This is a genomic window from Synechococcus sp. BDU 130192 (assembly GCF_963876085.1).
Classification (GTDB): Bacteria; Cyanobacteriota; Cyanobacteriia; order Cyanobacteriales; family MRBY01; genus MRBY01.
This window is the reverse complement of record NZ_CAWNNO010000022.1, coordinates 1-230686: the sequence shown is the minus strand read 5'-3', so window position 1 is coordinate 230686 and position 230686 is coordinate 1. Positions and strand designations below refer to the sequence as shown.

213 protein-coding genes, 3 tRNA genes and 4 pseudogenes (1 of these 220 cut by a window edge) are annotated in these 230686 nt (G+C 49.5%); 97 read left to right on the top strand and 123 right to left on the bottom strand.

The features are described from left to right. The 3 genes from cax to AACT35_RS07865 all read left to right on the top strand — a co-directional run. On the top strand, positions 1–1097 hold the 3' portion of the coding sequence (gene cax, locus AACT35_RS07875; RefSeq protein ID WP_099240358.1) for a calcium/proton exchanger. Its footprint begins 7 nt before the window's first position; the window shows 1097 of its 1104 coding nt (coding positions 8–1104); its start codon lies beyond the left edge, outside the window; it ends in the stop codon at positions 1095–1097. 211 nt (positions 1098–1308) lie between these two features. Further along, entirely contained in the window at positions 1309–2631 is a 1323-nt protein-coding gene (gene ctpC / locus AACT35_RS07870) for a carboxyl-terminal processing protease CtpC (RefSeq protein WP_012305850.1), read from the top strand. A gap of 209 nt (positions 2632–2840) precedes the next feature. Next, complete coding sequence (locus tag AACT35_RS07865) at positions 2841–5891, top strand: plasmid replication protein, CyRepA1 family (RefSeq protein ID WP_099240356.1); 3051 nt, start codon at positions 2841–2843, stop codon at positions 5889–5891. Between the two features lie 78 nt (positions 5892–5969). On the opposite strand, the gene msrA is transcribed toward AACT35_RS07865, so the two are convergent. Further along, positions 5970–6629 (bottom strand): peptide-methionine (S)-S-oxide reductase MsrA, encoded by a 660-nt coding sequence (gene msrA / locus AACT35_RS07860; protein WP_099240354.1) that lies wholly within the window; start codon positions 6627–6629, stop codon positions 5970–5972. Positions 6630–6783: 154 nt separating this feature from the next. On the opposite strand from msrA, the gene AACT35_RS07855 reads away from it, so the two are divergent. The 7 genes from AACT35_RS07855 (at position 6784) to AACT35_RS07825 (ending at position 14410) form a co-directional block, all read left to right on the top strand. After that, a complete protein-coding gene (locus AACT35_RS07855) occupies positions 6784–7770 on the top strand; it encodes an SDR family oxidoreductase (RefSeq protein ID WP_062431858.1) in 987 nt (328 codons plus the stop codon). Between the two features lie 172 nt (positions 7771–7942). Next, complete coding sequence (locus tag AACT35_RS07850) at positions 7943–8884, top strand: NAD(+) kinase (protein WP_012305854.1); 942 nt, start codon at positions 7943–7945, stop codon at positions 8882–8884. A 142-nt stretch (positions 8885–9026) separates the two neighbouring features. After that, complete coding sequence (gene nblR, locus AACT35_RS07845; protein ID WP_012305855.1) at positions 9027–9752, top strand: response regulator transcription factor NblR; 726 nt, start codon at positions 9027–9029, stop codon at positions 9750–9752. Between the two features lie 56 nt (positions 9753–9808). Beyond that, positions 9809–10345: a DUF192 domain-containing protein gene (locus tag AACT35_RS07840; RefSeq protein WP_065709927.1), complete on the top strand. Its 537-nt coding sequence runs from the start codon at positions 9809–9811 to the stop codon at positions 10343–10345. A gap of 47 nt (positions 10346–10392) precedes the next feature. Continuing rightward, positions 10393–11124, top strand: coding sequence for a RadC family protein (radC, locus tag AACT35_RS07835; RefSeq protein ID WP_030006034.1), 732 nt, complete (start codon positions 10393–10395; stop codon positions 11122–11124). Between the two features lie 404 nt (positions 11125–11528). Continuing rightward, a complete protein-coding gene (gene gnd, locus AACT35_RS07830) occupies positions 11529–12947 on the top strand; it encodes a decarboxylating NADP(+)-dependent phosphogluconate dehydrogenase (RefSeq protein ID WP_012305858.1) in 1419 nt (472 codons plus the stop codon). 146 nt (positions 12948–13093) lie between these two features. Continuing rightward, a complete protein-coding gene (locus AACT35_RS07825) occupies positions 13094–14410 on the top strand; it encodes a TldD/PmbA family protein (protein WP_099240352.1) in 1317 nt (438 codons plus the stop codon). A gap of 30 nt (positions 14411–14440) precedes the next feature. On the opposite strand, the gene AACT35_RS07820 is transcribed toward AACT35_RS07825, so the two are convergent. The 5 genes from AACT35_RS07820 to AACT35_RS07800 form a co-directional block, all read right to left on the bottom strand. After that, a tRNA-Leu gene (locus tag AACT35_RS07820) sits at positions 14441–14522 on the bottom strand. Then, complete coding sequence (locus AACT35_RS07815) at positions 14501–15367, bottom strand: M48 family metallopeptidase (RefSeq protein ID WP_173867255.1); 867 nt, start codon at positions 15365–15367, stop codon at positions 14501–14503. Before AACT35_RS07815 ends, AACT35_RS07820 begins: the two co-directional genes overlap by 22 nt. Before the next feature lie 24 nt (positions 15368–15391). Then, a complete protein-coding gene (locus AACT35_RS07810; RefSeq protein ID WP_232321429.1) occupies positions 15392–15823 on the bottom strand; it encodes a tetratricopeptide repeat protein in 432 nt (143 codons plus the stop codon). Between the two features lie 61 nt (positions 15824–15884). Further along, the gene (locus AACT35_RS07805; RefSeq protein ID WP_030006037.1) at positions 15885–16238 is read right to left on the bottom strand and encodes a HesB/IscA family protein; all 354 of its coding nucleotides are present in this window, start codon (positions 16236–16238) and stop codon (positions 15885–15887) included. A gap of 49 nt (positions 16239–16287) precedes the next feature. Beyond that, positions 16288–18216 (bottom strand): cation:proton antiporter, encoded by a 1929-nt coding sequence (locus AACT35_RS07800; RefSeq protein ID WP_099240350.1) that lies wholly within the window; start codon positions 18214–18216, stop codon positions 16288–16290. A 257-nt stretch (positions 18217–18473) separates the two neighbouring features. Here AACT35_RS07800 and AACT35_RS07795 point away from each other — a divergent pair, with 257 nt between their 5' ends. The 10 genes from AACT35_RS07795 to AACT35_RS07750 all read left to right on the top strand — a co-directional run bounded on the left by AACT35_RS07795 (position 18474) and on the right by AACT35_RS07750 (position 24906). Then, positions 18474–18821: a rubredoxin gene (locus AACT35_RS07795; RefSeq protein WP_012305864.1), complete on the top strand. Its 348-nt coding sequence runs from the start codon at positions 18474–18476 to the stop codon at positions 18819–18821. 65 nt (positions 18822–18886) lie between these two features. Further along, entirely contained in the window at positions 18887–19909 is a 1023-nt protein-coding gene (locus AACT35_RS07790; protein ID WP_012305865.1) for a photosynthesis system II assembly factor Ycf48, read from the top strand. A gap of 103 nt (positions 19910–20012) precedes the next feature. Then, a complete protein-coding gene (psbE, locus tag AACT35_RS07785; RefSeq protein WP_012305866.1) occupies positions 20013–20258 on the top strand; it encodes a cytochrome b559 subunit alpha in 246 nt (81 codons plus the stop codon). A gap of 46 nt (positions 20259–20304) precedes the next feature. Beyond that, entirely contained in the window at positions 20305–20436 is a 132-nt protein-coding gene (gene psbF / locus AACT35_RS07780) for a cytochrome b559 subunit beta (protein WP_012305867.1), read from the top strand. A 9-nt stretch (positions 20437–20445) separates the two neighbouring features. Further along, a complete protein-coding gene (locus tag AACT35_RS07775) occupies positions 20446–20565 on the top strand; it encodes a photosystem II reaction center protein L (RefSeq protein ID WP_012305868.1) in 120 nt (39 codons plus the stop codon). 55 nt (positions 20566–20620) lie between these two features. Continuing rightward, a complete protein-coding gene (locus AACT35_RS07770; protein WP_012305869.1) occupies positions 20621–20740 on the top strand; it encodes a photosystem II reaction center protein J in 120 nt (39 codons plus the stop codon). A gap of 130 nt (positions 20741–20870) precedes the next feature. Beyond that, the gene (locus AACT35_RS07765) at positions 20871–22709 is read left to right on the top strand and encodes an alpha/beta hydrolase (RefSeq protein ID WP_254048063.1); all 1839 of its coding nucleotides are present in this window, start codon (positions 20871–20873) and stop codon (positions 22707–22709) included. 37 nt (positions 22710–22746) lie between these two features. Beyond that, a complete protein-coding gene (locus AACT35_RS07760) occupies positions 22747–24030 on the top strand; it encodes a valine--pyruvate transaminase (RefSeq protein WP_099240346.1) in 1284 nt (427 codons plus the stop codon). Beyond that, positions 24027–24431, top strand: a complete 405-nt coding sequence (locus tag AACT35_RS07755; RefSeq protein WP_254048062.1) for a hypothetical protein — start codon at positions 24027–24029, stop codon at positions 24429–24431. The genes AACT35_RS07760 and AACT35_RS07755 overlap by 4 nt, the downstream gene beginning before the upstream one ends. Next, on the top strand, positions 24334–24906 hold the full coding sequence (locus AACT35_RS07750) for a DUF4351 domain-containing protein (protein WP_254048061.1): 573 nt from the start codon (positions 24334–24336) through the stop codon (positions 24904–24906). The genes AACT35_RS07755 and AACT35_RS07750 overlap by 98 nt, the downstream gene beginning before the upstream one ends. Positions 24907–24956: 50 nt before the next feature. On the opposite strand, the gene uvrC is transcribed toward AACT35_RS07750, so the two are convergent. Together uvrC and AACT35_RS07740 are read right to left on the bottom strand one after the other, a co-directional pair. Then, positions 24957–26831, bottom strand: coding sequence for an excinuclease ABC subunit UvrC (gene uvrC, locus AACT35_RS07745; protein WP_099240465.1), 1875 nt, complete (start codon positions 26829–26831; stop codon positions 24957–24959). Positions 26832–26964: 133 nt separating this feature from the next. Beyond that, positions 26965–28005 (bottom strand): hypothetical protein, encoded by a 1041-nt coding sequence (locus tag AACT35_RS07740; protein WP_065715792.1) that lies wholly within the window; start codon positions 28003–28005, stop codon positions 26965–26967. A gap of 49 nt (positions 28006–28054) precedes the next feature. On the opposite strand from AACT35_RS07740, the gene AACT35_RS07735 reads away from it, so the two are divergent. The 4 genes from AACT35_RS07735 to AACT35_RS07720 all read left to right on the top strand — a co-directional run bounded on the left by AACT35_RS07735 (position 28055) and on the right by AACT35_RS07720 (position 32223). Next, positions 28055–29572, top strand: a complete 1518-nt coding sequence (locus AACT35_RS07735) for a SagB/ThcOx family dehydrogenase (RefSeq protein WP_099240463.1) — start codon at positions 28055–28057, stop codon at positions 29570–29572. A 705-nt stretch (positions 29573–30277) separates the two neighbouring features. Further along, on the top strand, positions 30278–31201 hold the full coding sequence (locus AACT35_RS07730; RefSeq protein WP_065715793.1) for an ABC transporter ATP-binding protein: 924 nt from the start codon (positions 30278–30280) through the stop codon (positions 31199–31201). Between the two features lie 73 nt (positions 31202–31274). Next, positions 31275–31347: transfer RNA gene (locus AACT35_RS07725), tRNA-Ala, on the top strand. A 276-nt stretch (positions 31348–31623) separates the two neighbouring features. Further along, positions 31624–32223 carry a superoxide dismutase gene (locus tag AACT35_RS07720; protein ID WP_099240344.1) on the top strand — a complete coding sequence of 200 codons (600 nt, stop codon included), beginning with the start codon at positions 31624–31626 and terminating at the stop codon, positions 32221–32223. A 102-nt stretch (positions 32224–32325) separates the two neighbouring features. On the opposite strand, the gene AACT35_RS07715 is transcribed toward AACT35_RS07720, so the two are convergent. Both AACT35_RS07715 and AACT35_RS07710 read right to left on the bottom strand, forming a co-directional pair. Beyond that, positions 32326–34038, bottom strand: a complete 1713-nt coding sequence (locus tag AACT35_RS07715) for a glycosyltransferase family 39 protein (RefSeq protein ID WP_099240342.1) — start codon at positions 34036–34038, stop codon at positions 32326–32328. Positions 34039–34085: 47 nt separating this feature from the next. Next, positions 34086–34547: a pentapeptide repeat-containing protein gene (locus AACT35_RS07710; protein ID WP_012305879.1), complete on the bottom strand. Its 462-nt coding sequence runs from the start codon at positions 34545–34547 to the stop codon at positions 34086–34088. Between the two features lie 380 nt (positions 34548–34927). On the opposite strand from AACT35_RS07710, the gene AACT35_RS07705 reads away from it, so the two are divergent. Next, a complete protein-coding gene (locus AACT35_RS07705; protein WP_099240340.1) occupies positions 34928–37750 on the top strand; it encodes a cation-translocating P-type ATPase in 2823 nt (940 codons plus the stop codon). A gap of 95 nt (positions 37751–37845) precedes the next feature. Next, positions 37846–40020, top strand: a complete 2175-nt coding sequence (locus AACT35_RS07700; protein WP_030006049.1) for a glutamine synthetase III family protein — start codon at positions 37846–37848, stop codon at positions 40018–40020. 97 nt (positions 40021–40117) lie between these two features. Here AACT35_RS07700 and cysK read toward each other — a convergent pair whose 3' ends face one another. Both cysK and AACT35_RS07690 read right to left on the bottom strand, forming a co-directional pair. Further along, complete coding sequence (cysK, locus tag AACT35_RS07695; RefSeq protein ID WP_012305882.1) at positions 40118–41077, bottom strand: cysteine synthase A; 960 nt, start codon at positions 41075–41077, stop codon at positions 40118–40120. Positions 41078–41250: 173 nt separating this feature from the next. After that, the gene (locus AACT35_RS07690; protein ID WP_030006051.1) at positions 41251–41619 is read right to left on the bottom strand and encodes a DUF2237 family protein; all 369 of its coding nucleotides are present in this window, start codon (positions 41617–41619) and stop codon (positions 41251–41253) included. A gap of 250 nt (positions 41620–41869) precedes the next feature. On the opposite strand from AACT35_RS07690, the gene AACT35_RS07685 reads away from it, so the two are divergent. Then, on the top strand, positions 41870–42724 hold the full coding sequence (locus AACT35_RS07685; RefSeq protein WP_099240338.1) for a GIY-YIG nuclease family protein: 855 nt from the start codon (positions 41870–41872) through the stop codon (positions 42722–42724). A 168-nt stretch (positions 42725–42892) separates the two neighbouring features. Here AACT35_RS07685 and ppsA read toward each other — a convergent pair whose 3' ends face one another. The 5 genes from ppsA to AACT35_RS07660 form a co-directional block, all read right to left on the bottom strand. Then, a complete protein-coding gene (gene ppsA / locus AACT35_RS07680; RefSeq protein ID WP_099240336.1) occupies positions 42893–45394 on the bottom strand; it encodes a phosphoenolpyruvate synthase in 2502 nt (833 codons plus the stop codon). 297 nt (positions 45395–45691) lie between these two features. Beyond that, complete coding sequence (locus AACT35_RS07675; RefSeq protein ID WP_065709944.1) at positions 45692–46021, bottom strand: 2Fe-2S iron-sulfur cluster-binding protein; 330 nt, start codon at positions 46019–46021, stop codon at positions 45692–45694. Between the two features lie 110 nt (positions 46022–46131). After that, on the bottom strand, positions 46132–46707 hold the full coding sequence (locus AACT35_RS07670) for a Uma2 family endonuclease (RefSeq protein ID WP_065709945.1): 576 nt from the start codon (positions 46705–46707) through the stop codon (positions 46132–46134). 54 nt (positions 46708–46761) lie between these two features. Beyond that, positions 46762–46834, bottom strand: a tRNA-Ala gene (locus AACT35_RS07665). Between the two features lie 11 nt (positions 46835–46845). Next, complete coding sequence (locus tag AACT35_RS07660; protein WP_099240334.1) at positions 46846–47565, bottom strand: HAD family hydrolase; 720 nt, start codon at positions 47563–47565, stop codon at positions 46846–46848. 106 nt (positions 47566–47671) lie between these two features. Here AACT35_RS07660 and AACT35_RS07655 point away from each other — a divergent pair, with 106 nt between their 5' ends. Both AACT35_RS07655 and AACT35_RS07650 read left to right on the top strand, forming a co-directional pair. Next, positions 47672–48439, top strand: coding sequence for a WecB/TagA/CpsF family glycosyltransferase (locus tag AACT35_RS07655; protein ID WP_099240332.1), 768 nt, complete (start codon positions 47672–47674; stop codon positions 48437–48439). Between the two features lie 75 nt (positions 48440–48514). Further along, complete coding sequence (locus AACT35_RS07650; protein WP_099240329.1) at positions 48515–49951, top strand: sugar transferase; 1437 nt, start codon at positions 48515–48517, stop codon at positions 49949–49951. Here AACT35_RS07650 and AACT35_RS07645 read toward each other — a convergent pair. The 4 genes from AACT35_RS07645 to AACT35_RS07630 form a co-directional block, all read right to left on the bottom strand. Continuing rightward, positions 49948–50610 (bottom strand): HAD-IB family phosphatase, encoded by a 663-nt coding sequence (locus AACT35_RS07645; RefSeq protein WP_099240327.1) that lies wholly within the window; start codon positions 50608–50610, stop codon positions 49948–49950. The two genes, AACT35_RS07650 and AACT35_RS07645, sit on opposite strands and share 4 nt — an antisense overlap. A gap of 72 nt (positions 50611–50682) precedes the next feature. After that, entirely contained in the window at positions 50683–51702 is a 1020-nt protein-coding gene (locus AACT35_RS07640; protein WP_052349586.1) for a pentapeptide repeat-containing protein, read from the bottom strand. A 114-nt stretch (positions 51703–51816) separates the two neighbouring features. Further along, positions 51817–53151 carry a TIGR03279 family radical SAM protein gene (locus AACT35_RS07635; RefSeq protein ID WP_099240325.1) on the bottom strand — a complete coding sequence of 445 codons (1335 nt, stop codon included), beginning with the start codon at positions 53149–53151 and terminating at the stop codon, positions 51817–51819. A gap of 3 nt (positions 53152–53154) precedes the next feature. Then, positions 53155–54123, bottom strand: a complete 969-nt coding sequence (locus AACT35_RS07630) for an undecaprenyl-diphosphate phosphatase (RefSeq protein ID WP_062431904.1) — start codon at positions 54121–54123, stop codon at positions 53155–53157. A 280-nt stretch (positions 54124–54403) separates the two neighbouring features. On the opposite strand from AACT35_RS07630, the pseudogene AACT35_RS07625 reads away from it, so the two are divergent. After that, positions 54404–55000 (top strand): annotated as a pseudogene (locus AACT35_RS07625) (DUF3120 domain-containing protein); the annotation flags it as partial. Here the strand turns inward: AACT35_RS07625 and lipB are convergent. Next, complete coding sequence (gene lipB, locus AACT35_RS07620) at positions 54947–55777, bottom strand: lipoyl(octanoyl) transferase LipB (protein WP_099240321.1); 831 nt, start codon at positions 55775–55777, stop codon at positions 54947–54949. The pseudogene AACT35_RS07625 and the gene lipB sit on opposite strands and share 54 nt — an antisense overlap. Positions 55778–56302: 525 nt before the next feature. Between lipB and hpf the strand changes: the two genes are divergently transcribed. Continuing rightward, positions 56303–56884, top strand: a complete 582-nt coding sequence (gene hpf / locus AACT35_RS07615) for a ribosome hibernation-promoting factor, HPF/YfiA family (protein WP_012305897.1) — start codon at positions 56303–56305, stop codon at positions 56882–56884. Positions 56885–57045: 161 nt separating this feature from the next. On the opposite strand, the gene AACT35_RS07610 is transcribed toward hpf, so the two are convergent. After that, positions 57046–57834: an SAM hydrolase/SAM-dependent halogenase family protein gene (locus AACT35_RS07610; RefSeq protein ID WP_099240319.1), complete on the bottom strand. Its 789-nt coding sequence runs from the start codon at positions 57832–57834 to the stop codon at positions 57046–57048. Between the two features lie 85 nt (positions 57835–57919). On the opposite strand from AACT35_RS07610, the gene pirA reads away from it, so the two are divergent. After that, positions 57920–58084 (top strand): arginine synthesis PII-interacting regulator PirA, encoded by a 165-nt coding sequence (pirA, locus tag AACT35_RS07605; protein ID WP_012305899.1) that lies wholly within the window; start codon positions 57920–57922, stop codon positions 58082–58084. 171 nt (positions 58085–58255) lie between these two features. Here the strand turns inward: pirA and AACT35_RS07600 are convergent, their stop codons facing one another. Both AACT35_RS07600 and AACT35_RS07595 read right to left on the bottom strand, forming a co-directional pair. Then, positions 58256–59419, bottom strand: coding sequence for a GuaB3 family IMP dehydrogenase-related protein (locus tag AACT35_RS07600; protein WP_012305900.1), 1164 nt, complete (start codon positions 59417–59419; stop codon positions 58256–58258). A gap of 462 nt (positions 59420–59881) precedes the next feature. Continuing rightward, positions 59882–60058 (bottom strand): hypothetical protein, encoded by a 177-nt coding sequence (locus tag AACT35_RS07595; RefSeq protein WP_041443725.1) that lies wholly within the window; start codon positions 60056–60058, stop codon positions 59882–59884. A 349-nt stretch (positions 60059–60407) separates the two neighbouring features. On the opposite strand from AACT35_RS07595, the gene menB reads away from it, so the two are divergent. Both menB and AACT35_RS07585 read left to right on the top strand, forming a co-directional pair. Next, a complete protein-coding gene (gene menB, locus AACT35_RS07590; protein WP_030006063.1) occupies positions 60408–61244 on the top strand; it encodes a 1,4-dihydroxy-2-naphthoyl-CoA synthase in 837 nt (278 codons plus the stop codon). 182 nt (positions 61245–61426) lie between these two features. After that, positions 61427–62263, top strand: a complete 837-nt coding sequence (locus tag AACT35_RS07585) for a photosystem II manganese-stabilizing polypeptide (RefSeq protein WP_030006064.1) — start codon at positions 61427–61429, stop codon at positions 62261–62263. Positions 62264–62499: 236 nt separating this feature from the next. Here the strand turns inward: AACT35_RS07585 and sigC are convergent, their stop codons facing one another. Beyond that, positions 62500–63696, bottom strand: coding sequence for an RNA polymerase sigma factor SigC (sigC, locus tag AACT35_RS07580; RefSeq protein WP_062431912.1), 1197 nt, complete (start codon positions 63694–63696; stop codon positions 62500–62502). Between the two features lie 414 nt (positions 63697–64110). Here sigC and argZ point away from each other — a divergent pair, with 414 nt between their 5' ends. After that, positions 64111–66222 (top strand): bifunctional arginine dihydrolase/ornithine cyclodeaminase, encoded by a 2112-nt coding sequence (argZ, locus tag AACT35_RS07575; RefSeq protein WP_099240317.1) that lies wholly within the window; start codon positions 64111–64113, stop codon positions 66220–66222. Between the two features lie 199 nt (positions 66223–66421). Here argZ and AACT35_RS07570 read toward each other — a convergent pair whose 3' ends face one another. Beyond that, entirely contained in the window at positions 66422–66676 is a 255-nt protein-coding gene (locus tag AACT35_RS07570) for an RNA recognition motif domain-containing protein (RefSeq protein WP_012305906.1), read from the bottom strand. A gap of 375 nt (positions 66677–67051) precedes the next feature. Here AACT35_RS07570 and mgtE point away from each other — a divergent pair, with 375 nt between their 5' ends. The 3 genes from mgtE to AACT35_RS07555 all read left to right on the top strand — a co-directional run bounded on the left by mgtE (position 67052) and on the right by AACT35_RS07555 (position 71622). Continuing rightward, positions 67052–68422: a magnesium transporter gene (mgtE, locus tag AACT35_RS07565; RefSeq protein ID WP_012305907.1), complete on the top strand. Its 1371-nt coding sequence runs from the start codon at positions 67052–67054 to the stop codon at positions 68420–68422. Between the two features lie 36 nt (positions 68423–68458). Continuing rightward, a complete protein-coding gene (locus AACT35_RS07560; protein ID WP_099240315.1) occupies positions 68459–70018 on the top strand; it encodes a WD40 repeat domain-containing protein in 1560 nt (519 codons plus the stop codon). A 110-nt stretch (positions 70019–70128) separates the two neighbouring features. Further along, entirely contained in the window at positions 70129–71622 is a 1494-nt protein-coding gene (locus tag AACT35_RS07555) for a CPBP family glutamic-type intramembrane protease (RefSeq protein WP_254048060.1), read from the top strand. On the opposite strand, the gene AACT35_RS07550 is transcribed toward AACT35_RS07555, so the two are convergent. From AACT35_RS07550 to AACT35_RS07535, 4 genes are read right to left on the bottom strand one after another with little or no spacing between them, the layout of a single operon-like run. Next, positions 71619–72524: a DUF4351 domain-containing protein gene (locus tag AACT35_RS07550; RefSeq protein ID WP_099240311.1), complete on the bottom strand. Its 906-nt coding sequence runs from the start codon at positions 72522–72524 to the stop codon at positions 71619–71621. The genes AACT35_RS07555 and AACT35_RS07550 overlap by 4 nt on opposite strands. Positions 72525–72574: 50 nt before the next feature. Then, entirely contained in the window at positions 72575–72775 is a 201-nt protein-coding gene (locus tag AACT35_RS07545) for a hypothetical protein (protein ID WP_012305911.1), read from the bottom strand. 53 nt (positions 72776–72828) lie between these two features. Beyond that, positions 72829–73032: a sulfur carrier protein ThiS gene (gene thiS / locus AACT35_RS07540; RefSeq protein WP_012305912.1), complete on the bottom strand. Its 204-nt coding sequence runs from the start codon at positions 73030–73032 to the stop codon at positions 72829–72831. Then, positions 73033–74100, bottom strand: coding sequence for a thiamine phosphate synthase (locus tag AACT35_RS07535; RefSeq protein ID WP_099240309.1), 1068 nt, complete (start codon positions 74098–74100; stop codon positions 73033–73035). Positions 74101–74244: 144 nt separating this feature from the next. Between AACT35_RS07535 and AACT35_RS07530 the strand changes: the two genes are divergently transcribed. Both AACT35_RS07530 and queC read left to right on the top strand, forming a co-directional pair. Beyond that, on the top strand, positions 74245–74901 hold the full coding sequence (locus tag AACT35_RS07530) for a 7-carboxy-7-deazaguanine synthase QueE (protein ID WP_099240460.1): 657 nt from the start codon (positions 74245–74247) through the stop codon (positions 74899–74901). Further along, the gene (queC, locus tag AACT35_RS07525) at positions 74902–75579 is read left to right on the top strand and encodes a 7-cyano-7-deazaguanine synthase QueC (RefSeq protein ID WP_099240307.1); all 678 of its coding nucleotides are present in this window, start codon (positions 74902–74904) and stop codon (positions 75577–75579) included. Between the two features lie 57 nt (positions 75580–75636). Here the strand turns inward: queC and grxC are convergent, their stop codons facing one another. Next, on the bottom strand, positions 75637–75903 hold the full coding sequence (gene grxC, locus AACT35_RS07520) for a glutaredoxin 3 (RefSeq protein ID WP_030006074.1): 267 nt from the start codon (positions 75901–75903) through the stop codon (positions 75637–75639). Between the two features lie 205 nt (positions 75904–76108). Between grxC and AACT35_RS07515 the strand changes: the two genes are divergently transcribed. After that, positions 76109–78148, top strand: coding sequence for a cation:proton antiporter domain-containing protein (locus AACT35_RS07515; RefSeq protein WP_099240305.1), 2040 nt, complete (start codon positions 76109–76111; stop codon positions 78146–78148). Positions 78149–78190: 42 nt separating this feature from the next. Here AACT35_RS07515 and AACT35_RS07510 read toward each other — a convergent pair whose 3' ends face one another. The 11 genes from AACT35_RS07510 to AACT35_RS07460 all read right to left on the bottom strand — a co-directional run bounded on the left by AACT35_RS07510 (position 78191) and on the right by AACT35_RS07460 (position 91183). Beyond that, entirely contained in the window at positions 78191–78769 is a 579-nt protein-coding gene (locus AACT35_RS07510) for an HPP family protein (RefSeq protein ID WP_030006076.1), read from the bottom strand. Between the two features lie 264 nt (positions 78770–79033). Further along, complete coding sequence (locus tag AACT35_RS07505) at positions 79034–79309, bottom strand: MoaD/ThiS family protein (protein WP_012305919.1); 276 nt, start codon at positions 79307–79309, stop codon at positions 79034–79036. 104 nt (positions 79310–79413) lie between these two features. After that, positions 79414–80721 carry a threonine synthase gene (gene thrC / locus AACT35_RS07500; protein WP_012305920.1) on the bottom strand — a complete coding sequence of 436 codons (1308 nt, stop codon included), beginning with the start codon at positions 80719–80721 and terminating at the stop codon, positions 79414–79416. A gap of 194 nt (positions 80722–80915) precedes the next feature. Then, on the bottom strand, positions 80916–82466 hold the full coding sequence (gene kaiC, locus AACT35_RS07495) for a circadian clock protein KaiC (protein ID WP_012305921.1): 1551 nt from the start codon (positions 82464–82466) through the stop codon (positions 80916–80918). 182 nt (positions 82467–82648) lie between these two features. Continuing rightward, positions 82649–82963 (bottom strand): circadian clock protein KaiB, encoded by a 315-nt coding sequence (gene kaiB, locus AACT35_RS07490; protein WP_030006078.1) that lies wholly within the window; start codon positions 82961–82963, stop codon positions 82649–82651. Positions 82964–83029: 66 nt separating this feature from the next. After that, entirely contained in the window at positions 83030–83929 is a 900-nt protein-coding gene (locus tag AACT35_RS07485; protein ID WP_065715809.1) for a circadian clock protein KaiA, read from the bottom strand. A gap of 161 nt (positions 83930–84090) precedes the next feature. Continuing rightward, on the bottom strand, positions 84091–85872 hold the full coding sequence (locus AACT35_RS07480) for an ArnT family glycosyltransferase (protein WP_099240303.1): 1782 nt from the start codon (positions 85870–85872) through the stop codon (positions 84091–84093). 60 nt (positions 85873–85932) lie between these two features. After that, complete coding sequence (locus tag AACT35_RS07475; protein ID WP_099240301.1) at positions 85933–88635, bottom strand: PEP-utilizing enzyme; 2703 nt, start codon at positions 88633–88635, stop codon at positions 85933–85935. Further along, on the bottom strand, positions 88632–89810 hold the full coding sequence (locus AACT35_RS07470) for an LL-diaminopimelate aminotransferase (RefSeq protein ID WP_099240299.1): 1179 nt from the start codon (positions 89808–89810) through the stop codon (positions 88632–88634). Before AACT35_RS07470 ends, AACT35_RS07475 begins: the two co-directional genes overlap by 4 nt. 27 nt (positions 89811–89837) lie before the next feature. Continuing rightward, positions 89838–90164, bottom strand: coding sequence for a thioredoxin family protein (locus AACT35_RS07465; RefSeq protein WP_012305927.1), 327 nt, complete (start codon positions 90162–90164; stop codon positions 89838–89840). 215 nt (positions 90165–90379) lie between these two features. Continuing rightward, positions 90380–91183 (bottom strand): PspA/IM30 family protein, encoded by an 804-nt coding sequence (locus tag AACT35_RS07460; RefSeq protein WP_012305928.1) that lies wholly within the window; start codon positions 91181–91183, stop codon positions 90380–90382. A 554-nt stretch (positions 91184–91737) separates the two neighbouring features. On the opposite strand from AACT35_RS07460, the gene AACT35_RS07455 reads away from it, so the two are divergent. After that, on the top strand, positions 91738–92910 hold the full coding sequence (locus AACT35_RS07455; RefSeq protein WP_099240297.1) for a sensor histidine kinase: 1173 nt from the start codon (positions 91738–91740) through the stop codon (positions 92908–92910). Positions 92911–92999: 89 nt separating this feature from the next. Continuing rightward, on the top strand, positions 93000–94253 hold the full coding sequence (trpB, locus tag AACT35_RS07450) for a tryptophan synthase subunit beta (RefSeq protein WP_012305930.1): 1254 nt from the start codon (positions 93000–93002) through the stop codon (positions 94251–94253). 73 nt (positions 94254–94326) lie between these two features. On the opposite strand, the gene AACT35_RS07445 is transcribed toward trpB, so the two are convergent. The 3 genes from AACT35_RS07445 to AACT35_RS07435 are packed head-to-tail and all read right to left on the bottom strand — an operon-like array spanning position 94327 to position 95895. Further along, complete coding sequence (locus tag AACT35_RS07445; protein WP_012305931.1) at positions 94327–94986, bottom strand: HAS-barrel domain-containing protein; 660 nt, start codon at positions 94984–94986, stop codon at positions 94327–94329. Positions 94987–95004: 18 nt separating this feature from the next. Next, positions 95005–95175 carry an NAD(P)H dehydrogenase subunit NdhS gene (locus tag AACT35_RS07440; protein ID WP_012305932.1) on the bottom strand — a complete coding sequence of 57 codons (171 nt, stop codon included), beginning with the start codon at positions 95173–95175 and terminating at the stop codon, positions 95005–95007. 54 nt (positions 95176–95229) lie between these two features. Further along, complete coding sequence (locus AACT35_RS07435) at positions 95230–95895, bottom strand: RNA polymerase subunit sigma-70 (RefSeq protein WP_099240295.1); 666 nt, start codon at positions 95893–95895, stop codon at positions 95230–95232. An 82-nt stretch (positions 95896–95977) separates the two neighbouring features. Between AACT35_RS07435 and AACT35_RS07430 the strand changes: the two genes are divergently transcribed. Then, positions 95978–96559: a glyoxalase-like domain protein gene (locus AACT35_RS07430; RefSeq protein ID WP_099240293.1), complete on the top strand. Its 582-nt coding sequence runs from the start codon at positions 95978–95980 to the stop codon at positions 96557–96559. Between the two features lie 19 nt (positions 96560–96578). On the opposite strand, the gene nadB is transcribed toward AACT35_RS07430, so the two are convergent. The 8 genes from nadB to AACT35_RS07390 all read right to left on the bottom strand — a co-directional run bounded on the left by nadB (position 96579) and on the right by AACT35_RS07390 (position 103153). Next, on the bottom strand, positions 96579–98252 hold the full coding sequence (nadB, locus tag AACT35_RS07425) for an L-aspartate oxidase (RefSeq protein WP_099240291.1): 1674 nt from the start codon (positions 98250–98252) through the stop codon (positions 96579–96581). Positions 98253–98576: 324 nt separating this feature from the next. Then, positions 98577–99068 carry a Dps family protein gene (locus AACT35_RS07420; RefSeq protein WP_012305936.1) on the bottom strand — a complete coding sequence of 164 codons (492 nt, stop codon included), beginning with the start codon at positions 99066–99068 and terminating at the stop codon, positions 98577–98579. Positions 99069–99262: 194 nt separating this feature from the next. Further along, the gene (locus AACT35_RS07415; protein WP_084448940.1) at positions 99263–100084 is read right to left on the bottom strand and encodes a ChaB family protein; all 822 of its coding nucleotides are present in this window, start codon (positions 100082–100084) and stop codon (positions 99263–99265) included. A 50-nt stretch (positions 100085–100134) separates the two neighbouring features. Next, positions 100135–100455, bottom strand: coding sequence for a hypothetical protein (locus AACT35_RS07410; RefSeq protein ID WP_012305938.1), 321 nt, complete (start codon positions 100453–100455; stop codon positions 100135–100137). Between the two features lie 443 nt (positions 100456–100898). Next, on the bottom strand, positions 100899–101378 hold the full coding sequence (locus tag AACT35_RS07405) for a DUF4079 domain-containing protein (RefSeq protein ID WP_062431953.1): 480 nt from the start codon (positions 101376–101378) through the stop codon (positions 100899–100901). A gap of 125 nt (positions 101379–101503) precedes the next feature. Further along, the gene (gene folK, locus AACT35_RS07400; protein WP_099240289.1) at positions 101504–102055 is read right to left on the bottom strand and encodes a 2-amino-4-hydroxy-6-hydroxymethyldihydropteridine diphosphokinase; all 552 of its coding nucleotides are present in this window, start codon (positions 102053–102055) and stop codon (positions 101504–101506) included. Between the two features lie 5 nt (positions 102056–102060). Continuing rightward, positions 102061–102423: a dihydroneopterin aldolase gene (gene folB, locus AACT35_RS07395; protein ID WP_012305941.1), complete on the bottom strand. Its 363-nt coding sequence runs from the start codon at positions 102421–102423 to the stop codon at positions 102061–102063. Then, the gene (locus tag AACT35_RS07390; protein ID WP_012305942.1) at positions 102416–103153 is read right to left on the bottom strand and encodes an SDR family oxidoreductase; all 738 of its coding nucleotides are present in this window, start codon (positions 103151–103153) and stop codon (positions 102416–102418) included. The genes folB and AACT35_RS07390 overlap by 8 nt, the downstream gene beginning before the upstream one ends. Before the next feature lie 218 nt (positions 103154–103371). On the opposite strand from AACT35_RS07390, the gene bioB reads away from it, so the two are divergent. From bioB to lspA, 3 genes are read left to right on the top strand one after another with little or no spacing between them, the layout of a single operon-like run. Then, positions 103372–104460, top strand: a complete 1089-nt coding sequence (gene bioB / locus AACT35_RS07385; RefSeq protein ID WP_099240457.1) for a biotin synthase BioB — start codon at positions 103372–103374, stop codon at positions 104458–104460. 30 nt (positions 104461–104490) lie between these two features. Continuing rightward, complete coding sequence (locus AACT35_RS07380) at positions 104491–105105, top strand: biotin transporter BioY (protein WP_223209852.1); 615 nt, start codon at positions 104491–104493, stop codon at positions 105103–105105. Positions 105106–105161: 56 nt separating this feature from the next. Beyond that, positions 105162–105668 (top strand): signal peptidase II, encoded by a 507-nt coding sequence (gene lspA, locus AACT35_RS07375; RefSeq protein ID WP_099240285.1) that lies wholly within the window; start codon positions 105162–105164, stop codon positions 105666–105668. A gap of 54 nt (positions 105669–105722) precedes the next feature. On the opposite strand, the gene AACT35_RS07370 is transcribed toward lspA, so the two are convergent. Next, positions 105723–106109, bottom strand: coding sequence for a hypothetical protein (locus AACT35_RS07370; protein WP_065715818.1), 387 nt, complete (start codon positions 106107–106109; stop codon positions 105723–105725). 222 nt (positions 106110–106331) lie between these two features. Here AACT35_RS07370 and AACT35_RS07365 point away from each other — a divergent pair, with 222 nt between their 5' ends. Beyond that, positions 106332–107465 (top strand): extracellular solute-binding protein, encoded by a 1134-nt coding sequence (locus tag AACT35_RS07365; protein WP_099240283.1) that lies wholly within the window; start codon positions 106332–106334, stop codon positions 107463–107465. Between the two features lie 73 nt (positions 107466–107538). Further along, positions 107539–108684, top strand: a complete 1146-nt coding sequence (locus AACT35_RS07360) for a Gfo/Idh/MocA family protein (protein ID WP_099240281.1) — start codon at positions 107539–107541, stop codon at positions 108682–108684. Here AACT35_RS07360 and AACT35_RS07355 read toward each other — a convergent pair. Then, a complete protein-coding gene (locus tag AACT35_RS07355) occupies positions 108666–109379 on the bottom strand; it encodes a DivIVA domain-containing protein (RefSeq protein ID WP_143596810.1) in 714 nt (237 codons plus the stop codon). The two genes, AACT35_RS07360 and AACT35_RS07355, sit on opposite strands and share 19 nt — an antisense overlap. Beyond that, positions 109304–109840, bottom strand: a complete 537-nt coding sequence (coaD, locus tag AACT35_RS07350) for a pantetheine-phosphate adenylyltransferase (protein ID WP_012305950.1) — start codon at positions 109838–109840, stop codon at positions 109304–109306. The genes AACT35_RS07355 and coaD overlap by 76 nt, the downstream gene beginning before the upstream one ends. A gap of 127 nt (positions 109841–109967) precedes the next feature. Here coaD and purC point away from each other — a divergent pair, with 127 nt between their 5' ends. From purC to lpxC, 3 genes are all read left to right on the top strand, one after another. Continuing rightward, positions 109968–110720: a phosphoribosylaminoimidazolesuccinocarboxamide synthase gene (gene purC / locus AACT35_RS07345; protein ID WP_065709975.1), complete on the top strand. Its 753-nt coding sequence runs from the start codon at positions 109968–109970 to the stop codon at positions 110718–110720. Positions 110721–110894: 174 nt separating this feature from the next. Beyond that, entirely contained in the window at positions 110895–113066 is a 2172-nt protein-coding gene (locus AACT35_RS07340) for a BamA/TamA family outer membrane protein (protein ID WP_099240454.1), read from the top strand. Between the two features lie 45 nt (positions 113067–113111). Then, on the top strand, positions 113112–113939 hold the full coding sequence (gene lpxC, locus AACT35_RS07335; protein WP_099240277.1) for a UDP-3-O-acyl-N-acetylglucosamine deacetylase: 828 nt from the start codon (positions 113112–113114) through the stop codon (positions 113937–113939). 111 nt (positions 113940–114050) lie between these two features. On the opposite strand, the gene AACT35_RS07330 is transcribed toward lpxC, so the two are convergent. Further along, positions 114051–114686, bottom strand: coding sequence for a peroxiredoxin (locus tag AACT35_RS07330; protein WP_030006099.1), 636 nt, complete (start codon positions 114684–114686; stop codon positions 114051–114053). A gap of 307 nt (positions 114687–114993) precedes the next feature. Here AACT35_RS07330 and psbU point away from each other — a divergent pair, with 307 nt between their 5' ends. Continuing rightward, on the top strand, positions 114994–115410 hold the full coding sequence (psbU, locus tag AACT35_RS07325) for a photosystem II complex extrinsic protein PsbU (RefSeq protein ID WP_012305956.1): 417 nt from the start codon (positions 114994–114996) through the stop codon (positions 115408–115410). A 108-nt stretch (positions 115411–115518) separates the two neighbouring features. Here psbU and AACT35_RS07320 read toward each other — a convergent pair whose 3' ends face one another. From AACT35_RS07320 to AACT35_RS07310, 3 genes are all read right to left on the bottom strand, one after another. Next, positions 115519–116931: a hypothetical protein gene (locus AACT35_RS07320; protein WP_143596809.1), complete on the bottom strand. Its 1413-nt coding sequence runs from the start codon at positions 116929–116931 to the stop codon at positions 115519–115521. A 160-nt stretch (positions 116932–117091) separates the two neighbouring features. Beyond that, the gene (gene rpe, locus AACT35_RS07315) at positions 117092–117781 is read right to left on the bottom strand and encodes a ribulose-phosphate 3-epimerase (RefSeq protein ID WP_012305958.1); all 690 of its coding nucleotides are present in this window, start codon (positions 117779–117781) and stop codon (positions 117092–117094) included. 120 nt (positions 117782–117901) lie between these two features. Continuing rightward, positions 117902–118963, bottom strand: a complete 1062-nt coding sequence (locus AACT35_RS07310; RefSeq protein WP_012305959.1) for a potassium channel family protein — start codon at positions 118961–118963, stop codon at positions 117902–117904. A gap of 185 nt (positions 118964–119148) precedes the next feature. On the opposite strand from AACT35_RS07310, the gene AACT35_RS07305 reads away from it, so the two are divergent. Beyond that, positions 119149–120405, top strand: coding sequence for an acetylornithine transaminase (locus tag AACT35_RS07305; RefSeq protein WP_012305960.1), 1257 nt, complete (start codon positions 119149–119151; stop codon positions 120403–120405). An 89-nt stretch (positions 120406–120494) separates the two neighbouring features. On the opposite strand, the gene AACT35_RS07300 is transcribed toward AACT35_RS07305, so the two are convergent. The 3 genes from AACT35_RS07300 to fbp all read right to left on the bottom strand — a co-directional run bounded on the left by AACT35_RS07300 (position 120495) and on the right by fbp (position 123495). Beyond that, entirely contained in the window at positions 120495–122060 is a 1566-nt protein-coding gene (locus tag AACT35_RS07300) for a B12-binding domain-containing radical SAM protein (protein WP_099240273.1), read from the bottom strand. Positions 122061–122174: 114 nt separating this feature from the next. Continuing rightward, on the bottom strand, positions 122175–122393 hold the full coding sequence (locus tag AACT35_RS07295; protein ID WP_099240271.1) for a hypothetical protein: 219 nt from the start codon (positions 122391–122393) through the stop codon (positions 122175–122177). Between the two features lie 52 nt (positions 122394–122445). After that, complete coding sequence (gene fbp, locus AACT35_RS07290) at positions 122446–123495, bottom strand: class 1 fructose-bisphosphatase (RefSeq protein WP_099240269.1); 1050 nt, start codon at positions 123493–123495, stop codon at positions 122446–122448. A gap of 236 nt (positions 123496–123731) precedes the next feature. Between fbp and malQ the strand changes: the two genes are divergently transcribed. From malQ to AACT35_RS07265, 5 genes are all read left to right on the top strand, one after another. Beyond that, positions 123732–125249 (top strand): 4-alpha-glucanotransferase, encoded by a 1518-nt coding sequence (malQ, locus tag AACT35_RS07285; protein ID WP_099240267.1) that lies wholly within the window; start codon positions 123732–123734, stop codon positions 125247–125249. After that, the gene (locus tag AACT35_RS07280; RefSeq protein ID WP_099240265.1) at positions 125250–125633 is read left to right on the top strand and encodes a DUF1818 family protein; all 384 of its coding nucleotides are present in this window, start codon (positions 125250–125252) and stop codon (positions 125631–125633) included. A 64-nt stretch (positions 125634–125697) separates the two neighbouring features. Next, on the top strand, positions 125698–127113 hold the full coding sequence (locus AACT35_RS07275) for a ParA family protein (protein WP_062431973.1): 1416 nt from the start codon (positions 125698–125700) through the stop codon (positions 127111–127113). Beyond that, the gene (locus AACT35_RS07270) at positions 127113–127805 is read left to right on the top strand and encodes a Rho termination factor N-terminal domain-containing protein (protein ID WP_062431975.1); all 693 of its coding nucleotides are present in this window, start codon (positions 127113–127115) and stop codon (positions 127803–127805) included. Before AACT35_RS07275 ends, AACT35_RS07270 begins: the two co-directional genes overlap by 1 nt. Before the next feature lie 36 nt (positions 127806–127841). Then, positions 127842–128771 carry a nuclease-related domain-containing protein gene (locus tag AACT35_RS07265; RefSeq protein ID WP_254048059.1) on the top strand — a complete coding sequence of 310 codons (930 nt, stop codon included), beginning with the start codon at positions 127842–127844 and terminating at the stop codon, positions 128769–128771. On the opposite strand, the gene AACT35_RS07260 is transcribed toward AACT35_RS07265, so the two are convergent. After that, positions 128745–130385, bottom strand: coding sequence for a rhomboid family intramembrane serine protease (locus AACT35_RS07260; RefSeq protein WP_158227974.1), 1641 nt, complete (start codon positions 130383–130385; stop codon positions 128745–128747). The two genes, AACT35_RS07265 and AACT35_RS07260, sit on opposite strands and share 27 nt — an antisense overlap. Positions 130386–130467: 82 nt before the next feature. Between AACT35_RS07260 and AACT35_RS07255 the strand changes: the two genes are divergently transcribed. Further along, the gene (locus AACT35_RS07255; protein WP_099240261.1) at positions 130468–131400 is read left to right on the top strand and encodes a putative selenate ABC transporter substrate-binding protein; all 933 of its coding nucleotides are present in this window, start codon (positions 130468–130470) and stop codon (positions 131398–131400) included. Positions 131401–131490: 90 nt separating this feature from the next. Here AACT35_RS07255 and gloA read toward each other — a convergent pair whose 3' ends face one another. The 3 genes from gloA to pbpC form a co-directional block, all read right to left on the bottom strand. Beyond that, on the bottom strand, positions 131491–131886 hold the full coding sequence (gloA, locus tag AACT35_RS07250; RefSeq protein WP_012305971.1) for a lactoylglutathione lyase: 396 nt from the start codon (positions 131884–131886) through the stop codon (positions 131491–131493). 42 nt (positions 131887–131928) lie between these two features. After that, positions 131929–133014, bottom strand: a complete 1086-nt coding sequence (locus AACT35_RS07245; RefSeq protein WP_254048058.1) for a transporter substrate-binding domain-containing protein — start codon at positions 133012–133014, stop codon at positions 131929–131931. Positions 133015–133665: 651 nt separating this feature from the next. Continuing rightward, complete coding sequence (gene pbpC / locus AACT35_RS07240) at positions 133666–136077, bottom strand: penicillin-binding protein 1C (RefSeq protein ID WP_254048057.1); 2412 nt, start codon at positions 136075–136077, stop codon at positions 133666–133668. A gap of 64 nt (positions 136078–136141) precedes the next feature. Between pbpC and AACT35_RS07235 the strand changes: the two genes are divergently transcribed. Further along, positions 136142–136747, top strand: a complete 606-nt coding sequence (locus tag AACT35_RS07235; RefSeq protein WP_158227973.1) for a HupE/UreJ family protein — start codon at positions 136142–136144, stop codon at positions 136745–136747. Between the two features lie 155 nt (positions 136748–136902). On the opposite strand, the gene fusA is transcribed toward AACT35_RS07235, so the two are convergent. Together fusA and AACT35_RS07225 are read right to left on the bottom strand one after the other, a co-directional pair. Continuing rightward, a complete protein-coding gene (fusA, locus tag AACT35_RS07230; RefSeq protein WP_012305975.1) occupies positions 136903–138990 on the bottom strand; it encodes an elongation factor G in 2088 nt (695 codons plus the stop codon). 291 nt (positions 138991–139281) lie between these two features. Next, positions 139282–139404: a hypothetical protein gene (locus AACT35_RS07225; protein ID WP_254903474.1), complete on the bottom strand. Its 123-nt coding sequence runs from the start codon at positions 139402–139404 to the stop codon at positions 139282–139284. A gap of 38 nt (positions 139405–139442) precedes the next feature. Here AACT35_RS07225 and AACT35_RS07220 point away from each other — a divergent pair, with 38 nt between their 5' ends. Then, positions 139443–140192 carry an RNA methyltransferase gene (locus AACT35_RS07220; RefSeq protein WP_099240253.1) on the top strand — a complete coding sequence of 250 codons (750 nt, stop codon included), beginning with the start codon at positions 139443–139445 and terminating at the stop codon, positions 140190–140192. Positions 140193–140195: 3 nt separating this feature from the next. Here the strand turns inward: AACT35_RS07220 and AACT35_RS07215 are convergent, their stop codons facing one another. Both AACT35_RS07215 and AACT35_RS15820 read right to left on the bottom strand, forming a co-directional pair. Next, positions 140196–141722 (bottom strand): bifunctional pantoate--beta-alanine ligase/(d)CMP kinase, encoded by a 1527-nt coding sequence (locus tag AACT35_RS07215; protein WP_099240251.1) that lies wholly within the window; start codon positions 141720–141722, stop codon positions 140196–140198. 19 nt (positions 141723–141741) lie between these two features. Then, positions 141742–142023, bottom strand: a pseudogene (locus AACT35_RS15820) (septal ring lytic transglycosylase RlpA family protein); the annotation flags it as partial. 917 nt (positions 142024–142940) lie between these two features. Here AACT35_RS15820 and purM point away from each other — a divergent pair. From purM to nblB, 4 genes are all read left to right on the top strand, one after another. Beyond that, entirely contained in the window at positions 142941–143966 is a 1026-nt protein-coding gene (gene purM / locus AACT35_RS07205) for a phosphoribosylformylglycinamidine cyclo-ligase (protein ID WP_099240247.1), read from the top strand. A gap of 52 nt (positions 143967–144018) precedes the next feature. Next, positions 144019–144465 (top strand): beta-carboxysome assembly chaperone CcmS, encoded by a 447-nt coding sequence (gene ccmS, locus AACT35_RS07200; protein WP_099240245.1) that lies wholly within the window; start codon positions 144019–144021, stop codon positions 144463–144465. Between the two features lie 84 nt (positions 144466–144549). After that, positions 144550–145017: a CBS domain-containing protein gene (locus AACT35_RS07195; RefSeq protein WP_012305981.1), complete on the top strand. Its 468-nt coding sequence runs from the start codon at positions 144550–144552 to the stop codon at positions 145015–145017. A 31-nt stretch (positions 145018–145048) separates the two neighbouring features. Continuing rightward, complete coding sequence (gene nblB / locus AACT35_RS07190; RefSeq protein ID WP_099240243.1) at positions 145049–145705, top strand: phycobilisome degradation protein NblB; 657 nt, start codon at positions 145049–145051, stop codon at positions 145703–145705. A gap of 174 nt (positions 145706–145879) precedes the next feature. Here nblB and AACT35_RS07185 read toward each other — a convergent pair whose 3' ends face one another. Together AACT35_RS07185 and ftsH2 are read right to left on the bottom strand one after the other, a co-directional pair. Then, positions 145880–146005 (bottom strand): hypothetical protein, encoded by a 126-nt coding sequence (locus tag AACT35_RS07185; protein WP_254903473.1) that lies wholly within the window; start codon positions 146003–146005, stop codon positions 145880–145882. A 107-nt stretch (positions 146006–146112) separates the two neighbouring features. Beyond that, the gene (gene ftsH2 / locus AACT35_RS07180) at positions 146113–147999 is read right to left on the bottom strand and encodes an ATP-dependent zinc metalloprotease FtsH2 (RefSeq protein WP_099240241.1); all 1887 of its coding nucleotides are present in this window, start codon (positions 147997–147999) and stop codon (positions 146113–146115) included. 386 nt (positions 148000–148385) lie between these two features. Here ftsH2 and AACT35_RS07175 point away from each other — a divergent pair, with 386 nt between their 5' ends. After that, positions 148386–149417: a DMT family transporter gene (locus tag AACT35_RS07175; RefSeq protein WP_099240238.1), complete on the top strand. Its 1032-nt coding sequence runs from the start codon at positions 148386–148388 to the stop codon at positions 149415–149417. On the opposite strand, the gene gcvH is transcribed toward AACT35_RS07175, so the two are convergent. From gcvH to pdhA, 4 genes are all read right to left on the bottom strand, one after another. Further along, on the bottom strand, positions 149396–149794 hold the full coding sequence (gcvH, locus tag AACT35_RS07170; protein ID WP_030006127.1) for a glycine cleavage system protein GcvH: 399 nt from the start codon (positions 149792–149794) through the stop codon (positions 149396–149398). The genes AACT35_RS07175 and gcvH overlap by 22 nt on opposite strands. Positions 149795–149973: 179 nt before the next feature. Further along, positions 149974–150096: a hypothetical protein gene (locus AACT35_RS07165; protein ID WP_256376225.1), complete on the bottom strand. Its 123-nt coding sequence runs from the start codon at positions 150094–150096 to the stop codon at positions 149974–149976. 15 nt (positions 150097–150111) lie between these two features. Beyond that, positions 150112–151437, bottom strand: coding sequence for an aminopeptidase P N-terminal domain-containing protein (locus AACT35_RS07160; RefSeq protein ID WP_099240236.1), 1326 nt, complete (start codon positions 151435–151437; stop codon positions 150112–150114). A gap of 156 nt (positions 151438–151593) precedes the next feature. After that, entirely contained in the window at positions 151594–152625 is a 1032-nt protein-coding gene (gene pdhA / locus AACT35_RS07155; protein ID WP_030006129.1) for a pyruvate dehydrogenase (acetyl-transferring) E1 component subunit alpha, read from the bottom strand. Positions 152626–152903: 278 nt separating this feature from the next. On the opposite strand from pdhA, the gene AACT35_RS07150 reads away from it, so the two are divergent. The 6 genes from AACT35_RS07150 to AACT35_RS07125 all read left to right on the top strand — a co-directional run bounded on the left by AACT35_RS07150 (position 152904) and on the right by AACT35_RS07125 (position 158770). After that, complete coding sequence (locus tag AACT35_RS07150) at positions 152904–155057, top strand: IMS domain-containing protein (RefSeq protein WP_099240234.1); 2154 nt, start codon at positions 152904–152906, stop codon at positions 155055–155057. After that, positions 155057–155635, top strand: a complete 579-nt coding sequence (locus AACT35_RS07145; RefSeq protein ID WP_099240232.1) for a metal-binding protein — start codon at positions 155057–155059, stop codon at positions 155633–155635. The genes AACT35_RS07150 and AACT35_RS07145 overlap by 1 nt, the downstream gene beginning before the upstream one ends. After that, positions 155632–156156: a phosphoribosyltransferase gene (locus tag AACT35_RS07140; RefSeq protein WP_099240229.1), complete on the top strand. Its 525-nt coding sequence runs from the start codon at positions 155632–155634 to the stop codon at positions 156154–156156. Before AACT35_RS07145 ends, AACT35_RS07140 begins: the two co-directional genes overlap by 4 nt. A gap of 33 nt (positions 156157–156189) precedes the next feature. Next, a complete protein-coding gene (locus AACT35_RS07135; RefSeq protein WP_012305991.1) occupies positions 156190–157377 on the top strand; it encodes a GNAT family N-acetyltransferase in 1188 nt (395 codons plus the stop codon). Positions 157378–157504: 127 nt separating this feature from the next. Then, entirely contained in the window at positions 157505–157924 is a 420-nt protein-coding gene (locus tag AACT35_RS07130) for a type IIL restriction-modification enzyme MmeI (protein ID WP_099240227.1), read from the top strand. Positions 157925–158038: 114 nt separating this feature from the next. Continuing rightward, positions 158039–158770, top strand: coding sequence for a SinI family restriction endonuclease (locus AACT35_RS07125; RefSeq protein ID WP_030006135.1), 732 nt, complete (start codon positions 158039–158041; stop codon positions 158768–158770). Here the strand turns inward: AACT35_RS07125 and AACT35_RS07120 are convergent. Then, positions 158751–160151, bottom strand: coding sequence for a DNA cytosine methyltransferase (locus AACT35_RS07120; RefSeq protein WP_030006136.1), 1401 nt, complete (start codon positions 160149–160151; stop codon positions 158751–158753). The genes AACT35_RS07125 and AACT35_RS07120 overlap by 20 nt on opposite strands. Positions 160152–160216: 65 nt before the next feature. Here AACT35_RS07120 and AACT35_RS07115 point away from each other — a divergent pair, with 65 nt between their 5' ends. After that, on the top strand, positions 160217–160990 hold the full coding sequence (locus tag AACT35_RS07115) for a hypothetical protein (RefSeq protein ID WP_339374598.1): 774 nt from the start codon (positions 160217–160219) through the stop codon (positions 160988–160990). Between the two features lie 35 nt (positions 160991–161025). On the opposite strand, the gene AACT35_RS07110 is transcribed toward AACT35_RS07115, so the two are convergent. Then, positions 161026–161547 (bottom strand): TolB family protein, encoded by a 522-nt coding sequence (locus tag AACT35_RS07110; RefSeq protein WP_099240225.1) that lies wholly within the window; start codon positions 161545–161547, stop codon positions 161026–161028. A gap of 78 nt (positions 161548–161625) precedes the next feature. Here AACT35_RS07110 and AACT35_RS07105 point away from each other — a divergent pair, with 78 nt between their 5' ends. Next, on the top strand, positions 161626–163155 hold the full coding sequence (locus AACT35_RS07105; RefSeq protein WP_099240223.1) for a YifB family Mg chelatase-like AAA ATPase: 1530 nt from the start codon (positions 161626–161628) through the stop codon (positions 163153–163155). Between the two features lie 6 nt (positions 163156–163161). Here the strand turns inward: AACT35_RS07105 and AACT35_RS07100 are convergent, their stop codons facing one another. Together AACT35_RS07100 and AACT35_RS07095 are read right to left on the bottom strand one after the other, a co-directional pair. Next, positions 163162–164886, bottom strand: coding sequence for an FAD-dependent oxidoreductase (locus AACT35_RS07100; RefSeq protein WP_099240221.1), 1725 nt, complete (start codon positions 164884–164886; stop codon positions 163162–163164). Positions 164887–164925: 39 nt separating this feature from the next. Beyond that, positions 164926–166338, bottom strand: a complete 1413-nt coding sequence (locus AACT35_RS07095; RefSeq protein ID WP_099240219.1) for an LCP family protein — start codon at positions 166336–166338, stop codon at positions 164926–164928. Positions 166339–166633: 295 nt separating this feature from the next. Between AACT35_RS07095 and moeB the strand changes: the two genes are divergently transcribed. Next, entirely contained in the window at positions 166634–167809 is a 1176-nt protein-coding gene (gene moeB, locus AACT35_RS07090; protein ID WP_099240217.1) for a molybdopterin-synthase adenylyltransferase MoeB, read from the top strand. A 225-nt stretch (positions 167810–168034) separates the two neighbouring features. Here moeB and AACT35_RS07085 read toward each other — a convergent pair whose 3' ends face one another. Further along, positions 168035–169045, bottom strand: coding sequence for an RNA polymerase sigma factor, RpoD/SigA family (locus tag AACT35_RS07085; RefSeq protein WP_223209856.1), 1011 nt, complete (start codon positions 169043–169045; stop codon positions 168035–168037). A 747-nt stretch (positions 169046–169792) separates the two neighbouring features. On the opposite strand from AACT35_RS07085, the gene priA reads away from it, so the two are divergent. Next, positions 169793–172204 (top strand): primosomal protein N', encoded by a 2412-nt coding sequence (gene priA / locus AACT35_RS07080; RefSeq protein WP_099240215.1) that lies wholly within the window; start codon positions 169793–169795, stop codon positions 172202–172204. A 25-nt stretch (positions 172205–172229) separates the two neighbouring features. Here priA and nadC read toward each other — a convergent pair whose 3' ends face one another. The 10 genes from nadC to petG all read right to left on the bottom strand — a co-directional run bounded on the left by nadC (position 172230) and on the right by petG (position 180958). Beyond that, the gene (gene nadC / locus AACT35_RS07075; RefSeq protein ID WP_099240213.1) at positions 172230–173093 is read right to left on the bottom strand and encodes a carboxylating nicotinate-nucleotide diphosphorylase; all 864 of its coding nucleotides are present in this window, start codon (positions 173091–173093) and stop codon (positions 172230–172232) included. 5 nt (positions 173094–173098) lie between these two features. Further along, entirely contained in the window at positions 173099–173410 is a 312-nt protein-coding gene (locus AACT35_RS07070; protein ID WP_030006144.1) for a DUF2973 domain-containing protein, read from the bottom strand. 143 nt (positions 173411–173553) lie between these two features. Further along, a complete protein-coding gene (locus AACT35_RS07065) occupies positions 173554–174864 on the bottom strand; it encodes a lipid-A-disaccharide synthase (protein WP_099240211.1) in 1311 nt (436 codons plus the stop codon). Between the two features lie 16 nt (positions 174865–174880). Beyond that, positions 174881–175672 carry a hypothetical protein gene (locus tag AACT35_RS07060; protein WP_143596808.1) on the bottom strand — a complete coding sequence of 264 codons (792 nt, stop codon included), beginning with the start codon at positions 175670–175672 and terminating at the stop codon, positions 174881–174883. 97 nt (positions 175673–175769) lie between these two features. Continuing rightward, on the bottom strand, positions 175770–175970 hold the full coding sequence (locus AACT35_RS07055; RefSeq protein WP_012306004.1) for a hypothetical protein: 201 nt from the start codon (positions 175968–175970) through the stop codon (positions 175770–175772). Then, on the bottom strand, positions 175960–177456 hold the full coding sequence (locus AACT35_RS07050) for a PP2C family protein-serine/threonine phosphatase (protein WP_254048056.1): 1497 nt from the start codon (positions 177454–177456) through the stop codon (positions 175960–175962). Before AACT35_RS07050 ends, AACT35_RS07055 begins: the two co-directional genes overlap by 11 nt. A gap of 214 nt (positions 177457–177670) precedes the next feature. Beyond that, entirely contained in the window at positions 177671–178621 is a 951-nt protein-coding gene (locus AACT35_RS07045; RefSeq protein WP_099240207.1) for a glycosyltransferase family 2 protein, read from the bottom strand. A 51-nt stretch (positions 178622–178672) separates the two neighbouring features. Continuing rightward, positions 178673–180613: a transglycosylase domain-containing protein gene (locus tag AACT35_RS07040; RefSeq protein ID WP_099240205.1), complete on the bottom strand. Its 1941-nt coding sequence runs from the start codon at positions 180611–180613 to the stop codon at positions 178673–178675. Next, positions 180603–180731 (bottom strand): hypothetical protein, encoded by a 129-nt coding sequence (locus tag AACT35_RS07035; RefSeq protein WP_255355995.1) that lies wholly within the window; start codon positions 180729–180731, stop codon positions 180603–180605. Before AACT35_RS07035 ends, AACT35_RS07040 begins: the two co-directional genes overlap by 11 nt. Positions 180732–180841: 110 nt before the next feature. Next, positions 180842–180958, bottom strand: a complete 117-nt coding sequence (gene petG / locus AACT35_RS07030) for a cytochrome b6-f complex subunit V (RefSeq protein WP_099240203.1) — start codon at positions 180956–180958, stop codon at positions 180842–180844. 182 nt (positions 180959–181140) lie between these two features. Between petG and AACT35_RS07025 the strand changes: the two genes are divergently transcribed. From AACT35_RS07025 to AACT35_RS06960, 14 genes are all read left to right on the top strand, one after another. Further along, a complete protein-coding gene (locus tag AACT35_RS07025; RefSeq protein WP_012306009.1) occupies positions 181141–181515 on the top strand; it encodes a c-type cytochrome in 375 nt (124 codons plus the stop codon). Positions 181516–181569: 54 nt separating this feature from the next. Continuing rightward, positions 181570–182268 (top strand): DUF2834 domain-containing protein, encoded by a 699-nt coding sequence (locus AACT35_RS07020; RefSeq protein WP_099240201.1) that lies wholly within the window; start codon positions 181570–181572, stop codon positions 182266–182268. Next, positions 182268–183005, top strand: a complete 738-nt coding sequence (locus AACT35_RS07015) for an SDR family NAD(P)-dependent oxidoreductase (protein ID WP_099240199.1) — start codon at positions 182268–182270, stop codon at positions 183003–183005. The genes AACT35_RS07020 and AACT35_RS07015 overlap by 1 nt, the downstream gene beginning before the upstream one ends. A 110-nt stretch (positions 183006–183115) precedes the next feature. Then, positions 183116–183364, top strand: coding sequence for a DUF3146 family protein (locus AACT35_RS07010; RefSeq protein WP_012306012.1), 249 nt, complete (start codon positions 183116–183118; stop codon positions 183362–183364). Positions 183365–183533: 169 nt separating this feature from the next. After that, the gene (locus AACT35_RS07005) at positions 183534–184097 is read left to right on the top strand and encodes a cyclic nucleotide-binding domain-containing protein (protein WP_030006152.1); all 564 of its coding nucleotides are present in this window, start codon (positions 183534–183536) and stop codon (positions 184095–184097) included. A gap of 64 nt (positions 184098–184161) precedes the next feature. Continuing rightward, positions 184162–184968, top strand: coding sequence for an aminotransferase class IV (locus tag AACT35_RS07000; RefSeq protein WP_254048055.1), 807 nt, complete (start codon positions 184162–184164; stop codon positions 184966–184968). 132 nt (positions 184969–185100) lie between these two features. Continuing rightward, positions 185101–185913: a TPM domain-containing protein gene (locus tag AACT35_RS06995; RefSeq protein WP_099240196.1), complete on the top strand. Its 813-nt coding sequence runs from the start codon at positions 185101–185103 to the stop codon at positions 185911–185913. Between the two features lie 229 nt (positions 185914–186142). Next, complete coding sequence (locus AACT35_RS06990) at positions 186143–187201, top strand: ribonucleotide-diphosphate reductase subunit beta (protein WP_216820561.1); 1059 nt, start codon at positions 186143–186145, stop codon at positions 187199–187201. Positions 187202–187364: 163 nt separating this feature from the next. Continuing rightward, a complete protein-coding gene (locus tag AACT35_RS06985; RefSeq protein WP_012306017.1) occupies positions 187365–187709 on the top strand; it encodes an STAS domain-containing protein in 345 nt (114 codons plus the stop codon). A 14-nt stretch (positions 187710–187723) separates the two neighbouring features. Next, positions 187724–188119, top strand: a complete 396-nt coding sequence (locus AACT35_RS06980; protein ID WP_099240194.1) for a Mini-ribonuclease 3 — start codon at positions 187724–187726, stop codon at positions 188117–188119. 223 nt (positions 188120–188342) lie between these two features. Beyond that, positions 188343–189509, top strand: coding sequence for a 23S rRNA (guanosine(2251)-2'-O)-methyltransferase RlmB (rlmB, locus tag AACT35_RS06975; RefSeq protein ID WP_099240192.1), 1167 nt, complete (start codon positions 188343–188345; stop codon positions 189507–189509). Between the two features lie 130 nt (positions 189510–189639). Beyond that, complete coding sequence (locus AACT35_RS06970; protein WP_099240190.1) at positions 189640–189918, top strand: DUF1816 domain-containing protein; 279 nt, start codon at positions 189640–189642, stop codon at positions 189916–189918. Positions 189919–190116: 198 nt separating this feature from the next. Beyond that, entirely contained in the window at positions 190117–190998 is an 882-nt protein-coding gene (glyQ, locus tag AACT35_RS06965) for a glycine--tRNA ligase subunit alpha (protein ID WP_099240188.1), read from the top strand. Positions 190999–191036: 38 nt separating this feature from the next. Next, positions 191037–191906, top strand: coding sequence for a fructosamine kinase family protein (locus AACT35_RS06960; protein WP_099240186.1), 870 nt, complete (start codon positions 191037–191039; stop codon positions 191904–191906). On the opposite strand, the gene AACT35_RS06955 is transcribed toward AACT35_RS06960, so the two are convergent. Next, complete coding sequence (locus tag AACT35_RS06955; RefSeq protein ID WP_254048054.1) at positions 191887–192579, bottom strand: TIGR04282 family arsenosugar biosynthesis glycosyltransferase; 693 nt, start codon at positions 192577–192579, stop codon at positions 191887–191889. The two genes, AACT35_RS06960 and AACT35_RS06955, sit on opposite strands and share 20 nt — an antisense overlap. Beyond that, the gene (tsaB, locus tag AACT35_RS06950; RefSeq protein ID WP_099240182.1) at positions 192507–193142 is read right to left on the bottom strand and encodes a tRNA (adenosine(37)-N6)-threonylcarbamoyltransferase complex dimerization subunit type 1 TsaB; all 636 of its coding nucleotides are present in this window, start codon (positions 193140–193142) and stop codon (positions 192507–192509) included. The genes AACT35_RS06955 and tsaB overlap by 73 nt, the downstream gene beginning before the upstream one ends. 165 nt (positions 193143–193307) lie before the next feature. Here tsaB and rpsN point away from each other — a divergent pair, with 165 nt between their 5' ends. Together rpsN and AACT35_RS06940 are read left to right on the top strand one after the other, a co-directional pair. Beyond that, complete coding sequence (gene rpsN, locus AACT35_RS06945) at positions 193308–193610, top strand: 30S ribosomal protein S14 (protein ID WP_012306025.1); 303 nt, start codon at positions 193308–193310, stop codon at positions 193608–193610. 226 nt (positions 193611–193836) lie between these two features. Further along, positions 193837–194085, top strand: a complete 249-nt coding sequence (locus tag AACT35_RS06940; protein WP_062432061.1) for a DUF7219 family protein — start codon at positions 193837–193839, stop codon at positions 194083–194085. A 34-nt stretch (positions 194086–194119) separates the two neighbouring features. On the opposite strand, the gene AACT35_RS06935 is transcribed toward AACT35_RS06940, so the two are convergent. The 20 genes from AACT35_RS06935 to AACT35_RS06840 all read right to left on the bottom strand — a co-directional run bounded on the left by AACT35_RS06935 (position 194120) and on the right by AACT35_RS06840 (position 214844). Next, positions 194120–195757 (bottom strand): ABC transporter substrate-binding protein, encoded by a 1638-nt coding sequence (locus AACT35_RS06935; protein WP_173867252.1) that lies wholly within the window; start codon positions 195755–195757, stop codon positions 194120–194122. A 20-nt stretch (positions 195758–195777) separates the two neighbouring features. Further along, positions 195778–196644: an ATP-dependent sacrificial sulfur transferase LarE gene (larE, locus tag AACT35_RS06930; protein ID WP_099240178.1), complete on the bottom strand. Its 867-nt coding sequence runs from the start codon at positions 196642–196644 to the stop codon at positions 195778–195780. Between the two features lie 84 nt (positions 196645–196728). Next, a complete protein-coding gene (gene urtD / locus AACT35_RS06925) occupies positions 196729–197850 on the bottom strand; it encodes an urea ABC transporter ATP-binding protein UrtD (protein ID WP_099240176.1) in 1122 nt (373 codons plus the stop codon). Between the two features lie 9 nt (positions 197851–197859). After that, positions 197860–198933, bottom strand: coding sequence for an urea ABC transporter permease subunit UrtC (gene urtC / locus AACT35_RS06920; protein ID WP_254048068.1), 1074 nt, complete (start codon positions 198931–198933; stop codon positions 197860–197862). 132 nt (positions 198934–199065) lie between these two features. Continuing rightward, on the bottom strand, positions 199066–200244 hold the full coding sequence (locus AACT35_RS06915; protein WP_099240172.1) for an ABC transporter permease: 1179 nt from the start codon (positions 200242–200244) through the stop codon (positions 199066–199068). A gap of 99 nt (positions 200245–200343) precedes the next feature. Then, on the bottom strand, positions 200344–201660 hold the full coding sequence (gene urtA / locus AACT35_RS06910; protein ID WP_012306032.1) for an urea ABC transporter substrate-binding protein: 1317 nt from the start codon (positions 201658–201660) through the stop codon (positions 200344–200346). Between the two features lie 219 nt (positions 201661–201879). Then, positions 201880–202830: an ADP-ribosylglycohydrolase family protein gene (locus AACT35_RS06905; protein ID WP_099240170.1), complete on the bottom strand. Its 951-nt coding sequence runs from the start codon at positions 202828–202830 to the stop codon at positions 201880–201882. Positions 202831–202836: 6 nt separating this feature from the next. Then, positions 202837–203226: a hypothetical protein gene (locus tag AACT35_RS06900; RefSeq protein WP_099240168.1), complete on the bottom strand. Its 390-nt coding sequence runs from the start codon at positions 203224–203226 to the stop codon at positions 202837–202839. Beyond that, entirely contained in the window at positions 203210–204478 is a 1269-nt protein-coding gene (locus AACT35_RS06895; protein WP_099240166.1) for a bifunctional folylpolyglutamate synthase/dihydrofolate synthase, read from the bottom strand. The genes AACT35_RS06900 and AACT35_RS06895 overlap by 17 nt, the downstream gene beginning before the upstream one ends. Before the next feature lie 194 nt (positions 204479–204672). Then, entirely contained in the window at positions 204673–205899 is a 1227-nt protein-coding gene (locus tag AACT35_RS06890) for a glycosyltransferase family 4 protein (protein WP_099240163.1), read from the bottom strand. Positions 205900–205902: 3 nt separating this feature from the next. Further along, positions 205903–206826 (bottom strand): glycosyltransferase family 2 protein, encoded by a 924-nt coding sequence (locus tag AACT35_RS06885; RefSeq protein WP_099240160.1) that lies wholly within the window; start codon positions 206824–206826, stop codon positions 205903–205905. A gap of 210 nt (positions 206827–207036) precedes the next feature. Continuing rightward, entirely contained in the window at positions 207037–207459 is a 423-nt protein-coding gene (locus AACT35_RS06880) for a DUF29 domain-containing protein (RefSeq protein ID WP_099240157.1), read from the bottom strand. Positions 207460–207748: 289 nt separating this feature from the next. Then, positions 207749–208480, bottom strand: coding sequence for a class I SAM-dependent methyltransferase (locus AACT35_RS06875; protein WP_099240155.1), 732 nt, complete (start codon positions 208478–208480; stop codon positions 207749–207751). Further along, positions 208477–209448 (bottom strand): hemolytic protein HlpA-like protein, encoded by a 972-nt coding sequence (locus tag AACT35_RS06870; RefSeq protein WP_099240153.1) that lies wholly within the window; start codon positions 209446–209448, stop codon positions 208477–208479. Before AACT35_RS06870 ends, AACT35_RS06875 begins: the two co-directional genes overlap by 4 nt. A gap of 397 nt (positions 209449–209845) precedes the next feature. Continuing rightward, positions 209846–210046: a hypothetical protein gene (locus AACT35_RS06865; protein WP_099240150.1), complete on the bottom strand. Its 201-nt coding sequence runs from the start codon at positions 210044–210046 to the stop codon at positions 209846–209848. 138 nt (positions 210047–210184) lie between these two features. Continuing rightward, a complete protein-coding gene (locus AACT35_RS06860; protein WP_339374597.1) occupies positions 210185–210859 on the bottom strand; it encodes a Uma2 family endonuclease in 675 nt (224 codons plus the stop codon). A 174-nt stretch (positions 210860–211033) separates the two neighbouring features. Beyond that, entirely contained in the window at positions 211034–211729 is a 696-nt protein-coding gene (locus tag AACT35_RS06855; RefSeq protein ID WP_099240437.1) for an FkbM family methyltransferase, read from the bottom strand. A gap of 34 nt (positions 211730–211763) precedes the next feature. Continuing rightward, the gene (locus AACT35_RS06850) at positions 211764–212615 is read right to left on the bottom strand and encodes a sulfotransferase family protein (protein WP_099240146.1); all 852 of its coding nucleotides are present in this window, start codon (positions 212613–212615) and stop codon (positions 211764–211766) included. A 2-nt stretch (positions 212616–212617) separates the two neighbouring features. Continuing rightward, positions 212618–213919, bottom strand: coding sequence for an ABC transporter ATP-binding protein (locus tag AACT35_RS06845; protein WP_099240144.1), 1302 nt, complete (start codon positions 213917–213919; stop codon positions 212618–212620). Positions 213920–214019: 100 nt separating this feature from the next. Next, positions 214020–214844, bottom strand: coding sequence for an ABC transporter permease (locus AACT35_RS06840; protein ID WP_012306055.1), 825 nt, complete (start codon positions 214842–214844; stop codon positions 214020–214022). Between the two features lie 258 nt (positions 214845–215102). On the opposite strand from AACT35_RS06840, the gene aspS reads away from it, so the two are divergent. Next, on the top strand, positions 215103–216893 hold the full coding sequence (gene aspS, locus AACT35_RS06835) for an aspartate--tRNA ligase (protein WP_099240142.1): 1791 nt from the start codon (positions 215103–215105) through the stop codon (positions 216891–216893). A gap of 128 nt (positions 216894–217021) precedes the next feature. Here the strand turns inward: aspS and hetR are convergent, their stop codons facing one another. The 8 genes from hetR to speD form a co-directional block, all read right to left on the bottom strand. Then, positions 217022–217966: a heterocyst differentiation master regulator HetR gene (hetR, locus tag AACT35_RS06830; protein ID WP_254048053.1), complete on the bottom strand. Its 945-nt coding sequence runs from the start codon at positions 217964–217966 to the stop codon at positions 217022–217024. Positions 217967–218210: 244 nt separating this feature from the next. Further along, a complete protein-coding gene (locus tag AACT35_RS06825; protein ID WP_099240138.1) occupies positions 218211–219335 on the bottom strand; it encodes an aldo/keto reductase in 1125 nt (374 codons plus the stop codon). Positions 219336–219358: 23 nt separating this feature from the next. Beyond that, positions 219359–220429 carry a tetratricopeptide repeat protein gene (locus AACT35_RS06820; RefSeq protein WP_254048052.1) on the bottom strand — a complete coding sequence of 357 codons (1071 nt, stop codon included), beginning with the start codon at positions 220427–220429 and terminating at the stop codon, positions 219359–219361. A 178-nt stretch (positions 220430–220607) separates the two neighbouring features. Continuing rightward, positions 220608–221654 (bottom strand): recombinase RecA, encoded by a 1047-nt coding sequence (recA, locus tag AACT35_RS06815; RefSeq protein ID WP_030007051.1) that lies wholly within the window; start codon positions 221652–221654, stop codon positions 220608–220610. A 168-nt stretch (positions 221655–221822) separates the two neighbouring features. After that, entirely contained in the window at positions 221823–223490 is a 1668-nt protein-coding gene (gene ribBA / locus AACT35_RS06810) for a bifunctional 3,4-dihydroxy-2-butanone-4-phosphate synthase/GTP cyclohydrolase II (protein ID WP_099240134.1), read from the bottom strand. A 78-nt stretch (positions 223491–223568) separates the two neighbouring features. Then, positions 223569–225230: a GAF domain-containing sensor histidine kinase gene (locus AACT35_RS06805; RefSeq protein WP_099240132.1), complete on the bottom strand. Its 1662-nt coding sequence runs from the start codon at positions 225228–225230 to the stop codon at positions 223569–223571. Between the two features lie 212 nt (positions 225231–225442). Beyond that, positions 225443–225688, bottom strand: a complete 246-nt coding sequence (locus tag AACT35_RS06800; protein WP_254048051.1) for a hypothetical protein — start codon at positions 225686–225688, stop codon at positions 225443–225445. A gap of 357 nt (positions 225689–226045) precedes the next feature. Then, a complete protein-coding gene (gene speD, locus AACT35_RS06795; RefSeq protein WP_041443332.1) occupies positions 226046–226429 on the bottom strand; it encodes an adenosylmethionine decarboxylase in 384 nt (127 codons plus the stop codon). 208 nt (positions 226430–226637) lie between these two features. On the opposite strand from speD, the pseudogene clpB reads away from it, so the two are divergent. The 3 genes and pseudogenes from clpB to AACT35_RS06780 all read left to right on the top strand — a co-directional run. Beyond that, a pseudogene (gene clpB, locus AACT35_RS06790) lies at positions 226638–229322 on the top strand (ATP-dependent chaperone ClpB); the annotation flags it as partial. 506 nt (positions 229323–229828) lie between these two features. Further along, positions 229829–230485 carry an AAA family ATPase gene (locus AACT35_RS06785; RefSeq protein WP_339374601.1) on the top strand — a complete coding sequence of 219 codons (657 nt, stop codon included), beginning with the start codon at positions 229829–229831 and terminating at the stop codon, positions 230483–230485. A 55-nt stretch (positions 230486–230540) separates the two neighbouring features. Continuing rightward, positions 230541–230686: pseudogene (locus AACT35_RS06780) on the top strand (IS4 family transposase); the annotation flags it as partial.

The following is a 230686-nucleotide window of genomic DNA, read 5'->3' as shown; positions in this document are numbered from 1 at the left end:
ACAAAAACAATCTTTTCCTGGCCCTGCTCGTTTTTATCCCAATTTCCTTGGCTGGCCACTTCCTTGAATGGAGTCCCGTGACTGTGTTCTGCACAGCGGCGATCGCCATTGTGCCCCTCGCCGCTTTCATGGGAGAAGCCACCGAAGAAATTGCCGTTGTCGTCGGCCCCAACCTCGGTGGTCTGCTCAATGCCACCTTTGGTAATGCTACCGAATTAATTTTGGCTTTTATCGCCCTCAAGTCCGGCCTAGTCGATGTCGTCAAGGCCACGATCACCGGATCAATCATTAGTAACCTGCTCCTGGTGATGGGTTTTGCAATGCTCCTGGGTGGCCTCAAGTTCAAAGAACAAGACTTTCAGCCCACCGCTGCCCGCCTTAATGCTTCGTCCATGAACTTGGCGGTAATTGCGATCTTAATTCCCACCGCCGTAGAGTACACCTCCGCTGGTATCGGCCAAGCAACTCTTCAAAATCTTTCCGTTGCCGTAGCCATTGTGCTCATTTTGGTCTATGGCCTCACTTTATTGTTCTCGATGAAAACCCACTCCTATCTATATGATGTGGGGGTCGCAGAAATCGAAGAAGAAGGGGAAACAGAAGAAGAAGCTAAGGCAAAAGTTAACCTTTGGCTCTGGGTTGGAGTCCTACTGATTGTTACCCTCGCCGTTGCCATTGAGTCGGAACTCCTAGTCGGTTCCCTCGAAGCAGCCACCGAAAGCCTTGGCCTCAGTCCTCTCTTTACAGGGGTGATCCTCCTGCCCATCATCGGTAATGCCGCAGAACATGCCACCGCTGTTACCGTTGCCCTAAAAAATAAAATGGATCTGTCTGTGTCCGTAGCCGTTGGCTCTAGTTTACAAATTGCCCTCTTCGTCGCCCCAGTCTTAGTGATTGCTGGTTGGGTCATTGGTCAACCGATGGATCTTGACTTTAACCCCTTTGAGCTGGTGGCCGTGGCCGTGGCTGTACTGATTGCCAACTCCATTAGTTCTGACGGCAACTCCAACTGGTTAGAAGGAAGCTTGTTGCTAGCGACCTATACAGTGCTCGGATTGGCCTTTTTCTTCCATCCTGCCGTACCTGGATTGGCCTAGGCCGAGATATTCAACACAATCAAGCTGCTAATTTTTTTGGGCGAACCTTGGTTCGTCTTTATTTTTAGCCACCATAAATAATGCTGATCTAACCGGGAAATCTTCATTGTTCTTCCCGATTTTAAGTTTGCTGCATTAGCATAGGTATAGTGGCTGTCGTGCAAATTATTGATGGGGGCAGTCCCAATTTACTAATTATCTGAAGCCTTCCATGTCAAACTCTAAACCCTTTGTACTCGGTGCAACAGCTCTAGTGTTAACCACTGTGGCGGTTACAGGGGCAGGGCTGCACTACTCTAAAAGTCAAGCCTACCTCAAAGACAGCCCAAAGGAAATTGTGGACGAGGTTTGGTATGTCATCAACAAAGAATACGTTGATGCGACCTTTAACCAAAATGACTGGCGTCAGGTGCGGCAAGAGTTTCTCAGCAAAGACTATGCCAATACGGACGAAGCCTACGATGCAATTCGGGAAATGTTAGATCTCCTGGGAGATCCTTACACCCGGTTTATGCCCCCCCAAGATTTTGAAAATTTACAGGTTGATACGTCCGGTGAGTTGACCGGGGTCGGCATTCAGATCGCCAAAGATAAAGATACAGAAGAGGTGGTCGTGATTGCGCCCATTGAAGAGACGCCAGCCTTTGAAGCGGGCATTATGGCCCAAGATGTGATCGTTGCTGTGGATGAGCAACCCACCGAAGGGATGGAACTCAACGATGTGGTGAATTTGATCCGGGGTCAACGGGGTACGGAGGTCACCCTCACTATTCGCCGAGATGAGCGAGTATTAGAATTTCCCATTGTCCGGGAAGTGATTCAGATTCATCCGGTAAAGGCACGGATTAATGAGAGTCCCATTGGGGATGTGGGCTATATTCGTCTGACTCAATTTAGTGCCCAGGCGACGGCAGAGATGCGCGAGGCGATCGCCGATCTAGAATCCCAAAATGTCGATGGCTACGTTTTAGATCTGCGTTCTAATCCTGGGGGATTGCTCTATGCCAGCATTGACATTGCCCAAATGTGGCTTGATGGTGGTGGGATTGTTTCGACGGTAAACCGTGTCGGGGAAGTGGATCGCCAGGAGGCCAGTGACCGCGCCCTAACAGATAAACCCCTGATCGTTTTAGTGGACGGGGGATCCGCCAGTGCCAGCGAAATCCTTTCCGGCGCGCTCCAGGACAATCAACGGGCGGTACTTGTAGGGACGCAAACCTTCGGTAAGGGCCTAGTCCAATCTGTCCGTCGCCTAGGGGATGATTCTGGGGTTGCCGTGACGGTCGCCAAATATTTGACCCCCTCTGGTCGGGATATCAATAAAGAAGGCATTGCGCCGGACTTTATCGTGGAACTTGATGAAGCTGATCAAGAAACATTGCAAGAAGATCGCACAAAAATTGGTACAATGGCTGACCCGCAATATGCCAAGGCGATCCAACTGCTCGACGAACAACTCCGTACTGGGACGATTGTGATCCCCGAAAAACAGGCCAGCACTGAGCGACCGAGCCGCCCCGCCCAGGATAGCTAAACTCCCAAGTCCTCGGTGTCAGCGATCGCCTTTTAAAATGCCGTTACAAATCTTGTTGCGGTGGCGATCACTCCCCAGATCCCAGGCTCAACTTCCCTGGATTTACGGCCTTAAGATTTGCTTAAGATTTTTTTAAAAATAAAGTTGCGCACCAGATATAGAGTGGAGTATGCTTAGTTACTCTACATCTAGCGTCTGAGGTGCAACCCATGGATCATGTTCAAGAATGGCAGCAAAGCTGTGTTGATCCTGAACTCATCCAACTGAATGTTATTTCCCTAGAGGGCGATCGCCCTTTGGATTATTTGCTATATTCAGAGGCGTTGCCCCGACGAAATGATGGTCGTTTGGGGGACAGTTACCTCCAGCGCTATCAACACACCGAGGCCGGGGGCTGGTGGTGTTCTGGCGTCGATATTTTGACGGGAAAGGCTGACCTTTGGGGCTGTTTCAAACCGGAACAACCCCGTGTCAATCCAGAAAAAGGCAAACCCATCAAGTACGAACACCCTCCGAAAACGAGTACGGGCCTGTTTGCGTTACGCCTGCCGCCCCATGTGTGGGAACGGGTGGCCCGCCGCCATCAACTAGAATTTAGCCAAGACGATTGGGACGATACCCAACCCGATGGGGGATTTTGGCAATGGCTCAAGGAACATCCCCAAATTCCCCTGATTATTACTGAAGGGGCAAAAAAAGCAGGCTCCCTCCTCAGTGCCGGCTACGGGGCGATCGCCCTACCGGGTATTTATGGCGCGATCCGGACACCCAAGGATGAATTTGGCCACCGCATCGGCCAATCTCGACTGATTCCCCAACTGAAAAAACTGATTCACGGGCAGCGCACCATTTACATTGCCTTTGACCAGGACGAAAAACCCACCACCATCCGGGCCGTGCGCAGTGCCATCCGGAAAACAGGTTATTTGCTTAAACAAGCGGGTTGTCCCGTCAAGGTGATCACCTGGAACCGTCGTGCCGGGAAAGGGGTAGATGATCTCATTGCGAACCAAGGTCAAGCCGCCTTTGAAGCTGCCTTCCAAAACGCTCCCAGCCTCGATCTTTGGAAAGCCCAAGACCTTGAACAACTCACCTATCCCCGCCATCAAACCCTCCACCAGCGGTATCTCCCGGAGCAGTTAACAATTCCCCCAGCAGCCAAGTTAATTGCGCTCAAATCTCCTAAAGGAACGGGCAAAACCCGTTGGCTAGAATCAGTTGTTGCGGGGGCGATCGCCCGCCAACAGCCCGTCCTTGTGATTGGGCACCGCATTCGTCTCGTTGAAGAACTCTGTCAGCGGTTTGGCCTCGACTACATCCGTGATCTTCCCCGGGGCAAAGATCGATCCAAGGAACCCAACCTAAAAATTAATGGCTATGGCCTCTGCATTGATTCTCTGCATGGCAAATCCCAGGCCCGTTTCAATCCCCATCACTGGGGCGATGCCCTGATTATTTTTGACGAAGTAGAACAAGTGCTATGGCACGGGTTAAATTCCAGCACCTGTCGCGATAACCGGGTCAATATTCTCCAGAGCCTCAAGCACCTGCTGCAAAATGTCTTTGTCGGCGAGGGTCAAATTTACATCAGTGATGCCGACTTGAGCGATGTTTCCATTGACTATCTCCTGACCCTGGGAGGCCAGAAGCTCCAGCCCTATCTCATTGAAAATACCTGGCAAGCGGATACCACCACCCACTACACCCTCAATCACTATCCCGATGGCACACCGAAACGGCTAGTCAAGGACTTGGTACAACATATCCAAGGGGGCGGGCGGCCTTTTATCTGTCTATCTGCCCAAAAACTCAAGAGCCAATGGAGCACTTCGACCCTCGAAATTTACCTCAAAAATCAGTTTCCTGACCGCAAAATTCTCCGCCTTGATGCGGAATCCCTGGCGGATCCTGAACATCCTGCCTACGGTGCCATGGGCCAAATTAACCAAACCCTCGCCCAGTATGATGTGGTTTTAGCGAGTCCAGCTGTGGAAACGGGGATTAGTCTCGATTTGCAGGGACATTTCACCTCGGTGTGGGCGATCGCCCAGGGGGTACAAACGGTCAATTCCATCTGCCAGGCCCTGAGTCGAGTCCGTGAAAATATTCCGCGTCATCTCTGGGTAGCCAAATATGGCTTTAACACCGTCGGCAATGGGGCCACTTCCATTCCGGCACTACTCACCTCCAGTCAAAGGCTCACCCAAACGAATATCCGTCTGCTGCAACAGTCTGACTTTATCGCCCTTGATGATTTAGACACTGCTTTTCAGGCCGAATCCCTTCTGTGTTGGGCCAAATTTGCGGTGCGGATTAATGCGGGCATGGTGAACTACCGCGAGGCCGTGCTCGCCCATCTTCAGCGGGAAGGACATCAATTGTCAGCAGTGCCAAAACACCGCAAAACGACGGCGACTCAAAGCCAACCCGATAATCAATTGGCTACGGCGATTAATTCCATTCGCGATACCAACTACCAAGCAGAATGTTTGGCGATCGCCCAGGCAACCCCCTTGAGTACCAAAGACTACCAACGCCTGAAAAAGAAACTCCTGAAAAGCCCCTCTGAACGACAACAACTCCGCAAATACGAACTCCAGAAACGCTACAATCTCCCCGTCACCGCTTCCCTAGTGGCCAAAGATGACGACCACTGGTACCAAAAGCTGCGGCGTCACTATTTCCTGACCCTGGGTCGCCCTTACCTGGCGGATCGAGATGCCCTCATCGCCACTCACCTGATGCAACAGGGCGGCGGACAAATTTTCCAGCCTGATTTTAACCACTCCCAAATGGGGGCAATCATCGGCACCATGGAAATTTTGGGGATCACCACCCTCCTCGCCCAGACAAATCGACCGCTCCACAACCTCGACCCAGAGATGCAAAGACTGGCGGCGATCGCCTTAGAAAATCGAGACGCCATCAAGACCACCGTTGGCATTGGCCTCGCGAAAAATTCTACCCCGATCATGATTCTGCGTCGCTTCCTCGAACTACTCGGCCTTGAACTGAAATACCTCAAGATCACCACCATCCAGAAAAAACGCACCCGTATTTACCAAATCAGTCAGCCCCAGGATCAACGCCAAACGGTCTTCCAACATTGGCTACAAACCGACCAAAATTGCCCAGGCACCTCCGCTTTCTGGCAAGAAGACTGCCAAAAATACCTGGCTAAGCTTCAGGAAACTCGGCACCAAACGGAATCAAACTATGTCCAACTGACGTTTGAGTTACCGACCCCAGAGGCGTCCTAAATCTGCGGTGAAAAATAAAAAAAAGGGGCTATTTTACCCAAGCCCCTGATGTTCAAAAATTATGCGATCCGAAGGTCACTAGGATTTAGCTTCGAGACCCACGGGACAGCCGACCCCTGTACCACCGAGGCCACAGTAGCCCCCTGGATTTTTCGCGAGATACTGCTGATGGTATTCTTCCGCGTAATAAAATTCCGGTGCCTCCAAAATTTCCGTCGTGATCGCGCCATAACCCTCGGCCTTTAAAGCATCTTGGTAAGCTCCTAGTGACGCCTGGGCCAACTGTTTCTGGGCCTCGGAGTAGGTGTAAATACCAGAACGGTACTGGGTGCCCACATCGTTACCTTGGCGCATCCCTTGGGTGGGATTATGGCTTTCCCAAAAAACTTTGAGGAGAGTCTCGTAGGACACTTGCTTAGGATCATAGGCAACAAGAACCACTTCATTGTGGCCCGTCATCCCAGAGCAAACTTCCTGATAGGTCGGATTGGGGGTGTGGCCAGCCGCATAGCCCACCGCTGTACTAAAAACGCCGGGGGTTTGCCAAAATTTGCGCTCTGCCCCCCAAAAACAGCCCAGACCAAACATCGCAAGTTCGATCTCTGCGGGGAAGGGGGGAGCAATGGGATTGCCATTGACGAAATGCTGATCGGGGATAGGCATTGTTTGGGTACGACCGGGTAAAGCCTCCTGGGGCGTAGGCATCTGGGTCTTTTTACCGAGCAAACCAAAAAACATAGGACTTAATTTTTAACCATGGTGACTGCCTTGATTGTAGACAAAAAGATCTGGCGGATGGGGCGGCCTTTTTCTCTGCATGGGGGGAGGGGGCGATCGCTTTCTGATAAAATTCTATAGAATCTTAAAAAAACGTTACTTAACCGGAATTTAAATGAATTTACTGGTGGTCGGTGCTACTGGCACATTAGGCAGGCAAGTCGCGCGACGGGCATTGGATGAAGGACATCAAGTCCGTTGTCTCGTCCGGAATCCCCGTAAAGCTTCCTTTCTCAAGGAGTGGGGCGCAGAATTAATCGGCGGAAATTTATGCCAGCCCGAGTCTTTGCTTCCAGCCCTAGAAGGGGTTGATGCTGTCATTGATGCTGCCACGGCCCGGGCAACGGATTCTATTGGTGTTAAGGAAGTTGACTGGGAAGGGCAAGTAAACCTGATCCAAGCCGCCAAGGAAGCTGGGGTTGAGCGATTTATTTTCTTTTCAATTCTTAATGCAGAGCAGCACCGTGATGTGCCTTTGATGGATGCAAAATATTGCGTCGAGGAATATCTCAAGGAAGCGGGCATGAATTATACAATCCTGCGCTTGAGTGGGTTTATGCAGGGGTTGATTGCCCAATACGCGATTCCCATTCTTGAAAATCAAGCGGTTTGGATCACTGGGGAAAGTTCGCCGATCGCCTACATGAATACCCAGGACATTGCGAAGTTTGCGGTGCAGGCGGTGAAAATTCCGGCCACGGAAAAACAAACATTTCCAGTGGTGGGCACCCGGGCTTGGAAAGGGGAAGAAATTATCGCCATTTGTGAGCGTTATTCTGGCCAAACTGCCAGTATCGCCCGACTATCCCTGGGTTTTCTGCGGTTAATGCGCCGGGTCAGCCGCTTTTTCCAATGGGGGCAAAATGCTTCGGATCGCTTGGCTTTTGCAGAAGTAATGGCCACGGGTAAGCCTTTGGACGCGCCGATGGAAGATGTTTACAAAACCTTTGGGCTTGATCCCGCCGAAACAACGACCCTCGAAAGTTATTTACAGGAATACTTCAGCCGCATTATGCAAAAGCTGAAGGAAATTGACTACGAGAAAAATAAGGGCAAAAAGAAAAACGGGAAGAAAAAGCCGAATATTCGGACACCGTTTTAGGGACGTTTTACTACAGTTGTGTTCCCCTGGAGTGAGGCCTGGGGGATGCTGCTGAAGAATTAAAAACTTGACGTTTCATTGGTGGCGATCGCCAACCGTATAGGTATTAAGGGAAACGGTTTGAGTGATACCCTATTGTTTATATCCTTAAGTTTGTAGGACACTTCTACTTGTGCCCAAAGCCGGCATTATCTATAACGACATCAAACCCATTGCCTGCCAAGTCGCTCAGGAATTAGCCAAAACCTTGAGGAATAAAGGGTGGGAAGTGTTTACGGCCACTGGATTTGGCGGTCTACTTGGCTATGCAGAATGTCCGCCAACCCAGGAAACAGGCCACCAACAGCCCGTGTGTCACACCAAAATTGAGCAATTGGTGCCCCCCAACTTCGATGAAAATATGCAGTTTGCCGTGGTTCTGGGGGGAGATGGCACAGTCTTGTCAGCCGCACGCCAGGTTGCCCCAAAGGGAATCCCGCTGCTGACGGTCAATACGGGACACCTCGGATTTTTGACGGAAATGTATCTCCAGCACCTCGATGAGGCGATCGCCCAGCTTTTAGCCGGAGAATACGAAATTGAAGACCGTTCGATGATTACCGTGCAGCTTTTCCGCGACGGGGAACTCCTTTGGGAAGCCCTCAGTCTCAATGAAATGGTGCTCCACCGGGAACCCCTAGCCGGGATGTGCCACTTTGAAATCCAGATTGGTCGCCATGCCCCCGTTGATATTGCCGCCGATGGCATTATGATTTCAACCCCCACCGGCTCCACGGCCTATTCCCTCAGTGCGGGCGGCCCCGTCGTTACCCCCGATGTGCCCGTTTTCCAGCTCGCCCCCATTTGTCCCCATTCCCTCGCGTCCCGGGCCCTCGTCTTTTCGGACACAGAACCGGTGAATATTTTTCCGGCAACGTCCCACCGCTTGGTGATGGTCGTCGATGGTAACGGTGGGGCCTATGTCTTGCCGGAGGATCAAGTCCATTTAGAGCGATCGCCTTACAATGCCCGCTTTGTGCGCCTCCACCGACCTGAATTTTTCCGAATCCTCCGGGAGAAGCTGGGCTGGGGACTCCCCCATGTGGCAAAACCCACATCCCGCAAAGTTCTTTAGGGAAATGGCATCAGAAGCAAAGATTCATGAAAATTTGTCTTTCCCTAAATTGAGCCTTTCTAGAATCAAAAAGATTACCCCTTGAGCTTTTTTATTTAGCCACATTTATTTTTCTTTGTTCGGAAGATTTCGATAGCTTGATATGCCCCAAAGCCAATATGCCGCCGATGGTTTAGCCTATGTTCTCCTCGTTGGGACGGATCAAGAGTTTACACAACGGGCCACCCTAGATCTTGCCGATCTCGGCTATCAAACCATTACCGTTGAAACGGTAGAGCAAGCCCAACAACGCCTCCAACAGTTACCAGCAGGCATGGTAATTGTGGACTATCCCCTCCTGGGACAACGGGGGATCGACTTTTGTCGCAGTCTCCGCAAAGCGCAATTTGTGCGGCCCATTTTATTTCTGGTGACCCAGGATCGCGTTGAGGAAAGGGTGATCTGCCTGGAAGCGGGTGCCGATGATTATGTGCTGCAACCCTACCAACAGGAACGCTTTTTACGACTCCTCGAAATTTATCTCCAGCCCCAAACAGGCCAACGGGAGCAACTTTTTTTTGGGGATTTAATCTTAGATCTCAATACCCGTCAGGTGTGGCGATCGCCAGGCCAAAGTAGCGACTCGCCCCGTCCCATTGAACTAACAGTCAAAGAATTTGAACTGTTGAAATATTTGATGTCCCATCCCCAACAGGTCTTAACACGGGAGCAAATCCTTGAAAATGTCTGGGGCAACGAATTTCAAGGGGAATCTAACGTGATTGAAGTCTATATTCGTTATTTACGCCTTAAAATTGAAGCAAAAGGCCAGAAACGCCTAATTCAAACTGTGCGGGGAGTCGGTTATGTCCTCAAAAAAGATCCCTAGGTTTTAAAATGCCTGGCAACTACTTCCCTTCGATCTCCACCATTTAACTAAGCACCATGTCTTTTACTTCCCGTCTTTGTCTGGCTCTCTGTGGCACCGTCTTGGTTGGGTGTGTCCCATTTCCGGTTGATGATTCTGGCCTCAGTACGCCTCCCAGTGAGACCCCGGTAAGCCAATCCGCCCCCAGACCCCAGGGGCAAATGCTCCCGATTACGGCAACGGCCAAGATCGTGGGATCGGAGCAACGGTTTGGGTTAGAAGTTGCAGAAACCGCAGAACAACAGCGGTTAGGACTGATGTATCGGGAATTTTTACCGGATAATCGGGGGATGTTATTTGAATTTGATCCCGCCCGTCCAGTCAGTTTCTGGATGAAAAATTGCTTGATCAATCTGGATATGATTTTTCTCCGGGAGGGAGTCGTGCAGGCGATCGCCCATGATGTCCCCCCTTGTGAAAATGATCCTTGTCCCACCTATGGGCCGCCAACGACCGTCAATATTGATCAAGTGATTGAAATTCGGGGCGGTTTGGCGAAGGAAATTAATCTGCAAGCAGGCGATCGCATCGAGGTCACCAAGACTAACGAATAATGAAATTCCCATCGTCAAGTTGTGTGCATTGATCTGTTAAGAACTAGATGAACTACAGCCCCCGGATCCAAGATATTCCCGCTAGCGAACGACCGCGCGAACGCCTGGTGGCAGTGGGGGCCAAATATTTATCCAATGCCGAATTAATTGCCATCTTGATCAGCACTGGCGATCGCCACCGCAACCTCTCCGCCGTCGGCCTTGCCCAATTTATTTTGCAAACCTGCAGCCAGGGTAAGCGGGATCCCTTTGATGTGTTGCGCCACACGACCCCCCAGGAACTGACCAGCATCCCCGGAGTGGGCCTTGCCAAAGCTGCCCAGATCCTCGCCGGGATCGAACTTGGCAAACGAATTTTCCAGGCCAAACCCAGCGAAAAAATCATCGTTGATAGTCCCGAAGCAGCGGCGATCGCCCTCAGCAATGATCTCATGTGGCAAGACCAAGAACGCTTTGCCGTCCTCTGCCTCGATGTGAAAAATACCCTAATCGCCACGAGGGTTGTTACCATTGGTTTGGCCACCGAAACCCTAGCCCATCCCAGGGAAATTTTCCGCGAAGTCATCAAACATGGAGCCACCCGCTTGATCATCGCCCACAATCATCCTTCCGGTAATGTCGATCCCAGCCCCGAAGATTTACAACTCACCGAACGCTTACTACAATCTGCCCAAATTCTCGGCATTCCCCTCCTTGATCACCTGATCCTTGGCCGTGATAACTTCGGCAGCCTACGCCAAAAAACAGCCCTCTGGGACTCTTACCCCCAACCAGAATAAGAAATATTTTTCGATAAACTTTTCCAATAAAAATTGCTTCAACTCAAAACAATAATGTATGGAATCTGTCGACTTTATAGGCCTTTTGGTGACATTTATTTCCGTATTTTCTTCCATTGATCTTGGTCGCAACGATAAACTAAAAATTAGAAAAATATGGCCTAAAGCCTTGATAAACCGAGATAATCACCGTTTTAAAAAAGGCAAAACCACCATAGTGAAGTCTTAAATCAACCTTAAACCGTCACGAACTCACAATAATTTGAAGAACTTTTCACAGATCCTTGATCGATATTTAAGAAACACGACAAATAATGACCGAATTCTGAGCAAGATCAGACCCACACGCTAACGTAAAAGAAAAGAAGACCTCACACGCTTAGAAAAACAACTCAACACTCAATATGACTAAACGAACCTTTGGCGTCATCGGCCTCGCGGTAATGGGCGAAAACCTAGCCCTCAACGTTGAACGTAATGGCTTCCCGATTGCCGTGTACAACCGCACCGCCAGCAAAACAGAAGAATTTATGGCGACCCGCGCCGTCGGCAAGGACATCAAAGCCGCCTATAGCCTCGAAGAATTTGTCCAACTCCTCGAACGTCCCCGCAAAATTTTGGTGATGGTTAAAGCCGGGGCTCCCGTTGACTATGTAATCAATGACCTCAAACCGCTTCTAGAAGAAGGCGACATGATCATTGATGGCGGTAATTCCCTCTATGAAGACACTGAACGTCGCACCAAGGATCTCGAAGCCACAGGTTTAGGTTTCGTTGGTATGGGAGTCAGTGGTGGCGAAGAAGGTGCCCTCAACGGCCCTAGTCTGATGCCCGGTGGAACAGAAGCCGCTTATAGGGAGCTCGAACCGATCCTGACAAAAGTTGCCGCCCAGGTCAATGATGGCCCCTGCGTTACCTTTATTGGGCCAGGCGGTGCAGGTCACTACGTCAAAATGGTGCACAATGGCATTGAGTACGGTGATATGCAGCTGATCGCCGAAGCCTACGATCTCTTAGCAAACGCCGCAAAGCTAAACCATACGGAACTCCATGAGGTCTTTACGGAATGGAATCAAACCGATGAGCTCAATTCTTTCTTAATTGAGATTACCGCTGATATTTTTAAAAAAATTGACCCTGAAACCAATCAGCCCCTGGTAGAACTGATCCTCGACAGTGCAGGGCAAAAGGGCACTGGACGCTGGACAGTGGTGAGTTCCCTGGAGTTGGGTGTGCCAATTCCGACGATCTATGCCGCTGTGAATGCAAGGGTGATGTCAGCCTATAAAGATGAACGGAAAGCCGCATCCTTGGAGTTACCCTCACCGGAGCGCGTTTATCGGGGTGATATTAAAACCTTTATTAACCAAGTACGGGATGCGCTTTATTGCTCGAAGATGTGTTCCTATGCCCAAGGGATGGCCCTGCTGGGTAAAGCTTCAGCGGAGTATGGCTACAACCTAGACCTCGGTGAAACGGCGCGGATCTGGAAGGGGGGCTGTATCATTCGGGCGGGCTTCCTCGACAAGATTAAGGCGGCCTATGTGGAAAATCCAAATCTGCCGAATTTGTTACTGGCGCCGGAATTTAAACAGTCAATTATCGATCGCCAAACTGCGTGGCGGACAGTTATTTTGGCGGCAAATGAATTGGGGATTGCAGTACCAGCTTTTAGCGCCTCGTTAGATTATTTTGATAGCTATCGTCGGGCGCGTTTACCCCAAAATCTGACCCAAGCCCAGCGGGATTACTTTGGGGCCCACACCTACGAACGAACCGATAAATCCCGGGGTGAGTTTTTCCATACGGCCTGGGCAGAGTAAGTCTTGTATTGAGCCAACAGATTCAATGAGCGGCTATTCATTTAGATGACCTAAATATTTTCCGCCAAGCATTCTCCCTTCTATCGACTGCGGTGGAAGGGTTTTTATTGTTTTAATAGAAAAAGTTTCAATGGACAGCACTCGACATGGTAGCGACGGCATCGCAATTAATTTCCCAAGCTCAGGCCTTTGACTGGATTGAAAAAATTATTCGGGCGGCGGAATCGGACGGGGTAATGGTGGCGATCGCCGAACGGGAATCTACCCTAGGCCGATTTGGGGAGAACCAAATTCGACAAAATTTGCAGAAAAATCAGTTTGAAATAACAATTACAAGTTCTTTCGGCTCCCGTAGTGCCAGTGTCACCACCGTCGAACAAGACTGGGAGCAGATCCAGGTGGCATTACGGCGGAGTGAAGATTTAGCGAGGCTTGCCCCAGAGGATCCTGAATGGGTACCGCTTTTAGCGAAACAAGTGTACGCAGCGCGGACGGCAAAATTTGATGCCGCAACGTTGCAGCGATCGCCTTTACAGCGGGGGGAATTAATTCAGCAGGTATGCCAGTGGAGCGAGGCAGCCGGGGTAAACGGGTCAGGAATTTTAAGTACCAGTGCTAAGGTGTATGCCCTGGGAAATTCGGTGGGCTTACGGGCAGGCGATCGCCAAACCCAGGCAGAATTTAGTTACACGGCCAAAATTGGTAATGGCTCCAGTTGGCAGAGTCGCACGGCCTGGGGGATTGATGAGTTGCCTATCGAGCAAATGGTACTGACGACCATGGAGCGGGCAAAGCGATCACAAAATCCCCGTCGGGTTGAACCTGGTACTTACCCAGTGGTTCTGGGAGCCGGAGCAGTTGCTAATCTGATCCCCCGTTTAGTTTGGTATATGTCGGCACGGGCTGCCGCCGAGGGACGCAGTTATTTTGCCAAACATCCCCTCGGTGAACAACTTTTTAGCCCATTGGTGAATCTATACCGTGATCCGACCCATCCCCTGTTACAAACCGGAGCTTTTGATAGTCAGGGTTTGCCCTGTAATCCATTGGCGATCGCCACTGAAGGGATTCCGAGAACCCTGAGCTATGACCGTTACTGGGCGCAGCAAACCGGCCAGAAACCCACAGGAAGCCTTTTCCCTCTGGTGATGACGGGCAGTGACCAGACTGTCGCTGATTTAATTGCCCAGACAGAACGGGGAATTTTTATCAATCGTGCTTGGTATGTGCAGGCAGTGAATCCCCAAACCCTCGAATTTACAGGTATGACCCGCGACGGCACTTTTTGGATCGAAAACGGCAAACTCGCTTACCCGATCTGTAATCTACGTTTTAATCAATCTTTGCCCGATTTACTCCGGGATGTGGAGGCGATCGCCACCCCAGAACGCCACGGCAGCACCGTGGTTCCGGCCCTTAAGGTGAAAAATTTTCACTTCAGCAGCGTTACCGACAGTATCTAGAAGCTTAAATACTTCAAAACTATTTTTAGATGGGCAGAGGGGGACTTGAACCCCCATGACCGAAGTCGCCACATTTTGAGTGTGGTGCGTCTACCAATTTCGCCATCCGCCCTTGGATGAACCTTTGTGATTATAAACTGAATCTCTGTTTTGAAGCAAGAGGGAATATTCCTGGGAACTCGCCCACCGCCAGATTTCCTGGGCGCGCACCACCGGCAGGGGATGGGTGAGTTGGGTAGTTTGAGTTTCCTGCAACAGTTGACCCAACTGATTTTGACTCAAATGTTCGTAGGTTTTGGCCTGTTCCATGAAAGCATCCAGGTTCAACAACGGGGCCAAACTCGGCGAGCCTCCCGCTAATTTCATCAGCACCGACATCATAATTTTTGGATCCTGACTCACCAAAAAAGCAGCGCGATCGCAACTCAGTTCCGCACAACGTAACCAGGCCAACATCTGATTTTGCAGAGACTGGGACAGTAGGCTTCCCCACACCGGGAGGGCATTGGTGGCCAGCATCAGCAGATTTGCCAGGGTCAGATAGACGCCATGTTCGCACTTGAGGTGCCCCAGTTCGTGGGCCATAACCGCCTGGAGTTCTGCTTCTGTGAGGATTTCGACCAGGGCCGTGTGGATCACCATAAAGGGTTTTTGGCCCCGCATGGCAAAGGTATAGGCATTGGGCACAGGATTTTGTTGGATGTAGAGATCCGGCGGCGTCAGATCCAGTACTTGGGCGGCTTCCTGGAGGAGGTGATGGAGGTGGGGCAGTTGGCGATCGCCCACCAAAATGCTCGACGCGAGATTATTGAACTGAAAAACCTGCTCTGCCGTTGACCCCAAAAAAGAGCGTACCAACAGATCCAAACCAGGGAGGCGGCGGAGGGCGGCAGTGGCTTCTTGATCTAGGGGATGGCGAAACTGATCTGCGGTTAGGCCGGTAAAATAATGCTTCACGCCAATAATCACCTCTACTGTTGTTTACTCAGACAGCCAGTTTTTCACCTTGGCCAACTCTTTCCAATCCGGTCTCCGCTTGAGGCCATCGTCAATATTTTCAAAAATATCTTGGCGCACCTCTTCACTGAAATCCATCACCTTTTGCACCAGTTCGATGTGTTTGCGTACCCCTTTACCCCCAGTACCAAGGAGCGCGAGGGCGAGATTTACATGGGCTTGGGGATTACGATGGTCAATTTTGACACTGCGTTGGGCGGCGGGGAGGGCGAGGTCTGCTTTCCCCCGGAGTAAATGTAACCAAGCTACACAGCTCCAGGCGGCGGCATTTTTCGGGTCTAGCCGACAGATTTCGATAAATTCTGGCAGCAGGGCATCCGGGGACTCGCCGGCATCGTAACGCTTAAAACCAGCTTCAAACCGTTGTTCGATGGTTAATTCGGTCATAGTTGTCATTCGGGCTCATAAAAAACAGGCACCTTGCCGACCGCATGAGGGGCAAAGACGCGATTTTCTATTAAACCCCAAAAGATTTCCCACAACCACAGGTTTGGTTGGCATTGGGGTTGGTGAACTGGAACCCACCGCCAATCATTGCATTGCTGTAATCCAGGACGAGGCCATAGAGATAAAGCATACTTTTGCGATCGCAGATGATCTTAAAACCGCCTTCGTAGTCAAATACTTCATCATGTTCGCTGACATTGTCGGGGCGATCAAAGTCCATCATGTAGGACATTCCCGAACATCCCCCCTGGCGCACACCCACCCGCAACCAGAGGTCTTGGCCCTGTTGTTCGCGGAGCATCAGGACGTGCTTGAGGGCGGTTTCAGTGAGTTGGATGCCGGGGGCAGTAGTTGTTTGTGTCATGGCTGCTCGATGATTTCCACACAATCTATGGGCTGAACATGACCCTATTTTAACTGTTCTCTGGAAGCTCAGGCAGGGCAGCCGGGGCGATCGCCTGGGGAGAGCGGGGTAATTTTTCCACTTCCGGTAATGTTTCTAAGAGGAGGCGCGGCGCTTGCATTCCCCCCGAAAGTCGTTTTAGAAGCTGAGGTCGGGGGTCATGGAGGAGGTAAATAAGTTCGTCTTCGGCCTTGAGATCCTCTAGCGATCGCACGATCATGAGGCTGGCTTGGCGGCGGATGAGCAGGGGCAAAAATTTACCGGCATCAATGAGGGTTTGGAAGGGTAAAGTCTGGTTTTTATCCCTGGGGCCAATGGTTGTTTTTCCTAATTTGACCTGTTGATCAAGGATATATTGATTCCAAACTTTGACAGAAAAGCCGCCCCCAAAGACCTGACTGATCTTGCCCTTGTTGGCGATCGCATTGTCCGGATCCCCCTGTTCAAAAAACGCCGCTACCCTCGGCGGATGAAACTCTTCCATGATCCGTTGGGCCAACACTAAATTGACTTCCCCGTTGGTGGTGAGGGCGACAAAGGCTCCCATGGAGCTAATGCCAATTTCCTCTAGCACATCTCCATCTAGGGCGCTGCTTTGGTACACTTCCAACTGCTCCGTGCGGGCCGCTTCACAGGCTTTGGGGTCTGTATCGATGATCACCACCGACTCCCCCTGCTGCTGAAACAGCTGGGCCAACAGGCGACTGAGGGGACTAGAACCAACGATCACCGCTCCCCGCGCCTCAATGGAGGTAATTTTTAACTGCCGCGCAATCCATTTGGCCGACAAGCCTTGGATAAATACCGTCATCAAAATTGTCAAAAAAACCAAAGCTTTGATAGAAGCACCACCGTTAAACCCTTTTTCCGTCAAAATAATCGCAAATAGAGAGGCGACCGAGGCCGAGACGATGCCCCGTGGCGCAACCCAAGCAACAAAAAATTTCTGCTTCCAATCTAGATCGCTATTGGCCGTACAAAGGGCAACGCTAATGGGGCGTACCACAAACATCAGCACCGCCACCGTAAAGAAACTGCCCCAACCCAGGGCAAAGATACTGGCAATGGACAAATCCGCCGCCAATAAAATAAACAAAACGGACACACAAAGAACCGTGAGCTGACTCTTAAACCGCCGTAGTAGCCGCTCTTCTGGGATGGAAAAGGCCCGGAGAACAATCCCCGCCACCACCGCTGTCATTAAGCCCGATTCTCCTCGCACCGACTGGGCAAAACCAAAGAGGCCCCAGATTCCCGCCAACACCAACAAATTTTTTAAATCTTCAGACAGGAAGTTCGCCAGGCGCAAAAATTGACCCATTAGCCAGCCACCAGCGGCCCCAATAACGGCCCCGATCCCCAAACGGAGGGCCAAGCCACTGGCCACTTCCCCCAGGCCCGCATCAACGTTCAAAATCGTATCGAGTACCACCACCGCCAGGATGGCCCCCACTGGGTCGATCAATACGCCCTCCCCCTCCAGGAGGGTTGCCACCTTACGGTCAACGGCCACTTGTTTCAGGAGCGGCCCCACCACCGTCGGCCCCGTCACCACCACCAAAGAGGCATACAAAAAGGCGATCGCCCAGGGAAACTCAGCGAGGTAATGGGCCGCAAGACCTCCCCCCACCAAAGTGATTAAAGTACCGATGCTGACGAGGTTACGGAGGCTCCCGGAAACTTCATTTAATTCTTTGAGTTTGAGATTTAACCCTCCCTCAAACAGGATGACGGCCACCGCTAGGGCGACCAAGACCTCCAGGCCGACGCCAAATTCACTCGGATGCAAGATCCCGAAGCCATCTCCCCCCAGGGCAATGCCAAAAATCAGGAGGAGCACAATGCTCGGAATCTTTAAAAACTCACCACACACCTGGGCACTAATGCCCGCAAAGACGGTGATGATAATTTGCAACGTAAGATCAAAAGAATCTGTCATGCGGACGTTCTAGCTTGCCCCGGAGGGATCTGCAGCAATGCCATAAAATTAATCAAAGTATAGCTTCTCCCCTAATTTGTCCCTAGGGCGATCGCCTTTCCCCGTGGTGACTGCTCCGGATTTATCGCCGCAAACGAAAAAGCTGACTTTGCACTTTATACCGCTGGCCAGATTCATAAATTAAAGAAAGTTTACGGATTATGTCATAATTTTTCATAATTACTTCCTTGGTTTGCTAGTCAAATACCCTCTGAACGATGAGCGATCGCCCCATAGAAAAAACCCTCGCCGAAAAGGCTCCCGCCAGTTACGAATGCCCCAGCTGCGGTTACATTTACACCCCTGCAAAGGGAGAAAGCCGTACCAACACACCACCGGGCACCGCCTTTGAAGATCTGCCCCTCATTTGGAACTGTCCTGTTTGCAGCGTTGATCGCGCCCAATTTCGCAATATTGGTGCAGCGGATGCCCCCTCAGGTTTTGAAGAAAATCTGAAATATGGTTTTGGCGTGAATAATCTCAGCTCCAACCAAAAAAACCTACTCATTTTTGGGGCCATGGGCTTGGCAATCCTTTTCTTCCTGAGCCTTTATGGTCTGGACTAAAGACCCCCATAGCAAAGCCTTGTCTTAATTCCAAATTTTTACTTTTATTGCTTTTATATTGCGCTATGACTTCAGTTTTAGGTCTATTAAAACCCTTAAAAAAAGCCATTGCGGCGATCGCCGTTTTGGTATTGTGCATCGGCTGTGTCCAAGCACCAACCATTAGCGAAAATCCCTGGCAAGAAATCGACTTAAATACCGATTCGACCTTTGCCAATATTGCCTTTACCGACGACCTCCAACATGGCTGGCTTGTCGGTACCAAAGAAACCCTCTTTGAAACTACCGATGGCGGCAAAACCTGGGCCGAGCGAGTTATCGATCTCGGTGACGAAAAAGAAAGTTTTACCGGTGTTAGCTTCTCTGGCCAAGAAGGCTGGATTACCGGACGGCCTTCGATCCTGCTCCACACCGACGATGGTGGTGAGCACTGGAGTCGCATCGCCCTCAGCAGTCAATTGCCCGGTGCCCCCTACAACATCACCGCCCTAGGGCCAAACACCGCCGAAATGGTCACCGATCTTGGGGCTATTTACAAAACCACCGACGGCGGCAAAAACTGGAAAGCCCTTGTCGAAGGTGCCGTTGGCGTTGCCCGTACCATTGAACGCTCTGCTGATGGTAAGTATGTGGCCGTTTCTGCCCGGGGTAATTTTTATTCCACTTGGTCGCCTGGGGACACAGAATGGACGCCCCATAACCGGAATTCTTCCCGTCGCCTCCAGAGCATGGGCTTTAATGGCGAAGATAAACTCTGGTTGTTAGCCCGTGGAGGAGTTGTGCAATTTAGCGACGATACAAATCCAGACAATGCAGAAGCCTGGAGCGAACCGGTGACACCGCAGTATCGCAACAGTGTTGGTTTGTTGCACATTGGCTATCGTACCCCCGCAGAACTATGGGCCGTCGGTGGTAGTGGCAGTGTTGTTGTGAGTAAAGATGGTGGCGACACTTGGTTCCGGGACGCTGCCCTAGAAGAGATCCCGACAAACTTTTACCGAGTCGTTTTCTTAAATGAGAATAAAGGCTTCATCCTTGGGCAACAGGGGGTGATTTTACGGTACGATACATCCACGGAAGCGGCCTAAGGGCAACTCATTCTATTGTGGGAGTGTCTGTTAATTCCGTATGATATAGGCTAATTTGTTTAATAAGTTTTTTTTCATTAACAATTGAGAGGAGAATAGTCGCATGGCAGGTTCTACCGGAGAACGCCCGTTTTCTGACATTGTGACCAGTATTCGCTACTGGGTTATTCACAGCATCACCATTCCGATGTTATTTATTGCTGGCTGGCTCTTTGTGAGCACTGGCTTGGCTTACGATACTTTCGGGACACCCCGTCCTGACCAATACTTTACTGAAACTCGTCAAGAGATTCCCATTGTGACTGATCGTTACAAAGCGATTGATCAGATCAATGAGTTTAACAATTAAGTAACGCGCGTTTTTCTTTGCTGTATTCACTAAAAGGTTTTGTATTATGACAAGCGGTCCTAACCAACCTGTTTCTTATCCGATTTTTACCGTCCGTTGGTTGGCGGTGCACACCCTGGCTGTACCCTCGGTTTTCTTCCTAGGGGCGATCGCCGCTATGCAGTTTATTCAACGTTAGGAGCTTCCGATGGAAAGAAATCAAAATCCCAACAGACAGCCTGTGGAACTAAACCGGACTTCTTTGTATCTGGGTTTACTCCTGATTGCTGTGCTCGGTATTCTATTTTCCAGCTACTTCTTTAACTAAGCTGGCAGCCCTTTAATTTCAGCCCTTTAATTTATTTTTTTCGGAGGTTGTTCTCATGTCTGAAGGCGGAAAAATCCCACTTTGGATCGTTGCAGTTGTCGCTGGTATGGGCGTCATTGCGGTTGTCGGTATCTTTTTCTACGGTGCATATGCAGGGGTAGGCTCTGCGGTTTAGATGCACCATTTGCTCTAATTAATTGTTGAGACACCACCTACTCTAATCGAGGGGTGGTTTTGTTTTGGGAACTTCTAAGATGAAGGCAGGTCTGGGCAAGGCTGGGGATAGTCATTAAATTTGGATAGATATGCAAAAGCAGTTGCGAAATCTGAAGGTATGGGGCATTGCTGGCCTCTTGTGTTTGGGCTGGGGAACCAGTGAAAAGGCGATCGCCGCCGAAACCCTCCGGCTAAAATTAGGGCCACTTCAACAAACTTTACAATTGCGGGATTTAGAAACCTTTGCCGAAACGGGTCAGGTTCCCCAAAGCCTCCGACCCTACGGGGTGTTTTTGGATGGTAATTTGCAGAAATTTCTCCAGCGACGCTTAGAAATTGAACCAGAGATGGCGGATCAATTTTTTGATCAGTTGTGGCGATCGCCGACCGGAAAACAAATCCTGGCGCAAATTCAAACGGCTCTACCGGGGACTTCTGTCCAGGATCTCCAGGCGACGGTGAATCTGGTGTTGGGTCAGGGGGTCGAAATTAGTGCTCTGAATTTGTTGCAGGCTTACCCCAAGGAGGAACTGACCATTGATCTCACGGCGGTGGCCAGCCTCTTGTTGCAACTCAATTTACCGAATATTCAGAATCAATTGCTTGCCCCCAGGGTAACTGACGCCCTCGAAAGTACGGAACCGCAGATTTTTCAACGTGCAAACCTGAACCCCACAGCCCCCGGCTCCCAAACGGTGCGGCGTCAAAGCTTAATTCTGCAAGATGAAAGGCGCGATCGCACGATTCCCATTGATATTTTTGATAGCCCCCAATCCCAGTCTCAGTTGGTGGTTTTGTCCCATGGATTTGCGGCAAATCGTCATTTTCTCGATTATCTGGCGGTGCATTTGGCCTCCCATGGTTATACCGTCGTCACCCTCGATCATCCGGGCAGTAATATTCAGTCACTGTTTAATCCGGGCTTAAATCTTGATACTTTGCTCCCGGCGACGGAATTTGTCGATCGGCCCAAGGATATTCAATTTGTGCTGGATCAACTGGAGCGCCTCAACCAGGATCAAACCCTCACAACCCGCTTTGCGACGGACAATGTGACGGTGATTGGTCATTCTTTCGGGGGCTATACAGCCTTGGCGATCGCCGGAGGAGTTGTCGATCCCATTGCTATCCGCACCCACTGCCAGCGGGCAACCCCCTTAACCAGAGCACCGGGGGACTGGCTCCAATGTGCGGCGGCAAAACTCCCCTATGACCAGTTGAATTTGCGGGATGAGCGGGTCAAACAGGCGATCGCCCTTAATCCCCTCAGCGATCAAATTTTTGGGGAGCAGGGTTTAGAAAAAATCAAAATTCCGACCCTGATCGTTGCCAGCACCAAAGATACTGTAACCCCAAGCTTGGCCCACCAGTTAAAGCCTTTTCAACAGTTGGGCGGTGAAAAATATCTCGTCGTCGCCGACGGCGCAACCCACATGAGCGTCACCGATGTCAGCAATCGCGACAGTGCCTTAGCCCAAAGTACCCTGGTGCCAGAGGTAATGGGCAACGCGGCAGAACCAGTCCGACAAATGGTGCGGGGGGTAAGCTTGAGCTTTTTGGCGCGCCACCAAACTAGGGGGCAAAATTACCAACAGTTTCTCACGGGAGCCTACGTGCAATCCTTGTCCCAGGGGGCGATCAAGCTGCGCCTCACGGAAACGATTTCTCCAGAATTAGAACGATTTCTCAGTCGCTTACCCCAGGCACCCAGTTCTACCGCAGCAACGGCCCCGACCCAACAAGCTGCTTTTTTGAACATGGGGCGATCGCCAAACCCAAGCCCAAACCGCACCTATCCCCAGGGCGTTCTCACGGAAAGTCTCAAGCCATTGATGACGAACTTGGAAGCCGAAACCTTTCTCGCAATGAAACCGGAGAATTTTGATGTCTTGTATCAAAAACCCGGAAGAATTTCGGAGAAACGGTAAGATGAAAAAGTTCAATTTTCAGGCCACTTAAATAACAATGTCTCAGGCACCTCTGTTATCGAAATTTGGGACGCAAATGTCGCGTTTAACCGGCGTGCGGGCGATCATGAAAGACATCATCGATACCCTAAAAGCAGGGGCAGGCCAAGATTTTATTAACCTCAGTGCGGGCAATCCGGTGATTATCCCGGAAGTGGAACGGCTCTGGCGTGATTGCACTAATGATCTCCTCAATAGTCCGGAATATGGGGAAGTGGTTTGTCGCTATGGATCGTCCCAGGGTTATGAACCCCTGATTGAGGCGATCGCCACCGATTTTAACCAACGCTATGGCCTGAACTTAACGGGCGAAAATATTCTCATCACCCCCGGCTCCCAGTCCCTCTATTTCCTCGCGGCCAATGCCTTTGGTGGATATGATAATGTCGGCCAACTGAAATCGATCATTCTTCCCCTCAGCCCCGACTACACTGGCTATGGGGGCGTGAGTTTATACCCAGAGGCCATCCGCGCCTTTAAACCGAGCCTCGACATTGACCAGGCGAACCACCGTTTTAAATATCGCCCCGATTTTAGTCAGCTTAATATCGATGAAAATACAGGCTGTGTAATTTTCTCGCGCCCCTGTAATCCGACGGGAAATGTCCTCAGCGACGAAGAAGCCGAAAAGATTGCTGATCTGGCTGCCGTCCATGATGTGCCAGTATTTATTGATTCGGCCTATGCCCCTCCTTTCCCAGCTCTGAATTTCACGGAGATGAAACCCCTCTTTGGCGGCAACGTGATCCACTGCCTGAGCCTCTCTAAAGCGGGCTTGCCGGGAGAACGGGTAGGGATTGCCATTGGGGAACCGCGTTTTATCGGGGTTTTACAGGCTTTTCTTACCAATGCTTGCATTCATTCGTCGCGCTATGGTCAGGCGATCGCCGCCCGGGCGATCCAATCGGGAGCCTTGGCTAATATCGCCAAAACGGTGATCCGACCCTACTACCAAAACAAAATCCAAATCCTCGAAGCTGCCTTAGATCGGGCGATGCCCAAAGATGTGCCCTGGTATCTCCATCGAGGCGAAGGAGCCATTTTCGCTTGGTTGTGGTTTGATGAGTTGCCGATAACCGACTGGGAACTGTACCAAGAACTAAAAGCAGTGGGTGTCATTGCTGTGCCCGGCAGTCCCTTTTTCCCTGGTCTCCGGGAAGACTGGCCCCACAAGCAGCAATGTCTCCGCATTAGCTTGACAGCTACCGATAGTGAAATTGAAACCGCAATGGCCCGCCTCAGCGATGTGGTTAAGAACGTCTATCGTTCCTCGATGAAATGAGCTACGACAACATTCTCAAGTTTTTACTAGAGACGGATCCCCATCCTTTTGTCCATTGGCTTCTGGGGGAATCAGCCCTTGAGAGTGTGAGCTTTCTTAATACGGAATTGAACCTTGAACCAATTCGGGCGGATGGGGTGTTTTTCTTGGAGACTGCTGGAAAAATTCTCCATCTTGAATTTCAAACGGTGGCTACTTCTAACCCACCAATGCCCCTGCGGATGTTGGACTATTGGGTGAGGCTTTATCGGCGTTATCGCCTTGAGATTGAGCAAATCGTTATTTTTCTTCAAGCCCACTACGATGCCCGAAGTGTTTCAGGATTATTTTCAACAACAACAAACCACTCATCGCTACCGGGTGATTCGGCTCTGGGAGCTAGAACCACAGCTCTTTTTTGAGTTGCCGAGTTTGTTGCCTTTGGCGGTGCTTGCAAAAACCCAGGCTCCCGAACAACTGTTGCAGCAAGTCAGTCAGCAATTGGATAGGATCGAAGACAGGACAGAACAATTAAATCTCAAGGCTGCAACGCAAATTTTAGCTGGGATTAAGTTTACAGATGCGATGATCGAGCAATTTTTCCAGGAGGAACTTATGCAGGAATCGGTGATCTATCAAAAAATTTTCAATCGGGGTATCGCCCAAGGGGTAGAGCAAGGCTTACAACAGGGATTACAGCAGGGGATTGAGGAGGGAGAATTCACACTACTTACAAAACTTTTATCCCGCCGTCTTGGTTTGTTAGATGCCGCTGTACTCAAACGTTTGCGTCAGTTGTCTCGGTTGCAGCTGGAGGCTCTGGGGGAAGCGTTATTGGATATGCAGTCCCGTGCTGATTTAGATCAATGGTTAGCGACCTATGGCAACGAACCCTAAGCGGTTAACTTCCTGGAAAAACCTCGAAATTTTTGTCCTTGGTGATTCCTTTAATCACTCGCGTGCAAATAGCGGAAAACTTCCTCGGCGAGACGCGGCCCAATTCCTCTAACCTCCGCAATTTGTTCGGGTTTGGCTTCCCGGAGATAGTCGAGGGAGTGGAAATGGGCCAGAAGTTGTTTTTTGCGGTGGTGGCCTAAACCAGGGATGTCATCCAATTGCGATCGCCTGCTGGACTTGAGACGCTGTTGGCGATGGAAACTGACCGCAAAACGGTGGGCCTCATCCCGCACCCGGCGGAGAAGTTGAATGCCAGGCTGTTCCTTTTCACTTTTAAGGGGATTGGATTCGTAGGGTAGATAGACCTGCTCTTGTTTTTTGGCGAGGCTAATCACGTTCAACTTATCGGCGAGGTTCAGTTCCTCTAAAACTCCCATGACTGTGGATAATTGGCCTTTCCCGCCATCAATCATGATCAAATCGGGGCAGTCTTTTTCCAAGCCTTTTTTAAAGCGCCGCCGCATAATTTCCGCCATGCTGGCAAAGTCATCGGAGCGGCCAATGTGAATCTCAGGATTCTTGATTTTGTAGTGGCGATAGTCTTGTTTAGCAGGGATGCCATCGATAAACACCACCTGGGAAGCCACCGCATTCGACCCCTGGATGTGGGAAATGTCATAGCCTTCGATGCGTTTGGGTAATTCCGGCAAATCCAACAAACTGGCTAAGTCTTCCAGAGCTTCCAGATTCCTAGTGGCAGTGCGTTGGGTACGGCTCAGTTCATATTGGGCATTGCGCTCCACCATCGCAATCAGATCCGCTTTAATTTGCCGTTGGGGGTGGCGGATTTGTACTTTACTACCCCGGCGATCGCCTAAAAATTGCCCTAACCATTCCTGATCCCGGAGAGGATATTGCACCAAAATTTCCGCTGGAATTTCTACCCCATCCACATTGGCATAGTGGGCTTCCAAAACGTGCTGGAGGATTTTGCCATACTCCACCGTTAAATCTGGCCCCAAATTTTCCGGCAGGGGCGTAAAAAAGCCTAACCGACCCACCAGTCGTCCCGCCCGTACTTGAAAAAGTTGAATCGCACAGTGACGTTCATCGGCAGCCAAGGCGATCGCATCCCGGGACACCCGATCATCCGGTAAGCTTACCTTTTGATCGGCATTGAGCGCACCAATTGCTTTGATTTGGTCGCGGATTTGGGCCGCCTTCTCAAACTGCAAATTTTCGGCGGCTTGGGCCATTTGGGTCGTTAAAGTTTCAATTAGTTCACCACTGCGCCCCTGGAAGACCATCGCCACCTTTTGTACCGTCTGCCGATATTCCTGGGGGGAAACCAACTGCTGACAAACCCCCGGACAGCAACCAATGTCGTAGTTCAAACAGGGTCGATGTTTAAACAGCGGTTGTCGCCGTTGCCGCAGCGGAAAAATCCGTTTCATTAAGCCCAGAGTATGCCGCAGTAACCGTGTGTCTACATAGGGGCCATAGTAGCGATCGCCTTTGCTGCCGATGTGGCGTTTGCGGGTAATGAAAAAACGCGGATAATCCTCCGACCAGGTGATACACACATAGGGATATTTCTTGTCATCCTTGAGCAGCACGTTGTAATAGGGCTGGTGCTGCTTAATCAGGTTTGCTTCGAGGGCGAGGGCTTCCGCTTCCGTATCCGTGACAATGAATTCAATGTCCGCCACCTGCTGCACCATCATTTCGATGCGGGGCGAATGCAAACGGGCATCGCGAAAATAAGAGCGCACCCGATTCCGTAGAGTTTTGGATTTGCCAATGTAGAGAATATCTCCCTGGCGACTGTGCATAAAATAAACCCCAGGCTCCGTTGGAATTTCCCGGAGACGTTGTTGCAATCGCTCTGGATCTTGCAATAAAGGCACTGAATTCAAGGTAGCCATGGCCAAGACAAGACATTGTTGAAGGGAGTTTAGAAATTGTAAGCAATTTTCCATCAAGACAGCCCCGACACAAAAAAACGAGGCCTCCTTAGGAAGGTCTCGCCGTTAATTGTTTCTCAATGAAATGGGCCGTTTACAGACTCGTGTTGGAGTTGATGGTTACGGTGCCATCGGGGGTAACAGTCACAACGCTTTCAATGGTGTAGTCAACGGAGCCGGGTCTACGCCCCTCGAAGGTGAACGTGTAGCTCCCATCGGCATTTAGTACATAGGGAGACTCATTGGGATTGCCGTGCATTGCCGGTTCAGCCCGGTAGTTATTCAAACCGCCATTTTCTTGTTCTGCAGCTTGGCGGGCGAGGTTCTTCGCCTGATTGAGATCAACAATAGTCGCGCCGGAATCTACGGTACTGTCACTGGTACGCACGTCGCCATTGTAAAGAATCTGGGTACTCCCATCCGTCAGCACCTTGACCTCTGTTTCGTAGGTGTAATCAAGGGATTCGGGACGGCGGCCTTGGAAAGTAAAGGTATAGCTGCCGTCACCGTTGCTAACGTAGGGAGATTGCTCTGCTAGACCATGCATGGAGGGTTCAGCGCGATATTGACTCAGACCACCATTCTCCCGTTCTGCAGCTTGGCGGGCGAGGTTCTTCGCTTGGTTGAGGTCGAGGCTCGCCGCAGCGATATTGGTGCTGTTGAAATTATCAGAGCGAATTGGCCCGTTGTAATCAATGGTTGCGGTGCCATCGTCAGTGACCGTTACAACGGTTTCGTAGACATAATCCGTGGATGCCGGTTGCCGTCCCCGGAAGGTAAAGGTATAGCTGCCATCGCCATTGTCCACATAGGGGGACGCCAAGGGATCACCATGCATGGAAGGTTCGGCCCGATATTGACTCAGGCCACCATTGGCATCCTCTGCGGCTTGGCGGGCGAGATTTTTTGCTTGGTTCAGGCCAAAGGCAAGGGTAAGATTTCCTTGGGCCAGGAGGGTCTGGGCTTGGTTGGGGGAGGGAGCAAGCAGGATGCCACCACTACTGAACAAACCAAGTAGCAGCATCGATCGTAAAGCAGTGATTTTCATAGTCAATAACCGAAAACTCCAAAGGGCGATCGCCTTGCCTTTCATGCTACCTAAAGAAGCGATCGCCGGGAAAAAAGTTTCCGTCAAGGGGGAAGCAAGGGGGATAATGGAAGAGTTTTCTTGCTTTCGGGAAAAAATGAGCCGATCTTTACCCCTCTCAGCCCATTATCACCAACGCACCAAATACGATCCCCAAACCCTTTCCAAGCGGGGCAAATCCCTAGACTGGTCCCAGCAGCCGAGTCCCTTCAAAGGCTACAAAATTGGCACCAGTTACGATCTCAAGCCCTATTTAGAACTTGACCGCAATGAGCCCCAATGGGAAAACCTGTCCTATCTATTATTGTTGAGCTACGGGCTGACCGCCAAAATTCCGACTTTTGGGGGAGATTTTGTTTACCTCAGAACCGCTCCTTCAGCGGGGGGGCTGTATCCGGCGGAATTGTATCTCATCTCCCGGGGTACTGAATTGCTCCCGGCGGGCCTTTACCACTACCAGCCCCAAACCCATACCCTGTTGCGCTTTTGGGATAACCACTGTTGGGTCGATCTCCAAGAAGCTTGCTTTCGCCATCCGGCCCTCGAAAAGACCCAACTCGCGCTAGTAACGACAGCAATTTTTTATCGCTCGGCTTGGCGCTATGAAGCCCGGGCTTACCGTCGCATTTTTCTAGATACGGGCCATTTGCTAGGCAATGTGAACCTGGCAGCCACAGCCCATGGGTTTCGTCCGCATCTCATCGGTGGGTTTAGCGATCGCCTGATGAATCAACTCCTCTATCTTGATGGTGAAACAGAGGCTGTGACCAGTATTATGGCCCTCAATCCACAACCCCAAGCAACCAGTCACGGCAAAACCGCCTTACCCTCCCCTGTGTCCTTCAATTACCCTGATTTGGCAGAAGACGAGCTACTCAAAGCCCTCCATGCAGCTTCGATGATTCAGGCCAAGGCTCCGGTACCCCCCCACCAACCGAATCTGTTGGAAGATAAATATAATTTTCCATTTTGCTTAAAGGTTTCCCTCGCCAATACTGATGCCGAAAATCGTTATCGTCAGCGCATTGACTGGGGCGAAGACCAGGAGGATTTAGAAGAAACCCTGTTAAAACGGCGCTCGACCCGGGCCTACACCGGGGAAGACCTCACCCTCGAAGAATTGCAACTGATACTCCACTTTACCTATCATCCTGAGGACTATGGAGAACAGGGTCTACTAGGCGATCCGGACTATTTTGACTTGAGTTTGATCGAGACCTTTGTGGCGGTTTCTGGGGTCGAGGGTTTAGAGGCGGGTTGCTACTACTATGCGCCTAAGGCCCAGGCACTGCGGCAAATACGCTTTAAAAATTTTCGCGAAGAGTTGCATTACCTTTGTTTAGGTCAAGATTTAGGTCGGAATGCGGCGGCCTTGGTCTTTCACACGGCAGATTTAGGGGCAGCAGTCAGTCGCTATGGCGATCGCGCCTATCGATACTTACACATGGATGCAGGCCAATTGGGACAACGCTTAAACCTCGCTGCAATCCAGCTAGACTTGGGGGTCAGTGGCATTGGAGGCTTCTTTGATGATCAAGTCAATGAGGTTCTCGGCATTCCCGATGATGAGGCGGTGCTCTATGTTACGACCCTCGGTGTACCAGAGCAAGGGTGACATACTCCCGACTCTGATGCTTACGCATACAGAGCGGGCTTCTCAAGATCGCTCTCGATCAATTTCCTGCTTCATCCGTCCTCCCTAGAATGTTGCCATTCCCCGTTATGGATACGTCCACAGGCAGTTTAGAGTCTCCTGATGCCCCACGGAGACTATGTACAAGGAACCAAAGTTCTGTACAACGCAACCAAATTGGTTTTACGCATCAGTGGCTTCAGACAGTATTGTCATTCTTCCTGATGCAACGCCCTACCAATTATCAAGGTTCAATACCGTTCCTAGAGTTTGCGCTGTTCACCACGCTACTAAGACGTGTTTGTTTGAGTCAATCTAGTCAGTGGTTAGCTGATACAGTCATTGTAGTACAAGGAGACTGCAACAATAGCAAGAAGTAAAGTTTTTCGAGTTCGATTGACTCAGCAAGAATTGGACAAATTAGAGCGAAATCCAGAAGAACGGGGGAGCTCTAGCGCTGAACTGATTCGAGACCATATCAAAAGGCTACCGAATCTGGCTGCTTCGAGGGCATCGAACCCCACTCAGCAACCTTGAGGAGTCCATGTTGTTACTGAGCAGCTCGAGTGAGCGAGCCTCGCCGAACTCTTGCCGAAGTATTCCGGCGCTCATCGAAGCGATAGAGCGCGGGACTTATAGCCCCTCAAATTCCCCAACGGTTAAGATTGGGAAAAAAGGCGATCGCCTATGTTGAAAATTAACAACCTCACAAAAGCCTATGGCCAACGCCCGGTGCTCCAGGGCCTCGATTTGTGGATCGACACCGGGGAAATTTATGGTCTCCTGGGGCCGAACGGAGCCGGGAAAACCACAACCATCAATATCCTGTGTAATTTACTCCAGGCCGACGGTGGTGCCATTGAAATTGCCGCTTCTCCTCTTTCTGAAGCCACGAAAAAGATCATCGGTGTCGCCCCCCAGGAAAATTTGCTCTACAAAACCCTGACCTGTGCAGAAAATCTCCGGTTTTATGGTCGCATCTATGGGCTGTCGAAACAGGATTGTCAGGCGCAGATCGGCGCTTGTTTGGAGGCAGTGGGTCTCGGCGATCGCCACGGTGCTCCTGTCGAAACCCTCAGTGGCGGGATGCAACGGCGGATGAACATTGCCATTGCCCTGATGCACCGACCCCAATTGCTGATTTTAGACGAGCCGACCACGGGCCTAGATATCGAAACCCGCTATGAAATTTGGCAACTGATCCAGCGGCTCCGGGATGAAGGCATGACGATTTTGCTGACAACCCATCTTTTGGATGAAGCTCAGCGACTCTGCCAGCGCATTGGCATTCTGAAAGGGGGACAAATTATCGCCGAGGGGACGCTCCCGGAACTACGCCAACGGATTCCCGCCAAGGAAGTTGTCCTGCTGCAAACGACGGACAGAGAAGGGGCGATCGCCAAGGGCACCGCCGCCGGCTTTACCCAACGGGACTATGGTGGTGATCTCGCCTTTTGGCTACCAGAAGCCTTAGAACTTTCAGACATTCTCGATATTTTTCAGGGCATTCCCATCGATTCCATTGCCCGCCAAGGCATTCAGCTCGAACATATCTATGTCGAAATCACCCAAAACCACCAGCAAGCCGTCCCCGAAGCCCAAATGAGCTAGGGTGAGCCAAAACTTTTTCCCCCAAAGCTTGACAAGCCTAAAATAGTTAGGGCAATATATTATCCGTGCCTAAGGGGGTATAGCTCAGTTGGTAGAGCGCTTGCATGGCATGCAAGAAGTCACCGGTTCGAGTCCGGTTATCTCCATCGAAAAAACTATCTTCAGAAAATCAAAGACCTCTGGTGCCCAATCGCCCAGGGGTCTTTTGTCGTGGTGCATTGTGCCCAACTGTCGCAGTAAAAAATCAGGTTTTGGCGATCGCCCCACAGCGGATCAGGGTGCGGATGTCTCTACCCAGGGTCGGTAAATGTTCATGCTAAGATCTCAATCAGTACGTTCTACGAACAACTCTCACTTCAGAATCTTCCTGAGATAGGAAATCTCTGAAGCATCCTGCAAACTCCAACGAGGAAAACACCACCATGGGATACGAACTACCTGCATTACCCTACGATTACACTGCCCTCGAACCCCACATCTCGAAGAGCACCTTAGAATTTCACCACGATAAGCACCATGCGAGCTATGTCTCCAAGTACAACGATGCCGTAGCTGGCACCGACATGGATAGCAAAAGTATCGAAGACGTAATCAAAGCCGTAGCTGCAGATCCCGCCAAAGCAGGTTTGTTTAATAACGCTGCCCAAGCGTGGAACCACAGCTTCTACTGGAACTGCATGAAGCCCGGTGGCGGTGGTCAACCCACTGGTGCCCTCGCCGACAAAATCAACGCCGACTTCGGTAGTTTCGATAAATTCGTTGAGGCTTTCAAAACCGCTGGTGGCACCCAGTTTGGTAGTGGTTGGGCCTGGCTCGTCCTCGACAATGGCACCCTCAAGGTCACTAAAACTGGCAATGCTGGCAACCCCATGACCGAAGGCCAAACTCCCCTCCTCACCATGGACGTTTGGGAACACGCCTACTACCTCGACTACCAAAACCGTCGCCCCGACTACATCAACACCTTCCTCACCAGTCTTGTGAATTGGGATTTCGCGGCGGCTAACCTCGCAGCGGCCTAACGTCTTGTTTGAATCCTAAGATTCATTTGGTTTTTCAGAATATCTAACTTAACTGACAAGGGACTTACCACGGGTAGGTCTCTTTTTTTGGTGATGGGGAAATTAATTAGAAGAAGGATCGCAAAAATACAAACGATAGCGATATCCGGTCACTTTTTGCCCTGCTTCTGGTTGCAACGGACAGATGGATTCTGGGGGCGCAAAATGGGTATTAAACATCAAGATCTGGGTTGGTGCCGTGAGCTGAGTCGCAGTTTCAGCAAGGACTTTGGCGGCTGTATCTTGTTTGAAAAAGTTATCGAGAATTAAAAACCGGGGTTGCAGGCTGGGATCGAGATGATGCAAAGCCCAGGCAAGGCCCATCTGGGTGCGGGTTACGGCAATTTCGTAGTAATGGGTCGCAAAAATTTGAGGGTCATTCCAGTCTAAATTTTGTTGGAGGACTTGGGCGATCGCCTGATTATTTTCGGGTTTCCGGTAAGCAAGATCGACATTGACACACAAACTACTCAAACCCATTAAACCCACAATCATTAGGGCACTGAGACGACAATTTTTGGGCCAGAATAACTTAGAACAGGCGATATTTTTTCCCATCTGCGCCAGGAAAAATCCCAATAGAATCGTTAACGCTGGGAAATAAATGAAATGGTAGCGGGGAGCTAGGGTAATATCCAATTTCAGCACATAGGTAATGCCAAGAATTGTGACCAGATTCGCAAGAATAATACCTGTGAAAATTTTGACTTCTAATTGTGCCCAGCTTTGTTGGAATGCCGCTGTCAGATTAGGAATAAACCAGAGCAAAATCAGCAAAAGGGCGATCGCCGCGGCCACCACTAACCAAGTTTGATCTGCTTCGATGGGTAGCATAAAAATCATCCCCAAAGCCCACCCCAAGGAACGGAGCGGTGGCAGCAGATTTCCTAACCCCCAACCGTAGTCTTGATTGAGCCAGGAAGTCAGTTCGTCATTATTTTGGCTTTGCCAGTGGTTGAGCAGCAGAAAAACGACAATTGCCGAGGCGATCACCCCACAAAAAATCCGTTGCCAATAGCCTGGAAAAAAGATTTTTGCAAGAGATTTTTGGGGCCAATTTTTTCTTAAATCCTGACCATAAAAAAAGAGTAAAACGAGTCCTTCCGCAAAGAGCGATAGCACCATGAAATAATGACTGGCTACCCCTAAAGTATTTACAATTAGCCAGCCTAATAACACTTGAAACGGAATTTTGTGCGACCGTTGTTGAGCTTGGATTATTTTTGCAACGCATCCATAGGACAGGGTCATCCAGATCATGGCCAGGGTATAGTGACGGGCCTCCTGGGAAAGATAAACGGCGTAGGGGGACAGGGCCATGGCGATCGCCCCACCGTGGGCCGCCCATTTATTTTTAAAAACCCAGGCACTCACTCCGAACACCACCAGAATGAGTAAAACCCCAAAAAAAGCAGCCGGCGATCGCCCCATAAAAATACTGATTAATTCCCCGTCTGTACTCCACAAATCGAGCCAGAGGTGGGTCAGCCAGTAGTATAAAGGCGGATGGTTACTCTCACTGAGGAGCATCTCGCTGACTGTCGCAAGATTCGTGCCAGTTTCATAGCGGAGTGGTGCCAGGAGAAGATCCGCAGAAATTAACTGGTCTAAGGGAATCTCCCGGAAACCGTGGCCCAAGCTAAAGACTAAAGTAGCCCACTCATCTCCCCACACAGACTTAAGGGTGAGGTTCCAGAAGCGCAATAACGTTCCTAACCCCACCCAAATGCCGAGTAGATAAAAATCTTTCTGAGAAAATATTCGGGAGCTTGCCATGGTGCCTTTCACCGATCAGTCTTGAAAGGACAATAGCAGATTACTCTTTATTGTTGTTCGGGCAATTCAAAGTCTTCGTAGCTACCACCAACGCTGATGTCGGTATTAAACAATTCCGCATCGGTTAAGGTTAAATCTTCCATCACAGCCCCAAAAACATGGGTGTCATACATCCGTGCTGCGGTGAAATTTACCCGGTTAATTCGCGCATAGTTTAAGACCGCATTGGTGAGAAAAACATCGGTAAAGTCGGCCCCAGAAAGGTTCGCACCCGTTAAGTCAGCCCCTTCGAGGTTGGCCCCTTCGAGGTTGGCATAACTGAGATTCGCATCCCGCAGATCGGCCCCAATTAAGTGCGCTTCCCTGAGATCCGCACCAATGAGGTTACAGCCTTGGCAGGCACCCGTTTCCAACAGACGTTTGACGTGGTCTGGGTTTTCGCCCCTAGCTGGCTTGGCGATCGCCAAGAGCATTGTGAGGGTTGCGAGGGCTAATAATAGGCGTTTCATATTGATTTCCTCCTGCCAATTTTGCACAAAACCGAGCCAGTTTTTCGACGGTCTTTTTGTTGCCTAGGTCATCGGCTTTCGGCGGGTACTTGTTCACATCATTGGAGCTGACGTCACAGTCGATTATTGCCCCAAAAAATTTAGCGAAAAATCAATTCTGATGCAGAGTACAAAGTCCCTTACTTTTATTATTTCACAACTTCTATTGCCTGCTTGACTCTCGCCAAAAGCCGTTACATTTTGTCTTGCTACTGTCGAAAAATGACCGTTACTAATAGTATAACAAAAATTCATAATTTTTGCCAGTTTAAAGCAATATTCGAGCGATAACCTTTATGATTACGGATAATATTTGAGCGATATTTTTTTGGATTGTAATTGTGAGTGATCTCCACGAAAAGACTTCTTTACCAGACCCAGCGGCCCCTTGGCACCATCAGGCGATCGCCCATGTCCTCCAAGTATTTCAAACGGATGAACAACAGGGCCTAGAAGGGCCAGAGGTAGAACGACGTCAACAGTTTTATGGCCCCAATGAAATCGAAGCCGGTCGGGGGCGTAATATTTGGGAAATTTTCCTCGATCAGTTTAAAAATGTGATGCTGATCATGTTGATTGTCGTGGCCCTAATTTCTGGGGTAATTGATTTTGTAGAACTCCGTGCCAATGCCTTACCGGAAGGAACGGTTCCCTTCAAGGATACGATCGCCATTATGGCCATTGTGGTTCTCAATGGACTGTTGGGATTCATGCAGGAAAGTCGCGCCGAAAAAGCCCTGGCCGCCCTCAAAAAAATGTCTTCTCCCCAGGTGCGGGTGTGTCGTGGGGGGCAATTTTCTGAAGTCAAAGCGGCCCAGTTGGTGCCCGGAGATCTGATGTTTATCGAAGCTGGTTCCCAACTCAGTGCCGATGGTCTCGTCCTCGAAGCGGCCCAGCTCCAAGTGCGCGAGTCAGCCTTAACCGGAGAAGCCAACCCCGTCACCAAAAGGATTTGTCCAGTGGGGCTCGCAGCGGATACGCCCCTAGGCGATCGCCAAAATATGGTTTTTTCAGGCACAGAAGTCCTCCAAGGCCGGGGCAAGATCTTGGTCACTGCCACTGGAATGAGCACCGAGCTCGGCAAGATTGCCCAAATGCTCCAAAGCGTCAAAGCTAGCCAAACCCCTCTCCAAAAGCGGATGGCCCACCTCGGCAAAATTCTAGTCACCGGCTCACTTATCCTCGTGATTTTGGTGGTGGTTTTCGGTAGCCTCCAGGTGGGCAATTTTAGTCGCATCAAAGAATTAATCGAAGTTTCCCTGAGTATGGCCGTGGCCGTCGTCCCAGAAGGTCTGCCCGCTGTTATCACCGTTACCCTCGCCATTGGCACCCAGCGCATGGTGAAACGCCAGGCCCTGATCCGAAAACTGCCTGCCGTTGAAACCCTTGGTTCTGTCGATACCATTTGCTCCGATAAAACGGGTACCCTCACCCAGAACAAAATGGTGGTACAGCGCCTAGAAACCCAAGACCAGTCCCTCCGGGTTACCGGGGAAGGGTACGCCCCCATTGGCGAATTTTTGTCCCAGGATCAAAACCTCAATCCAACTCAACATCCCGAAGTGCAGCAATTATTACGGGCTTGTGTCCTCTGCAATGATGCCGTTTTAAAACAAGACGACCAGGATTGGCTGATTATTGGCGACCCCACAGAAGGGGCTTTACTGAGTCTGGCTGGCAAAGGGGATCTTTTTGCTGAAGCTCTCCAGAAAGAATGGCCCCGCTTGGGAGAATTTCCCTTTTCCTCGGAACGCAAACGTATGAGCGTTATTTGCGCCATGCCAAACCCTGACCAAGCTGAATCAACGGCAGCTTATTTGCTCTGCTGCAAGGGGTCGCCGGAGTTGGTGCTGGAGCGCTGTCAAACCTACCAAACCGCCACAGGTATTTTTCCCCTCCAAGCAGAAGACCGGGCCGCGATTCTCCAGCGCAACAATGAAATGGCCCAGGCAGGTTTACGGGTTTTGGGCTTTGCTCAACGTTGTTTAACCCATATACCAGAAGCCCAAGCTGAGGTAAATGCGGAACAGGAAATGGTTTGGCTGGGCCTAGTGGGGATGATGGATGCGCCCCGTCCGGAAGTCAAAGAGGCCGTGGCGAAATGTCGTGCCGCCGGGATTCGGCCCGTGATGATCACCGGTGATCACCAACTTACGGCTCAGGCGATCGCCCAACAATTGGGCATTGCAACCCCAGACGCCAAGGCCCTCACAGGGTTAGAGCTCAGTAAACTTTCCCAGATTGATCTAGAAGCCATGGTCGAAACCGTGAGTATCTATGCACGGGTGGCCCCAGAACATAAGTTGCGCATCGTCCAGGCTCTCCAAAGTCGCGGTAAATTTGTCGCCATGACCGGAGATGGGGTTAATGATGCCCCTGCCCTTAAACAAGCTGACATTGGTATTGCCATGGGCATCACGGGCACCGATGTCAGTAAAGAAGCCAGTGACATGGTGCTCCTTGATGATAATTTCGCCACCATTGTCGCCGCCACCGAAGAAGGCCGGGTCGTTTACACGAATATTCGTCACTTTATCCAATACATTCTCGGTAGCAATATCGGCGAAGTAATTACCATTGCCGCTGCTCCCTTGATCGGTTTATCCGAAGTGCCCCTCATTCCCCTGCAAATCCTCTGGATGAACCTCGTCACCGATGGTTTACCCGCCCTGGCCCTCGCCATCGAACCCGCTGAACCTGACGTGATGCAACGCCGTCCCTTTAATCCCCAGGAGAGTATTTTTGCGCGGGGGCTAGGCGCTTATATTCTGCGCATTGGCTTGATTTTCTCCGTGATCAGCATTGCCCTCATGGCCTATAGCTACAATGCCCACCCCGATAATTGGAAAACCATGGTCTTCACGACCCTCTGTCTTTCGCAAATGGGCCATGCGATCGCCGTCCGTTCCCGCACCCAACTGACCCTAACCAGTAATCCCCTAAGGAATCCCTACCTAATCATTGCCGTGGCCGCCACAACAATCCTCCAACTCATGCTGATCTATGTCGAACCCCTACGGCTATTTTTCGATACCCAACGTCTCTCTGGCCAGCAACTGTTAATTTGTTTGGGGGTCAGTACCCTACTCTTTGTTTGGGTAGAATTAGAAAAACTTGTGATCCAGTGGTATTGGGCTTGGAAAAATCCCCCAAAAAGCAGATGAAAAAAACAAAAGTGAATTCGATTTCTGTATAGATCTTATCTGTTTTTAGGATTAGTCTTGGGTAGTATGGTGCGGTTAGATCTACGGAAAAACCTATGACTGGAAACGCCGCCCGTGTTCAAGCGATTCAGCAAATTACCAATCGTACCCCCATCAAGTGTGAACCGCCCATTAAGCTCGAAGAAGCTTGGGCTACTAATGTTTTTGATCTGAGTAAGATGCAGGCCAGTCTCCCAAAGGCCGTTTTTAAATCTATCAAAAACACCATCACTTCTGGTGAAAAACTAGACCCTTCCGTGGCCGATGCTGTGGCCACAGCGATGCGCGATTGGGCGATGTCTAAGGGCGCTCTCTACTACGCCCACGTCTTCTACCCGATGACCAACCTCACCGCAGAGAAACACGATGGTTTCGTCTCTGTCCAGAGCGATGGAAAAGTCATCTCCGAATTTTCCGGTAAGGTACTGGTACAAGGGGAGCCCGATGGTTCTTCTTTCCCCAACGGCGGGATCCGTGACACCTTTGAAGCACGGGGTTATACGGCTTGGGATGTGACCAGTCCGGCCTACATCATGGAAACCGAAAATGGTTCGACCCTTTGTATTCCTACCGTTTTCGTCTCCTGGACTGGGGAAGCACTCGATAAAAAAGTGCCCCTACTGCGCTCCATCGATGCCATGAATAAGGCAGCCCAGAAAGTTTTAAAACTGTTGGGTCACACCGAAATCGCCCGGGTCAATTCCAGTTGTGGGGCAGAACAGGAATATTTCCTCGTTGACTCTAACTTCGCCCACCAACGTCCGGATCTTCTCTTGGCTGGTCGTACCCTTTTCGGTAAGTCTCCGGCTAAGGGCCAAGAATTTGATGATCATTACTTTGGGGCCATCCCTGAGCGGGTACAAATCTTTATGCAGGATGTGGAAGCGCAACTGTATAAGCTCGGTATCCCCGCAAAAACCCGTCACAATGAAGTGGCACCGGGTCAATTTGAAATTGCGCCTGTGTTTGAAGCGGCAAACGTGGCCAGTGATCACCAACAGTTGATCATGACCACCCTCAAAACCACGGCGAAAAAGCACGGTTTTATGTGCTTGCTCCACGAAAAACCCTTTGCCGGGATCAATGGTTCTGGTAAGCACGTGAACTGGTCTGTGGGGAATGCAACCCAGGGTAACCTGCTGGATCCGGGCGATTCTCCCCATGACAACGCTCAGTTCCTCGTCTTCTGTGGGGCGGTAATCCGTGGTGTCCATAAGTTTGGGCCTTTGATGCGGGCGGTAATTGCCAATGCCAGTAACGACCACCGCCTTGGTGCCAATGAAGCCCCCCCCGCCATTATGTCTGTGTACCTCGGTTCTCAGTTGGAGGAAGTTTTTGAACAAATCAAAAATGGCACTGTTTCTGAGTCGAAGAAGAAAGGGGTTATGGATCTCGGTGTGGCGGTACTGCCTGAACTGACTAAGGATGCGGGCGATCGCAACCGGACTTCTCCCTTTGCCTTTACCGGGAACCGCTTTGAATTCCGGGCTGTGGGTTCTAGCCAGTCTGTGTCTGGGCCTTTGGTGGCACTCAATACGATTTTGGCCGATTCCCTAGAGTGGATTGGCGATCGCCTTGAGAGTGAATTAGCAAAGGGATTAGAAATCAGCGAAGCCATCCTCACAGTTCTCAAGGAAATCATGAACGAACATGGTTCTGTGATCTTCGGTGGCAATGGCTACTCCGAAGAATGGCACCGGATGGCCGTTGAAGAGCGCGGTTTACGTAACCTCCCCACGACGGCGGATGCCCTACCTGTGCTCAAGGAAGCAGAAGTTGGAGCGTTGTTTGACCGACTCAAAGTCTTGACCCCCGTGGAGCTTGAAAGCCGCTTTGAAGTGTACGCCGAGCAGTACATTAAATCCATCGAAGTGGAAGCCAAGCTGGTGATGAACATGGCAAAAACCATGGTTTATCCTGCCGCTGTAGAATACCTGTCTAAGTTGTCAGGTACCATCACTGCCCTTGTGAATCTCGGCATTTCCCTCGAGAAGAAAAGTGCAGAAACCGTTTCTAGTCTTACCAATGACCTGATGGCTGCCACCGAAAAGCTCAGTGCTGCCTTTGAAAAAGAAGATTTTGCTTCCACAGAAGAGCATATGCACTATTGCGCGAGCACCATTCGTCCTCTGATGGATGAGGTTCGTAGCTACGCAGATCTGTTGGAAAATGAACTACCAGACAGCTTCTGGCCCCTGCCCACTTACCAGGAAATGCTGTTTATTAAGTAGATGATTCATCTCGATTGAGTCAATCATTAAATAAAATTCAAAATCCCTCTATGTTCTCTGGCAATGTAGAGGGTTTTTTTTGCATGGAAAAACGAGTTCAAACCGAATGGATCACGTTGGCAGGGAGATCTTGATAAAGGGGAGTACTCAGGTATCTTTCCCCGTAACTTGGTTGGATCACAACAATGAGTTTGCCACTGTTTTCTGGACGTTGGGCAACTTTGATCGCGGCACAGAGGGCGGCCCCCGTTGAAATGCCCGATAAAATACCTTCTTCCCTAGCTAGACGACGACCAAAATTAATCGCGGCTTCGTCGGTCACCGTCACCACTTCATCGATGATGGTTTGATTGAGCACACTGGGGACGAAACCCGCACCGATGCCTTGGATTTTGTGGGGGCCGGGTTTACCACCAGAAAGTACGGGGCTATTGGCTGGTTCAACGGCGATCGCCTGGCATTCGGGCTTATATTTTTTTAGCACCTCGGCGATTCCGGTAATTGTGCCACCGGTACCGACTCCAGCAATGATCATATCGACTTTCCCTTCCGTATCCTCCCAAATTTCGAGGGCTGTAGTTTTGCGGTGGGCATCGGGGTTCGCCAAATTATTAAACTGCTGCAACATATAGGCATTGGGCAGGGTATCGACGATTTCCTGGGCTTTGGTGATACAAGCACTCATGCCCGCATCCCCAGAGGTCAGTTCGAGTTGTGCTCCATAGGCGAGGAGCATGGCCCGTCGCTCCATACTCATGGTTTCTGGCATCGTCAAAATTAACTGATAGCCTTTGGCGGCGGCGGCCATCGCTAGGGCAATGCCTGTATTCCCGGAAGTCGGTTCCACCAAAATCGTTTTACCGGGGGTAATTTCCCCAGCGGCTTCGGCAGCTTCGATCATGTTGACGCCAATGCGGTCTTTAACGGAGGCGGCTGGATTCATCCCTTCTAATTTGATCACAACCTGGGCAACACAATTTTCCTGCTCAGGAATACGATTTAACTGCACAAGGGGCGTTTTTCCTACTAATTCGGTAATGTTCTTGGCAATTTTCATGGTGGGTGAGATTGTGCCGCTAGGGGTGAAACAGAATGGCGAACCGATGTTCATTATAGATGCCGACTCCCCTGAAAAGATGTTCCTTCAACTGTTTGAGAAAATTTGGGGTAATCGGCCCTTGGTTTAGGGGCAGAGACTGGCCTGAATTGGAGGCAGTAATCCAAGCTCCGTTAGGAAACCAAGGCATGGTGCTGTAGATCTTCGAGGCGAACAATTTCTAGGGCTTTTGCGTGGGTGGCTTCGAGGTGAACTGGGGGCGCAACACCGACCTCAAAGGCTTCTTGCCAGCGGGCAGCGCAGAGACACCAGCGATCGCCAGGTTTGAGGCCAGGGAAATGGTATTGGGGCACGGGGGAACTCAAGTCGTTGCCTTGGTTTTTGGTGAATTCCAAGAAAGCTGGCGTCATTTTTGCACAGACCACATGGCGGCCAAAATCATTTGCGCCAGTGGTGCAGCAGCCATCTCGATAAAATCCAGTTAAGGGGTCGGTACTGCAAGGCTGGAGGGCAGTTCCTAAAACGTTTTTTGCGTCTGTCATCGGGGTTAAAAAAATCCTCATTGCAAGGGTGGACAATTCCAATGATAACGACCGACACGACGGGTAACGCAGATTAGGCCATAGGAAAACCCCCTCCCCAATTTAGTGATTGGAGAAGGGAAAGCCAAGGGATTTAATCTAGGAATCTAGCGGCCAAGTTTTTGTTCTAAAGCGGCGATCATCGTTTATTTTTAGTTTAGTAATTTGAAGTTTTTCAATATATTTGGACAAATAAAAGGAGTATCACAGCATGAAAATTAGTGCAGAAATCGAAAAACTATCTTTTGTCGAGTGGTCGGACTTAAGGCAGCTTCCAAATTGTCCAGCTATTTACTTTGTTGTTGATTCGAAAAATATCATTCAATACATTGGTCAGGCAAAAGATTTAGAAAAAAGGTGGAGAAACCATCATCGTAAGTTTCAATTGGATCAAATCAATGAAAAATATCCAATTAGATTATATTGGATTATTTTAAATCTAGATGATTTAAAAACTGCGGAAAAACATTTTATTGAGAAATACAAACCATTACTCAATTCTACAATTGTTGAAACACCTGAAGTTATTCCGTCTGAAGTTATTTTGAAGCAGTTGTTGCGAAAAATTGCACGTAAAATCTGTGTTATTGGGATATCTGAAAATCCTAGTAGTCGCTTAAAGACAGTTTATGCTAAATTCGACGCTCAAAATTGTACAAAAAAAGGAGCAGCGGCAATCATCAAAAAGTTTCAAGCAGAAAATAAAGGTTCTTCTTTAAAAATAAAAAGAACTAAATATGTAAGCAAAATCTATGGCGAAGTTCATCGTGTTGGCAGTAGAAAAGCACGTAGGCAAGCATTAGAAAATCGCACCTATAATAATCATTGGGAAATCGGATGCAATGGCGTAATAATTGACATTACTCCAGAAAATGGTCTGCATCAGTTGGCTTTCTTTAAAGAGAGAGCTATTCCTTGGAAATTGGCAAATGTCACCATTCGCGCATTGAAACCTGAAGATTTTTTAGAAATACAAGAAAAAACTCTTATCTCACATTATAAATGTCAAGAATTATCTCCAATAAACATCAATATTGATCCTATTCCTATTCTGTGGAAGAACTAGAAGTCTAAACTTAAAGAATGAATTTTATAATTCAGTTCCAATAATACCGACCGACAGGACTGGCAATGTAAATTGAGCTATTGTATTGGGCCGTAGGAAAATCCCCTCCCCAAGACGGTGGTTGGAGAAGGGACATTAATACGGGATAAAAAGATTCAACCTGTAACTCTATCGACCGAGTTTTTGTTCTAAAGCGGCGATCGCCAACTTAGTTTTCAGGAGAGAATCAGGGTTCAAACTGATGGAATCAATGCCCAATTCAACGAGAAATTCAGCAAATTCTGGATAATCAGAGGGAGCTTGACCACAAATACCGATCTTGCGACCATATTTTTTCGCCCCTTCGATCGCCATGCGAACCATGCGTTTTACCCCTTCATTCCGTTCATCGAAAATGTGGGCAACCAGCGCAGAATCGCGATCCAAACCTAACGTTAATTGGGTGAGGTCGTTGGAGCCAATGGAGAAACCGTCAAAGACTTCACTGTACTCATCCACGAGAATCACGTTAGAGGGCAATTCGCACATCACGTAAACTTGCAGTCCATTTTCCCCACGGCGGAGGTCATGTTTTGCCAATTCAGCTAACACTTTACGACCTTCTTCGGGGGTGCGACAGAACGGAATCATCGGAATAATATTCGTCAGACCCATTTCATTGCGGGCAATCTTAAAGGCTTCGCATTCCAAACCAAAGGCTTCAGAATAATTAGGATCGTAGTAGCGGGAAGCACCACGCCAGCCAATCATCGGGTTTTCTTCCGTCGGTTCAAATTGACGACCGCCGAGCAGATTTGCATACTCATTGGATTTGAAGTCGGACATACGAACCACAACCGGATTCGGATAGAATGCGGCGGCAATCATGGCGATGCCACTGGCGAGTTTATCCACGAAGAAATCAGCTTTATTTTCATAGAGATGGGTGAGTTCGGCGATCTCTTTTTTCACCATGAGATCTTCGAGTTCATCAAAGTGGATGAGGGCTTTGGGGTGGGCTTTAATGTGGTTGGCAATGATGAATTCAAGGCGAGCTAAACCAACACCATCGGCAGGTAAAGGCGAGAGCGAAAAAGCCTGTTCGGGGTTACCCACATTCATCAAAATTTTGGTCTTGGTGGTGGGCAGATTTTCAAGGGACGTTTCTTCCACTTCAAACTTCAGCAGACCCTCGTAGATCTTGCCGTCTTCCCCTTCACAACAGGAGACGGTTACGTCTTGACCAGACTTCACCAAGGTCGTGGCATCACCGCAACCCACCACGGCAGGGATCCCCATTTCTCTGGCAATAATCGCCGCGTGACAGGTGCGTCCGCCTTGGTCGGTGACGATCGCCGACGCTTTTTTCATGATCGGTTCCCAATCGGGATCGGTGCGGCGGGTGACCAGCACTTGACCGGGTTTGAAGAGTTTAATTTGATCCACATCAAGGATTACGTTGGCTTCCCCCTGACCGACCATTTCCCCAACGCTGCGACCGTGGGCAATGACGCTACCAGTTTCTTGGAGCTTGTAGGTGCGGATCACGTTGGCAGCTTTCTGGGATTGCACCGTTTCCGGACGAGCTTGGACGATAAAGAGTTCACCCGTTAACCCATCTTTTGCCCATTCAATATCCATCGGCGTGTATTGGCCCCGGACGTTGGAATAGTGTTCTTCGATGGTGGTCGCCCAACGTGCCAAAGTGAGAACATCTTCGTCACTGACACAGAATTTATTTTGGAGTTCTTCGGGAACATCGACGTTTTTGGTGAGTTTTGCACCATCGGCATAGACCATTTTAATCTTCTTGCTGCCGAGACGACGTTCGAGAATCGGTTTAAAGCCATCTTTCAGGGTGGGTTTAAAGACGACAAATTCGTCGGGGTTGACTGCGCCTTGCACCACGTTTTCACCCAAGCCATAGGCTCCAGTAATGAACGCTGCATCTTTAAAGCCGCTTTCGGTATCGATGGAGAACATTACGCCGGAGGTGGCGAGATCGGAGCGCACCATTTTTTGGACACCGACGGATAGGGCCACTTCAAAATGATCGAAGCCGTTGTGCTGCCGGTAGGCGATCGCTCGATCCGTGAACAGCGACGCAAAACACTTGTGGCAGGCTTCGAGAACGCCCTTGACACCGTGGACATTCAGATAAGTTTCCTGCTGTCCCGCAAAACTGGCTTCCGGCAAATCCTCTGCCGTGGCACTGGAACGTACCGCCACATCGACGTTGTGGGCACTGTCTTCGCAGGCTTGTTTGTCTGCCCCCTCAAAGCGATCGCACACATCAGATTTAGCCCCATAGCGCTCACACATTTTTTTGTAAGCAGAGGCGATCGCCACCTGGAGATCCTGGGGGAACGGCGTATTTAAAATCAAAGCTCGTGCCTGCCGCCCCCGTGCTTGGAGATTCGCCACATCATCCGTATCTAAATCTGCAAACAATGTCCGCAACTTTTCCTCTAAGCCCGCAGATTTAACAAAATGCCGATAGGCATGGGCCGTCGTCGCAAATCCGCCTGGAACATTGACCCCCTGGGGCTGTAACTGCTGAATCATTTCCCCAAGGGAAGAATTTTTGCCGCCAACCAGACCCACATCCAGGGAACCAACCTCCTCAAACCACAAAACGAGCGCTTCGGTTCTCGCATCAGAAGCCGTAGCCGTGTTAAGAGTGCTAACCATAACGATAAAAACTCCTTAATCATCCCTCTCCGTACACCTCGATCCTAAAAGACTTAAAATGAGCCCTTTACAGAAATGAAATATATCCTTACCTTTCACTTCTGTTTAATGAAAAAACATCAAGAAAAACAAGCTTGATGTTGCCTAAAAAGACAATATTTTTTTCTTATCTTTATTTAAGATATTTTTAACCTTTTCAAGATAAGTCAAGGCGCTTTAAAAAAGAAAAAGACTAGGTTTTTCCCAGTCTCGCCGCCCAAGTTGATTGGTTTTTATCAATATTGATCAAGGTTGCAATCAGTCACTGACCACAGTATCTCCCTGGCCCCAGAAGCCATCATATTTTTTGACAGTAATATCCCCTTCTACGCTAACTTGGCAAGCCAGACGCCGTTCTTTGTCTGGGTTATGGGGCGGGAGAGAGAGGCGTGTTTTTTCTTTCCAGCTCTGGGCTGAAACAGGGCCAGTAATTTCGACAGCACAGGTGCCACAGGTACCAAGGCCATGGCAATTGATAGTTTTTGCATTGCCATTGTAAAGACTAATTTTGTTGGCTAGCAGAACTTTACGTAAATTATTGCCTTGATTGCAGGTAATGGTTTGATTTCCGAAGGTGATAGTCGGCATGGTTGGTGTTTTCTCTCATTATCTCAATGATGATTGCTTCTATGGTGCCACACTTTCTAAAAAGGGTCGGTTAAAGATGCTGCAAAACCAATTTTTTTGTGGGGAAGCTATCACCATAAATCACTGAGATCTAAAATAAAATTCTGTAAAATATCCTCTCCGGTAAGCTGTTTGGGGGTCATTAAAATTTCCACGGTTCGACCAGGACGATAAATTTCCACTTGGCGATCGCCTTGGTTAATGAGCCAGCCCAACCGACAACCATTGGCTAAATATTCCTGCATCTTTTGCCGGGTCTGTTGTACCAGATCACTGGGCGAGAGCAGTTCGGCGACAAAATCAGGGCAGAGGGGAACAAATTTTTGCTGTTGTTCTGGGGTAAGGCTATCCCAGCGGGATTTTTCGACCCAACACATATCCGGCGATCGCGTCGCACCATTGGGCAAAACAAAGCCCGTCGAGGAATCGAAGCATTCCCCTAGGCGATAATGATTATTCCAAATCCCAAGCTGGACATTTAACTTGAAGTTGAGTCGGCCAGTTTCACCACCAGTAGGGGCCATGATCACAAGTTCTCCTTGGGCTGTGCGTTCGAGTTTTGCATCGGGATTCGCCTGACAGAGCTGGGCAAATTGGCCTTGGGTCAGGGTCAAAACGGGCTGGAGATCAAGGGTTACGGTAGCCATTGTCACGACCTCTCGCGGCGGAATGCTCCCATTGTAGGCAAGTTTTTTGGGGGATGGAGAATAGGGGATTCGAACCCCTGACCTCTGCGGTGCGATCGCAGCACTCTACCAACTGAGCTAATTCCCCAGAACGAAAAATTATTTTAGCACCTCTGCGGGGGGCGCAAGGCTGGGATCAATGCGTTCGAGTTCTAGATCGCTGAGGTAGTCCACACACCAGTTACTGCAACGCTGCAACATATGAAATGGATAGGTATGGGCGACGCCAACCACGGGAATACCGATGGATTTGGCGGCTTGGATACCATGGAAATTATCTTCAACGGCGAGACAATTTTCAGGCTGGATATTTTGGTCAGGAAATTTCTGGTTCAGTTGGGCGATCGCCAGGCGATAACCATCTCCGTTCGGTTTAAACGTTTTTACCTCATCGGCGGTGACAATCACATCAAAAGCTTGGTCAAGTTGCGCTTGCTGGAGAATAAATTCGGCATCGGCACGACAATAGCCCGTTACAATCCCCATGGGAATATTTTTGAGTTTAATCGCCGAAATTAGGGGAACAACGTCTTCATAGAGGGGGAACGGCTTTATTTCCCGTAATTTGCTTTGGTAAAGTGCAGATTTTTGTTGAATCAGGCCGTCAAGTTGCGCCTCGGAGAATACCCGCCCCCGGAGTGCAAGATTTTCCTTGAGGCAGCGGCGATCGCTTTTGCCCAGGCTGCTGTCGCGATAGAGGCGGTCGGTAGGTCGGAGATTTTCGGCCAGCAAAATGTCATCGATCAGCTCAAATTGGAGGGCCGTATCGTTCAGAAAGACTCCGTTGATTTCAAATAAAACGGCTTTGAGCAGGGTCATAACGGGACGATGGGAGGGTGAAAGTTTACGTTTTTTGACCAAGGGTCAGGTTTTTGCCTGGTAATCCTCATCTTAGAATAAGCGTTGATATTTGCGGGCGATCGCCATGGCTTTGATGACGGATATTCCCCAGCGACACATTCTAAAAACAAGGGTGCATTGCCTAGATTATCAACGGGCCTGGGCCGAAATTGCGGCGGCGATCCGCAATGGGACATTTGGTTATGGGGCGATCGCCAATGTGCACATGGTGATGACGGGCTACTGGGATCGAGGGTTTCAAAAAATCATCAACCAAGCCCTGGTAACAACTCCCGACGGTATGCCCTTAGTTTGGGGGTTGCGATGGTTGGGTTATCCCCAGGCGATCCGGGTTTATGGGCCGGATTTGATGCTCCATTGTTGCGCCATGGCTGCCCAGGAGAAACTTCCGGTGTATCTCTACGGCAGTCGCCCAGAAACCCTGGAAAAATTGCAGCAAAATCTTTTAGAAAAATTTCCCAATTTGCAAATTGCCGGAGTAGAAGCACCCCCCTTTCGGTCACCAACCTCCGCCGAGGCGATCGCCACAAGACAGCGCATCGAACAATCTGGCGCGAAGCTGGTTTTTGTCGGTTTGGGTTGCCCGAAGCAAGAAAAATGGATGGCCGAAAATAGTCCTCACCTTAATGCCGTTTTGTTGGGGGTGGGGGCTGCCTTTGATTTCCATGCGGGTACGGTTTCCCAGGCCCCCCACTGGTTGAGGCCCCTGGGTTTGGAGTGGCTTTATCGACTGATCCAAGAACCCCGCCGCCTCTGGAAACGTTATCTCATCCACAATGGGGCGTTTATTTTGCTGTTTGGTTGGCAACTGCTCCGGCGGCGATCGCCCTAGTTTTTTTCAGATTCTACCCACCCCTGAGGGATTTTAAGTATTTTTCTTTGTATTGCCAATTGATGGCCTCGATCCATGCCCAAGTCTCCGTTTCCCCTTCCCACCCAGGATATCCGCGCGATTCATCCGCTCCACTGGTTAAAAACTGCCCAAGGCCGCTGGAAAAGGGGTTTATTACTGGTGGGTAGTGATCTGTTGGGGTTGGCGATCGCCTGGCAACTCGCGGACTACATTAATAATTTTTATTCACCGATTCCGGCGGATCTGGTCTGGTGGGTGTGGCTCGATATTCCCAGTCTGTTCTGGATTTTTGCCATTGTCACCCTCTGTTTTTTCTTTGGAAATCATCTCTATCGCCTGCCTCCGGCTCCCCAGAACTACACCCGCGCTGCCTGGATCATCACCTTGGTCTATGGTTTATTCTTGGTCGGCAGTTATTTTCACAATCCAATGTTGGATCCGCCCCGTTCACTTTTTATTACGGCGTGGTTTCTCAGCATTGCCTTTGTCGTAGGTTTTCGCTTTATTCTGACCCTCATCCTACGGCAGTTTGATCGCCAAGCACCGCCGGTAAATGTCTTTTTGGTAGCACCGGCAAAACAGTTGGACTGCCTCAAGCGGGTGATCAAAAAACGTCCCCATTACAAAATTGTGGGTGCTGCCCTCGCTTCCATGGCCGGCACCCAGGCCACCATTGCCCAAATTCGTCAGTCAGGCGCCCAGGAGGTTTTAGTCAAAGACTTGCCGGAAACGGAATTAGCTTCCCATTTGTTTTGGCACTTGCGCAGTGCGGGGATTGCGATTCGTTTGATGCCATCCAGTCGGGAAATGCTTTATCGTCGGGGTTTACCGGAAATGTTCGCGGGAATTCCCACCCTCCGCATTGAAACGCCCTTGTTATTGTGTTGGGATTATCGCCTGAAACGCTGGTTTGATTTCCTGGGTGCAGGGTTGGGTCTACTGCTAATCTCACCGCTGTTGGTCGGCGTGGCGATCGCCATACGTCTCGATTCACCGGGGCCAATTTTCTTTCGGCAACCGAGGGCGGGTCTTAATGGCAAACCCTTCAAGATGTGGAAATTCCGCACAATGGTCGTCGATGCGCCCCAGTTGCAGGCCCAACTAGAAGCGCAAAATCAAATGAAAGATGGGGTCTTGTTCAAGATTAAAGACGATCCCCGCATTACCAAGCTTGGTAAATTTCTCCGCCGCACCAGTATTGATGAGTTGCCCCAATTAATTAATGTGGTACTGGGTCAGATGAGTTTGGTGGGGCCGCGCCCCTTGCCATTGCGGGATGTGGAACGGTTTGACGAATGGCACCATATCCGCCATCAGGTGTTGCCGGGGATCACGGGGCTCTGGCAAATTTCGGGCCGCTCTGATCTGAGTGATTTTAATGATGCGGCACGGCTAGATTTGTACTACATTGACAATTGGTCTTTGAACCTCGATCTCGATATTCTGCTAGAAACGGTGCGGATCGTCTTTTTTGGCAAAGGCGCTTATTAGGCCGGAAAACCGTTGGTTTCGAGGTAATGGCGGATATCATCAAAGGTTTCCCAAGGCACGTAAGCTTTGCCTTCTTCGTCCAGGTATTGCTGGAGGCGATCGCGGGCAAAAACCAAATCTGCTTTGAGGGCCATATTGATATCCGTCAGGGAATCCCCGATGGCGATCGCCTTTTGGTATTTATACTTCCCCATCACTTGCACTTTTTCCACCATCTCCGTCCCCCCTTCAAAGGGCGCAATAATTTTGAAGTAGGGATCAAAGGTATCAATATTCATCGCGGCCACCGTTTCAATGTGATCGCGCAGGGGTGTGCCATCGGTACCGGGGCGCGCTAAAACTCTTTCCACCATTGGCACGAGGCCACCGGAGACCACCACAATCGGCACTTGGCGATCGCCTAAAAACTGGAGAAAATCACTGAAGCCCTGACGCACAGGCTTATCGTCTACCTCACCGACAAAAGCAGCAAATTGCTCCGAGGGAATCGCTTCGAGGATTTTGCGTACCCCTTCCCGGAGCGTAATCTTGCGGTTATACAAGCCCGGAAGAATGTCAGCGGCCACCTCCGGCGCATATTTACCGAGGGCATCGCCGAAGGTATCGACAGTCGTAATTGTGCCGTCAAAGTCACAAAATACAATCGTTTGGGCATCCATTAACTTTTGTAACGTAACAAGTTCCCCAGGATTATAGTCCGCTTTGGGATAATTTTGATCTTGTACTTTCCCTTACGAAGCAAGGAGAGTCTGCGTGCGGGGATCGAATTCAAAAACAGCCCCTTGGAAATTTGTCTGATTTAGTTTAGCGCCCTGAAACTTGGCTCCCCGGAGGTCAGCACGGGCGAAATTGGCTCCCCGGAGATTTGCGCCCCGAAAATCGGCCCTTTGGAGTTGGGCATGCCGAAAATCCGTCGAAACTAATTCTGCTTGCTGAAAATTGCTGGCGATCGCCTCTACATATTGACAGTTAGCGGCGGTTAAATTTCCGTGTTGGAAATCAGCTTGGTGCAGAGATGCCCGTGAGAAATTGGCCCGGACAAAACTCGTAAAACGCAGTTTGGCTCCAGTTAAATTGGTTCCCACCAAGTTCATATCGTGGCCTTTTCCACCACAGAAAAGAATTCCAGCACAATTGAGACCACTAAAATCCTGCCGCCGAAAATCAACACCATTGAGATAGGCGGCCTGTAACTGTATGCCTTGTAAATTTGTTTCCTGCAAAATCGCACCGCTGAGCTTCGCCTCACTCAAATTACTCCAACTGAGATCCGCTCCTGTTAAATTGGCCCCGCGAAAATTGACTCCCGTTAAATTGGCGCCACAGAGATTCACATTTTGGAGATCCGCCATGAAAAAAGTGACCCAACGCATAATGGCCCCACTGAGCTGGGCGTGATTTAGGGTTGCTTGGGTTAAGGTTGCCCCCTGGAGATTAACTTTCGTGAGATCCGCGCCGGTCAAATCGGCTTGGTCTAATTTGGCATAGCTAAGGTTCGCGCCGTATAAAAAAGCTCGCTTGAGGTTGGCCTGACGTAGATGGCAATGGTGCAAATTCGTCCTTGCGAGGGAGGCAGAAACAAAATTTCCTCCGGTAAAGTTGGTATGAGCTAGGTCTAACCCAGTCAAGTTTGCGGCAGTAAACCGTTCCCTGGGAAATAACCTCTGTCCCAAGGCATAGTCATTGAGAAGCGCTTCAATATTCATAGGGCCAGCTTTATGCAACCGAGCACCAAAAACGAGCAGCACCATTTGTAAATGCTACCTGCTGGCATCGGCCTCCTCTTTTATTAGAAAAGCAAACATACTCTATTTACTGAAGAAGCATTTAATTCTTAATGTTTCGATAATCTTCTTTGTGAACTGTTAATCTTGACAACAGCGGTTCATCAAATCTAAGACATTTTCTACAGCATAGATGGGGGTCTCTAAGGCGATCGCCACTTCTGCCACCGTTTTATCATCGAGGAATTTGGCTTCATCGTGCTTAAGCATCACCGTCGGGAGCAAAATGCCATCGCCAAAATCTCGGCCAGCCAGTTTTTTGATCAAGTCTTCTCCCGTAAGCAGTCCGGTAACGGTAATGGCTTGGCCCCAGTAGTCACTATTTAAGGCCGCCAGGGTAATTGTTAAATGTTCCACTTGGTTTAGACGCGCGACAAGGGGTTCAAAGGCTTGTTCTACGGCATTCCCTACGACCCAGGTAAAGTGTTTGGGTTTGGCGATCGCCGGCGGTAAAGTTTCATCGGCGGTATTGAGAAAATCCCGGATGAACTGGCGAATCGAACCCACCCCATTCCCCAGTTGAGGATAGTCTTCATAATGGGACTCTGGCGGCAGTTCTGCCCGCGCAATCAGAAACCACTCATCGGCCAGCCAAGCAAAATTTGTCTGAAACTGTTCCCGGAATTCTGCCTGGAGCGCTGTCACCTGGGCGATCACTTCCTGGGCTTTGGCCTGATCAACGGGGCTCAGTTCCGCCAAATTAGGGCGAAAACGAGTTAAACCGACCGGTACCACCGCTGCCGAAATCACAGCGGGTAAATCTCCCCTGTGAAATTCAGCCAAATCCCGCAATGTTCTTTCTAAATGAGGCCCATCGTTGATCCCAGGACAAACGACGACTTGGGCATGGATTTGTAAGCGATGATCCGCAAACCATTGGAGTTGCGTGAGAATTTCCCCGGCGCGGTCATTTTTGAGGAGTTGCCGACGAATCTCCGGCTCAGTGGCATGGACGGACACAAACAGGGGCGAGAGGCGCATTTGGTTAATGCGTTGCCATTCCCGCTCGGTCAGGTTGGTCAGGGTGAGATAACTGCCATAGAGAAAGCTGAGGCGATAGTCGTCATCTTTTAAGTAGAGGCTTTGGCGTTTGCCGGGGGGCTGCTGGTCGATAAAGCAAAAGGGACAGCGATTATTGCACTGAATCAAACCGTCAAAGAGGGCATTGTCAAACTCTAAACCCAGGTCTTCGTCGTAGTCTTTTTCGATTTCGAGGTGATGGGATTTCCCCTTAGCATCGAGGACTTCTAATTCGAGGTATTCGTCGGCGCAAAGAAATTGATAATCGATGAGATCCCTCGGCTTCATCCCATTGATAGAAACGATGGCATCACCAGCCTCAAAGCCAATTTCAGCGGCAATGGAATCGGGGACAACATGGCAAATTTGGGCGGGCTTGATGGTGGAGACGCTCATGGGTTAACGCAGCAGGGTTAATGCCAAGATGATCATACCAAAGCCTAATCGATACCAGACGAAAACCCAGGTTTGGTGTTTTTGGAGAAATTGGATCAGCCAGGCGATCGCCAAGTAGGAAAACACCGCTGAGGAAATCAGACTGACAATTAGGGTGAGGGGCGGCACCGTCGTTAATCCCCCACTCACTAATCCTTGGAATTCCACAAGGCCAGCGATGGTAATAGCCGGAATCCCTAGCAGAAACGAAAAACGCGCCGCCGTAGCTCGGTCTAGATTCATAAACAAACCCGCTGTAATCGTCGAACCAGACCGTGACACTCCGGGGATGACAGCAAGGGCTTGGGCGCAGCCCATGAGAATACCATCCTTGAGGCTGAGCTGGTCAAAGGCGCGTTGGTGCCGGGGATAACGTTCTGCGATCGCTAACAAAATCGCCATCACAATGGAGGCGATCGCAATGGCGGTTAAGCTGCGCAACGGTGACGCGTCATAGTTAGGGACAAAAATTTTGAGCAGCAGACCCACGCCGAGGATCGGGAAAGTCCCCCACACGATGCCCCAAAACATGCGCCACTCTTGTTTTTGCCAATCTTTTTGTTGCCAAGCTTGCCAGGCCCCACCAATGACCTGCCGTAAATCTTGCCAGAAATAACCCAGCACAGCGACGATGCTCCCCAGTTGAATCACGGCGGTGAGAGCCACCCCTGGATCGGGCCAACCGAGGGCTACGGGAATCACCTTGAGGTGAGCAGTGCTACTGATGGGGATGAATTCGGTTAAGCCTTGCACCAATCCTAAAATAATCCCTTGGAACCAATTGAACTGTACCGGGGCGATCGCCAACGTATTTTCGGGTGTGGCGGCATTGATGCGCAGATGCCAAAAGCTAATCAACAGAAATAGAACCAAGCCGAGGGCCACCATACTGCTGAACTCAAACCAGTGCCGTTGTTGCTTTTTTTTGAGCATTGATGTCGCTTCCCTTGGGCGTCGGGTAAATCTGCCTCAACTACTCTAGTCAATCTGGTTGACCTTGACTAGCTTTTAGAAAAATCCGGCCTGGGGATTCCCCACTTGGAGGTTAAATCCTCGGCGATCGCCCCTCAGAAATGGCAAAATCAGGCAAATTTCCCGTCCTCTTTATGAGAAAATCGGGAGTCGTAAGTTAAAATTCATTAATAAATATTTACAAGTTATTGTTACAAACCACTTTGTTTTGCTGAACCATCCTCTTTTCTCTGTCGGTGCAGTGTATGTTCTCAAGCGACAACAGGATCTTCGCCACAATATTCCCCTGCTAATTTGCCTCGCGTCGGGCTTCTTGGTTTCTGTGCCTGTTTTTTTCCAAGCCCCCCTGGTCAGGACGGCTCCCTGGCTGAGTTTGGCCTTGACTCTCCTCTGGGTAGCGATCGCCTGTGGCCTCCGGCAGCGAGAAAATACCGAAATTTGGGGTGATCTCCTCTGGGGTTTTAGCTGGAGCTGGTTAGCCGGAGCTATCTATTGGGGCTGGTTGCGCTATGAACCCTTTTTACATCTTCCGGTGGAGGCGATTGGGCTACCCTTTGCCCTGTGGGGCCTGTGGCAAAAGCGGGGCTTGGTGGGACATTTGTTTTACCTGGGTTCCCTCCTTGGTACGGCGATCACCGACATTTACTTTTACCTCACGGATTTGATCCCCTACTGGCGCAAGCTCATGTATGCCGAGCCAGATTTTGTGATGCCCATTTTCCAAGCGGCCTTAGCCCAGATGCAGACCCTCTGGGGCATTAGTTGGGCAGTTGTTCTGGTGAATTTATTGATCGGCATTAGTTGGTGGGCCTTCCGTCAGCCCCAAATCCCCTACTGGAGTTTCGCCGGGGCCGTGGTCAGTACTCTCCTCGTCGATGGTCTGTTTTGGATTGCGGCTTGCTTCGCCTAGGAGATTTTGTTGCTTGATCATCTCCAACTGAAAAACTTCACCAAAAATCTTCGGTAAATCTTCGCGCACTTGGGCCAAGGTAATCTCCGGTAAAAACTGCTGCAAACTCCCCACGGGGCGATCGCCAATGCCGCAGGGAACAATCCGTTTAAATCCCGCCAAATCCGGGCAAACATTCAGGGCAAACCCATGCATCGTAATCCAGCGCTTCACCTTGATGCCAATGGCTGCCACCTTGTGACCCTCGACCCACACCCCAGTTAGTCCAGGAATTCGTTCTCCCACCAAGCCATAGCGCGCCAAAAGCCGAATTAAGACTTCTTCCAATTGCCGCAGATACCAATGCAGATCTTGTTGGTGGCGACGCAAATTCAAAATCGGATAACCGATCAATTGTCCCGGACAATGGTACGTCACTTCGCCGCCCCGCTCTGTCCGATGCAATTCTACGCCTGCGGTTTCTGGAGCAAATTTCACAAAATCCAGCTTTGAACCTGTCCCTAGGGTATAGACCGGCAAGTGTTCCAGCAGCAGTAAAACATCACTCAACTGCCCATCCCGTAGGCGTGCTTCCACCAGTTGTTGTTGCTGTGCCCAAGCTTCGGTGTAAGGCCAAATTCCCCCTTGATAAAATAGACAAAGGGGGAAAGGGTGTGAATTGATATGACGCAATGTCAAGGGATCCGACAAAACATTAAAAGTCATCAAGGGGCGATCGCCTTTTGGCAAAACAATGTTAGATATTGTCCTCACCATAGCAAAGAGTTAAGAACTGTAAAAGCTTCCTGGCTTTCTTAATGTTTCAAAAAAGATAAATTGACAAGGCCCAAAGGCAAAACCTACAATTAAAACTATAGAGAGAAAGAGATAAATCCTAAAAATTCCCAGTCAATAAGTTGTCAGCAACTAATTTTCTCCAAAAGAACTAAAAACCGCTTAATTTTCAGTTTGTTTATCTCGTCAAAAAAAGTTTCTCTAGTATTCAAACCTACGCTAATACTTGTAGAAGTGTTGCGTAATATTAAACGGACGGATCTATATATGACGCCACCACAATAGTTTTTCGCCTTGAAGAAACCTTGCTAGAATAACGAAACACTTCACCAACAAGTTCTTGTTTACACCAGTCATTTCATTGCGAATTTTCTTAGGCTTAAAATCTAGATTTTATTCGTAAATTGTGTACAAAGTAAACTTGTTTTATCCATTCAGATGGAGTAACCAGAGACTATGAAGCTATTGATCCAAGGCAACAACATTGCAGTAACTGAATCGATCCATGACTATGTTGAAAGTAAGCTTGAAAAAGCAACTAAGCACTTTCAAACCTTCGCCACAAAAGTAGATGTGCACTTGTCTGTTGCTAACAATGCTCGCATTACCGACAAGCATAAAGCTGAAGTTACTGTTTACGCCAATGGTACAGTGATTCGCGCCCAGGAAGGCAGTGAAAATCTCTACGCCAGCATTGACCTTGTTTCTGATAAAATCGCCCGCCAACTCCGCAAATATAAAGAGAAAAATTTTGGCAAGAAAACCCACGTTCAGGAAAAAACCAGTGAAGTGTTACCTGAGGATCCGGTGCCAGATAATCTCATTGGCGATCGCGCCCCAGAGCTTCCCTCTGAAGTGGTGCGGATGAAGTATTTTGCGATGCCCCCCATGACCATTGATGAGGCTTTAGAGCAGTTGCAGTTGGTAGACCACGACTTCTATATGTTCTTGAACAAAGACACAAACGCCATCAATGTGATCTATATCCGCAACCACGGTGGTTATGGTGTAATCCAACCGCGCCTTGGCAAAGAATAGTTGATTTTTTCCAGGTTCATTTAATGGCTTTTAGATAATAGTTATTATTTGGATCATCGGCAAATCTAATCCCTGATTTAAAGGAAAGTTTTCTAACATAAAGCTTTCCTTTTTTATTGCTTCTTTTTTGTGGGTTATCAGAGACTAATTAACTTAAATATTTAGCAAATTTGGTATTGAACCATTGCGCCCCGTTGCACCTGAAAAAAGTGTTGGGCATTACCTTGATTTACACTGATTTCTAACCAACCATGGCTTCCTACCAAGGCACAGGGATGATTTTCCGGCACATCTCCATAGGTACAAACCAGGGGAATTTGTTGACCCGCTAACGTTGCTTGGCCCTGATTATTTGCACATACAGTATTGGGAATGGTGGTAATCAAGTTCCCAAAGTGGTCAATATGCTGGATTATCCCGGTGTAGGACTTGCCATTGCTCTGATAGGGTGGAACATCTAAACGCATGATTTCTGTTGATTTAAGGGGACGGCCCAGCTTGGATAAAGGAACGCCCAGGGAAAGATGGGCTGCTACTGGCGCGAAAATGTCCCGGCCATGGAAAGTGTGACTCAGGTTTTCCCTCAGAGGCGATCGCCAATACTGGGGATTATCCAGTTCTACTGCCGCAACAATGGCATCCTCTGCAAACAAACCGCTCCCTAGACCGTTATTTGGCCCCACAAAATAACCTTGTTTCAATGCCACGGCGATCGCCTGGCGGTTAGTGCCTACCCCCGGATCCACAACGCCCACGAAGATTGTGTCCGGCGGGAAATAAGGCGCTGCACTCAACAGACAAAAGCGACCAGCCCACAGATCCTGGGGCGGAACATTGTGGCTGAGATCAATCACCAAAGCTTGGGGGGCGATCGCCGCCATAACCCCCTTCATTGTCCCCACATAGCCCTCCTGTAAACCGAAATCTGTCACTAAGGCGATCGCCATCATGTTTTAAGTATTTTGTAGTATTTGATACAGTTTAATCTGAAGCCTGTTACTCTAAAAATAGCCAATTATCCCCAGCGAGAAGATCATGTTTAGAAACGTTCAACAGCAAATCGTCAAGCAAATTAAACGCACCCACCGCGAAAACCTCAAGAAAAATTTGCAGCATCGCCTCGAAGCCGCCCGGAATTCCGGCAATGACCACCTCGTGCAACAGTTAGAAGCGGAGGCCCAGTACCTTGGGATCGGTTAAACAATATTCATCTCAGCCGAATAATTTTTTTACCAAAACAAGAAAAAAAGGGAGTGTTGAAAAACATTCCCTTTTCTTTCGGTTAATTTGATGGATTTGCTTAAAACGAAGGCTCACTTTTCAAAAAGCTAAATAAACCTCCAGGCCGAAAATCAGCAATCATTGCCGAGCCTATTTACCCATGCCCAGTTTTTGGGCTTTTTGGTAAACCTTCCCTTCCGTCAACAGCGAAGGAGCAATTACTACTTCTACCTGTTGCATTTCCTTGATATTTTTGGCGCCGAGGGTTCCCATACTTGTTTTGAGAGCGCCCAAGAGATTATGGGTTCCATCATCAAGTTTCGCTGGCCCCGTCATAATCTGGGTAATCGTGCCAGTTGTTCCCACATTAATCCGGGTTCCCCGGGGTAGTACAGGGCTAGGTGTCGCCATCCCCCAGTGGAAACCGCGACCCGGTGCTTCCGCCGCACGGGCAATGGGAGACCCAATCATTACTGCATCTGCCCCAGAAGCAATACATTTACAAATGTCGCCACCAGTAACAATTCCACCATCGGCAATGATCGGCACATAGCGGCCAGATTCTTTCTCATAATCATCGCGGGCCGCAGAACAATCAGCAACTGCGGTTGCCTGGGGGACACCAACTCCAAGCACACCACGGGAGGTACAAGCCGCTCCGGGGCCAATCCCCACGAGCACGGCCGCTGCCCCTGCACGCATCAGTTCCAACGCCGCATCATAGGTAACGCAGTTCCCCAGGACAACTGGAATGGGCAGTTCAGAACAAAGTTTGTGCAAGTTTAGGGGGACAATCCCTTCAGGAGATAGGTGAGAAGTAGAAACTACCGTTGCTTGGATAAAGAGAATATCGGCCCCAGCATCAGCGACAATTTTGCCATATTTGGTGGCACCGACAGGGGTAAGACTCACTGCAGCGAGGCCGTTTTGGGCCTTGATTTCTTGGATGCGTTTCTGGATTAGCTCCGGTTGGATCGGCTTGGAATAGAGCTCTTGCATTAAGCCGACAAACTCGGTTTTATCAACTGCGGCGATCCGATCAAGGACTGGGTTGGGGTCTTCATAACGGGTTTGGAGTCCCTCAAGGTTCAATACGCCCATTGCACCCAAATCAGAAAGCAGCGCTGCCATTTTTACATCGACAACGCCATCCATTGCACTGGCTAAAATTGGGATATTTAGCTTAATTCCACCAATTTCGAGACTGGTATCTGCCAGTTCAGGGTCTAGGGTACGACCGCCCGGAACGAGGGCAATCTCATCGAATCCGTAAGCACGACGAGCTGTTTTGCCACGACCAATTTGAATGTCCACTCTTACTCCTTAATGATTGCCAAAACTTAAATGTGTCAGTCTAGGATAACTGATTGCTTGCATTTTCTTACAAAAAAGCGACCACCAGACGTCAATCTTTCTGGAGGCTGAATTTTGGGCTTGGTGCTGGTGACTCAGTTCGTGTGTAGATTCACGTAAAAGCAACTCGATGGACCAGCCTCATTTTCACGGAAGCGAACAACCATTTCTCCTAGTTAAGCATCACTTTGTTGTAAAAGAATTGACAGGTAAGAGTGAGAATTAGAGTGAAAAATGACTAGGATTTTGATTGTCGGATCCAAAGAAGTGGTAGAGAATATTCTGGGAAAGAGGCTCCCAAGGTGTTGAAGCTTGAGAGGTCGCTACAGGATTCTAAAATTTTTCCTGGGGAAAGATTTTGTCTTTAAAAAAGATTTACGGGTGATTGACGATCGCCAAGGGACTATCGACCATTAAGCGGCCCTAGAAACTATAAAGGCCAGGGGCATAGGATTCGACAACATTACCGGTTTCTTCACAGCTCACCATTAAATAATCGCAGGTTTCACAAGTTGTTTCCCGCAGGCTAGAGTTGTGTAAATAACGGCGCAGAGCTGGAGCACCACAGTTCGGACAGGGGAGCGAATATGAACAATCCATAGCTTTGTCCTGAATTCTAAAAAAATTGAGGTCGGTGATTTTGAGGGTCGTTTGAAGTTTCATTAAAAAAGCTTTTAAATGCAATTGAGTTGATCCCAAGAATATTCTCTTACCTTTTTCTTTGATCCTAAACATACTTAAGACTAATTTAAGTTTTTACCGAAAAATAGTCAAAAAGCAGTTTCGGGTTTTCCGTACTTTTAAGTAAAGGTTAACAAAAAAACATTAAGTTTGTCGGCCCTTTAAAAGAGTGTGAGCCTCCGTCGGGACACATCTTTCACAAGGCCAGTGAACCTTAGCAGTGGGGGAATGGGATAAGATGACGGGCAGTCATTGTCTATGAAAAATTATGGAATCTCTTGCTTGGCAAGCCGTCAAAGCTTACGAAGATATTTTGTATCAAAAGTTAGATGGGATTGCAAAAATCACGATTAATCGTCCCCACAAGCGCAATGCCTTTCGACCCCAGACAATCTTTGAAATGTATGAGGCCTTCTGCGATGCCCGGGAAGATCAAGACATCGGTGTCATCCTGCTCACGGGGGCTGGCCCCCATACGGATGGGAAATATGCGTTCTGCTCTGGTGGCGACCAATCGGTGCGGGGTGAAGGCGGCTATGTCGATCAAGCCGGGGTACCGCGCCTAAACGTGCTGGATCTGCAGAAACTGATTCGCTCGATGCCCAAGGTGGTGATCGCTTTGGTGGCGGGCTACGCGATTGGCGGCGGCCATGTACTGCATCTTCTCTGTGATCTAACGATTGCCGCAGATAATGCAATTTTTGGGCAAACGGGGCCAAAAGTAGGCAGTTTTGACGGTGGATTTGGGGCGAGTTACATGGCGCGCATTGTTGGACAAAAAAAAGCCCGGGAAATTTGGTTTCTTTGTCGCCAGTATGATGCCCAGCAAGCGTTGCAAATGGGCTTGGTAAATCAGGTGGTTCCCGTCGCCCAGCTAGAGGCTGAGGGGGTACAGTGGGCCAGGGAAGTGTTGAGTAAAAGCCCCATTGCGATTCGCTGTCTCAAGGCAGCGCTGAATGCTGATTGTGACGGGCAAGCGGGCCTCCAGGAGTTAGCGGGGAATGCCACTATGCTTTATTACATGACAGAAGAGGGCAGAGAAGGGAAGCAGGCTTTTTTGGAAAAGCGATCGCCAAATTTCCGCCAATATCCCTGGTTGCCGTAAAAAACCCTAGGCGATCGCCCAGGTAAGATGAGGATTCATTACCACTAAAGGATCCCAATTTGGTAGAGTAGATACCGATATAAAACCGGATAGCTTGTCCCTATTAGATCCCAGACTTTTAAAAAATTAAGTGGAACGGACAAGATTAGTTCCGCCCTGAGATTGACAAAAAGAGGTTAATCATGAAGTTACGTTCGTTATTAGCAGCCATTCTGGCTCTGTGTATCGGCGTGCTAACTGCTTGTAGTGAAGCGCCCGATGCTGCGACCGTCGATGTGAAGCAACTAACATACGACGAAATTCTCAATACAGGACTCGCGAACTCCTGCCCCCAAATCGCGAACTTCACCCGGGGAACAATTCCCATTGCCCCCAATGAAACCATTGAATTCTCTGACCTCTGCTTAGAGCCTCAAACCTATTTCGTTAAGGAAGAGCCCCTCAACAAGCGTCGTGAAGCTGAATTCATCGAAGGTAAGCCCCTTACCCGCTACACCTCTTCCCTCGAACAAATGACCGGGAAGATCAAAGCCGATAGCGACGGGCTCCTTACCCTGGTAGAAGAAGACGGTATCGATTTCCAACCAATTACGGTTCAGTTGCCCGGTGGTGACCAAGTACCTTTCCTCTTCACCATTAAAAATCTAGTGGCCCAGACCTCTACCCCGTCTGATTCCATCAACACTTCCACTGACTTTATCGGTGAATTCCGGGTTCCCCCCTATCGTGGTGCCGTATTCCTTGATCCCAAGGCCCGTGGTACCGCTAGTGGTTATGACAACGCTGTCGCTCTACCTTCCCAAGCCGATGAAGAAGAGCTAACCCGCGCCAACATCAAGCAGTATGAATCTCGCACTGGTGAAATTTCCCTGCAAATTGCCAAAATCGACGAGAAAACTGGTGAAATTGCCGGCACCTTTGAAAGCGAGCAAACTTCATCCACTGACATGGGTGCAGAAGATCCCGAAGAAGTCCGAATTCGCGGTATTTTCTATGCACGTCTAAAGACGGCTGCTTAATTTCAACTTCTCAAACACTGTTCAATCGAGGGGCGGCAATGCCCCTTTTTTGTGGTCTTTTTTCGTTGTGGTTGACTAAATTTTCGCCTACCTCTTTCCCAAACTCTTTTAGAAAAAGCTTTCGAGAAGAAAAATCTGGATTTTAGGCTAGTCGTAAAAAAACTGAACATCAAAAAGATCTAGAGTCAAGGAACCCTAGATCATCGCCTCATCCTCTTGGGATGGCTCATTTATGTTTATGACAATGTGTCCAAGTAATCCCGCATAATATTGCGGCGTTTGGGCTGGCGGAGTTTCTGGAGAGCCTTTGCCTCAATTTGGCGTACTCGTTCCCGCGAAAGCTCTAGCATTCGGCCAATCTCTGCGAGGGAGTAGGTTTTACCATCGCCTAGACCATAGCGCAGTTGAATGACTTCCCGTTCCCGGTCGGTGAGTTCTGTCAGTAAGTTATGCAAGTCACGTTGCAGAGACTCCCGCACAAGATTTTCTTCGGGGGAAGCATCTTGGGTTTCTAGGAGATCACCTAACTCTGTGTCCCGGTCTTTGCCGACGCGAATTTCGAGGGAAACGGAACGGGGAACCTTTTGTAAGACCTCTCGCACCTGCTCTGGGGTCATCTCCAGGGCCTGGGCTACGTCGTCTAAGCTGGGGGTACAACCCTGGGTTTGGGAAATTTGCCGCTGTGCTTTTTTGATTTTATTGAGCTTTTCGGTGACGTGAACCGGGAGACGGATGGTGCGACTTTGGGTGGCGATCGCCCGGGTAATCCCCTGACGAATCCACCAGTAGGCATAGGTCGAGAAGCGATAGCCCTTTGTCGGGTCGAATTTATCCACCGCCCGCTCTAAACCGAGGGTTCCTTCTTGAATAAGGTCTAAAAGTTCGAGGCCGCGGTTCTGATATTTTTTGGCCACAGAAACCACCAAACGGAGGTTGGCCTGGATCATGTGCTCTTTTGCCTTGGCCCCAGCCTTGAGGATCGAGTCAAGTTCTTTAACGCTTAAGCCCACTTGCTCAGCCCAACGCTGTTTACCCTGGCGAATGATATCCCGCAATACGGCTCGCTCTAGGTCCATTTCCTGGGCCCAGCGATTGAGGGAAGGGCGGCAACCCAACTCAATGGCTAGGCGGTCATGGACATTGATACAACTCAAAAATTCTGCCAAAATTTCGTCGCCTGCTTCTGCCCCCTCTTGTCGTTTTTCCAAAAGCTGGATATAATTTTGAACCTTGCGGGCTTCCGTTAGCTCTTCATCTCTTTCGAGTAACGGTACGCGCCCGATGTCCTGCAGATACAGCCTCACTAAATCTGTGGTCTGACCATTCCGGAGGGTTGTTTCATCCGGATCAAACACAGCAAGCTCATCGTTGCTAGCGGTTTCGGTTAGGGAGTCAAAGGAACCTTGGCTCTTGGACTGCTTGGCGGTGGTCATAATGGCGACTCTCCTGAAAAATATTAGGGGGGTGCTTACCCTTAAATTTCCCTGAATAAAAGTCCTTTTCAAGGTTTTGATATATAAATTAACATCTCGGCCCTGGCCCAAAGGCGATCGCCGCTACAGTTTCATGTCAAATTTTCATGACAAAATAATCCTTTAAAGGCCAACAAAATCGTCAAATATTGCCAGTATCCAAGGCGTTTTTGTCAGCATTTACCAATATAAAAACAAGGCGATCGCCCCCAAAGCCTAAAAACTCGAAAAACTTAATTTGCGGTGGTTCTAGCGACCCCATAGAATTAAACTCGCGCCACAGAAAACAGGGTTTTGTACCGTACCGATCAATACAATTCGCCCGCTTTTCCCGTTGCATGATTAGTCCTAAACCATTCAGCTTTTAAATTGACCATGACCAACCCAACCCGCATTTTGATGTGTGCCCCCGACCATTACGAGGTGGACTATGTCATTAACCCTTGGATGGAAGGAAACGTCCACAAATCGTCCCAAGCTCAAGCCATTGAACAGTGGCAGGCCCTACATCAAATCATCAAAGAGTATGCCGTTGTTGATCTCGTGCCCCCTGCCCAGGGCTGGCCAGATATGGTTTTCACGGCCAATGCCGGTCTGGTCTTGGGTCAAAAAGCGATTCTCAGTCGTTTCTATCACCCAGAGCGCCAAGGGGAAGAACCCTACTTTAAGCAATGGTTTGCGGAAAATGCTTTCCAGGTCTATGAGCTGCCCCAGGATTTGCCCTTTGAAGGGGCAGGCGATGCCCTCTTTGACCGGGATTCTGGAGCGTTGTGGGCTGGTTATGGTTTTCGCTCTGAACTCGACTCCCACGCCTACATTGCCCAATGGCTCGATGTAGAAGTTCTGTCCCTACGCCTGATCGATCCCCGCTTTTATCACCTCGATACTTGCTTTTGTCCCCTCAGCGGCGGTTATCTCCTCTACTATCCTCCCGCCTTTGATACTTACTCCAATGCCCTAATTGAGCGGCGGATTCCGGCAGAAAAGCGCATTGTTGTCCCCGAACCGGATGCGGTGAACTTTGCCTGCAATGCGGTCAATGTCGATGATGTGATCATCATGAATAAAATCAGCCCAGAACTCGAAACGGCGATCGCCACCAAGGGCTTTCAGGTGCGGCAAACGTCCCTCACGGAATTTCTCAAGGCAGGGGGAGCTGCAAAATGTTTAACCCTAAAAACCACAGAACCGATTCAAGAAACCACCCAAGCCAATGCTCCGGTTGATAGTCGGATTATTCATCTCGAAGGGCACCTCCTCGACGCGGGCATTTTGAACCAAGCCTTGGATTTAATCAATGAACAGGGCGGCAGCGCAAAAGTATTAAATTTCAACCTCGGCATCGAGCGAAAAAATACGTCATCGGCCAATGTACGGGTATCCGCACCCTCTCCCACCACCATGGAGGACATTATGTCCGCCCTCATTGAAATGGGCGCGATCAGTGCTTCGGCAGAAGATATCCAGGATGCGCACCTAGAAACCGTGAAGCAAATGGGAGTCGCCCCCGATGATTTTTATGTGACGAATATCTATCCCACGGAGGTCAGGATTAAAGGCCAATGGGTTAAGGTGACCCACCAACGCATGGACGGGGCGATCGCCATTAGTGAGAGCAACGGCAGTATTCATGCCCGCTGTCGTCTGTTGCGGGATCTCCAGGTGGGGGAAAAAGTTGTTGTGGGCATCGACGGGATTCGCACCAACCATAAAACCACCGCTCGCCCCAGTGCCGAAAAACAAGAATTTAGCTTCATGGGGGCCGGGGTTTCGAGTGAACGCCGTGTGGAATTGGTCGTTGAGCAAATTGCCTGGGAACTCCATAAAATCCGTGCCCAGGGTAGAAAAGTCGCGGTCACGGCTGGGCCAGTGGTGATCCATACCGGGGGGGCGCAACATCTCGCCAGTTTAATTCGCCAGGGCTATGTCCATACTTTGCTCGGTGGTAATGCGATCGCCGTCCACGACATTGAACAATCAATGATGGGCACTTCCCTCGGCGTTGACATGAATAAAGGCGTCCCCGTGCGTGGTGGCCACCGTCACCACCTCAAAGTAATCAATACCATTCGTCGCTGTGGCAGTATCGCCAATGCCGTGGCCCAGGGGCTCATTACAAAGGGGGTAATGTATGAATGCGTCCAAAATAATGTGCCCTTCTGTTTAGCTGGCTCGATTCGTGATGATGGCCCTCTCCCGGATACAGAAATGGATCTGATTCGCGCCCAGGAAGAATATGCTCGCTTGCTAGAAGGCACCAATATGGTTTTGATGCTTTCGACAATGCTCCATTCCATTGGCGTCGGCAATATGACTCCTGCCGGGGTGAAGATGGTCTGTGTCGATATCAATCCTGCGGTGGTCACAAAACTAAGCGATCGCGGTTCGGTAGAATCCGTCGGCGTGGTCACCGATGTGGGACTATTCCTCAGTCTCCTGACGCGCCAACTGGATCGACTCAACCAAAAGGCTGCCATCACTGTGTAATTTTCCCAAATAATCCAGGCGATCGCCAAAAAACTCCCTCGGAAATTCTGGGGAGTTTTTTTGTTGCTGCTCCCGAATCATGGCAATCAAAAAAACCACTAGATACAAAACTAGTGGCCTCACTGAATTTAATTCATGTTGTTTGGGAGCATGGGTCGTTTCTTAGAAATTACATCCCATGCCAACGCAGAGATGATATTTAGCGGCTGTTGGTGCGGGGTCTTGCTTTATTGACCTTCATGTCGCGGCCCATCCAGCTAGCACCATCGAGGGCTTCAATCGCCTTATCTTCTTCTTCATCGTTAGACATTTCCACAAAGCCAAAGCCACGCTTTCTTTGGGTTTCACGGTCTACCGGAAGATAAACGCGTTTTACTTTACCGTAGTCATTAAAGACTTCCCGAAGATCGTCTTCTTCTACGGCGTAGTCCAGGTTTCCAACATAAATTGACATAAAAATTGTCTCCTTAAAGATGACTTAATCTGTGCATCGGGGAAGGAGAGTTCGTAGTCGTATCGGGCGGGGAGATTTTCTGTCAATACTGTCGTAACCAAACACAATACCAAACGAGACAAAACCGTAACCGAGTACTTTCGAATTCTTTTGATTCCCAACAATACTAGGCTAGCACAGTCAAAAAAATAAACACAAGTTTTGGGGGGCACTTGTTTTGTAGAATAAATAAAGTTTTATGAAGCGCTTTCTCCTTTTTTTGATAGCCTGAGCACTTTTACTTAGATAATCGCAGAGTCACCCTTCCTTTAAGCTTTGTTCTGGGTACCCAGGCTGTTGTTGGCCGCACATTCCGAGGCAAAACGATCCATCAAGATGACTACATCCGCTAAACATACTGAGCTGCGCCAGTTGGTCCGAAGCCAATTGTTGCTTTTGCTGGAATCGAATAATTTGCAAGGGGCTAAATCGCTACTTGTGCCCGTACAGCCCGTTGACATTGCCGAGGCGATCGAAGATTTACCAGAATCGATGCAGGTCATTGCTTTCCGTCTGCTTTCTAAAGCAGAGGCCATCGAAGTCTATGAATATCTAGATTCATCGGTGCAGCAGGCCCTCATTCAAAAATTTAAGCGCCAGGAAGTGCGGGAAGTCGTTGACCAGATGTCCCCCGATGACCGGGTTCGTCTTTTCGATGAATTACCGGCGAAGGTGGTACGGCAGCTCCTAGAACAGCTCAGCCCTGAAGAAAGACAGGCGACGAATCTTTTGCTCGGTTATGAGGAAGATACCGCTGGCCGGGTAATGACCCCGGAGTATATTTCCCTCAAAGAAACCTTCACCGTTTCAGAAACCATCGAGCGGATTCGGCAACAGGCCAGCAAATCGGAAATTATCTACTACCTCTATGTCACTAACGCGTCCCGGCAACTGGTAGGCATTGTCTCCCTACGGGATCTTGTTGTCTCTGAGCCAGATTTACCGTTGTCAGAGATTATGACCAGGGATGTGGTCTCGGTTCATACAGATACTGACCAAGAGGAAGTGGCGCGAACGATTCAACGGTATGACTTGCTCGCGTTGCCTGTGGTGGATCGTGAGGATCGCCTAGTGGGGGTCGTCACAGTGGACGATGTGATCGACATTATTGAACGGGAAGCCACAGAAGATATCTATGCGTTGGGGGGTCTGCAAACGGATGGTGATAATTATTTCCAGATGAATCTGTGGACGGTGGCTCGACAGCGGGTTGTGTGGTTGTTTGTGTTGCTGATTACGAATACCTTTACGGGCTGGATTATTAGCTCCCAGCAGTCGCTCTTGGAACAGGTGGTAATTTTGGCAGCATTTATTCCGCTTTTGACGGGGACTGGGGGAAATGTGGGGGCGCAGTCTTCGACGGTGGTAATTCGGGGTTTGAATACGGAAGATTTAAACGATCTAGGGCCAGCGAAGGTAGTCGGACGGGAGGCGATCGCCGGGGCTTTGTTAGGGGCGATCCTGGGGATTGTTGTGATTGTTTGGGCCTACTTTCTCCAGGGAAATCTGGCGGTGGCGATTTCGGTGGGTATCAGTTTGGTGGCGATCGCCGTGCTGGCATCGGTGGCTGGCTCCTCGCTACCATTTTTGTTCCGATACCTAGGGTTAGACCCGGCCCTAATGTCGGCACCCTTTATTACAACGGCGGTGGACGTGATTGGGGTTTTGATTTACTTTAATATCGCCCGCATGATGTTGAGGTTATGATAAGGCGAACGCACCCGTGAGGAGGTTCATGTTTTGATGGGAAAAAAGCAGCAATGGTTGGAATTTGCAGAATTGGGTTTGCTGCTGCTGGTTTTCTTGGCGTGGATCTGGGATGTGATTCAAGGCGACGGTAATTCGACAGCTTCATTAGTCATGTTCCTGCTCTGGATCACCCTAGGGCTAAATTTTTTTAACCGCATTGCCCATCAACGACACCAGCGGCGACAAATCCTGGGCATGGTGCGCAGCCTTGAGCAACGTTTACAAGGTCAGTTTCAAGGGCAACTGCAACCCCTCACCGAACAAATCCGCCAAGCGAGCCAAATCAATGCCAGCCTGGCCCAAATCGAAACAGATGGAGAAATGCAAACCTATCTGCGCAGTTTAGAAAAAGCCCTAACCAATGTGGTGCAGTATCTCAATGAAGCTGTCTTGGATGAACGACTCACGAATTTAGAACAGGAATTTTTACGGCAGCAACCTACCCCAGCCGCAAAATCTCCAGCCATCGCCCAGGCAGTTGCCGATGATCTAAAACCAGAGGCGATCGCCGATCCTTGGGTCACGGAAACACTCCCCGCTCCAGAACCACCCGCAGCACCGCAACCTAAGCAGCAATGGCAGTTAGTCGCTACGATCCCAGCCCACCGAGATTGTGTGAGTGCTTTAGCCTTTAGTGCCGATCAAAAATTCCTCGCGAGTGGCAGTTGGGATCATCAGTTGAAACTCTGGCGCGTAGACGATCAAAAGCAAATTTCCCAAGTGACCGCCCACGAACAGGGTCTTTTAAATCTAGCATTCATCCCCCCTGTGACCGGAGCCAAGGCGGAGACAGAACAAATAGAAACATTGGCGATCGCCAGTAGTAGTTTTTCGCCGGAAGTTAACCTTTGGCACCTCGATCAAAGCCAAGCGGTGCCCCAACTCGCGCTCCAAAAATCCCTGGAGGGACACCAAGGAGCCGTTTATGCCATGGCTTTGACCGGCCAACAAACACTCATCACCGGGAGTCACGATCAAACCCTGCGCCAGTGGCAACTTCAGGATGGTAGCGTTTATCAACAAACCCTTGATCTCAATGATCAGATCCAGGCGATCACCCTGGCCCCCAAAGAAAACCTTTTTATTAGCGGTGGCACAGAGGGCATCCTCAAGTTTTGGCGCACCACGGATCATCGCTTACTCGGTAGTTTAAAAAATGATCCCCCCGCAGCCATTGCGGCGATCGCCATCCGCACCGACGGTAAATTGTTTGCTTCTGCTGGCGAACATGGCTTGATCCATCTGTGGCAAGTGGATCTCAATCATTTAGACGTTTTACCAGAAACCGTGCCTTGCTTCACCCTCGAAGCCCACGAAAAGCCCATTACTCAGCTTCTGTTTAGTCGTCAAGGTCATTTTCTCCTGAGCAGTAGCGTCGATGGCACGATTAAAATTTGGCAGTTAGGCATCACTGAGCCTTTGACGACGTTAAATTTCAATACTCCCGACCAAGAAGATCATGTACGTTTACTGTCCCTAGCCCTCACTGCCGATGGGCGTACCCTCGCGGCGGGCGGTTCCGATGGCACGATCAAAATTTGGCAGCAAGTTTAATCAGATTTCATTCACCATGGCCAGCCAGGGAAATTATCCAGCGTTAAATATTGATTCCGTGAGAAGCAACAGGCTAGGCTAGATCCACTGTTTTTGTGCGGGTAACTAACGTGAAGCGCGTAATTTTAATTCTGTTGACGATTATTACCCTGGTGCCGCTCCTGTCTTCGTTGTGGGCCAGTTTCCAGGAACCGCAGATCCAGGGCCGCCTCGAACTGTATCAAACCAACTTGGTGCTTCAGGCCGCAGAGTACGATCCCAATTCCACGGCCACGACTTCCCCTGAGGCGATCGCCACCCTCGTGACCCAACTAACGGGCCAAGATCCCTACAGTAGTGCGATCGCCCAGTATAAAAAAGTGCTCAGTAGTAGTGAAGCCCGCCAAAAACTCCTCACAGACTCCACAGAAACAAGCGCGACTCAAACCCAGGCGACCAAAAAGGCGATCGCCGAAACCGCCACTTTAATCGATGAACTCCAGCTCAGACTCGGAATTTTGTATGCCAGTCGCGGCAAGTTCGACCAAGCACAACAGCGATGGGAAGCCATTTCCGGAGAAGAATCTGATGGTTTGGCTCAAACTTTAGCGCCCCTCTGGCTCAACTCCCAAGCTCCCACTGACCCAGACGCCTTAACCCAAACAGAGCTTGAAACCTGGTTCGAGCAACAAAATCTCCAAAAGCTATACCAAATTCAAGACAATCGTCCGGCACAACAGCAACTCCAACAACAAATTCAACAGAATGCGCAACGGGCTTTTTTAAAATTAACGGTCATTACCGTCTTGCCCTTTAGTGTGGGGCTTTTTGGCTTGGGTTTTCTCATCTTTTTGGGCGTTCAAGCTTTCCGGAAGCAGGAAGCAGCCCTTTTGCACATTGATGATCAGGCGACTTGGAACACCCCCTGGAATGGAGAAATTATCTGGCAAGTTTTTATCGTTGGCTTCTTTCTCGTCGGTCAAATTATTTTGCCCCTTGCTTTACCTATCGCCCTCCAGGCCTTTAGCATCGATGCCACCGCTTGGAGTGTACGTGAAAAGGCTGTTTATACCCTCATCACCTATTCACTGATGGCGATCGCTGGTTTAATCGTTCTAGCGGCTTCGGTTTGGGAATTTCGGCCCCTCCCCCAGGGCTGGTTTCAGGTGAAATGGCTGGATAACTGGACGGTATGGGGATTTGGAGGCTACATGGTGGCCTTGCCGCTGGTGTTACTCGTTTCCCTACTCAATCAACAAATTTGGCAGGGTCAGGGGGGCAGTAATCCGATTTTGTTTCTCGCCCTTAAAGCTCAGGATCAGGTGGCTTTAACGATTTTCTTTTTGACGGCCTCGGTGATGGCTCCCCTCTTTGAAGAAATTATGTTCCGAGGTTTTCTATTACCTTCTCTAACCCGCTATGTCCCAGTGTGGGGCAGCATTATTCTCAGTGCGTTTTTGTTTGCGATCGCCCACATGAGTTTGTCGGAAGTTCTACCTTTAATGACCCTGGGCATTATTTTGGGATTCGTTTATGTTAAATCCCGGAACCTGTTGGCACCGATGCTCCTCCATAGTTTGTGGAACAGCGGCACTCTATTGAGTTTGTTTATTCTCGGTAGTTAGGTAGGGTTGCCCTCGGTGGGATTTTCCCGTAACCAAGTTTCTAGTTCTGTGGCTGACTCAAACCCAAATAGGCGATCGCTTAGGGCATCCAGTTGAGTTAGATTCAGGGCCTGGATTTGTGGGGCGAATCCTGAAACTTGTTCCGGGAAGCGTTGCTGAATGAAGCGTAGTATTTTACAAGCTTCTTCTTGGCGGCCTTGCTGTAGACCTTCTTCCATCCAAGACGTGACAATTCGCAGTACCTGGGCTTCCTCCTGGGGCTGAATTCGGTGTAGTTCCTGCTCAAAGATCTGCTGTTCTGCCATATTTAACCTCAGATAAGTATCCACAAAACCCGACAACAAATGAATTCTGGCCGAATCTAAACGAAGCGTCACAATCATCCGTAAACATTCTAACTTGACCTTTGGACGTTCCTCTGGTCTGAAGTTCATCTTTGCCATGAGCGCAGCCGCAATGGGGTTTGGTTGGCGGAGAAAGTCACGCCACGGCAAGCGGTTCAATTGAATAGTCTGGAAAGAAAAACTGAGAATTTCCTTGGAAGGAAACGCCACCGAAAAAGTTTCTGGTTCTGGCCTCTGGGGAGAACGGTAAGAAAATAAGGCAATGGGGTAAATGGGTAAACGATACTTTTCGTACAAACGCGCAAAATAGAGAAACATCCGTTCCGCAAAATCTGCTTGGGAGGTTGCTTGATTTTCAACGTGTACGAGAAAACAAGTCTCTTGGCCGCGAAAGTGAAGTTTCGCCACAATATCTACATTACGACGCGTTTGGCCAGGTAGGTCATTGAAAACTTCTTGGGTAAGAAAAGTTAAGGAGTTCTGCTCGGCTGTTTCGAGGATTTCCGGCGCAAAAAGGGCGAGAAAATCCCAGAAAAAGGTCGTCAGCAAACAAATCATGATCGATGGTTTGGGTCATGGTTCAACCGGAAAACCAAGGTAAAAGCAGTCTAAATTTCGTCGGGGATTACCCATTTGGGGGGTTCCATCATTTTCTTGAGGCGCGCTGCTTCGGCGATTTCGTGCATTTTGTCGATGGAGACGGTCTGCACAAATTCGCTGGCTTGGGCCGCATATTCTTTGTTGGGGCAGTCTTCCCCTAGGATGCAACCATTGACGCACTCAACGGCACAGTTTACGGTTTGACTCATTTTTCGCTCAAGGAGTTGAAGGTGTGTTGCTTTGTAGTGTAACGGTTTCAGCCTCAGCCACCACCAACAATGGTGACAATTTCTAGGCGATCGCCTGCTTGGATCAAGGTATGTTCCCACCGCTGACGGTGCAAAATTTCGCCGTTGTATTCCACTGCCACGAGGCGCGGGTTCATGCCCAATTGCTCAAGGCAACGGGGTAGAGACAGTTCACTCGCAATGGTTTTTAGTTCACCATTCACCCAAACATCGATCATTTATGCCGTGGCCTCCTCAAGGTTTTGTAGGGTTTGTTGGCGGTGTAATTGGGCCGCAAAAAACTGAGCTGTCAGGGTCGGGTCTTCACTCTGCATCAGGGCCCGCACCACTGCAACCCGTTCGGCTCCGGCGGCCAGAACCTCGCCGAGATTTTCAGTGTCAATGCTGCCGATCGCAAACCAGGGCACAGGACAATTTTCCTTGGCATGGCTGACATAACTGTGACCCGCAGCGGCTTTCCCCGGTTTAGTAGGGGTTTCATACACGGGGCCAACGCCGACATAATCCGCCCCTTCTCTCAATGCTTTTTCGAGTTCCTGGGGATTGGTGGTGGAGCGGCCAATAATTTTATCGGGGCCAAGGAGTTGGCGGGCAGTGGCAATGGGTAAATCCGTTTGGCCGAGGTGAACGCCGTCGGCATCCACAGCTAGGGCAAGATCCACACGGTCATTGACGAGAAATAGGGCATGGTAGCGATCGCATAATTTTTTCAGGGCGATCGCATTGGCAAACCGTTGTTCATCAGGAGTCTCTTTGTCGCGGTATTGAACGATTTCAACGCCCCCCTGGAGAGCCGCTTCGGTCACTGCCAACAGCTTTTCGTGGGGAGAAGTCACCAGATAAAGTCGTGCTTTTTCGAGACGTTGTTTGAGTTGGGGGCTAAAGAGTTGACTTTCGAGGGTATAGACCTGATACCGCATCTGTTTACAGGCGATCGCCATCTCCGTTTTGTAGAGTTTGGCGTACTCTTCTAGCACCCGGAGCGCTTCTTCGACCCGACAAAGATTGGCCCGGAGTAAATGATTAAGATCCGTGCGGCTTTCTTCCTGGGGATGGCTGAGGCTGGTGCCTACATCGTTGGGGGTATCCCGTGCGGCACGGAGTTCGTCGTGGTGCCATTGGGCCAGGGTTTGGCGCATTTCCTTGCAACGGGCGGCCAGTTCAGCATGGTTCAGGCCAAATCGAAACCATTCTTCAACAATGCGCAGTCCCTCCCTGGCTCGGTCAAGGTTGGCATCGAGGATGCGAAAAATAGCGGTGGTATCGGTGGAGGCAGGTTTAACCATGGTGACGGCGCACAAAACAGAATCGGCAGGCAAATTCTTACTTTATCGCATCTCCTAGGGGATCTCTGGATTTTGCCCCGGAGACAGGCGATCGCCTTTTAGAATACAGTAGTAACCCTGTGTTATTTTTTGTTGCCCAAGGCCATGGCCCTTCGTACCGTACCACGACCCTTGCTTGATCCCGCTGATTCTTTAGAGATTGCATCCGTCACCTATCCCGTCGTAGAAACCTTTCATTCGATCCAGGGGGAAGGCTTTTGGTTTGGCACAGCGGCTTTTTTCATTCGCCTCGCCGGTTGTGATGTAGGTTGCCCCTGGTGCGATACAAAAATTTCCTGGAATTCGAAACGTCATCCCCAAGTTTCCGTTGGTCAATTAAAAGATCAAGTACAAGCGGCTCTGCCGAAGATCATTGTCATTACGGGGGGTGAACCTTTGATGCACGACCTCTATCCTTTGACGATTGGGTTGAAAGAAACTAGGATTCCCCTCCACCTAGAAACCTCCGGTGCCCATCCCCTCAGCGGTCATTTTGATTGGCTTACCCTGTCCCCAAAGCCTTTTAAAGCGCCTTTGCCGGAAATTTACGATCATGTCAGTGAATTAAAGGTCGTGATCGACCAAGCCACGGATTTCCAGTGGGCCGAAACCCAAGCCAAAAAAATTGCCGCAGAGATTCCGCAATATCTCCAACCCCAATGGGAAAATTCCGCCAGTCAGAGCCTCATTTTCGACTATATTCTGGCTCACCCCGAATGGCGTCTTGGTCTGCAAACCCATAAGTTTCTGGGGGTGCGCTAGATGAAACGGGCTGTTGTTTTACTCTCCGGTGGCTTGGATTCGGCTACCAGTGCCGCCCAGGCGATCGCCGATGGCTATGAAGTGTTTGCCCTTTCCTTTCGCTATGGTCAAAAACATAGCCGGGAATTGGTTGTCGCCCAGAAAATTGCCGAACATTTAGGGATCACTGAGCATTTCATCATGGATGTGAATTTGTCCCAGTGGGGCGGCTCTTCCCTAACTGACGTTAACCAAGCGATCCCCCAAAGTGGTGTCCAGACGGGGGATATTCCCTCGACCTATGTCCCCGGTCGCAATACGGTATTTTTGGCGATCGCCCTTTCTCTCGCTGAAGCAAAACAAGCCGAAGCGATCTACCTGGGGATCAATGCCGTGGACTATTCCGGTTATCCCGACTGTCGCCCCGAATATCTCGCCGCCTACCAGAAGTTAGCGGATCTCTCTTCCAAAGTTGGCATTGAAGGTCACGCGCCCCAATTGGTTGCGCCCCTTGTGCTTGATACCAAAGTAGAAATTATCCAAAAGGCTGTGAAATTAGGGGTTCCCATCGCCGAAACTTGGTCTTGTTACCAAGGGGGAGAACATCCCTGCGGCTTGTGTGACTCCTGCCGGATTCGGGATGAAGCCCTGATCAAAGCGGGTTATCCAGAGCTAACGAGCCAGAACATTCAAAAATAACCAAACAAAAACCCCCAGACCGAAACCAAGGGTTGGGGAAATTAGTGCTGGTCAAATCTAAGCCGCCTGCATCAGAAGATCGTCGAGTTTGCCTTGGTACTCTAGTTCATGGAGATCATCACAGCCGCCCACGTGCTGATCGTTAATAAAAACCTGGGGGAGACTACTGCGGCCATTGGCTCGGTCTGTCATGGCCTCCCGCGCTTGGCGATCGCCATCGATGCAATACTCTGTATATTCCACTTGTTTACTGTCGAGGAGATGCTTGGCCCGAATACAAAAAGGACAGGTGCTCCAAGTATAAATTTCAACGGTTGCAGCCATAATTTGGATTTTTCTGAAATGTAACAATTTATTTCAAGTTTAACGTTTCCTGGGCCTAAAAGCGGCGATGCCCTTTTCTCTCTGTAGGGAAATTTGAGCAAGCTTAAGGGCCAAAATTCCCTGTTTTTGCCATAAAATCGACAATTTATTTTCGTTATAAACTTCTTCCGCTACACTGGGAGGCTAGCCTTTTTCTCGGACTGCCATGGTTGCCGAATCGATCCAATACATCACAGAAAATCCGATTTTTACGTTTATTCTGCTGCTGTTAGTGTCCCTGACCATTCCCCCTATTTTTGAACGGCTGAATTTACCTGGCTTGGTGGGCTTACTCTTTGCAGGGATTATCCTTGGTGAAAATGCCCTAGGCCTCCTCGACTCAGAGAGTGAAACAATGGTTTTATTCTCGGAAGTGGGCAAAATTTACCTGATGTTTGTGGCCGGATTGGAAATTAATTTGGCGGAGTTTCGGAAAACCCAGGATCGCTCCATTGGCTTTGGTTTTCTGACATTTATTGTGCCGTTAACGATGGGAACGGTGGTCGGCCTAAGTTTCGATTTTGGTTGGAATGCGGCAATTCTTATTGGATCTTTATTGGCTTCCCATACGTTGCTGGGTTACCCAATTATTAACCGTTTGGGGATTCTCAATAATGAGAGTGTAACGGTCACGATTGGCGCGACGATTTTTACAGACATTGCGGCTCTTTTGGTGCTGGCGATCTGTGTGTCGATTCACCAGGGCGATTTTTCTACGGCTTCTTTGGTCTTGCAACTGGCGTTATTGGTGGGCTACGGAGCTTTGGTACTTTTCGGTCTGTCCTGGCTTGGTCGAGAATTTTTCCAGCGCAATGGGGATGAAGAGGGCAATCAATTTTTATTTATTTTGCTGGCTGTCTTCCTCGCGTCAGTAGGTGCCCAGGTGATCAATGTGGATAAAATTGTGGGGGCTTTTTTGGCGGGTTTGGCGGTCAATGATGTGGTCGGCAAAAGCCCGGTAGAGGAAAAAATTGAATTTGTGGGCAGTACGCTATTTATTCCGTTCTTTTTTGTGGGGATGGGGTTATTGCTCGATATTCCGGCATTTATTAATAATTTGCTCTATGAGTTTCCCCTCACGTTTTCGATTGTAGGTGGCTTGTTGTTGTCTAAATTTATTGCGGCGGCGATCGCCAAACAAATTTATCGTTATAGCTGGGCCGAAACCCTCACGATGTGGTCGTTGTCGATCCCCCAGGTGGCGGCAACCCTGGCGGCGGCCTTGGTTGGTTTCCGGGTGGGACTGATCAGCGAATCGGTATTTAATGCAGTGATCGTGCTGATGCTAGTCACTTCGATGCTGGGGCCGGTGTTAACCCGTCGTTTTGGTCGTTTATTACCCAGTAGTGGCAAGGATATTGCCCTGACAACGGTTACGGTGTCGCCATCGACGGATCGGTTCAAAATTGTTGTGCCCATTGCCAATCCCAGCACCAAGGATTATTTACTCGAAGCAGCAGGGCTTTTAACCCGCATTCGTCAAGGGGTTGTGATGCCTGTGTCGATTGTGACGGGCCACGCCCACATGGATGATCCGGCAGTGATGACGGGGATCAACCGGAGTCAAAGCTTACTCCAAGAGGCGATCTCCCAGGGGGAGCAACTGCAAATTACAATGCAACCAAAAATTCGCATCGATGACGATGTGGCCGCCGGGATCAGTCGCGTGGCCCGGGAAGAAAATGCCAACTTAATTTTGATGGGCTGGGGAAAAACCGAGGGTCTCAAAGCAAGGCTCCTGGGGACTTTAATTCATAATGTCTGTTGGTCGGCCCATTGCCCGGTGGCGGTCGTGCGTCTCTTGGATGACCCGAAAAATTTGCGGCGGATCATGGTGCCCTTTAAAGGGATCTCAGCCCAAAATTTACAGATGGTGCAATTTGCTGAACTTTTGGCGATCGCCAACCAAGCCGAAGTCACCGTCTTCCATGTGTGCGAAACCTGGATGACCAAAGACCAACGCAACTTGCTCAAAGCCGACCTAGAAAATGCCCTGCAAAATGCCGGAATCACCACCAAAATGCAGATTCGGATCATCCGTTACCACGACGTGGCCAAGGCAATTCTCCATGACGCCAAAGACTTCGACCTTGTCATTCTGCACTCTACCCGTTACCGTACCGCCGGAGGCCTAGCTGTGGGCGATGTCACCACAAAAATTTCGAGCCAAATCCAAACATCCGTCGTCATTTTCAACGAACTCTAGCCCTCATTCGCCTAACAAAAGTAGCGTTTTTTAAAGTTCAACCTAAAGCCAGTGCTTTGGATAAGGACGTCCCGGCACCACACGACTAAAAATTACCGTCAACCACACAATCAACACAGAACCGCATAAAGCAGGCGTCAAAATAAATTGCCAGGACGCATGGCTCAAAATACCAATTAAGGCTACGGCCCCCGAAGGCGGATGGACGGTTCGGGTCAGTTGCATGAGCTTAATCGTCACTGCCACCGCCAAACCCATGACCCAGGGAGCATCCCCGAACAAGTGAAATAACACCACACAACTGCAAGCCCCAATTACATTCCCCACAATTACGTTGCGGGGCTGGGCTAATGGGCTATCCGGCACCCCAAATACCAGCACGGCCGTGGCCCCAAAGGGAGCCGCAATCAAAGGATAGGAACTATAAACCGAGATGTAAGCCAGGGTCGAAATACCAATAAAACTGCCTAAAAATGACAAACCAATATGTTGTCGGGAGAAGCTGGGTTGATGTCTACGGCTCTGTTGCAGCGTATAAAATTTGCGTCGCCACCGCCTCAAAATTGCTGTATTAGAACGTTTTTTTAATCGAATAGATGCCCGCCGGGGAAATGATGACATAAAACTTCCAATCAAGATCGATAGGATTGCTGGATTTTAATAACTTTGCTCCATGCAATTATTTAAATTTATCATGACGTTCTTGCATTTATGGCTTTTTGATGAGATCAATTTTTAATTTCAAGGTCAACTTTTGCTTATAAAGTCAGCTAAAAATCAGCCTATTTTTGATTGAATCAAATGTCATCAACAAATCAAAAAATAAAAAAACGAGGGAAGTATTCTTCCCCCGTAAAAAAGCATTCATGGTTATTACTCGAAACTTTAGCCCCCTGCCACAGCGGGTACAATGCTGACCTCATCACCATCATTTAGAGCAGTATCGACACCGTTCAGAAAACGGATATCTTCTTCATTGACGTAGAGGTTTAAAAAGCGTCGAGGATTGCCCTGTTCATCACAGAGGCGAGCCTTAATGCCGGGGCAGTTTGCTTCTAGGGAATCGAGCAATTCTTTAATGGAAGAACCAGCGCATTCAACGGTGGGTTGATCCTTCGTAAACTTTTGGAGGGGAGTTGGAACTAAAACTTTAATTGCCATTTTGAGTCAGACAAATTTTTCTAATAACTAAACGATAAGGAACAGGGATTGGGTCAGATCTACCGTGCAGTGACAATGAGAAAAGACCCAATTTAGAACAGCAACTATACCAAAGTTTGCTGCCACTCTAGACGCTCAAGGGTGCGGGCGCGATCAAGAGCCTGCTCGAAACTTTCCAGGTTGGCTTCGATGGTGAGGGGTTCACCAGCAGCATTTTGTACTGCTTCTTGGGTCTTGAGGCCGTTCCCAGTGATGTAGACGACTGTCTTCTCGTCGGGGTTGATCTTGCCTGCTTCTACGAGTTTTTTCAAAACGGCAATGGTGGTGCCACCAGCAGTTTCGGTGAAAATGCCTTCGGTTTCAGCAAGGAGTTTGATGCCGTCAACAATTTCAGCATCGGTGACATCTTCAATGTTGCCGTTGGTCTTGTTGGCGATTTCTACGGCGTAGACACCATCGGCCGGGTTGCCGATCGCAATGGACTTGGCGATCGTGTTGGGCTTCACAGGAGTAATAAAGTCACGGCCTTCTTTGTAGGCTTGAGAAATGGGAGAGCAACCTTCAGCTTGGGCACCGCTAAAGCGAACCGCTTTGTCTTCAACAAGACCGACTTTGACGAATTCGTTAAAGCCTTTGTAAATCTTGGTGAAGAGGGAACCGGAAGCCAGGGGCGCAACCACGTGGTCGGGGAGTTCCCAACCAAGTTGTTCGATCACTTCATAGCCGAGGGTCTTGGAGCCTTCGGAGTAGTAGGGGCGGAGGTTGATATTCACAAAGCCCCAGCCGTGGGAGTTGGCAACTTCAGAACAGAGGCGGTTCACCTGGTCATAGTTGCCGTGGACGGCCATCAGAATGGGGTTGTAAATCAGCGTGCCGAGGACTTTTCCAGCTTCGAGGTCGGAGGGGATAAAGACGCAACAGTCTAATCCGGCATGGGCGGCGATCGCCGCAGTGGAGTTTGCCAAATTACCAGTGCTGGCACAGGAAACGGTCGAGAAACCTAATTCGCGGGCGCGGGTCAGGGCAACGGATACCACCCGATCCTTGAAACTCAAGGTGGGCATATTCACCGCGTCATTTTTAATGTAAAGCTCCTTGATGCCGAGACGACGGGCCAAACGGTTCGCTTTGAGGAGGGGCGTAAAGCCAGTGCCCACATCAATGGGTTCTCCGGCAACGGGCAAAAATTCTTTGTAGCGCCAGATGGACTTGGGGCCAGCTTCGATGCTTTCACGGCTCACTTTGCTGGCGATTTTCTCGTAGTCGTACTTCACTTCGAGGGGGCCAAAGCAAAACTCACACACGTGGAGGGCTTTGGGTTCGTACTCAGCGCCACATTCCTTACAGGCGAGGGCGGTGAAGTTGGCGGTGTCGAGGGAGGCGACGGCGGTATCAAGGGTTGCTTGCGTCATTAGGGTTTTCTCCGTTTCCATGAATGCTGAATGCTTAATTGAAAGCCATAGTAAACAGTTCCAAAACTGTCGTCAATCATACCCGATAAAAATAGTCGGGATTAAATCTGCGTAAAAAGAAAGAGGCGATCGCCTCTTTTCCCCAAAAAATATTCTCCCCTGAGGGAGATGCCGCTAGGCAGAGGGGGTAGGGGTCATTCCGGCAAGGTCTTATCCTGTACACCCCGCATAATCCGCGACAACTCCGACTTCTCATCCACGGCAATCCGCGTCGGCGAACCACTAATAATCCGTTCATAGTTTCGGAAAGAATCCTTAATCGCTGCCCCACCTTCACTGATGGTGTATTCCCGAATGCCCTTGTCATGCCAAGATCCCCGCATCTTAAAGACGTTGATCGCCCGGGACATCTCGCCACGAATCTCGACATATTGCAGCATCAAAATCGTGTCCGTAATCGTCGAAATGTGGGATTCCGTAATCGAGTGGGCCCCCATAAACTGATCCGTCGTATTCGTAAAGAAGCCCGTGATCTCTTCCTGTTTCGCGTAGCCCGTTACCCCAATCACAAATTGGCGAAACGCATTATTGGTCACGCCCCGCGCTAACGCTGATAGTGAGTCAATCGCAATTCGGGAAGGCTTAAATTCAGAAATTTCTGACTTAATCATCTGCAAGTGATCCTCCAGGCCCGCCGACTCTGGATAGGAACAGAGTAACTTGAGCAGCCCTTTGCGTTCCATCTCCTCAAAATCAATCCCCCAGGAAGAGGCATTACGCGATAACTGTGCCCGAGACTCTTCATAGGCAAACAGGATCGCCCGTTCGCCGCGCCGACAACCTTCTTCGAGGAACTTACTTACGAGTAAAGTCTTTCCGGTACCTGTGGCTCCCGTGGCTAGGATGATCGAATCTTTAAAGAAACCGCCGCCGCACATCTTATCCAGGGTTTCCACCCCAGAAGAAATCCGTGCATTAGAAGACCGCTGGGTCAGACGCATTGCCCCCAGTGGGAAAATATTGATCCCGTCGTTGGTGATCGTGAAGGGATATTCCCCCTTCATGTGGGTTGTTCCCCGCAGCTTGAGGATTTCAATGGTGCGTCGCCGCCGTTCCCCTTCTAGGACATTCCGCAGGATCACCACGTTATCTGAGACAAATTCTTCGACCCCAAAGCGGGCCACAGGGCCATATTCATCCAGTCTTTCCGTGGTCATGATTGAAGTGACCGCAAGGTGTTTTAACCGCGCAACCAGGCGAAAAATTTCCCGGCGGACGACAGGAGCGGCATCATATTGTTGAAACACCGCCGTTACTGAGTCAATGGAAACGAGCTTGGCATTATATTTACGAATCGCGTATTGAATCCGTTCAATCAAAGCAGAGAGATCAAAATTCCCCACTACTTCCTGACCATCGGGATCGGGGGAGGCATCTAGGATAAATAACTTACCTTCATCAACGAGACTTTGGAGATCCCAACCGAAGCTATGGGCGTTCTGGATAATATCCCGGGGAGATTCCTCAAAGGTGACAAAAAGCCCTGGGTAATCGAAGTGCTTGATGCCGTGGTAAAGAAACTGAATTGCCAGTAAGGTCTTCCCAGTCCCCGAAGTACCACTCACTAGGGTTGTTCTGCCGGAGGGTAAACCACCATGACTAATCTCATCGAGACCTTCAATGAGGGTGCGGATTTTTTGGACGCCTTTGATGGCACCGTTATTAGAGGAGGTGGGCTGATTCATTACGACTTAGGGACTGGAGATATAAATAAAAAAATGAAGAGATTTAACTAGGGTTGTCCTAATGCAGGGAGAGCAAGCGCTTGAAACGCCATCTTTTTGGACGGCATAGCCTGATGACCCAACGAGACGAAGGAAGTATACGAAATCAAATGGCTTTATCCTACTAGAAAGTGCTCCTGTTCTTAAAGCTCTTCTTCCCGTTCTAAAAACTCTTCGTAAAGGAGATCGAGACCAATCAATACTTTTTCTCGGTCGGAGAGGTCACCGATGATCTTACGGACGGGAGGTGGAAGCACTTTGGAGAGGGTTGGTGTCGCCAAAATCTTATCTTCTTCGGCTAGTTGGGGGTTTTGGAGGACATCAATTACTTTTAGGGCATAGACCCCTTTAAAGTCGGTTTCTAAAATATTTTTTAAGGTTTTGAGGGCGCGGACAGAGTTGGGGGTATTGCCAGCCACATAAAGCTTTAAAACATAAGTTTTCTTTAGGAGGTTCATAGACAAGGCTGATGTGGGTAGGAATAGGGTTAGGTGCTAGGCGTCGTGGAGGGGAATGATTTCATCCTAGTCTATCCGAAATAGAAGTTCAAAAGGTAGATCTTCACGGGGGATAGAACGACGATACATTTCACACAAGTGGGCGACGATATCGATGAGGGTAAGGCGATAGTCTAGGAGGATTTCTTCGCTTCTCCCTTCAAGTTTGAGCTGTTGGGCGAATTCGTCCATTAACTTCATGTGAGTTTCGAGAATATAGGAGACAGAAACATCGGCAAAAAAAGCCTGATTGACAAATTGATCAATGGCTTGATTTGTGGGGAGATCGCCACTGAAGTAGCTTAGGACAATATCGCGATAATCGGCGACAAATTGCTCACGGAATTCTTGCTGTTCTTCGGGGGAAAGACTGCGATAAAAATATTTGGGATTGCGTTTGTAATAAACGCCGAGATAGCCTAATCGTTCCCGTAATTTTTCGGCGAGACGGCGCTGTTGTAACAGTAAAAAAGCTTGGTGGGTTTTATCGGGATCGCTGTGGTGGGGATCTTGGGGTTTGTCGCTCAGGGCACAGCTTGGGGCGAGGTGCAAAAATTGGGCGATCGCCTGGTCGATGGTCAACGATAAGTTTTCGAGATTGGCAAAATCTAGGTATTTTTCGGCACTATGGTAAAGCTGTTCGGAGACATCTTCTTGGGAAATTTCACAGGCGGTGGTCGGCCCAAGAAAGACACAGGGGAGTAAAATTCCACTCTGAGTTAAGCGCTCAAAATAGTCTTGGTTTTCTTTTCCTTGAACAACCACAAGGCAGTCAATTTGTTCTTTATTTGCCTCAAGAAATGCCAGGAATTTTTGGCCATAGTCAAGGAGCTTGATCTGATAGCGATCGCCTGTCAATTGAGCTTCAATTTTTCCGGGTTGAAAACCAGGAGGTGTAACTAGATAAAGGGAGAGTTTAGAAACCAAAGTAGACCGACCAACATCGAAATAAGCTTAAGTTAAAGGATAGCTTTCTTTTAATAATGGGACAATTATAAAGATAAGCTTAATTTTTTTGCTTGCTTGGGGTTACGGTAACATCTTTTGTCAAAATAGGCTGAGATTTTACCGGAAATTTAGCGCCAGCATTATTTTTGTACCCGCAACAGTTCGTAGGGCGATCTTTCCAGGAGGAGATCAAGGGTTTTGTCCCCTAGGGGAAGTTCTGGGCGGGTGGATGTGCGCACCACCAACAGAAAAGAAGAATTGGCCTGGGTTAAGGTGCTGTCGATGGCGGCGAGTTCCTCTTCTTTATCATCGTCAATAAAGAGAATATCTTGGCCTGTATAGAAGACGAGGCTCGGCTTTTCAAAACCCACCATCATCACTGTTTCGTCAGGCCGCTGCTGGGCTGTAATGGTATCGGCAATTTCCCGGAGACTGGCTTGGCGAGCTTGATCCAGCAAAGTGCTGGCCGGTAGTAAAACAAGGACAATAAATGCCACCATAATCGCCCCATTAGCTAGCCAGATCCCCAGGCGCGATCGCCACACACAAACCGCAAGAACAACCGCCCCCAGGAGCCAAATCCCACAGCCCCACCAAGCAAGGTTTGATTGGGCATAGGTCGTAGCCAGATCCGGGGCCGCAGGATCATAACCAATGACTTGGGGGCTATAGATCATAAACCCGCTGAGAATCAGCAACAGCCCCACATTGGCGATCGCACTCCAACGGAATCCTGTTGAGGGTTGCCGGGGCGTTTCAATAACATGGCTGAGAAACAACGCCACCAGAATTGCGGCGGCGGGCAAGAGGGGAATTGTATAACTCGGTAGTTTGGTGACGGCGATGGTAAAGAAGCCAAAAATCACCCCAAACCAAATGCTTGCAAAGACGGCAAGGTGGGTAGAACGCGCCTCCTGACGCCAACGGGCCGGACGATGTAACTTGAGTCGGGCGATCGCCGCTGGTAGATACACAGACCAGGGCAAAAACCCCACCAATACCACTGGAAAGTAAAAATACCACGGGGCATCGTGGCCATTGACCACCCCCGTAAACCGATCAAAATTGTGGTAACCAAAAAAACTATCAATGTACGCTTGGCCATTGCGGAGGGTCACCAGGACAAACCAAGGTAAGGCGATCGCCGTGAAGATCAAAGCCCCAGTCAAGGGTTTCGCTTCCCCCAGCAGTACCTCACGGAACTTGCCGACATAAAGCAAAAAGATCATGATCACCAGTCCCGGCACCACGATCCCCACCGGCCCCTTGGTCAAGACTGCACAGGCAAATAACGCGTAAGCCGCCATGTACCAGCTATTGGGTAACCAGCGATTGATCGGCTGTCCGCCGCTACCATAGCCATAGAAAAAACAAATCAAGCCCCCACTAAAGCAGCCATTAAGGAGCATATCGGAGACCCCCTGCCGCGCCCAGACAATGGTTTGTAAGTTCAAGGCGATTAAGCTACTGCCGATCCAAGCCGCCAGCCAGAGTTTGCGTTGGGTATTAGGAGCTTCGGGATTTTGGGCCGCCGCCGCTGTACCAAAACCAAACTGACGCAGCACCACAAAAACCAAGACCATTAAACCAAGGGCCGCAAAGGCAGAGGGTAATCTAGCCCCCCAGGCATTCACCCCAACAATTTTGTAGGCGATCGCCATCAGCCAATACACCAGGGGCGGCTTATCAAAGCGGGTGGCATCGTTGTAATAGGGCGTAATCCAATCCCCTGTGGCCAACATCCGTCGGGCCGCATCCGCAAACATGGGTTCCGTTTCATCCACGAGGCCCACAGCGCCAAGATGCCAAAAAAAAGCGAGTCCCCCCAGGAGACCCAAGGCGATCGCCGAAATGATCCCCGTGGTTTTCGGGAATTTCTCATAGCTGTAGTACCAACGACGAACAGAATCAAGGGGCGACATGGGCAAATTGGAGGATTTTAAGTAAAAAACTTCAGCGATTGTAACCTGCTACGTGGGCAACTAATTCGCATCCGTAGACAGGGCTTCTGGATCTAAAAGTTCCACCTGACCCAGGCGACCGTCGAGGCGTACCCATTGGCCTGGTTGGAGAAGCTCAAGGGCCATGGTGACATTAGCAACCATTGGAATTTGGTGTTGGCGGGCCAAACTTGCCCCCTGGGAGAGCATGCCCCCCTGGGTTGTGATAATGCCGCTGACCTCCTTGAGATGCTCTAGAAAATGTTCATCAATGTAGGTGGTCACCAAAATATCATTGGGACTCCAGGACATGACCCGTTCCCCAGGTAAACAGCGATGGACACGGCCAATCACCGAGCCACTACTCACCGCTTGACCCTGGAGTTTTTGTAAAAAACAACTACTCGAAACATCTTCTTTCGTGGTCAATTGACCGTAGATAATCTCTGGGGGAGGCCCCTGCTCTTGGTTCACACTCATTTGCGATCGCCGATATTGAATTTTGAGCTGGAGGCGGGAAAACTCCTGGGATTGGGGGGCATTAATCAAGGCCTTTACCTCCGGGAGCTTGAGCCAAAAAATATCCTGGGGCTGCTCTAAATAGCCTTGGTTTTGCCAAATCTGGGCGATCGCCAAAAAATGCCAGCGCAACTGGGCCAAGAACGTTTCACAAAGCCCTCTCACCGCTTCCTGTTGACGGTAGATCTGCTGGAGTTGGCGCTGGGCGGAGCTAAGGTCAGGGGGAGAAATGGCGGTGCGCGGCTGGTTCACTAAATCCGTTAATTGTTGGCGGATCGTCCCCGAATCTTCTCGCCAGCGCCGCTGGGCCAACTCCCAAGGGAAATCTGCCCCATCCCCATGCTCCTTCAGCCACTGATTTAAACGACCAAACAAATGTTCACCATCGGGTAGCTCTGCGAGTTGGGCAAATAAAGCCGCCCGTGTAAAGCGTTCAACGGCCCCCTGGCGCGATTCCCCTGTGGTGCGGAGGGTCCCCCGGATATCCACGGCCAACTGATTGAGGGCTTGGAATTTGGGGGGGAGCGGCGGCAGAAAATGGGACAGTCCTGTGGTCAAACGGCGACGCCAAAGGATCACCTCGCCCCGGAGCCAATAGCCAAGCAGGAGTTCCAGTATCTCTGTAATTTGCTCGACATTTTGCACCAAGTCCGCCAGGCTGAGGGTCGAAAGATCATTGCGGCTGATCATTTTGATCGTTTTTAGCAGAGGGTAACAAAGGCGCTCTGCCTCCTGCTGAAACTCTGGGTACCATTGCCAATCCCAACGTAAATAGCGGTAACAAAACAGAGGATGGCGAAAGCTAAACAGTAGATACCCCAGCCGGGATTGGAGGTCGCTAAATTCAAAATTTTCCCGGCGACAGACCCGCTCCCAAAAGCTGCGATTGAGATAGCTATATCCCCGATGATGGGAAATCAAGGCGATGTTTTGGAGATTTTCGCGCCCTTCCCACAGGGCATTATAGATACTGGCGATCGCCCCTGGTGCCGTGACCTCTAATAGGGAGGCGCTCAAAGGGGATAAAGGTTTGGGGAAATGGCTCGCAATCTCTTCCCTCGTCCAGACCGGATGGAGATGATAGATCGGCCGCACCCGCAAAATCCAAATATCCTGGCCCGTAAAACACCATTCCAGGGCCTGGGGGCTGCCCTGTTGATGTTCCAACTGACGGCTGAGGTGGGCCACTTCTTGCAAAATATCCAAGGGAGGGTGGTTAGCGTAGGGTTTCCCGCCCAGGGGCTGGGGCGAATCCAATCCGTAGTACAGCAAAAATTGGCCTTCTCCAATTACGAGCGGCGTAATAAAATCCCGGACAACTTCCGTGAGGGGATCCTGGCGCTTGTAGGGGAGCGGTGGGCGACTGTAAGTAATGCCAGACCATTGCACGGTGGGTTGGGCTTGCACCAGCAGTGCTTGTTTCCCCACTGCCGTTTGACTAAAGCCATTCACCAGGGCAACGTCCAAGGCTTCTGGGCTGGTGAGTTGCTCCGTGGGAATCTGAAATCTGGGAAGGACTTTTTCGCTGGAAAGACGCACCATATAAGGGCGATCGCCACTGGGTTTTAGTAAATCAACCAGTCGTTTAAAATCATCCCCTGGTTTTAGCACCCACCCCGGCAAAACGGGATAACCCAAATATTTCAATTGGCTGAGGGTCGCCGCATCCTGGCCCACTTGGGGGCTACTGAGGCGCTGATCGAGGGAGAGAAAGCCGGATTCAGGCCGAAAAATTTGCCAAACTTGCCGACTATTTGTTGTCTGTTGACTTAACCAGCCCAGGAGTCCCCCCAGGGCGATCGCCGCGACCCAATAGCCCGGCACCGCACCGTGGCGAATCGTGAGAGCCACAAAAATCAAGGTCAAAACGGCCCAGATCCCCAGGCGAATTTGTCGAAATACCGTCAAGCCCACCAAGCCAATAAAACTGACAATGGGCGTAATCTGCCAATCATGGAGTAACAAACCTCCCCACACCGCCGCAAAAGCCAGATCTTGGGTGCGCCAATAGCGGCCCATCATAAAAGCTAAAAGACTGATGAGTTCCCAAGGGGATTGGTATGGGAAAAAATACCGGGTGAAGAGCACCATAATTATCCCCAGGAGACAATCTCCCAACAGTTGCCTAGGGGGATGGCGATCGCCCCAGGGCAAAATACAAACTGCACCGAGGGTTGGGATTAAAGTAAAAATGAGTAGACAACCCCAGACCTGCGTCAATGTCATGGTTGTGGCGAAAGGAATGTTTGGATCCGGCGCACAGCTTCCCGCAGTACCGCTGGTTCCTGAACGAGGGCAAAGCGGACATAGCCTTCCCCTGTTTTACCAAACCCTGATCCTGGCGACAGGGCAATGCCCGTTTGGGCTACCAATTGGGTACAAAATTCCAAAGAAGTTCCTGACCAATCTTCTGGCAACTTGGCCCACACATAGAGGGTCGCCCCAGGCTTGGGTACAGACCAACCGTGGTCATTGAGGGCTTCGACGAGGGCATCCCGGCGGGCTTGGTAAACGCGCACATTTTCCGCGATGGTGGCTTGATCCCGTTGGAGGGCGGCGATCGCCCCGTTGAGAATCCCTTGGTATTGGTTAAAATCAACCACCGCCTTAATTTGGCGTAGGGCCGCAATCAGTTGGGCATTCCCCACCGCAAAGGCAGTACGAAAGCCTCCCATATTAAAGGATTTTGAAAAGGTAAAAAATTCAATGCTACAGGTTTTTTCCGGATCGGCCTGTAATACTGACGGTGGTGCCGTTTCTCCAGCAAAATAAATGTCGTTGTAGGGGAAATCATGGATCAGCGCCAGATCATGGGCCTGGCAAAATGCCACCGCTTCCCGAAAAAAATCGAGCGTGGCGATCGCCGTGGTGGGGTTGTGGGGATAACTGAGAATCATCAAACGACTTTTCGCCAAAATATCCTGGGGGATCACCGCAAATTCCGGCAGAAAATGATGTTCAGCGGTGAGGGGCATAAAGTAACTTTCACCACCCGCCAGCGCCACCCCACCCGCATAGGAGGGATAGCCCGGATCCGGCAGTAGGGCATAGTCACCAGGGTCGAGCAAGGCCAGTGGCAGGTGTGCTGTCCCCTCCTGGGAACCAATCAGCGCCAAGACTTCAGTATCGGGATCAACGGCAACCCCATAACGCTCGGTGTACCAAGTGGCGATCGCCTCTCGAAAAGCCTGGGTATTGCGGTGGAGGACATACCCATGGGTTTGGGAGTCTGTTAATGCCTGGGCAATGGTTTCCGTGGCGATCGCTGAAGCAGGGAGATCAGAAGAGCCGAGGGATAGATCAATTAAATCCTGACCTGCTGCCACCGCCTTGGCCTTGGCCCGGTCCATATCTGCAAACACATTTGCCGAAAGCCGTGATAACCGCTGGGAAAAATGCATAGGGGCAAATCAAATCGCTGAAAAATATTACAGTTGGGCTTCAACAAAATCCTTAAGACCCTGCTTCGTAATCGCCCCCTCATGGCTCGCCACAACCTTCTGGGCCTTAAAAAAGCGCAGGGCCGGCACCCCCTCCACTTGGCATTGGGCAACGGCTTCCGGATTGGGGTCTACTTCGAGCTTAACGACTTTTAGGCGATCGCCATACTCCTGGGCGGCCCAACTGACCGAGGGCGAAACTAACCGACAAGGCCCACACCAACTGGCCCAAAAATAGACCAAGATATCTTGATTGACGTTGAGGACTTCCTGCTCAAACTGGGAATCGGTAATTTCCAAAACGCTGCCACTCACAGGGGGTGAACTCCTTGATTACTTACAAAATGAAGACAGTTCCTTACGTTAACAGTTTTCGGCGATCGCTGGATCAATGGATTTACGAACAGCCACAAAACTCCATAGGCGAACCAGGTAGGAGTTCTTTGGACTTCTACCCAGCCAAGTAATCTGTTTGTAAGGTTTCAAGACCCAAAAACCAGGATAAAGATCTCCCCCCTCAAGGCAAGATCCTAGAGATTTTTCATTTGAGTGCGTAGGGCCTCCAGCTCAGCATCCACCGCCGCAAAATCAGCATCCGTTGGTTCGGGAGTTTCGACGGGAGTATCGGATACTTCTTCCATTTCATCCACCATTTTGGCCGCTTCTAGGGCTGGTGCTTCTTGGGAAGCCGCTTTGAGCATCGCCAACTCATCATCAATGGAATTGGAGGCTTCGAGTTGGGCAAATTCTTGATCTAAACTGGCACTGCCCAAGACATTGGTTGCTTCAGATTGGGCTTCGAGTTCCATGATTTTGTCCTCCATCCGCTCGAAGGCACTCATCGCACTGCTGGTGTCGATGTTGTTCATGGTGCTCTGGAGCTGAGCATTCGCTTTCGCAGCGTTGGCCCGGGCCTTAAGCATATCTTTCTTGGTTTTAGCCTCTTGGATTTTGCTTTCTAGGGCAAGGAGGTTTTCCTTGAGGGTTTTTACCTGGGCATTTTGTTGGGTCAGTTGCTGTTGGAGGACTGCTGCGGTGTCCGCAAAGGTTTTTTTCCGGACTAGGGCTTCCCGGGCAAGATCTTCTCGACCGTTCTTAATGGCTAATTCTGCTTTCTTTTGCCAAGTGGTTGCTTCGGTTTGGTTTTTGATCAGCTGTTGCTCAGTTTTTTTCTGGGCGGCGATCGCCCGGGCCACCGACTGGCGTAATTGCACCAAACTTTCCCCCATATCGGCAACGGCCTGTTCCAATATTTTTTCGGGGTCTTCGGCCTTACTGACCATATCATTGAGGTTGGCTTTAACAACACGACCAAGACGATCTAAAAATCCCATGATGCTATATCTCTATACGTGATTGAGTGCAATTTAAACTGTGACTTACTCTGGCAAAGGGGTAAGCATACTCCTTTACATTTTAATCACTCCTTTGGTTTTCTATGGTAGTCGCTTCTACTGCTTGGGTCATTGGCTAAGAAGTTCGTCGGGCGTGAATGCCCAAAGGAAAGTTGTATTCACCCGCAAAGATTGCATCTTAGTGTAGTCGGTAGTCAATGCGAGTTCGATTTTCTAAGTTTAATTTTTAAGACCACACTGCTATCTTGGCTGGTTTTCGTATTATTTTGAGATTAGTAAAACAAAATATGACGATATCTAATCAATATCTAACCAATGGAGTAAAGCCTAAATAGGTTATTGTAAGATAGTGACTTTCCTGGAAAAATCATCCTCGTGAAAATTCAGCACCAGTTGTAAATCGAAGGAATATGGATTCCTGATATCGATGCAAGTAGGCGAGTAACGACCACTTTTCAAGGGAAAAGCCTGGGGTGAAAAAGCGAGATTGCAAGTGAATTTGGCCTGACTTCCCCAACTGTCGCGACTAAACTATGCACTTAGATGATCTACATATTCTGCTCATTGAAGATAATTTGGCGGAAGCTGAATTGTTAGGGGATCTACTGGCAGATATTGAGATGGTGCAGTGCGATATTGTGCATTTTGCCCACCTCGAAAAGGCGATCGCCTGTCTCGAAGACCAAACCTTTGACGTGATTTTGCTCGATTTGAGCTTGCCCGACAGCCAAGGCCTCAGCTCCCTCCCGATGCTGATGGGCATTGCCCCGGACGTTCCCATTGTGGTGCTGACGAATACCAATGATGCCGAGTTAGCCCTCGAAGCGGTGCACCAAGGGGCTCAGGATTATTTAATCAAAAAAAATATCGCCTTTGACCAAGAGACATTACTCCGCTCAATTCTCTACGCCATCGAACGCAAGCGAAATCAACAGGCCCTCAAGTTAGCCAACGAGCGACTCCGGCAAGAAATGAAGGCCCGCGAAGCAATGCAGCTCAAACTTGAACAATCCAACCAGGAGCTTGAACAATTTGCCTACATTGCCTCCCACGATTTGAAGCAACCCTTAGCGAGTATTTACTCTTGGTCTCAACTGCTCCAGGTGCGCTACGGCAATTGTCTAGATGAGAAAGGAAGTAGTTACCTCAACGCGATCCAAGATTCCGTGCGCCAGATGACCCAGCTCATTGAAGATCTTTTAACCTATTCGCGGGTCGATCGAGTAGAAAATACGGCGGTGGACGTAGATTGTAATTTAATCGTTCATCAGGTTTGTAATCGACTCAGTTCGGCGATCGCCCAACAAAGCGCCAAGCTCACCATTGATTCTTTGCCTACCATTCAGGGAAATCCCCTACAAATCAGTCAAATTTTCCAAAATTTAATCGAAAATGCCCTCAAGTATTGCCGGGAAGAGGTGCCCCCCCAGATTCGGATCAGTGCCGTCCAAAACGATAACCACTGGGTTTTTAGCTGCCACGACAATGGCATTGGCATTGAAGCCGATTATTTTGAGCAAATTTTCTACGCTTTTAAACGCCTCCATTCCCAGAGTCAATATTCCGGGACAGGCATTGGCCTCGCCGTCTGTAAAAAAATTGTGCGCCGTTATGGTGGTGAAATTTGGTTGACTTCTACCTTTGGTGAAGGCTCTACTTTTTACTTTTCCTTTCCGATGCAATCTTCCCCCAAGGACAATGCCTAGGAAGCAGCTCTAGGGTATCTGCGAGGGAGTTTGATCAAGTTACAATAAAGCTGACCCAGACCTAGTTGATTTCACCTGATACAGACACCGTGACTATTTCTCCCATTTCTCCCCAAGACACTACCTTTAACCCCAATCAACCCGATGCCTTTGGGCGTTTTGGGAAATATGGTGGTAAATATGTGCCTGAAACCTTGATGCCCGCTTTGGCTGAGTTAGAAGCGGCCTATGCCCAGTATCGTAACGACCCGACTTTTCAAGCAGAATTAGCTGGGCTGCTAAAAGATTATGTTGGTCGCCCCAGTCCCCTTTATTTCGCGGAACGGCTGACGGCTCGCTATGCTCGCCCCGATGGTTCTGGCCCGCAAATTTACCTGAAACGGGAAGATCTCAACCACACAGGTGCCCACAAAATCAATAATGCGATCGCCCAGGCCCTCCTCGCCAAACGCATGGGCAAAAAACGCATCATCGCCGAAACTGGTGCGGGTCAACATGGCGTTGCCACAGCGACGGTCTGTGCCCGGTTTGGGCTGGAATGCATTATCTATATGGGGGTGCAGGACATGGAACGCCAAGCCCTCAATGTCTTCCGGATGAAATTATTAGGAGCTACCGTCCAACCCGTAGAAGCGGGCACTGGAACCCTCAAAGATGCCACCTCCGAGGCCATTCGGGATTGGGTAACAAATGTAGAGACAACCCACTATATCCTCGGTTCCGTAGCTGGCCCCCACCCCTACCCGATGATGGTGCGAGATTTCCACGCGATCATTGGTGCCGAAACTCGCCAACAATGTGCAGAAAAGTGGGGTGGCCTCCCGGATATTCTGATCGCCTGTGTGGGGGGAGGTTCCAATGCCATGGGGCTTTTCCACGAATTTGTTAAAGATTCGACCGTGCGCTTGATTGGCGTTGAGGCCGAAGGGTCTGGGATCACCAGTGGTCACCACGCCGCCACCCTCACCCAAGGGAAACCAGGGGTCCTACATGGGGCCATGAGCTACCTATTGCAAGACACCGAAGGCCAAGTTGTCGAGGCCCATTCCATCAGTGCGGGCTTAGATTATCCTGGCGTCGGCCCGGAACACAGCTACCTCAAAGATACTTGTCGGGCTGAGTATTACAGTGTCACTGACCAAGATGCAGTGGCTGCCTTCCGACGGGTGTCCGAGTTAGAAGGAATTATTCCCGCCCTGGAAACCTCCCATGCCTTTGCTTATCTAGAAACCCTTTGTCCCCAGTTGTCGGGCAGTCCGCGCATTGTGATCAACAGTTCTGGTCGGGGTGATAAGGATGTACAAACGGTAGCAAAATATCTCGATCGCCATGGTTGGGACTAGAGAAATTCGAGATTAAAGTCTAAATTGCGGTAAATAACGAGGGGGATTGATTGTAACCCCTCTTTTTTTGTGGCTACCAATGGATCTGACTCAGGATGTAGCGGAGTCGGTCGTAGTCATCTTTGAGGAGGGTGCTGATCATCCGCCCCACATCCACTAACCATTGGCGATCGCCTTTTCGCAGTCGGTAGACTTCCCGCACTGCTGCCGCCATGAGGGATTCTGGAGGCACCCAATTCACCTGCAAAAGCACCCGGAGAAACTCTAATCTGTCGGTGAAGTGAATAATTTCGTCCGGTTCGCAATGGTAAACCGATTGGTGAATTTGGGGGGGACGGGGCGGTAAATATTGAAACACTTCGCCCCGCCGACCATTGCGGCGATTACTGGGAATTTCAAAACCGACGATGGCCGCCCGAAATTCCGTTTTGAGCATCGCAAAAATTTGCGGCTGTTGTTCTCGCAACTCCTCAAGGCTCATCCCCAAGGCCCTGGCCCGATGGACTGAATCAATGGGGGCGGTGGTGACATAGGTAACGACCCCGTAGACGATGTTGCCTGATTCTTCGTCATAGGATTTTACCCAACTGCCAAAGGGGGGCATCACTGGAAAGCTGAGGTCTTCCGGCTCCAAACATTGGGCGGTGAACTCAGTGGTGGCAGTTTCAATGACCTCGGCAATGTGATCGGGGTGGCGATCGCCAGGGGAAAATTGAGGCAAGGGCAGACGCATAGGAGGAGCCAAAGGGACTTATTTCGTGACTTCAAGCTCCGCGAGGTTAAAGGTAATCAGTTTATCCCAGTTCCCCCCTTCAAAAAGAACTGCCGCCCGACCATCGCTGACCCGTTGGACGAGGCCCTTAAACCGATAAAAGGTGTCATCGGGGTTGATTACGCGCACCGTGCTACCAGGGAGAATCATCGCTTCCAAACCTTTTACTGAAATGACTAAGAAATTTTACCTATCATAGCGCGTTCAATTGGCGTTACTCGCCGAATCTGTCAGGCGATCGCCTTCATTATTGAGTTGGGGTAGGGATTCTGGAAAGTAGATCGTGCGAATATCTGTCGGCAACTCTTCTAAAACCAGTTGACGGCCCCGTTGCAACCAATCTTCCACATCCTCAACGGTTAAATACTCTCTCTCGGCCTGGAGATGGGCAGAAATGCGGGTCGAGCTCCAGTGAAAATGATCCGCGAGCACCACAATCAACCGGGGCAGTGGCGGAACTAAATCCAAGGCCTGTTCGAGGTAACACCACAGGGGCGGCGTTGTCCGCTTAATGTCATAGTTAATGCTGGCCACTGGCGGAATCTCAAACTGATCTTGGTAGGCCGTTGCCACTTCCAAAAGCCACTGCTGTAAAGATTGAAACCCTTGGGCCTCTAAATCGAGGGTGCGCATCTCGTGGAAAATTTGCCGCCAAGTCAGGGCAAAAAGGTAGTCCGTCTGCACAGGCGATCGCCCCCCGTGGCCAATGAGCGTGTACACCAACGGCGCGTATCGGCAAAAAATCCCTGTGAAGTATTTCCCTTGATCCGAATAGCGTTGACAAAAAGTCAGCAGATCCGAATCGCTATAATGGTTGAGGGCCAAAATCAGTGGATGATTGGTTTCAGAAAAACTCGGAATCTGAATCATGTCCTGCAATAATGCCTAAAAAGTGCCTGTGCGGCGTCACCTGATTTTAATCATAAGCGATTCACCTCCCAACTTTTGTTCCATGACCGTTGCTTTCTCTGCATTGTCCCATCCCTCAATGGCAGCCTTTTTCCCCGCCTTCGATAGCCTGTTTTCCACCCAAGGCATCATGGTGATGTTGCTCTGTGCCTATGGGGTCGCCATGTGGATGTTTCTGACCACAGCCCCCAAAGTCCACACGATTATGGTCTCGGATCTAGAAGTGGCCAGGGGATTTTATGAAGGAATTTTGCAGCTCCCCGTCGCCGATGTCCCCCTCCACTACTACTACAACTATGAACAAACCCTAGGGGCCGCCAGCCTTGACCCGATGTATATGGGGGCCAGTCCCATGGCGATGGGCCGCACTGAAACCTTGGGGGGGGCCGACGGGTTATGGTATCAACTGAAAAAAAATACCCAACTCCATGTGGTATCTGGGGCGAGCCTCGGAAAAAAGAATCGCCAACGCCACGTTTGTTTCGATAAGGATTGTTTAGAAGCGCTCCTGCCCCGTATCCAAGCCCGCCGTCTCAAATATAAAATTCGCCAGGAAAAACCCTTAAACTTTCTGGTCAAAGACTGGGATGAACGGGTGATCGAACTCGCAGAGGTCATTAATTAATTAACTCGCTACAGGTTTATCAACGTAACGACCCCAGGCGCGACGGTGCAGAACGTTGCAACGTTTCCCCTTCAACTAACGTATGCACTTGCCAAGGGACTTCAGCGTTGGGATAGTCAGTGCGATAGTGCCCACCACGGCTTTCGGTACGCCAGAGGGCACTCTTGAGGATCAAGAGGGCAACATCGGTGAGATTACAGGTTTCTGCGTAGAGACGAATTTGCGCCTCGGCATCGGGGTGGCTTAGATGAATTTGCTGTGGGGGATGGCCTTTTAGAAATTGTGCTAGGGGCATTTGCTGGAGTTGTTTTTGCCAGGTGCTTACCTGAGTGATCGCCTCTTGTAAAATTTTTTGTTCTCGACAAATACCAGCGCTTTGCCAGAGCAATAGGGGGAGATCGGCCCGGATCGTTTGCACTTTAACGGATAATTTTTTCCAGCTTGCGGTGATGGTCTGGATCTCAGGATCTTGTACCGCTAGGGTCGATGGTTTTGGCTGGAGATCCCGCAGTTGTGCCGCAAAAACCAGACATTCTAGCAAGGAGTTACTCGCGAGACGGTTCGCCCCATGGACGCCTGTACTTGCGGTTTCGCCAATGGCATAGAGCCCTGGAATCGAGGTTTCACAGTCTGTATTGGTGGTAATCCCTCCCATCCAATAGTGGGCGGCGGGGGCCACAGGAATCGGCTCCGTAAAAACATCCACCCCCCACTCGGCACACATCCGAATAATGTTCGGGAAGCGACGGCGGATTTTTTCGGCGGGGATCACACTCAAGTCGAGGTAAACATGGGCATTGGCCGGATCGCCAGCATTTTCGGCTAGGTAGCTAAAAATAGCGCGACTGACCACATCACGGGGGGCGAGTTCACCGTCTGGATGGTAGTCAAAGGCAAAGCGATCACCATTAAACCCCAATAAGTGCGCCCCTTCACCCCGTACCGCCTCACTAATCAAAAAATGAGGCGCATTCGGTTTCGTTAAGGCCGTGGGATGAAATTGAAAAAATTCGAGATCCCGCAACTGGGCCGCTGCTCGCCAAGCCAGGGCCACCCCATCCCCGGTGCTGACAGTGGGATTTGTGGTTTGAGCGAAAATTTGGCCGCCACCGCCTGTCGCTAAAATTACGGCTCCTGCGGCAATCCATTGGATGTGATGATCAAATAAAACACTGACCCCTTGGCATCGGCCCGTTTCATTGCGCCAGAGTTGGAGGGCGAAGGCCTGGGAAACAATGTGAATGTTCGGACGTTCAACCACCTGCTCGATCAAGGTGGTGATGATCGCTTTGCCGGTAGTGTCGGCAGAATGTAACACCCGGGGGCGGGAATGGGCGGCCTCCAGGGTCATCGCCAGTTCCCCATCCCTACGGTCAAAGGCGACCCCCATGGCCACCAGATGATCAATAGCTTCCTTCGCATGGTTAACTAAAAACTCAACAGCCTCAGGATCACACAGGCCCGCCCCCGCCTTGAGGGTGTCTTGGAAATGTAATTCTGGGGAATCCATCGGGGCGATCGCCGCCGCAATCCCGCCCTGGGCCCACTTACTCGATCCAGTGCGTAGCTTTGCCTTTGTGATGAGACCCACCTGTAAATGACTCGGCAAGGACAAGGCTGCATACAAGCCCGCTGCGCCACTCCCAATGACAACAACATCAAATTGAGTCGGCAAATTGGTCACGCTGGTCATTCCTTTGGGCAGTGGGTGGGCAATAAATTCTAATCACTATAGCTTTAAACCGCGGCGAACTGTGAGTTGTCCTTGACTACCCATGACGCCTGGTTGATTTCAAGGCGATGGCGCAAAAGAAAAACATTTCTGCCATTGAATTCACAAAAAAAATCCCCCCAGAACGAAGGGACTTGCTTTTTTTTCGGGGTGTTGGGAAATTTTCCTGGCTGAAACTAACGGTAAGTTAGCCATTGGGAAAATAACTTGAAGCTATAGCCGCAGTAGATGAATATCATGGGCAAAATTAACCGAAATCAACAAATTTTCAGTGAAAGTTTCGATTTATCGCACAATGCTACTGAGCATCCAAGCTTGTTTCTCATGATCGCGGATCCGGCCACTGAGGAGTTCTACTGTAGAAACATCGTGGTTTTGTTCTGCCTGTTGCAGGACGCCCTTCAGCTTCTCGGTCAGGGTGATGTGGTCATTCGATAGCTCGGCGATCATTTCTTCGGCGCTGGCTAAACCACTGGCCTCCTTGAGAGAACTCAATTCTAGGAACTGATGGAAGGAACCAGGGGCGGATAAGCCTAAGACCCGGATACGTTCGGCAATGTCATCTACGGCGATCGCCAAGGCTTGATACTGCTCTTCAAGTAGGTTGTGAATACCGTAGAACAGATTCCCTTGGACGTTCCAGTGGAAATTCTGGGTCTTTAGGTAAAGCAAATAGGTATCTGCCAGAATGTGGGACAGAGATTGGGCGATCGTTAAGGATGCCTCTTGGTTTTGGGTCGTTGTACCAGTGGTGGGGGCTTGTAAAGTCGTAGCCATAAAATATTTTCCTCCTAGTGTTGTTAAAGGGATTTGGTAAATGGGTTAGAGAAGCCCGGTTAACAGGGTGAAGTCATTCGCTCCGACCCCTGGGCTAAACAGAGTTGTGTTCTAGGACAAACTCTGCTTTAAGGTTTTTTAGAATTCATGGTTCTTAAATGCTTCAGCGTGCTCACTGTGAGTCAAGGTTTAACCTAGGCCTGTTGTAGGGTTTTGGGTTTTGCCCAGATGCCCTGGCTGTTCTGTTCGTATTCATCTTCGACCCGCATCCAAGCGCGGTAGGCAGCGACGTGTTGATTTTGCTTCTCTGTGTAGACCTGGTTGTAAACCTCGACAAAGGTTTCTTGGGCCGCATCAGCAAGGCGTGAGCGCACAGACTCCGGCAAATCCTCGGTTGAGCTGACTTTTCCAGTATCAAAGCGGGAGAGCAAGAAGTCTTTACAGGAGAGAATGTCTGTCCCGCCTTCCGCCTGGAAGAGACTTTCTAATTCTGTGGCAGTACCCTGACTTGTTTCGGCGGTCAGCATCAAGCCACCTGCTTTAATCTTCGTTTCGTAGATGGCTGCCTTTTCTTTGGGCATGCCGAGGCTAACGAGGGCAGAGATGAGTCCGACACCTGCACCACCGGCGATCGCCCCGCTAGTTGCGCCGAGGAGGGCCGCACCGATGGGGCCACCCGCGACCACCGTACCAATGAAAGGAACAAATAGGACACCGAAGCCACTCAGGGCACTAAATAGGGTTCCGAAGAGGGCACCGTAGATTGCGCCGGACTGCAGACCTTCTTTAATGAAATCTGCCCGACCGAAGAAACCAGTGATTTGGGTTTCTGACTGCAGATTCTTACCGATGATGGAGATGTCTTCTCGTTTCACCCCCATATCGAGCAACTGCCTTAGTACTTTGTTTGCCTGTTGGCGATCCTCAAAGATCGCGGAAACAGTACAGGGTACTTTGGTCTGAAGATCAGCCGTTTGTTGATTGTTTTGGTTCTGATCAAGGGTTGCCGTAGTCATGGATTATCCTCCTATTGTCTCTTGTTCGTGTTGCGTGGTGAGACAGAGGATTAGAAGTTGTTGACAGCTTTCTGGAAGGATTGGTCTAACTCTTGCCAAGCACTTTCAAAGCCCTTCTGCAAGTCATCCCAGGCTGATTCGCTGGCATTCTGAAGTTCGTCGAATTTCTGTTGGGCAGCATCCCGCTTGGCGGTTAGCTCTTCGAGCATATTTTGGTATTTGAGTTTGCCGTCTGCCTCTGCTTGATCAACTTTGGCACGGAACTCATCAATGCGGGCGTCGATTTTATCAATCTGCGCTTTGACTTTCTCTTTATAGCGTTTTTGATTTTCTGCGTTTTGTTCTAGGGTTTTATTTAGTTGGTTAGCCATAAAGTAAGGCTTAAACCTCCTTGTTGATGTGTTCTTCAAAAAATCAAGCACGGGTCAGATTCAAAGTTCAAAATTTTGTTTTGAAATCGAATTCGTTTTTGCTTGACTACACCTTTAATATTATAAAATATTCCGACTGAGTACATCTATCGATAGACATAGATCGCTTCTGAAACGCTTATTTATCAAGGGTTTCAAATTTCAAAGGTATTGTTTTTGCAATATTTATTCGGTTTCCCGAACCTAAACCGAACCGTTTTTTTAAAGTCTTTCTGAATTGCTCAAAAAAGACTTTAACCATAATCTTTTATTGTTTAATTTTGCTCCCATATAATTTTAGCAAGCTGCCACTAAATATCTGGGCGGATACAATAAAAAAGAGGCCGCCCGGATGACGACCCCCCAGAAATTTTCTTTTTAGGCGTAAAATTTAAGCTGTTGATTTAGAAGGATAAACCGAGATTAATGCCGAGGGCAGCATGGACCACAAGGAGAGCGATCGCCGCCGACCCCACATAGGCATGCACCGTGCGCAGGGAATCTTTGCCGAGGAATTTTGTGATCGATAGCGCACCGTTGGCCATCAACATCCCAATGGCGATCGTGCCTGTCCAGAAGTGGGGACTTTCAAAAATTGGCTCTCCCTGCATGACTAGAGAAAGAACACCCCCTGTCCAACCCAGGCTGATAAAGGTTGTGAGCCAGAGCGCTGCTTTTTTGTGCCAGTAGGCGCTCTCGTTTTTGTCGCTGACATCTTCACTACGGCGAATCTGCCAACCCTTAACGGCGGCAGAACCACCGACGGCCACGATGACAATGCCCATCATCAAGGGATGCCCCCAGTGGGTAACGATTTCTGGGATCGGTAAAGTGTTGAACCAAGCGGCAATTGGTTCTAGATAAGGACGAATGAACTCACCCATGTTATTTCTAAAAATTTTCTTAAAAAGTTTGCGTTCTCTATCTTAGAGGATTCGTTAAACCGCCCACGACTTTCGGCGAGAGGAAATATGGCCAATGGATCACAAATGGTTGGATGGAGTGACCGTTAGGCGATCGCCAAAATTTTTTCCCGGAGCGTTTGGTCTTCGGTGAAGGTCTGGTTGGTGGCTGCCAAATCATCCAAGAGGGGCTGCAGATAAACCCGGAGCGGCTGGGCATCATCGGGGAGGGAAAGGTCTGGGTTGATATCGAGGATGCCCTGGGTGAGGAACCAACGTTTTTTAATATCTGGATCTGGAATGACCAAATTTTCCGCCTGGATCACCGCGTCATTAAAGAGCAAAATATCGAGATCTAGGGTGCGGGGAGCATATTTATCGGCGGTGCGGACTCTGCCGAGCTTTGTTTCGAGCGATCGCAAAATATCAAACTTAAATGCTGTCGCCTCGTACGCTGTTTCGACAAAGGCAACACAGTTAATGTAATAGGGCAAATCCTTGGTGGGGGCTTGGCCTGGGGCCGGAATCGCGTCCGTCACAAAACACCGCGAGACCGCTTTGAGCTGACAGAACTGCTTTAATTCCGTCATCGCTTGCAAGATATTGGCTTCCGGTTGAATATTCGAGGCGACGCTGAGGTAGACACGATTCTGGGCCATGGCTTTTAACGCTCCCGGTAGATTGTAACCGCCGAAGCCTTGGCAAAACGGAGGGCGCCGGGTTTATCAATGGTGACTTCTACCTTTTCGACAAGGGCATCGGTAAAGCAAATATCAGCGACGACCTGGGCCATTTTTTCGATCAAATTGTAGCTAGAAGGCTCAATGGCGGCCAAAATTGCCTTGGTGATTCGTTTGTAATCAACGGTGTCATCGATACTGTCGGTTTGGCCCGCTTTGGTGAGATCCGCGTGCATCACCACATTGATCACCACATCCTGTTTTTTGGTGCGTTCTTCCGGAAAAATGCCGATAATGCAGCGCAACAGCAGGTCACGAATGTAAATTTTATCGAGGCTTTTAGACATAGAAATTTTCTCCTAGGTGAAACCCACCATCAACACAAATGACTTGGCCAGTGATGAAGTCATTTTTTAAATAAAACAGTACCGTCTGGGTAATATTGCGTGGATCACCAAACCGTCCCAGGGGGGTTTTTGCAATCACGGCTTGCACCCGCTCATCTCCCTCCGCATTGACTGGTGGCAAGATGGGGCCTGGGGCGATCGCATTGACACGAACATTGGGGGCAAGCTCAAATGCTAACATCTTCGTGAAACTATGGAGCATCTTTTTGCTCAGGTGATAGGGCACGTGCTCATGGTCATAGCCGTAGATACGCGTATCAAGGAAATTAATCACATTCCCGTGGCTAGATTCTTTAGAAAAGAACGCTTTCGTCAACAAAAAAGGGTGCAGGGCGTGAACTTGAATATTGTCCCAGAGATTTTCTGGACTCAGGGCAAACAAACTTTCCTTATTAAACATCGAGGCATTATTAATCAAGATGTCTAGTTGGGGCGTTTTCGCTTTCACCGTCTCGATCATCGCCTCCACACTGTCCCGCTGGAGCAGATCCGCCGCCACAATATCCACCGAAATTGGCAAAGCTGAAAGTTCTTCGGCCAGTTGTTCTACCTCGGCTTGGGAAGAGCGGTAATGGAGGATGAGATTGATTCCTTCCTGGGCGAGGGTCCGGGCGATCGCCGCACCGATGCGTTTTGCCCCCCCTGTGATTAAAGCGGTTTGTTGACTCATGGTTCCCGTTCGGCAATTAAAACCCATAGAAGTTAACCTATTCTTTCTGGAGAAAGCAAGCGTGACCCGGATGATGCGTACCAACCGAAAGATCTGCCACCACTGCCTGAAGATGTAACAGATGTACAGAGAACCTTTAAGCCAGGGAAACGGGAATGATAAAATTTGGAATACTTTTTTAGTGAAAGAGAGAGAAGGTCAACGTGGTTCAAGTACCGATCAAGCCCACCCCGCAAACCCCCGCCCCCACCACTGCAATTCCCAATGGCCCGGCCCTCGAAGCTTGGTTAAATGACTGGGCGCAGCGGATTATCAATGGCGATCGCCTCACCCGTACCGAAGCTCTCCGTCTCACCGCCATCACTGGCCCCGAAAATATCCTCAAACTCTGTGCCGCTGCGGATCTGATCCGGCATGAATGCTGTGGTAATACCGTTGACCTCTGCAGCATTGTGAATGTGAAATCCGGGAGCTGTTCCGAAAACTGTAGTTTCTGTTCCCAGTCCGCCCACCACCCCGGCGAAGATTCCCCTGTGTATGGCCTCAAAACCGCCGAAGAAATTATTGAACAGGCCAAAGCAGCCGAAGCCGCTGGGGCGAAACGTTTTTGTCTCGTCAGCCAAGGCCGGGGCATTAAGTACAACAGCCCCAGGGATACTGAATTTGAGCAAATTTTAGAAACCGTGCGCCGTATCCAGGCAGAAACAGCGATCAAGCCCTGTTGCGCCCTCGGCGAAGTCACCCCAGAACAAGCCCAACAGCTCCGGGATGCCGGCGTTACCCGCTACAACCACAACCTCGAAGCTTCGGAAAATTTCTTCCCCGATATCGTCACCACCCACAGTTGGCAAGACCGGGTCGAAACCATCAAAAATCTCAAAGCAGCAGGCATTCAGGCGTGCAGTGGTGGCATCATGGGCCTCGGTGAAAGTTGGGAAGACCGGGTTGATTTGGCGATCGCCCTGCGGGATCTCGAAGTCGAATCTGTGCCTTTGAATCTCCTCAATCCCCGTCAGGGAACTCCCCTCGGAAGCAATGACCGCCTCGATGTCTACGAAGCCCTCAAGTGCATGGCAATCTTCCGGTTCATCCTGCCCGAACAAATTATCCGCTATGCTGGCGGTCGCGAAGCAGTGATGGGTGAACTGCAACACCTCGGCCTGAAGGCAGGCATTAACGCGATGCTCATTGGCCACTACCTCACCACCATGGGCCAACCCCCTGAACAGGATCAAGCAATGCTCGAATCCCTTGGCTTACAAGGGGGTGAAGCACCGATTCCTGGCCAATATTCCGCCGCCCAATAACCCTTGAAAGCGAAAGCCCTCCCCAGATCCTTGTCCCCAAAGCAAACTGCCACCACTGGCCCGAACTGGTTTAACCAACTCCTGTGGGCATTGATCGGTGTATCCCTGACGATTGGGGGCACCTTCATCGAGGCCCATCGGCTCAATCTCCCTTGGGACTGGTCAACGGCGGGACTACAAACTCAGTCTTTGGGGATTTACTGTCAAGTGGCTGCCGTTCTCCTCACGGGCTGTTTGGGGGGCAAAAATGCGGGGATTATCGCCCAGATTGCCTATATTCTGATCGGCTTGTTTTGGTTGCCGGTGTTCTCCCAAGGGGGAAAACTGGGATATCTGACAGAACCCACCTTTGGTTACATTCTTGGCTTTATCCCAGCGGCGGGCATTTGTGGTTGGCTTGCCTTTCGGTATGTGCTGAGTTTAGAAGCCCTCGCCCTCAGTGCTTTTTGTGGTCTGATCGCTCTCCATAGTTGTGGCATTCTTTATCTGGTGGGGCTGACCCTCCTGGAAAAATTACAGGCGACGGAACTGAGTTTGCTCCAGGCGATCGCCCTCTATAGTGTGACTCCCTTTCCGAGTCAGTTAATGCTAGTCTGTGGTGTGGCCGTGTTGGCCTATGGGGTACGACGGATTTTGTTCTATTAGGCCAAAGTATTGGGCTTGATATTCTTTCTTTTTAGCGAAACGGAAACTCTCTCTCCATGGATCTGCGCCAAGATTTACTGAAAAATCGCTGGTTTTGGCTTGTTGCCTTCTTCGGATTAGTCCTCGATCAACTCACAAAAACCATTGTGCTCCAGACCTTGCCGGAGGTGGGTGATACCTTTGCCCTCTGGCCGAATATCTTCCACTTCACCTATGTGCAAAACACTGGGGCTGCCTTCAGTATCTTTACCGATGGGGTGCATTGGCTCCGGTGGTTGTCCTTGGGAGTCAGTGTGGGTTTGATGGCCTTGGCTTGGTTTGGCGATCGCCAAACGCTCTGGGAACAAAGTGGCTACGGATTTATTCTTGCGGGGGCGATGGGCAATGGCGTCGATCGCTTTTTATTTGGCTATGTGGTCGATTTTCTCGACTTTCGCCTGATTAATTTCCCCGTGTTTAACATTGCCGATGTCTGTATCAACATTGGCATCGCCTGTTTATTGCTCAATTTATGGTTTTCCTACCGCCTCGCCCAAACAGAATCGCCCCCTAACTCTAAGTAATCTTTTAATAATCTGGAGGGTGGAGCGATCGCCGTTATAGATTCTCAGAAAATATCAAGAATAGATATATTCACTGCCATTGTGTTCGTTTTGCTGCGAGAGCAACTGCTCCTCTAATTGGGCAATACGTTTGTAGGCCACCGTCAACTGGGCCGTTAGTCGCTTGATCTGCCATTCCGGGCTCATTTGCTTCTCGTCCATGGAACGCCCTTCTAAGCCTAGGGTTTCATCAAATAAAACATCTTTGTGGTGAAAGGATTCTCCCCCGACCCGAAAATCTAAGCCAAAGACCGCTGGATCAATTTTGGGAACCATTGCCATCAAATCTGCTTCCGACAAGGATTGTCCCGTTGGGCCTAGCCCCTGCTGCATTTGTTCGACGGTTTGATACAACAGATCAAGCTGATGTTTCAACTCGTTGATATAGCCTTGAACACTCATATTTTGTCAGCCTAAAGTCGGGTCTTTGTCCCATGCTAGTACCAACCCCAAGGCTGTGAATATTTATCCTGATATATTTAAGATTCTCTTAGAAAACCTTAAGAAAACCTTGCCTCTCCAAGGATAAAGTTGCAATTGTCCTGGCCAAGGTTGAACTTGATTAAAGGCTAAATTTGCTATTTTTTGAAAAGATATTTCCCAGGGGAAACGACATTTAGATTTATGCCCAATCGCCGCCATTTTTTGACTATTTCCGCACTCTATGCCCTCGCTGGGTGTTTGGGAGGGTGTCAACGAACCTCGGAGACAACTTTACAAATCAATACATTACGGGGGTCAATCTCGCCACAACTGTTGACATTGTTTCGGCAAAACCAAGGGCAAACGGTCAGCTTAGATCTCAAACCCCTAGAACAGCTCCAAGAATTATTTGTAGTGCTGCAGGATGCGGCCATGAGGATACCGGAGACGTCTGAAAATTTCCTCAATCGCTCGGCAGCGGTGCCGGATTTGCTGACCCTGGGCCATGGTTGGTATCAACAGGCGATCGCCTTGGGATTTGTTCAACCGTTATCTCTGGAGGAACTAACGCGGTGGGAAGAGTTGGGGGAACCTTGGCAACGGTTTTTGCGCCGCAATGTCCAGGGCGAGATCGACCCCCAAGGGCAACTGTGGGGACAGCCTTACCGCTGGGGCACGACGATGCTGGTCTACCGCAAGGATAAGTTGAAAAACCTGGGGTGGACACCGACGGATTGGGCGGATCTATGGCGGCCAGAATTACAGGGAAAAATTTCTCTGCTGAACCAATCGCGGGAAGTGTTGGGGCTTTTGCTGAAAAAACAAGGGAAATCCTACAACGAAACCGCCCCGGAGGCGATCGCCAATTTAGAGAGCGATTTCCAAACCCTCCACCGCCAGGTCAAATTCTATAGTTCCACCCACTATCTCCAGCCCCTCAACATGGGCGACACCTGGATTGCCCAGGGGTGGTCCCAAGATATTTTGCCGCTCCTGCAACGCTACCGCAATTTAGGGGCAGTGATTCCCGCCAGTGGTACGGCCCTCTGGTGTGATCTGTGGGTGCAGCCCCAACGCAGTCAAACTCCTTTTAGCACCCTAAAAACTTGGTTAGATTTTTGTTGGGAACCGGCGGCGATTCAGCAGATTTCCCGCAGTAGTCACGGGGCCTCTCCACTAATTTATGCGGCGACCAATTTAGACCCTGCCATCACTGATAATCCGTTAATTTACCTCGATCAAAACACCTTCCGGGCCAGTGAAATTATCGAGATGTTAGACCCCGACGCGACGGCCCAGTATCAACAGGTTTGGCAGGCAGTGCGCCAGGGCTAGGCCAGAAAAATTTTGATTTTGCCCACCGCTGTTCTGGATAATGCGGAGGAAGATCATCGATTGAGGAGTTCCCATGACCCACGACACCATTGGGGTGGCGATCGCCGGTACCGGTTTTGGCCAAAAAATTCACATTCCCGGCCTCCAACACCACCATCGTACTGAAGTGGTCTCGATTTACCATCGCGATCCGGATAAAGCCCAGGCGATCGCCGCTGCCCATCAAATTGCCGAAAGTGCCAGCGACTTTAATGAGCTTCTAGAAAATCCTGCCGTTGCCGCCGTTGCCATTTCGACGCCCCCTTTTTTGCATTATGAAATGGCCAAACAAGCCCTCCTGGCCGGGAAACACGTCCTCTTAGAAAAACCCATGACCCTGAATGGGGCTGAGGCGCGGGAGCTTTACCATCTGGCAGCCCAAAAAAATCTAGTTGTGACCCCGGACTTTGAATTTCGCTTTGTCCCTGCTTGGCAATGTCTCGCGGAATATCTACAACAGGGTTTTGTTGGGGAAAAACGCCTGATTACGATCAACTGGTTAGTGACCAGTCGAGCCAACCCAGACCGACCTTGGAATTGGTATGCCCGCAAGGATCAAGGGGGTGGCGCTTTGGGGGCAGTGGGTTCCCATGCCTTTGATTATGTCCATTGGTTGTTTGGCCCCGTGAAACGTTTGGCGGGTCATCTCAGTTGCGCCATTAAAGAGCGACCCGACCCCAAGGATGGCGATCGCCTTAAACCCGTCGATGCCGATGACACCTGCTTGATCATGCTAGAACTGGCCGACGGTACGCCCTGTCAAATCAATATCACCTCCGTCAGTCACCACGGTCGGGGCCACTGGCTCGAAGTCTATGGCGATCGCGGTTCCCTGGTTTTGGGGAGTAGCAACCTCAAGGATTATGTCCATGGTTTTACGCTCCAGGCGGGCCAGGCGGGTGAAGCACTGCAACCTGTGGCCATTCCAGAGCGCCTTGAATTTCCCCAAACCTTTGCCGATGGACGCCTTGCGCCCTTTATTCGAGTTGTCGATCATTGGGTCAAAGCCATCGACCGCTGCCAACAAAATCAAAGGATTCCCGCAGATCCAGTGGCGATCGCCCCAACGCTCCGGGAAGGGGTCTATTCTCAGTTGCTAATGGATTTAACCCACCAGGCCCATACCCAAGGCCGTTGGTTAACGGTGCCGGATCTCGATACCTATCTCGATCTAGGCTGACGCGGTTGGGGAGAAGTACGCCGTCCCTGGGGATTTTGGCCAGTCGCCTGGGGGGCTAACCCATTATTCGAGGATGGTGGCGGTTGGAGTTGTCGCCGTCCGTTTTGAACAATTTCTAGTTGCTCCCGGAGATTCACCTCAAGGCGTCCGAGGAGACTGTGGGCATATTGATCCGCGTCTTGTTGGATGGCCTGGGCCTCGGCGATCGCCTGGTTTTTCATTTGCTGCACTTCCTGGGACACCTGCTGCCGAAAGGCCTCTAGATCGGCGAGGGTACTTTGGCGGAGGGCTTGGCATTCCTGCTCTGTGGTGTAGCGTAATTGGGCCGCCTGTTGCTCAGCTTGCCGGGTGAGGGCCATCTCGTCTAAGTATTGGGCGGCCTGCTGCTTGGCGCTGGTGACAATCCGATCCGCATCGGCTTCGGCCTGTTCAACGAGGTGTTGCTTGTATTGGAGCACTTCGACGGCCCGCTCAATAATTTCAGGAACACTGGCCCGTACCGCATCGAGCTGGTCTAAAACATCGTTGTCTTTAACGAGGGTTAGTCCCGTGAGGGGAATTTGAAAGCCTTCAAAAATTACTTCTTCTAAATGGGTGAGCTGTTCCTGCACATTCAAGTCTACCCCTCGATAAAGGGTTGGGGAGTTGGCATTATTGTCGGTGGGCTTACCTGGGGAGGATGAACTTTGTACCATTGATAAAGATCTTCAGCGACATTGTCAGGAACGAGGTGATCAACGGAACCACCAAATTTAGCAATTTCTTTGACGACGCTGCTGCTGAGAAAACTATATTCGTTGGAGGTCGCCAGGAATACTGTCTCGATATTATCCCAAAGCGTCTTATTTGTATGCGCCATCTGTAGCTCCTTCTCGAAGTCGGATAGCACCCGTAGTCCTCGTAGTAATACACCCGCATTACGTTGCCGCGCGTAGTCGGTGGTTAAACCTGTGAAACTCGCCACTTCCACGTTAGGTAAATGTTGGGTACAGCGGCGAATCTGGGCCACGCGCTTTTCGAGGCTAAAAATCGGCGATTTACTGGGATTGCACAGCACCGCCACGATTACTTTTTCAAAGAGGCGATCGCCCCGTTCAATGATATCGAGATGACCCAGGGTGATCGGATCAAAGCTTCCAGGATAAATAGCAATCACAAAATACAGCGCCACACAGAAGAGATCGGCTTTATTGTGACATATTGTTTCCCCAAGCCCCTAGGCAAACCCAGGGACATCAGCCCCTACAATGGAGAATGATTTTATCCACGATTTTAACCAGCTTATGAGCGAGCACCACCCGGAAAAAAAATACGAAGGTAAGGCAAAAATTCTCTACAGCACCGCCGACCCTGATGTTCTCCTCACTTACTTCAAAGATGACGCCACCGCCTTCAATGCCCAGAAAAAAGGCACCATCCAGGGCAAAGGAGAAATGAACTGCACCATTGCCGCTGCCCTCCTCCAATGGCTGGAAACCCAGGGTATTCCGACCCACTTTATCGAACAAACCAAAGCCGATGAAATGCTCGTTAAAGCAGTTGAAATTCTGCCGGTAGAAGTGGTTGTGCGCAATATTGCGGCGGGTAGTCTTTGTAAACAAACGGGTTTGGCCCAGGGCACAGTTCTCCCCCAACCCCTCGTGGAGTTTTATCTCAAGGACGATGACCTCGGTGATCCGCTCCTAACCCGCGATCGCCTTATGCTGCTTCAGATCGTCACCGCCGAGCAACTGGCCCAACTCCAGAACTATGCCCTGCGGATCAATGGTCTGATGCAAGGCTTTTTTGAGCGCTGTCAGATTACCCTGGTGGATTTTAAAATCGAGTTTGGCACCGACAAAACAGGCACAATTCTTTTGGCCGACGAAATTAGTCCCGACACCTGCCGCCTGTGGGATCAAACCGAAACAGACCCCAACCTGCGGGTGATGGATAAAGACCGCTTCCGTCAAGACCTCGGTAACATCGAAAACGCTTATCAAACTGTCCAGGCTAGGGTCTTGGCCCAGGTGCAGCAATTGCAATCCCTCGCCTAAATTTTCCCGACCCAAGGCTAAATTACGGGGTCTAGACATGGAAACATAAGCAACGCTTCCCCGTCTTCGACTCTGGTACAATCCAGCAGAGTAAATTACTCATGTTGGCCGATTTACAGAAAAAGCACTTATAAATATAGTGCTGATAACTTTCGTTTGATCTGGTGTTTGGACGTGCAGAAACAACAAAATTTAGACTATTTTTCCCCCCAGGCCCTCGCACTTTGGGCGGCGATCGCCTCTTTGGGTGTGATGTCTCCGGCCCATGCCGAACCCCGATCAGAAGGGAGTCACTCCGATCCCCTGGTGCCAACGGCGACCCAAGTGGTTGTGCCAGCTCTGCCCGTAGAGGACGTAGCCCCCACAGCAGCACCAGCTTCCCAGACGCCAGCGCCCCAATCCGAAAACCTGGCCCAATCACCAACCCAAGCTGTTACCTCTCCCATTGCTCAGGCTCAAGAAGCTCCCCAAGATAGTAATCTGCCGCAACTCTACGCCCAGCAGCAGGGAAATTCCAATGCCCAGCAAGCTAACCCCAACGAGCCTAGGGTATTGGTCGCAGAAATTCAGATTAATGGTGTGGGCGACAACGTCGAACTGGAACAAAGAATTATCCGGGCCATTGAAACACAAGCCGGGCGGCCGACGACGGTTTCGCAAATTCGTAATGATGTGAACCGCGTTTATGCGACAGGTTTGTTTGCCAATGTAGTCGCCACCCCGGAAGATACACCCTTGGGGGTACGGGTGACCTTTGACGTGGTACCCAACCCCGTTTTGACCGATATCGTCGTGCAGGCATTGCCCCTAGAAGGCAGTCAAAATATTACCCCTCCCGAAGTTGTCGATAATATTTTTAGCGATCGCTATGGCGAGATTATCAACCTCAATGATTTCCAAGAGGGTAGTAATAAGCTCCAACAACTCCAGCAGTGGTACCAAGACAATGGTTACGATTTAGCGAAGGTAATCGGTATTGATGAACCCAGTGCCGATGGGGTTGTGACCCTCGTCGTCGTCGAAGGGGTGATCGAAGATATTCAGGTTAATTTCATTAATGCTGACAATGAATCCGTCGATGGTAAAACCAGAGACTTTATCATTACGCGGGAAATGGAACTCAAACCAGGAGACGTTTTCCGGCGGGATGTCGCCCAACGGGATCTCCAGCGGGTGTTTGGTCTGGGATTATTTGAAGATGTCCAGTTAGATTTCACCACAGGCACCGAAGATCCGACCCAGGCTGTCCTCAATCTAAATGTCATTGAAGGAAATACAGGCTCCATCGCTGCGGGTGGGGGAATTAGCTCCGCCAGCGGTTTCTTTGGGAGTGTGAGCTACCAACAACAAAACCTGGGTGGCAATAACCAGCGTCTGGCAGCCGAATTCCAATTAGGACAACGGGATGCTCTGTTCGACCTATCCTTTACGGATCCTTGGATTGCCGGCGATCCTTACCGGACGTCCTATTCGGTCAATGCCTTCCGCCGTCGTTCTATCTCACTGATCTTTGATGGTGGGGAAAATGATGTTGATTTACAAGACAGTGGCGATCGCCCCCGGATTAACCGGATTGGCGGTGGGGTGACCTTTAGTCGTCCTTTATCGAAGGATGTTTTTGGCCCCTCTGAATGGCGCGCCTCCCTCGGCTTCGACTACAATCGCGTCCGGATTACCAATGCCGATGGTGATACAGAGTTTATCGACGAAGCTGGGAACCAACTCAGTTTCTCTGACAATGGTATTGACGATATCTTTGCTCTGAGTCTAAATGTGGTGCGCGATAAACGCACGAGCTTCGATGGGGCAACCCGCGGCTCCATTACCCGTTTCGGCACCGACCAGACCATTCCCATTGGTAGCGGCAGTATTCTCTTTAACCGACTCCGGGCCAGCCACAGTATCTATATGGATTCACCGATTAAACTCCCCAGTTTTGGCAGTGAAGAGAAACCCCATACTTTGGCCTTCAATATCCAAGGGGGCGCAATTATCGGGGATTTACCCCCCTACGAAGCCTTCTCTCTTGGGGGGAGTAACTCGGTTCGGGGCTTTGAAGAAGGAGACCTCGGCAGTGGCCGTAACTACATCCAAGCGACAGCAGAATATCGCTTCCCCATTTTCTCGGCGGTGGGTGGCGCGCTATTTGCGGACTATGCCACAGACCTCGGTTCCGGGGATGATGTGCCTGGAGATCCGGCGGGGACCCGTGGTAAGCCCGGTAATGGTTTCGGCTATGGTATCGGTGTGCGGGTGAATTCTCCCCTGGGGCCAATCCGGGTGGATTATGGGCTTAACGACCAAGGGGACAGTCGTATTCACTTTGGTATTGGTGAGCGTTTCTAAGGTGTTATCGGTCTGATTTCGTGGGGGGCACCCCCCTTTTTTGTGATGGTTAAAACGTTAAAAACAACCGTTGAATGTTCTGGGGTGGGTCTCCATTCGGGGCAACGGGTCACCCTAAGGCTCGTGCCTGGCGATCGCCACCAGGGTCGTTATTTTGTGCGTACAGATTTACCAGGGCAACCCCAGATCCCGGCCCGCATTGAGGCCGTCGATCAAACCCTTTTGTCTACGGAATTGGCAGTGGGCGAGGCCAAGGTCAGAACCACAGAGCATTTGTTAGCGGCATTGGTGGGTCTTGGGATCGATGTTGTGCGCCTCGAAATAGATGGGCCGGAGTTACCCCTGTTGGATGGCTCGGCAGCGCAGTGGGTAGAGGCGATCGCCAAGGCAGGCACCCAGACCCTCATGGATGAAGCGATCGCCGTTCCTGTGGTCACAGAACCCGTTTGGCTCCGGGAAGATGACGCGTTTGTGGCAGCCTTACCCTCACCGGAACTGCGGTTTACCTATGGCATCGATTTCACCTACAAGCCCATTGGCAACCAGTGGCACAGTTGGAGCCCCGCAGCAGAGCCCTTTGCCCAGGCGATCGCCCCGGCCCGGACGTTTGGCTTTGCCGATCAAATTGAGCAATTGAAAAAAGCTGGTTTAATTCAGGGAGGCAGTCTTGATAATGCCCTCGTTTGTGATCAGGAAAAATGGCTCAATCCGCCGCTCCGGTTTGAGAATGAGCCGGCTCGCCACAAATTACTTGATTTAATCGGGGATTTGAGTTTGCTTGGTACGATCCCCACGGCCCATTACCTGGCCTATAAAGCAAGCCATAAACTCCATACCCAGCTTGCTAAAACTTTACAGGCAACGCTTTTCTAAAATTCTAATCAAGCTGCTATTGGGTGAAGGATAACGCCGATAGTTTGACCTGTATTGCTGGGGCTGGCGATCGCCTTTTTCGGAGACTGCCAGCCCTTATAAGCCAATACTCTACTTATTCGGTTGGGGGGTCATACGGAGATAGGGCTTGATTTCCTTAACGCCCTTTGGAAACTTGACCTTCGCATCCTCAGTGGAGATTGCCGGAGAAACCACAACATCTTCACCATCCTGCCAGTTGACAGGGGTCGCTACGCTGTAGTTGTCTGTGAGTTGCAACGAATCCAAAACCCGCAAAATTTCTTGGAAATTCCGACCAGTGCTGGGGGGATAGGTAATGGTTAAACGTACCTTCCGCTCAGGATCAATGACAAAGACTGTCCGCACCGTCACCTTCGGGTTGGCATTGGGGTGGATCATATTGTAGAGGGTAGCGACCTTCTGATCTGCGTCGGACAAAATCGGGTAATTGACAGCACATCCCTGGGTTTCGTCAATGTCACCCACCCAGCCATTGTGGGAGGCCGTGTCATCAACGCTGAGGGCAATTACCTTAGCATTTCGCTTTTCAAACTCTCCCTTTAACCGAGCCACTTCGCCCAATTCGGTGGTGCACACGGGGGTAAAGTCAGCGGGGTGAGAAAACAAAACAACCCAACTGTCGCCGGCCCAATCGTAAAAATCAATTTCCCCAATGGTGGAATCTTGGGTAAAGTTGGGGGCCACATCGCCTAACCGGAGAGACATAAATTAAACTCCTGATGTTAAATAAACTACCAAAGGATCATTATGGCCCATCTCCCTGGGAAGATGCCAAGGGGGGCGATCGCCACCGGAAAATGATAAGCTGCCGTCACACAGCGCAATATTTATTAACTTTTGTTGCCATTCTTCAGAATCAAAAAAGCCGAGGGTGACAATCAAGCCGGAAAAATGAAATAATAAGCCAGAATTTTTTACGTTAGTAGTTTCAGGCCGCCTGAAGCTTAGTATTTTACATAAATCTAAGAATCATCAAAAAAAGCTGGGAAAAGCCTAGGAGGAATCAATCATAATGAGTAGAGTTGTGAGTGCATTAATGGGGCTCGTCCTCATGTTCGGTTGCGCGTTCTTTAGCGTTCAGCCCCAAGCCCAAGCCCTCGATTTAAGCAATGGCTTTGTTTCTGCAGCCGTGCTCGGTGAGCGTGTTAATCCCGCTGACAAGGTGCTTGAGTCAGAATATGGCAAGAAAATTGACCTAAACAACGCCAGCGTCCGTCTTTTCCGCGAGCTCCGTGGATTTTATCCCACATTGGCCAAACGCATCATCGAAAATGCCCCCTATGACAGCGTTGAAGATGTATTGAATATCCCCGACCTCAGCGAGAAGCAACTGGCACGGTTAGAGGAAAATTTGGAGCGTTTCACTGTAACACCGCCTGCCGATGTGTTTATTGATGGTGACCAACGTCTGAACACTGGTGACTATTAAAAATACAAACGAGATCTTGCTGCGTTTAGGAAGATGTTTGTGAGTCAAACCTAAATTTTCAATTGCAATTAACCTATTCCTGAGGGATAGGTTTTTTTACGACAATTTTTAAGATTTGGGGCTCGGTTGGCACAGTCGATAAAACTGAGGTACCCAGCGGGATTCCCAATAAAATGCCCCAAAGGCCAGCACGGGCGCGAGGAAAGTCAGCAGCAGAAAGCAACCCGCCAGGGTTGACAGGGACATCGCGAAAAAATCTTGGGTCAGACGCACTAGGTCATGGTCGAGGAGGCCCCCTTTCCCGACCCGGTAGGCAATGCGGAACGTTTCGCTGGTCATAAGCTGCCCGAAAAAGGCACCATTTTCCAGAAAGCTAAAACTGGCCAACAGGGCATAAAGGGTTTGTTCACCGGAGACATGGCAAAAATATTTACCGAGGGCAAAGTACAGACAAATAAAGACGGCGGCAATTTCTAAGAGATGACCCATGGCGATAATGGCGATTTGATCCCAACCCGTCAGGATCAAAAGGATTTGCAAGAGAGTCAGACCAGCCAAGGTAATCAGGGTGCCGCGATTGCGACGGTATTGCCAAGCGAGATAGGCGATCGCCCCGTAGAGCAGCCACAAAATAATGCTGGCGCGGCCGAGGGCGAGGGTAATTCCACCCCCAAAGATAAAGTCAAAACTCGGCACAGCGGGATAGCCAAACAGCCAAAAGGCGATCGCATGGCCAATTTCATGGACGAGGGTGAGAAAGGTATTCAGAATAAAGCGACTGGGAGGCAGCAAAAAGAGAATCAGACCTAGGCCGCCACCAATGAGGAGCGCCTGGGGGGTATCCGGAGACAGTTGCCGTGACCGGGGGCGCTGGTTGGGGATTTGGGATGGCAGAGCACCATGGAGAGGAAAACAAGTTTTGAGGAGGTATTGCCGTTGCTGACGATGGTAGACATTAAGGTAAACTTTCTCGACATCATCCAGGGAGAAATGCTGTAAAGCCTGCTGGATAATCTGGCAATAATCTTGGCGATCGCGTTGGTCAATTACCGTTAACTTAATCACCAAGGCCCCAGCGGAAGGGGTAACTTTGATACTCCACAGGTAGGCAGCGAGTAGTTGCCGGAGTTTCAGGGTGAGATCATCGTTTTTGAGGGCTGCCTTTTTAGGTGATTCTTGGGCACTGAGTGCTTCCGGGGAGGGTTCCCGTTTGGCTGGGGAGAGTAAGCCCGCTACAATTGTCCATTCCCAGTCGGGGGTAACTTCCCCAAATCGAATGCCTTCAACAGTAAAGGTTTCCGTGATCGTGCGTTCCCAGATTTTCTGCCAAGGGGTAAGGATTTGTTTGGCGATCGCCTGGTCGGGGGTATTAAAACCTTCGAGTTGAATTTTGAGGTGCTTATCAGTCACCCGTTTGAGCATCACCCTGATCTGGTGGGGTTGAAACGCTTGCCTTAACACCTGGGCGATCGCCTGGGGATTTCCCTGTTCCGCCAATCGACGCAAATCCGACTCTTTCACAGCACAACCATTCTGGAGGGGAGCATTTCGATTATGCCACCAGACTCCCTTGACCACAAAAATAGGGAAAAACAGTTTCGTCTTTCCCCAATTATTTATGGTCAAATCTAAAAAAATAGGATCTCAAGTCCCCCTTTGAAGGGGGATTTAGGGGGATGTCCTAGGCCGCAACCGCTTCTGATTTCTTACTGTTACGAATCCCTTCAATCGCCTCAGCATAACTGGGGGCTTTGAAAACAGCAGAACCCGCAACAATCGCATTTGCACCCGCATCAATCACTTGCCACGCATTAGCAGGCTTGATCCCACCATCGACTTCAATCCAAGGATCCAGGCCGCGCTCATCACACATGGCCCGGAGTTTTTCGATCTTGTTCACCATCGAAGGAATGAAGCTTTGGCCGCCGAACCCAGGGTTTACGCTCATGATCAAAATTAGGTCACAAACATCAAGGACGTGCTCAATGATGTCAAGGGGCGTAGAAGGATTCAGCACAACCCCAGATTTTTTACCCAGTTCACGAATCTGGCAGAGGGTGCGGTGGAGGTGGGGAGACGCATTGTGTTCTGCGTGGACGGAGATAATGTCAGCACCAGCTTTAGCAAAATTTGCCACGTATTTTTCTGGCTCAACGATCATCAAATGCACATCCAAAGGCTTTTTGGTGTAGGGACGAATCGCTTCGACGATTAACGGCCCAATGGTGATATTCGGGACAAAACGACCATCCATGACATCGACGTGGATCCAATCAGCGCCAGCCTCATCGACTGCTTTAATTTCTTCACCAAGGCGGCTAAAGTCCGCTGAAAGAATGGACGGGGAAACTACAATTTTCTTGTCAGTCATGGTGGGTGGATTCCTCTTATTATCTCAAGAATTCTAAGTTGGTATCAATATTAACAAAAGTTTGTATCAATATTTTTTGTAGCCTAGCCTGGGTGGAGCATTGTTTCAGGAAACACTGACCTAGCGCTGGGGGGGACGTAGAGGCCCATCGGTTTGTACAGGGATCAAAATACTATTTAATTTACGCAGTTGTTCGGCTGTGCCCATACAAATTAAAAAGTCCCCAGATAACAGTAAGGTATCACCCGTTGGCCCAGGAATAAGGCTGCCATCTTGACGGCGAATGGCGAGGACGAGGGCACCGGACTGTACTCTGAGTCGGGCTTCACTGAGGCTTTTGCCAATGTAACCGCCGCAATTGCTATCCACACGGATTTCTTCGAGGTAGTAAGATCGTTCTGCGCCAGTTAGAATGCCATCAACAAAGTCCATAACCTGGGGTCTCAGGGCAGCGGCGGCCAGGCGACGTCCCCCGGTAATGTAGGGAGAAACAACGGCATCGGCTCCGGCGCGGCGTAATTTTTCCACGGCTTCTTCGGTACTGGCCCTGGCGATCGCCCGAATTTTTGGATTCAATGTTTTGGCAGAGAGTACCGTATAGAGATTTTCTGCATCGGAGCTGAGGGCCGCCACCAAACAAGTTGCCCGGTCGATTTTCGCTTCATGGAGATGTTGATCGAGGGTGGCATCTCCTTGGATGCAAATGTAGCCTTGATCCTGAGCGGCTTCGATAATGTCGGGATCTTGGTCAATGACGACAAAGGGAATATTCTCGGCGAGAAATTCCCGGGCCACCTGCTGCCCTGTGCGACCGAGGCCACAAACAATGTAATGGTTATTGAGACGACTAATTTGCTGCTGATACTGTTTCAATTTTTTTATCTCCTGAAAATAGCCGCTAATCATTGCTTCGATGAAACGGTTGACGATATAACCAACCGCAATCAAGCCTAAAAAAATCAGAATAATGGTGAATATCCGAGAGCGATCGCCTAGGGGATGAATTTCCCCAAAGCCCACCGTGGCTAAGGTGATCATCGTCATGTAGGCCGCATCTACCCATGACCACTGCTCCACGACAATAAACCAACTTGTCCCCAGCAGAAACAGCGCCACAAGCATCAGCAGACCCAATTGCAGTTGCCCCCTGAGGCGTCTATATTTTTGCTCAATGCTGTACACCGATGAACCTCAAGATAAGTCTGATGTTTGTAGGGAAAGTTGCAGACAATTTCAGCCGACCCGTAGGAAGCTAAAAAAACATAGAATTTCTTTAGCTCATTCCCCCCTTGTATTTAGCAAAAAAGATTACCCATTGGCTAAACTGAAATTTAACTTTGAGTCTCGCCATCGAAGAGGAGTAACCCGTGAGTCCCCAAACGCTACTGAACCATTCCCCAGCCCAAAGCTTTAACCCAACTCAGTTCGATCAGTATGTGATGCATACCTATGGGCGCTTTCCGGTGGCGATCGCCAAGGGGGAAGGATGTCGTCTGTGGGATACCGAAGGGAAAAGTTACCTCGATTTTGTCGCAGGCATTGCCACCTGCACCCTGGGCCATGCTCACCCAGCCCTGATCCAAGCGGTCAGTGCGCAGATTCAAAAACTGCACCATATTTCTAACCTCTACTACATCCCAGAGCAAGGCGCTTTAGCCCAGTGGATCGTCGAACATTCCTGTGCCGATAAAGTCTTTTTCTGTAACTCCGGGGCCGAAGCCAACGAAGCAGCAATTAAATTAGTCCGTAAATATGCCCACACCGTCTCAGATTTCCTCGAACAACCCGTGATCCTTTCGGCGAAATCGAGCTTCCACGGGCGTACCCTTGCGACGATTACCGCCACCGGACAACCCAAATACCAAAAACATTTCGACCCGCTCCCCGATGGGTTTGCCTATGTGCCCTACAACGACATTCGCGCCCTCGAAGAAGCGATCACCGACATCGATGAAGGTAACCGCCGCGTCGCTGCCATTATGCTCGAAGCCCTCCAGGGAGAAGGGGGCGTCCGGCCTGGTGATGTGGAATATTTCAAAGCAGTGCGGCGCATTTGTGACGAAAACGGAATTCTCCTTGTCCTCGATGAAGTGCAAGTTGGGGTCGGGAGAACTGGCAAATACTGGGGCTACGAAAACCTCGGCATTGAACCGGATATTTTCACCAGTGCGAAGGGATTAGCGGGAGGAATCCCCATTGGCGCGATGATGTGCAAGGATTCCTGTGCGGTCTTTAACCCTGGGGAACACGCCAGCACCTTCGGCGGTAACCCATTCTCCTGTGCGGCGGCCCTAGCGGTGGTTGAAACCCTCGAACAGGAAAACCTACTCGAAAATGTCAATGCCCGTGGGGAGCAGCTCCGGGCGGGTTTAAAAACCCTGGCCGAAAAATATCCCTACTTCAGCGATGTCCGGGGCTGGGGTTTGATCAATGGTATGGAAATTAAAGCAGACCTCGAACTCACCTCCATTGAAGTGGTCAAAGCAGCTATGGAAAAGGGTCTACTGTTGGCTCCCGCTGGCCCGAAGGTACTCCGATTTGTGCCGCCTCTGATTGTTTCCGCCGCAGAAATCAATGAGGCGATCGCCCTTTTAGACCAGACCCTCGCTGCCATGGCTCTCTAAATTTCTTTATCCTGCCCAAAGCAATAAAAAGCTCCCCCATTGTTAAAAAATCGGGGAGTTTTATTTTTACATGCTTGGCCCAGTGGGAATTACACCGTAACGGGGGTGGGAGTAGAGGTTTCTTCCTGTTCTAAAAATTCCGTTAACTGGGTTTCGATGCTGTCTTTGACGATCTGGCGATATTCCAGGAAATGCTCGTTGTGGGCGCAGAGGGTGAGGTAATGCTCAAAAACTGCCGGATTGTGGCGCAAAATACCAAATAAATGGTGCCAGAAGCGCCAGCGGGTATCCCGTTTAATGCCCTGTCGCCAAATGACGATCGCCAATGCCTTGAGATCGACCAGGCTGGGCAACTTGGCCGGGGGATGACATTTGGGCGCGCCCAATTTCAGGAAACAACGGTAAATGCGGTCCAAATAAAGGTGGGGATCGTAGAGTTGCCAAAAGGCGTGGACATACTCATTGGCGATGTCTTCGAGGGGACGAGTAGGGATGAAATTCATCAGGGTCGTTTGGTTGATGTTGCCGTCCTTTTTCGCCCGGAGTCGTCCTTCTGCTTCGAGGCGGTGCCAGAGAGCCGTATTCGGTAACGCCTGGAGCATCGCAAAGGTGGTGGTGGGGATCGCCGTCAGTTCTGCAAATTTGATAATGCGATCGCCTGCCCCTTTCTTCTCCCCATCGAAGCCGATAATAAAACCCGCCATGGGCCGCAATCCCGCTTGAATAATTTTGTCAATGGATTCAGCGAGGGAACTGCGGGTATTTTGAAATTTTTTCGTCAGTTGCAGACTCTCTTCGTCAGGGGTTTCAATACCCAGGAAAACCGCATCAAAGAAACATTCCACCATCAAATCCATCAGTTCTGGATCGTCAGCGAGATCCACCGAAGCTTCAGTATTGAAGCGGAAAGGATATTGATGTTCCCGTTGCCATTCCTTAAGGGCCTTGAGGAGGAGTTTGACATTGCGTTTATTGCCGATGAAATTATCATCCACCATGAAAATGCTCCGTCGCCAACCCAATTTGTAGAGGCAATCTAATTCTTTGAGAAGCTGCTCTGGGGTTTTGGTGCGGGGTTTGCGCCCATAGAGGACGATGATGTCACAAAATTCACATTGGAAGGGACAGCCCCGGGAAAATTGCACCGACATCGAATCATACTGATCCAATTCCAGCAGATCATAACGGGGGACAGGGGTGGTGGTGACATCGGGTTTTTCCTCAGCCCTAAAGGTGCCTGAGGTTGCGCCATTATTAACGGCATCCACAAACATCGGCAGGGTGATTTCCCCTTCATCAAGGATCAAAAAGTCCGCTCCCACATCCTGGACTTCTTCAGGTACCGACGTCGGGTAGGGGCCACCAACGGCCACTAATTTATCTCGTTTTTTGGCTTCTTTGATTTGATCGAGGAGGTCATCCTTTTGGACGATCATCGCCGACATCAAGACCAGATCGGCCCATTCCCATTCCGCCTCGGTGACAGCACGGATATTGCGGTCAACCAGCTTAAATTCCCATTCTTGGGGTAAAATCGCCGCCACAGTAATTAAGCCCAAAGGGGGCAGCAGCACCTTGCGGTTGACCAGTTCAAGGATTTTTTCGTAGGACCAAAAGGTGGGCGGAAAAACCGGATAAATGAGGAGGACACGCATGGTATTTAAAGTTTTATGATGAAAGGGTTTTAAAAAGGCTGATTTTTAGAAGGCAATCGCCGACCATCATCAAAACTGATGTCAGGTAAGCGCACAAGTGCCTTCAGTGTAGCGCTAAAGTTTTGTAACAGTATCCACGGCGAAAATTGGCCCCACCATGGCAACAGAAACCGCATCGGCGAGGACTTCTCCCGTTACAGTAACTTGCAGCCCTAGCTGCTGATAGGTCTGGGGCAAATCCCGCAGTTCATAGTTGACCCCCGCTGCTGTTTCGAGAACCCATACGCCAACACCCAAGGATTGATGGGCAATGCGCCCCGTTAACTCTTGCATTCAGCTTCACCTCACAGTTGTCGATCCGATTTTTGCCACATCCTCTAAATCCTTAAACACCGACGGTTTCCCGCTCTGCTTCTTGGATGAACGATTCAACCAATTCCACATTTTCCACACTGCCGAGGATCGTCGGGGTGCGCTGGTGGAGATAGGTCGGCACAAAATCCAGGAGCGGCATAGTGCCTGTGCTGGCTTTCCCCCCGGCCTGTTCAATGAGCCAAGCTAAAGGTGCTGTTTCATAGAGGAGGCGCAATTTGCCCTCTGGCTTTTTCTTTGTGCCCGGATAGAGAAAGACGCCCCCCTGCATCAGGATGCGGTGTAAATCCCCCACGAGGGCACCGCTGTAGCGGGCCGTGTAACCTTCGTGGCGGTGCATATAGCGGATATAATCCCGAATCGAATCTTCCCACTGCCAGAAATTCCCCTCATTGACGCTGTAGATCGAGCCATGGTTGGGCATTGTGATGTTTTCTTCAGCGAGGATAAATTCCCCCAAACTGGGATCGAGAATAAATGAGTGAACCCCCGTGCCAATGGAGTAAACCAACATGGTCGAAGGGCCATAGAGAATATAACCAGCAGCAATCTGTTTATGGCCATTTTGGAGGAGGTCGGCGGCGTCTCCGTCGAGGTCCATGCCTTCCTGTTGGCGAATGGAGAAGATAGACCCCACGTTGAGATTAATATCGACATTGGAGGAGCCATCAATCGGATCGTAGAGCAGTGTATAGCGACCGATGGGGCAATTTTCAGGAATGTAGTAGGGTTTTTCCATTTCCTCGGAGGCGAGGCGACAGACGAGGCCACTTTGTTTGAAAACGGAAATAAAGACATCGTTGGCATAGAGATCCATCCGTTTGACAGATTCTCCTTGGACATTTTCTTCGCCCGTGAAGCCGAGTACCCCTTCCATCAAGCCAGCGCGACTGAGGCGACGGGCAACGAGCTTTCCGGCGAGGGCAATGCGATTCATGATGGCGCTGATGTCCTGGGCCGCCGTGTCGAAGCTCTGGAGCTGTTGCAAAACATGGCGGGAGAGGGTGGTGCAGTCGCGGTCAAGACTGGGACTTTGGGTAATGTCGTTGCTGTGATCTGGCATAGGCTTTTTCCTTTGTGGGTTTGCTCCAATGGTAACGATTGTGTTTGGGGGATGCGCTCTTGCTAAAGGATTACTTAATGGAAAAGCAAGGAAAAAAGGAAAGTATTTGGGCAGAATGGGCGGGATATAGGCAAACCTTGACCTTAAGCTGTCAAAAATCGTCACAATCTCCGGCTGTACGGGAAACGGTTGCTAGGATGGCCAGTAGAGAAAAATTGTGAGCTTGTAATCTGCGTATGTTTCAACGTCGTGCTAGTGGTGTTCTGTTGCATCCTACGTCTTTGCCGGGTCGATTTGGAATCGGCGATCTAGGGCCAGAAGCCTATCGATTTATTGATTTTCTTGCCGATAGTGGACAGCAGGTTTGGCAAGTTCTACCCCTGGGGCCAACGGGGTTTGGGAATTCTCCTTATCTATGTTATTCGGCCTTTGCGGGCAATCCGATGCTGTTAAATTTGGAATGGCTGGCTTCAGAAGATTTATTAGAAGAAGCTGATTTGGCGGCCTGTCCAAGCTGCCCTAGAGATCGAGTGGACTATGATCAGGCGATCGCCTTTAAGATGCCCCTCCTGAGAAAAGCCTGTAAACGCTTCCAGGCGGTGGCGACCCCAGAGAGAAAACAAGAATTTCAAACCTTTTGTGAAGAGCAGGCCTATTGGCTCAATGATTATGCGCTCTTTATGGCCCTCAAGGAAGCCCACGATGGCAAAAGCTGGTATGACTGGGATGCGACCCTCGCTTGGCGTGACCCAAAGGCGATCGCCCAGCAGACAGAGATCCTCGCCGATCAAATCTTTTTCCACAAATACGCCCAATCAGAATTTTTCCGCCAGTGGTCAACCCTAAAAAGCTATGCCAATGAAAAGGGCATCCAAATCTTTGGGGATTTGCCGATCTATGTGGCCCACGACAGCGCCGATGTGTGGGGGCATCCGAAAATTTTCCGTCTCGATTATGAAACCGGAGCTGCCAAGTGGATGGCGGGAGTCCCACCGGATTATTTCAGCGAAACGGGCCAACTCTGGGGCAACCCGGTTTACAACTGGCGTAACCTTTCGCGCCGTCACTATTCCTGGTGGATCGAGCGCATTAAAACCATGCTGGAGTATGTCGATATTGTTCGTATCGATCACTTCCGGGGTTTTGAAGCGTTTTGGGCGGTGCCCCAAGGGGAAAAAACGGCGATGAATGGCCGCTGGATCAAGGCTAAGGGTGACGAATTTTTTGCGTTACTCAAAGATAAACTCGGTGAATTGCCCATCGTCGCTGAGGATCTGGGGGTAATCACGCCGGACGTGGAGGCTCTACGGGATAAATATCGCTTACCGGGGATGAAGATTTTGCACTTTGCCTTCGATAGCGATCGCGCTAATCCGTTTCTACCCTTCAACTACACCAATCGCAATTGCATTGTCTACACGGGTACCCACGACAATGACACCACTGTGGGCTGGTTTGACAAGCGCAGTGACGAAGAAAAGGCGCGGGTCACGGATTACCTCGGTTGTCTCTGTGATGAGGGGATTCACTGGGGCTTGATTCGTCTGGCCTTGGGTTCCGTGGCAAATCTGGCAGTTTTCCCCCTCCAAGATCTGCTTGGTTTGGGGTCTGAGGCAAAGATGAATACCCCTGGAGTGGCCGCGGGCAACTGGACTTGGCGCTACCAGCCGGAAATGCTGAGTGATGACCTCATTGGCAAATTACGCTACCTCGTCTATCTTTACGGGCGTGAACCGGAGTATCGAGGCGAATAAATGGGGCGATCGCTCAAAAAAGGAAGGGGTTGGCGGTTAGGCTGGGATCCTGACCCCACCCGGACTTTCCAGGGCTTGGTTGGAGCCGACGATTGGGCGGTGGAATTAACCGCAGCAGAATTTGAAGATTTTTGTCGCTTGTTGGTGCAGTTAGCCGATACGGTCGAAAGTATTGCCTCGGAATTGATGCCAGAGGAACGGATTGCCATCGAAGCAGAAAGTGATTTGGTCTGGCTAGAGATTGAAGGATTTCCAGCCTGCTATAGCCTGCGTTTGTTAGTCCTCACCCAACGGAACATTGAGGGAAATTGGCAACCGGAAGCTGTGCAGCAGTTGGTGCAATGCAGTCATGTTTTTCATAAAAGTCATGAGTTGCCGCTGTGATGAGATCCCAACATTTAAAGTCTGATAAGATAATCACTTGAGCCTCAAAATATAATGCTGTCTTATGTCAAATCTCAATCTCAAAGATGCTTGGTTGTCATTAGCTCCCGATGCAAATGAGCCGCAAATTGAAGCAATGTTAATGAGACCCGCAATTTTACCTTTTTTGGGATTTGAATTAAATGAAATTGAGAGCCAATACTTAGTCGGGAATGGTGGAGCAAAAGTTGACTTAGCGGCTCGCAAAAATTATGGGGATGATATCTTTTGTCATACTAAAGCAAATCCATCATTACTCATTGAACTAAAAAAAAGACAACTTGATTTAAGTTTTGGCTCTAACGATTATAAAAAAACAGTCAGTCAACTCAAGGGTTATTTACATCCAAAATCAAAACATTGCCATTCTGCTAAATGGGGAATCATTACCAACGCAGAATATATTCAATTATTTCGACGGCACGGAAAAGTCGTTTATCCCTACACCAAAAATATAAAATTAACGGCTGATAATATCGATGAAAAAATTAAGCTTATTAAGCATTATATCGATAATCAAAAACGCTCATTGTTCGTTGCTATTTACAATAATAAAGGCGGTGTCGGGAAAACAACGACTGTCATCAACCTTGCAGGTATTTTATCGCTCCCCCAGGGAAAGCCAGACAATTCTCTTGGATTTGACAAGAAAGTTTTGGTTGTAGATTTTGACCCTAACCAGAAAGACTTGACAGATTTATTAGATGTTAAACTAGGTAAACTTAAACTCTCAGAATATCTCCAAGATCATAAAAACCATGACATCCAAGATGTTATTTCGAGATATACTTTGAAAACAAAAAGCGGAAAAGAATATGGGTTTGATGTAATCCCAGTAGATGAAGAGTTACATCAAGAGCAAACTCAATATACTAAATATTTAACCAAGAGCTTTTTGCGGCGATCTTTAAATCCTTTGAAAAATAATTATGATTATATTTTGATCGACTCTCCTCCCGGTACAAATAGATTTACCGAAGAGGCGATCGCTGCTGCCGACGTTATCCTGATGCCATCTAAACACAATGGTATTGCTTCATTTAAAAATGCAGCTACTGCCATGAAAACAATTTTTCCTATGTTGGGGGAATCGCGCAGGCAGTTTGACGTAGATGCTGAAAGATTTGGAATCGCTTCAGAATTATCAGACCCAGTTCCCCTACCAATTTTCTTTAATGGAGAAGCAATTACTCCAACTCAAAAAAGGCAAGCACAAGAGGCAATTACTAAAATCATTAAACAAGCTAAAAAAGAAGAGCAAATTGATTTGATGCGCTTCTTTTTTCCTAAATATCGCCCAGCTCACAAAAATCTCGAAATATTTGAGATGCCTAGCTATGCTCACATTGCATCCGCTGCATTTTCTAATCGTCCAGCAGTTTTTACAAGTAAAAAAGCACGTGAATATTATCGTGATTTAGTTCGGGAGTATTTTATTTAATGAAACAAGAAGTAGGTGCATTATTACATCTCTATCTCGATGAAATCAGTACAGGGATAGATACACAAGTCCATGATTTTTTGATTCAAGGAGCAGCCAAAGCCATTAATGATGCTGAAAATAGAAATTGGATTCCTTTAATTGTCAAACAAATCGGTTCTGAATCTTATCAAGTGATTGCGAATAGCTTCGTTTTTGCTGCCGCCGAAGAAGCAGGATTGACGAAAGTTTGGTGTATTGTTGCTGATGATTCCCCAGAAACTCAAGAATCGGCCCGCATTCTTACTCAAGAAAAGCTTGCTAAGATTAACCTCGCAACAGCAACTAGGGAGGAAATTAAAGTGGGTCTGGACTATCTAATGAAGCGTCCAATTAATCCCCTGAAATTGGGTAGCGTTAAGCTCGCCAATGCAGTTGAACGTATTGAAAATGCTCCGCGTCAATATTGGAAAGAAAATTTAATGGATGTCACAAAAATAAAATGCGGCATTACCAGAGGGAAAAAACTAAATATTTTCAAAGAAATTTTTTACACAACCCCTGAACCTCTGCCAGACGTAATTATTGATCCGCAGTTTCTTACGACTTTTACCCAGGCAGAGCTCCAAAAAATGGCTAAAAAACGTGGCTTAAAAGGATATAGTAAGCTAAAAAAGAGTGCTCTAGTAAAATTACTTACTGAGCAAGGTTAATCCGAAGTAAAATTACAAGATTCAAATTATTTCTAAATGATCATTAAAGAAAAAGATCCCATTGATGCAAACATAGAGCAGTTAAAAACGATTATCAATTTACCTAATCTATCCGAAGCAAAAGTTTTGCGGGCAAAAACAGAGCTAAAGAGACTCACCTCTGGTAATCAAGGAGAAAAGGATTCTGCTTATTTTATTGATTTTTATTATAAAAATTCACCAAACTGGGCGATTATTCACGATCTTAGAATTGAGCATAATGGATTAGTTGCTCAAATTGACCATATCTTAATCAATAGATTTCTTGATTTTTATATCTTAGAAACAAAACATTATGCCCGTGGTATCAAAATCACAGAACATGGCGAATTTTTAGTTTCATTCCAGAAAAGCTACAGGGCAATAGAGTCTCCCATTGAGCAAAATAAAAGACACATCAAAGTTTTAAAGAACCTTCTCCAGGGTGAAGAAATACTACCTAAAAGATTGGGAATACCATTACAACCCCATTTTCTTGCCTATGTTTTAGTTTCGCCAAAATCTCGCGTGATTCGTCCCAAGGCAAAAGATTTTAAAACAGATGCTGTCATTAAGTCAGACGAATTTTATAAACAAACACGAGACAATCTAAATAATGAAAATATATTGACAACCCTTGGTTCAATCACAAAAATAATTTCATCCGAATCATTGCAGCAAATAGCGAAAAACCTAGTCAGTTATCATCGACCTTCCCAGTTTGATTACTATAAAAAATTTTCTATTTCTAGAGAAAGAGACAATCAGCACCCCGTTTCAATAGAACAGACAAAGAAAACAAAATACTATTGCTATTGCTGTAAGCAACCTATTTCCAAAAAAGTCGCAATGTTTTGTTTTAATAATAAAATTCGCTTTGACGGAAAAGCATACTGTTTCGATTGCCAAAAGCAATTCCCCTTAAATTCGCCTCAACAAAAGGGTTAGGGTAACTCCCCAACAGAGGCCTAGTAAATGGCTGTAAAAACTGACATTCGGGGAACTCAGATCCACCGCAAACTGGATCACAATAATTAAGCAAATCAAGCGAAATTGTCTGCCCGCGGCTTCGAGGTGAAACCGTCGCCATCCCTGCCACAACACCACAGCGATCGCCCCGATCATGCCCATAATCGATCCAGAAGCCCCGACCCACACCTGGTAGCCATAGCGAATTTCTGTAGTGAGATAGGCCAACCACGCTGGAAATGTTTCGTAGTCAAAGCCCTGGGCCAACAGCACCAACCCAAACAGTGTTACCGTCGCCCCGAAACCACTGCCTAAATAAACAAGGAGATAACGCGATCGCCCCAGATGTTTTTCGGCAAAGGGGCCTAGCAACGCCAAGGTTGCCATATTCATCAAGAGATGGGTCAGCCCCACATGGATAAAATTCGCCGTAAACAAGCGCCACCATTCCCCCTGCAACACTTGGTTGGGAATGAAACCACCGCCCTGGAGCATCGCTTCCGGATTTTCGGGATTACTAGCGGCGATCGCCCCCAGGAATACCAGACAGTTGACGGCAACTAAAACAGAATTCACCGAAATTTGCTTTTGCCCCGCAGGTGGTTGGCCTACGAGGGATTGATAAAGCTGCTCTTGGGTTTCCTGTTGTACCAGGCGGCTGAGGTGGGCTAAATCAGGATAAGCGTCTATGGGGAGGAGCGATTGGGCTGGTCGGGGAGGATGTTGGTGGCGCATCTGGACGGCATTGCGGAAACGTTTATTTGAGTCCTCCTGGAGAGTCTGTAAAATGGCATTTCCTTGGGAGACACTTCCGGCCCCGTAGTGGGCGATCGCCAGCCAAAAACCCTTGATCTCTTTGGCATAATCCCGGAGAGGGCCTGTCAATAACCGTTGCACCGTCTTGATTTCGCCACAAAAAGCCGCCGTAAATAGCAATACCAAATGCCACTGACGGCGATCGCTCCCCCGCAACAGTTGCGCTTTGGTTTCTGGTTTCAGCACCAGTTGTAAGAGTTCAGGCAGTTGACCCGTTTCCCCCAGGGCGCGGCAATAGTAAACCAAAAGCAAAGGTTCTTGGGGGGTTTGCGCCATTCCCCGGAGCCAAGTCAGCAGTCCAGGCCAATCAAACCGCATCGCATAATCCATGGCGATCGCCTGACGGGCCAAAAAACTGGGGTGATCCTGGTATTTTTCTAAAAGATTTAAGCCTGGGGTGAGTTGGCCCCGTTGACTCAAAATTAAAGCGCGAATGATCTGCGGTTGTTCCCACCAACCATCAAAGGGATGGAGATATCGCAAATACAAAGCCCATTGGTAGGCCCGCTGAAAATCTTGCCGGGACAAAAGACCCTGGATCTGCCGCAAGCCCAAAGATGGCACGAGGATCAACAGCAACCAAGCGATACCGCCCCACCAAGCAGCCCAAGCCATCGAAATCAGGTTCATTCCCCAGGTGAGGACGAGGACAAACCCCGCCACCCAGAACCATCCCAGAGGACGGGGGCGCGGCGATCGCCAAATACGGAGCATCAAAACCCCGCAGGAAAAAGAAACAGCGTAAAACCAAATTAGGGGCCACAAAGCAGATGCCATTACGAAAGCCATTGGGAGGAAAAACATTAGTTGTTATCTTAAGTTGGGAACAAATCTTTTTCTTTCCCTTGAGAAATTACCCATGAAAAAACGGCTCCTGTCTGCCCTCTGTCTGCTTTCCCTCAGTGTTTTTGGCTGTACCGCTCCATCGACTACGGATGTCACTAGCCCCACCGAAAATGAGACGCCAACAACGGCAGTACAACCCTTGGTCACGGGGGCGATTCCCGATCAAGATCCTGAAAAATTGCAGCGACTCTATGGCCTGCTGGCGGATTATCTGAGTGCTGAACTGGGAGTACCTGTGGAATATAAACCCGTCACCGATTACCTCGCCGCGGTCACAGCCTTTAAGGTGGGTGATTTAGATTTAGTCTGGTTTGGTGGGTTGACGGGTGTCCAAGCGAGATTGCAAGTCCCTGGGGCCGAGGCGATCGCCCAACGGGATATTGACGCCGAATTTCACTCGGTACTGATTGCCAATGTGAATAGTGGCCTAGGGGAATTAGCCAGTGATGCTGATTTAACCCAAGTCAGAGGCAAAACCCTCACCTTTGGCAGTGAATCCTCTACCTCTGGCCGCCTGATGCCCCAATACTACCTAGAACAGGCCGGAGTCTCTCTTGAAGATTTCCAAGGGGAAGTGGGTTTTTCGGCCTCCCACGATGCCACCATTCAACTGGTCGAAGCGGGTACCTATGACCTGGGAATGCTTAACGAACAGGTGTGGAATAGTCGCGTCGAAGCCGGGGAAGTAGATACCAATAGAGTGAACGTGATTTGGCGATCGCCCGCCTACTACGACTATCACTGGGTCATTTCCCCCGACGTGGACGAACGCTATGGGGAAGGCTTCCGGGATAAAGTGCAACAGGCTTTGCTCCAACTCGATCCCAACAATCCTGACCACAAAGAAATTCTTGATTTGTTTGGGGCGACCCAGTTTATTCAGACCAGCAACGAAAACTACGCTGAAATCGAAGCTGTGGGCCGCCAGATTGGCAAGATCCAATAAACGAAGGTTTTCTTGAAGGCGAAGAAGTCTGTTGATCTGCCTCCTAAAATCTCCCCCAGACTGGGGGCCGGGGGGCTTTATCAATCAGCTCTAAGCGGCGGCCTTTTTCATTTCGATCAATTCGATCTTGTAGCCATTGGGATCTTCGACAAAGGCAATCACCGTAGTGCCGTGTTTCATGGGGCCGGGTTCCCGGGAAATTTTACCGCCTAGCTCACGGATTTTTTCGCAGGTGCCATAGATATCATCCACACCGAGGGCGATGTGACCAAAACCATTACCGAGGTCATAGCGATCGGTGTCCCAGTTGTAGGTTAGTTCGATCACGGTATTGTCTTTCTCGTCGCCATAACCGACAAAGGCTAGGGTGAATTTGCCGCCGGGGTAATCCTTTTGGCGCAGGAGTTTCATCCCCAGAACATCACAATAAAATTTGAGGGATTCTTCTAAATTGCCAACCCGAATCATGGTGTGAAGCATTTTCATAGGGGCTGTTTTTCTCCGTTGGTAACAAACTATTTCTAGTGTCTATTCTAAATTGAGTTCCCCTTGGAGCCAGTCTTGGGCAGTGCGGACGAGGGTCCCGTCTTCTTCGAGGGCCACGATACTTACATCGAGGGGCAGGGCTAGGGGACTGTCGTAGGGTAGGACAAAACCCAGATTTTCGGTATTTAGGTTAAAGTCAGCAACCCGCAAGGGTAAGTCAGGATTCTGACTGAGGTAATACTCCAGGGTTGGCCGATCAAAAATTACACCGTCTGCTTTGTCGGCTTCCATTAAGGCGATCGCCTCTTCTAAGCTAGGGCGTTGCACAACTTTGGCGCGATATTCGGCAGCAAAAGCTTCCCCTGTTGTGCCTTGGACAACGGCCATGCGGGTGCCGCGTAAATCTCCAGGGTCACGGATTGCATCCTCTGGCAATTTAGCGAGGGCAAGGGTAAAAGCCGAGGCCAATCCCCCAATTAGAGAAGAAACCGCAATCAAAGAGATCAACATCCAAACTCCGGCGATAAACCGTCCCCAAGGGGTTTTGGGTGAGCGATCGCCATAGCCCACCGTCGTCAGAGTCACCAGAGCAAACCACATCCCATTGCCCACGCCGCGCAGATAATGCTGAGGGAACTCCTCTGGATTATGGCGTCTCTCGACGAGCCACATCCCATTACCCACTAGAAATAAACACACTAGCAAAACCCCCACCGATGAGAGGGCCGTGCGCGTGAAAAAAGGCCGCACCCGCTCCCAAATGGGGGGCGACTCTTCGGGCAGCAAAACCCCTAGTCCAGAAATGAAAAAAGGCTGGGTGAAATCAACTGCTTCTAAACGCTCGGCGGTAATACTAAACGGCCCTATCAGGAGATCTAATTCCTCAGTGGCCACGGCATCCAGGGCCGCTTGTGTCTCCGTTTGCAAAATCAACTCATATTCCCAGCCATTCACAAAGGCAATAGTTTCCCAGATATCCGGCACAATCCCTTGAAAGTCACCGTTAACCGACTCCACTAAAAAAGGAGGGGTGCCGCCAATGCCAACCTGGAGAATTTCTGCCGCTTCATCGTTTGGCAAATTATCAGGACTTTGGGCCAATCCGACTTGGATCTGTGCTTCGGCCAAGATGGATAAGCCAATTAAGCCAAGAATTTGTAGGCCCTTCTGTCCAAGTTTCCTGATCGAAAAAAAATCACCTACTTTTTTTACATTAACCATTCCTAAGATTATTCAAATAACGACAGTGCCATTGTAGTCACTGGCAATATTCTATTGGTGAGCTGATTTTTAGACAGAAGTGAAGCACTTCGTACAATCAATCTCTGTTTAAAACCTGATTTTCTCGCCTGTAGATTGACGACAGCAGTTGCATATTCTGTAACGATGGCCTTTACTTTCCCTAGCTTGTTTACAATAAAGCTAATGTTTCTTCCCACACATCATTAAATGCTCAAGCTGGTTGTTGAGATCACCAAAACTTGAGTATTGCAAAGGCTTACAGATTTATTTTCTGGAGCCTTTTTTATATTTAAAGATGATTAAACGCCATCTCTGGGGCAACGATATGTTGCATTTCTAAGGTGATATGCGCTGATTTTCAGCAATGGGAAATGCTAGAGATCAAAAAATAAGTACTGACATCATTGTTTAATTTTCTTTGAAAGCAATTTCAAAAAACAACACAGTCAGTAAAATTAGTTTGTTTTGGGCTTACTTGCAGCAAATCATCCAACTTACAAGAGATTTAGAATCTTTTTGGGGACAGAACATCAGCATTTAATTTACTGAAAATCCCCGCTTCGTGGTTTGGGACGGGGCTACTTCTACGGAAAAATTGACTTGATCCTGGCGATCGCCTTGACGAATTTCTAAGGTCTGGGGGCCAGGGGTCAGGCGTAACTTCGGGTTCTGGGGATCGCCCGGTTGCCAGGGATTGCCATTGAGCCGCCATTGCACAGGCTCTTGGTTCTTGGTTTGAAATTGGATTACCAGTTGGCCGGGATTGTTGGGGTCGCTCAGGAGGCGATCGCCATCTTGGGGAAACAAAATTTTTAAACCGCTTTGGGGCATCGCCAAGGTCGTTTGGGTCGCCAGCCAGCGGTCATATTCGGGGGGCAACACGAGACGAATCTCGCCGTTAATTTCCTGGTAAAAGTCATCTAAATCCATTTCGTACTCGGCTAGATCTTCTGGGAAAAAATATTCCTGGACGATGACTGGACAAAGGCCCGTGGATTTTTTGCCAGACAGGGCACAAATAGGACGTTTGACCATGGCCGCTGGCTCAGAAAATGCTGAGGGTTCACGTTGTTGGTGCAAGTGCAACATAATTTCGCGCCAGAGCGGTGCAGCCCCTGCCACCCCTGAAACTTGCTGCATGGGTGTGCCATCGAAGTTACCAATCCAGGTAGCAACAGTGTATTTTTCGCTAAATCCCACCGCCCAGGTATCACGATAATTTGAGGATGTTCCCGTTTTGACCGCCGCTGGAAACGGTAAATTTAACGCCGAATCGACCCCAAAGGCGATCGCCCTGGCCTGTTTATCGCTCAACATCTGGGTAATCAGTTGCCAAGTTGAGGAGTCACTAAGAAATGTTGTGGCTGATTCCGAGCTTGCAAAATGACTCACTAAATCACTTTTTTTGCCGTCATTAGCCAAGGTGCGATAGGCATTGGCCAACTCCATCAGGGTTACTTCACCGCTCCCCAGGGTGAGACCCAAGCCATAGTAGTCGGGGGCTTCGGTTAAATGCTGAAAACCCAATTGGTGCAAACGTTGTAAAAATGCCTCAACACCCACTTTTTCTAAAACCCGCACCGCTGGAATATTGAGGGAATTTCCCAAAGCGAGACGCACCCGCACCGGGCCTAAAAATTTTTCATCATAGTCCGTGGGTTCATAGAGTTTGGCGTCGGGAATGGCATAGTAGGTGGGAATATCCGCCAAAATCGTATTGGGGCGAATGGTGCGGTTTTCTAGGGCCAATTGATAAAGAAAAGGCTTGAGGGTGGAGCCTGGTTGCCGAAGAGATTGTATCCCATCGGTTTCGCCTTGGGGCGTAAAGTAATCCGTAGATCCCACATAGGCCAAGATTTCGCCGGTTTGGTTATCAATGGCGATCGCCGCTCCTTGGTGGACATGATTTTGGTTTAAATTTAAAACGCTCTGGCGCACCTGTGCCGCAACAAAATCCTGGAGATTTTTATCGAGGGTAGTGCGAATCACGGGGTTTTGGCTGGTGTCCAATTGGTCTGTTAACAAAAAAACAAAATGGGGCGCACTGAGAATGCCCTGGTGACGCGGTTGCAGGGTAACGGCTTCCTGAAAAACCCGATCCGCCTGTTCTGGAGAAAGTTCTCCCTCGGCGACGAGGCGCTCCAACACATACCGTTGCCGTTGTTTGAGATTGTCCCAATAGTGGTAGGGGTTGAGATAGGTGGGACTGTTGGGAATGGCCGCAAGGAGGGTCGCCTGGGCCAAATTAAGATCTGCTGCCGCCACACCAAAATAAATCTGGGCTGCCGCTTCAACGCCGTAGATATTGCCTCCCATGGGTAAACGGTTAATGTAAGCGGTGAGAATTTCTTGGCGGTTCATGCCCGCCCCTAAACGCCAGGCGACCCAAATTTCCTGGAGTTTCGCGTGCAAAGTCCGGGGGCGATCGCCTAACATCCGGGCAAGCTGCATCGTAATCGTCGAAGCCCCGCTGACAATTTTTTGGTGTTTGATGGCTTGGTAAGTGGCCCTGGCGATCGCCTGGAGATCCAGGGGGCCATGGTGGTAAAAATCACCATCCTCCGCCGCGATAATCGCCTGCTGAAAATAGGGCGAAACTTCATCGAGGCTGACAACAGAGGTATTTTCTTGGTCGGCGCTGAGGACTGTCCCCAAAAACAAACCATGGCGGTCATAAAAGCGAAAGGCTTGGTCGGTTTGGGCAATATCCGCTGCTTGCAAAGGCATCAGGAAGGGCATTAAACGCACCACCAAGGCGATCGCCCCCAGGACAGCGATCATTTTTAGGGGGAGGGGCGATCGTCGCCAAATTTTTAGGAGCCAGTCACGCAGCAACACAAGCAGCTTGGGCCTCATCTCTTTTCGTAGTTGTAGCCCTTTTCTGGGGCGATCGCCCAAAGGCTTAATATTTTGCAGTTTTACCGAATAAAGCGAATCTTTAAGACTCATCACCAAAGCGATAGCATCCCTGGGATTGTTCACTAAAATTGGAATGTTTCAAAGGAGCGACACCATGGGTCAGCATCACATTCGGCACGGTTTGTTATTTCTCGGGGCGATGCTTTGCGTTTTTCTGCCATCGGTGGCGATCGCCCACGTTGGCGGCCACGAAACCGCTGGCTTTTGGCATGGCTTTCAACATCCCCTTGGGGGCCTCGATCACCTCGTTGCCATGTTAGCGGTGGGGATTTGGGCCGTGCAGGTCGAAGAAAAGCAAGGGCGTTTTTTACTCCCCCTGAGTTTTCTGGGACTGATGCTGGTGGGTGGTTTACTTGGCATGGTCGGCATGGCCATACCAGGGATCGAGGTTGGGATTATCTTTTCCGACCTACTGTTAGGTTGTTTTGTTTTCTTTGGCACCCGTCTGCCGTTGCTGTGGAGTAGTCTCATTATTGGGGCGCTGGCCGTTTTTCATGGCTATGCCCATGGCGCTGAAATGCCTGCCAATGCCCAAGGTCTTCAATATGCCCTCGGTTTCCTAACAGGGACTGCGAGCTTACACCTCATCGGCATGGGAACGGCTTGGCTGGCCTTGCGTCGTCAACAGATTCAATTTTTCCGCATTGCTGGGGTGATGATGGTAGTGGCTGGTATGACGGTCTTGGCCCAGAGCATTTAAGCAGCGATACTGACAGGTTTGATCAAAAAACTCTCCGGGTTTCAGTGGGGAGTTTTTTAATGGACTGATGGCGACCAAAGAAAAAACCGACTGGTATTTTCACCAATCGGCTTTTTGGTTCTAATCTCGCCCAGTGGGAGAGCGTCGTTTAAGGGTTAGCTATTTGCTTCAGCCCGTTCTTTAGCTTCCTTGATGACTTCATCCGCAACATTCTTCGGACAAGGATCATAGTGAGAGAACTCCATGGAGAACTGACCACGGCCAGAGGTCATAGTACGGAGGTCGCCAATGTAACCGAACATCTCGCTGAGGGGTACTTTGGCTTTGATGCGGATCCCGGTGGCACCAGATTCTTGACCTTCAATCATGCCACGGCGACGGTTAAGGTCACCAATCACATCCCCAACGTAATCATCGGGGGTAAAGACATCCACCTTCATGATCGGTTCGAGGATTTGGGGGCCGGCCTTGGGTAGGGTTTGACGGTAACCACTCTTGGCTGCGATTTCAAAGGCGATCGCCGAAGAGTCAACCGGGTGGAAACCACCATCCGTCAAAGTCACCTTCAGGTCAACACAGGGGAAACCTGCCAGCACACCCTTCTCGATGGATTGCTCGAAACCTTTTTGAACGGCGGGCCAGAATTCACGGGGAACGTTACCACCAGTGACCTTGGACTCGAACTGGAAGCCGCTACCGGATTCGCCAGGTTCAATAGTGTAATCAATCTTACCGAATTGACCGGAACCACCAGACTGTTTCTTGTGGGTATAGCTGTCGTTGATGACCTTGGTGATCGATTCACGGTAGGCAACCTGGGGTTTACCCACTTCTACTTCCACGCCGTAGGTACGCTTGAGGATGTCTACTTTAATATCGAGGTGAAGTTCGCCCATCCCTTTAATAATGGTTTCACCGCTCTCTTGGTCGGTTTCCACTTGGAAGGAGGGATCCTCTTGCACCATCTTGCTGAGGGCAACCCCCATTTTCTCGTTGCCGCCTTTGGTTTTGGGGGCGATCGCAATGGAGATTACCGGGTCGGGGAAGACCATCGGTTCGAGGGTTGCCGGATTGTCCTTATCGCAAAGGGTGTGACCCGTTTGGACGTTCTTCATCCCAACAATGGCGATGATATCACCCGCTTGGGCTTCATCGATTTCCTCACGGGAGTTGGCGTGCATTTCTACCATCCGCCCAATGCGCTCGGTTTTGCCCGTGGCCGTGTTGAGGACAGTGTCACCCTTTTTGAGCATCCCAGAGTAAATCCGGGTAAAGGTCAAGGCCCCAAAACGGTCATCCATAATCTTGAAGGCCAAAGCACGGAGAGGCTTTTCGGGGTCAACAATCGCAAAGTTGCCCGTTTCGTTCCCTTCAATGTCCGTTTCCGGCTGGGGATTGACTTCCATTGGGTTGGGGAGATAGTCCACAACCGCATCGAGAACCAGTTGTACTCCTTTGTTCTTAAAGGAGGAACCACAGTAGGTGGGGAAGAAAGCCAATTCACGGGTTCCTTTCCGGATACAAGCCTTGATTTCGTCAATGCTAACTTCTTCGCCTTCGAGGTATTTTTCCATGATCTCGTCGTCTTGTTCGACAGCGAGTTCGACGAGGGCTTCGCGGTATTCTGCCACTTGATCCTTCATGTCTTCGGGGACATCGGTGATCTCGTAGTTCATCGGATCGCCAGATTCGTCCCAAATCCAAGCTTTTTCGGTAAGCAGATCAACAACGCCCTTAAATTCACTCTCTGTACCGATCGGCAGGGTCATTACCAGGGGGGTTGCTGCCAAGATATTTTCTACCTGCTTCACAACGTTGTAGAAGTTAGCACCGATCCGGTCTAATTTGTTGACATAGATCAACCGCGCAACCTTAGAGTCGTTGGCATAACGCCAGTTGGTTTCGGATTGGGGTTCTACACCACCGGAACCACAAAATACACCGACACCACCGTCGAGTACTTTTAGGGAGCGATAAACTTCAATGGTGAAATCGACGTGACCGGGAGTATCGATAATATTGAGCTGGTGATCTTTCCAGAAACAGCTTGTGGCAGCGGATTGAATGGTAATCCCGCGCTCCTGCTCCTGCTCCATGAAGTCAGTGGTGGCTGCACCGTCGTGCACTTCACCTAATTTGTGGATTTTTCCGGTTAACTTCAGGATACGTTCGGTGGTGGTGGTTTTACCCGCATCGACGTGAGCGAAGATACCGATATTACGATATTTGGTCAGGTCTTTCATAGGTTTATGTTCGCTCGATAAAATTTAAGTACTACTATTTTTACTAGGGTGATCACTCGGTGCAATTAGACGTACAACTGAAAACGTCTCGGTCTTGTTTGAGCCAATCTAAAACCGATGTGGTTTATGGTGAGTCGTTAAGGGACTAATTTGTATTGTAAGTGTCACGCGCTTGGTTCGTATAAGCTGCCGCTCCAGTCTTGGGAAAGCTGAATATTTTGCTACAGCAAAGAATATTAAAATCCTTGCGGGGCACGATGGCAACATTACAGATTGTAAATTATCTTGCGGTCAACTTAAAAGGATCTTGGGGGGCGATCGCCAATGGGTGAGGTAACCATGACCCAAATATTGAGCCGATGGAATCAGAATGAGATTTGGCGATCGCCAGGGTTTTTTTGGGGTCACGCCCACGGCACAATGGGGAGTTGCACTGCGATGGAGAAAATAGCTTGGCGAGTTTGACGCATATTCGGATTGTGGTTGTAGAACCTGCAGGGGCCCTAAATCTTGGCTCCATTGCCCGGGTGATGAAAAATATGGGCCTAGGGCAATTGTTCTTAGTGAATCCCCATTGTAACCATTTAGGCCAAGAGGCTTTTTTAATGGCAGTCCATGGGCGGGAATTTCTCGAACGGGCGGTGGTTGTTCCCGATTTGACAACGGCATTGACGGGTTGCAAAAAGGCGATCGCCACCACTGGACTCCAGCGCAGTTTACCGATGCCCGTGGAAACCCCCAAGGCAGCTTTGCCCTGGTTTTTAGAAGACGATCAACCCAGTGCGCTAATTTTCGGGCGGGAAGACCACGGCTTGAGTAATAGCGAATTAAACCAAGCCCAAAGGCTGGTCTGCATTCCCACGGGGGATGCATATACGTCCCTCAATTTGGCCCAGGCGGTCACTGTTTGTGGCTACGAATTGCGCAGTTTAGCCACCGAAAAACCCACTTTTGCCCCAAGAGAAATAGCCACAGCAGTCCCGGATCTGGCCGATCTCAGTGAATTAGAGGGCTATTACCAGCACCTAGAGCGGGTGTTGTTGCAGGTGGGATTTCTGTATCCCCACACCAGTGCCTCACGGATGGAAACATTTCGTGATTTGTACCACCGTGCCAGCCCCAGTAGTCGAGAAGTGGCAATGTTACGGGGAATTTTACGACAGGTGGAATGGGCGATCGCCAACGCCGCTTCACCCGAATAATATTTAGGCCTGATTTATACCTTTATATAAATGAATAATTTTAGCGACCACCGCCTCAATGCTGAGGTTATCGGTAATTAATTCCACCGCGTCGGGAGCCTTGGTCAAAGGAGCAATGGCGCGGGTACTGTCGAGGCGATCGCGTTCGGTGATTTCTGCCTCTAGTTGTCCTAGGTCAATGTTGGTTTCTCCCTGGGCAGCGAGATCCTTGGCGCGGCGTCTGGCTCGCTCGGCAGGGGTGGCAGTCAAGAAAATCTTGAGTTCGGCATCGGGAAACACATGGGTACCAATATCGCGCCCCTCTGCCACGAGGCCCCCATTTTCGCCGAGGCGTTGCTGCTGCTTCACTAGGGCTTGGCGGACGGCGGCTTGGGCGGCAATGACAGATACCTGTTTCGTCACAGTCGGCGTGCGGATTGTCTGGGTCACATCAAGGTTATTCGCCAGCACGGTAATGGGTTCTGTGGGCGCCTTGGGGGGCACTAAGGTAATGGTGGCGGTACTGACGAGTTCAGCGACGGCCACTTCATCCTGGGGATTGATATTGTTTTCTAAAACGAGATAGGCGATCGCCCGGTACATTGCCCCGGTATCTAGAAAGAGAAGCTTGAGCTGCTCGGCCACTTGGCGAGTAACGGTGGACTTGCCGGCTCCGGCGGGGCCATCAATGGCAATAATCGGCTGACGGGTTTTTAGCATGGTGTTATCAATCAAACGGGTTTGACCGACATAGGCGGCGATCGCCAGTAAACCAGATTTTTGCACCTGGGGCAGGGGGGTCAGGGTTTCTGGATCGACTAATTCTAAATATTGCAGTTGTACCCCCGGAAATTTAGCCAGGATTTCTTTGGCCGCTGCAATGAGCCGACCTGCGTGCCGTTCCCCCGTTTGAAATAGCGCTTGGGCAGTTTGGAGGGCTTGGGAAAGGGCGATCGCTTCGGTTTTTTCTGTCGCAGATAAATATTGATTGCGGGAACTGAGCGCTAACCCCGACGGCTCCCGGACAATGGGACAACCCCGGACAGTGACGGGTAGATGCAAATCCTGCACTAGCCGTTTAATAATCGCCAGTTGTTGGGCGTCCTTTTCACCGAAATAGGCGATCGCTGGCCGTACCAATTGCAACAGTTTCACCACCACCGTCGCCATCCCCGTAAAATGGCCTGGACGAAAGCGACCACAAAGCCCGCTGGTCAACCCAGGAGGCGGCAAGATCTGCACTGGTTCTGGCCCCGGATACATTTCGGCTACTGTGGGGGCAAAGATGAGGTCTACCCCCAGGTCGTCACAAAATTGGCGATCGCCTTCCCATTGCCGGGGATAGTGGTCAAGATCTTCGTTGGCTCCAAACTGCAGAGGATTAACGAAGATACTCACCACCACAAAGTCTGTTTCTACCCTCGCCCGTTGGATTAAACTGCCATGGCCTCGGTGGAGCGCCCCCATCGTGGGGACAAAACCAATTTTTTGCCTCGGGGCAACCTGGGCGATCGCCGTTTGTAATCCAGCAAGGGTGCGTACAACTTTCATCGGCTAAGGGATGGAGACGTTAGTTCAGAACCTCTAACTTTACCGTAGCCACGCCAGCACTGACTAACCCAATCTGCTGGGCCGAACCCTTGGACAAATCGATAATGCGACCAGGGGTGAAGGGGCCACGGTCATTGATGCGCACCACCACAGAACGACCATTGCGGACATTTGTTACCCGCACTTTTGTGCCAAAGGGTAGGCTCTTGTGGGCGGCAGTCATCGCATTTTGATTAAATCGTTCGCCGCTCGCCGTGCGTCGGCCATGGAACCCAGGCCCATACCAAGAGGCCCGGCCTTGCATGGTGCGTTGTACCTTCAGGCCAGCACCCGCCACATTTTTTGCCTTGGGGGCATTGGCGATCGCCGCCATGGGTTCAGCACCACCGAGGATCCGCCGGAAGCGATTCACCGCAATCAGAGCATCCTGGGTCTCATTGCCCGTCCGATCCGCGAGAAAAACCGAATCATCTAGGGTGATCAAGGGTGCATTGTCATAGAGCAAGTCATATTTGCCTGCGGCCTGCCAACTTGCAGAAAATTTCGTGGCATCAAAGTCCGCTTGGGCAACGAGGGTATTTAATTCTTGGGAAACTTTTTGGGCGATCGCCTGGGCCTCATCATCGGCGGCATCACCAGAATTGAGAAACGTGAGAACGGGGAGTTGATTGACGTAGAGGGTGGTAGCAGTCCGTTCTTCGTGGGGATAAGAAAACAACGTCGCAATTGGTTCTAAACGTTCTGCCGCAGCGGTCACTTGAGTACGGGCCAGAACACGAGGAGACGTATCCGTATTTGCTAGGGTTGGTGCTGCGGTCAAGCTCAAGGGAGCAAAGGTCGTAAAGGCAGCAGACAAAGCGAGCAAATGTTTACGTTTTAAGGTCATGAAAAAAAATTGAATTCAACTACCGCCGAAAACCATGCCTCACCAAAAACAATTGACAGTAGAGGGTTTCCTTTGGTCAAAGGGGCCGTTGCATCCAAAAAATGCGCTTACCCACACCTAAGTCAGAACGTTGTGATCACGTTACATTTCTTAAGCCGACATACAGTAACACAGGCTTTTTTGGCTTCACATCCGTATACACAGAGTCGAAAATGGGGTTTCAGGTCAAAATAAATGGCAACGAATAAAGTTAAAGCACGGTAAAATCTGCTTTTCGAGTTTTGTCAGACTCGACAATTTCCCTTGACCAATTCATAAAGAATTTTTATCGCATGGACTACCAACAAGCAGGAGTAGATATCGAAGCAGGGCGTTCCTTCGTCAAAACCATCAAGGATAACGTCGAAAGCACATACCGACCGGGGGTACTGGGTGGCCTCGGTGGTTTTGGTGGCTGCTTTGAAATTCCCGCTGGCTATCGTCAACCGGTGTTGATTTCCGGTACGGATGGGGTGGGTACAAAGCTCAAAATCGCCCACCAGACCGATCAGCACCACACCGTCGGCATTGATTTGGTGGCAATGTGTGTCAACGATATCCTCACCTCTGGGGCCGAACCGCTCTTTTTCCTCGACTATTTAGCGACGGGCAAGCTCGAACCGGAGCAATTGGCCCAGGTGGTCGCCGGGATTGTTGAAGGGTGTAAGCAGAGTGGTTGTGCGCTTCTGGGGGGCGAAACAGCGGAGATGCCGGGTTTTTACCAAGCAGGGGAATATGATCTTGCGGGCTTCTGTGTGGGGATCGTCGAAAAGAGCGAAATTTTAGACGGCTCCCAAGTGCAGGTCGGCGATGTGGCGATCGCCTTACCCAGTAGCGGTGTCCACAGCAATGGTTTTTCCCTAGTGCGGAAAATCATTGAAACGAATCAATTGTCCTGGAACGACAAACCCGCAGAATTTCAGGGCAAAACCCTCGGTGAAGTCTTCCTTACGCCCACCCAAATCTATGTCCAGGCGATCCAAGGTGCCCTCAAGGCCAACATGGAGATCCACGGTATGGCCCACATCACCGGAGGCGGTCTCCCCGAAAATCTGCCCCGGTGTCTCCAAGCCAATCAGTCCATCGCCATTGATCCGAGCACCTGGGAAATCCCCACCCTTTTCCAGTGGCTGCAAACCATGGGTGATGTCCCCCAAGCGGCCATGTGGGACACCTTCAACATGGGGGTGGGCTATGTGGTGATTGTGCCGGCCCCCAAAGCGGCGGAAAATGTTGCTTGGTTTAAGGCCCAGGGGCTCGCGGCTTGGCAAGTGGGTACGGTGGTCGCAGGTCAAGGGGAAGTCCTCGGGCTACAATAGCTACGGTCATCCTTGCCAACGATTAATAGTTACTAATATTGGGTTTGAGTTCATGTTTTCCTCCTTCGACAATCAAGGCCCGCAACCCAGGGAAAAATGGCGATCGCACGTGGATTGGTTCGTCCAAGACTACCGCTCCCAGCTGACGGCCCTCGCCTGGGGGCTCCAGCAGGAATGGCACCACGACGGCACGATCCTCGGCATTGACCTCAAACCCCAGCCCCATTTTGTGCTCTGCTCCCCAGAAACCCTCCAGACCTTGAATCGACGGGTGGGGGGGCGTCTCCAGGAAATCCTGGGGATCATTGCCGGGGCAGACTTTGAGCAGGAAGTAATTATCCTCTGCATTGGTGACGGGCAGGTGAAACTGGTGTATTACCAAGCTGACCCCAGCCCTGAAACCTGTTGGCAAACCCATGGCCCCGACCTGGATCAGTTGATTGCCGATTTAGAAGCGGCCATGGCTGAATCTATCCAGCTTGAATCGGCCTCGAAGTAACGATCTACTACGAGAACCCCACAATAAAGCGAGATTTTCCTAGAATAAAGACAGAAAATCCTAAAAATCCCCTAAGCTGGCATCATGATTACCAAAACCGTTGCCGAAGTCATGACCCCCGATCCCGCCGTGGTCAAAGCAGATGATTCGCTCCAAACGGCGATCGCCCTCCTTGTGGAGAAAAAAATTAGCGCCCTTCCCGTTGTTGATGGTCAGGGTAAATTGGTGGGGATCATTTCAGACAGTGACCTCACCTGGCAAGAAACAGGGGTAGATACGCCCCCCTACATCATGTTGTTGGATAGTGTGATTTATTTGCAAAATCCCGCTAAGCACGACGCTGAGATTCACAAGGCCCTCGGCCAAACGGTGGGGGAAGTCATGAGCAAAAAAGTTTACACGATCCACCCCGAAAAAATTGTCCGGGAAGCGGCCCACTTAATGCATGAGAAACACGTGGGTCGTTTACCCGTCATTGCCCCAGACAGCGAAAAAGTCATTGGGATCATTACCCAAGGTGATATTATTCGAGCAATGGCCCAGGCCTCTTAAATTCCATTGTTTCATTTGGTAAAACATCTTCATGGCTTCCCTTGAATCCGTCCGACAACTGCTTTCTTCCGATAGCTTTGGCGATCGCATTTCCGGCTTAAATCAGCTCCGGGCTTTTTCGTCCCAGGATGCGTTTCCCCTGATTCAGCCCCTCCTGAGTGATCCCGAAGCACGGGTACGTTATGCGGCGGTCAGTCAAATGGATGCGGTGGGCCAAGGCTTTGAAACAGAGGCTTTAGCACTACTCCGCCATGCCCTTTTTAACGATTCGGAATTGGATATCAAGGCAGCAGCAGCCGATGCGATCGCCGGCTTAAAAATTGCCGAAGCCTATAATGATTTGGCCCAGGTGTACCATTCCACCTCGGAGTGGTTGTTGCAATTCAGCATCGTGGCAGCCCTCGGTGAATTGGGCAATCCTAATGCCTTCGATTTACTCAAAGAAGCCCTCAAATCAGAAACAGAATTGGTGCGCACCAGCGCGATCAGTGCCCTCGGAGATCTAGGCGATCGCCGCGCCATTGAGCTATTAACTCCCTTTATTGCTGATCCCGATTGGCAAGTGCGTTATCGCTTGGCCCAATCCCTCGGACGGCTGGGGGGTGAAGAAGTTAAGCCCTTCCTAGAAACCCTAGCCCAGGATGAACAAGTGGCAGTGGCCGACGAAGCAAAGCACCATCTTAACTAGGTTTTATCGTAATTAAAGGGACTTATTTTTGAATTTTTTCTACTTAACCGTAGCATTCGTTTTTAACTGAATAAGCAACAAAAAACTGCCTCGGATTTTTCATGTCAATGATTTCTCCTGGGGCAGTTTTTTAGAATGAATTTCTAACGAAATATCGCGCTAAAAATCAATTCCCTAGATAATGTTTGCGGCCCGTAGACCAAGGAAGCCAGCAAGGGCAATACCAGTGAAAACGACGATATAACCCGCAAAAGGAATAATGGCAGCCATCTGATGTAGTCCTAATAAAAACATTGCCATTCATTATAAAGGAAAGGGCGATCGCCCCAAAAAGTTGACCCAAGAAAAGAGGGAACAAGTCAGTGACTGGCTCCCCCTGATCCTTAGATTAATCTCAAATTATGAGTTTAGAGTTGTGGAACAAACTGCTCCTTTTCGGGAACGGTTGTGTATTCGGCCACAATCTGCCGAAACTCTTCTCCATCGATAGTTTCTCGTTCGATCAGCAGATCTACGAGACGATCAATGACTTCCCGGTTATCGCGCACCAGTTTGCGGGCGAGGCGGTGGGCTTCTTCGGCGATAATCCGAATTTGCTCATCAATGCGCGAAGCAACTTCTTCAGAATATTCCGAGCGGTTCATAAAGCCACCACCGAGGAAAACTTCACCCTGTTGACTTTCTAGAGACAACGGGCCAAGATCACTCATCCCAAAGCGAGTCACCATTTGGCGCGCCATACCGCTGACCTGTTGGAGATCACCCCCAGCGCCGGTAGTCACTTCATCATGGCCAAAGATTTCTTCTTCGGCGGCGCGGCCTCCGAGGGCACCAGCAATGCGGGCCATTAGCTGAGATTTCGTCGTTAAACCCTGTTCCTCGTTAGGGGTGAACCAGGTTAAACCTTGGGCTTGGCCACGGGGAATAAGCGTCACTTTCTGCACCGGATCGTGATCCTTGAGTAGGGTGCCGACAATGGCGTGACCCACTTCATGGTAAGCAATCAGACGCTTACTCTTGCTGTCAACGAGGGGTGTCCCTTCCATCCCAGCGATCACTCGGTCTACAGCGTCATCAATTTCCGCCATGGTGATTGCTTCTTTACGGCGACGGGCTGTGAGAATTGCCGCTTCGTTCAAGAGGTTAGCGAGATCAGCACCACTAAAACCAGGCGTCCGGCGGGCGATTACATCAAGGGAAATTTCATCCGCTAGTTTTTTGTTGCGAGCATGGACTTCGAGGATGCTCAGACGACCTTTGATATCGGGGGTGTCCACCGTCACCTGACGGTCAAAACGACCAGGACGCATTAACGCGGAATCTAGCACGTCGGGACGGTTGGTTGCGGCAATGATGATGATGCCAGTATTACCCTCGAAACCGTCCATTTCCGTTAGAAGCTGGTTCAAGGTTTGTTCCCGCTCGTCGTTACCGCCACCGATGCCTGCACCCCGTTGGCGACCCACAGCGTCAATTTCATCGATAAAGATCAGACAAGGCGCATTTTCTTTGGCTTTTTTGAAGAGGTCACGGACACGGGATGCCCCGACCCCAACGAACATTTCGACAAACTCAGAACCAGAAATACTGAAGAAAGGAACACCCGCTTCACCGGCGATCGCCTTTGCGAGGAGAGTTTTACCCGTCCCAGGAGGCCCCACAAGCAGTACCCCTTTGGGAATTCGTGCCCCCACTGCAGTGAATTTTTCCGGCTGTTTCAGGAAAGTGACAACTTCTTGGAGTTCTTCTTTTGCTTCTTCGATGCCAGCAACGTCATCGAACATGATTCCCGTTTGGGCTTCCATCATGAACTTAGCTTTAGACTTGCCGAAGTTCATTGCTTGGCCAGGGCCACCGGGCATATTGCTGGAGCGACGGAAGAGGAAGAATAGCGCCGAGATTAACAGGATTGGGAAGATCAGATTGCCGAGAATGCCCCATACAGCGCCATTGTTGCTAACAGGGTGAGAATCGAAGTCTACCTTGGCGTCCCGGAGCTTACTAATCAGCTCAGGAGAATTGCCCGGTAAATCAACCCGGATTTGTTGCACACGGTTATCGAGTTCTGGGTCAACCGCTTCGATGATCGCTGTGCGGCCCCCTTCGTAGAGATCAACACTTGTTACCCGGCCAGCATCTAAATACTCAAGGAAGCGGCCATAGCTCATGCGGATGTTGGCGCTATTACCAACGAGATTGGAGGGATTTGCCGAAAAGGCTCCCTGCCAGACAAAAAAGCCGATCACGAGTAGGGGAAGTGCCCAGAGGACAACGGTTTTCCAAGATGGTTTCATGGGTTAATCTTTGTTATGTTTGATTCAATAAATGGATGCGGCGAGAAGTAGCGCTAGGCCACTCATCTTTGCAATCCCTAGGGGCGCACCACGAAGCAAAGGTTTCCGCGCTTGTTAGCAATATAAAAAGAAAGCGTTGCTTAGGGGCTTGGCCTATAAATTGGCATTTTTATGACGATGTCTTAACTAAATTTAACTTAATTCTCATTTTGATAGCAACTTTCTGGGATTTTCTTAGGGCGAATCGCTGCTTTTCGCTGGGTGAGGGGAATGCCGATGATTGGCTGCGTTTCCCAGGCAAAGGGAGGACTGATCGTTTTCTACTGTAGATTTGGTTAAGGTTAAATATTTAATTCAATTTTTTAGATTTTCAACGTGATTTTGCCGTGATCTCTCCTTCCCCTGTTCCCCATGACTCTCTGACCACCGATGCGGCGGCTCTCCATGACCCAGTTTCCCCTGATTCATCAACCCAGTCGCCCTTACAGTGGACTTTATTTTTGCTCATTTTGGCGTTGCTGGCAGTATCGTTTGCGGCGATTTTTATCCGTTGGTGTAGTACGGAGCTAGGGGCCGGGGCCACGGTTTTTAATCGGTTGTGGTTGGCGACGGTGGTTTTGGGCTTGTGGGAGCTGCTGAAACCCAGGGCAGATGATCGCAATGTTACGGCGATCGCCCCACGGATCACCGGCAAAGATTATGCTTTGTTGCTTTTGGTGGGGGCGGTTTCTTCGAGCTCTGTGGTGCTGTGGGCGCTCTCCCTCGCCGAGACGAGTGTGGCGAATTCGACGGTTTTACGCAATTTGACGCCGCTGTTCACGACCCTGGGGGCTTGGTTATGGTTACGCCAAAGTTTTGACCGACGCTTTCTCTGGGGTCTGGTGGTCGCTATGGGGGGGGCGATCGCCATTGGGGTGACGGATTTCCAGTTGGCCTGGCAGCATTTGACCGGGGATCTGCTGGCTCTGCTGTCAGCCCTTTGTTATGGCGTGAATTTGCTTTTGGTAGAAAACCTGCGCGATCGCCTGGGGGCCAGTCAAATTTTGCTCTGGCGCTGCGGTTTCGGTTGTCTGTTGCTGTTGCCTTTTGTGTGGCTCACCGAAGACCATCTGTTTCCCCAGTCCTTGCCAGTATGGGGAGCCGCCATTGGTTTAGCTATTTTGTGTCAGTGTTTTGGCCAGGGGCTAGTGGTCTATAGTCTCAAAACCTTTTCGTCTGGCTTTGTGGCAATTTTTCTCCTTTTGGAGCCAATCATTACGGCGGTGTTTGCCTGGGGTCTCTTGGGTGAGACGTTAACGCCGACCAATGCGATCGCCTTTTGCGGGGTGCTTGGGGGAATTTATCTGGCGAAATCGGCCCAGACCCAAAAGCCCCAAACCCAAGCTGCCACCCAATCCTATTCTTCGCCTGCCACCTGAAGCCGGTATTCTTCGGCGGTCATCGTTTCGGCGAGCATTTCATCGTCGAGGTTATCGACCCGCACTTTGATAAACCACCCTTCTTCGTAGGGGTCTTCGGAAACCATCTCTGGCGATTGGATCAACGTCTCATTACGGTCAATGACAGTGCCAGAAATCGGCGCGTAAAGATCCTCGACGGCTTTGACTGATTCAATGCTGCCAAAGGTTTCACCCACAACAATTGCATCCCCTTCCTCTGGTAACTCTAGGAACACAATATCCCCCAATTCATCGATGGCATGGGCACTCAAGCCAATGGTGGCAATTTCCCCATCGAGGCGAATATATTCGTGGCTATCTAAATAGCGGAGGTCATCTGGATATTCGAGTTCCATAGTCAATTTCTCTAGGCTGGAAGGTTGCAGGGCACAGACAGAAAATCGCCATGGATGTGTCAAGTCTGTACAACCCTTGGGCTACTTTATTCTGGAATTTTGGCAAGATCAAGGCTTAACCAGAAATTTGTTACGATTCCTGGGTCGTGGCAACCATGGCCGCAACGCCTCAAGGCCCATTAGCGGCGATCGCCTTTTATTTTCTGACCGATTTTAGTGCCCATTTCCGTTTTCGCCGACCAAAATAGATAGACCGTTAGACCCAGAAAAAATAGCCCAAAGCTGAGTAAATCACGCTGCATCTCGAAAATGATTCCCTAGCGCTCTAGCTCTTTAATTTCTTTGGGGACAGCCGCCGTCAAAACCTCATGGCCCGTTTCTGTAACCAGCACATCGTCCTCGATACGAATGCCAATGCCCTTCCAGTGGTCGGGAATTTCTGGCTGACCTTCGGCCGGTTCAATGTAGGGGGAAATGTAAATACCCGGTTCAACGGTGACAATATTGCCCGCCGCAAAATTCGTCCAAGCATCCTTTTCCGGGCCAATTTTGTAGATCCCTGCGTCATGGACATCTAACCCCAACCAGTGGCCCGTGCCATGCATAAAGAAAGGCTTATATTTCTCCCCTTCGATCAATTCTTCGAGATCGCCCCGGAGTAATCCCAAATCCAATAACCCCTGGGTGATGACCCGCACGGCAGCGGCATGGGAGCTTTGGTAGGAATGTCCGGGTTGGACGGCTGCAATGGCTTGTTTTTGTGCTTCGAGGACAATTTCGTAGAGGGTTTTTTGTTGCGGGGTAAATCGGCCACCAATGGGGAAGGTGCGGGTAATGTCGCCGTTGTAGTAGTCATAGCAAGCCCCTGCATCGATCAGGAGTAATTCGTTGTCCTGGAGTTGGGCACTATTTTCAACGTAGTGCAAGATACAAGCATTGGCCCCCCCGGCAACAATGGAAGGATAGGCAAAGCCGGCAGCCCCTTCGAGGCGGAACAGGTGTTCGATTTCGGCTTGGACTTGGTATTCGTAGAGTCCAGGTCTCGCATATTCCAGTGCCCAGAGGTGGGCTTTGGCAGAAATGGCTGTGGCCCGACGCATGAGGTCTAGTTCCGCTGGGCTTTTGACCATGCGCATCTGATGTAAAATTTGCCCCGGATCTTCAAGGGCAGTGGGGCCTGTACCGCGCTTCGAGCGGGTTGCCAGGAGACGTTGGTAGTGTTGCAGAATCGTTTGGTTGAATTTTTCGTCCCGGCCCAGGTGATAAAAAAGGCGATCGCCGCCCTTGAGGTATTCCGGCAGTTTTTCGTCTAATTCTTGAATTGAGTAGGTGATATCCGCGCCAAACTTTTCCTTGGCCCCTTCGACTCCGGCCCGGTAGCCGACCCAAATTTCCTGGGCCAAATCCTTGGGTTGCACAAACAGAATAAATTGATGTTCTGGGTGGTGGGGAGCGAACACAGCCACCGCATTGGGCTCATTGAAACCCGTTAAATAATAAAAATCGCTATCTTGGCGGAAATTATATTCCACATCGTTATGCATCACCGCGTGGGGCGCACTGCGTAGGATGGCGGTTCCCTGGCCAATTTCGGCCATGAATGCTTGGCGACGCTGTTGGTATTCCTGCGGTGTAATGCCCATTGATTTCTATCGATTTGCGCTTGTTTTGAGTGAATAAAATGGTAGCAAACTTTTTTGCCCCCGAATTTAGCCCCGGAAATTGACCCATGAAAAAAGGTTGGCGATCCTACCCAAAAGGCGATCGCCAACCCTAACTTTAGAAATTAAAGATCTGTTTTAGCTTTCGGCAAAAATGTACTTACGCAGATCCGCCGGATTGGGTTCAGGGCTACTTTCAGCGAAGGTCACAGACTCATTCACAACCGCTTGGACTTTCTTCTCAATCGCTTTTAATTCCTCGGCGGTGGCTAGGCCCCGATTGGTGACAAATTTTTCAAAGCGTTTGAGTGGATCCCGCTGGGCCCAGAATTCTTTTTCTTCCGCAGACCGCAATTCGTCGGGATCGGCGAGGGAGTGACCCCGGAAGCGGTAAGTTAGTGCTTCGATCAAAGTTGGCCCTTCTCCGGCTCTGGCTCTGGCCACGGCTTTTTGGGCCACATCCCGCATTGCCAACACATCCATCCCGTCCACTTCATAGCCGGGCATCCCAAACACACTTGCTTTCTTATAAATCTCCGGCTGGGACGTTGCCCGTTCATGGGCCATACCAATTGCCCACTTATTGTTCTCTACGACAAATAAAATCGGCAATTTCCAGAGGGCCGCCATATTCAAAGTTTCAAAAAACTGACCATTATTGGACGTTCCATCCCCGAAGAAACAAGCCGTCACATTATCAGCATTTTTATTGCCCATCACTTCCTGGCGGTATTTACTTTGGAGAGCCGCACCCGCCGCCACCGGAATGCCTTCCCCGATAAACGCATAGCCCCCCAGGAGACCATGCTCTTTTGAAAACATGTGCATCGAGCCGCCCCGACCCTTGCTGCAGCCTGTCTCTTTACCAAAAAGTTCCGCCATTACTTCCCGTGCGGGAACCCCAGCGCTGAGGGCATGGACGTGGTCACGGTAGGTACTACAAACAAAATCTTCCCCCTGCCGCATCGAGCGAATCACCCCAGTGGAAACCGCTTCCTGACCGTTGTAGAGGTGAACAAAGCCAAACATTTTGCCACGGTAATACATCTCAGCACACTTATCCTCGAACAAGCGTCCTAAGGTCATATCTTCGTAGAGCATGAGGGCTTCTTCTTTGGTGATCTCTACCGAAGAACTATCAAATTCTGGGGCTGTCCGTTCTTTATGCATCATTAACATTCAGGATTTTTCGGTTAGTCTTATGAGTCGATCACGCGGCGCGAGGGCTGTGTGAAATCTGCAGTAACAGTTTAGAATCAAATTGACTTCCATAGAAGCAAAGCATCATCGGTTCAATCGCTTAGCAATCAACAAACCAGAGGGTCTGAGGTCTATGTTCTAAGGATTGCGGGGCTCGGTAACGCTACAGCGTGCAACCTATGGTGTTTAAAATTCTTTGGTTAATATAACCTTAATTGACCTGACTTTTGCTGATAGGAAAGTAAACTGTGCGCATTCCGCTCGACTATTACCGCATCCTATGCGTCCCCGCCAAGGCAACCACTGCCCAAATTACCCAAGCCTATCGCGATCGCCTTTCCCAATTTCCCCGTCGCGAACATAATGCCTTGGCCATTGAGGCCCGCAACCGGATTATCGAGCAAGCCTTTGAGGTGTTATCCCAAACAGAAACCCGCGCCGTCTATGACCATGAGCTGTCGGGCAATATGTTCCGTTCCCTCGTCCCCAGCCGTCCGAAACTGCCTTTTCCCGATCGCCCCTCCAGTGACACAGAGTTAGAAGCCCTGACGGCCCACCAACCAACCATTGACATCGCGGAAAAAGATTTACTGGGGGGACTGCTGTTACTCCTCGACCTGGGGGAGTACGAATTAGTATTGAAGTGGGCTGCCCCCTACCTCAAGGGCAAAGGCAAGCTGGTCAAGGAAGGGAAATTTGGGGCCGTCGAAGTCGTCGAGCAAGAACTGCGGCTCTGTTTGGCCCTGGCCCACTGGGAATTGAGTCGGGAACAGTGGCTCCAGCAACATTACGAACAGGCGGCTCTCTCCGGTCAGAAGAGTCAAGAGCTACTGGTAGATGTGGCACAATTTGCAGACCTCCAACGGGAAATTCAAGGGGATCTCAATCGCCTCAGACCCTATCAAGTGCTAGAACTTCTGGCCCTACCCGAATCAGAAACCCAAGAGCGACAACGGGGCTTACAACTGCTCCAGGAAATGTTGAGCGCCCGTGCAGGAATTGATGGCCAGGGGGACGATCAGTCGGGTCTAAGTATTGATGATTTTTTGCGCTTTATCCAGCAGTTACGCAGTTATCTGACGGTGCAAGAACAGTTAGATCTCTTTGTGGCAGAATCAAAGCGGCCTTCGGCGGCAGCGGCCTATCTAGCAGTGTATGCTCTCTTGGCTGCTGGGTTTTCGCAACGGAAACCAGACCTGGTCGTGCAAGCCCAGACCCTATTAAAACGCCTCGGCAAACGCCAGGATGTTTTCTTGGAGCAATCAATCTGCGCCTTACTTTTAGGTCAGCCAACGGAAGCCAATCAACTGTTAGAACAAAGTCAGGAACAGGAGGCGATCGCCTACATTCAAGAGCAGTCTGAGGGGGCACCGGATCTACTCCCAGGCCTATGTCTCTACGGGGAACAGTGGCTGAAAACAGAGGTTTTTTCCCATTTCCGCGATCTCCGGCAACGGCGTGAAGATGGCTCTGTTTCGTTGACAGCTTACTTCGCCGATCCTGAAGTGCAGCAATACCTTGACGATCTCCTCACGGAGGCTGTCCCCACACCCACACCACATCCAGACACAGAAAATACAGCAGCCCCGTCGGAAAAGCCACCGGAAACATTACAGTCAGAAACCGTCGTTTCGCCGCATCCCAGTCGTCCCGCCAAGGTTGATTCCTTTGAGGATCTCGTCACTCAAACTCCCGCTACAGTTCCCCCGGCACCGCCTTCTCCTGGTGTAGCACCTGTAACTGCGGCATTAAACCCAGACCCGGAAGCGTCTTCTGCTTCGTCAAAATCAGTTTCGTCAAAAAAGTCTATCGGGCCTTGGGGGGCGATCGCCGCTATCGTGGGGAGTGTTTTGCTGGTCGTGGGCCTGGTGCGAATTTTGTCTGGCCTAACTACCCAGGAACCCTTACAGGTCACCCTCAATGGTGAGCCGCCCTTAACGATCCCCAGCTTAGATACCGCCGAGACAAATAATAATCCGGAGAATGGGACAACCGATCCAACGACGACAACGCCTGCGTTCAATGAGGCGATCGCTACTGAGGTGATTCAAACTTGGTTTGAGAGTAAAGCTAGAGCCTTTGGCCAAGACCGTGATTTGGCGGCCCTAGAAAATATTTTGGCAGAACCGTCCCTGTCCCGCTGGCGCAGTAGTGCCCAGGCCGTCCGCAGCGCTGGTACCTACCGCACCTATGACCACAGTTTGACCATTGAAACGGTGAGCTTCAACTCAGACCAACCCAATGTGGCGACCGTGGAGGCTCAAGTACAGGAAAAGGCAGATTATTATCGGGCGAATGGGGAACGCGATCCCGGCCAGTCCTATGATTCTGACCTGCGTGTCCGCTATAGCTTGGTGCGCCAAGGCGATCGCTGGTTGATTCGTTCCTCCCAAACCCTGTAATGCCTTCCGGACGTACCCATGATCAGATCACGTTCTGGGGATTACCTGTGGTGGTGGGCCTTGGTTTTTTTCTGCTGCGGCGGTGGGAATTGGCCCTCATTTTGAGTTTGGCCTATCTGTTTAGCGGTTTGATGTTTGGCCCGGACTTGGATATTCATTCCGTGCAATTTAAACGTTGGGGGATCTTCCGCTGGATTTGGCTCCCCTACCAAAAAAATCTCCGCCATCGTTCAGCCCTTTCCCACGGATTTTTGATCGGGACAATTGTTCGTCTCCTTTATTTAGGGACAATTCTGCTGTTGGTCACAATGGTTGGCGTGGCGATCGCCCAATTAATTCTTGATTTTCCCTGGAACTGGCGCACTGTCTTTCTCAATATCCAGCAACAGTGGCAACAACATTATTGGGCGGAAAGTTTGGCGCTCTTTGTGGGGCTAGAAATCGGGGCGATGAGTCATTCCGTTAGCGACTGGCTTGGTTCCATGGTTAAGCGTTCCCAAAAAAAAGGCTTATTTTCTTTCTTTTCTCGAAAAAAACGCAAAAAACGTCGTAAATTCCCCCGTTCCTCTCGGAGATGACCATGGTAGACCTCAAGATCAGTTGGACTGAATATCACGCTTTAATTGAACAATTGGCCGTCACAATTCAAAGATCCCAGTGGGAATTTAATCAAATTCTCTGTTTGGCGAAAGGTGGCTTAAGGATTGGTGACATTTTGGCGCGCATTTTCGATCAACCCTTGGCAATTCTCAATGTGGCTAGCTACGGTGGCATCGGCAATCGTGAGCAAGGCCAACTCCATTTCGCCGAGCATTTTACGAACTTTGGCCCCCTCGGCGATCGCCTTTTACTGGTAGACGATTTAGTTGATTCGGGGCGGAGTCTCCAGCAAACCCAGACCTGGCTCCAAACCCAAGCCCCCCAGATTACAGAAATTCGTACCGCCGTCCTCTGGTACAAAGGCCATTCCCAATTTCAGCCGGATTACTTTGTCCAGCATTTGCCCGATAATCCTTGGATTCAGCAGCCCTTTGAGCATTACGAAAAATGGCGAGCCATGCCCACGGAGAGCCATGCAAAATCAAACGAGATCCATTAAGGTATAAAAAATTCTTAAATTTTGCCTAAATCAATGGTTGCCCCGTCGCAAATTACCGTTACTTGGCACAGTGAAATCGCGGAAATCCCCAAAGCTGCCTGGGATGCGATCGCCGCGCCATTGAAAACCCCTTTTTTAGAATGGGATTGGCTCCACAATATTGAACTGTCTGGCAGTGTCGGCCCCCGGACGGGCTGGCAACCTTGCCATCTCTCGGTGCAGCGGGATGGAGAATTTATTGCCATGGCCCCCCTCTACATCAAAGGCCACAGCTACGGCGAATTTGTCTTTGACCACCAATGGGCCGATCTGTCCTACCGCCTGGGCCACGAATATTACCCAAAACTCGTGGGCATGACCCCCTTCACGCCCGCCGTGGGCTACCGCTTTCTCATTGCCCCCGGCGAAGATGAATTGACCCTCTCCCAGGTCATGGTCGCTGCCATTGATCAATTTTGCGATCGCCAACAACTTTCCGGCTGTAATTTTCTGTTTGTCGATCCCACCTGGCAAAAAACCATGGAACAACTCGGCTTCCGAGCTTGGCTCCACCATGGCTACATCTGGAGTAACCAGAATTTCGACAACTTCGACGACTATCTCGGTGCTTTTACCTCCAACCAACGCAAAAACATTAAGCGCGAACGCAAAGCCGTTGACAAAGCAGGTTTATCCCTCAAGATGATGACCGGGGACGAAATTCCCGCCCATTACTTCCCACTCATTTATCGTTTCTATAGCAGCACCTGCGACAAATTTTTTTGGGGGAGTAAATATCTCCGGAAACCCTTTTTTGAAACCTTAGAATCTACCTATCGCCATCGCGTTGTTCTGGCCGCCGCTTACACGCCAGAAGATGACAAACATCCCGTCGGTTTATCTTTTTGTATCCGCAAAGATGATTATCTTTATGGTCGTTATTGGGGGGCCTTTGATGAATATGACTGTCTCCATTTTGAAGCCTGCTATTACAAACCGATCCAATGGGCAATCGAACAGGGGATCACGATGTATGATCCGGGCGCTGGCGGAAAACATAAGCGACGACGCGGTTTCCCGGCAACCCCAAACTATAGCCTCCACCGTTTTTATCAACCCCGCATGGGCCAAGTTTTAGACGCTTATATTGATGAAATTAATGCCATGGAGCAACAGGAAATCGAAGCGATTAATGCGGATATTCCCTTTAAACGGCAGGAAGTTCAATTGAAAATTTCCTAGCTTCACTAGCCAAAAGCGCGATCGCCCACCGACCATCCTCCCTTGGGGGAGATGCCACAGGTAGAGAGGATTCTCTTAGTGTATGGAGTAAAATTAAGGGGCGATCGCCTCAATATGTGTATAGGGTATGACGGATTTTATTCAGAAATGGCAGAACTCAGAGGGGAATGAGCGAGCCAATTACCAGAGCTTTTTGAATGATTTTTGTGAATTTCTGGGGGTAGAAAAGTCGCCACCGAAGGGAAGTGGGAATAATAGTTATTGTTTTGATCGGGATGTGAAAATCATTGCGCCGAGTGGGGCGGCAACGACAAATTTTATTGATTTCTACAAAGAGGGTTGTTTTGTCTTCGAGACGAAGCAGGGTAGCAATAGTAGCAGCAAGGGGCACGGGAAACGGGGGACGGCTGCCTATCGCAAGGAGATGAAAAAGGCGTTTGGGCAAGTTCGTACCTATGCGCGGTTTGTGGAGCCGAAGCCACCGTTTTTAATTACCTGTGATATCGGTGATCATTTTCGGGTGTGGCAGGATTTTAGTGAGTCGTAGCTGAGTGCCAATGGTAATTACGGAACCTATGACAGTGTACCGAAAATTCTGTTTACGGATCTCACAAATAAAGTAATGTACAATTTCTTCACTCAATAATGAGGAGAGTTAAAGTTGATTTTTAATCGGACGATAGCTAAACAAATAGCAAAACATGAAAGTAGTACAAACGACGACAGCGAATCTTTGATCAATCAATTCGTTGATATTTGTGATTTTTTGTCGGAATTTCCTGAGCAATTATCTTGGAGAACGAGTAAGACTAAGCCGAATAAGCCAGATGTAAATACAGAAGAAGGTCTAAAAATATTAGCTTCTTGCTATTTTTCTGCATACAGACGGTCTGATTTTCCGGCAGCACCCAGTACTGTTCCAGACGAAATGGTTTCATTTATTATGGAAAAAGCTTACGGTTATAGTCCCGAAAAATGTCAAGAAATAAAAATCGAGCACCAATACTCTATGTGTGCAGAAAATTGCGTCGGCAACTTGCTTGAGCGTTATATTCATGAACAGCTAAAAGATTATGGCTGGAGCTGGTGTTGTGGTGATTTTGTGAGAGCTATTGACTTCATTTATCGACAAAATGACGGTAGTTGGATATTACTCCAAATAAAAAATAGAGATAACTCTGAGAATTCCTCTAGCAGTGCGATAAGAGATGGAAGCAACATTCAAAAATGGTTTCGTTCGTTCTCAAAAGATATAAAAAAAGGAAGGACAAGTTTTACTCGTTGGGATAAGCTTCCGGATGCTATGCAAGGATATGATCTGAGTGAAGATGGATTTAAAAAGTTTGTTGCTTCATATCTTGCTACAGAGAAAGCTAAACTAAATTCAATGTAAGCTGTTTTTGCTCAGTAATTTCTTTCTTCCAATCTAAGTCACTTGTATTTTTGTAGCGTGAATATTTAAAACCCTCTAAATTTTTAATTTTGACTCCATGCAATAAATCAAAAATCAAAGTTCCAATTGCATAACCTAAACTAACTGGTACTGCATTACCAATCTGCTTATACTGCTGAATTAGAGATCCTGATAATTCCCAATCGTCAGGAAACTCTTGTATTCTTCTATATTCTTCAATAGAAAGAGGTCTATTTTCTGTAGGGTGGGCTAAGTCAGTTGCTGGCATTGCTGGATGTGTTACCAAAGTGGGTGACGGTTTATCCCATGCAAGACGGCGAAAAAAGCCTGTTTTTCCTCCCCCTGAGTAAAATGATTTACCCATCGCTTCCTTTTGTAAACTAATGGGTAAATCTTTCCAATTTTGACCAGGCTTAAGCAATCGATAATATTTCAATCTTTTTTCTGGAAAATTTAAATGATGGTGTTCTTTAATCCCGATAGTACATGAACGAAATGTTTTCCATTTTGGTAAGCTGAATTCACCATTTTGAGAATGTGTTGGAATCAAGAAAGGTGGTCTCCCACCATTTCGCGAACAAATTATAATAACTCTTTCACGGATTTGTGGACTTCCAAAATTAGCCGAATTATAGAGATTGAATGAGAAAGAGTAGTTTGAATTTTTTATTCTTTGAAGAATGAAATTGAGTGCGCCGCCTTTTTTCTCATAATCATTTAGTGGTGGGAAATTATCCCCTCTTTGATCATGGGGTCTATGTATTAAAGGGCAAGATAATAGACCTCTAACATTTTCGATGACAAAATATTTGGGTCTTAAATCGAGACATAGCTCTACATATTTCAAAAAAACATTTCCTCTACTATCATTAAGCCCTTGGCGTTTTCCAGCAGTACTAAAAGCTTGGCATGGAGGACCACCAATAATCAAATCAATATCATCATCTTTTTTTAAGCCTGCAGCTGATTTGATTTCTGAAGCATTATACTGAAGGATATCACCCAACAATGCTGCATCAGGCTGGTTTAGAGCAATAGTTTGTCTACAAAATTTATCTATTTCGCAAGTTAAACGAATATCAAAACCAGCTTTGTGAATCCCTAGATCTAGCCCCATAGCCCCAGAAAAAAAACTGAGAGCAATTGGTTTGGAAGAAGAATTAATAGAATACGATTGACGATCTTCTGCTACTAAATTACCTGAACGTAATCCGTAGTTTTGTAGACTACCCTCATCCAGTAACCACATATTGCCGATTTTTTTAGATTGTATTTTTCCGGCACGACATAGAGTTCTAACTCTTTGCTCACTTACCTGTAATTGCTTGGCTGCAGTTTTGATTGTGAGATGGGTACGCATAGAATATTTCTTTCTCGAAACTAAAAATGCGTACCCATACTAGCATTGGATAAGCATTACTGGTGATGTTTTGTCTAGAATTAGGTGGTATGGCTTTAGAAAGCTACCGCAAACAAGTCCAAGCCGCCCATCCTGAAGTCACCATTACCGCCATGTATAACTGCCTCGAAAAAATGCGGAGTGGCGAACCCTTCACCGATGCAGACAGAGAATTTAACAACAAGGCCCTGATCACCACCCTCAAACAAATCCACGACGACCTCGATCAAGCCGTATTCCGCGCCTACGGTTGGGAAGATCTGATTCCCCTGTGGCAAAAAGTCTATGGTGATTTTGTCTCCCTTCCCAAGGGAGGTGCCGAAGGCGGAGGGATGGGAGATTTAGAGGGGTGTCAAACCGAGACCAACAACACCAAAACCAAAGAACAACTCGAACAAACCATCCTGCAAAGATTAGTCGATCTCAATGCAGAACGAGCCGAAGAAGAACGTAATGGTTTTGTCCGTTGGCTCCGTCCCGAATATCAAGCCCCCGATCAAGTCGTCACCCAGAAAGTCATTGAAGGTATTGGCGTAGAAGAGGAAACAAAAGAAGCCGTTATTGCCCCTCCTGAACAACAAAAATTCCCGACAAAACTCAAAGACCAACTCGCCGCGATCCGAGATTTATTGCGTACCCAAGGCGGCGAATGGACAATTACCCAAAATTGCCGCCCATTTCAAAGGCACAAGCGCAAAAAATTAGAAACGATTCAAAACTGCCTAGAAATCCTTGAAGACCTCAGCGTCATTTTGAGTCACACCGAAACCGAAACCAAGTGCTACTACGCTACACTCTAGTGATCAGTTGGTGCTGCATTAGCTGTCAGGAGATATTATTCGACATCCAATTGGCGGCCATTGCGATCATAAACGAGGATATCCCACTGGCCATTTTCAGCGGCCTCAAAGGCAATTTTAGACCCATCAGCACTAATGGTTGGATTACGCACTTCTTGGTTTAAGTTATCGGTTAGATTCCGCTTTTGTTCAAACTCGCGATCATAGAGATAAATATCAGATTCGCCACGACGATTGACGGCAAACACAATGTAGCGACCATCTTCAGAAACGGCAGGATGGGAGGCAATTTCATTCAGGGCATTTAAACCCGGTAACAGGATTGTTTGCCTGGTACTGGTATCAAATAGGTAAATATCCTGGGAGCCGTTGCGGTCTGAAGCGAAAACAAGGTAAGGTTCGGCGATTGCCGGGTCAAATTCGAGGGCTCGACTATTTAAACTGCGGCCACCGGGATCAACGGGAAAATTAACAATGCGCGGATAACCAACGCAGCTCTGGAGCAGCAAACCGAGGCTACCAAGGAGAAAACTGCGTAGAAAAGGAACATAGCGCATAGGTCAAAGGGAAATCAAAGGGTGGGCAATCGCCAATTTTTCTATAATATTGTCCTAACAGCACACTAAAACAGAGCCATGCTAGCAAAAATTTGGAGTGCCACCATTGTCGGGGTCGATGCCCTCAGGGTCGGGGTGGAAGTGGATATTTCCGGCGGCTTACCGAAAATGATGGTGGTCGGACTGCCGGATACAGCAGTACAAGAATCCCGGGAACGGGTCAAGGCCGCCCTCAAAAATTCTGGCTTCGGCTTCCCTGTGCGCAAAATCTTAGTCAATCTCACCCCCGCCGATCTCCGCAAGGAAGGCCCTAGTTTTGATCTTCCCATTAGTGTGGGCATTTTGGCCGCGACGGAACAAATTGAAACAACGCTCCTGGAAGATTTTTTATTCCTGGGGGAAGTGTCCCTCGATGGCACCCTCCGGCCTGTGGCGGGAGTTTTACCGATCGCCGCCGCCGCCCAAAAATTGGGGTTTAAGGGGATGGTCGTTCCCACTGCTAACGCCCAGGAAGCGGCAGTGGTAGCGGGTTTAACGGTTTATGGCTGTGGAAATTTAAAGGAAGTGGTGGATCTGTTGGGGGCACCCCATGGGCATCAAGCTGTAAAAATCGATATCCGAGAGGCGATCGCCAAAGCCGCCCACCTCGTCCCCGATCTCAAAGATGTCAAAGGTCAAACCCTGGCCCGTCGTGCCCTGGAGATTGCCGCCGCTGGGGGCCATAATCTCGTTTTTGTGGGGCCACCCGGTAGCGGAAAAACAATGCTGGCTCGAAGATTACCAGGTATTCTGCCGAAACTGTCCTTCGATGAAGCCCTAGAAGTGTCGCAAATTCATTCCGTCGCTGGCTTACTCAAAGATCGTGGCACATTGGTAACAGCACGCCCCTTCCGCAGCCCCCACCATTCCGCCTCTGGCCCTTCTCTCGTTGGTGGAGGTAGTTTTCCGCGCCCTGGGGAAATTTCTCTCGCCCACCGGGGGGTATTGTTTTTGGATGAACTCACAGAATTTAAACGCAATGTCCTCGAATTTTTGCGGCAACCCCTCGAAGATGGCTTTGTGACCATTTCCCGCACCCGCCAGTCAGTAGAATTTCCCGCCCAATTTACCCTCGTTGCCAGCACCAATCCTTGCCCTTGTGGTTATTTTGGTGACCCGATCCAGGCTTGTACTTGCAGTCCCCGCGCTCGTGAACAATACTGGGCGAAACTTTCTGGGCCACTGATGGATCGCATTGATCTCCAGGTGGCGGTCAATCGTCTGAAGCCAGAAGAAATGATGCAACAGGGTGTCGGTGAAGATTCTCACACCGTCGCAGAACGGGTTAACCAGGCGCGACAGATTGCCCAAGTGCGATTCCAGGATCACCCCCAAGTGCACTGCAATGCGGAGATGACGACGAAGGATCTGCGGCAACATTGTGGCCTTGACCAAGGTAGTCGTAATTTACTCGAAGGGGCAATCCGTAAGTTGGGGTTATCGGCCCGGGCCATGGATCGGATTCTGAAGGTATCCCGGACAATTGCCGATTTAGCCGCAGCTCCAACCATCCAAACGACCCACATTGCCGAAGCGATTCAGTACCGCACCATCGACCGAATGCAGTAGCAGGTTTTAGGCAATGTCCTCAAGGACAAACCAAGGGGCAGCCTTATTAATTCTGCCGATCGCCTGAATTTTTTGGGGAGTCTGCAAATTTCCCAGCCATTGGTGCATCTGGGGATCAAGGGTTACCACCTGAATTGGTTGCGACTGATCAGGTAAGGCGATCGCATATTGGCAATTACCTTGGGGAAAAATTTCACCGCTGTAGAGTTTTGCCTGGGGTGTGGGTGCTGAGACAAACGGCCTGCGATCGCATAAACCATTTTCAGGATATTGTTCGGGATAATCGAGGTAAAATCGTTGCCATTTCAGCCATTCGGGATGGTCAAAGGCCAAATTATACAAAGGGATCACTGCTGCGGGTGCGACGTTATCCGTTAATAATTTTTCTTGGAGTTGCCGGACATCAATCTCTTTTGGAGCGCACCGATTTTGAATCGCCAGGGCCGCCGCTTGGCCTGCTGCCTGACCAAGATTGAGTACCAGGGGTTGCAAGCGTGTTGCCCCGTTGGCGATGTGGGAAACGGCGATATTTTTTTCACAGGCAAGCAAATTTTCCACCGTGGCTGAGCACAGAGCCATGTAGGGAATCGTAAAGGGAGTACCTGTCCAGCGGCCACCCCAGGGGATCGACTTTGGCGTGAGGGGAAACTCAAAGCCCGGATAATGGTGGTCATTGGCGTAATTTCCCACGGCGATCGCCTGGACTTCTCCGGCTGAATTTAACGGCAAAGGTGCAACAGTACCCTGGGGTAAAATTTGCTGCTCCGTAAGGGTTTCTGTCCCGATCAAACGCCGACTTTCCCGGAAATAGGGCATCAGGGCAAAACTGCCGCCGTACAAGTCATGGGGAAAAACGCCCGTCGCTAGGCCATATTGGCCGCCAGATACTTGGGAAATGTAATCCGCAAACGCCAAACTGTGGGCCTGGGCTTCCCGATAAAAATTAAGGCGTTGCTGGGGATCTAAAAGGCGATCGCCCCCCAAACCAAAATCATTACCAGCGAGGGGCCAGTTCATCATGTAGTGGCCATTGGGCAAGCCCCCATAATTCAGAAAATGCTCCAGGCCATATTTTTCCCAAGCCCCTTGGAACGCCGAAAAATCGCCATGGCTAGGCGGTGGCTGCCCCCCTTTTTCCTTTAGATAAAAAACCCAGGTGGGCGACTGCACCGGGTAGGTTTGTGTCATTTCGTTGGGAGCAGTAGGGGCGCTGGGTTCCTGAAACTTTTCCGACCAATCCCAACCCCAGCGATGGGGCACCTCCCCCAAGGCCAGTAGATCCCCCAATTCTGTCCCATCAAGGATAATGTCCGCCTCAATCCAATAATCTGGAAAACGTACCGCACAAAGGCGATCGCCTTGTCTTTTGACTTCCAGGGGGATCTGTCCCGCAATCCAGGTTAACTGCTGCTCTGCTTTAACCCAATCTGCAAAAATCTCAGCCCCAACTCGCGGCTCAAAAGTGAACATACTCACCCAACTGTGATCCAAGCCTGCTTGCTGATGTCGCCGTTGTAGCTCCCGGAGAAAAGCGCCCCAAAGTCCCGTCTGCCAGGCCTTGAGTTCATTGCCATCCGGTGCCGCTACCCCTGCCGCTGTGAGCATCCCCCCCAACCAGGGAAACTCACTCACTAAAATTGTCTCAATTCCTTGTCGCGCACATTGAATTGCTGCGGCTGTCCCTCCGGTGCCGCCCCCGACCACCAAGACCTGCGTCCGTAAGTTTTCCATTAATTTGCTTAGTTGCTAATCGATTCAATTACTTTCAAATTAATTGGACACAAACGATTCCTGGGATTGTTCCAGCCAATCTTGGCCCACACGGATCGTAAAGTCCGATTCAATTTCGCCGATGGAAGAAGCTTCAACCCTGCCCGTACCTAGGTTTGCTAGCAGTTGATTCGCCCCAGACACATTTCCCTGTTGGGCAATCACTTGGGTTTGCTCGAGGCGGTCTGGATAATCACTCGATAAATAAATATTCGTAAAGCCCTGGGTCTGCAAAAATTCCGACACCTGCCGCGCCATTCCCGGTGAACCAGAGGCATTTTGAATCGCAATGCGCACGTTGTTCGTTAAAGTGCCATTTTCGCCGGGGGCTGACCAGACGGGCGATTCCACCGCGAAAAATTCTGTCATCACCTGATTTTTACCCTGGTCAGAAATAATCCAGTAACTACGGTTATATTCACCCACGTCACTAAAGCGCCCTGGGAGCATCACCATCTGAAAATTTTCTGGCTCAAGCTGTCGTGAAAAATTCATCAATGCCAGCATTTCTTCCCAGGTTAGATTCGTATCAATGTGTTCACGTACTAAACCAATCAGAGCCGGAAGACGGGGAATAATCGCCGGGGATTGAATTTTTTCCCGGAGCGCTTTGAGGAGTATCTGTTGGCGTTGTACCCGACCAATGTCACCATATTGATCCTGCCGGAAGCGGACAAACTGTTCTGCCTGTTCTCCATCTAGCACTTGCCAGCCTTTTTCGAGGTTGATCTCTAGGCCCTGGGTCTGGTCTGTGTATTGCATATCCGCTGGGACAAACACATTAACTCCCCCCACGGCATCAACCAACTCCTTAAAAGTGTCGGTGGTCAAACGCACATAGCGATCAACTGCCACACCATTTAAGGCGTCACTCACAACCTGGGCCGCCAACTGACCACCACCGTAGGCATTGGCTTCATTAATTTTTGTAATGCCCACATTGGGAATTCTGACTTGGCTATCCCGGGGGATCGAAAGCATATTGACTTGTCCCTGTTCTGGCTCGAAGCGAACCAAGAGGATTGTGTCGCTGCGTCCATTAAATTCGGCTTCTGGATTCTCCGTTCCTTCGACGCGATCAACCCCCATCACAAGGACATTCACGGGGCGGCCCAAGCTGTAAGTCCCTAATTGCCGTAAACCGTCGGTGGCAAGGCTTCCCAGGGGAGCTGGCAGAAAAGGTAATACCAATTGGGCAATGGGGGTATAGACGGCGATCGCCGTGCCTAGGGAAGCGGATAGGAGAATTGTGCCCATAAACCCAACCCCCCATGACAGTCCCCGCACGAAAGGCGAAAAAACCTTAGACTTTGGCTTATGGCGGCGGGAGAGATTGTGGCGCGGTGATCGAAGAAGCTTCGTGGAGCCTTTGCGGGGATGATCCCCATTCGTAACTTCCTGACCGTGAACCATAAGACCGTTTCTCCTAGGGACTAATACAAAATTATCCCGCTTAGTGAATCCTAAAAGCGACTATACCCTGTCAATATAATTTGCCGCAGTGTTGCACAATGCTTTCCTCAAAAAATACCAAGAAATTCGTCAATCGTCGCCTATTCCTGGGCAAAATATTTTCTGCCCAAGGCACAATCCCTTAAGCTAACCTAGAATCTAACCCCACAACGCAGTAGACTAAAAGACTGCAATCGTGTTCTTGGTCGTGACCCCAGACCGCAGACTCTAAAACATTTCCTCAGAACACCCAAAAATGTTAAATCCTAATTTAGACACTATAGAACTAACAAAGGATGACTACGAACGCTATTCACGGCACCTAATCTTGCCGGAAGTGGGCGTAGATGGACAAAAGAAGCTTAAAGCCGCCAGTGTCCTTTGTATCGGTAGTGGTGGTCTCGGCTCGCCATTACTGCTCTACCTTGCCGCTGCGGGAATCGGTCGGATTGGTCTGGTCGATTTCGACATTGTAGATTTTTCTAACCTGCAACGCCAAATCATCCACGGCACTTCTTGGGTCGGCAAGCCCAAAATCCAATCGGCTAAAAACCGGATTCTAGAAATCAACCCCTTTTGTCAAGTTGATCTCTACGAGACCCAGATTAATTCGAGTAACGCCCTCGACATTATTAAAGGCTACGACATCGTTGTGGATGGGACTGATAATTTCCCCACCCGTTATCTCACGAACGATGCTTGTGTGCTTTTAAATAAACCCAATGTCTACGGTTCGATTTTCCGGTTTGAAGGCCAAGCCACCGTCTTTAACTACGAAGGCGGCCCCAACTACCGCGATCTATATCCCGAACCCCCACCACCAGGCATGGTGCCATCCTGTGCAGAGGGTGGTGTCCTCGGTGTATTACCAGGGATTATTGGCACGATCCAAGCCACAGAAACCATCAAGATTATCCTTGGGGCAAAAAATACCCTCAGTGGCAGACTTTTACTTTTCAATGCCCTCGATATGAAATTCCGGGAATTGAAATTACGTCCCAACCCAGAACGTCCTGTAATCGAAAAATTGATTGATTACGAACAGTTTTGTGGCATTCCCCAAGCAAAGGCAGCGGAGGCAGAACAGCAGGCAGCTATGGAAGAAATGACAGTTACAGAACTCAAGGCATTGTTGGACAGCGATGCTGATGATTATGTTTTGATTGATGTCCGCAATCCCCACGAATATGACATTGCCCAAATTCCGGGAGCAACTCTGATCCCTCTACCCGATATTGAGCAAGGAGATGGCGTTGATCAGGTCAAGGAATTACTGACAGAAGGGAAAAAGTTAATTGCCCACTGTAAGATGGGCGGCCGCTCAGCGAAAGCTCTCGGTATTCTCCAGGAAGCAGGCATTACAGGCATCAACGTCAAAGGTGGGATCAAAGCCTGGAGTGAAGAAGTTGATGCTAACGTTCCCTTGTACTAGACAGTCTTGGGAATGAGGCTACAGGCTGTAACTACCTAAAATTGTTGAAATGATTAATTTATAAAAAGCGCGCCCGCACTAAGCGGGTTTTTTTGTGGAGACAAAAGCAATAAACCATAGAAAAAACCCCTCTTAAATATTACAGAGGGGCTACGGGGGCAAAAGCGAAAGGAGGAATAATCTAGGTTGGCGATCGCCAAATCCAGCAAAGATTAATTTAGGGGATCAATACAGCCAACTTTTGAGGCGGCGGGCCACCTGGGGACGCCGTAACTTACGCATCGCCTTACTTTGGATTTGTCGTACCCGCTCCCGGGACAGATTAAACATTCCACCCACTTCTTCGAGGGTATGGGGCTGCTCAGAGGAGAGGCCATAGCGGAGGGCAATGACTTCTTTTTCACGGTCAGTGAGCACGTCACCGAGGACATCCCAAAGTTCTTGGCGCATCATCGCTTCACTCATCCGTTCTTCAGGAAGTTGAAGGCCATCATCCTCAAGGAGATCAACCAGTTCCGTGTCTTCGCCTTTACCCACCCGGTGGTTCAGGGAGAGAGATTGACGCCGGAGCTGAAGCAGTTGGTGGAGTTGATCAGCGGTAATATCGAGTTCTTGGGCCAATTCCGCTTCAGTTGGATTCCGTTGCAGGCTTTGTTTGAGCGTCCGTTGGGCTTTTTTGAGTTTATTGAGCTTTTCGACGATGTGGATCGGTAAGCGAATTGTCCGGGCATCGTTAGCAATGGTGCGAGTAATCGCCTGGCGAATCCACCAATAGGCATAGGTCGAGAATTTATAGCCTTTGTTGGGGTCAAATTTTTCGGCAGCACGGTTAAGGCCGATCGCCCCCTCTTGAATCAGATCCAGGAACGGTACACCCCGGTTGAGATAGCGCTTCGCAATGGAGACCACAAGACGCAGATTGGAGCGAATCATCTTCCGCTTCGCCACCCGGCCTTTGTACAGGGCAGAGTTGAGCTGTTTAACCGTTTCGAGGCCAAGGACACTCGCCCATTCTTCGTTGGTAGGCGATCGCCCCAATTGTTCCTGAAGTTCAAGGCGACGCTCTTCAGCATCATTGAGAAACTTAACACTGTGGGCCAGTTGAATTTCTTCGTCTGGCTTGAGGAGAGGGTAGCGGGCCATTTCTTTAAAAAAAGCACCGACAGTATCCTCATTGCGACTACGGACTCCTCGCAAATTTGTGAGTTCTGTCTCTGAAAATTCCGCTTCAACCATTGAATTGCTCGATTCTAATTCAGTGGCTTGATGGCTATCTTGAGCATACACAGGGTCAAGACTGTTGGTTGTGGTTGTGTCGAACATAATCCTACGAAATAAAGAGTCAGGGGATGTGTGGTGGGAAGCGAGGATTAGCTAAAGAAAAACAAAAATAAGCAGAATTCAATACCAAATAATCGTTTATCAGGATGCAGCTAAAACAATTTCAAGGAGCTGACAGTTCATTCCTTAGAACTGTTATACCTGTTTGAGCTCTGGGAATGTAAATAAGCTTTTAATAAAAATCAACAATTGCAGCAATTAGTAAAGGTTTCTGGGAAAAATCCAAGACTTTTCTCAGAATTAATGTAGCAGATGGTTGAGTAGAATATGGTTTTGTTAAATACAAAATTAAGGTTTTGTTGAGTGGATCTTTTGTCCAGAGAAGTTGTGTAAATTTTTCTTAAATTGCTTGCCAAGCCCAAAAAGATCGGTTGCCCATCAAAATAGCTTGACATAGCAGACTGTCGACCTCTGTCTTATCAGCGACACTTCTTTTAAGGATTATTTAATGTGATGTAATCCAGGAAATTTCAAGAAAATTTAGTTTTGATTAGTAAAGATAAACTCTCACAATTTACTTCTTACTTCACTCTACCTAGGGTTGTATATAGAGAAAAATAATTATGCTTATTTGAATTGATAAAAAATCATGGGGTATAGTGCTTTTGCAGTGAGTTTTGGGAATCTTAGGAGATCGGGGATTTGGATTGGCTTGAGGTCTTAGTTGATTGTGGTTATACTCAGGGGCTTTTTACCTATGGAGTGCCGCCAGAATTGACGGTGGTGCCAGGGGATATCGTATTGGTTGGGTTTGGGGCGCAACAGGTGGGGGCGATCGCCATTCGCTTCATTGCAAAGCTCCCCCAGGGACTAGATCCTGAGCAAATTCGTTCGGTGCAGGGGATCATCGCGCGGGGCTTTTTTTCGTCCCACTATTGGCAGCTTTTATTGCGGGTTGCCCAGGCCTATCAAACGGATATGATGACGGTGGTACGAATGGCTTTGCCGCCGGGTTTATTGCGGCGATCGCAACCCCGTGTTCGGCTTTTGAAAACCGATCTCGCCTCCATCGACATCGACTCTTTACCACCGACGGCCCAACAACTTTTCCAGTTACTCCAGCGGGGATCAACCCAGAACTACAGTGTGAAGTACCTCCAACGACAGATTAAGTCGGTCTATCGGGGGATACAGGAATTGGAAAAGGCGGGCCTCGCAGAACGATATTTGGCGACGCCCCAGGTCATCCATGGGCAGCGGCAAAAGTGGGTGAGTTACGTAGGCGAACGGGAAGGGCTCACCAAACGACAACGGGAAATTTTGCTGGTGTTACGCCATGAAGGGGGCGAAATGTGGCTCTCGGAATTGGTGGGGGTGGCGAAAACAACGGCGGCAACGGTGACGAAAATGGCAAAAGTCGGTTGTGTGGCGATCGCCGAACGGGAAAAATTACGCCTACACCGCGCCCCGGATCAAAATTCAGATCAAGCAAAAACCCTAACTGCCGCCCAGCAACAAGCCTTAGAAACGATTCAAAACATCCAGGGATACGGGGAAGTTTTGTTACATGGGGTGACGGGTTCAGGGAAAACAGAGGTTTATCTCCAGGCGATCGCCCCCCTATTATCCCAGCAAAAATCTGCCCTTATTCTCGTGCCAGAAATTGGTCTCACACCGCAACTAATGGATCGGTTTCGGTCACGGTTTGGCGATCGCGTTTTAACTTACCACAGCGGTTTATCAGAAGGGGAACGCTACGACACTTGGCGGCAAATGTTACGCCCCGACAGTCAAATTATCATCGGCACCCGTTCCGCTGTTTTTGCCCCCCTGCCCAATTTGGGGATGATCATCCTCGACGAAGAACACGACAGCAGCTACAAACAGGATCAGCCCGCTCCCACCTACCACGCCCGCACCGTTGCCCGGTGGCGATCGCAACAGGAAAATTGTCCACTCATTCTCGGTTCTGCGACCCCGGCCCTAGACACCTGGGTAAAATTTCAAACCGCCCAAAACTCCAATTACCATTACGTTTCTCTCCCTGAGCGGGTGTATGCTCGTCCGCTGCCTCCCGTGGAAATTGTCGATATGCGCCATGAACTGCGGGTCGGTAATTATTCCCTGTTTAGCCAGTCCCTCCGACAAGCCCTCGAACGCATCGCCCAGACCCACGAACAAGGCATTTTATTCGTTGCCCGTCGCGGTCACAGCACCTTTGTTTCCTGTCGCAGTTGCGGTTATGTGATGGAATGTCCCCATTGTGATGTGTCCCTCTCCTACCACTATGTCCAGGAGGGAAGTATGCCCCTATTGCGCTGTCATTATTGCGATCATAGCCAGCTCCAACCCAAACATTGCCCTAGCTGTAATTCCCCCTATTTCAAGTTTTTCGGGAACGGCACCCAAAAGGTTTTTCAGGCGATCGCCAAGGAATTTCCTCAGTTACGTTGTCTGCGATTTGATAGTGACACGACCCGTCGCAAAGGGGCGCACCGCGACTTATTAGGGCAATTTGCGCGGGGTGAGGCGGATATTTTACTGGGAACCCAGATGCTCACGAAGGGTTTAGATGTGTCTCAAGTGACTTTAGTGGGGGTGATTGCGGCGGATGGCCTGTTGCATCAAAGTGATTATCGGGCTGCGGAACGCACCTTTCAAACCCTAACCCAGGTGGCAGGTCGGGCGGGTCGGGGTGATGAACCGGGACAGGTGATTATTCAGACCTATTCCCCAGAGCATCCGGTAATTCAAGCGGTGAAAACCCATGATTACCTGACCTTTGCCGAGCGGGAAATCAGTCAACGGCAGGAATTGGACTATCCGCCCTTTGGCAAATTAATTTTGCTGCGCTTTAGTGGGGAAAATCATGATCAGGTGCGCTACACTGCCGAGGCGATCGCCGAAAAATGTTTTCCGTTGCTCGAACCCGAAGACGAACTCCTTGGCCCTGTGCCAGCGAATATTCTCCGAGTGGCGCGGCGTTACCGTTGGCAGGTGGTACTGAAATTTCCCCAGCGCAAAACCGAGATCCCCGATTTGACTTTTTTGCGGGAATTTTGCCCGCGTCCGGTAAGCCTTGCAATTAATGTTGACCCGTTATATATCGATTAGCCATTCAGCGAAAAATTTTTAAAAACTAAGCCGTAATTTTCATACTGATATCGAGCCACGGCGCACGGGTAATCGTCGCACTGGTAGAAATGTAATCGATCCCCGTCAACGCCACTTCCCGCAAGGTTTCCAGGGTAATATTGCCCGACGCTTCCAATTTCAAACGCGGATTTTTGGCCCGCAGTGGGGGGATCAAATCCGCCATCATCGCCACGGACATATTATCCAGCATTAAAATATCGGCCCCCGCTGTCACCGCTTCAAAAGCCTGTTCCGGGGTTTCGGCTTCTACTTCAATCGCTAGAGGATAGGGCATATTTTGCCGCACAAGGGCGATCGCCTGGGAAATTCCCCCTGCTGCCTGGATGTGATTGTCCTTGATCATCACCGCATCATCCAACCCAAAACGATGGTTTTGCCCGCCACCCACCTGCACCGCATATTTTTCCAGCAGACGTAAGCCAGGAGTGGTTTTGCGGGTGTCCACCAACTGCGTCGGCAAATCAGCAATTTTTTCCACATACTGCGCCGTCATCGTGGCGATCCCACTCAAGCGCATCAAAATATTTAACGCGACCCGTTCCCCCATGAGCAAAATATCGAGGGGAGCCGTCATCGTAGCGATTAAATTCTTCGGCTGTCCCGTACTGCCTTCTGATAAAACCGTTTCAAATTTAGAATTCTGGGGATCAAGTAACTGAAAAACCCGTTCCACTAAAGGTAAACCCGCCACCTGACCATCCGCCTTTAAAATCAGTTTCGCCTGACCGATGGGAGCTTGGGTATTTGCAAAAAGGGATTGAGTCGTGCGATCGCCCCGTCCGAGATCTTCCTGTAACCATTGTTGGAGGAGGGGATCAACGATAAGCCAAGGGGGTAAGCTTGCCATCGGTTCTAGGCATCCTCTTCTTGGTTATTTTCACCACTCGGCGATGAGTTGTATAAATTGTCCAGGCGTTGCCTCGCGTCTTCTACATCTAGCGATCGCACGACCAATAGCGGTTCATTAATCGGTTGGCCCAAGTCGTCAACCATTTCTGGGTGGGGGGTCGGCCGGGGCCGTTGGGATTGCGTTCCTTGGGTATTACTCTGAAAATTCGGGTAGACCCTTGTTTCATTACTCAGCATCATAAAGCTGCGCACCAAGTTCACCGCTGCGATGGTGGCGATAATTCCAAATGCCAAAATAAACAAGAAATGAAACATTATTAATCTGTGCCTCGCTTCAATAGCAGCAATTCGGTGCAAAAAAAGGGCTACGCTATGCTTAGGTCTATTATCTCGAAAAAATTCCCGTCTGGCAAAGGGCGATCGCCTTTGATCCCCAAAGGCTAAGTATTTATCCTTAACTATTCTCCCTGGTTTAAGCGGGAATCCTTATGGTGTACTGGCGGCTGCTGATGGCCTAAATCCACTGTCGTTAAGTGCAACAGATCACCGATCATCAGCGTTAATTTGTGGGCGGCCCCCGCCTCGCCACGACAAGCCTGGAGAGAGGCTTGCATCGCCTTAAGTTTTTCAGGATGGTCTAAATAATCTAACACCAACGCTCCTAGGGTTTCTGGAGCTAGTTCCCCCAACAGCTCCGGCACAATATCTTTTTTCGCCCAAATATTTGGCCAAGCATAACGCACCCGATGTTTGCGGGCATGGGTAATAATACGTCGATTAAGCCAGCGCACAAACCAGGTTCCCAACCAGGGAATTTTCGCAATGAGACCGGGAATGCCATCCCAGGCACGCATCGCGTCCAACTGTTGCGTGGGCAAAAGTACCAGCATCGGCAAGCCCAAAGCGCCTAATTCAGCCGTATTTGCGCCAACGGTGGTGAGACAAAGTTGACATTGCCTTAAGTCCTGGTGAGCAGGAAAGTCAGTGACCAGTTGAATCTGCGTGCCATCGGCGACTTGTAAATAGGGCGGATCCCCGGTGTGACAAAGCTCAATGGCAGGTGCAGCAAAGCGTTTTACCATGGGATTTCGTTGGCGATCGCCATAGTGCAGTAGCGTTTGCACGGTGATGGTCGGGGCTACGGGGAGCAAAAATTTCACCGCTGGGCGCTGGCGGCGGATCACACTGGCGGTGGCCACGAGTAAAGGGACTCCTTGGGCGAGTTTCATCCCCTTAGAGCCTGGTAAGAGGCCGATGATCGGTGAGGTACTAGTCTGCTGCGCCTCCTGGGAGATATCCACCATCAGATCGCCGACCACTTGAAATTTAGCCTGGTACTTGGGGGGGATTTTCGCTAGAACCTGAGCATTCATCACCCCAAAAGCATCAATCCAACGCCACCAGCGGGCTTCCCACTCGGCATAAATTAGGGTTTTAAAGCCGAGGCGTTTACCAATCACCAGGGGAAAAAATTGATCCCCACCGAGGAAGAGCACCACCCCCTGGGAAAACCAAGACCAAGATTCGGCGGTTTTCCCCCAGAGCAGAAACGGAAAAAAATGCTTGGCGGCCTGAACCCGGTCAACTTCGGGATAACTGCGGGCGATCACTGCTTCTTGACCCGTGCTGTGGGAACAGGGAGCCAAGACCACAGAAATTCGCGGCAGACTTCCCCAATGGGCACGCACAGCCTGCACGACGGGACGGAGCCAAGTGGTCACTTCACCGGGGCCATTGGTCAGGATAATCAGATCAAAGGGTTGGGCCATTGTTGCTCAAAAACCCCTAGACCTGCTCTTTGACTAAAGATTTGCGGGTTTGCTGCTGCCTGGTTAGGTTGAGGGGAGGGCGGGATTTTTGGAGTTGGAGGGGCCGGGGAGATGGGGTTTGGGAGCTGGTGTAGAGGCGCAGTGTTCCTAGGAGGGCTTCCCGCAGGGGCTTTTCCCGTTCCTGTTGCCAGCTTAATTGCAAAAAGGTGTGGAGGGTGTGGCGCTGTTCTACCGTCAATCGTTGCTCTTGTAATAACTGCCGCAATTGACGAATCGCGTAGAGTCGGCGGATACTACTGCGATCGCCTAAATTTTCCAGGGCTTGCTCGAATTGTTGTTGAGGCGATCGATACTGCCAGTGGCGACTGAACATCAGGGCAAACATCGCACTAATCATTAACCCTTGAAGGAGCATTACACTGGTCAGCCAGTGGTTCGCCATGGATTGCCAAAAGGCGATCGCCCCATAGCTAAGTAACACCGTGAGACTGCCGCCTATACCCGCCAGGAGTAACCGTCGGTGGCGACTATGCCAGAGTCGATAACCTTCTTCTAAATATTTCTGCCAAGGCGAAGCTTCAAAAAGATAAATCGCAGCCATTGCCCCGGCTCCCAAGGCGATCGCCACCAGCAGTTGCCATTGCCAGAGCCAAAGACTAGTAATGCCGACCCCCAATCCGCCAACTTTGCCCACCCAAAGCCAATCCACAGACCGACTGAGGGCAAACCATCGACGCGGGCGCTGACTGAAACGGCGCACCTTAGCAATCGAAGCAGGAGATGATCGTAAGCGAAAAGACTTAGACACGAAAACAGTCTAGGGGCTAGTAATATCGACAGAAATCTTTCCAAAGCAGAAAAAATTCCTTTTAAGCATACCGTACTTATCAGAGGAGAGAAATCCCTTAACCGCGACGGATGCCACTAAACCAATAACCGAGGACAAAACCCAAGATCAAGGCCCACATTTGACCACTATCGACGAAATTTTGAAAGCCATCACGGATTTGACCCAAAATATCAGGATCTTCGACATAGCCCGTTTGGGCGATCACAATTTGCTCAGATGCTACGGATGGTAAGGGCAAAGGAGATTTAGCAGTCATGGTGTTGACACAGATGGGACTCAATTGCTTCTGATTGTACCTGCACAACAACCAAGGTCATATCATCACCGCCACGCACTTTGGGATAGGTAAATTTTTCCACTTGGGTAAAGAGTTCCTGCACGATTGCTTCCGGCGTCTGGCAATTTTGGCAGGCATTTTGAAAGACGCGCACAAGGTTTTCTTCGTCAAAGCGATCGCCATGGGAGTTGACGGCATCGGTAAACCCATCGGTGTAGTAGAGAATGATATCTCCCACTTCGAGCACCACTTTAGCGTCTTCGTAGGACGAATCTAGATCCAGACCAATCAACATGCCCTGGGTGTCGAGGGGTTCGATGTTTTGGGTTTGGGCGCGCCACAGTAGCGGCGGGTGATGAGCCGCATTGCTATAGGACAGGGTACGGGTTTTCGGATCGTACTCTGAATAAAATAGGGTCACAAATCGGTGGGAATTATCTAGATCCGCGTACATGACCCGGTTTAGGTGTTCAAGGATTTTGGCGGGACTGTGGCGGTTGAGCACTTCGGCCCGGAGCATCCCCCTGGTCATGGTCATAATCAAACCTGCCGGGACGCCTTTCCCCATGACATCGCCAATGACGATACTCCAGGGGACACATTGCACAAGTTTCGGATCATCCTGGCGGCGGATGCGGTCGTAGTTACTGGGAATGAAGTCGTAGTAGTCGCCCCCCACCCGGTAGGCATTGCGATAATCGGCGGCGATCGCCAAACCTTTGATTTGCGGACATTCACTGGGTAAAAGATGGTTTTGAATTTCCGAGGCGATTTCTAGTTCCCGGTCTTGCTTTTCTTTGCTCCGGAGTTTGCTGGTGAGGTCATTGTTGGCGATCGCCACCGCCGTTTGATCCGCCACCAGTTGCACCAATTTTCGCCGGGTAATATCCCAGCCATACTGGGGATCACGACTAAACACGTAGAGCTTGCCACGGGTCACATTTTTGACAAGGATAGGCGTGCTACAAACCCGAATTTCTTCGCCGAGCTGGGCCTGGAGTTTTTCGTCAAACTGCAACGCTTCCTGGGCCGTACAGGTCGCTGCCTCAGGGTTTGTGGTCTTCGCTCCCGTCTGAAGCTGCGTAAATGCCTGTCGAATAAACTGACAATCTCCCCCCTCACCACAATAAAATTTTTCGAGCTGCACCTGGCCCTGGGCATCAAACAGCACCAAAGCACCACCATCAGCATCCACCACCCGCGCAGACATTAGGGGGGTCAACTCAAGAAATTGGTTGAGGTTGTTAAAACTTCTGAGGGCAAAACCCAGGGAACTCAACAGATCTTGAACCTTCGTTTGCTCTCGGCTGAGCTTCGCAATTTGCGCCCGCAAAAATTCGACATCTTCGCCAATGGCCGTTTCTAAGCGGGAGTCTGGCTTGCCGGAAATGAGCTGCAACTCTGACTCCCGGGCGGCAGGGTCAAAATACTTGGGAGTGGCAAAGTTAGAGGCAGAAGGAGTCACAATCGTTGTTTTCGTGGGATGTGTAGAGAAATAGACCTAGTACAAATAAAATTGTTAAAAAATCAACCCTGAGACAGATTCCATAACTAACAAAAAGTCAGCTTTTTCCTGGAAAAAAATACTCAATTTTTAAGAACTGAAAGAGATTGATTTTTTACGGTTGCTAATTCATAGCTCAATCCCCATGATCTTGTCAAGATAATTTTTGCGCAATTCAAGATCGACGGGCCAGTTGATCTTCTCGGTAGGCAGCATAGACCCCCTGCACGTTATACCAATTGAGAAAAATCCGGGCAATTTCGAGGGCCAGTTGTGATTTTCCTCGCTGGATTAGCCAACCTAAAAGGGGTTTTAGACGTTTTTCATTGAGCCAGCCCCCCAGGGAAAGGATGCCCCAGAGCAGACGGTGGAGCCAGGTCATTTGGATCATCATGCGAACTTCCCAGGTGGGGTGTTTTTTGTAGAAGATGACCCCCATTTTGCCCCGTTGAATTTCTTGATCAATGAGCTGAGGGATTTGCGCCAAACTGAAGGGGGGATGCCAGTGGTAACCGACGGCATCGGGACATTTAATCAGGGTGAGACCCAGTTTTTTGAGACGGATACCCAATTCTAAATCTTCCCAACCATAGAGCTGAAAGCCGGTATCAAATAAGCCAGCTTCGAGGAGCCATTGGCGGGCGATCGCCACATTTCCCGTCGCAAAGTAGGCCGCCGAAAAATCTGTCACCTTAAAGGGTTCGCTGGTGGGATCTTCAAAATTGGCAGTATTGATCACACGTCCGTAGGTAAATAGGCGATCGCTTTTGAGTTTGCGTTTACCCCGGCGGAGTCCTTCTAGGTGGGCTGCCAAAAAAGTTTCTGTGACCACTAGATCACTGTCAATAAAAATAATAATCTCCCCCTGGGCCTGTTCTACGCCGAGGTTTCGGGCCGCCGCCGCCCCTTTGTGGGCCTGTTCAAAGAGCCGCACGTGGGGATATTGGTCCGCTTCGGTCTGGAGCCAATCCACCGTGCCATCGGTGGAGCCATCGTCCACCACCACCACCTCGTAGCCCCCATTTTCTAGCTCTTCCGGCACCTGCTGCTGTTCTAGGGCCTGGAGGCATTTTGTCAAAATGGGTTTGCGATTGTAGGTGGGAATAACGACACTAATGTAAACCAAAGTTTTAACCCAAGGAAATGGAAAAAGACTGTCCTATTATGCCGGATACCCCTACGGTTTAGGGCGGGGATATTTAGACGCTGCCGGGAAATATTGGGGTTCTTCTCCCTTAAGGGCTTCCTGCATAAAGGCGCGCCAGATGGGGGCCGCATCGCCGCCGCCAGTGGTACCAGTGCCCATGGGCCGATAGTCATCGTTCCCAATCCAAACCGCTGCTGCCAGTTGGGGTACATAGCCCACAAACCACACATCCCGTTCTGAGGAGGTAGTGCCAGTTTTTCCGGCGGCGGGGCGATCGCCTAAATTAGCGGCCTGACCCGTGCCGCCATTCACAACTCCTTGGAGCACTGTTGTCAGGGAGGCCGTGGCCCAAGGATCTAAAACTAAACGTGGCTGGGGTGTATTATCCAAAAGAATATTCCCTTGGCTATCGGTGACCCGCAAGATCAAAGTTGTTTCACTTTGCCAGCCATTACTCGCAAAAGTGGCGTAGGCACTGGCCATTTCTAGGGGGCTGATCCCCACTGCGCCGAGGGGTAGAGAAATAACTGGTTGGAGCGGACTCTCGATTCCCAATAAACGACATAGTTCGATCACCTTTTCGAGGCCCACTGCTTTTCCGAGTTTGACGGCAGGGACGTTTTTGGAAGTGATTAGGGCGTCATACAAACTCACGGTGCCAGAAAAAGATCCCCCATAGTTTTGGGGTGAATAGGTACCGTTGCCATCGGGGTAACTCACAGGGCTATCGTCGATGGTCGAAAAGGGCGTATAGTTGCCACTCGCAAAGGCAGTGTAGTAAACAAAAGGTTTAAAGGCTGATCCTGGCTGACGTTGAGACTGAATCGCCCGGTTAAATTGGCTTTCTTCGTAGTCTCTGCCCCCCACCAAAACCTTGACAAAATGGGTACGCGGATCAACGGCAGCTACGGCAATCTGGTCAGCCCGTAACCCCCGACTGCGGGCCTGCTGAAAAGCTTTTTGTACCGTTTCTTCGGCACGGCGTTGCATATTGAGATCCACGGTGGTCTGGACGCGCATCCCGCCTTTACGAACTAATTCTTCGCCAAAGCGTTGGGTGAGCTCTTCCACTACGGCTTGGGTGATATAGGGGGAAGCACTGGCTTTCCAGGCAGTCGGTTGGCCCACCAGGAGGGGAGCTTGGGCAGCGGCGGCGGCTTCTTCGGGAGTAATCCAACCGAGATCCTCTAGGCGATTTAGAACGATTTTTTGCCGTTGTTTGGTGGCTTGGTAATCTCGAAAGGGGCTGTAATCTTCGGGGGCTTGGATCATCCCGGCCATCACGGCGGCTTCGGGCAGGGTTAGATCGGCGGCGGATTTATTGAAATAGGATTCAGCGGCTGTTTCGACGCCATAGTTGTTGTGGCCCCAATAGATGTTATTGAGGTACATTTCTAGGATTTCGTCCTTGGGGAAAATCTGTTCGATGCGGAGGGCAAGGACGGTTTCGGCGAGTTTACGATTGTAGGTACGATCTTGGGCTAGGAAGAGGTTTTTCACCAATTGCATGGTGATGGTTGAGGCTCCTTCGGTGATGCCGCCTGCTTCAAGGTTAGAGAGGATTGCCCGACCAATACTGGTGGGATTGATGCCGTTGTGTTGGTAAAAATGACTGTCTTCGATGGCGAGGACGGCCATCTTGAGTTCGGGGGAAACTTCACTGAGTTCGATATTGGTTCGGTTGGCTTCACCATGGAGGCTCAGGAGGACTTTTCCGTTGATGTCGTAGATATAGCTGGTTTCGGTGGGCACATAGGTCTTTAGGGTCCGCACATCGGGCAGGTTCCGGAAACTAATGGCAAGACCCACTAACCCCCCAGCGGCGATCGCACTGCCGAGCATGGTGCAACCAATCACCGTTCCCATAGCCTTTTGGGCAACCCCCCGCAAGAAACCTTGGGGCGATCGCCTTTCTTTGGACTGACGGGCAAGGGCTTTTTTCGTTTTCTGCCGAACGGTACTAGATGACAATGGCGCTAACCTCTAAAGACTTGAGAAGGTAAGTTGAAACAGTCCAAACCATGGGTGGGGAGCGATCGCCCACAGCAACGGTGTCGCCCACCAACGTTTCTGCCCAAAATTCTAACAAGGGAAATTCCCTTTTAAACCCGTGGTGCCTTGTGTTGTAAAAAATAATCCCTGCTCCAAAAAAAGCAAGGATTGGCGATCGCTACTGGGATAGAAGCCGTAGGTGGCTAGTTACTCCATGCTGAGGTCATTACCACGCTTGTACTGGAGATAGGCAGCGACGAATAAACCAGCGAGGGTTACGGGGATCAGGCCCAACACAATACCGAGTAAGAGGGGTTCAATCACAGGGGTTTCTCCTTATGGCGGCAGATTAAAGCTAACTGTTAAAGATTTTTAATCATTCTATGGGATGGAGGAAGTCCGTGCAAAGGGATTTGATTCGACATTCTTAGGCGATCGCAGTAGGATAACCATTAAGAAAAATTGCGTAATATCAACAAAGTTGTATCTCCTCTACAGCAAACCCCGTGGCTAATTCTTCTGAGCTTTCCGTCCCAAATTTTTCGAAGCTCCTCTTCGTAATCATCCTAGTGCTGGCCATTGCTGCCCTGGGGATCTTTGGTGTGTACAGTACCCAGGCCAGTGACCCCTACATTCAACAGGTTTTAGCGCTCCAAGGGGATGAACTGCGGGGCAATGCCATTTTTCAAATTAATTGTGCTGGCTGTCACGGCCCCCAGGCGGATGGCAACGTGGGGCCAAGTTTACGGGCCGTCGCCCAGCGAAAATCCGACGTGCGTTTGATTCAACAGGTCATTAGCGGAAAAACGCCCCCCATGCCGAAATTCCAGCCGGCCCCCCAGGAAATGGCGGATCTGTTGAGTTACCTCCGCACCCTGTAGTTGTTTCAATGACGCCATTTATTATTCTTTCCTGTCCCTAGGAGTTCACTCGCTATGGCCCGCTCGATGTTCCTTGGTTCCCTGTGGCTTGCCTTTGTGTTGTATGCCTTTCTAGGAGCACCACCCAGTCAGCCGGAAACCCTAGAGTTGATCACCGCTTTATCCGGTGGACAGTGGGACGGCATCAACCCGTTGATCATTGCCTTGTTTAACATCATGGGTATTTTCCCGGTCATGTATGGGGCGCTCTTGTTTCTCGATGGCGATCGCCAAAGGTTACCCGCTTGGGTCTTTGCGACAGGCAGTTTTTTCCTCGGTGCGTTTGCGTTGCTGCCCTATTTAGCGTTGCGGCGTGATAATCCCACCTTTACGGGGCAGAAAAACTGGTGGCTCCGGTGGCAGGATTCGCGACTGTTGGGCTTATTTTGTTTGGTTACGCTGCTAGGACTCCTAATTTACGGATTCAGCGCAGGGGATTGGGGTGATTTTGGCACCAGATTTTGGGGCGATCGCTTTATCCACGTGATGAGCTTAGATTTTTGTTTGCTGGCACTCCTATTCCCGACCCTAATCAAGGATGATTTAGCCCGCCGTGGCCTTGGGGAGCAAAACTGGTTGTTGTGGGCGATCGCCTTTACCCCTCCCCTTGGTGCTGCTTTATACCTTGCCCTACGTCCCCCCACCCTAGAGGCTCCCAAAAACCCTGCGGCTCCCAGTCAGACCTTAAATACTGCGGAGGTGAGTCGTCCATAATGGAAGCCCTTGTTATTGGTGCTGGTCGCGGCATCGGTCTAGAATTTGTCCGGCAATACCTCGCCTCAGATCTGTATCAGCGGGTCTATGGAACCTACCGCCAGCCCTCCGCCGATCTCCTGGCGTTACAGGAGCGCTACCCTGATCGACTCCAACTAATCCCCGTGGATGTGACCCAGGAAGCGCAGATCACAGCGGCGATCGCCACCCTCAAAGCCCAGACCTCTCGCCTTGATGAAGTAATTTATTGCGTTGGTCTCCTGCATAATCAAACCCTCCAACCGGAAAAAAGTCTCCGCCATATCCAAACAGAAAATTTACTGACCTATTTTCAAGTCAATGCCATCGGTGCCGTCCTCTGGGCCAAACACCTCTTACCCTTTCTCCGTCACCCAGAACCCGCAATTTTTGCGGCCATTTCCGCTAAAGTCGGCAGCATCGAAGACAATCGCCTAGGGGGATGGTATGGCTACCGTGCCTCGAAGGCTGCCTTGAATATGTTTTTGAAAAATATCGCCATTGAATGGAGTCGCGTTGCCCCAAATATCATTGTGGCGGCCCTGCACCCAGGGACAACGGCTACCGACCTCTCCGAGCCTTTCCAGAAAAATGTCCCCCCCGAAAAGCTCTTTTCGCCCACGCGGACAGTGAGCCAATTGCGCCAAGTGATCGCCAATCTGCATCCCCAGGATACGGGTAAATTTTTTAACTGGGATGGTGAGTCTTTGCCCTGGTAGCGACAGAAAGTGGGACGATTTTGCCATGAAATGCTGAAATGATGGTGCGTTTTGCGGCAAAAACTTCCACAATAGGGAACGTTCTTTAGCACCAAATTAAGGTTGTTGTTGTGCCTGAAACCCCGGCCCATGTGCGAATTTTGCAACAGTCCTGGCAGCAGGGCAAAATCATTGGCGAAGTGCAAGCGGGTTCCTATCAATGGGAATTTCAGTGGCATTTCCGCCAGGGAAAATTGCGGGTACATCCGACCCTCGGCCGCGCCTTAATTTACGAACCCCTGGGCCGATTTTTGGAACAGAGTGATTATCGTCTGGAACCAGGCGGCGATTATCAGTTCACTCTCCGGTCACGGCTATAAAGTTCCTCCAACTCCCTTTCAGATTAATTATGGGGAGACTGAAATCCGGATAGTGACACTGAACCCAATCAAAAAATCTTGTTACACATCGCCGCAGCGGTCTAAGTCCCTTGGAGATCCGGGGTAAAATAACCACAGACCGCACCATTCGTGCTAAAGGACATTGGCAATGCAGAAAGTATTATTTCTGTTTGGAGAATTAAATGATGATGATATTGACTGGCTCATCACTGCCGGTAAGATTGCCAAAATTCCGCCGCAAACAGTTTTAATCCAGGAAAATCAACCCCTGGAAAATTTCTACATTCTCCTCGATGGCTCGGTATCGGTTTTCATTGACCTCATGGGAGTGACAAAGGATATTGCGGTGCTCCAGAGTGGGGAAGTTTTTGGGGAACTGTCTTTTATTGATCAGCAGTTACCCAGTGCCAGTGTCAAAACCTGTGGTGAATGCTTATTACTGGCCGTATCCCAAGACAAAATTTCCGACCGCCTGAATCAAGATATTGGCTTTTCGGCACGATTTAATCGGGCGATCGCCACCTTTTTAGCGAGTCGTCTCCGGAATACGGTGCGTCACCTCGGCGAGGATAAAGATTTCGTGTTTAATCAAAGTCGTGCTACCGAAGCTGTGCCCAGCATGATTCAAGAAAATCTCAATGTCGCTACCACCCGCTTTGATTGGTTGCTGCGCCGGGTACAATCCCAAACGGCGCCGGAAAATCCTGTTTAACGCTCTCCGCCAGGTAAAAGCAGTTTGAAGTATGGTGTGATGGAAATTTTAGAATTTTATGGTCATGGGCTATTGGTACGCGGGGGCTTGGTACGAGGGGACAGAACTGACTCTCCCGGTTAGTGATCCGAGTTTTTTATTTGGGGCGACCCTCTTTACGACGCTCCGGGTTCACCAAAACTCCCTCACGGATTCCCGCAGTCTATGGTCTCACCATGGCGATCGCCTCCGCCACAGCATCAAAACCTTGCAATGGCCAGCACCCGATTGGGAGCGCATTAACCAGGGCGCCCAAAAAGTGGCCGCCGTCGCCCCCGTGGTGCGGGTCACAATCCTCCATGATGGCCGCGAACTGATCCTCGGTCGTCCACTGCCGGAACATTTAGCCCAACAGCAGCAGCAGGGAATCCAAGGTTGGTTGGCCCAAGACCCCTATTTCCAGAGACCCCAGGCGGATTTTAAAACAGGCAATTACCTCAGCGCGTGGCAGGCCCGTCAACGGGCGATCGCCTTGGGGACAGGAGAAGCCATTCTGCAAGATCCCAGCGGCCACTGGCTCGAAACCGCCACCGGAAATTTATGGGGTTTTAAACAAGGCACTTGGTACACGCCGCCCCTGGGGGGAATTTTACCTGGGGTGATGCGATCACACCTCCTAGGGCAATTGCAAAACCAGCAACTCCCCGTCCAAGAAATTCCTTGGGACATTGATCTGATCTCAACCTTCGAGGCGATCGCCTACAGCAACAGCGTCGTGGGCGTGATTCCTTTCCAGGCGATTCAGGGAGCAAACTTTTCCTTAAACGCTCTCCAGATCGACCATCCAGCCCTGCGCCACCTCCAGCATTTGAGCGGTCAACTGGTCGTGTAATCCAGGTAAATCCTCGAAAAGCATTGAGAAAAATCTTAAAATACTTAAAATAAAGTAACAAGCCGTAATAAAAACGCGATTAATTTTCATAATTAGCGGCCCCTGCTGGCTTCATTATTTTCAGAAATTTCTATGAATCATTTCTTGCCTCGTCCCCTGCTCCGTAGTCTTTTCGCGGTCTGTTTGGCGGTGATGACCTGGGCGATCGCCCCCGCTGCCTTCGCCGTTAACAACCCTGAACTGCTCCCCGATTATGAAACGCCGGTCGTGGATTTGGCGAACTTCCTCCCACAGCTCCAGGAAGAAAATCTCGTGACGGATCTGAACAATTTTGAAGCAGAAACGGGCTGGAAAATGCGCGTCTTAACTCAATTTGACCGCAGTCCCGGACGAGCCGTAAAAGAATACTGGGGCCTCGATGATAAAAGCATTTTGCTCGTTGCCGATGGTCGGGGGGGCAACCTCTTGGCCTTTAGCATTGGTGATGATGTTTATGAGCTAATGCCCCGCACCTTCTGGATCGAACTCCAGACCCGCTTCGGCAATATGTATTACGTCCGTGAACATGGCGAAAATCAGGCGATCGCCGACGCTCTAGAAACCGTTAAAGTCTGTGTCACCAAAGAAGGCGGTTGTATCGTTGTGCCTGGCTTACCCCGTGAACAGTGGCTACTCACCCTCATTAGTTCCGTTGTTGGGGGCGTTATCTGTGGCTTTGCTGCCATTCCCCGCAAGGAAGGTCAAGCCTTTGCTTGGCAGTGGGCCTTAATCATGTCTCCTCTCTGGGGCATCCTCTTCCTTGCCTTTGGCGTTGGCCCCGTTGTTACCCGCACCTCCGACTGGTTACCCTTACTCCGCAATATCCTCGGCTTCATGATGGGGGCGATCGTGGCATTTATTGCGCCGATGTTTAATCAACCGAATCCTTCCGAATCTGAATCCTAAAGTTTGTCCCCTTGTAAAATTCAACCTGATGCCTCTCAGTTCCTTGGGAGGCTTTTTTATCTGCTCGCCCAGAAAAAAAACAAAAATTGCAATCAGACTATAAATAGTGCTTTCTGGGGGACAATCGTTCCAACTACACCCATCACTGGTGTGGTATCTCTCAGCAAACTCTTTTAAACTAAACTTAAGACCTTTTAAGATTTGTATCCTCTACGCGGCCCCAGCCACTATGCAACAATCTCTCCTTGACCGGATGCCCACCAATCCCATCTTTAATCCCGATGGGAATGACGATATCGCCCACCGTTCCATTTGGTTCGGAGAAACTACCAACCTGATGCAACTGAACGACGTTCGCTACCCTTGGGCGGTGGGACTGTACCAACAGATGCGCGAAAACTTTTGGATTCCCCAGAAGCTGGACATTACCCAGGATGTCACCGACTACCACAACCTGACAAATTCAGAACGCCGCGCCTTTGACGGAATCCTCAGCTACCTCACATTCCTTGATTCTGTCCAAACCTGTAATCTTCCTCACATCAAAAGCTCGATTACGGCCCCAGAAATTAGCCTCTGCATTGCCGAGCAAATCTCCCAGGAGGGGATGCACAACCAGTCCTATCAATACATGATTGAGACGATCATCCCTAGCGATCGCCGCAGTGCCGTCTATGATTTTTGGCGCACGGATAAAGTCTTACGCGATCGCTGTGAGTACATTGCCAGCAACTACCAACGCTACATTGACAATCCCACCCCAGAAAACTATTTCACGACCCTTGTCGCCGACTATTTGCTAGAAGGGCTGTATTTTTACAATGGCTTTGTGTTCTTCTATAACCTCGCCTCGCGGATGTTGATGCCCGGTTCTGCGGATATTTTTAAGATGATTAACCGGGACGAACTCAGCCACGTGCGCCTATTTCAAAAACTGATCCCAGAGGCCATGGCCACCTTTGATCACTCTGTCGATCACATCTATGAAATGGTGGAACGGGCCGTACAGTACGAATGCCAATGGACAAACCACATTGTCGGCAACGATATCCTTGGCATTACAGAACAAAGTACAGAGATTTACACCAAGTATTTAGCGAATATTCGTCTTCAAGCCATCGGCCTCGAACCGTTGTACAAAGGGGATCAATACAAGAAAAGCCCCTACCGTCACCTCGAACGATTCTCAGACACGAAAAAAGAAGGAAACACCAAAGCCAACTTCTTTGAGGCCGGGGTGACCAGCTACGTGATGTCATCGGGAATTACAGGCTGGGATGAATTTTAAACAGACACTGGGGGCGATAATGCAGAAAAAAATCTGTAGTTTGTTGTACTGTTTTTCGTCCCTTATTCTGCCCGCAGTCGCAATGAGCTAAAATTAGCGTTGCATATCCGTTCAGTTTGAGGAGGAGAGGACTATTCCTGAACCGCTAAATCTGACTGTAAGTTTGAGAGGAACTTACGAAGTCATTGACAACAAATATCAAATTTTCCGCTTAACTGGGTTATTGGATGCTTTTTCCGAGCCTGTGTTTAGTACAGCCATCAAAAACCGGATTAATGAAGGCCCCCACGATATTATCCTCTCCCTAGCCCAAATTGATTTTGTGGATAGTTCTGGGATCGGTGCCCTGGTGCAGTTGGTAAAACACACCCAAAATGCTGGGGGAACGATGCAAGTGGTGACCAATCCACGGGTAACCCAAACGGTGAAGTTAGTTCGCCTAGAGAAGTTTTTGTCTCTACGGAACTCCATTGATGAGGCGATCGCCCACCTAGACGAGAAAAAATAGGGACGAGAAAACCATTGTTTGTCCCTGACATTACCGCTGATCAGCTCCGACAATTATCCCCCGCGTCCTTAGCCTATGTGGGGGATGCTGTTTATGAACTCTACAGCCGCTGTTATTTTTTGTTGCCCCCCTGTCGCATCGCGGATTACCACGGTAAGGTGGTGGCGGAGGTGCGGGCAGAAACCCAAGCCCAATATTTAACTCTCCTGGAACCCCATTTAAGCGAGCTAGAACAGGATATTGTTCGCCGGGGGCGCAATGCAGCCACCGGAAAACCAAGACGCCTGAGCTTAGCTATTTATCGGCAGGCCACGGGCTTTGAAGCCCTAGTCGGATATCTCTATCTCACAAACCCGCAGCGTTTGGCCGAATTATTTACCCATTTACCCCAAGAACGGTCTGGGGTCTGATATGATCGACTCTCTTTTGTGTTTCGTTGGGGCTTTTTCCCCTAGGGAGCGCCCCGCCTGAGGTAAGACCAAAATATGTTTGTGTTGATTTAACGATTGGCTGAAAAAGGTGATTTTGTTGACTTTAAATAACCAGAGTCATACTCTAGGCGATCGCCCCAGCCCCTGCAACTGATTTTCCTTGACAAGTTAATACATCTGAACGACCAAAGACTGATTTTTTATGAACAAGCCACATCGATCCGATTCGGGTAAAAAATACGGTAGAGCTGCTGGGGGAAGAGACCGCAAGCCGAGCAAAAAGTATGGAAAAGCTTCTTCCTTTGATCGGGATCGACGTTCTGATCGCCGCGAAGATGGCGGTAAATTTGAACGGGGCGATCGCCCAGCCCCCCGGCGCAAGGGTCAATTTTCCCGGCGAGACGAAGGAGGAGAACGCTCCTTTAAACGTTTTGATAAACGCAGCAGCCAAGGTGCTGGCCCGAATAAAAGACGCCCCATTACAGACCGTCCCAAGCCCCAGCGTAGCCAAGGGTCAGAATTCATTCCCCAAGATGCGCCTGAACTCACGCCCCAAACCGCCCCAGAGGAAGCTACCGAAGCAGTCACCCCAGAAGAAGATAATGACTTGATCTACGGCAAACATGCGGTGTTATCAGTGCTGGAAAGCGAGCGTCCCCTCAACCGAATTTGGGTCACCTCCCGCCTGCGCCACGCCAATCGTTTCCATACCCTCCTCCAGGCCGCCAAGAACCAAGGCACGGTCATCGACGAAGTGAGCATGTCCCGCCTAGACTATCTGACCAACCGGGGTGTCCACCAAGGGATCGCTGTGCAGACTGCGCCCTATGAATATATGGAGTTGCCGGATCTCATTGAGCAAGCGAAGGCCAAAACAGAATCCCCCGTGGTTGTGATTGCCGACGGCATCACCGATCCCCATAATTTGGGGGCGATTATTCGTACTGCTGAAGCCATTGGTGCCCAAGGGATGATTATTCCCCAACGGCGGGCGGTGGGGGTAACCTCAACGGTGATGAAGGTGGCCGCTGGTGCCCTTGAACATTTCCCGGTCGCGCGAGTGGTCAATCTTAGTCGGGCCATGGAAGAACTCAAGGAAGCTGGTTTCTGGATTTATGGCACTGCCGCCGGAACCAGTAAAGCCTTACACAATATCAAATTTGAAGGTGCGATAGGATTAGTTATCGGTTCGGAAGGACAAGGTCTTAGTTTGTTGACGCAAAAGCATTGTGATGAACTGGTTGCAATTCCGATGACCGGGAAAACCCCTAGCCTAAACGCTTCCGTCGCTGCGGCGATCGCCTTATATGAAGTGTACCGACAAAAGCTTGTACGCCAGGTGCAAATCACCCTCCCGGATACCCCCTAAGGCAGTATGCAAAGTGAGCGCTTTCGGGATAAAACAAGAGTTGTTGGTTTGGATCCAGACAAGCTATCTTCAACAACAAGTATTTTTCCAGTAGACCCATACCTCAAACTTCACCACCACAGGGACAGATATGAAAGAACTTTTGCTCAAGCTCTTCGAGACCATTGGCCGCGCCTATTGGCTTGAAATTACCACTGAGCAACCGGAGTGTACCTACTACTTTGGTCCTTACCTCAGTCGCAAAGAGGCGATCGCCGCCCAGCCCGGTTTCCTCGAAGACCTTACCAACGAAGGCGCCCAGAACATCGACGTAAACCTACAGCGGTGTCGTACCCCCAAAGAGCTCACCATTTTTGATGACTCTGGGTCAAAAAAAACCCTGATGCCCATCTTGAGCTTTAGCCACTAGCTTCTGAATTATTCCCCCTGGTAATCCCCATTTTCTGTGTGTGCCCCGGCGCTATCCATAATGGGGATTTTTGTCGTGGTTGCGAAGCCGCTTCCCTGAAACCAGGACGCCACAGGGGTAGAAGTCTTGTGATATCTTCATTAGGGAACAAAATCTATATTCTGTCCATTTCCTAGCAAGTGTTCGAGGCAAAATAGCGTGTCGTTAAATTTTCAAGAAATCATCGCCACCCTCAATCAATTTTGGCAGGATCGTGGTTGTCTAATTGCCCAGCCCTACGACACCGAAAAAGGGGCCGGCACCATGAACCATCACACTTTTTTGCGGGCGATTGGCCCTGAACCTTGGTCTGTTGCCTATGTCGAACCTTGCCGTCGCCCTACCGATGGCCGCTACGGTGAAAACCCCAACCGGGTACAGCATTATTTCCAGTACCAGGTGATCATCAAACCGTCACCGGACAACATTCAAGAGATTTATTTAGACTCCCTCAAAGCCCTAGGGATTCAGCCGGAAGATCATGATATCCGCTTTGTAGAAGATAACTGGGAGTCGCCGACCCTCGGTGCCTGGGGCGTGGGCTGGGAAGTGTGGCTTGATGGCATGGAAATCACCCAATTTACCTACTTTCAACAATGTGGTGGCCTTGACTGTCGCCCGGTTTGTATTGAAATCACCTACGGCCTAGAACGCCTGGCAATGTACCTCCAGGAAGTGGATGCGATCACCAAGATCCGCTGGAATGAGACCACCAGCTACGGAGATATTTTCCTGCAAAGTGAAATTGAGCAATGCACCTACAATTTTGAAGCGTCTAATCCGGAAATGTTGTTTCAGCTATTCTCGCTCTACGAAGCAGAAGCCCAACAACTGATTGAGAAAGGGTTGGTGATGCCGAGCCTTGATTATGTGCTGAAATGTTCCCACACCTTTAATTTACTCGATGCGCGGGGAGTGATTGCCGTGGCCGAACGTACCCGTTACATTGGGCGGATTCGTCACATGGCCCGCCAGGTGGCCCACCTTTACCTTGCCCAACGGGAAGAATTGGGCTTTCCGTTACAAAAGGCGATCGCCTAAGCTGGAGATAGACTCCGCCGACGAATTGAGGTATTGCGATGCGTACTTCCCTAGGGGCCATTGCCGAGCACATTGCGGCAACCACGGGCCAACCGTTTACCCTCGAACAGCAGCGTTCCGTGGGGGGCGGCTGTATTAACCAGGGCTACTGTTTGGCAGGCTTTGGCCAGCGGTATTTTGTGAAGCTGAATCGTCCGAATCAGACGGCAATGTTCGCCGCAGAAGCCTTGGCCCTCCAGCAAATGGGCGCAACCCAAACTATCCGTGTTCCAAAGCCCATCTGTTGGGGGGAAACCGAGAGTAATAGTTATATCGTCCTGGAATGGATCGACCTTGGTGGTGGTAGTGGTGAGGCTTGGCAAGCTATGGGCCGCCACTTCGCAGAACTTCACCGTCGGGGTACGGCGGAAAAATTTGGCTGGGATCGCCCCAACACCATTGGTTCTACGCCCCAAATGAATGACTGGCAAAGCAATTGGGCTGAATTTTGGGCGGAACAACGCCTTGGTTATCAACTGCGTCTTGCGAGGCGAAAAGGGGGCGATTTTCCGGAGCCACAGCGGATCATCGAGGGGGTACGGCGAATTTTGCGGGATCATCAGCCCCAGCCTTCCCTCGTCCACGGGGATCTTTGGTCAGGGAATGCCGCAGTGACGGCCCAGGGAGAACCGATTATTTTTGATCCGGCGGCCTACTATGGCGATCGCGAAGTGGATATTGCGATGACAGAACTATTTGGTGGCTTTCCGGGACGTTTTTACCAGGGCTATAACGAGGCTTGGCCCCTGGATTCTGGCTATGGCGATCGCCGCGATTTATACAACCTCTATCACGTGCTCAATCACTTCAATTTATTTGGTGGGGGCTATGGCAACCAGGCCAAGCGAATTATTCAGCAGCTTTTTTAAGGTTGTCCCAAACCCTGAGATCGGTGGGTTCGTCAATGTCCTGGAGTATTGGCAGTAAGGCAAGGCTTAGATTTAATTGCTGGCAGCGGGCCTCGGTTTCCGAGAAAACTTGAGCTGTACCCCAGGGCATTTTTGTAAAGAGAGCAGCAATATTTTGGCGCAGACCAATCAGATAATAACCACCGTCTACTGCTGGGCCAAGGACAACTTCAGCCGCATCGAGTTTATCAAAGGCCGCTGCGAGAATTTCATCGGTAATGCTTGGGCAGTCGATACCAATCACCACGGTTTTGTCATAACCTTGTTGTTCACTGGTTTGAAAAGCATGAATCAGGCGATCGCCTAAATCTTGGCCCTGTTGCGCTTGATAATGCCACTGTTTCCCCAGCCAGGCTGCCATTTGGGTCGTTGTACCACCGGAAAAGTAAATCGAAATCTCGATATTTTTCAAAACTTCTACGGTTTTCAGGGTATGTTCCGTCAGGTGGCGTTGTAGGGTTGCGGCCCCTTCCGCCCCTAAAGCAGGAATTAAACGGGTTTTTGTCTGGCCCGGCACCGGGTAGCGGGTGAAGATAATGAGATGCGCAGCGTTGTGACACATTACTGATAAACGGGGTGTTGCCCATAGAACGGTACCACCGCGCCCCAAGGCCCCTGGGGGTCTGCTTGCCATTGGGATTGGGCAAGGCTTAAAACTTCAGTCACAGTATCACCAATCGTTTCTGGGGGATCGATCACCTGCAAATCAGGAAAATTGCCCTGACAATCTGCCCAGGCCGTGGGGGTAAATAACTGATCCGGCACGAGGGCGATCGCCCCTGTCGCAGTGATTTGATAAATGGCCCCAAAGACTGCGCCCCGTCGCGCTGGCAAAGCCACAGCCACCGTTTGACCCAGACAATTTTCTCGGTTCCGAAAAGCGATTGCCGCTAAGGTCGAGATGCCATAGAGGGGAATGTTTAACTGTTGGGCGAGGGTGCGGGCCGTGACAACCCCCAAGCGGGTACCCGTAAAGCCACCAGGCCCCTTTGTCACCCCTAAAAAAGCGATGTCTTGCCAAGCATGGGGCTGGATAAACTCCTGGAGATAGCAATGGAGTTGGGCCGATAAATCCCGTCCCAGTTCCCACAGGGCCGTGCGTTGTTCCCCTGTGACCAAGTTCCGTAAACTCAGCCCTAACTGGGGAGTTGTGGTGTGGAGTGCTAAACCCAAGGTGGGCTCCGGTGCGATCGCCATAGATGTCTGCAAATTGCCACAAATAACAGGCCTTTCATTCTAGGCGATCGCCTGCCGATTACCCAACGGTAGCCCAGTAAATTTAGCCTTAGGGATTAGGAATTTTGGCCATTTAAGCTATGATAGAAAATGCTGTCTTTATATAGAATTTTTAGACTAAATTTCATGGCCAAGAAATCAATGATTGAGCGCGACAAGAAACGTGCTCGCATGGTGGCAAAATACGCCGCAAAAAGAGCTGCCCTTAAGGAAGCTTTCAACAACGCAGCTGATCCCCTCGAAAAACTCGAAATCCACCGCAAAATCCAGAATCTTCCCCGCAACAGCTCTCCGACCCGGATGCGCAACCGTTGCCAAATTACCGGCAGACCCCGCAGCTACTACCGTGACTTTGGTCTGTGCCGCAACGTACTCCGGGATTGGGCTCACCAAGGCTTGCTCCCCGGTGTGGTCAAATCCAGTTGGTAGTGACTGGTCTCGGCCCCAAGGGTTAAGACAATTTAGCGATTATTTTTTATATTTTTTTTCGAGGTAAGGCTTAGCTTTACCTTTTTTTGTGGCGAGAGGCGGGGGGCAATTTTCAAAAAAGCAGCAATTGTCACCTCCCCTGAAGAAATTCTTTCGTTACACTAGAGGCGTCTCTTGGTGTTTTGTATTGATTCAAACCTCATTGGAGTTACCTAAGGCGATCGCCATGTCTGAATCCGAAAAAGAAAAATTTCTATTTCCCATTGAGAGCTACCGAGGCGAATTCAAAATGGAGAAAGTCCTCTTTAATGCCAACCTACAGGAGTTTGCCCAGCGGGTAAATTTTATCTGCAACTTAGAAACGAACGGCAAAATTTCATCACAGCAAGCCTATCAAGAAATTAAAAACCTTTGGAAAACCCTCAAAAGTACCCGCAAAAGCCTTGAACTCCCCGATGAGGAGAACAAAGCTTAGTCTTTTTTGGGGAATAATATTGGCGATCTTTTCGCTACTTTTCCACCAGCCAGAGAGGTAAACTTTGGCTCGGGTTTACGGCCAAACCTTGAATATTAGCCTGGGCAAAAACATATTCTTTCCCTTGCCAAATGGGAATATAGGGCACATCTGCCACCATTTGTTCTTGGATTTGCGTAAAAATTTCGAGGCGTTTTGTTGGGTCAGTTTCGGTTCGTTGGGCATCAATTAATTGGTTCATCGCTTCATTCCAATAAAAAGACCCTTGGTTTTGCGCACCCCCCGATTCACAGCCCGTTTCTGGCGATCCCACCTCACAATTCAAAAGGGGATGAATGTAATTATCCGCATCTAAAAAGTCCGGGTACCAGTTCCCCAAAGCCGCCGGATAAATCCCCTGGGCAATATTTTGGAAAAAGGTCGCCCCTTCCACACTGCTGGGTTCAAATTGCAACAATCCGCCCAGTTCGCGGTTGGCATACTCCCTTAGGGTTGTGGCGATAATGCCACGGGTGGTGGAGCCGGATGGGTACCACAGGGGAATTACAGCCGGATTTTCTGGGGTAAAGCCCGCTTCGGTGAGGAGAGTTTTGGCCTGTTCAATGTTGGCATCACCATAGGTGGTTTGGAACAAGGGCTGCGAAGCCGGAAAAGAAGTCGGAATCAAACTATAGAGGGGATCAGCCTGACCATTGAGTACCCGTTCGTTAATCAGGTTGCGGTCGAGGAGAGCGGCGATCGCCTGGCGGACTTCGAGCTGATCGAGGGGGGCTTGGTTACGGTTTAGCACCATAAAATTCACCGCTGTTCCCTCTGCTTCTAGGGCTTGAATTTCGCCGCTTTCTGCCTCCCGGAGGAGATTACTCACCTGTTCCGGCTCCAGAGATTGGTAGGCGATATCCACGGCCCCCGTCTGGAGCGCATTAAATAAATTGGCGGCATTACTATTAAAAATTTGGATATCAACTCCGGCATTCTTCGCGGTCTCGCCCCAGTAATCGTCATTGCGGTCGAGGGTAATGGTGTCGCTCGTAAAGGCCGTTAGCTTGTAGGGGCCAGTGCCCACCAGTTGACTGGGGTTAAAGGCACCTTCGCCGATTTCGTAGGCCGCGGGGGAAACAGCACTAGCCCCAGCAAAGGCCAATAATGCAGGAAACGCAGCAAAGGGTTGCTTGAGGGTAATGGTCAGTTCATATTCCCCGGTCGCTTCGATATTCTCGATGATGTCCCCTAGTAAAAAGGAAGGTTTCCCTTTGTTTTCCATGAAGCGATCTAAAGAAAATTTCATCGCCGCCGCGTTAAAAGGTTCGCCATCGTGGAAAGTGACGCCCTCCCGCAGGGGAATCGTATAGGTGAGGCCATCGTCGCTAATGGTGGGCAGATCTGCGGCCAGGAGGGGTTTGATCTCCGTGGTCCCGATTTCGTAGGTGTAGAGACTTTCGGTGACGTTGTAGATGATATTTAAACCGGCAATTTCGTAGCTATCGGCGGGATCGATGGTGCGGGGTTTGGCGGTGGTGCCCAGGGCCAAACGATTATTGACATCGGCGCTAATGGTGGTCGTTTCGCTGTTGGGAGTGGTGCCGTTGGGATTGGGATTACAGCTCACCAGAAGGGAACCAAAACAAAGGGCGATCGCCGCTACAGAATAAAATTGCCGGGAATGGATCATAGTGCTTTTGGACAACAGGACTAGGTGGATTTGATCATAGCGGGATTTGACCCCGAATATTGTTGGGCAGACCGGGTTTGGGGATCGAGGACTTGGTTCAGCTTGCCACTGCGGTAGCCCTCGAGGTCTAGGGTGACGTACAGAAACCCGTAGTCTTGGAACGTTTTGACCAAGACATCGAGATCTACCTGGACGACAAAATCCCGAATTTGTTCGGGGGGCAACTCAATGCGAGCGGTATCACCCTGGGAACGCACCCGCAGCGATCGCCAGCCCAAACGCCGTAGATAAACTTCACAACGACCGACCCGCTGGAGTTTTTCGGTGGTGATCAGTTCACCATAGGGAAACCGCGAACTGAGGCAAGGTTGCGCGGGTTTATCCCACCAGGGCAACCCCAACTGTTTGGAAATTTCCCGCACTTCTAATTTCGTGATCCCCACCTCTGCCAAAGGCGATCGCGCCCCCCGTTCCTGAGCCGCTTGGATCCCGGGACGATAGTCCTGAAGATCATCGGCATTAACCCCGTCAATGACGTAGGGATAGCCCCGTTCTAGGGCCAGGGGTTTAAGGGTGTCGTGGAGTTCGCTTTTGCAAAAATAGCAGCGATTGGCCGGATTGCTGACGTAATTAGGGTTGTCCATTTCGTGGGTTTCCACCTGTTCATGGACAATGCCAATGGTTTTCGCCTGGGCGATCGCCGCTTCGAGTTCTTCGGGTAACAGGGATGGCGAAACGGCAGTCACCGCCACGGCGCGATCGCCCAAAACATCGTGGGCTACCTTGGCCACCAGAGTGCTGTCAATGCCCCCAGAGTAGGCAATTAAAGCCCGTTCCGTTGCCTCGAAAAAATGTTGCAGTGCCGTGAGTTTTTCTTGCCAAGCCATGGATCGCCGCGTTCACTGAAGGTTTAGCCTGGGATCTTAACAGATTGCTTTGGTGCTTTTGGCCCCAAGGCGATCGCCATCTCCCTAGCCACCATAGACTTGATCAATCTCGGCCTCGATTTCCCGCACCATCTCCAGAGGAAGCCCCAATTGCCCCAGGAGTTGCTGGTAGACAATGCTCTCTAGTTCATTGACCCCATTGGCCCGAATGACCTCATAACTGAGCTTTAGGGCGGTAATTTTTTCGTTCTCCGTGGTTAGGGTATCTGTCAACTGCTCTAGGGGCAGATTGCTTGCCAGATAATTTTCCAGTTCCCCTTGCAGTTGCGCCTGGTGCTGACTGTCGTTGGTAAATTGCTCACTCAGGCGACTGAAGATCACCTGTTTCTGCTCTGGGGCAAAGTTGCCATCGGCCCAGGCCATACTCGCGGCGATGCGAATCAGGTTCATTTGCTCCGGTGTGACGGTGGGCGCTTCACCCAGATAAACCTCAATCACTTTGGGGTCGTTCTGTACCTGATTCATGTTGCCTTCACAGAGCACAGAACCCTGGTGCAGTACCGTTACTTGCCGCGCAATCTGGCGCACAAACTCCATATCATGTTCAATCACGATCAGGGAATGGCTTTCGGCGAGGGCGAGGAGTAAATTACCGACATTTTCCGTTTCCTCATCGGTCAAGCCCGCCACGGGTTCGTCCACCAGCAACAGATCCGGAGACTGGGCCACGAGCATACCAATTTCTAAACGCTGTTTTTCCCCATGGGCTAACCAGGCCGCTTGGATATCGGCTTTTTCGGTAAGGCCAATGGTTTCTAAAAGACTTAGGGTTTGGGTTCTTTCCGTGGCCTTGGTTCCCCCAAAAAGAGTCGGTAAAACATTTTTGTGGCGATTACAGGCGAGGTCTAGGTTTTCGCGTACCGTTAAATTTTGGTAGACCCGAGGCGTTTGAAATTTGCGACCAATGCCGAGGCGGGCCACTTTATGTTCCGGGAGACCGCTGATGGTTTTGCCTTTAAATTTGACTTTGCCTGTGGTGGGTTTAACCTTGCCGGTGATTACATCTAAAAACGTAGTTTTCCCCGCACCATTGGGGCCAATGATCACCCGTAGCTCCCCTTTACCCATGCGGAAGGTGAGGTTATTGAGGGCTTTAAAGCCATCGAAGTTGACGGTCAAATTCTCAATTTCCAAGATATTTTCCATGGCCTCGCCCTACTCCTTTGTCACTAATTGGTCTTCTTGGATATTTTGCACATCGGGATCGTCGGCGATCGCCGGATAACTCACTGGTTGTCCGATCCCCCACAGACGGGCCACCTTGACCCAGAGAACGTCCCGCACCCAGCCCACAATGCCATCGGGGAGCACCGTCACCACGATTAAAAACAACGCCCCTTGGAAAAACAGCCAAATTTCTGGGAAGCTTTCACTCAAATAAATGCGGGCAAAATTGACCAAAATTGTGCCAATAATTGCGCCGATCAGGGTCGCCCGGCCCCCCACTGCCACGGAGATCACCATCTCAATGGAAAAGGCCACTTCCATGTAGTTCGGCGTGATAATCCCACTTTGCACCGTATAAAGGGCTCCGGAAATTCCGGCGATCGCCCCGGCGATCGCAAAAACAACGACCTTAAACCAGGTGGGATCGTAGCCCGTAAACCGCACCCGCGTTTCATCATCCCGAATGGCGATTAACATCCGGCCAAAGCGACCACTCGTCAGCCAGCGACAAAGGAGATAAACCAACAGCAAGGCGACAATCGTTGTTTCATAAAACAGCAGCTGAATCCCTGAATCCCCGACCCGCTGCCCTAGGAAAACAGCGGTATCTGTTTTGAGACCGTTGGTGCCGTTGATCAGTTTTTGCTGACCATTAAAAAAATTGAAAAAGACCAACAAGGCCGCCTGGGTGATGATCGAAAAATAAACCCCCTTAATGCGATTGCGAAAGACGAGATAGCCCAAGATCCCTGCAACGATCCCCGGCACCAGCACCATGGCAATCAGAGTCAGGGGTAGCGAGTAAAAAGGCTGCCAAAAGAGGGGTAATTTTTCGACGCCATAGAGCATAAAAAATTCCGGAATGGCACCATCAGGCAGTTGCAAACTGAGGTGCATCGCCAGGGCATAGCCACCGAGGGCAAAGAAAATCCCTTGGCCAAGACTGAGCAAGCCAGTGTAGCCCCAAATGAGGTCGATCCCCAGGGCGACGATCGCCATGGAGAGAAAACGCCCCACGAGTTTGAGGCGAAATTCCGGCAAAATCAAGGGCAAGATGACCATCGTAATGATCACCAGAGCAAGGATGATTGCTCCCTCAATGAGAAGTTTGGTGCGCTGTTGTTTGCGCTGGTCACGTCGGGTTAAACCTACATTCATGGTGCTGTTTATGGGCTGGGCTATCGGAAAAAGGGCTTATAGTTCTGCGGTTCTGCCTTTCGGCGGGAAGAGACCCGCAGGCCGGAACTGGAGGAAGCCGATAATAATCACAAAGGTCATCACCTTCGCCATACTGGTGGTGGCAAAAAAAGTGGCCAAATCCAAGAGAAATTGTGGGGCTTGGAGGGAGGTAAAAACGGTAACAAATGTGCCAGAACCGATGAGATAGTTGATAATCCCCAAACCGAGGGCCGCCAAAATGGTACCAAGCAAATTACCAACGCCACCAACGACCACCACCATAAAGGCATCGACGATGTAGTTTTGGCCGGTATTTGGCCCGACGGAACCCAACAGGGCGATCGCCACTCCGGCAATCCCGGCTAAACCCGACCCCAGGGCAAAGGTCAAAGCATCAACGCGGGCGGTAGGAATCCCCAAACAGGAACTCATTTCGCGGTTTTGGGTGACGGCACGGATTCGGAGGCCCCAGTTGGATTTGTTCAAAAACCAGTACATTGCCCCCAGACAGATCAGGGTCAAGACGATGATAAAAATGCGGCTGTAGGGCAGTTGGGCGGAACCCAGGGAAAGTCCCCCCTGGAGCCATTTGGGCGCAGTCACATCCACATTTCGGGCACTAAACCACGGCTTTGTGAGGGCGTCATTTTTCGTCAGATTGACCGCGAAAATCACCCCAAAACCAAGGGCAAAGGCGGCAACCACGTTTAATTTATCCAGCCATGTTTTTAGGGTCGCAGATTGGATCTTGGCGAGATTTAAAGCTTGGAGCACGGCCCAGCGGATCACATCTTTAAGGAGAAAGGCAATGACCCCGAAGGCGATCGCCCAGTTCACACTGCGGACAAACTGCTGCAAAATTAGGCTGACTCCCCAGGTGGCCAAGAGGGTTTCTAGGGGACGGCCATAGAGATAGCGGATTACGCCCCGCTCTAGGCCAAAGCCCACTGCGGCGGCGACAAAAAAAGCCAGGGGAATCGCAAAGATAATGTAGAGATTAAAAAAAGGTTCCCCGAACCCCCGGAATACATTTTGGACCACAAAGGTTGTGTAGGCGCCCAGCATCATTAATTCGCCATGGGCCAGGTTGATCACCCCCATCAAACCAAAGGCGATCGCCAAACCCAAGGCCGAAACCAAAAGCACAGAGCCAATGCTGACTCCGTTAAAAATACCGATTAGAAGTTCTGTCACAGGGCAAACCCACCACAATACGCGCAATAAAACCGCGAGAAAGCCGGATTCTGTAGGGCGGAATCCCAGCTTTCCCGGAAAACATCTGGGCGTTAAACCCTAGATTGCATATTTTTCACCCTTTGTGGGGTCGCTCCAGTCACAGGCAAATCCTTTGGTGGATTCAACATACTGGTTCCAGGCTTGGGGGGCGATGGGGCCGTCGGTTTCCCAGACGATGTCAAACATCCCGTCTTCCCGTACTTGGCCGATGCGCACGGTCTTTGAGAGGTGGTGGTTAACATTCATCGTCACCGGGCCTTCGGGAGCCGCAAATTCTTGACCAATGGCGGCACTCCGCACGGCTTCGAGGTCATAGGCATCGGTCGCCCCATTGGCGATCGCCGCTTCTACCGCCTGCTTCCAGATATAGACCATGATGTAGGCCGCTTCCATGGGGTCATTGGTCACCCGGTCTTCACCGTATTCCGCCTTAAAGTCTGCCACCCACTTTTCATTTTCGGGAGTTTCTACGGTTTGGAAGTAGTTCCAAGACGCATAGTGACCCGTGAGATATTCAGGGCCAATTTGACGGACTTCTTCTTCGGCGATCGACACCGACATGACCGGATATTGCTCCGGGGTGAGGCCCGCATCACGAATTTGTTTGAAGAACGCAACGTTACTGTCACCGTTCAAGCTATTGAAAATCACGCCGCCATTGGGAAGCGCTGCTTTGATTTTGGTGATAATCGGCGTCACTTCAGTGTTACCGAGGGGGAGATAGTCTTCGCCGACCGTGGTGCCACCTTTGGCTTCTAACTGGGCTTTGATAATGGTGTTCGCGGTTCTGGGGAATACATAGTCAGAACCCACGAGGAAAAATTCTGTGCCCTTATTTTCGAGGAGCCAATCCACAGCGGGCTCGATTTGTTGGTTCGGGGCGGCCCCAGTGTAGAAAATGTTTTTGGAGCATTCCTGGCCTTCGTACTGGACAGGGTAGAACAGCATGTGGTCTTTTGCTTCAAAGACATCTTTAACTGCTTTTCGGCTGGCGGAAGTCCAGCAGCCAAAGACGACGGCGACACCATCTTGGTCAATGAGTTTTTCGGCCTTTTCTTTGAAGACATCCCAGTCGGAGGCACCATCTTCGACAATGGCTTCAATTTGTTTGCCATCGATGCCACCGGCGGCATTAATTTCTTTGATGGCGAGTTGTTCAGCTTCGACCACGGTGGTTTCACTAATGGCCATGGTGCCACTGAGGGAGTGGAGAATGCCAACTTTGATCGTGTCACCACTGGGGGTTGAGGTTGTGCTGCCACTATCGGGGGTATCAGGGGTTTCTGTGGGTTGGCCGCAGGCTTTGAGGAGAATACTGGAACCGAGGGCGGCGGAACTGTAGAGAATAAATTTACGTCTTCCGAGATTACTCATGGTTAATGCGATTTTCTCAAGGGGCTTTGGGATAGTGTGTGGGAGGAAAGAAGCTTAAAAGTTTAAGTCGTGTTTAAGCTTTGCAGTGTAAAAGTCCCGCCCCTAAAAAAATGTGACACTTGATACAAAGTGCCGATGCGCTTGATTCAAGGGTTTGTTAATGGAGAAGAATTAATTTAACTTTACATTAAAGAAAATGGACTGCTTGTCCCTGCTCGGTCAGCGGATAGCCCTGAAGAGGCGATCGCCTAACTGGAGAATGTCATCCCGCCGGGGAATTTGCGCCAGCCAATCAGGGGGAATATTGTCGAGGCCGTAGTAAAGTCCGGCTAAACCGCCGGCGATCGCCGCTGTGGTATCGGTGTCATCCCCCAAATTCACCGCCGCGAGCACCGTATCCTGATAGTTATCATGGTTTAAACAACACCAGAGGGCGGCTTCGAGGGCATAGACGACATAACCGCTCGATTGAAGCTCATGGATGGGCAATGTTGCTAAATTTCCGTCAAAAATACGCTGGTAGTGGCTGAGTTCCGGCTTGTAGATGGAATCGCGGTAAAACTCTTCGGCCCGCTGTACTCCCTGTTGGTAGGCAGTTTCAATTCTTTTCCCCTGCAACAGTTCCAGGGCAATGGAAATATACACACCACAGGCAATGAGGGACCGGGGATGACGGTGGGTCAGGTAGGAAATGTTGTGCACGAGATCCAAGAGATCGGCATAGGGCAGTCGCTCACCACAAAAGGCAAGGGGCAAAATACGCATTAAGGAGCCATTGCCATTACTCCGCTCCCCGATTCCACCTGCTTCCAGGGGATTGATGCCCGCTAAAATTTGATGAATTGCGGCGGCAGTCGTGTTGCCCACATCAAAGGTTTCGCCGTGGGGTGTCCAGTAAGCTTCCTTAAGCCAAAGACCCATCTTACGGCCCAGATGTTCGGGGAGTTCTTCGCCTAGACCCACTTCGGCGATCGCCTCGGCCAGACAAAAAGTGAGGGAACTATCATCCGACCAGGTGCCAGGGGGTTGATTGTAGGTGCCATAGCCCCGCATCCTTGTCACAGGATCCCGCTGTCGGGTGCGGCGCTCAGAAAATTCCACAGGCACGCCCAGGGCATCCCCCACACAAAGCCCCAATAATCCCCCGTGAATCTGCGCTTGCGTAACCATCAATGATTACCCCCCTAAGTGATCAAATTGCTCAAACATATTGTGGATCAACTGTTGGGTTTTCGCTTCCAGTTTTTGCCAATCTACGGCCCCGGACGTCTCGAACAGGGTTTCATCGATTTCCACGGTGCAGCCATTTTCCACGAGGGCTGCGGTGGGATAGGCAACAAAACAGATCTGGTAACAGAGATCCCAGATATTAACCGTCGTTTCGATGTGGTCTTTCTTGAGGCGCAAAACATAGCCAGGGTAGGGGTCTTGGATGTCTTCGTACTCCCCAGCCCAGGGGGAATCTTCTAACTGGGCACGGAAGTTATCGACGACCCGAATAAAGGCCGGTTGGAGCAGCATTTCGGCCTGATTCCAAGCTTTACGGGTTTTAAATTTTGGCTGCATAAGTCAGAAATTCTCCCAAAAGATACAACGAACCACATAACACCCTAGTGTGGGGGGTGGCGATCGCCTGATCAAGGGCTTCAGATAAGGTTTCATGGGTTTGACAGGAGGCGAGGGCCGGACAAATCACCTGGGCCAACATTGCCAAACTCTGGGGATCGGCGCTGCTATGGCCCCCCACTGGTACGAGATGCAAGTGATCCCCGTCTCGCAGGAGGGCTTGAAGGACATTTTGGTGATCCTTGGTCGAGAGCATTCCCATGACCCAAGTGACGGGTTGGGGGAGGGTGTCTACATATTTGCGTAATTCCGCCGCCGCCACACCATTATGGGCACCATCAATGAGAGTTTTTTGCCCCTGCCATTGGTGCCATTCAATGCGTCCCGCCCAGCGAGTTTTCGCAAGGCCATCGCGCAATTGTTGATCGGAAATTTGCCAACCTTGTTTGCGCAACGCATAAATAGTTTCAATGGCGATCGCCGAATTATGAAGTTGAATATCCCCTAAAAGTGGCAAAAAATATTCAAATTCACCGTATTTCGCTATCCTCCCCCTCTGTCTTCCTTCTGAAGGGGGATAAATGGCTTGGGCGGATTGAATCCAGGTGGCTGGACAATTTAACTCACTGATTTTTTCACGAATCACTTGCGCCGCGATCTCCGGCACTTCCCCAATCACCGCCGGACAATCTTGTTTTAAAATGCCCGCTTTCTCCCCGGCAATTTTATCTAAGCTGTTACCTAAGCGCTGCCAGTGATCCATGCCGATGGAGGTAATGACAGAAACGAGGGGGCGATCGCAAACATTCGTCGAGTCCAAGCGTCCCCCCAACCCCACTTCAATCACGGCAATATCTACCTGTTCCTGGGCGAAATACAAAAATCCCGCCGCCGTAATCACCTCAAATTGGGTCGGTGTTTCTTGGTTGGGATCAATGGCCGCTTTCACCTGTTCCAAAACCGTCAATAACCGCTCGGACGTCATCGGCTGATTATTCAAACAAATCCGCTCTGTCCAGTCCACCAAATGGGGCGACGTAAACCGCCCGACCCGATAGCCCGCCGCCGCCAAAATGGAAGACAAATAGGCACAGACCGACCCTTTCCCGTTGGTGCCCGCCACATGGAGAATCGGTACTTGGCGCTCTGGATGACCAAGGTTCGCCAATAGTTGGGTAATGCGCGTTAAACCGAGGTTAATGCCAAACCGTTCAAAGGTTTCAAGGAGATTGGCGATCGCCACTTGGCTCATAGTGAATCTCAAAAATTTGGGACAATATCCCCAGACTATAATGGATTTGTGTATGGGAAATTTCCAAAATCTGGGTTAATGCTGTTTTACGGAACTCCGCTACTGGCTCGATCTCACAGAGACCGACTGACAAGCCCTAGTAGATGCCTGGCTGTTTGGGAGGAATACTTTAAAACAAAGTAAAGAAAGTAGTTTCAATATTTCCCCATTAAAACTCTCTGATAAATATCCATTGTTTGTTGGTAATTGATTTCAGGGGTGTAGTTTTGCTGGTAGGCTAAGCGAGCACTTTGCCCTATTGCTGCAATTTCGAGGGGATGTGTGCCAGCCCATTCTAAGCGTTCAACCCAGGCATCAATATTACTATGGGACACCAAGAAACCCGTTGTCTGATCCTTAACCAGTTCGGCGAGGGCACCTAAGTCAGAGACAATCGCAGCCCGACCGCAAGCAAAGGCTTCAATGACAACTCGCCCAAACGTTTCGTACCATTGCGAAGGAACGAGTACCGCAGTGGCATTTTGGACAGCGGCGATCACTTGTTCTTTGGTTTGCTGGCCCAGAAAAGTGACGTTTGTTAAGCCACGCTCACGGACAAATTTCATTAGTTCCGCTTTTTGGGGGCCATCGCCAGCAATATTGAGTTGCCATTCAGGTTGATTCAGTTTTTCCCAAGCTTTCAGTAGAATCATCACCCCTTTTTCCGATGAAAGGCGACCGATAAAGAGAAAGGTTGGTCTTTTGGGCAATGCTGGAATTATTTGATTGGGTAAAGGATCTTCAGTAACGTTGGGTTTGACATAGAGGCGGTCGCCGGGAATACCCATTTGAATCAGTTTGTTAGCGGCGAACTGGCTAGGGGTAATAAACGCATCAACATTTTTCTCCCAAGTTTTACGCCAGCGATTGACTGTGATCATATTCCAAACAGCTAAAGAGCCAGGTAATGACCCTCGGTAGCAACGGTAAACAATGCCTCGCCAGGAATTTTTACCAATACAGACTTCACAAACTTGATTTTCTCGAAATAGAGAAGCATTAAGACAGCCTAGGCGAAAATTTCTCAAGTGTTGAACGGTAGGAATATTTAGGGATTGAGCGGCTTGATGGACAGAAGGAGAAAAAAGTGGAAAAAAGTTCTGAACGTGAAGAATATCAGGCTTAAAATTTTTTAGCTGCGATTTTAGAGCTTGCGCTTTTTTAGGGTTCCAAGCGGTAGTAAAAAAAAGCTTGGATTTATCAAAGGCGCTAAATCGTTTAATGCAATCATTATGCTCTTCGATGTAAGTTACTTGATGTCCAAATTGCTTTAGGATGTCTATTTCTGCTTGTGTAGAGCTATCTTCACCGCCGGTATATTGATAGCGGTTATGCAGCATCAAAATATGTGGTGACAAAGAGTCAAATTCATCTAAGTTCATAATTTATTGATTATGCTTTGTCTGAGTTCTTTTAAAGAAGCTATCAATAAGTAAAAAATCAAGATACTGATATGACCAAAGTAAAAGTTTTAAAGAAAAGAGCAATGCACCTTTAGTTGCTTTATATTTTTTTATAAAATAAAAGAAATTGCTCGGTAAATAATACTTTGATTTCTTATTCAAAAAAACTGACTTTATAGATTTGTTTTTGGGATTTTGTTTTAGATATTGATTCAGGTTTTTAGGAGGGTTTACTATGTCCGTGAGAAAAGCTTTTGCATCTCCTAAAATACAAGCTTGAAATCCTGAACGTGTAGCCTGCAAGATATATAAATCATCTCCTCTATAGTGGGGAAATCGACTCTCATCAGGTAAACCAATGACAGAGCATAAATTTGAAGGAAAACCAACACAATATCCAGAAAGGCTATCGACAAAGGTAACTGTGTTAGGTTCTGCTGTTAGAGGAGTTCTATGTAAACAGCCAGTTTTAATTAGAATGTTTACTTTGTTGAGATAACAAGCTGCACCAACGATTGTATGTGAATGATTTTCTAAAAACTCAACTAGAGTATTGAGAGTATATTTTTGGGGTAAGCAATCGTCATTTAACCAGATAATATAATCAGCTTTCTGAGTCAGAGCATATTTCATCCCCATTTTGATTGCTCCTGTCCACCAGAGATTCCCATCACCATACAAAATTGTGACAATAGGAAATTGAGCTTGGATGGCCTCGGCAGTACCATCAGTAGAACCATCATCGACAACAACCACTGAATATCGATCTAGGTCTCCGTTTTCCTGTAAATGTTTTAGGCAGGTGAGAGTAATTTCCTTGCGATTATGTACAGGGATGATGATATAGACAGCAGGAGGGGGGTCAGGTTGGTCTATTGATGCTTGAAAGTCTAGAGATTGTTGCATCGTTTGAAATATCTTAAAGTAGATTTTGGAAATGATACTGTTATCTTTTACTGGAGATTGTTCTTCTTATAGATTTAGGGTACCCACTATTATCCGTAAAGTTTCTTTGGTGATTAGTTTTTGACGATCGCCTACTGCTTAAAGAACGCTTCGATACAGCCAAAGCTTACCTAGGCAATAACTTTGTGACGGAGAATTTGCTGCGGAATATTAAAAATCTAAGGAGCGATCTAGGACGTCTGCCAAGCGATAAGAACAATCCTTTGGCATATCGATACCTGTTTCAGCGATCGCCTGTAGTCTGGCTTTTTGGTAGGTTTTGAGTAAATAGTCGTCCGCGAGATATCGCTTAAGACTGGGGCTATCGGCTAGATAATCGGCAATATTTGATCGTTCCCGTTGAATTGTCCCCAACCAGCTTCTTGATCGAAGCTCTGGTTGATAATCCCATTTGAGGAGGTGATGGAGAATTAAACGTAGGCTACTTAAAAGGCGATCGCGTTCTCGTTTAGACAAGTCTCGAATCTCTTCTACTAAGTTTTCTAAATCGAGGGCACTGAATTGACCGCTTTCAAGCAATTCGGCCATGGTTTCGGCCCATTGACTAAAGTCTTGTTCATACAGGGTACTCATGGGTCTTGCTGCCGATGGGTGGGTTTGTTGATTTCATTTCGATTATAGTAAGCTGCTGCGGAGATAGGAGGGCGATCGCCTACTATCGCTGTTAGCCTAAGATATCGCTTATTGTCTAGATCCCCCGACAAAACTCATTTTTTATCTATGCAGTTGTCTTTTGGTTGAGGATCTATTGATAGAGTTCAATATAGCGTTGGGCTTGCAGTTTAATGGGATCTTCAGTTACGGCATTGCCGTAACGATTTGAGTTCTGTATTTTCTAGATAATTTTCTGAAATCTGTGTCACTACTTAACAGCCTCCAGATTTAAGCTGACAGGATATGCTCTCCCTGCAATGAGAACAGGACGACCAGACCAATCATCAAAAGATGTCATTTTATCTGTTCCTGGAGTCCACTTTCTTACCATTTTAAAACCTACATCTTTAAGAAGCTGACTTAGATAATTTTCATTAAAAGAACATAGATGAAAATTATATTCATAATCTTGGCCACCCATCAAAATTCGGATGACATCCTCCATATTTCTACCTGTATCTCGGTAAATATTAAGTATTAAATCAAAATCAGGAACCGACAAGCGTAAGATTCCATCTTCTTTTAAAACTCGATGCCATTCTTTTAAGACAATTGGAACCTTATCAATGGGAAAATGCTCTAAACAGTGAGAGGCATAGATTAACTTTACAGATTCATTCTTAAATGGCTTTAAATTATCAATTTTTCGTACGAAATGTATATGAGGTAAATTAAGTGCATCAATATTGATAAACTCAGGATGATTAATTGCTCCACATCCTAAATGTAAATTGATTGCACCATTAGGATGATTAGGAAATTTAGGCCGATGAATTTGTCTTGATATTTTTCCTAGGCCAGAAAAAAAAGAGTCATAGACTGTCTTTAGTTTGATTTTAAAAAGTCTAATGTTATGCTTGTTTTTCTCTTGAAAATCTCTTGGAGTATTCTCAATTAACTGATTGACTATCTTTTTTAAAAAATTATTTAAATTACTCATTTTTTTAGCTCTTTGATTTTTACCTTAAGGTGTTGGGGACTCTTTAGAAAAAATAGTAAGCGATTAAATAGCCAGATAAGCCGTCCCCAATAATGTTGTTTTTGTTTTAATTCCTTTCCATGATGACGAAAATCAAAAGTATAAAAATCAGCTTCTTTATGTTCAACAATAAAAAGAGGGTGCTCAATATTCCATATATTTTGAGTAGGAAGATTGGCAAGAGAACTATGTAAGGAGAGCGTATGAGTTGCATCTTTACGGAAGCCAATATTTTTAATTAGGTTTTGATTTGGAGATATGCTTAAGCCTCCTTGTGACCAACAAGAAAACATCCAGACATAGAACCAAGAATTTGGCTCGCCATCAAAAAAGAGATTGTCAAAAATTCTTCTCCAATGTTGAATTTCTATTAATTCTGATGAGATCTGTTCAAGTAAATTTTCCTGTTTAAATTGAGTCCATTTGTCTTTGTCAAAACTCCAATAGTTCCATGCTCTTTTCCAAGTGGCCCATCCCCAAGGATCATTATATCTGGAGAAATAGTAGCTATAGCTTGTACGTTGGATACCATTTTGAAAATTAGAACCATTAATCACCATAATTCGTTCATCATGGCGATAGTAATCTAATAAGGTTTCACAAAACGAAAAAAAAGAAGGGGCAGGCACACAGTCATCTTCCAAAATAATGGCTTCTTCAACCTGCTCAAAAACCCAAGTAATACCGCTGGAAACTCTTTCTCGGCAACCCAAATTCATATCGGAATAATTACAAAAAACTTCGCAATCCCAATCTACTTGTTTAATTACATCCCGTGCCGCCTGACATTTTTCTTGTTCTTCTGGGGTGCGCGGCCCATCAGCGATGACAAAAAGTTGCTTTGGCTGTGCTTTTCGGATCTCATTAAACACAATCTGTGTCAGATCCGGACGATTAAAGATAATAAAAACAACGGGAGTTTTGAGCATCGTTATGGAGTAGGGAGTCTGTGACCATCGGAAAGGTGCTGCACTATAAAAGTATAAACCTGAGTGACCAAGGCGATCGCCTTTTTTACTTCCCCCTAAAGTCAGAACAAAGTTATTATAATATTCCAGTCAAGGCTAGGCGATCACTATTTTAGTAGTTTGTCATATTCCCCATGGGTACCGATCCAAACCCAGAGATATCCGTCTTCAATTTGGGTGGCGATCTCTCGATAGTTGGCACCAACCCTTACAGACCATACTTTACCAACTTTTTTAAAGTGCAAAGATGGATGAGAAAGATTATCTTTCAACAGTCGAAAATTCTTATCGGCAAGGTCTCGAATTTCAGTAGGCAGATTTGTATAACATTTCCAAAAACTAGAGGATGTTTTGTGCTTCACAAATCAATACTTTCTCCTGCTTGATGTTCAGCCAGCGCAGTTTCAATCAGGAAATCAAGCTTACCAGAGTTGGAATCAGATTCTAGTTTTTGATCCCAAATAGTTTGATCGAACTCAATAAACCATTCACGCAATTGCGCAAATGAATCATAGTCAAGATCAGCGATTTGCTTTTCCAGTAGTTCTATCTTGGTCATAACTTTCTGTAGTTACTTGATACATAATATTAGCAAATAATACGATCGCCTTTTTTGTCCACCTCTAAATCCGGAACAAAATTACTGCATTTGTTCTAGTCAAGGCTAGGCGATCGCCCCTCATTCAAGTAAATATCACTATTGCCCAATTTGAGAGATTTGCGACACACTTAAACTCAGTTCTGGAAAAAGATTTGACCGTAGGGTATCTTGGCCCTGAAACAAGGCAAAAGTGTATTCTCCCTCTACTAGATGATAAATAGAAACAGTCGGCTGTTTGGGACTACCAATATAACGTCTACCCCCCAATCCTAAGTAGTCCACAATCCAATATTCAGCAATGCCTAACTTTTCGTATTCTCCTAATTTCATTAAATAATCATCTTGCCAGTTGGTACTGACGACCTCGATTGCTAATCGAACGGTTTCTCCCTGGGTAATGGTTGACCGCTTTTTCCACATTGGCTCTTTGTCTTGTATGGCAGCGCTATCTAGCACCATCACATCAGGAATATAGGCGGTTTTGCCGGTATCTATCGCTTTAATTAAGCCTTGGCGCGGAACACACAAGGGTAAGCCTAACCGTTTAATTTCAAACCCAATTTCCATTGCCAAAAAACCAGCGACCTGCTCATGGGTTCCGGTAGGCTGCATTTTGACAATCACTCCATTATGTAATTCAAATCGGCCCTCATAACCATCGGGATACCAATCCCAAAATTCCTCTAAGGTCACTAACTTCGGTTCTTGTGGCAAGTCAATATCAATTTTGTCTTTGATAAACATATTTTTGACCTCGGTATAGAGTGCCACAATCTATTTACTACTCTTTTTTATTATAGGCGATCGCCTTTTCTATTCTCTAAATATAGAACACAACTATTACACTTGCTGCGAGTTACTCAGGTGAGGCGATAACTTTCCAGGGATGACAGTAGCTATTAGCTTTACTCGCAATCACCCAGATCTCATTAAAAGCAATCTATTTTACTGATTAATTGTTTTCCAAAAATCTTCTCGTATAAAAAAAACTGTGTTAACTGATTTTGCATAAATATCATAATTTTGTTCTTTAAGGAAACGATAGACTGCTGTCTTTTGGACTTGCTGCAAGGATGATTTAAGAATTTCAACTAAAACTATTTTAGGTCTATACTTTTCCCAATTATTTGACTTCAAAACTTCAAGATCAAGTCCTTCCACATCAATGCTCATAAAATCAATTTCTTGTCTAGAATTTAAATGTTTGTCAAGAATTTCAGAGAGTGGATAACAATCAAGTTTGATTTCTCGAATTGGTTTGACTTTTCTTTCAATCAGTAAGTCTTTAGAAAATGTATTTAAAGCAGGTTCTTCAAATTCAAAATAAGTTAGTTTTTTATATTCTTGTGCAATTGGAATTTCAAGATTGACATCTCTGGATCTAACTTTCTGAAAAAGTTTCATACTTCCTGGTTTTGCATCAATGTTAATCCCATTCCAGCCTTTTTGATAAAAAAGATATGTATTGGAAAATCTCTTGGGATGGTGTGCACCAATATCTATATAAAAACCTGACTTTTTGGGAAATAATCTTAGCAAAACTAAGTCTTCGCCTTCCTGTCCCCAAGAGAGTCTAAAAAAATCATCCCAGGAAAAACAACTTTTCCAAAAGCGTCTGACTTTTTTGAAAAAACGAATCATCCTTAGTATTAACATATTTTTTTAACTATAAAAATCACCATTGATCGTTGGAAACATAATCAAGATCTTCGAGATACTTTTGAGCTAATCTTTTGAAAATTTCTTTTTCTTTTAAGATCATTTCAGATTTCCATCTTGTAGTTTCTTCAAATAGAGGTTGATTAATTTGCCAATTTCTTAACTCCAAATGTTCTTTTCCTTCTTTTGCACCCAGGGGCTTACCGATATTATTTGAATAGTAATATTTAGGTTGTTCATGATAACTTAGTATTTGATCTTCATATTCATATCCAATGAAAATGCAGGCTTCACTTAGTATACCTTTTGGATCTTTGATCAAATCTTCTAGATTGATTGTCATAACTCTTGGATCGTGGACATATTTTTTGAGTTCATCTATAGATTTAGTCCACAATGAAATTGACTCCTGAAAATCTCTTCCGCGATTCCGCAAAGAGCACACTACATCGCGCCCATCTCTAACCATAATAATCACTTTTGCCTTAGGAAAAAAATCAAATATTCTTTCTAGTTGAAATAAATGTACAGGAGTTTTCTCTATCCATTTATTTTTGCCACTTTTTAAGCATGCTTCTTTCCACTTGGAAGATAAACGGTAAACATCTAATTTACTGGCCAATCCTTCACTAAGGGTGTGAAAAACTCTGCTTTCATAAGGCACAGAATATAATTGAGAATGGCTACCAAGAATTGCTAGCATTATCGATGTTCCGCTATGTCCACAGCCAACTATAAATACAGGTTCTTGATCTGATAGAAAAGAAGCATATTTCTCTTGATTTATTAAGAAGTAAAGATTCTCAAAGACTTTTATATATCGTTTAATGTTGCACTTAATAACTTGTCTTATATTTTTAAGATTCATTTCTATTCTGCGTCCCAGTAATACTCTACTAAAAATCTCTGTTCTTTTTTTGGTGGAAGCTTGCCTGTTCCATAAAAGTCACCTTGTAAAACTGTTATCTCTCCAGCTTCCTGCAACCAATCAGTAATTTCTCCCTTTATAGATGAAAAAAGAGAGAATTTATATATCCCCTCTGTCAATGGAAGTTTTGGAATTATGCACTTGATTATTTTATGATTCTTTTTAATTAAAGATTTACAGTTATTTATAATATTACTTGGACAACTAAACAAAAAAGTACCCAGTTGATCTTTGAAGCCGATTGATATAATGTCTGTTTCAAGCTCTATATCCTGCTGGGATTCATATTCTATTTCTATACAAAGTGATTTTCCAGATATTAATAAATTGTCCTGCGCTTCTTTATCTCCGACTAAAAAACGAATATTCAAGAACTTGAATTTTCCGTTACCTTTTCGTTTGGTGATGTTCTGAATATCTAGTGGAGTTCTTCCGGACTGGACAGATTGGATATATTCTTCAATAATGCTTTGAGTGTCTCTAAAATTGAGTAGATTTCCTGTTTCTAAAAGTAGTGAATGACTACATAAATTTTCAACCGCAGCCATATTATGACTCACAAATAAAACCGTTCTTCCTTCCTGCGTTGCCACATCTTCCATCTTTCCCAAACACTTCTTCTGAAAAGCCGTATCCCCCACCGCTAAAACCTCATCCACCACCAAGATCTCCGGTTCCAAGTGCGCCGCCACCGCAAACGCCAACCGCACATACATCCCACTCGAATACCGCTTTACCGGTGTATCCAGAAACCGTTCCACCTCCGCAAATGCCACAATCTCATCAAACTTCTTGCGGATCTCCAGCCGGCTCATCCCCAGGATCGACCCATTCAAATAAATATTTTCCCGTCCTGTTAGCTCCGGATGAAAACCCGTCCCCACCTCCAACAAGCTCGCCACCCGTCCCCGTAACTCAATGCGGCCTGTGGTCGGTTCTGTAATTCGACTGAGGATTTTTAGGAGCGTTGATTTCCCGGCCCCATTGCGGCCAATAATACCAACCACCTCGCCCCGTTTAATCTCGAAGTTAATATCCTTCAGCGCCCAAAATTCTTCCGTTGTGTAACTACGCCGCTGTTCTTTCCCTAGGAGCCGCTTCCCAAAAGATTTGACTCCGTTCGCCACCACATCCCGCAACGCCACATAATTACCACGGTTCGGCTTCCAGCCCCCCGATTGCGCTTGGTGGCCGATGATGTACTTTTTCCCTAAATTTTCAACCCGGATAATGGTGTCCGACATAGAAACCCAGTAACACAACCGACTCTTAAAATAGCCTACCCGATCAGACTCTACAGGCGATCAATTTTAAATCTCAAATTTGCATAATCATCATTTTGGATTAAATAATATCGGCAAAAATACGCTCCATCCGCCGAAAATACCAAACACCACCCGCAAAAATTGCGACCACCAAACCGAAGGACAACAAAAATCCTGGGAGATAAATCTGGGACTCGCCCCCTAGGATTGCCCAGCGAAAACCATCAATGACCGAGACCATCGGGTTAAGAGAATACAATAACCGCCACTGCTCCGGCACAATGCTACTGCTAAAACCCACCGGGGAAATATACAGGCCAAACTGCACAAAAAACGGCACAATGTAGCGAAAATCGCGGTACTGTACATTCAGAGAAGCCAACCACAGTCCTGCTCCCATTGCCGCCATAAAGGCGATCGCCACAAAAATGGGCAACGTTAGAATTCGCCAACTGGGGACAAAGTTATACCAAGCCATCAGCCCCAGCAGGATAAACCCCGAAATGAGAAAGTCCACAAAGCTGACGATCACGGCACTGGTCGGCACAATCAACCGAGGAAAATAAACCTTTGCCAAAAGATTGGAGTTGGTGATTAAGCTGTTACTACATTCAGCAAGGGAACTTGCAAAAAATTGCCACGGTAGCATCGCGGCAAATACCAAAATTGGGTAAGGTGCCCCCTCGGAGGGTAATTTCGCCAGATTACCAAAAACAATCGTAAACACAATCATCGTCAAAAAAGGCCGCAGTAAAGCCCAGAGCACGCCGATCGCCGTTTGTTTGTAGCGCACCAGAATATCCCGCCAGGCCAAAAAATAGAACAATTCTCGATATTGCCAAATATCCTGCCAATACTGTTTTTCCGTTTTGCCCGCTTCAATAACTAGATAGTAATTTCGCATCGATTCCCTGGGAAATGCTATTTCAATAACCTTGCTGCATTTTACGGGTTTACACAATCAGCAGGCGATCGCCACAGTGGTTTTTGTTGCTTATGCAGGCGATGGGCCTTGACGAATTATTAGGATCGGATTTTTGTCAGATGGCAGCCAGTTTTACCCTTAAGTTTGGGATGCCCAAGAGAATGTAGGCAAGACCCAGGATCTTTGGTAGGCTTAGTATCGCTTTAAAACTCTATGCTTTAACTATATATACTAACTATGCGTACTCATTACTGCGGGGATTTGCGCTCCGAGCACATTGACCAGACCGTAACCCTGTATGGCTGGGTCGATCGCCGTCGGGATCATGGTGGCGTAATTTTTATTGATCTACGCGATCGCACGGGCATTGTCCAGATTGTCAGTGACCCCCAGCGAACCCCAGATTCCTACAATGATGCCGATGCTAGCCGTAGTGAGTATGTTGTAAAAATTGTTGGGAAAGTCAGTGCCCGCCAAGAAGGGGCGAAGAATCCCAAATTGCCCACTGGCGAAGTGGAGATCTACGCTGACACCATCGAGATCCTAAATGGCGTCCATAAACAGCTACCGATCCTCGTTTCCAGTAGTGCCGACGGCGATCAAGTCAAAGAAGACCTCCGGCTAAAATATCGCTACCTCGACCTGCGCCGGGAAACCATGGCGAAAAACCTCCAACTGCGCCACACCGTCGTCAAATCGATGCGCCGCTTCCTCGAAGACGATGAAAACTTCATGGAGGTGGAAACGCCAATTTTGACCCGGTCTACCCCCGAAGGGGCACGGGATTATCTGGTGCCGTCCCGGGTGAACCCAGGCGATTGGTATGCCCTGCCCCAGTCCCCGCAGCTCTTTAAACAATTGCTGATGGTGGCCGGCTGCGATCGCTACTATCAAATTGCCCGCTGCTTCCGGGACGAAGACCTCCGGGCCGACCGTCAACCGGAGTTTACCCAGTTGGATATGGAAATGAGCTTCATGTCCTTCGACGAAATCATTGACCTCAACGAACGCCTAATTTGCCGGATTTTTCAGGAGGCCCAGGGCATTGAACTAGAGCGCCCCTTCCCCCGCATCACCTACGCCGAGTCTATGGAAAAATACGGCTGCGATCGCCCCGATACGCGCTTTGGCCTGGAGCTAGTCAACGTCTCTGATATTGTTGCGGACATGGGCTTTAAAGTCTTTTCTGGTGCCGTTAAGAGCGGTGGCCAAGTAAAAGTCCTCCCGATTCCTAACGGAAACGATGCTATTTCCAATGTACGGATCAAGCCCGGTGGCGATCTGTTTAATGCCGCCGTCGAAATGGGAGCCAAAGGGCTTGCCTTTATTCGGGTGCGGGAAGACGGGGCGATCGATACCATCGGCGCGATCAAGGACAATCTCAGTGACGCCCAAAAACAAGAACTCCTCCGTCGTACTGGGGCTGAAGCGGGCACGCTCCTCCTCTTTGGGGCCGGGGCAACGGATATTGTCAATAAGTCCCTAGACCGGGTGCGACAGTTGGTCGGTGCCGAGATGGGCTTGATCAATGAAAATCAGCTCAATTTTGTTTGGGTCACAGATTTTCCGATGTTTGAATATAACAGTGACGAAAAACGCCTCGAAGCCCTGCACCATCCCTTTACTGCACCGAATCCAGAAGATCTAGAGGATCTGGCAACGGCCCGCGCCCTCGCCTACGACATCGTCTTAAATGGCATTGAAATCGGTGGCGGTAGTCTACGGATTTACCAGCGGGAAGTCCAAGAAAAAGTCTTCCAGACCATTGGCTTATCAGAAACCGAGGCCCAAGAAAAATTTGGTTTTCTACTTGAAGCCTTTGAATATGGCACCCCGCCCCATGGCGGCATTGCCTACGGTTTAGATCGTTTGGTGATGCTTATGGCCCAGGAAGATTCGATTCGCGATGTGATTGCCTTCCCGAAAACACAACAGGCAAGCTGTCTGTTAACCGATGCCCCGGCGGGAGTCGATCAAAAGCAACTGAAGGAGCTCTTTGTCGCTTCTACGGCCCCGGAAAAAGACTAGGCCATTGGCTTTCAAGACAACTGAAATTGTTTTCAAAAAGAATAATAGGGGATGATCGTGCAATTTCGGCGATCGCCCCTGTTTTTTTATGCTCTACATCGTTTGGGAAAGGGCGGCTGTTTTCGGCCTCAGGAAAGGGAATGATCTTTGGGGCCAAACATCATGTGAATCGCCATGGTGGGTTTGCCCCGTTTGTGATATTTTTTCGCCCAGTGCCGCATTAATTCATGCAGTTCTGTCTGGGCCTGGGACAAATCGGCGGGGGCAATATCAAGGGATTCAAAAATGCGCATGACGTTGTGTTGTTGCTTTGTCCAGGCATGGCTAAGGCGCAAAAAGTGGGCGGCGTCTTCGAGGAGGGAATGGGGGGCTTTTGTTGGGCTGTCGGGGCCGCCGTAGGTAGAACTCAAAAGGATGTAATAGGGCATCCCCCAGGGATTATCGAGGCGCATAACCGTTTCGGCGTGGAGCAAACGGCGTTTGATATGTTCGGCGAGGGCTTCACTGAGGGGCAATGGGCGATCGCCTGGGATTTTTGCCTGGGCCTGTTGGTGTAAAAAAGCAATGAGATCAGCAAATTCGGCGGAGGAGATCCCCTGAGCCGCTGGGAGATCTGGGGGCAGTTTCGCTTCGAGGTAAGTTTGTTGGTCTTCGCTGAGGCGATCGCCCGTTAACCGGGGTTGGGAGCGATGCCAAGGATACTGCCCTAACCAAACCTGGGGCAATTCAGTGAGGTAAGTGGGTTCCTGGAAAGCCGCATGCTGCAACCGTTGGCCCGCCTGGAGACCCTGCTCAATTTCCTGGACAATGGCCTTGACCCGTTTCGGTTCGATGTGGTGCAAATGCCCAGTCATGCGTAGATTTCCCCCCTGCTCCACATAGGTGGTATAGACCGCACATTTGGCCGCCGTTGCCGCCGCATCCAAAAAAGCCCCATGGCGATAACTGCTTTGCCGGAGCGCAAAAAACGCCAAGGACAACAACACTTGATCAAAGGCACTCGGATTTAGGGCTTGGAGCAGTTCTAGTTCCGGTTGTGCCATCGACGAAAAAGCCCCAGAGGAATTGGTCAATTTTCAGAGTTCCCCAAACGAATCAACTGGCAAGTTAGACAAGAATAATGAAGTTTCGATGATCCCTTTAGGGGCTAAATTCTACTTGGCTTTTGGCCATTGGCTGTGGTTTATCCCCTGAAAATAGGGAAAATCTGACATTTGGCTGAGTTTAATAACCCGTTTTGGCGACGAATCGGCCCCACGAAAATTTAATGGTTATTGACAGGCTAAATGCATCCGCCAATATGCGCAAAGATCAAAATCAAGTTTCCCAAAGACGACGGCGCGGTTTTCCGTTCAAGCGCTGGTGGGCCTCCTGGAGCAGTTGGGGGATGGGCAGTTGGCTGGGGCAACGGGGTAAACAGTCGCCACATTCTGTGCAGGCATTGCCTTTTTTGCCAGGGAACCAATGGCCGGCATTTTCGAGCATCTGGTAGCGGTATTCGCCGTAACTTTGCATATCGTAGGCGATCACCAAATTTCTGAGGCGGAGAATTTCGGGGATCGCAATTGCTTCAGGGCAGGGTAAGCAATCGTAACATTGGTGGCATTCTGTCCCCTGGAGGCGTTGGTGTTGGTGCTGACTCAGGTTGGTGAGGCGCTGTTGTTCCTGGGGGGTGAGGGGCTGGTCTTGGTCAACGAGGGGCCCCAAAACAGCCAATTCAGCGGGATTGGCTGCCCCAAAACTGAGGGTCGTAATCCGGCGATCGCCCAACAAAAAACGGTAGGTGAGTGCTAGGGGCGTGTCCGGTTGGCAGAGGGTCTGGAGGGTCTGGGGTGGGGTAAACAGTTGGCCTCCTTTATCGCCAGGGGAAATGATAAAAATCCCTAAATCCCGTGCCGCAGCAAGGGCGATCGCCTCGGCATTACGCTGAAAAAAATAATAGTAATGGAGGTTAACAAATTCAAAATAGCCCGTTTCGATGGCCATGAGAATTAAAGGCAGGGGGCCGTGGGTCGAAAAACCAAGGTGGCGAAATTTGCCTTGCCGTTGCAATTGTTGGAGCGGCTCCAGACCCGTTTCTAAAAACCACTGGAGATGTTCCGCTGTATTAATCCCGTGGATCGCCAGACAATCTAAATAATCGATACCTAAATTTTCGAGGGAAACCGTGATGGTCTGCTCAATTTCCGCCGCTGTCCCCTTGGGTAATAGTTTGCTCGTGAGAAAAAAATTTGACCGGAGGAGACCCAATTCGCGAAAGGCTTGCCCCAACAAACGCTCGCTCACCCCGTAGCTCGGCGCTGTTTCAAAATGATTAATCCCCAACTGCCAAGCCCGCTGCACCGTTGCCGTCATGGTTGTGCTGCTTTCTAAGGCTCGCATTGTCCCCAGGGAAAAAATTGAGATGTCTAATTCTGTTTTCCCAAACCGTCGGTAACGCATGGTGATCGTGACTGGTGCGGTGCCTAGCCCTCTTCGATGGCCGCCATGAGAGATTCCGTAATATTAACCCCCCGGCGATCGCCCCGTTGTTGGTAGAGATCCCGCGCCATTTCTAGAGCTTCGAGGGCTTCGCGGGAACGTCGCCGCCCCTGGAGGGCCACCGCAAAATTGTAAAAGGCCGCCGGATCCGTGGGGGACAATTCCGTCAGGGCGCGGTAGGCAATAATGGCGTTGATATAATCCTCGGTCTTCATCGCCGCCGATCCATATAAAGCAAAGGCTTCGCGGGATTGGGGATCGACAAAACTAGCCTGCTCATAGGCGGCGATCGCCTGGGGGAATAAATTTTGGGTTTCGTAGATCTTGCCGACCCGAATTTGCATCGCACTGTCGCGGGTGCTGAGGCGGCGGGCTTCTTCCAGGAAGGCGATCGCCTGGTCACGATCATTGAGGCCAAACCACGTCACCGCTGCCTTAATGCGGAGTTCCGCGTCATTGGGTCGTTGGCGCAGCAAATCAGGAAACAGCACTGCCGCCTCTTGGTTCCGTCCTAATTGCAACAAACTGGTTAAACTATTTTGCAGCGCCATGGTGTTGTTGCTGTCTTTAGCCAAAACTTTACGGTACGTGACCAGAGCTTGATCGTAGTCCCCGGCCCGAAATTGCACGGTCGCTAAACCCAGACTGTAGGCCAGGTTATTCGGCTGCAACTGGGTGGCTCGCTGGTAGGCGTTGATGGCACTGCGGTTATCGCCACTTTGGGCCAAATTGAAACCCAGGGCATTGAAAAACTCTGCATTATCATCTTCTAATTCCGTAGCCCGGCGGTAGGCCGTCACCGCCTCTGAATAATTGCCCAGTTGAGAGAGGGCATAACCGAGGGCACCATGGATCCGGGCGTTGTTGGCTTCTAGGGTGAGAGCCTGGCGGTAATGCTGCACTGCTTGGGCAAAATTCCGATTGGTCAGCTGTTCATTTCCCTGTTCGAGGAGGGCATTGAGTTGGGGATTAGCCCAAGTGACTGAAGGAGACAATACACCGAAGGCGATCGCCACACCGCAACCCACTAACCAACGAGAGAAACGAATACCCATAGTGAACGTAACGTTTTTTTTCAAAATGACGCATCCGATTCTAGCACGCCGCAAATTATGCTGTTGTCTGGTGCCTGTTCCCCTAATTTTCAAGGAACTCAAGAAAAAAGAGGCTTAAATTCGCCCCTTGTCTCACCATTTTGCATTGGATCAGGAATATTTGCTGCCACGGAAACGCTTATTCTTCTTCGGTGGTGTGGTGCTCATCCCCGAAACCCATGGAACTCATATCCAGATTTTCCCGGACTTTTTGGGTGACGATCGCCGCAACGTCCGGATTTTCCTCTAGATACTTCACTGCATTATCGCGACCCTGGGCAATGTTATCCCCTTCATAGCTGTACCAGGCACCTTTACGGGTAATAACCCCCGTTTGTTCAGCGAGGTCTAGCATACAGCCCACACGAGAGATTCCTTTCCCAAAGATAATGTCAAATTCGGCAATGCGGAACGGTGGGGCAACTTTATTTTTGGCCACCTTAACCTTGGCGCGGATGCCAAATTCCCCTTCGCTCCCTTTCTTGAGGGTTTGGATGCGTCGGATATCGAGGCGCACGGAAGCATAAAATTTAAGGGCTGTCCCGCCAGTCGTCACCTCTGGATTACCGTAACTAATGCCAATTTTTTGGCGCAATTGATTGAGGAAGATTACTGTACAACCCGAACGCCCCATATTCCCGGCAATTTTACGGAGGGCTTTACTCATGAGACGGGCCTGGAGACCCACCTGCACATCGCCCATTTCTCCTTCGATCTCTGCCCTGGGCACGAGGGCCGCCACCGAGTCAATCACGATTAGATCCACAGCCGCCGAGCGAACCAATTGGTCGGCAATTTCTAAAGCGGATTCGCCGTTATCGGGTTGGGCCACCAGCAGGTTTTCAATATCAACTCCCAAGGCGGCGGAATAGGTGGGATCCAGGGCATGTTCAGCGTCAATAAAAGCAGCGACGCCACCCGCTTTTTGGACTTCGGCGATCGCATGGAGAGCAACCGTCGTTTTCCCAGAACTCTCCGGGCCGTAGATTTCCACAATTCGCCCGCGTGGGAACCCACCCCCCATCGCCTGATCTAGGGTCAAAGCTCCACTGGGGATTGTTTCGACCTTCATCTGGGCGGCATCCCCCAACCGCATAATTGCCCCTTTACCGAAGTTGCGCTCGATTTGGTTGAGCACTAGGTTTAGGGCTTTTTCTTTGTCGGGATTATTGGTGATGGCTGACATGGTTACCTCGATCGCCGTGGCGTAATGGGTCAAAGGTGATTGGGTTTCTGAGTTCAATCGTACTTATGGTATCGCAATTTTTCCGGAAAGCGACCGGAGGATTTTTACAATCCGACAAAAGGCAGATCCAGGCGAGATTTCGGCGACAAACAACCCTCACCGGGATGATTATTTGGGCTGCTGGAAGTGGTAGATAGTCTGGGTTTTGACGGGGGCCGCTTGGATAAAGGTGGGTAGCTGGGGCCAGGTCAAAAATTCACGGTCGAGTTGAATTTGTAACCCTGTCATTGGGTCATCCCCTGTGGCAATCATAAACTCCAATTCCGTGAGATCGTCCCATTGGGCAATGTCACCGAGGAGGGAGGCGATCGCCTGGAGATAAGGATGTTGCGTCGTATCGGTGTACCAATCTGCGCGGGCTAACTTGGCCTGGTCGAAGCCTAGGTGAACGATTAAGGGCGCATTGGAAAAGACTGCACTAGCAACCGGACGCGCTTCCTCTCGCACGAGTAAATGTTGTTTTTGGGTCAAGTGGCGGAGCCGTTCTAAATGTTCATAGCGCTGGGTGACATTATCTTTCCCTTGCCAACGGAGGGCAATGGTCGCTAGGTGGGTTTGCAGGAGCATATGTCCCAACTTTTGGGCCTTGGTATTGAGATAACGGGTATTAAAATCATTACTCTCAATCAGAAGCGGCACCCGATCGACCACCTCTAGGCCGTAGCCCTTCAGGCCCGCAATTTTGCGGGGATTGTTGGTAATTAAACGAATCGCATGGACGCCCAGGTCATTGAGCATTTGTGCCCCCATGCCGTAGTCCCGGAGATCCGCCGGAAAGCCGAGCCGTTCGTTAGCTTCTACTGTATCTAAACCCATATCCTGCAAGGAATAGGCCTTGAGTTTATTAATCAAGCCAATGCCGCGCCCTTCCTGACGTAGATAGACCACCACCCCTTGACCGGCATTTTCGATCATTTTGAGGGCGGCAATCAGTTGCATCCGACAATCACAGCGCAGGGAACCGAGGGCATCCCCCGTCAAGCATTCTGAATGGACGCGCACCATCACAGGCTGGTCGGCAAAATTCTTCGGATCACCCTTCACAATGGCCACGTGCTCTGTGCCATCCATGGTGTTGCGGTAGGCATAGATTTCAAACTGACCAAACTCCGTGGGGAGCTTCGTGACGGTCTCACGGTAAACAAAGCGGTCATTTTCGAGGCGATAGGAAATCAAGTCGGCAATGCTAATAATTTTGAGGTCAAACTTTCGGGCATATTCAATCAGCTCCGGCAGCCGCGCCATGGAGCCATCGTTATTTTGAATTTCGCAAATGACCCCCGCTGGGTACAAACCAGCTAAACGGGACAGATCCACCGCAGCTTCGGTGTGGCCAGCGCGCTTGAGGACACCACCGCTCCGGGCTCGGAGGGGGAAAATATGGCCGGGGCGATTGAGGTCTTCGGGGCGCGAAGTGGGGTCAATGGCTACCTGGATCGTGCGGGAACGGTCTTCGGCAGAAATCCCCGTGGTAACGCCCAGGCGGGGATGGGCATCAATGCTGATCGTAAAGGCGGTTTGGTTGCTGTCGGTATTTTTGTGAACCATCAAAGGCAGATCTAAGGCATCGAGGCGATCGCCAGTCATGGCCAAACAAATCAAGCCCCGTGCTTCCACGGCCATGAAGTTAATCATGTCTGGGGTGGCATGTTGGGCCGCACAGATGATGTCCCCCTCATTTTCACGATTTTCATCGTCTACGACAACGATGGCCCGTCCGGCTTTGATGTCGCCCAATGCCGCTTCAATCGAATCAAACTGCCAAGCTGTATCCACGTATTTTCCGGTCTGCTAAATGTAATGTTTCTTTAATATTTAGTCTCTATTGTAACGTTTTGCCGGGGTCGGTGCGGCCTAGATAATCACTTGGGGATCCTGGTGCTTGGGCTGTTTGAGCACGGGTTTTTGCTGAAGAAGTACCGAGAAAGTGACCGTTGATCCCAGGCCTTCGCCCATACTGTAGAAAGAGATTTTGCCGCCACAGGCTTCGACCAGTTTCTTGGAAATGGCGAGGCCCAACCCCGTACCGCCATATTTGCGGGTATGGCCACCCCGCACCTGGGAAAAATTTTGGAAGAGCTTAGATTGCATATCCAAAGCCACACCAATCCCCGTATCGATCACACTGATTTTGACCATCCCTGGAAATTGTTGATCATCGTGGATGACGGGTTTGAAAACTAGCTCAACATTGATCGTAATACCACCAGCATTGGTGAATTTGATCGCATTGCCCACGAGGTTCAGGAGCACCTGAAAAAGACGCTGGTAGTCGCCGTAGAGGATGATATCGTCGTGGCTTTCGGGCACTAAAATTTCCCAGGTGAGATTTTTGGTTTGTAACTGGGGCCGGGCAAAGTTATTGAGGTTATCGAGCAGTTCCCCTAGGCTAATGGGCTGGAGATCGAGGTCGAGTTTGCCTGATTCAATTTTGGCAATGTCGAGGATATCGTTGATTAGGTTCAGCAGGTGGAGGGCGCTTTCGTGGGCGGCGGCAATGAAATCTAACTCTTCGGCGCGGCCGTCGGCCATTTCATCGAGGACGAGGGTCAGAAAACCGATGATGCCATTGAGGGGGGTGCGGAGTTCGTGGGTGGTATTGGCGAGGAAGTCGTTTTTGAGGCGGGCGGCTTCGGTGGCGGCTTGGTGGAGTTGTTCGAGTTCTTGGTAGAGGGTGGCATGGGCGATCGCCGTTCCCAGTTGTTCGGCGAGCTCCTGGGCAAATTCTTGCTCAACTTCCTGCCAAATCCTGGGGCGATCGCACTGTTGCAGACAGATAAAACCATTGACACTACCTTGGTAGAGGGTAGGCAAGATAAGCACCGCTTGACTGTCGGCCAGGGCCGGGCAAAGGGTTGTTAAAGATTGGGAAACTTGAGTTTGAGAAATTTCTTCGAGGACTGGGCTATCGGGCGATCGCCAACTGGCCCCAAGACAGGAGGGAACCGAGCTGCAACGATATTCTGCTTCGACCTGAAACCGGCTTTGGGTTGCATCGGCGGTTAATAATAAACAGCGACTCACCTGTAAAGTTTTACCTAGGCCATTCATCGCCTCTTGACGAATCACCGTCAGGTCAAAGGTATTGCGGATCTTGCGAGCAATGCGACTGAGGGCTTTTTGGGAGGACAGGGGAGAGAGGGAACTGGGGGCAACGGCCTGGGGGAAACCCACCACCAACAGTTGTTCCGCGCTGATGGCAGTGACGAAAAGCTTGAGGGGAAAAGTCTGGTCGGCCCATTGAAAAGTACCGTCTAGGGTTTCGGGGAGGCCCCCCTGACCCACCCGTTGCAGGGCAGTTGTGTAGATAGCGTTGTCTACCGTGATCCATTGCTGAAAAATTTCTGTTGCCACCATTGCCTGGGGTTGGCAACCAAAGGTTTCTGCCCATTGCCAAAAAAAAGCGGTACAAACCCCCATATTGTCCTGGAGCCAGATAATTTCTGCGTTGAGGGCTTGCCAATAGGCGAAGTGCTGCCGTTGATCTGCTGGTAGTTGAGGCGGAAAACAACCCATGGAGGCATTGAGTGAATATTGTCGAGACTAAGTCCGGGTATTTGATGACTAGCCCAGGCGATCGCAATGGGATCCGCTGCGCGGTGCGCTTTTGGGAAAATCAAACCCTATTGGGGATTTTATCGGACTTTTTCTTGATGGCTGACAAAGGCCCATTATGACTAACAATTTTGGGGGTAAAGGCCAGCTTAACAACAATATACTTACCTTTCTTAATCGTTCCATTCCCCCTTGGGCGGAACTGGAGGATTGCGCCGAAACCGTCGGGTGAGTTCATCATCGCGGACCCGTTCGCCCCGGAGCCACTGCTTAACGGCAGTTTCGATCACTTTGCTGGGGTCGTTAGTAAGATGTTTGATCTGATCGAGGACTTCTGGATCGATGTGAATCGAAATCTGAGTTTTTTCGGGCTGTTTTTGGGGGTCGGTGGGGTGATTTTCCATAGAAATGGCGGCCATTGGATGAGCTACATTCTATCAAAGGGCGTTTGCGTCTCTGTATCAAGGGGCTTGGGTAATTTCCCTAATCGAGGTTGTTATCTTTTGCGCCATCACAAGCTCTCTAAGAGGATGCTAAAGACTTTTAATGTAGGGTCTGCGGAGGCGATCGCCTTTGGTTAAGACCATGATGAAGGATTCATTTAGACAGCCAAAATTGTGACGGTTTCTTGATGGGACTGCCATTTTGTTGCCCAAAAACAAGGAACCCCTCTGGTCTGGGGGACATAGAGGGGCATCTAAACTTATTGAGCTTATTTGGAGGTAATCGGACTACCGGAGAAATTTAATCTCGCTCTGGGGCAGTCGTTAAATTATTTAGGCGATCGCCGCAGCCATGGAGGGCACCAAAATTTCTTTGGGGAAACCGCGATCAAATTCGGTCATTTTACATTCCGTTGCCTGTAGCGCCTGCTGGAGGAATTTCATGGCTTCAACGGGTTTGCCGCGACCACAAAAGAAAAGATCAGCCGCAAAGTACCCATATTCGGGCCAGGTATGAATGGCAATGTGGGACTCAGCAAGGGTTGCGGTGGCTGTTACACCGTGGGGACTGAATTGATGGACACAGAGATCAATTAGAGTCGCTTCTCCGGCGGCGATCGCTTCGATCATGGCCCGACGGATACCTTCGGGATCATTGAGGAGGTTCGCAGGGGAACCCCAACCATCCACCACAAGGTGAGTACCCAATTTTTTCATTCTTTTTATCCTTACACTCCGAGTAAAGGGGATAAACTTTGCGTTCATATCACAAAGAAGATCTCAGTTTCAATGATTTTCTGAGGAAAATAAATCCGTATTTTTACCTAAATTTGGATCGGGGAAATTTTCGCACTGCCCCCAAGGGACAATCAGCAACTTGTTATACTGTGCTGATAAAAACCGTTAACGCCAAAACAAACTACTGATGCAGCCCACCGATTCCAGCAAATTCACCGAACAAGCTTGGGATGCGATCGTCAAGTCACAGGAGATCGCCCGTCGCTACAGACACCAAAATCTTGAGGTGGAACATCTACTCTTGTCATTGCTAGAGCAGGAGCAGGAACAGGGATTGGCCCAAACGATTTTGACCCAGACAGGTGTCGATGGGATCAGGCTCCAGCAGCAGTTAGAACGGTTTGCCCAGCAACAGCCCAAACTAATGCGGGGCGATCAGCTTTATCTCGGTCAAGGTTTAGATGTGATGTTAGATCGGGCCGAAGCCTGTCGTAACAGTTGGCAGGATGATTTTATTTCTGTTGAGCATTTGCTGGTGGGCTTTGCGGAGGATGAGCGGATCGGGCGGCGATCGCTGAAAAGTTTTAACCTCGACCCCCAGGATCTCGAACTGAAGATCAAAGCCCTCAAAGGTAGCCAAAAGGTCACCGCCCAGAACCAAGAGGAAACTGGTAGCGTCTATGGCGGCAGTCCTCTAAGTAAATATGGCCGCGATCTCACCGAACAGGCAAAGGACGGTAAACTCGATCCGGTGATTGGGCGGGATGATGAGATTCGGCGCGTGATTCAGGTACTTTCTCGGCGCTCGAAAAATAATCCAGTTCTCATCGGTGAACCAGGGGTTGGGAAAACGGCGATCGCCGAAGGTTTAGCCCAGCGGATTGTCAATGGCGACGTGCCCGAATCCCTCAAAAATCGGCAGTTGATGTCCCTCGATATGGGTTCCCTCATTGCCGGCGCAAAATACCGGGGCGAATTTGAAGCCCGTCTCCGTTCCGTCCTCAAGGAAGTCACCCAGTCCGACGGACAAATTATTCTCTTTATTGATGAAGTCCACACCGTTGTTGGCGCAGGTTCCGCCAACGGTTCCATGGATGCCGGAAATCTCCTCAAACCGATGTTGGCACGGGGTGAGCTGCGCTGTATTGGGGCGACCACCCTCGACGAATTCCGCAAACATATCGAAAAAGATCCCGCCCTCGAACGGCGTTTCCAGCAGGTACTTGTCCAACAGCCTACCGTCGAAGATACTGTTTCCATTCTGCGGGGCTTGAAGGAACGCTACGAACTGCACCACGGCGTAAACATTACCGACTCCGCCCTCGTTGCTGCTGCGACCCTTTCTAACCGCTACATCACCGACCGTTTTCTCCCCGATAAGGCGATCGATCTCGTAGACGAAGCCGCCGCCAAACTGAAAATGGAGATTACCTCCAAACCCGTTGAACTCGAAGCGATTGATCGTCGCCTAATGCAGCTACAAATGGAGCAGCTTTCCCTCAAAGGTGAAGAACAACTCGGCGCGACTTCCCCGGCCTATCTCGCTTCTAAGGAACGCTTAGACCGCATTGACGAAGAAATTAAAAGCCTTGAAATCCAACAGAAAGACCTTTCTTCCCAGTGGCTCGCCGAGAAAAATCTCATCGATGAAATTAATTCTCTCAAGGAAGAGGAAGAACAACTGCGTCTCCAGGTGGAACAAGCTGAACGCGCCTATGACCTCAACAAAGCGGCTCAATTGAAATATGGTCGTTTAGAAGGGTTACAAGCAGAACTGAGCCAAAAAGAAGTCAAACTGCTGGAAATCCAAGCCGCAGGGGATGCCATGTTACGGGAGCAGGTCACGGAAGCGGATATCGCCGAAATTGTTGCCCGTTGGACAGGGATTCCCGTGAATCGTTTGATGGAATCCGAACGGCAAAAACTGCTGCAACTCGAAGGACATTTGCACGAGCGGGTGATCGGTCAGCAGGAAGCGGTGGAAGCGGTCTCCGCTGCCATTCGTCGCGCCCGGGCTGGGATGAAGGATCCCAGTCGTCCGATTGGCTCGTTTATGTTTATGGGGCCGACGGGGGTCGGGAAAACAGAATTAGCCCGTGCTTTAGCAGCGTTCCTCTTTGATAGTGAAGAGGCGATGGTACGCATTGACATGTCTGAATACATGGAAAAACATGCGGTATCCCGATTAATCGGTGCGCCTCCGGGTTATGTGGGCTACGAAGAAGGAGGGCAACTGTCGGAGGCGGTGCGTCGTCGTCCCTATTCGGTGGTGCTGCTGGATGAGGTGGAAAAAGCCCATAAGGATGTTTTTAATATCCTGTTGCAGGTGCTGGATGATGGCCGGATCACCGATTCCCAAGGCCGGGTGGTAGATTTCCGCAATACGATCATTGTGATGACGAGCAATATCGGTAGTGAATTTATCCTCAGTTTGTCGGGAGATGACGCGAACTACGACAAGATGCGGGACAAAGTGACGGGGGCATTACGAAAAAATTTCCGCCCAGAATTTTTGAACCGGATTGATGAACTGATTATTTTCCACACCCTGAAGCGGGATGAGTTGCGCGAGATTGTCAAACTGCAAATTCATCGCATTGAAAAGCTCCTGGCCGACCAAAAAATTACATTGTCGCTCACGGATGCAGCCCTCGACCATGTAGTAGAAGCAGGCTATGACCCGACCTTTGGGGCAAGACCTTTAAAACGGGCGATTCAACGGGAACTCGAAAACCCGATCGCCAATCGCATTTTAGAAACGGACTTTATGGAAGGCGATCGCATTTTAGTTGATTGCGTCGAGGGTGCCTTGGTTTTTGATCGGCAGCGACCCGAACGAGAAGTGCCAGAGGTGATTGCGGAGACAATGTCAGAGGAGGTGATTTCGGAAGAGGCGATCGCCGCAGCACCGGAAGAACAACCCACAGAATCTGAAGAGGTGTCCGTAACAACAGAAGCAGAAATTCTTCCTGTCGTCGCACCGGATGAAATTGTGGTTGCAGAGGCTGAACTCGATGAACCCGATGATGATTGGGGTGAAGATGAGACGACTGTTTCCTTTGATGCCGAACAGCCCGATGATCAATGGTTTGGGACAGATGAGCCAGAGCAAACAGCTAATGGTTTAGAATCTCCGACCAGAGAAACAAATCCTCCAGCTTATGTTGGTGCTGATTCTGACTCAGAAGAAAATTGGTTAGATTCTATCTAGGTGTTGAGGCAAAAGGATAATGTCAAGCTTGAATTATTCTTGAGCGTTATGTACAAAGAAATACTTTGTAACTTGCTAAAGTTATCCTTTTAAAATTTATAAAACTTCAAAAAAACTGGTATCCATATAGGAGATAATGGGCGAAGAAACACAATGTTTTGAGTGCCGTGATTCCTGATCCCAGTTTATTTCGTAACGAAACAGAAGTCGAAAGTAAATTAATTGTCCATTACTTATTGCCAAAACTAGGTTATCCGCCTAACACTTGGTACCAAGAAGTTGCCTTTGGCAATATTCGTCTTGATTTTATGGCGTTTACCGCGACGGTAATGCCTTTCACTTGGGATAGTAGCTCTCCTCTAAATCTTATTATTGAAGCCAAAAGTCCGAGAGAAAATTTAGATCGTCATGTGCCTCGTCTAAGAACCTATTTGACCAGTTTAAAGTCCCCCTATGGAATATTAACGAATGGCAAAGATTTTCGTATTTACGAACGAGATGGCTCAAAAATAGATCTGTGTTTTCAATGCTCAGGATCAGAAATTAATGCTAACCTAGAAAAAATCAAGTTTTTAGTTGGTCGTGAAAGTTTAAAACCCGTTCCCAGTAGTCGAAAAAAGTCTGAAATTCAACCAGAAAAAAATTTAACCGCGCGAAAAAATCGTATGAAAATCATCGCTGTTTATCACAATAAAGGCGGAGTTGGCAAAACAACAACAGTAGTCAATCTCGCCGCCGCATTGCAGAAGCAAGGCAAACGGATTTTAATTGTTGATTTGGATAGCCAAGCAAATACGACTTCTCAGTACAGGACAAAAACTTGAAAAGGATAGAGGGAGAGGGTTTGATAGGAATTAGAAGATAACCAAGCAAACCCTCATGAGTCAGATTAGCGAAATTCGCGACCAATTGCGACCCCATATTGGATGGCATGGAGCCAGACTCTCCTTCGTTGCGATGTTCCTGATAGCATTATTCCGGGCGAAAACCGTCAATCTCGCCGAACTCGCCACAGTCTGGGGAGG

What these genes read in the sequence shown, in the direction of transcription:
- ctpC (WP_012305850.1), top strand. Translation starts at nt 1,309, where the DNA reads ATGTCAAACTCTAAACCCTTTGTACTCGGTGCAACAGCTCTAGTGTTA.
- AACT35_RS07865 (WP_099240356.1), top strand. Translation starts at nt 2,841, where the DNA reads ATGGATCATGTTCAAGAATGGCAGCAAAGCTGTGTTGATCCTGAACTC.
- msrA (WP_099240354.1), bottom strand. Translation starts at nt 6,629, where the DNA reads ATGTTTTTTGGTTTGCTCGGTAAAAAGACCCAGATGCCTACGCCCCAG.
- AACT35_RS07855 (WP_062431858.1), top strand. Translation starts at nt 6,784, where the DNA reads ATGAATTTACTGGTGGTCGGTGCTACTGGCACATTAGGCAGGCAAGTC.
- nblR (WP_012305855.1), top strand. Translation starts at nt 9,027, where the DNA reads ATGCCCCAAAGCCAATATGCCGCCGATGGTTTAGCCTATGTTCTCCTC.
- AACT35_RS07840 (WP_065709927.1), top strand. Translation starts at nt 9,809, where the DNA reads ATGTCTTTTACTTCCCGTCTTTGTCTGGCTCTCTGTGGCACCGTCTTG.
- radC (WP_030006034.1), top strand. Translation starts at nt 10,393, where the DNA reads ATGAACTACAGCCCCCGGATCCAAGATATTCCCGCTAGCGAACGACCG.
- gnd (WP_012305858.1), top strand. Translation starts at nt 11,529, where the DNA reads ATGACTAAACGAACCTTTGGCGTCATCGGCCTCGCGGTAATGGGCGAA.
- AACT35_RS07825 (WP_099240352.1), top strand. Translation starts at nt 13,094, where the DNA reads ATGGTAGCGACGGCATCGCAATTAATTTCCCAAGCTCAGGCCTTTGAC.
- AACT35_RS07810 (WP_232321429.1), bottom strand. Translation starts at nt 15,823, where the DNA reads ATGACAACTATGACCGAATTAACCATCGAACAACGGTTTGAAGCTGGT.
- AACT35_RS07805 (WP_030006037.1), bottom strand. Translation starts at nt 16,238, where the DNA reads ATGACACAAACAACTACTGCCCCCGGCATCCAACTCACTGAAACCGCC.
- AACT35_RS07800 (WP_099240350.1), bottom strand. Translation starts at nt 18,216, where the DNA reads ATGACAGATTCTTTTGATCTTACGTTGCAAATTATCATCACCGTCTTT.
- AACT35_RS07795 (WP_012305864.1), top strand. Translation starts at nt 18,474, where the DNA reads ATGAGCGATCGCCCCATAGAAAAAACCCTCGCCGAAAAGGCTCCCGCC.
- AACT35_RS07790 (WP_012305865.1), top strand. Translation starts at nt 18,887, where the DNA reads ATGACTTCAGTTTTAGGTCTATTAAAACCCTTAAAAAAAGCCATTGCG.
- psbE (WP_012305866.1), top strand. Translation starts at nt 20,013, where the DNA reads ATGGCAGGTTCTACCGGAGAACGCCCGTTTTCTGACATTGTGACCAGT.
- psbF (WP_012305867.1), top strand. Translation starts at nt 20,305, where the DNA reads ATGACAAGCGGTCCTAACCAACCTGTTTCTTATCCGATTTTTACCGTC.
- AACT35_RS07775 (WP_012305868.1), top strand. Translation starts at nt 20,446, where the DNA reads ATGGAAAGAAATCAAAATCCCAACAGACAGCCTGTGGAACTAAACCGG.
- AACT35_RS07770 (WP_012305869.1), top strand. Translation starts at nt 20,621, where the DNA reads ATGTCTGAAGGCGGAAAAATCCCACTTTGGATCGTTGCAGTTGTCGCT.
- AACT35_RS07765 (WP_254048063.1), top strand. Translation starts at nt 20,871, where the DNA reads ATGCAAAAGCAGTTGCGAAATCTGAAGGTATGGGGCATTGCTGGCCTC.
- AACT35_RS07760 (WP_099240346.1), top strand. Translation starts at nt 22,747, where the DNA reads ATGTCTCAGGCACCTCTGTTATCGAAATTTGGGACGCAAATGTCGCGT.
- AACT35_RS07755 (WP_254048062.1), top strand. Translation starts at nt 24,027, where the DNA reads ATGAGCTACGACAACATTCTCAAGTTTTTACTAGAGACGGATCCCCAT.
- AACT35_RS07750 (WP_254048061.1), top strand. Translation starts at nt 24,334, where the DNA reads ATGCCCGAAGTGTTTCAGGATTATTTTCAACAACAACAAACCACTCAT.
- uvrC (WP_099240465.1), bottom strand. Translation starts at nt 26,831, where the DNA reads ATGGCTACCTTGAATTCAGTGCCTTTATTGCAAGATCCAGAGCGATTG.
- AACT35_RS07735 (WP_099240463.1), top strand. Translation starts at nt 28,055, where the DNA reads ATGAGCCGATCTTTACCCCTCTCAGCCCATTATCACCAACGCACCAAA.
- AACT35_RS07730 (WP_065715793.1), top strand. Translation starts at nt 30,278, where the DNA reads ATGTTGAAAATTAACAACCTCACAAAAGCCTATGGCCAACGCCCGGTG.
- AACT35_RS07720 (WP_099240344.1), top strand. Translation starts at nt 31,624, where the DNA reads ATGGGATACGAACTACCTGCATTACCCTACGATTACACTGCCCTCGAA.
- AACT35_RS07715 (WP_099240342.1), bottom strand. Translation starts at nt 34,038, where the DNA reads ATGGCAAGCTCCCGAATATTTTCTCAGAAAGATTTTTATCTACTCGGC.
- AACT35_RS07710 (WP_012305879.1), bottom strand. Translation starts at nt 34,547, where the DNA reads ATGAAACGCCTATTATTAGCCCTCGCAACCCTCACAATGCTCTTGGCG.
- AACT35_RS07700 (WP_030006049.1), top strand. Translation starts at nt 37,846, where the DNA reads ATGACTGGAAACGCCGCCCGTGTTCAAGCGATTCAGCAAATTACCAAT.
- cysK (WP_012305882.1), bottom strand. Translation starts at nt 41,077, where the DNA reads ATGAAAATTGCCAAGAACATTACCGAATTAGTAGGAAAAACGCCCCTT.
- AACT35_RS07690 (WP_030006051.1), bottom strand. Translation starts at nt 41,619, where the DNA reads ATGACAGACGCAAAAAACGTTTTAGGAACTGCCCTCCAGCCTTGCAGT.
- AACT35_RS07685 (WP_099240338.1), top strand. Translation starts at nt 41,870, where the DNA reads ATGAAAATTAGTGCAGAAATCGAAAAACTATCTTTTGTCGAGTGGTCG.
- ppsA (WP_099240336.1), bottom strand. Translation starts at nt 45,394, where the DNA reads ATGGTTAGCACTCTTAACACGGCTACGGCTTCTGATGCGAGAACCGAA.
- AACT35_RS07675 (WP_065709944.1), bottom strand. Translation starts at nt 46,021, where the DNA reads ATGCCGACTATCACCTTCGGAAATCAAACCATTACCTGCAATCAAGGC.
- AACT35_RS07670 (WP_065709945.1), bottom strand. Translation starts at nt 46,707, where the DNA reads ATGGCTACCGTAACCCTTGATCTCCAGCCCGTTTTGACCCTGACCCAA.
- AACT35_RS07660 (WP_099240334.1), bottom strand. Translation starts at nt 47,565, where the DNA reads ATGACCCTGCTCAAAGCCGTTTTATTTGAAATCAACGGAGTCTTTCTG.
- AACT35_RS07655 (WP_099240332.1), top strand. Translation starts at nt 47,672, where the DNA reads ATGGCTTTGATGACGGATATTCCCCAGCGACACATTCTAAAAACAAGG.
- AACT35_RS07650 (WP_099240329.1), top strand. Translation starts at nt 48,515, where the DNA reads ATGCCCAAGTCTCCGTTTCCCCTTCCCACCCAGGATATCCGCGCGATT.
- AACT35_RS07645 (WP_099240327.1), bottom strand. Translation starts at nt 50,610, where the DNA reads ATGGATGCCCAAACGATTGTATTTTGTGACTTTGACGGCACAATTACG.
- AACT35_RS07640 (WP_052349586.1), bottom strand. Translation starts at nt 51,702, where the DNA reads ATGGTGCTGCTCGTTTTTGGTGCTCGGTTGCATAAAGCTGGCCCTATG.
- AACT35_RS07635 (WP_099240325.1), bottom strand. Translation starts at nt 53,151, where the DNA reads ATGAGCGTCTCCACCATCAAGCCCGCCCAAATTTGCCATGTTGTCCCC.
- AACT35_RS07630 (WP_062431904.1), bottom strand. Translation starts at nt 54,123, where the DNA reads ATGCTCAAAAAAAAGCAACAACGGCACTGGTTTGAGTTCAGCAGTATG.
- lipB (WP_099240321.1), bottom strand. Translation starts at nt 55,777, where the DNA reads ATGACTTTTAATGTTTTGTCGGATCCCTTGACATTGCGTCATATCAAT.
- hpf (WP_012305897.1), top strand. Translation starts at nt 56,303, where the DNA reads ATGAAGCTATTGATCCAAGGCAACAACATTGCAGTAACTGAATCGATC.
- AACT35_RS07610 (WP_099240319.1), bottom strand. Translation starts at nt 57,834, where the DNA reads ATGATGGCGATCGCCTTAGTGACAGATTTCGGTTTACAGGAGGGCTAT.
- pirA (WP_012305899.1), top strand. Translation starts at nt 57,920, where the DNA reads ATGTTTAGAAACGTTCAACAGCAAATCGTCAAGCAAATTAAACGCACC.
- AACT35_RS07595 (WP_041443725.1), bottom strand. Translation starts at nt 60,058, where the DNA reads ATGGATTGTTCATATTCGCTCCCCTGTCCGAACTGTGGTGCTCCAGCT.
- menB (WP_030006063.1), top strand. Translation starts at nt 60,408, where the DNA reads ATGGAATCTCTTGCTTGGCAAGCCGTCAAAGCTTACGAAGATATTTTG.
- AACT35_RS07585 (WP_030006064.1), top strand. Translation starts at nt 61,427, where the DNA reads ATGAAGTTACGTTCGTTATTAGCAGCCATTCTGGCTCTGTGTATCGGC.
- sigC (WP_062431912.1), bottom strand. Translation starts at nt 63,696, where the DNA reads ATGACCACCGCCAAGCAGTCCAAGAGCCAAGGTTCCTTTGACTCCCTA.
- argZ (WP_099240317.1), top strand. Translation starts at nt 64,111, where the DNA reads ATGACCAACCCAACCCGCATTTTGATGTGTGCCCCCGACCATTACGAG.
- AACT35_RS07570 (WP_012305906.1), bottom strand. Translation starts at nt 66,676, where the DNA reads ATGTCAATTTATGTTGGAAACCTGGACTACGCCGTAGAAGAAGACGAT.
- mgtE (WP_012305907.1), top strand. Translation starts at nt 67,052, where the DNA reads ATGACTACATCCGCTAAACATACTGAGCTGCGCCAGTTGGTCCGAAGC.
- AACT35_RS07560 (WP_099240315.1), top strand. Translation starts at nt 68,459, where the DNA reads ATGGGAAAAAAGCAGCAATGGTTGGAATTTGCAGAATTGGGTTTGCTG.
- AACT35_RS07550 (WP_099240311.1), bottom strand. Translation starts at nt 72,524, where the DNA reads ATGATTTGTTTGCTGACGACCTTTTTCTGGGATTTTCTCGCCCTTTTT.
- AACT35_RS07545 (WP_012305911.1), bottom strand. Translation starts at nt 72,775, where the DNA reads ATGAGTCAAACCGTAAACTGTGCCGTTGAGTGCGTCAATGGTTGCATC.
- thiS (WP_012305912.1), bottom strand. Translation starts at nt 73,032, where the DNA reads ATGATCGATGTTTGGGTGAATGGTGAACTAAAAACCATTGCGAGTGAA.
- AACT35_RS07535 (WP_099240309.1), bottom strand. Translation starts at nt 74,100, where the DNA reads ATGGTTAAACCTGCCTCCACCGATACCACCGCTATTTTTCGCATCCTC.
- AACT35_RS07530 (WP_099240460.1), top strand. Translation starts at nt 74,245, where the DNA reads ATGGCCCTTCGTACCGTACCACGACCCTTGCTTGATCCCGCTGATTCT.
- queC (WP_099240307.1), top strand. Translation starts at nt 74,902, where the DNA reads ATGAAACGGGCTGTTGTTTTACTCTCCGGTGGCTTGGATTCGGCTACC.
- grxC (WP_030006074.1), bottom strand. Translation starts at nt 75,903, where the DNA reads ATGGCTGCAACCGTTGAAATTTATACTTGGAGCACCTGTCCTTTTTGT.
- AACT35_RS07515 (WP_099240305.1), top strand. Translation starts at nt 76,109, where the DNA reads ATGGTTGCCGAATCGATCCAATACATCACAGAAAATCCGATTTTTACG.
- AACT35_RS07510 (WP_030006076.1), bottom strand. Translation starts at nt 78,769, where the DNA reads ATGTCATCATTTCCCCGGCGGGCATCTATTCGATTAAAAAAACGTTCT.
- AACT35_RS07505 (WP_012305919.1), bottom strand. Translation starts at nt 79,309, where the DNA reads ATGGCAATTAAAGTTTTAGTTCCAACTCCCCTCCAAAAGTTTACGAAG.
- thrC (WP_012305920.1), bottom strand. Translation starts at nt 80,721, where the DNA reads ATGACGCAAGCAACCCTTGATACCGCCGTCGCCTCCCTCGACACCGCC.
- kaiC (WP_012305921.1), bottom strand. Translation starts at nt 82,466, where the DNA reads ATGAATCAGCCCACCTCCTCTAATAACGGTGCCATCAAAGGCGTCCAA.
- kaiB (WP_030006078.1), bottom strand. Translation starts at nt 82,963, where the DNA reads ATGAACCTCCTAAAGAAAACTTATGTTTTAAAGCTTTATGTGGCTGGC.
- AACT35_RS07480 (WP_099240303.1), bottom strand. Translation starts at nt 85,872, where the DNA reads ATGTCGCCCCTTGATTCTGTTCGTCGTTGGTACTACAGCTATGAGAAA.
- AACT35_RS07475 (WP_099240301.1), bottom strand. Translation starts at nt 88,635, where the DNA reads ATGACATTGACGCAGGTCTGGGGTTGTCTACTCATTTTTACTTTAATC.
- AACT35_RS07470 (WP_099240299.1), bottom strand. Translation starts at nt 89,810, where the DNA reads ATGCATTTTTCCCAGCGGTTATCACGGCTTTCGGCAAATGTGTTTGCA.
- AACT35_RS07460 (WP_012305928.1), bottom strand. Translation starts at nt 91,183, where the DNA reads ATGGGATTTTTAGATCGTCTTGGTCGTGTTGTTAAAGCCAACCTCAAT.
- AACT35_RS07455 (WP_099240297.1), top strand. Translation starts at nt 91,738, where the DNA reads ATGCACTTAGATGATCTACATATTCTGCTCATTGAAGATAATTTGGCG.
- AACT35_RS07445 (WP_012305931.1), bottom strand. Translation starts at nt 94,986, where the DNA reads ATGCGTCTGCCCTTGCCTCAATTTTCCCCTGGCGATCGCCACCCCGAT.
- AACT35_RS07440 (WP_012305932.1), bottom strand. Translation starts at nt 95,175, where the DNA reads ATGATTCTCCCTGGTAGCACGGTGCGCGTAATCAACCCCGATGACACC.
- AACT35_RS07435 (WP_099240295.1), bottom strand. Translation starts at nt 95,895, where the DNA reads ATGATTCAGATTCCGAGTTTTTCTGAAACCAATCATCCACTGATTTTG.
- AACT35_RS07430 (WP_099240293.1), top strand. Translation starts at nt 95,978, where the DNA reads ATGACCGTTGCTTTCTCTGCATTGTCCCATCCCTCAATGGCAGCCTTT.
- nadB (WP_099240291.1), bottom strand. Translation starts at nt 98,252, where the DNA reads ATGACCAGCGTGACCAATTTGCCGACTCAATTTGATGTTGTTGTCATT.
- AACT35_RS07420 (WP_012305936.1), bottom strand. Translation starts at nt 99,068, where the DNA reads ATGGCTACGACTTTACAAGCCCCCACCACTGGTACAACGACCCAAAAC.
- AACT35_RS07415 (WP_084448940.1), bottom strand. Translation starts at nt 100,084, where the DNA reads ATGACTACGGCAACCCTTGATCAGAACCAAAACAATCAACAAACGGCT.
- AACT35_RS07410 (WP_012305938.1), bottom strand. Translation starts at nt 100,455, where the DNA reads ATGGCTAACCAACTAAATAAAACCCTAGAACAAAACGCAGAAAATCAA.
- AACT35_RS07405 (WP_062431953.1), bottom strand. Translation starts at nt 101,378, where the DNA reads ATGGGTGAGTTCATTCGTCCTTATCTAGAACCAATTGCCGCTTGGTTC.
- folK (WP_099240289.1), bottom strand. Translation starts at nt 102,055, where the DNA reads ATGGCCCAGAATCGTGTCTACCTCAGCGTCGCCTCGAATATTCAACCG.
- folB (WP_012305941.1), bottom strand. Translation starts at nt 102,423, where the DNA reads ATGTCTAAAAGCCTCGATAAAATTTACATTCGTGACCTGCTGTTGCGC.
- AACT35_RS07390 (WP_012305942.1), bottom strand. Translation starts at nt 103,153, where the DNA reads ATGAGTCAACAAACCGCTTTAATCACAGGGGGGGCAAAACGCATCGGT.
- lspA (WP_099240285.1), top strand. Translation starts at nt 105,162, where the DNA reads ATGGATCTGCGCCAAGATTTACTGAAAAATCGCTGGTTTTGGCTTGTT.
- AACT35_RS07370 (WP_065715818.1), bottom strand. Translation starts at nt 106,109, where the DNA reads ATGAGTGTTCAAGGCTATATCAACGAGTTGAAACATCAGCTTGATCTG.
- AACT35_RS07365 (WP_099240283.1), top strand. Translation starts at nt 106,332, where the DNA reads ATGCCCAATCGCCGCCATTTTTTGACTATTTCCGCACTCTATGCCCTC.
- AACT35_RS07360 (WP_099240281.1), top strand. Translation starts at nt 107,539, where the DNA reads ATGACCCACGACACCATTGGGGTGGCGATCGCCGGTACCGGTTTTGGC.
- AACT35_RS07355 (WP_143596810.1), bottom strand. Translation starts at nt 109,379, where the DNA reads ATGGTACAAAGTTCATCCTCCCCAGGTAAGCCCACCGACAATAATGCC.
- purC (WP_065709975.1), top strand. Translation starts at nt 109,968, where the DNA reads ATGAGCGAGCACCACCCGGAAAAAAAATACGAAGGTAAGGCAAAAATT.
- lpxC (WP_099240277.1), top strand. Translation starts at nt 113,112, where the DNA reads ATGGTTAAAACGTTAAAAACAACCGTTGAATGTTCTGGGGTGGGTCTC.
- AACT35_RS07330 (WP_030006099.1), bottom strand. Translation starts at nt 114,686, where the DNA reads ATGTCTCTCCGGTTAGGCGATGTGGCCCCCAACTTTACCCAAGATTCC.
- psbU (WP_012305956.1), top strand. Translation starts at nt 114,994, where the DNA reads ATGAGTAGAGTTGTGAGTGCATTAATGGGGCTCGTCCTCATGTTCGGT.
- rpe (WP_012305958.1), bottom strand. Translation starts at nt 117,781, where the DNA reads ATGACTGACAAGAAAATTGTAGTTTCCCCGTCCATTCTTTCAGCGGAC.
- AACT35_RS07300 (WP_099240273.1), bottom strand. Translation starts at nt 122,060, where the DNA reads ATGCGTGTCCTCCTCATTTATCCGGTTTTTCCGCCCACCTTTTGGTCC.
- AACT35_RS07295 (WP_099240271.1), bottom strand. Translation starts at nt 122,393, where the DNA reads ATGCAAGAGTTAACGGGGCGCATTGCCCATCAATCCTTGGGTGTTGGC.
- fbp (WP_099240269.1), bottom strand. Translation starts at nt 123,495, where the DNA reads ATGCCAGATCACAGCAACGACATTACCCAAAGTCCCAGTCTTGACCGC.
- malQ (WP_099240267.1), top strand. Translation starts at nt 123,732, where the DNA reads ATGTTTCAACGTCGTGCTAGTGGTGTTCTGTTGCATCCTACGTCTTTG.
- AACT35_RS07280 (WP_099240265.1), top strand. Translation starts at nt 125,250, where the DNA reads ATGGGGCGATCGCTCAAAAAAGGAAGGGGTTGGCGGTTAGGCTGGGAT.
- AACT35_RS07275 (WP_062431973.1), top strand. Translation starts at nt 125,698, where the DNA reads ATGTCAAATCTCAATCTCAAAGATGCTTGGTTGTCATTAGCTCCCGAT.
- AACT35_RS07270 (WP_062431975.1), top strand. Translation starts at nt 127,113, where the DNA reads ATGAAACAAGAAGTAGGTGCATTATTACATCTCTATCTCGATGAAATC.
- AACT35_RS07265 (WP_254048059.1), top strand. Translation starts at nt 127,842, where the DNA reads ATGATCATTAAAGAAAAAGATCCCATTGATGCAAACATAGAGCAGTTA.
- AACT35_RS07260 (WP_158227974.1), bottom strand. Translation starts at nt 130,385, where the DNA reads ATGGCATCTGCTTTGTGGCCCCTAATTTGGTTTTACGCTGTTTCTTTT.
- AACT35_RS07255 (WP_099240261.1), top strand. Translation starts at nt 130,468, where the DNA reads ATGAAAAAACGGCTCCTGTCTGCCCTCTGTCTGCTTTCCCTCAGTGTT.
- gloA (WP_012305971.1), bottom strand. Translation starts at nt 131,886, where the DNA reads ATGAAAATGCTTCACACCATGATTCGGGTTGGCAATTTAGAAGAATCC.
- pbpC (WP_254048057.1), bottom strand. Translation starts at nt 136,077, where the DNA reads ATGAGTCTTAAAGATTCGCTTTATTCGGTAAAACTGCAAAATATTAAG.
- AACT35_RS07235 (WP_158227973.1), top strand. Translation starts at nt 136,142, where the DNA reads ATGGGTCAGCATCACATTCGGCACGGTTTGTTATTTCTCGGGGCGATG.
- fusA (WP_012305975.1), bottom strand. Translation starts at nt 138,990, where the DNA reads ATGAAAGACCTGACCAAATATCGTAATATCGGTATCTTCGCTCACGTC.
- AACT35_RS07215 (WP_099240251.1), bottom strand. Translation starts at nt 141,722, where the DNA reads ATGAAAGTTGTACGCACCCTTGCTGGATTACAAACGGCGATCGCCCAG.
- purM (WP_099240247.1), top strand. Translation starts at nt 142,941, where the DNA reads ATGGACTACCAACAAGCAGGAGTAGATATCGAAGCAGGGCGTTCCTTC.
- ccmS (WP_099240245.1), top strand. Translation starts at nt 144,019, where the DNA reads ATGTTTTCCTCCTTCGACAATCAAGGCCCGCAACCCAGGGAAAAATGG.
- AACT35_RS07195 (WP_012305981.1), top strand. Translation starts at nt 144,550, where the DNA reads ATGATTACCAAAACCGTTGCCGAAGTCATGACCCCCGATCCCGCCGTG.
- nblB (WP_099240243.1), top strand. Translation starts at nt 145,049, where the DNA reads ATGGCTTCCCTTGAATCCGTCCGACAACTGCTTTCTTCCGATAGCTTT.
- AACT35_RS07185 (WP_254903473.1), bottom strand. Translation starts at nt 146,005, where the DNA reads ATGGCAATGTTTTTATTAGGACTACATCAGATGGCTGCCATTATTCCT.
- ftsH2 (WP_099240241.1), bottom strand. Translation starts at nt 147,999, where the DNA reads ATGAAACCATCTTGGAAAACCGTTGTCCTCTGGGCACTTCCCCTACTC.
- gcvH (WP_030006127.1), bottom strand. Translation starts at nt 149,794, where the DNA reads ATGGAACTCGAATATCCAGATGACCTCCGCTATTTAGATAGCCACGAA.
- AACT35_RS07165 (WP_256376225.1), bottom strand. Translation starts at nt 150,096, where the DNA reads ATGCAGCGTGATTTACTCAGCTTTGGGCTATTTTTTCTGGGTCTAACG.
- AACT35_RS07160 (WP_099240236.1), bottom strand. Translation starts at nt 151,437, where the DNA reads ATGGGCATTACACCGCAGGAATACCAACAGCGTCGCCAAGCATTCATG.
- pdhA (WP_030006129.1), bottom strand. Translation starts at nt 152,625, where the DNA reads ATGCATAAAGAACGGACAGCCCCAGAATTTGATAGTTCTTCGGTAGAG.
- AACT35_RS07145 (WP_099240232.1), top strand. Translation starts at nt 155,057, where the DNA reads ATGCCTTCCGGACGTACCCATGATCAGATCACGTTCTGGGGATTACCT.
- AACT35_RS07140 (WP_099240229.1), top strand. Translation starts at nt 155,632, where the DNA reads ATGACCATGGTAGACCTCAAGATCAGTTGGACTGAATATCACGCTTTA.
- AACT35_RS07135 (WP_012305991.1), top strand. Translation starts at nt 156,190, where the DNA reads ATGGTTGCCCCGTCGCAAATTACCGTTACTTGGCACAGTGAAATCGCG.
- AACT35_RS07130 (WP_099240227.1), top strand. Translation starts at nt 157,505, where the DNA reads ATGACGGATTTTATTCAGAAATGGCAGAACTCAGAGGGGAATGAGCGA.
- AACT35_RS07120 (WP_030006136.1), bottom strand. Translation starts at nt 160,151, where the DNA reads ATGCGTACCCATCTCACAATCAAAACTGCAGCCAAGCAATTACAGGTA.
- AACT35_RS07115 (WP_339374598.1), top strand. Translation starts at nt 160,217, where the DNA reads ATGTTTTGTCTAGAATTAGGTGGTATGGCTTTAGAAAGCTACCGCAAA.
- AACT35_RS07110 (WP_099240225.1), bottom strand. Translation starts at nt 161,547, where the DNA reads ATGCGCTATGTTCCTTTTCTACGCAGTTTTCTCCTTGGTAGCCTCGGT.
- AACT35_RS07105 (WP_099240223.1), top strand. Translation starts at nt 161,626, where the DNA reads ATGCTAGCAAAAATTTGGAGTGCCACCATTGTCGGGGTCGATGCCCTC.
- AACT35_RS07100 (WP_099240221.1), bottom strand. Translation starts at nt 164,886, where the DNA reads ATGGAAAACTTACGGACGCAGGTCTTGGTGGTCGGGGGCGGCACCGGA.
- AACT35_RS07095 (WP_099240219.1), bottom strand. Translation starts at nt 166,338, where the DNA reads ATGGTTCACGGTCAGGAAGTTACGAATGGGGATCATCCCCGCAAAGGC.
- moeB (WP_099240217.1), top strand. Translation starts at nt 166,634, where the DNA reads ATGTTAAATCCTAATTTAGACACTATAGAACTAACAAAGGATGACTAC.
- AACT35_RS07085 (WP_223209856.1), bottom strand. Translation starts at nt 169,045, where the DNA reads ATGGTTGAAGCGGAATTTTCAGAGACAGAACTCACAAATTTGCGAGGA.
- nadC (WP_099240213.1), bottom strand. Translation starts at nt 173,093, where the DNA reads ATGGCAAGCTTACCCCCTTGGCTTATCGTTGATCCCCTCCTCCAACAA.
- AACT35_RS07070 (WP_030006144.1), bottom strand. Translation starts at nt 173,410, where the DNA reads ATGTTTCATTTCTTGTTTATTTTGGCATTTGGAATTATCGCCACCATC.
- AACT35_RS07065 (WP_099240211.1), bottom strand. Translation starts at nt 174,864, where the DNA reads ATGGCCCAACCCTTTGATCTGATTATCCTGACCAATGGCCCCGGTGAA.
- AACT35_RS07055 (WP_012306004.1), bottom strand. Translation starts at nt 175,970, where the DNA reads ATGACTGCTAAATCTCCTTTGCCCTTACCATCCGTAGCATCTGAGCAA.
- AACT35_RS07020 (WP_099240201.1), top strand. Translation starts at nt 181,570, where the DNA reads ATGGCCCGCTCGATGTTCCTTGGTTCCCTGTGGCTTGCCTTTGTGTTG.
- AACT35_RS07015 (WP_099240199.1), top strand. Translation starts at nt 182,268, where the DNA reads ATGGAAGCCCTTGTTATTGGTGCTGGTCGCGGCATCGGTCTAGAATTT.
- AACT35_RS07005 (WP_030006152.1), top strand. Translation starts at nt 183,534, where the DNA reads ATGCAGAAAGTATTATTTCTGTTTGGAGAATTAAATGATGATGATATT.
- AACT35_RS07000 (WP_254048055.1), top strand. Translation starts at nt 184,162, where the DNA reads ATGGGCTATTGGTACGCGGGGGCTTGGTACGAGGGGACAGAACTGACT.
- AACT35_RS06995 (WP_099240196.1), top strand. Translation starts at nt 185,101, where the DNA reads ATGAATCATTTCTTGCCTCGTCCCCTGCTCCGTAGTCTTTTCGCGGTC.
- AACT35_RS06990 (WP_216820561.1), top strand. Translation starts at nt 186,143, where the DNA reads ATGCAACAATCTCTCCTTGACCGGATGCCCACCAATCCCATCTTTAAT.
- rlmB (WP_099240192.1), top strand. Translation starts at nt 188,343, where the DNA reads ATGAACAAGCCACATCGATCCGATTCGGGTAAAAAATACGGTAGAGCT.
- AACT35_RS06970 (WP_099240190.1), top strand. Translation starts at nt 189,640, where the DNA reads ATGAAAGAACTTTTGCTCAAGCTCTTCGAGACCATTGGCCGCGCCTAT.
- AACT35_RS06960 (WP_099240186.1), top strand. Translation starts at nt 191,037, where the DNA reads ATGCGTACTTCCCTAGGGGCCATTGCCGAGCACATTGCGGCAACCACG.
- AACT35_RS06955 (WP_254048054.1), bottom strand. Translation starts at nt 192,579, where the DNA reads ATGGCAAGCAGACCCCCAGGGGCCTTGGGGCGCGGTGGTACCGTTCTA.
- tsaB (WP_099240182.1), bottom strand. Translation starts at nt 193,142, where the DNA reads ATGGCGATCGCACCGGAGCCCACCTTGGGTTTAGCACTCCACACCACA.
- rpsN (WP_012306025.1), top strand. Translation starts at nt 193,308, where the DNA reads ATGGCCAAGAAATCAATGATTGAGCGCGACAAGAAACGTGCTCGCATG.
- AACT35_RS06940 (WP_062432061.1), top strand. Translation starts at nt 193,837, where the DNA reads ATGTCTGAATCCGAAAAAGAAAAATTTCTATTTCCCATTGAGAGCTAC.
- AACT35_RS06935 (WP_173867252.1), bottom strand. Translation starts at nt 195,757, where the DNA reads ATGATCCATTCCCGGCAATTTTATTCTGTAGCGGCGATCGCCCTTTGT.
- larE (WP_099240178.1), bottom strand. Translation starts at nt 196,644, where the DNA reads ATGGCTTGGCAAGAAAAACTCACGGCACTGCAACATTTTTTCGAGGCA.
- urtD (WP_099240176.1), bottom strand. Translation starts at nt 197,850, where the DNA reads ATGGAAAATATCTTGGAAATTGAGAATTTGACCGTCAACTTCGATGGC.
- urtC (WP_254048068.1), bottom strand. Translation starts at nt 198,933, where the DNA reads ATGGTCATCTTGCCCTTGATTTTGCCGGAATTTCGCCTCAAACTCGTG.
- urtA (WP_012306032.1), bottom strand. Translation starts at nt 201,660, where the DNA reads ATGAGTAATCTCGGAAGACGTAAATTTATTCTCTACAGTTCCGCCGCC.
- AACT35_RS06905 (WP_099240170.1), bottom strand. Translation starts at nt 202,830, where the DNA reads ATGGTTACGCAAGCGCAGATTCACGGGGGATTATTGGGGCTTTGTGTG.
- AACT35_RS06900 (WP_099240168.1), bottom strand. Translation starts at nt 203,226, where the DNA reads ATGCAGCCAAAATTTAAAACCCGTAAAGCTTGGAATCAGGCCGAAATG.
- AACT35_RS06895 (WP_099240166.1), bottom strand. Translation starts at nt 204,478, where the DNA reads ATGAGCCAAGTGGCGATCGCCAATCTCCTTGAAACCTTTGAACGGTTT.
- AACT35_RS06890 (WP_099240163.1), bottom strand. Translation starts at nt 205,899, where the DNA reads ATGAACTTAGATGAATTTGACTCTTTGTCACCACATATTTTGATGCTG.
- AACT35_RS06885 (WP_099240160.1), bottom strand. Translation starts at nt 206,826, where the DNA reads ATGCAACAATCTCTAGACTTTCAAGCATCAATAGACCAACCTGACCCC.
- AACT35_RS06880 (WP_099240157.1), bottom strand. Translation starts at nt 207,459, where the DNA reads ATGAGTACCCTGTATGAACAAGACTTTAGTCAATGGGCCGAAACCATG.
- AACT35_RS06875 (WP_099240155.1), bottom strand. Translation starts at nt 208,480, where the DNA reads ATGAGTAATTTAAATAATTTTTTAAAAAAGATAGTCAATCAGTTAATT.
- AACT35_RS06870 (WP_099240153.1), bottom strand. Translation starts at nt 209,448, where the DNA reads ATGCTCAAAACTCCCGTTGTTTTTATTATCTTTAATCGTCCGGATCTG.
- AACT35_RS06865 (WP_099240150.1), bottom strand. Translation starts at nt 210,046, where the DNA reads ATGACCAAGATAGAACTACTGGAAAAGCAAATCGCTGATCTTGACTAT.
- AACT35_RS06855 (WP_099240437.1), bottom strand. Translation starts at nt 211,729, where the DNA reads ATGATTCGTTTTTTCAAAAAAGTCAGACGCTTTTGGAAAAGTTGTTTT.
- AACT35_RS06850 (WP_099240146.1), bottom strand. Translation starts at nt 212,615, where the DNA reads ATGAATCTTAAAAATATAAGACAAGTTATTAAGTGCAACATTAAACGA.
- AACT35_RS06845 (WP_099240144.1), bottom strand. Translation starts at nt 213,919, where the DNA reads ATGTCGGACACCATTATCCGGGTTGAAAATTTAGGGAAAAAGTACATC.
- AACT35_RS06840 (WP_012306055.1), bottom strand. Translation starts at nt 214,844, where the DNA reads ATGCGAAATTACTATCTAGTTATTGAAGCGGGCAAAACGGAAAAACAG.
- aspS (WP_099240142.1), top strand. Translation starts at nt 215,103, where the DNA reads ATGCGTACTCATTACTGCGGGGATTTGCGCTCCGAGCACATTGACCAG.
- AACT35_RS06825 (WP_099240138.1), bottom strand. Translation starts at nt 219,335, where the DNA reads ATGCGTTACCGACGGTTTGGGAAAACAGAATTAGACATCTCAATTTTT.
- AACT35_RS06820 (WP_254048052.1), bottom strand. Translation starts at nt 220,429, where the DNA reads ATGGGTATTCGTTTCTCTCGTTGGTTAGTGGGTTGCGGTGTGGCGATC.
- recA (WP_030007051.1), bottom strand. Translation starts at nt 221,654, where the DNA reads ATGTCAGCCATCACCAATAATCCCGACAAAGAAAAAGCCCTAAACCTA.
- AACT35_RS06805 (WP_099240132.1), bottom strand. Translation starts at nt 225,230, where the DNA reads ATGGGTTGTTTTCCGCCTCAACTACCAGCAGATCAACGGCAGCACTTC.
- AACT35_RS06800 (WP_254048051.1), bottom strand. Translation starts at nt 225,688, where the DNA reads ATGGCCGCCATTTCTATGGAAAATCACCCCACCGACCCCCAAAAACAG.
- speD (WP_041443332.1), bottom strand. Translation starts at nt 226,429, where the DNA reads ATGAAAAAATTGGGTACTCACCTTGTGGTGGATGGTTGGGGTTCCCCT.